At 62.2% G+C, this 230686-nt stretch carries 197 protein-coding genes, 2 tRNA genes, 11 pseudogenes and 1 riboswitch (2 of these 211 only partly in view); of the genes and pseudogenes, 125 read left to right on the forward strand and 85 right to left on the reverse strand.

Annotated features, from left to right (window positions below; all coding sequences use genetic code 11):
• Positions 1-1575, reverse strand: partial view of a glucan 1,4-alpha-glucosidase gene (locus tag QAZ22_RS05075; RefSeq protein WP_278205904.1) — the 5' portion only. The gene continues 843 nt to the left of window position 1, outside the view; only the first 1575 of its 2418 coding nucleotides appear in the window; the start codon lies at positions 1573-1575; its stop codon lies off the left edge, out of view.
• 225 nt (positions 1576-1800) lie between these two features.
• Between QAZ22_RS05075 and QAZ22_RS05080 the strand changes: the two genes are divergently transcribed.
• The 8 genes from QAZ22_RS05080 to QAZ22_RS05115 all read left to right on the forward strand — a co-directional run bounded on the left by QAZ22_RS05080 (position 1801) and on the right by QAZ22_RS05115 (position 9613).
• Positions 1801-3078: a GAF domain-containing protein gene (locus QAZ22_RS05080; protein ID WP_278205906.1), complete on the forward strand. Its 1278-nt coding sequence runs from the start codon at positions 1801-1803 to the stop codon at positions 3076-3078.
• A complete protein-coding gene (locus QAZ22_RS05085) occupies positions 3078-3818 on the forward strand; it encodes a response regulator transcription factor (RefSeq protein ID WP_278205907.1) in 741 nt (246 codons plus the stop codon). Before QAZ22_RS05080 ends, QAZ22_RS05085 begins: the two co-directional genes overlap by 1 nt.
• A 152-nt stretch (positions 3819-3970) precedes the next feature.
• Entirely contained in the window at positions 3971-4165 is a 195-nt protein-coding gene (locus tag QAZ22_RS05090; protein WP_278205908.1) for a 4-oxalocrotonate tautomerase family protein, read from the forward strand.
• The gene (locus QAZ22_RS05095; protein WP_278205909.1) at positions 4165-5055 is read left to right on the forward strand and encodes an SMP-30/gluconolactonase/LRE family protein; all 891 of its coding nucleotides are present in this window, start codon (positions 4165-4167) and stop codon (positions 5053-5055) included. Before QAZ22_RS05090 ends, QAZ22_RS05095 begins: the two co-directional genes overlap by 1 nt.
• Positions 5056-5156: 101 nt before the next feature.
• Positions 5157-6173: an ABC transporter substrate-binding protein gene (locus tag QAZ22_RS05100; RefSeq protein WP_278205911.1), complete on the forward strand. Its 1017-nt coding sequence runs from the start codon at positions 5157-5159 to the stop codon at positions 6171-6173.
• Positions 6174-6219: 46 nt separating this feature from the next.
• Entirely contained in the window at positions 6220-7683 is a 1464-nt protein-coding gene (locus QAZ22_RS05105; protein ID WP_278205912.1) for a sugar ABC transporter ATP-binding protein, read from the forward strand.
• A gap of 1 nt (position 7684) precedes the next feature.
• Positions 7685-8662, forward strand: coding sequence for an ABC transporter permease (locus QAZ22_RS05110; protein ID WP_278205913.1), 978 nt, complete (start codon positions 7685-7687; stop codon positions 8660-8662).
• A gap of 3 nt (positions 8663-8665) precedes the next feature.
• Positions 8666-9613, forward strand: a complete 948-nt coding sequence (locus tag QAZ22_RS05115; protein ID WP_278205914.1) for an ABC transporter permease — start codon at positions 8666-8668, stop codon at positions 9611-9613.
• A gap of 18 nt (positions 9614-9631) precedes the next feature.
• Here the strand turns inward: QAZ22_RS05115 and QAZ22_RS05120 are convergent, their stop codons facing one another.
• On the reverse strand, positions 9632-10231 hold the full coding sequence (locus QAZ22_RS05120) for a TetR/AcrR family transcriptional regulator (protein WP_278205915.1): 600 nt from the start codon (positions 10229-10231) through the stop codon (positions 9632-9634).
• Between the two features lie 235 nt (positions 10232-10466).
• Between QAZ22_RS05120 and QAZ22_RS05125 the strand changes: the two genes are divergently transcribed.
• The 6 genes from QAZ22_RS05125 (at position 10467) to QAZ22_RS05150 (ending at position 19230) form a co-directional block, all read left to right on the forward strand.
• Entirely contained in the window at positions 10467-12539 is a 2073-nt protein-coding gene (locus QAZ22_RS05125; protein WP_278205916.1) for a 3-hydroxyacyl-CoA dehydrogenase NAD-binding domain-containing protein, read from the forward strand.
• Between the two features lie 268 nt (positions 12540-12807).
• Positions 12808-13830, forward strand: coding sequence for an IS110 family transposase (locus QAZ22_RS05130; RefSeq protein WP_278201928.1), 1023 nt, complete (start codon positions 12808-12810; stop codon positions 13828-13830).
• A gap of 383 nt (positions 13831-14213) precedes the next feature.
• Positions 14214-15239: a BMP family protein gene (locus tag QAZ22_RS05135; protein WP_278205917.1), complete on the forward strand. Its 1026-nt coding sequence runs from the start codon at positions 14214-14216 to the stop codon at positions 15237-15239.
• Between the two features lie 238 nt (positions 15240-15477).
• The gene (locus QAZ22_RS05140; protein WP_278205918.1) at positions 15478-16995 is read left to right on the forward strand and encodes an ABC transporter ATP-binding protein; all 1518 of its coding nucleotides are present in this window, start codon (positions 15478-15480) and stop codon (positions 16993-16995) included.
• A 238-nt stretch (positions 16996-17233) separates the two neighbouring features.
• The gene (locus QAZ22_RS05145) at positions 17234-18289 is read left to right on the forward strand and encodes an ABC transporter permease (RefSeq protein WP_278205919.1); all 1056 of its coding nucleotides are present in this window, start codon (positions 17234-17236) and stop codon (positions 18287-18289) included.
• Entirely contained in the window at positions 18286-19230 is a 945-nt protein-coding gene (locus tag QAZ22_RS05150; protein ID WP_278205920.1) for an ABC transporter permease, read from the forward strand. Before QAZ22_RS05145 ends, QAZ22_RS05150 begins: the two co-directional genes overlap by 4 nt.
• 217 nt (positions 19231-19447) lie before the next feature.
• On the opposite strand, the gene QAZ22_RS05155 is transcribed toward QAZ22_RS05150, so the two are convergent.
• Positions 19448-20215: an SDR family oxidoreductase gene (locus QAZ22_RS05155; protein WP_278205922.1), complete on the reverse strand. Its 768-nt coding sequence runs from the start codon at positions 20213-20215 to the stop codon at positions 19448-19450.
• A gap of 304 nt (positions 20216-20519) precedes the next feature.
• Here QAZ22_RS05155 and QAZ22_RS05160 point away from each other — a divergent pair, with 304 nt between their 5' ends.
• Together QAZ22_RS05160 and QAZ22_RS05165 are read left to right on the forward strand one after the other, a co-directional pair.
• A complete protein-coding gene (locus tag QAZ22_RS05160) occupies positions 20520-20669 on the forward strand; it encodes a hypothetical protein (RefSeq protein ID WP_278205923.1) in 150 nt (49 codons plus the stop codon).
• Positions 20670-20808: 139 nt separating this feature from the next.
• Positions 20809-21747: an LLM class flavin-dependent oxidoreductase gene (locus tag QAZ22_RS05165; RefSeq protein ID WP_278205924.1), complete on the forward strand. Its 939-nt coding sequence runs from the start codon at positions 20809-20811 to the stop codon at positions 21745-21747.
• 81 nt (positions 21748-21828) lie between these two features.
• On the opposite strand, the gene QAZ22_RS05170 is transcribed toward QAZ22_RS05165, so the two are convergent.
• Together QAZ22_RS05170 and QAZ22_RS05175 are read right to left on the reverse strand one after the other, a co-directional pair.
• A complete protein-coding gene (locus tag QAZ22_RS05170; RefSeq protein ID WP_278205926.1) occupies positions 21829-22761 on the reverse strand; it encodes a sigma-70 family RNA polymerase sigma factor in 933 nt (310 codons plus the stop codon).
• A gap of 8 nt (positions 22762-22769) precedes the next feature.
• Positions 22770-23084, reverse strand: coding sequence for an antibiotic biosynthesis monooxygenase (locus QAZ22_RS05175; protein WP_278205927.1), 315 nt, complete (start codon positions 23082-23084; stop codon positions 22770-22772).
• Positions 23085-23352: 268 nt separating this feature from the next.
• Between QAZ22_RS05175 and QAZ22_RS05180 the strand changes: the two genes are divergently transcribed.
• Positions 23353-23544, forward strand: coding sequence for a hypothetical protein (locus QAZ22_RS05180; protein WP_278205928.1), 192 nt, complete (start codon positions 23353-23355; stop codon positions 23542-23544).
• On the opposite strand, the gene QAZ22_RS05185 is transcribed toward QAZ22_RS05180, so the two are convergent.
• Entirely contained in the window at positions 23507-24181 is a 675-nt protein-coding gene (locus QAZ22_RS05185; protein ID WP_278205929.1) for an isochorismatase family cysteine hydrolase, read from the reverse strand. The two genes, QAZ22_RS05180 and QAZ22_RS05185, sit on opposite strands and share 38 nt — an antisense overlap.
• 208 nt (positions 24182-24389) lie before the next feature.
• Between QAZ22_RS05185 and QAZ22_RS05190 the strand changes: the two genes are divergently transcribed.
• The 6 genes from QAZ22_RS05190 to QAZ22_RS05215 all read left to right on the forward strand — a co-directional run bounded on the left by QAZ22_RS05190 (position 24390) and on the right by QAZ22_RS05215 (position 29732).
• Entirely contained in the window at positions 24390-25184 is a 795-nt protein-coding gene (locus tag QAZ22_RS05190) for an ATP-binding cassette domain-containing protein (RefSeq protein ID WP_278205930.1), read from the forward strand.
• A gap of 17 nt (positions 25185-25201) precedes the next feature.
• Complete coding sequence (exbB, locus tag QAZ22_RS05195; protein WP_278205932.1) at positions 25202-26134, forward strand: tonB-system energizer ExbB; 933 nt, start codon at positions 25202-25204, stop codon at positions 26132-26134.
• 6 nt (positions 26135-26140) lie between these two features.
• A complete protein-coding gene (gene exbD / locus QAZ22_RS05200) occupies positions 26141-26632 on the forward strand; it encodes a TonB system transport protein ExbD (protein ID WP_278205934.1) in 492 nt (163 codons plus the stop codon).
• Positions 26629-27618: a TonB family protein gene (locus QAZ22_RS05205; protein ID WP_278205935.1), complete on the forward strand. Its 990-nt coding sequence runs from the start codon at positions 26629-26631 to the stop codon at positions 27616-27618. Before exbD ends, QAZ22_RS05205 begins: the two co-directional genes overlap by 4 nt.
• Positions 27619-27719: 101 nt before the next feature.
• Positions 27720-29114: a multicopper oxidase family protein gene (locus QAZ22_RS05210; RefSeq protein WP_278205937.1), complete on the forward strand. Its 1395-nt coding sequence runs from the start codon at positions 27720-27722 to the stop codon at positions 29112-29114.
• Positions 29115-29234: 120 nt separating this feature from the next.
• Positions 29235-29732, forward strand: a complete 498-nt coding sequence (locus tag QAZ22_RS05215; RefSeq protein ID WP_278205938.1) for a hypothetical protein — start codon at positions 29235-29237, stop codon at positions 29730-29732.
• Positions 29733-29744: 12 nt separating this feature from the next.
• Here QAZ22_RS05215 and QAZ22_RS05220 read toward each other — a convergent pair whose 3' ends face one another.
• Complete coding sequence (locus tag QAZ22_RS05220; protein ID WP_278205940.1) at positions 29745-29924, reverse strand: hypothetical protein; 180 nt, start codon at positions 29922-29924, stop codon at positions 29745-29747.
• A gap of 412 nt (positions 29925-30336) precedes the next feature.
• On the opposite strand from QAZ22_RS05220, the gene QAZ22_RS05225 reads away from it, so the two are divergent.
• Entirely contained in the window at positions 30337-30669 is a 333-nt protein-coding gene (locus QAZ22_RS05225; protein ID WP_278205942.1) for a hypothetical protein, read from the forward strand.
• A gap of 124 nt (positions 30670-30793) precedes the next feature.
• On the opposite strand, the gene QAZ22_RS05230 is transcribed toward QAZ22_RS05225, so the two are convergent.
• The 4 genes from QAZ22_RS05230 to QAZ22_RS05245 form a co-directional block, all read right to left on the reverse strand.
• Positions 30794-31210 carry a curlin gene (locus QAZ22_RS05230; protein ID WP_278205943.1) on the reverse strand — a complete coding sequence of 139 codons (417 nt, stop codon included), beginning with the start codon at positions 31208-31210 and terminating at the stop codon, positions 30794-30796.
• A 181-nt stretch (positions 31211-31391) separates the two neighbouring features.
• Positions 31392-31793: a curli-like amyloid fiber formation chaperone CsgH gene (gene csgH, locus QAZ22_RS05235; RefSeq protein WP_278205944.1), complete on the reverse strand. Its 402-nt coding sequence runs from the start codon at positions 31791-31793 to the stop codon at positions 31392-31394.
• A 60-nt stretch (positions 31794-31853) separates the two neighbouring features.
• A complete protein-coding gene (locus QAZ22_RS05240) occupies positions 31854-32291 on the reverse strand; it encodes a curlin (RefSeq protein WP_278075958.1) in 438 nt (145 codons plus the stop codon).
• 355 nt (positions 32292-32646) lie between these two features.
• Positions 32647-32722: transfer RNA gene (locus QAZ22_RS05245), tRNA-Ala, on the reverse strand.
• A 141-nt stretch (positions 32723-32863) separates the two neighbouring features.
• On the opposite strand from QAZ22_RS05245, the gene QAZ22_RS05250 reads away from it, so the two are divergent.
• Together QAZ22_RS05250 and QAZ22_RS05255 are read left to right on the forward strand one after the other, a co-directional pair.
• Positions 32864-33154: a YggT family protein gene (locus tag QAZ22_RS05250; protein ID WP_040974546.1), complete on the forward strand. Its 291-nt coding sequence runs from the start codon at positions 32864-32866 to the stop codon at positions 33152-33154.
• 14 nt (positions 33155-33168) lie between these two features.
• Positions 33169-33483: a DUF167 family protein gene (locus QAZ22_RS05255; protein WP_278205946.1), complete on the forward strand. Its 315-nt coding sequence runs from the start codon at positions 33169-33171 to the stop codon at positions 33481-33483.
• 445 nt (positions 33484-33928) lie between these two features.
• Here the strand turns inward: QAZ22_RS05255 and QAZ22_RS05260 are convergent, their stop codons facing one another.
• The 3 genes from QAZ22_RS05260 to QAZ22_RS05270 are packed head-to-tail and all read right to left on the reverse strand — an operon-like array spanning position 33929 to position 36658.
• Positions 33929-34810 carry a MurR/RpiR family transcriptional regulator gene (locus tag QAZ22_RS05260; protein WP_278205947.1) on the reverse strand — a complete coding sequence of 294 codons (882 nt, stop codon included), beginning with the start codon at positions 34808-34810 and terminating at the stop codon, positions 33929-33931.
• Between the two features lie 10 nt (positions 34811-34820).
• Positions 34821-35888: a sn-glycerol-3-phosphate ABC transporter ATP-binding protein UgpC gene (ugpC, locus tag QAZ22_RS05265; protein ID WP_278205948.1), complete on the reverse strand. Its 1068-nt coding sequence runs from the start codon at positions 35886-35888 to the stop codon at positions 34821-34823.
• A gap of 2 nt (positions 35889-35890) precedes the next feature.
• Entirely contained in the window at positions 35891-36658 is a 768-nt protein-coding gene (locus tag QAZ22_RS05270) for an SDR family oxidoreductase (protein WP_278205949.1), read from the reverse strand.
• Positions 36659-36834: 176 nt separating this feature from the next.
• Between QAZ22_RS05270 and QAZ22_RS05275 the strand changes: the two genes are divergently transcribed.
• The 4 genes from QAZ22_RS05275 to QAZ22_RS05290 all read left to right on the forward strand — a co-directional run bounded on the left by QAZ22_RS05275 (position 36835) and on the right by QAZ22_RS05290 (position 41826).
• Complete coding sequence (locus tag QAZ22_RS05275; protein ID WP_278205951.1) at positions 36835-38064, forward strand: sugar ABC transporter substrate-binding protein; 1230 nt, start codon at positions 36835-36837, stop codon at positions 38062-38064.
• A 473-nt stretch (positions 38065-38537) separates the two neighbouring features.
• Entirely contained in the window at positions 38538-39407 is an 870-nt protein-coding gene (locus QAZ22_RS05280; RefSeq protein WP_278205952.1) for a sugar ABC transporter permease, read from the forward strand.
• Positions 39404-40231 carry a carbohydrate ABC transporter permease gene (locus tag QAZ22_RS05285; RefSeq protein ID WP_278205953.1) on the forward strand — a complete coding sequence of 276 codons (828 nt, stop codon included), beginning with the start codon at positions 39404-39406 and terminating at the stop codon, positions 40229-40231. The genes QAZ22_RS05280 and QAZ22_RS05285 overlap by 4 nt, the downstream gene beginning before the upstream one ends.
• 80 nt (positions 40232-40311) lie before the next feature.
• Complete coding sequence (locus tag QAZ22_RS05290; protein WP_278205954.1) at positions 40312-41826, forward strand: M81 family metallopeptidase; 1515 nt, start codon at positions 40312-40314, stop codon at positions 41824-41826.
• A gap of 116 nt (positions 41827-41942) precedes the next feature.
• Here the strand turns inward: QAZ22_RS05290 and QAZ22_RS05295 are convergent, their stop codons facing one another.
• From QAZ22_RS05295 to QAZ22_RS05320, 6 genes are all read right to left on the reverse strand, one after another.
• On the reverse strand, positions 41943-43997 hold the full coding sequence (locus QAZ22_RS05295) for a M3 family metallopeptidase (protein WP_278205955.1): 2055 nt from the start codon (positions 43995-43997) through the stop codon (positions 41943-41945).
• A gap of 423 nt (positions 43998-44420) precedes the next feature.
• Positions 44421-44837, reverse strand: coding sequence for a DUF4440 domain-containing protein (locus tag QAZ22_RS05300; protein ID WP_278205956.1), 417 nt, complete (start codon positions 44835-44837; stop codon positions 44421-44423).
• An 8-nt stretch (positions 44838-44845) separates the two neighbouring features.
• Positions 44846-45490 (reverse strand): carbonic anhydrase, encoded by a 645-nt coding sequence (locus tag QAZ22_RS05305; protein ID WP_278205957.1) that lies wholly within the window; start codon positions 45488-45490, stop codon positions 44846-44848.
• 251 nt (positions 45491-45741) lie between these two features.
• A complete protein-coding gene (locus QAZ22_RS05310; protein WP_278205958.1) occupies positions 45742-46503 on the reverse strand; it encodes a DUF429 domain-containing protein in 762 nt (253 codons plus the stop codon).
• Positions 46500-47384: a pyridoxal kinase PdxY gene (gene pdxY, locus QAZ22_RS05315; protein WP_278205959.1), complete on the reverse strand. Its 885-nt coding sequence runs from the start codon at positions 47382-47384 to the stop codon at positions 46500-46502. The genes QAZ22_RS05310 and pdxY overlap by 4 nt, the downstream gene beginning before the upstream one ends.
• Before the next feature lie 12 nt (positions 47385-47396).
• Entirely contained in the window at positions 47397-47648 is a 252-nt protein-coding gene (locus tag QAZ22_RS05320) for a hypothetical protein (protein WP_278205960.1), read from the reverse strand.
• A gap of 153 nt (positions 47649-47801) precedes the next feature.
• Between QAZ22_RS05320 and QAZ22_RS05325 the strand changes: the two genes are divergently transcribed.
• From QAZ22_RS05325 to ppa, 5 genes are all read left to right on the forward strand, one after another.
• The gene (locus tag QAZ22_RS05325) at positions 47802-48446 is read left to right on the forward strand and encodes a LemA family protein (protein WP_278205961.1); all 645 of its coding nucleotides are present in this window, start codon (positions 47802-47804) and stop codon (positions 48444-48446) included.
• 181 nt (positions 48447-48627) lie between these two features.
• Positions 48628-49479 carry a YgcG family protein gene (locus tag QAZ22_RS05330; RefSeq protein WP_278205962.1) on the forward strand — a complete coding sequence of 284 codons (852 nt, stop codon included), beginning with the start codon at positions 48628-48630 and terminating at the stop codon, positions 49477-49479.
• Positions 49480-49485: 6 nt separating this feature from the next.
• A complete protein-coding gene (locus tag QAZ22_RS05335) occupies positions 49486-50124 on the forward strand; it encodes a TPM domain-containing protein (protein ID WP_278205963.1) in 639 nt (212 codons plus the stop codon).
• A 136-nt stretch (positions 50125-50260) separates the two neighbouring features.
• Entirely contained in the window at positions 50261-50767 is a 507-nt protein-coding gene (locus QAZ22_RS05340) for a GNAT family N-acetyltransferase (protein WP_278205964.1), read from the forward strand.
• Between the two features lie 221 nt (positions 50768-50988).
• Entirely contained in the window at positions 50989-51522 is a 534-nt protein-coding gene (ppa, locus tag QAZ22_RS05345; RefSeq protein WP_278205965.1) for an inorganic diphosphatase, read from the forward strand.
• A 274-nt stretch (positions 51523-51796) separates the two neighbouring features.
• Here ppa and QAZ22_RS05350 read toward each other — a convergent pair whose 3' ends face one another.
• Positions 51797-52387: a hypothetical protein gene (locus QAZ22_RS05350; protein ID WP_278205966.1), complete on the reverse strand. Its 591-nt coding sequence runs from the start codon at positions 52385-52387 to the stop codon at positions 51797-51799.
• A 290-nt stretch (positions 52388-52677) separates the two neighbouring features.
• Positions 52678-53295: a TetR/AcrR family transcriptional regulator gene (locus tag QAZ22_RS05355; protein WP_278205967.1), complete on the reverse strand. Its 618-nt coding sequence runs from the start codon at positions 53293-53295 to the stop codon at positions 52678-52680.
• 78 nt (positions 53296-53373) lie between these two features.
• On the opposite strand from QAZ22_RS05355, the gene QAZ22_RS05360 reads away from it, so the two are divergent.
• Both QAZ22_RS05360 and QAZ22_RS05365 read left to right on the forward strand, forming a co-directional pair.
• The gene (locus QAZ22_RS05360) at positions 53374-54657 is read left to right on the forward strand and encodes an MFS transporter (RefSeq protein ID WP_278205968.1); all 1284 of its coding nucleotides are present in this window, start codon (positions 53374-53376) and stop codon (positions 54655-54657) included.
• Between the two features lie 296 nt (positions 54658-54953).
• Positions 54954-56528, forward strand: coding sequence for an alkaline phosphatase (locus QAZ22_RS05365; protein WP_278205969.1), 1575 nt, complete (start codon positions 54954-54956; stop codon positions 56526-56528).
• Between the two features lie 211 nt (positions 56529-56739).
• Here the strand turns inward: QAZ22_RS05365 and QAZ22_RS05370 are convergent, their stop codons facing one another.
• On the reverse strand, positions 56740-57009 hold the full coding sequence (locus QAZ22_RS05370; RefSeq protein WP_278205970.1) for a hypothetical protein: 270 nt from the start codon (positions 57007-57009) through the stop codon (positions 56740-56742).
• A 214-nt stretch (positions 57010-57223) separates the two neighbouring features.
• Here QAZ22_RS05370 and typA point away from each other — a divergent pair, with 214 nt between their 5' ends.
• Positions 57224-59053: a translational GTPase TypA gene (typA, locus tag QAZ22_RS05375; protein WP_278075932.1), complete on the forward strand. Its 1830-nt coding sequence runs from the start codon at positions 57224-57226 to the stop codon at positions 59051-59053.
• Between the two features lie 58 nt (positions 59054-59111).
• On the opposite strand, the gene QAZ22_RS05380 is transcribed toward typA, so the two are convergent.
• Complete coding sequence (locus QAZ22_RS05380; RefSeq protein ID WP_278205971.1) at positions 59112-59735, reverse strand: DUF1062 domain-containing protein; 624 nt, start codon at positions 59733-59735, stop codon at positions 59112-59114.
• 106 nt (positions 59736-59841) lie between these two features.
• Here QAZ22_RS05380 and QAZ22_RS05385 point away from each other — a divergent pair, with 106 nt between their 5' ends.
• Positions 59842-60015, forward strand: a complete 174-nt coding sequence (locus QAZ22_RS05385; protein ID WP_278205972.1) for a hypothetical protein — start codon at positions 59842-59844, stop codon at positions 60013-60015.
• A gap of 383 nt (positions 60016-60398) precedes the next feature.
• Here the strand turns inward: QAZ22_RS05385 and QAZ22_RS05390 are convergent, their stop codons facing one another.
• Complete coding sequence (locus QAZ22_RS05390; protein ID WP_278205973.1) at positions 60399-60722, reverse strand: hypothetical protein; 324 nt, start codon at positions 60720-60722, stop codon at positions 60399-60401.
• A gap of 141 nt (positions 60723-60863) precedes the next feature.
• The gene (locus QAZ22_RS05395) at positions 60864-61427 is read right to left on the reverse strand and encodes a peroxidase-related enzyme (RefSeq protein ID WP_278205974.1); all 564 of its coding nucleotides are present in this window, start codon (positions 61425-61427) and stop codon (positions 60864-60866) included.
• A gap of 121 nt (positions 61428-61548) precedes the next feature.
• On the opposite strand from QAZ22_RS05395, the gene QAZ22_RS05400 reads away from it, so the two are divergent.
• Entirely contained in the window at positions 61549-66321 is a 4773-nt protein-coding gene (locus QAZ22_RS05400; RefSeq protein WP_278205975.1) for an NAD-glutamate dehydrogenase, read from the forward strand.
• Positions 66322-66598: 277 nt separating this feature from the next.
• Positions 66599-67975 carry an MFS transporter gene (locus tag QAZ22_RS05405; protein ID WP_278205976.1) on the forward strand — a complete coding sequence of 459 codons (1377 nt, stop codon included), beginning with the start codon at positions 66599-66601 and terminating at the stop codon, positions 67973-67975.
• 175 nt (positions 67976-68150) lie between these two features.
• Here the strand turns inward: QAZ22_RS05405 and purH are convergent, their stop codons facing one another.
• The 4 genes from purH to htpX all read right to left on the reverse strand — a co-directional run bounded on the left by purH (position 68151) and on the right by htpX (position 74147).
• Entirely contained in the window at positions 68151-69767 is a 1617-nt protein-coding gene (gene purH / locus QAZ22_RS05410; RefSeq protein ID WP_278205978.1) for a bifunctional phosphoribosylaminoimidazolecarboxamide formyltransferase/IMP cyclohydrolase, read from the reverse strand.
• Positions 69768-69864: 97 nt separating this feature from the next.
• The gene (locus QAZ22_RS05415) at positions 69865-71589 is read right to left on the reverse strand and encodes a heparinase II/III family protein (RefSeq protein ID WP_278205979.1); all 1725 of its coding nucleotides are present in this window, start codon (positions 71587-71589) and stop codon (positions 69865-69867) included.
• Between the two features lie 147 nt (positions 71590-71736).
• A complete protein-coding gene (locus QAZ22_RS05420; protein ID WP_278205980.1) occupies positions 71737-73122 on the reverse strand; it encodes an RsmB/NOP family class I SAM-dependent RNA methyltransferase in 1386 nt (461 codons plus the stop codon).
• A complete protein-coding gene (gene htpX, locus QAZ22_RS05425; RefSeq protein WP_278205981.1) occupies positions 73113-74147 on the reverse strand; it encodes a zinc metalloprotease HtpX in 1035 nt (344 codons plus the stop codon). The genes QAZ22_RS05420 and htpX overlap by 10 nt, the downstream gene beginning before the upstream one ends.
• Before the next feature lie 154 nt (positions 74148-74301).
• Between htpX and QAZ22_RS05430 the strand changes: the two genes are divergently transcribed.
• Entirely contained in the window at positions 74302-74523 is a 222-nt protein-coding gene (locus tag QAZ22_RS05430) for a DUF1674 domain-containing protein (protein WP_278205982.1), read from the forward strand.
• A 32-nt stretch (positions 74524-74555) separates the two neighbouring features.
• Here QAZ22_RS05430 and QAZ22_RS05435 read toward each other — a convergent pair whose 3' ends face one another.
• A complete protein-coding gene (locus QAZ22_RS05435; RefSeq protein WP_278205983.1) occupies positions 74556-75221 on the reverse strand; it encodes an HAD-IA family hydrolase in 666 nt (221 codons plus the stop codon).
• A gap of 436 nt (positions 75222-75657) precedes the next feature.
• Between QAZ22_RS05435 and QAZ22_RS05440 the strand changes: the two genes are divergently transcribed.
• Positions 75658-77034, forward strand: a complete 1377-nt coding sequence (locus QAZ22_RS05440; protein WP_278205984.1) for a pilus assembly protein — start codon at positions 75658-75660, stop codon at positions 77032-77034.
• 445 nt (positions 77035-77479) lie between these two features.
• Positions 77480-78748, forward strand: coding sequence for a cyclopropane-fatty-acyl-phospholipid synthase family protein (locus QAZ22_RS05445; RefSeq protein WP_278205985.1), 1269 nt, complete (start codon positions 77480-77482; stop codon positions 78746-78748).
• A 15-nt stretch (positions 78749-78763) separates the two neighbouring features.
• Here QAZ22_RS05445 and QAZ22_RS05450 read toward each other — a convergent pair whose 3' ends face one another.
• A complete protein-coding gene (locus tag QAZ22_RS05450; protein ID WP_278205986.1) occupies positions 78764-79513 on the reverse strand; it encodes an MOSC domain-containing protein in 750 nt (249 codons plus the stop codon).
• Positions 79513-81468, reverse strand: coding sequence for an acetate--CoA ligase (gene acs, locus QAZ22_RS05455; protein WP_278205987.1), 1956 nt, complete (start codon positions 81466-81468; stop codon positions 79513-79515). Before acs ends, QAZ22_RS05450 begins: the two co-directional genes overlap by 1 nt.
• A gap of 309 nt (positions 81469-81777) precedes the next feature.
• On the opposite strand from acs, the gene QAZ22_RS05460 reads away from it, so the two are divergent.
• Positions 81778-82050 carry an usg protein gene (locus QAZ22_RS05460; protein WP_278075915.1) on the forward strand — a complete coding sequence of 91 codons (273 nt, stop codon included), beginning with the start codon at positions 81778-81780 and terminating at the stop codon, positions 82048-82050.
• A gap of 301 nt (positions 82051-82351) precedes the next feature.
• Here the strand turns inward: QAZ22_RS05460 and QAZ22_RS05465 are convergent, their stop codons facing one another.
• Both QAZ22_RS05465 and QAZ22_RS05470 read right to left on the reverse strand, forming a co-directional pair.
• Complete coding sequence (locus QAZ22_RS05465) at positions 82352-83386, reverse strand: aldo/keto reductase (protein WP_278205988.1); 1035 nt, start codon at positions 83384-83386, stop codon at positions 82352-82354.
• Positions 83387-83436: 50 nt separating this feature from the next.
• On the reverse strand, positions 83437-84621 hold the full coding sequence (locus tag QAZ22_RS05470) for an MFS transporter (protein ID WP_278205989.1): 1185 nt from the start codon (positions 84619-84621) through the stop codon (positions 83437-83439).
• A 123-nt stretch (positions 84622-84744) separates the two neighbouring features.
• On the opposite strand from QAZ22_RS05470, the gene QAZ22_RS05475 reads away from it, so the two are divergent.
• Positions 84745-85650 (forward strand): LysR family transcriptional regulator, encoded by a 906-nt coding sequence (locus QAZ22_RS05475; RefSeq protein ID WP_278205990.1) that lies wholly within the window; start codon positions 84745-84747, stop codon positions 85648-85650.
• Between the two features lie 49 nt (positions 85651-85699).
• On the opposite strand, the gene QAZ22_RS05480 is transcribed toward QAZ22_RS05475, so the two are convergent.
• From QAZ22_RS05480 to QAZ22_RS05490, 3 genes are all read right to left on the reverse strand, one after another.
• Complete coding sequence (locus QAZ22_RS05480) at positions 85700-86749, reverse strand: aldo/keto reductase (protein ID WP_278205991.1); 1050 nt, start codon at positions 86747-86749, stop codon at positions 85700-85702.
• Between the two features lie 160 nt (positions 86750-86909).
• On the reverse strand, positions 86910-87311 hold the full coding sequence (locus tag QAZ22_RS05485) for a hypothetical protein (protein ID WP_278205992.1): 402 nt from the start codon (positions 87309-87311) through the stop codon (positions 86910-86912).
• Between the two features lie 186 nt (positions 87312-87497).
• Positions 87498-88163: a YggS family pyridoxal phosphate-dependent enzyme gene (locus QAZ22_RS05490; protein WP_278205993.1), complete on the reverse strand. Its 666-nt coding sequence runs from the start codon at positions 88161-88163 to the stop codon at positions 87498-87500.
• A 146-nt stretch (positions 88164-88309) separates the two neighbouring features.
• Between QAZ22_RS05490 and leuS the strand changes: the two genes are divergently transcribed.
• Complete coding sequence (leuS, locus tag QAZ22_RS05495; protein ID WP_278205994.1) at positions 88310-90952, forward strand: leucine--tRNA ligase; 2643 nt, start codon at positions 88310-88312, stop codon at positions 90950-90952.
• Positions 90939-91517: an LPS assembly lipoprotein LptE gene (gene lptE / locus QAZ22_RS05500; RefSeq protein ID WP_278205995.1), complete on the forward strand. Its 579-nt coding sequence runs from the start codon at positions 90939-90941 to the stop codon at positions 91515-91517. Before leuS ends, lptE begins: the two co-directional genes overlap by 14 nt.
• A gap of 118 nt (positions 91518-91635) precedes the next feature.
• On the opposite strand, the gene QAZ22_RS05505 is transcribed toward lptE, so the two are convergent.
• On the reverse strand, positions 91636-92577 hold the full coding sequence (locus QAZ22_RS05505; RefSeq protein WP_278205477.1) for an IS110 family transposase: 942 nt from the start codon (positions 92575-92577) through the stop codon (positions 91636-91638).
• 502 nt (positions 92578-93079) lie between these two features.
• Positions 93080-93736: a fructose-6-phosphate aldolase gene (gene fsa, locus QAZ22_RS05510; protein WP_278205996.1), complete on the reverse strand. Its 657-nt coding sequence runs from the start codon at positions 93734-93736 to the stop codon at positions 93080-93082.
• 91 nt (positions 93737-93827) lie between these two features.
• On the opposite strand from fsa, the gene QAZ22_RS05515 reads away from it, so the two are divergent.
• On the forward strand, positions 93828-96011 hold the full coding sequence (locus QAZ22_RS05515; RefSeq protein WP_278205997.1) for a primosomal protein N': 2184 nt from the start codon (positions 93828-93830) through the stop codon (positions 96009-96011).
• Positions 96012-96155: 144 nt separating this feature from the next.
• Here QAZ22_RS05515 and QAZ22_RS05520 read toward each other — a convergent pair whose 3' ends face one another.
• Complete coding sequence (locus QAZ22_RS05520) at positions 96156-96401, reverse strand: type II toxin-antitoxin system Phd/YefM family antitoxin (protein ID WP_278205998.1); 246 nt, start codon at positions 96399-96401, stop codon at positions 96156-96158.
• Positions 96402-96468: 67 nt separating this feature from the next.
• Here QAZ22_RS05520 and QAZ22_RS05525 point away from each other — a divergent pair, with 67 nt between their 5' ends.
• From QAZ22_RS05525 to lepB, 8 genes are all read left to right on the forward strand, one after another.
• Positions 96469-97164, forward strand: a complete 696-nt coding sequence (locus QAZ22_RS05525; RefSeq protein WP_278205999.1) for an aspartate/glutamate racemase family protein — start codon at positions 96469-96471, stop codon at positions 97162-97164.
• A 122-nt stretch (positions 97165-97286) separates the two neighbouring features.
• Positions 97287-97682, forward strand: a complete 396-nt coding sequence (locus QAZ22_RS05530; protein WP_278206000.1) for a DUF4345 family protein — start codon at positions 97287-97289, stop codon at positions 97680-97682.
• A 350-nt stretch (positions 97683-98032) separates the two neighbouring features.
• Positions 98033-98593: a F0F1 ATP synthase subunit delta gene (locus tag QAZ22_RS05535; protein WP_278206001.1), complete on the forward strand. Its 561-nt coding sequence runs from the start codon at positions 98033-98035 to the stop codon at positions 98591-98593.
• Positions 98593-100122 (forward strand): F0F1 ATP synthase subunit alpha, encoded by a 1530-nt coding sequence (gene atpA, locus QAZ22_RS05540; protein ID WP_278075900.1) that lies wholly within the window; start codon positions 98593-98595, stop codon positions 100120-100122. The genes QAZ22_RS05535 and atpA overlap by 1 nt, the downstream gene beginning before the upstream one ends.
• 29 nt (positions 100123-100151) lie before the next feature.
• On the forward strand, positions 100152-101036 hold the full coding sequence (locus QAZ22_RS05545) for a F0F1 ATP synthase subunit gamma (protein ID WP_278075899.1): 885 nt from the start codon (positions 100152-100154) through the stop codon (positions 101034-101036).
• 70 nt (positions 101037-101106) lie between these two features.
• On the forward strand, positions 101107-102699 hold the full coding sequence (gene atpD, locus QAZ22_RS05550; protein ID WP_278206003.1) for a F0F1 ATP synthase subunit beta: 1593 nt from the start codon (positions 101107-101109) through the stop codon (positions 102697-102699).
• A gap of 98 nt (positions 102700-102797) precedes the next feature.
• Positions 102798-103205, forward strand: a complete 408-nt coding sequence (locus QAZ22_RS05555; RefSeq protein WP_278075897.1) for a F0F1 ATP synthase subunit epsilon — start codon at positions 102798-102800, stop codon at positions 103203-103205.
• A gap of 189 nt (positions 103206-103394) precedes the next feature.
• Positions 103395-104357, forward strand: coding sequence for a signal peptidase I (gene lepB / locus QAZ22_RS05560; RefSeq protein WP_278206004.1), 963 nt, complete (start codon positions 103395-103397; stop codon positions 104355-104357).
• Between the two features lie 34 nt (positions 104358-104391).
• Here lepB and QAZ22_RS05565 read toward each other — a convergent pair whose 3' ends face one another.
• Positions 104392-105888: a mannitol dehydrogenase family protein gene (locus tag QAZ22_RS05565; RefSeq protein WP_278206005.1), complete on the reverse strand. Its 1497-nt coding sequence runs from the start codon at positions 105886-105888 to the stop codon at positions 104392-104394.
• Between the two features lie 193 nt (positions 105889-106081).
• Between QAZ22_RS05565 and uxaC the strand changes: the two genes are divergently transcribed.
• The 8 genes from uxaC to QAZ22_RS05605 are packed head-to-tail and all read left to right on the forward strand — an operon-like array spanning position 106082 to position 113153.
• On the forward strand, positions 106082-107500 hold the full coding sequence (uxaC, locus tag QAZ22_RS05570; RefSeq protein ID WP_278206006.1) for a glucuronate isomerase: 1419 nt from the start codon (positions 106082-106084) through the stop codon (positions 107498-107500).
• Between the two features lie 32 nt (positions 107501-107532).
• Positions 107533-108510 (forward strand): TRAP transporter substrate-binding protein, encoded by a 978-nt coding sequence (locus QAZ22_RS05575; RefSeq protein ID WP_278206008.1) that lies wholly within the window; start codon positions 107533-107535, stop codon positions 108508-108510.
• Positions 108507-109091, forward strand: coding sequence for a TRAP transporter small permease (locus QAZ22_RS05580; RefSeq protein ID WP_278206009.1), 585 nt, complete (start codon positions 108507-108509; stop codon positions 109089-109091). The genes QAZ22_RS05575 and QAZ22_RS05580 overlap by 4 nt, the downstream gene beginning before the upstream one ends.
• A gap of 3 nt (positions 109092-109094) precedes the next feature.
• A complete protein-coding gene (locus QAZ22_RS05585) occupies positions 109095-110375 on the forward strand; it encodes a TRAP transporter large permease (protein ID WP_278206010.1) in 1281 nt (426 codons plus the stop codon).
• An 11-nt stretch (positions 110376-110386) separates the two neighbouring features.
• Complete coding sequence (locus QAZ22_RS05590) at positions 110387-111160, forward strand: FadR/GntR family transcriptional regulator (RefSeq protein ID WP_278206011.1); 774 nt, start codon at positions 110387-110389, stop codon at positions 111158-111160.
• Between the two features lie 16 nt (positions 111161-111176).
• Complete coding sequence (gene kduI, locus QAZ22_RS05595) at positions 111177-112028, forward strand: 5-dehydro-4-deoxy-D-glucuronate isomerase (RefSeq protein WP_278207791.1); 852 nt, start codon at positions 111177-111179, stop codon at positions 112026-112028.
• Entirely contained in the window at positions 112025-112792 is a 768-nt protein-coding gene (kduD, locus tag QAZ22_RS05600) for a 2-dehydro-3-deoxy-D-gluconate 5-dehydrogenase KduD (protein ID WP_278206012.1), read from the forward strand. The genes kduI and kduD overlap by 4 nt, the downstream gene beginning before the upstream one ends.
• 28 nt (positions 112793-112820) lie before the next feature.
• Entirely contained in the window at positions 112821-113153 is a 333-nt protein-coding gene (locus tag QAZ22_RS05605; protein WP_278206013.1) for a cupin domain-containing protein, read from the forward strand.
• Between the two features lie 271 nt (positions 113154-113424).
• Here QAZ22_RS05605 and QAZ22_RS05610 read toward each other — a convergent pair whose 3' ends face one another.
• A complete protein-coding gene (locus QAZ22_RS05610; protein ID WP_278206014.1) occupies positions 113425-114051 on the reverse strand; it encodes a LysE family translocator in 627 nt (208 codons plus the stop codon).
• A gap of 123 nt (positions 114052-114174) precedes the next feature.
• Between QAZ22_RS05610 and QAZ22_RS05615 the strand changes: the two genes are divergently transcribed.
• The 3 genes from QAZ22_RS05615 to recQ all read left to right on the forward strand — a co-directional run bounded on the left by QAZ22_RS05615 (position 114175) and on the right by recQ (position 116776).
• Positions 114175-114471 carry a type II toxin-antitoxin system RelE/ParE family toxin gene (locus QAZ22_RS05615; RefSeq protein WP_278206015.1) on the forward strand — a complete coding sequence of 99 codons (297 nt, stop codon included), beginning with the start codon at positions 114175-114177 and terminating at the stop codon, positions 114469-114471.
• Between the two features lie 7 nt (positions 114472-114478).
• Positions 114479-114787, forward strand: a complete 309-nt coding sequence (locus QAZ22_RS05620) for a HigA family addiction module antitoxin (RefSeq protein WP_278206016.1) — start codon at positions 114479-114481, stop codon at positions 114785-114787.
• Positions 114788-114922: 135 nt separating this feature from the next.
• A complete protein-coding gene (gene recQ / locus QAZ22_RS05625) occupies positions 114923-116776 on the forward strand; it encodes a DNA helicase RecQ (RefSeq protein ID WP_278206017.1) in 1854 nt (617 codons plus the stop codon).
• A gap of 37 nt (positions 116777-116813) precedes the next feature.
• On the opposite strand, the gene QAZ22_RS05630 is transcribed toward recQ, so the two are convergent.
• Complete coding sequence (locus tag QAZ22_RS05630; RefSeq protein ID WP_278206018.1) at positions 116814-117707, reverse strand: DUF1186 domain-containing protein; 894 nt, start codon at positions 117705-117707, stop codon at positions 116814-116816.
• Positions 117708-118040: 333 nt separating this feature from the next.
• Between QAZ22_RS05630 and QAZ22_RS05635 the strand changes: the two genes are divergently transcribed.
• Positions 118041-119174 carry a hypothetical protein gene (locus tag QAZ22_RS05635; RefSeq protein WP_278206019.1) on the forward strand — a complete coding sequence of 378 codons (1134 nt, stop codon included), beginning with the start codon at positions 118041-118043 and terminating at the stop codon, positions 119172-119174.
• A 21-nt stretch (positions 119175-119195) separates the two neighbouring features.
• On the opposite strand, the gene QAZ22_RS05640 is transcribed toward QAZ22_RS05635, so the two are convergent.
• On the reverse strand, positions 119196-120815 hold the full coding sequence (locus tag QAZ22_RS05640) for a caspase family protein (RefSeq protein WP_278206020.1): 1620 nt from the start codon (positions 120813-120815) through the stop codon (positions 119196-119198).
• Positions 120816-121344: 529 nt separating this feature from the next.
• Here QAZ22_RS05640 and QAZ22_RS05645 point away from each other — a divergent pair.
• Positions 121345-123081 (forward strand): adenylate/guanylate cyclase domain-containing protein, encoded by a 1737-nt coding sequence (locus QAZ22_RS05645; RefSeq protein WP_278206021.1) that lies wholly within the window; start codon positions 121345-121347, stop codon positions 123079-123081.
• Positions 123082-123288: 207 nt separating this feature from the next.
• Here the strand turns inward: QAZ22_RS05645 and QAZ22_RS05650 are convergent, their stop codons facing one another.
• Both QAZ22_RS05650 and QAZ22_RS05655 read right to left on the reverse strand, forming a co-directional pair.
• Positions 123289-123705, reverse strand: coding sequence for a hypothetical protein (locus QAZ22_RS05650; protein ID WP_278206022.1), 417 nt, complete (start codon positions 123703-123705; stop codon positions 123289-123291).
• 240 nt (positions 123706-123945) lie between these two features.
• Positions 123946-124035: transfer RNA gene (locus tag QAZ22_RS05655), tRNA-Ser, on the reverse strand.
• A 220-nt stretch (positions 124036-124255) separates the two neighbouring features.
• Here QAZ22_RS05655 and QAZ22_RS05660 point away from each other — a divergent pair.
• From QAZ22_RS05660 to QAZ22_RS05680, 5 genes are all read left to right on the forward strand, one after another.
• Positions 124256-125980, forward strand: coding sequence for a restriction endonuclease (locus QAZ22_RS05660; protein ID WP_278206023.1), 1725 nt, complete (start codon positions 124256-124258; stop codon positions 125978-125980).
• A gap of 310 nt (positions 125981-126290) precedes the next feature.
• Positions 126291-127079, forward strand: a complete 789-nt coding sequence (locus QAZ22_RS05665; protein WP_278206024.1) for a hypothetical protein — start codon at positions 126291-126293, stop codon at positions 127077-127079.
• A gap of 789 nt (positions 127080-127868) precedes the next feature.
• Positions 127869-128825: a DUF1403 family protein gene (locus QAZ22_RS05670; protein ID WP_063169437.1), complete on the forward strand. Its 957-nt coding sequence runs from the start codon at positions 127869-127871 to the stop codon at positions 128823-128825.
• 2 nt (positions 128826-128827) lie between these two features.
• Positions 128828-129490 carry an SMC-Scp complex subunit ScpB gene (locus QAZ22_RS05675; RefSeq protein ID WP_063169436.1) on the forward strand — a complete coding sequence of 221 codons (663 nt, stop codon included), beginning with the start codon at positions 128828-128830 and terminating at the stop codon, positions 129488-129490.
• Positions 129491-130485: 995 nt separating this feature from the next.
• Positions 130486-131439 carry an IS481 family transposase gene (locus QAZ22_RS05680; RefSeq protein WP_063169434.1) on the forward strand — a complete coding sequence of 318 codons (954 nt, stop codon included), beginning with the start codon at positions 130486-130488 and terminating at the stop codon, positions 131437-131439.
• 203 nt (positions 131440-131642) lie between these two features.
• Here the strand turns inward: QAZ22_RS05680 and QAZ22_RS05685 are convergent, their stop codons facing one another.
• Positions 131643-131927 (reverse strand): DUF6804 family protein, encoded by a 285-nt coding sequence (locus QAZ22_RS05685; protein WP_063169433.1) that lies wholly within the window; start codon positions 131925-131927, stop codon positions 131643-131645.
• Positions 131928-131979: 52 nt separating this feature from the next.
• Positions 131980-132219, reverse strand: coding sequence for a hypothetical protein (locus tag QAZ22_RS05690; protein WP_082826591.1), 240 nt, complete (start codon positions 132217-132219; stop codon positions 131980-131982).
• Positions 132220-132511: 292 nt separating this feature from the next.
• On the opposite strand from QAZ22_RS05690, the gene QAZ22_RS05695 reads away from it, so the two are divergent.
• The 6 genes from QAZ22_RS05695 to QAZ22_RS05720 all read left to right on the forward strand — a co-directional run bounded on the left by QAZ22_RS05695 (position 132512) and on the right by QAZ22_RS05720 (position 138958).
• Positions 132512-132952 (forward strand): hypothetical protein, encoded by a 441-nt coding sequence (locus QAZ22_RS05695; protein ID WP_126066778.1) that lies wholly within the window; start codon positions 132512-132514, stop codon positions 132950-132952.
• 197 nt (positions 132953-133149) lie between these two features.
• Positions 133150-134589: a hypothetical protein gene (locus QAZ22_RS05700; protein WP_063169430.1), complete on the forward strand. Its 1440-nt coding sequence runs from the start codon at positions 133150-133152 to the stop codon at positions 134587-134589.
• Positions 134582-135400, forward strand: coding sequence for a hypothetical protein (locus QAZ22_RS05705; RefSeq protein WP_063169429.1), 819 nt, complete (start codon positions 134582-134584; stop codon positions 135398-135400). Before QAZ22_RS05700 ends, QAZ22_RS05705 begins: the two co-directional genes overlap by 8 nt.
• Positions 135400-136716, forward strand: a complete 1317-nt coding sequence (locus tag QAZ22_RS05710; RefSeq protein ID WP_063169428.1) for a hypothetical protein — start codon at positions 135400-135402, stop codon at positions 136714-136716. Before QAZ22_RS05705 ends, QAZ22_RS05710 begins: the two co-directional genes overlap by 1 nt.
• Positions 136704-137762 (forward strand): hypothetical protein, encoded by a 1059-nt coding sequence (locus QAZ22_RS05715; protein WP_224571173.1) that lies wholly within the window; start codon positions 136704-136706, stop codon positions 137760-137762. The genes QAZ22_RS05710 and QAZ22_RS05715 overlap by 13 nt, the downstream gene beginning before the upstream one ends.
• Before the next feature lie 50 nt (positions 137763-137812).
• Positions 137813-138958: a DUF4236 domain-containing protein gene (locus QAZ22_RS05720; RefSeq protein WP_095770037.1), complete on the forward strand. Its 1146-nt coding sequence runs from the start codon at positions 137813-137815 to the stop codon at positions 138956-138958.
• Between the two features lie 13 nt (positions 138959-138971).
• Here QAZ22_RS05720 and QAZ22_RS05725 read toward each other — a convergent pair whose 3' ends face one another.
• Both QAZ22_RS05725 and QAZ22_RS05730 read right to left on the reverse strand, forming a co-directional pair.
• Positions 138972-139802 (reverse strand): thermonuclease family protein, encoded by an 831-nt coding sequence (locus QAZ22_RS05725; protein WP_127224212.1) that lies wholly within the window; start codon positions 139800-139802, stop codon positions 138972-138974.
• A gap of 34 nt (positions 139803-139836) precedes the next feature.
• Complete coding sequence (locus QAZ22_RS05730; RefSeq protein ID WP_082826711.1) at positions 139837-140250, reverse strand: MucR family transcriptional regulator; 414 nt, start codon at positions 140248-140250, stop codon at positions 139837-139839.
• Positions 140251-140886: 636 nt separating this feature from the next.
• Here QAZ22_RS05730 and QAZ22_RS05735 point away from each other — a divergent pair.
• From QAZ22_RS05735 to QAZ22_RS05765, 7 genes are all read left to right on the forward strand, one after another.
• The gene (locus QAZ22_RS05735) at positions 140887-146472 is read left to right on the forward strand and encodes a DUF3320 domain-containing protein (RefSeq protein WP_063169424.1); all 5586 of its coding nucleotides are present in this window, start codon (positions 140887-140889) and stop codon (positions 146470-146472) included.
• 71 nt (positions 146473-146543) lie between these two features.
• Complete coding sequence (locus QAZ22_RS05740) at positions 146544-147803, forward strand: DNA repair exonuclease (RefSeq protein ID WP_063169423.1); 1260 nt, start codon at positions 146544-146546, stop codon at positions 147801-147803.
• Positions 147800-151273: an AAA family ATPase gene (locus QAZ22_RS05745; protein WP_063169422.1), complete on the forward strand. Its 3474-nt coding sequence runs from the start codon at positions 147800-147802 to the stop codon at positions 151271-151273. The genes QAZ22_RS05740 and QAZ22_RS05745 overlap by 4 nt, the downstream gene beginning before the upstream one ends.
• Positions 151274-151596: 323 nt before the next feature.
• Entirely contained in the window at positions 151597-152763 is a 1167-nt protein-coding gene (locus QAZ22_RS05750) for an ABC-three component system protein (protein WP_063169421.1), read from the forward strand.
• Positions 152760-153272: a three component ABC system middle component gene (locus QAZ22_RS05755; RefSeq protein ID WP_063169420.1), complete on the forward strand. Its 513-nt coding sequence runs from the start codon at positions 152760-152762 to the stop codon at positions 153270-153272. The genes QAZ22_RS05750 and QAZ22_RS05755 overlap by 4 nt, the downstream gene beginning before the upstream one ends.
• Positions 153273-155246 (forward strand): DUF3732 domain-containing protein, encoded by a 1974-nt coding sequence (locus QAZ22_RS05760; protein ID WP_063169419.1) that lies wholly within the window; start codon positions 153273-153275, stop codon positions 155244-155246. It begins immediately after the preceding gene.
• A gap of 24 nt (positions 155247-155270) precedes the next feature.
• Positions 155271-155837: a hypothetical protein gene (locus QAZ22_RS05765; protein WP_063169418.1), complete on the forward strand. Its 567-nt coding sequence runs from the start codon at positions 155271-155273 to the stop codon at positions 155835-155837.
• Positions 155838-156742: 905 nt separating this feature from the next.
• Here QAZ22_RS05765 and QAZ22_RS05770 read toward each other — a convergent pair.
• The 7 genes from QAZ22_RS05770 to QAZ22_RS05800 all read right to left on the reverse strand — a co-directional run bounded on the left by QAZ22_RS05770 (position 156743) and on the right by QAZ22_RS05800 (position 162726).
• Positions 156743-157558 carry a hydroxymethylpyrimidine/phosphomethylpyrimidine kinase gene (locus QAZ22_RS05770; protein WP_063169417.1) on the reverse strand — a complete coding sequence of 272 codons (816 nt, stop codon included), beginning with the start codon at positions 157556-157558 and terminating at the stop codon, positions 156743-156745.
• Positions 157549-158154 carry a thiamine phosphate synthase gene (locus tag QAZ22_RS05775; RefSeq protein ID WP_063169416.1) on the reverse strand — a complete coding sequence of 202 codons (606 nt, stop codon included), beginning with the start codon at positions 158152-158154 and terminating at the stop codon, positions 157549-157551. The genes QAZ22_RS05770 and QAZ22_RS05775 overlap by 10 nt, the downstream gene beginning before the upstream one ends.
• Positions 158151-158924, reverse strand: coding sequence for a thiazole synthase (locus QAZ22_RS05780; protein WP_024504259.1), 774 nt, complete (start codon positions 158922-158924; stop codon positions 158151-158153). Before QAZ22_RS05780 ends, QAZ22_RS05775 begins: the two co-directional genes overlap by 4 nt.
• A gap of 1 nt (position 158925) precedes the next feature.
• Positions 158926-159123, reverse strand: coding sequence for a sulfur carrier protein ThiS (gene thiS / locus QAZ22_RS05785; RefSeq protein WP_024504260.1), 198 nt, complete (start codon positions 159121-159123; stop codon positions 158926-158928).
• Positions 159092-160093: a glycine oxidase ThiO gene (gene thiO / locus QAZ22_RS05790; protein ID WP_063169415.1), complete on the reverse strand. Its 1002-nt coding sequence runs from the start codon at positions 160091-160093 to the stop codon at positions 159092-159094. Before thiO ends, thiS begins: the two co-directional genes overlap by 32 nt.
• Positions 160090-161925 carry a phosphomethylpyrimidine synthase ThiC gene (thiC, locus tag QAZ22_RS05795; protein WP_063169414.1) on the reverse strand — a complete coding sequence of 612 codons (1836 nt, stop codon included), beginning with the start codon at positions 161923-161925 and terminating at the stop codon, positions 160090-160092. Before thiC ends, thiO begins: the two co-directional genes overlap by 4 nt.
• 103 nt (positions 161926-162028) lie before the next feature.
• A riboswitch (TPP riboswitch) is annotated at positions 162029-162145 on the reverse strand.
• Positions 162146-162462: 317 nt separating this feature from the next.
• Positions 162463-162726 carry a hypothetical protein gene (locus QAZ22_RS05800; protein WP_082826710.1) on the reverse strand — a complete coding sequence of 88 codons (264 nt, stop codon included), beginning with the start codon at positions 162724-162726 and terminating at the stop codon, positions 162463-162465.
• Between the two features lie 491 nt (positions 162727-163217).
• Between QAZ22_RS05800 and QAZ22_RS05805 the strand changes: the two genes are divergently transcribed.
• From QAZ22_RS05805 to QAZ22_RS05820, 4 genes and pseudogenes are all read left to right on the forward strand, one after another.
• A complete protein-coding gene (locus QAZ22_RS05805; protein WP_063169413.1) occupies positions 163218-164555 on the forward strand; it encodes a metallophosphoesterase in 1338 nt (445 codons plus the stop codon).
• Between the two features lie 2 nt (positions 164556-164557).
• A complete protein-coding gene (locus QAZ22_RS05810; protein WP_063169412.1) occupies positions 164558-166624 on the forward strand; it encodes a hypothetical protein in 2067 nt (688 codons plus the stop codon).
• Positions 166621-167676 carry a hypothetical protein gene (locus QAZ22_RS05815; protein ID WP_063169411.1) on the forward strand — a complete coding sequence of 352 codons (1056 nt, stop codon included), beginning with the start codon at positions 166621-166623 and terminating at the stop codon, positions 167674-167676. Before QAZ22_RS05810 ends, QAZ22_RS05815 begins: the two co-directional genes overlap by 4 nt.
• 400 nt (positions 167677-168076) lie before the next feature.
• Positions 168077-169421: pseudogene (locus QAZ22_RS05820) on the forward strand (IS5 family transposase).
• Positions 169422-169842: 421 nt separating this feature from the next.
• Here the strand turns inward: QAZ22_RS05820 and QAZ22_RS05825 are convergent.
• From QAZ22_RS05825 to QAZ22_RS05835, 3 genes and pseudogenes are all read right to left on the reverse strand, one after another.
• Positions 169843-170901 carry a class I SAM-dependent methyltransferase gene (locus QAZ22_RS05825; protein ID WP_024504268.1) on the reverse strand — a complete coding sequence of 353 codons (1059 nt, stop codon included), beginning with the start codon at positions 170899-170901 and terminating at the stop codon, positions 169843-169845.
• A gap of 57 nt (positions 170902-170958) precedes the next feature.
• Positions 170959-171180, reverse strand: a pseudogene (locus tag QAZ22_RS05830) (insulinase family protein); the annotation flags it as partial.
• 1053 nt (positions 171181-172233) lie between these two features.
• Entirely contained in the window at positions 172234-172476 is a 243-nt protein-coding gene (locus tag QAZ22_RS05835; protein WP_224571023.1) for a hypothetical protein, read from the reverse strand.
• Positions 172477-172841: 365 nt separating this feature from the next.
• On the opposite strand from QAZ22_RS05835, the gene QAZ22_RS32185 reads away from it, so the two are divergent.
• Complete coding sequence (locus tag QAZ22_RS32185) at positions 172842-173150, forward strand: helix-turn-helix domain-containing protein (protein ID WP_236473435.1); 309 nt, start codon at positions 172842-172844, stop codon at positions 173148-173150.
• 1181 nt (positions 173151-174331) lie between these two features.
• A pseudogene (locus QAZ22_RS05845) lies at positions 174332-174526 on the forward strand (DUF459 domain-containing protein); the annotation flags it as partial.
• A gap of 69 nt (positions 174527-174595) precedes the next feature.
• On the opposite strand, the gene QAZ22_RS05850 reads toward QAZ22_RS05845, so the two are convergent.
• From QAZ22_RS05850 to QAZ22_RS05865, 4 genes and pseudogenes are all read right to left on the reverse strand, one after another.
• Positions 174596-176050: a glutamate synthase subunit beta gene (locus QAZ22_RS05850; RefSeq protein WP_063169408.1), complete on the reverse strand. Its 1455-nt coding sequence runs from the start codon at positions 176048-176050 to the stop codon at positions 174596-174598.
• Positions 176051-176091: 41 nt separating this feature from the next.
• Positions 176092-176255, reverse strand: a pseudogene (locus QAZ22_RS05855) (thioredoxin domain-containing protein); the annotation flags it as partial.
• A gap of 278 nt (positions 176256-176533) precedes the next feature.
• Positions 176534-176803, reverse strand: a pseudogene (locus QAZ22_RS05860) (pyridoxal-phosphate dependent enzyme); the annotation flags it as partial.
• An 8-nt stretch (positions 176804-176811) separates the two neighbouring features.
• A pseudogene (locus QAZ22_RS05865) lies at positions 176812-177016 on the reverse strand (isopenicillin N synthase family oxygenase); the annotation flags it as partial.
• Positions 177017-177817: 801 nt separating this feature from the next.
• Here QAZ22_RS05865 and QAZ22_RS05870 point away from each other — a divergent pair.
• The 3 genes and pseudogenes from QAZ22_RS05870 to QAZ22_RS32190 form a co-directional block, all read left to right on the forward strand.
• Positions 177818-178097, forward strand: a pseudogene (locus tag QAZ22_RS05870) (DUF411 domain-containing protein); the annotation flags it as partial.
• Between the two features lie 9 nt (positions 178098-178106).
• Positions 178107-178340 (forward strand): hypothetical protein, encoded by a 234-nt coding sequence (locus QAZ22_RS05875; RefSeq protein WP_127312611.1) that lies wholly within the window; start codon positions 178107-178109, stop codon positions 178338-178340.
• 41 nt (positions 178341-178381) lie between these two features.
• Entirely contained in the window at positions 178382-178873 is a 492-nt protein-coding gene (locus tag QAZ22_RS32190; protein ID WP_244514239.1) for a cytochrome c, read from the forward strand.
• Positions 178874-179111: 238 nt separating this feature from the next.
• On the opposite strand, the gene QAZ22_RS05890 is transcribed toward QAZ22_RS32190, so the two are convergent.
• The gene (locus tag QAZ22_RS05890; protein ID WP_063169404.1) at positions 179112-179528 is read right to left on the reverse strand and encodes a hypothetical protein; all 417 of its coding nucleotides are present in this window, start codon (positions 179526-179528) and stop codon (positions 179112-179114) included.
• Between the two features lie 697 nt (positions 179529-180225).
• On the opposite strand from QAZ22_RS05890, the gene QAZ22_RS05895 reads away from it, so the two are divergent.
• The 12 genes from QAZ22_RS05895 (at position 180226) to QAZ22_RS05950 (ending at position 193212) form a co-directional block, all read left to right on the forward strand.
• Positions 180226-180501: a hypothetical protein gene (locus QAZ22_RS05895; protein WP_063169403.1), complete on the forward strand. Its 276-nt coding sequence runs from the start codon at positions 180226-180228 to the stop codon at positions 180499-180501.
• A gap of 785 nt (positions 180502-181286) precedes the next feature.
• The gene (locus QAZ22_RS05900) at positions 181287-181568 is read left to right on the forward strand and encodes an acyl carrier protein (protein WP_029356603.1); all 282 of its coding nucleotides are present in this window, start codon (positions 181287-181289) and stop codon (positions 181566-181568) included.
• Positions 181569-182777, forward strand: coding sequence for a beta-ketoacyl-[acyl-carrier-protein] synthase family protein (locus tag QAZ22_RS05905; RefSeq protein WP_063169402.1), 1209 nt, complete (start codon positions 181569-181571; stop codon positions 182775-182777).
• 853 nt (positions 182778-183630) lie between these two features.
• Positions 183631-184221: a NodA family N-acyltransferase gene (locus QAZ22_RS05910; protein ID WP_063169401.1), complete on the forward strand. Its 591-nt coding sequence runs from the start codon at positions 183631-183633 to the stop codon at positions 184219-184221.
• Entirely contained in the window at positions 184218-184877 is a 660-nt protein-coding gene (gene nodB / locus QAZ22_RS05915) for a chitooligosaccharide deacetylase NodB (protein WP_063169400.1), read from the forward strand. Before QAZ22_RS05910 ends, nodB begins: the two co-directional genes overlap by 4 nt.
• 15 nt (positions 184878-184892) lie before the next feature.
• Complete coding sequence (gene nodC / locus QAZ22_RS05920; RefSeq protein ID WP_063169399.1) at positions 184893-186218, forward strand: chitooligosaccharide synthase NodC; 1326 nt, start codon at positions 184893-184895, stop codon at positions 186216-186218.
• A 261-nt stretch (positions 186219-186479) separates the two neighbouring features.
• On the forward strand, positions 186480-187394 hold the full coding sequence (gene nodI / locus QAZ22_RS05925; protein ID WP_024505873.1) for a nodulation factor ABC transporter ATP-binding protein NodI: 915 nt from the start codon (positions 186480-186482) through the stop codon (positions 187392-187394).
• Positions 187395-187397: 3 nt separating this feature from the next.
• Positions 187398-188186, forward strand: a complete 789-nt coding sequence (locus tag QAZ22_RS05930) for an ABC transporter permease (protein WP_063169398.1) — start codon at positions 187398-187400, stop codon at positions 188184-188186.
• A 283-nt stretch (positions 188187-188469) separates the two neighbouring features.
• On the forward strand, positions 188470-189231 hold the full coding sequence (locus QAZ22_RS05935; protein WP_063169397.1) for a sulfotransferase domain-containing protein: 762 nt from the start codon (positions 188470-188472) through the stop codon (positions 189229-189231).
• A 392-nt stretch (positions 189232-189623) separates the two neighbouring features.
• Entirely contained in the window at positions 189624-190907 is a 1284-nt protein-coding gene (locus tag QAZ22_RS05940; protein WP_210326678.1) for a dicarboxylate/amino acid:cation symporter, read from the forward strand.
• Positions 190908-191182: 275 nt separating this feature from the next.
• A complete protein-coding gene (locus tag QAZ22_RS05945) occupies positions 191183-192244 on the forward strand; it encodes a LacI family DNA-binding transcriptional regulator (RefSeq protein WP_051695606.1) in 1062 nt (353 codons plus the stop codon).
• A 164-nt stretch (positions 192245-192408) separates the two neighbouring features.
• On the forward strand, positions 192409-193212 hold the full coding sequence (locus QAZ22_RS05950) for a TIM barrel protein (protein WP_063169395.1): 804 nt from the start codon (positions 192409-192411) through the stop codon (positions 193210-193212).
• A 48-nt stretch (positions 193213-193260) separates the two neighbouring features.
• Here the strand turns inward: QAZ22_RS05950 and QAZ22_RS05955 are convergent, their stop codons facing one another.
• Positions 193261-194178 carry a LysR family transcriptional regulator gene (locus tag QAZ22_RS05955; protein WP_063170390.1) on the reverse strand — a complete coding sequence of 306 codons (918 nt, stop codon included), beginning with the start codon at positions 194176-194178 and terminating at the stop codon, positions 193261-193263.
• Positions 194179-194879: 701 nt separating this feature from the next.
• Between QAZ22_RS05955 and QAZ22_RS05960 the strand changes: the two are divergent.
• The 5 genes and pseudogenes from QAZ22_RS05960 (at position 194880) to QAZ22_RS05980 (ending at position 201659) form a co-directional block, all read left to right on the forward strand.
• Positions 194880-196103 (forward strand): annotated as a pseudogene (locus tag QAZ22_RS05960) (IS110 family transposase).
• Positions 196104-197321: 1218 nt separating this feature from the next.
• On the forward strand, positions 197322-197603 hold the full coding sequence (locus QAZ22_RS05965; protein WP_029356603.1) for an acyl carrier protein: 282 nt from the start codon (positions 197322-197324) through the stop codon (positions 197601-197603).
• Positions 197604-198812, forward strand: coding sequence for a beta-ketoacyl-[acyl-carrier-protein] synthase family protein (locus QAZ22_RS05970; RefSeq protein ID WP_063169394.1), 1209 nt, complete (start codon positions 197604-197606; stop codon positions 198810-198812).
• A gap of 772 nt (positions 198813-199584) precedes the next feature.
• Positions 199585-200628 (forward strand): annotated as a pseudogene (gene nifA / locus QAZ22_RS05975) (nif-specific transcriptional activator NifA); the annotation flags it as partial.
• 464 nt (positions 200629-201092) lie between these two features.
• On the forward strand, positions 201093-201659 hold the full coding sequence (locus tag QAZ22_RS05980; protein ID WP_024505228.1) for a sugar O-acetyltransferase: 567 nt from the start codon (positions 201093-201095) through the stop codon (positions 201657-201659).
• Between the two features lie 307 nt (positions 201660-201966).
• Here QAZ22_RS05980 and QAZ22_RS05985 read toward each other — a convergent pair whose 3' ends face one another.
• The 14 genes and pseudogenes from QAZ22_RS05985 to QAZ22_RS06050 all read right to left on the reverse strand — a co-directional run bounded on the left by QAZ22_RS05985 (position 201967) and on the right by QAZ22_RS06050 (position 213468).
• Positions 201967-202860, reverse strand: a complete 894-nt coding sequence (locus tag QAZ22_RS05985; RefSeq protein ID WP_024505229.1) for an SIR2 family protein — start codon at positions 202858-202860, stop codon at positions 201967-201969.
• 34 nt (positions 202861-202894) lie between these two features.
• Complete coding sequence (nifT, locus tag QAZ22_RS05990) at positions 202895-203107, reverse strand: putative nitrogen fixation protein NifT (RefSeq protein ID WP_024505230.1); 213 nt, start codon at positions 203105-203107, stop codon at positions 202895-202897.
• Positions 203104-203424, reverse strand: coding sequence for a nitrogen fixation protein NifZ (locus QAZ22_RS05995; protein WP_024505231.1), 321 nt, complete (start codon positions 203422-203424; stop codon positions 203104-203106). The genes nifT and QAZ22_RS05995 overlap by 4 nt, the downstream gene beginning before the upstream one ends.
• An 85-nt stretch (positions 203425-203509) precedes the next feature.
• Positions 203510-203704, reverse strand: a complete 195-nt coding sequence (locus QAZ22_RS06000) for a 4Fe-4S binding protein (protein ID WP_024505232.1) — start codon at positions 203702-203704, stop codon at positions 203510-203512.
• Between the two features lie 29 nt (positions 203705-203733).
• A complete protein-coding gene (gene nifB, locus QAZ22_RS06005; protein ID WP_063169393.1) occupies positions 203734-205215 on the reverse strand; it encodes a nitrogenase cofactor biosynthesis protein NifB in 1482 nt (493 codons plus the stop codon).
• 273 nt (positions 205216-205488) lie between these two features.
• Positions 205489-205575: pseudogene (locus QAZ22_RS06010) on the reverse strand (helix-turn-helix domain-containing protein); the annotation flags it as partial.
• A 691-nt stretch (positions 205576-206266) separates the two neighbouring features.
• Entirely contained in the window at positions 206267-206983 is a 717-nt protein-coding gene (locus QAZ22_RS06015; protein ID WP_063169392.1) for an alpha/beta fold hydrolase, read from the reverse strand.
• Positions 206984-207238: 255 nt separating this feature from the next.
• Complete coding sequence (locus tag QAZ22_RS06020) at positions 207239-207538, reverse strand: ferredoxin family protein (protein WP_024505235.1); 300 nt, start codon at positions 207536-207538, stop codon at positions 207239-207241.
• 12 nt (positions 207539-207550) lie between these two features.
• Positions 207551-208855 carry an FAD-binding protein gene (locus QAZ22_RS06025; protein WP_063169391.1) on the reverse strand — a complete coding sequence of 435 codons (1305 nt, stop codon included), beginning with the start codon at positions 208853-208855 and terminating at the stop codon, positions 207551-207553.
• Positions 208856-208865: 10 nt separating this feature from the next.
• Positions 208866-209975 (reverse strand): electron transfer flavoprotein subunit alpha/FixB family protein, encoded by a 1110-nt coding sequence (locus tag QAZ22_RS06030; RefSeq protein WP_024505237.1) that lies wholly within the window; start codon positions 209973-209975, stop codon positions 208866-208868.
• A gap of 16 nt (positions 209976-209991) precedes the next feature.
• Positions 209992-210843, reverse strand: a complete 852-nt coding sequence (locus QAZ22_RS06035) for an electron transfer flavoprotein subunit beta/FixA family protein (protein ID WP_063169390.1) — start codon at positions 210841-210843, stop codon at positions 209992-209994.
• A gap of 188 nt (positions 210844-211031) precedes the next feature.
• Entirely contained in the window at positions 211032-211409 is a 378-nt protein-coding gene (nifW, locus tag QAZ22_RS06040; RefSeq protein WP_063169389.1) for a nitrogenase stabilizing/protective protein NifW, read from the reverse strand.
• Between the two features lie 179 nt (positions 211410-211588).
• Complete coding sequence (gene nifS / locus QAZ22_RS06045; protein ID WP_063169388.1) at positions 211589-212800, reverse strand: cysteine desulfurase NifS; 1212 nt, start codon at positions 212798-212800, stop codon at positions 211589-211591.
• Between the two features lie 347 nt (positions 212801-213147).
• The gene (locus QAZ22_RS06050) at positions 213148-213468 is read right to left on the reverse strand and encodes an iron-sulfur cluster assembly accessory protein (RefSeq protein ID WP_029356570.1); all 321 of its coding nucleotides are present in this window, start codon (positions 213466-213468) and stop codon (positions 213148-213150) included.
• A gap of 210 nt (positions 213469-213678) precedes the next feature.
• On the opposite strand from QAZ22_RS06050, the gene QAZ22_RS06055 reads away from it, so the two are divergent.
• Both QAZ22_RS06055 and QAZ22_RS06060 read left to right on the forward strand, forming a co-directional pair.
• Positions 213679-214002 carry a hypothetical protein gene (locus QAZ22_RS06055; RefSeq protein WP_126066777.1) on the forward strand — a complete coding sequence of 108 codons (324 nt, stop codon included), beginning with the start codon at positions 213679-213681 and terminating at the stop codon, positions 214000-214002.
• 51 nt (positions 214003-214053) lie between these two features.
• A complete protein-coding gene (locus tag QAZ22_RS06060; protein ID WP_082826587.1) occupies positions 214054-215190 on the forward strand; it encodes a ChuX/HutX family heme-like substrate-binding protein in 1137 nt (378 codons plus the stop codon).
• A 156-nt stretch (positions 215191-215346) separates the two neighbouring features.
• Here the strand turns inward: QAZ22_RS06060 and QAZ22_RS06065 are convergent, their stop codons facing one another.
• Complete coding sequence (locus QAZ22_RS06065) at positions 215347-216579, reverse strand: MFS transporter (RefSeq protein WP_063169386.1); 1233 nt, start codon at positions 216577-216579, stop codon at positions 215347-215349.
• 1487 nt (positions 216580-218066) lie between these two features.
• Here QAZ22_RS06065 and QAZ22_RS06070 point away from each other — a divergent pair.
• From QAZ22_RS06070 to QAZ22_RS06095, 6 genes and pseudogenes are all read left to right on the forward strand, one after another.
• Positions 218067-219245, forward strand: coding sequence for a cytochrome P450 (locus QAZ22_RS06070; protein WP_063169385.1), 1179 nt, complete (start codon positions 218067-218069; stop codon positions 219243-219245).
• Positions 219246-219274: 29 nt separating this feature from the next.
• Positions 219275-219397: pseudogene (locus QAZ22_RS06075) on the forward strand (ferredoxin); the annotation flags it as partial.
• Between the two features lie 138 nt (positions 219398-219535).
• Entirely contained in the window at positions 219536-220123 is a 588-nt protein-coding gene (locus tag QAZ22_RS06080) for a nuclear transport factor 2 family protein (RefSeq protein WP_050580531.1), read from the forward strand.
• 148 nt (positions 220124-220271) lie between these two features.
• Positions 220272-221873, forward strand: a complete 1602-nt coding sequence (locus QAZ22_RS06085) for an SDR family oxidoreductase (RefSeq protein ID WP_063169384.1) — start codon at positions 220272-220274, stop codon at positions 221871-221873.
• A 138-nt stretch (positions 221874-222011) separates the two neighbouring features.
• Positions 222012-223064, forward strand: coding sequence for an LLM class flavin-dependent oxidoreductase (locus QAZ22_RS06090; RefSeq protein WP_063169383.1), 1053 nt, complete (start codon positions 222012-222014; stop codon positions 223062-223064).
• Complete coding sequence (locus QAZ22_RS06095) at positions 223051-223677, forward strand: nitrogen fixation protein NifQ (protein WP_063169382.1); 627 nt, start codon at positions 223051-223053, stop codon at positions 223675-223677. Before QAZ22_RS06090 ends, QAZ22_RS06095 begins: the two co-directional genes overlap by 14 nt.
• Here the strand turns inward: QAZ22_RS06095 and rpoN are convergent.
• Positions 223674-225107 carry an RNA polymerase factor sigma-54 gene (gene rpoN, locus QAZ22_RS06100; RefSeq protein ID WP_063169381.1) on the reverse strand — a complete coding sequence of 478 codons (1434 nt, stop codon included), beginning with the start codon at positions 225105-225107 and terminating at the stop codon, positions 223674-223676. The genes QAZ22_RS06095 and rpoN overlap by 4 nt on opposite strands.
• Before the next feature lie 68 nt (positions 225108-225175).
• Complete coding sequence (locus QAZ22_RS06105; protein ID WP_063169380.1) at positions 225176-225709, reverse strand: peroxiredoxin; 534 nt, start codon at positions 225707-225709, stop codon at positions 225176-225178.
• 1173 nt (positions 225710-226882) lie between these two features.
• Here QAZ22_RS06105 and QAZ22_RS06110 point away from each other — a divergent pair.
• Positions 226883-227155, forward strand: coding sequence for a hypothetical protein (locus QAZ22_RS06110; RefSeq protein WP_199489650.1), 273 nt, complete (start codon positions 226883-226885; stop codon positions 227153-227155).
• A gap of 161 nt (positions 227156-227316) precedes the next feature.
• Here the strand turns inward: QAZ22_RS06110 and QAZ22_RS06115 are convergent, their stop codons facing one another.
• Positions 227317-228270 carry an IS481 family transposase gene (locus QAZ22_RS06115; RefSeq protein ID WP_063169377.1) on the reverse strand — a complete coding sequence of 318 codons (954 nt, stop codon included), beginning with the start codon at positions 228268-228270 and terminating at the stop codon, positions 227317-227319.
• A 796-nt stretch (positions 228271-229066) separates the two neighbouring features.
• On the opposite strand from QAZ22_RS06115, the gene hisC reads away from it, so the two are divergent.
• On the forward strand, positions 229067-230197 hold the full coding sequence (gene hisC, locus QAZ22_RS06120; protein WP_063169376.1) for a histidinol-phosphate transaminase: 1131 nt from the start codon (positions 229067-229069) through the stop codon (positions 230195-230197).
• Positions 230198-230268: 71 nt separating this feature from the next.
• Positions 230269-230686: the beginning of an LLM class flavin-dependent oxidoreductase gene (locus QAZ22_RS06125; RefSeq protein WP_063169375.1), read on the forward strand. 617 nt of this gene lie beyond the right edge of the window; 418 of the gene's 1035 nt are visible here — the first part of the coding sequence; the start codon lies at positions 230269-230271; the stop codon falls past the right edge of the window.

Consider the following 230686-nt stretch of genomic DNA (forward strand, 5'->3'; position numbering starts at 1 on the left):
CGGCACGAAGCCGTCCTTGGGCGAAGCGGCGCCGGCAGCGTCGGGCGGCGCGATGCGGACATAGTAGCCATCGATGCGTTCCCTGGCGCAGAGCTCGGTGCCTGTGACATAGGTCCAGCGCTCGATCTCCCCGTTCCAGCAGTCGGCGGTCTCGCGGAGATAGTTTGCCGGCTCATTTTTCTCGCAAGCGTCGAGCATGTCGGCTGCGGCGAGCAGCGCCGCGATCTCCACGGCCAGCGTGAACGGGCTGTAGCCGGCGTCCTCCTCCCACCGGTCCTCGCCGGTGACCGGGCCGTTGCGCGCGACATAGGAGGCAGCGCTTTCGATCATGGACAGGAACTCGCCGAGCTTCGCGCGCGGCAGATGGCCAGCGCGGCGAAGGGCATCGGCGAGCAGCAGCGGAAATGCGCATTCATCCATCTGGATGCCTGGCCAATAGGGCGTTCCGCTCGACCAGCAATTTTGCGGCCAATGACCGTCCGGCTGCTGGATCGAGCGGAGATAGGTCAGGATCTCGAGCGCCTGCCTGGCGTCACCGGCGGCGAGGAAGCCGCCCGCCGTCTCGACAAGGTCGCGCGGCCAGACCAGATGATAGCCGCCGAGATCGTCGTCGCCCTTGTTGAACCCCCAGGGGATCGAAAGACTGGCGACGGCCGCTCCGGGCCTGGCGATCGACAGATGCGAGGCGAGCACCGCGGTGCCGACACGGTAGCTGTTGATGCCAGAGGCGGCCTGCCGGTCGAGCTTTTCCAGGCCGGCCTGGAATTTCCGCCAGTTGGCGACATAGGTTTCCGCGGCAGCCTCGAAGCCGTCCTCCAAACTTGCCAGCGCGATCTCCGCCGCCTCTTCCGGCCAGGCGCCGAAGCCAAGCGCCAGCAAGGCCGTGCCGGTGCCTGCCGAGAAGCCGATCTCGCCGGTCAGCGCCACATTGCCGTCCCCCGCCCGCTGGCAGGCCGGGTCGAGCGCGCCGCCGTTGCGGAGCTGCTGCCAGCCGTCGGAGACGCCGACATAGCCGGCCGAGCAGGCGCCCCAGGGCAGCGAGGCGGCAAGCGCGACCGAAACGCCGCGACCTGACGCAAAGAGAATGCGCTCTCCCTTATGCTCGCCGACCCAGGCCATGTTGCCCATGCCGGCATTGACGAGGTGCGGCGCGAGCAGCGCGTAGACGCGGTAGTCCGAAGCCGAGCCTTTGAGCGCCGCGAAGGTGATTTCCTGCAGCAGGACGGGGCGTTTCGTATCCGTAACGATGCGCTTTTCCAGCCGGTAGGAACCATCGACCGCCGTGTTGGCCAGGCGGTAGGCCGGCACGCCGCTCTCGAAGGGCTCGATCACGTGCAGCGTATCGCGCTTCTCTTCCGAGAAGGAGCCGCCAGGGCCGGTGACCATCAGCCCCATGTCGCGCGTGCAGGCGCTGTCGAGGCGCGGATAATAGATCTCGTTCAATATGCCGTGGCTGATGGTGAACCAGAGCGGGCTCCTCGCCGAAAGCGCTGTGCCGACGCCGCTCTTGGCGCTCGACGTCCAGCGCGCGGGTATTCCTGGGGCGCCCTGAGCAACGGTCGGCGTCACTGCCATCAACTGGCCTCCTGCCATCGTTCCTAGACCAGGAGCCGGCGGCTTTTCAATCGTCGCACCTGAAGTTGATCTCGTCACCGTCGCGTCAGCCGTCGTTGACAGGGGCACCGTCAAGCGCTCACTATTTTGCAAGCAGGGAGGAATGCGGGAAACAAGGCTTACAGCCGTGCCGTATGGGCATGGCGTGCCTTTCCGCGGCATTCATCCGGCGGCAAGGGAGGAGACATGTCGGAGGTATCTCCCCAGCTGATCGACCGGCTGCTCGCGATCTCGCGGGCTTTGGCCGGGCATATCGATCCGGGCTCGGCATTCCGGGCGACGGCGATCGAAATCGGCACGCTCATCCCGCACGACCATATCGATCTGGCGGTGCTGTCGCTCGATGGGCGCATGCATGCCTGCTACGAGGCCGGTTTCCATACCAGCTGGAGCGATCTGGCGCAGCATCCGGTCGAGGGCAGCCCGATCCGTCGCGTGCTGCGGGGCGAGACGCCTTATCTGTTGTCCGACAATGCGCTTGTCGACGACCGCTTCCACTTCGAGGGCGCGTTCGACGGGCCGATCTTCGCCGCCAAGCTGCGCAGCCGCATCATCGTGCCGCTCAGGGCGCGCGGCAGCGTGGTCGGCGCGCTCAATATCAGCCGGCACGAGGCCGGCTGCTACACGCAGGCGGACGTCGACGTCGCCCAGCAATGCGCCGATCTCATCGCACCCTATATCTTCGCGCTGATCCAAACCGAGGAAGCGCGCCGCGCCATGCTCGCCGAAAGCGAGGCGCGCAACCGGGCGGAGCTGCTCAGGGTCGGTGCCTCGCAGCTGACCGCCGGCATGGAGCGCGAACGCCGCCGCATGGCGATGGACCTGCACGACCAGACGCTCGCCGACCTCGCCCGCATCGCGCGCCAGGTCTCGGCCTTCCGCAGCCGGGGCGTGGCGCGGACGGCCCAGCTTGCCGATCTCGAGCAGGAGGTCGCGGGCTGCCTGGCGGAGCTGCGCCATATAGTCGACGACATGCGGCCGAGCGTGCTCGAACTGTTCGGCCTGCGCGATGCGGTCGAGGCGCATCTCAACCGCAGCGTCGCCAGGGCCAAGCCGCCGATCGCGGTGCGCATCGCCGACACCAGCGACGGCAGCGCCGACAGCCTGTCGGAAACGCTGCGGACGGCGCTCTACCGGATCGTGCAGGAAGCCATCAACAACGCGGTGCGCCATGCCGAACCGAGCCGCATCGAGGTGCAGCTGGCTTCGACAGCAACCACGTTCAGCGTGACCGTCACCGATGACGGGCATGGCTGCGGCGCGGTCGATCCTGCCGCCCAAGGCGGCATCGGCCACATGCATACGCGGGCGGCACTTGTCGGGGCGCGGCTGCGTTTCGAGCCGGCCAGCCGCAAGGGCGGCACGCGGGTCGTCATCGAGATCGACCGCGAGCCCGCGGCGAGCGAGGTTTCGGCGCGCGGCGCCGCGGCGAACGAGGATAAGCCGGTGGCGGAGGCGTTCTGATGTTGGTGATGATCGCGGAAAACGACGGCCTGCACCGCACCTTCGCGCGGCGCACCGTCGAGCAATTGTGGCCGGGCGACGTCGAGGTGATCGAAGCCGGCGACGGCGAAGACGCCATCAACCTGGCGGCCGAGCGGCAGCCGCCGCATGTCGTGCTCGACCTGCAGCTGCCCAAGGCGACCGGCATCGAGGTGGCTCGTGCCATCTGGAGCCGGCGCGCCGGCACGCATATCCTGTTCTGGTCGAATTTCGCCGACGAGGCCTATGTGCGGGGCGTGGCGCGCATCGTGCCGCCGGGATCGGTCTATGGCTATGTGCTGAAATCGGCCACCGAAGAAGGCATGCGCTCGGCGCTGCGCGGCGTCTTCCGCGAGGGGCATTGCATCATCGACCGCGAGATCCGCGGCATCCAGCACCGCGTCCAGGACCGGTTCGAAGGCATCACCGACGGCGAGTATGAAAGCCTGATCGACATCGCGCTCGGCCTCACCGACCGGGCGATCGCGGCCCGGCGCGGGCTGTCGATCCGCGGCGCGCAGAGCCGCATCAAGCATGTCTACGACAAGCTCGGCATCGTGCCGCCGGAGGAGGGCGCGGGCGAAGCGTCGGTCTTCAATTCGCGCACCCGCGCGATCTATCTCGCCATGGCGCGCGGCCTGATCAACATCGACGCGCTGCGGCGCGAACAGGAGCAGCTCGACGCCTGGCTCGCGCAGGCGACGCCGCTGCAGGATCACTGATCGCGCCGAGTCCGGAAAGCGCCCGAAGCGACCGACTGTGCAAAACCACAGTCGGCGATGCGCTTAGACCGCTATCGCCTCGCTCATGTCCCGACTAGGCTTTTGTCTGACAAGAAGAAAATATCGGGCAAACAAAATCCCGGGGAAGCGCCATGCCGTTCGTCAGCATACGGATACTCGAGGGTCATTCGCAAAAGCGCAAGAACGAGATCTCGCGCCGCGTCACCGAGGCGATCAGCGAGATCGCCGAGCTGCCCAAGGAAGCGATCTGGGTGGTGATCGAAGACGTGCCGGGCAGCGACTGGTTCGTCGCCGGCAAGCCGGTGCGGGAACCCAAGAGTCCGTGATGTCGATCCAGGCGCGCGCCCGCCATTCCGGCTTTGACGACGTCGTCGGCAACGCGGCGATGGAGCGGCTCGCCACCGGTTACGGCTTCATCGAGGGGCCGGTATGGCATCCTTACGAGAAATGGCTGGTCTTTTCCGACATTCCGCAAAGCCGCATGTATCGGCTCGGCACGTCGGGTGAGATCGAGCTGTTCCGCAATCCGAGCCACATGGCCAACGGCAACACGCTCGACCGGCAGGGGCGGCTGGTGACCTGCGAGCACGCGACCAGCCGTGTCACCCGCGCCGAACCGAACGGCGCGACGACGGTACTCGCCACCCATTACCGGGACAAGCAGCTCAACAGCCCGAACGACATTGTGGTGGCCACCGGGGGCTCGATCTATTTCACCGATCCGACTTACGGCCGGGCGAAGTTCTATGGAGTGCCGAGACCGCAGGATTTGGCCCACCAGGGCGTCTACCGCATCGACGGCGACGGCGCGCGCCTGACGCTGCTGGCCGACGATTTCGCGCAGCCCAACGGCCTCTGCTTCTCGCTCGATGAATCGCGGCTCTTCGTCAACGATACCGAGCGCGGCCACATCAGGGTGTTCGGCGTGGAAGCCAATGGCGACCTCAATGGCGGCGCGGTGTGGGCGGTGACGGAAGGCGACGGGCCGGGCGCGCCGGACGGGATGAAGATCGACAGCCGGGGCAATCTCTATTGCACCGGCCCCGGCGGCATCCATGTCTTCGATGCGTCCGGCGATCTTCTCGGCGTCATTCCAACGCCTGAAGACTGTGCGAACTTCACCTTCGGCGACGACGACCTGAGGAGCCTCTACATCACCGCTTCGACGTCGCTCTACCGGCTGAGGGTGCGCGTGCCGGGACTGAGGCTGTTTTGAGCCGGGGGCGCCGGATCGAATCGGGCGCGGATCGTATTGGAGTGAAGCCGGCTCGGAGGAGCCGATGGACATGCAGCAGTCAACATCTGGGAGGAAATGACATGAAGAAATTACTGGTCTTGAGCGCCCTTGCAGCCATGCTCGCCTCGGGCACGGCGCTTGCCGACACGAGCGGCAAGAAGATCGCCTTCTCCAACAATTACGCCGGCAATTCGTGGCGCCAGGCGATGCTCGACAGCTACGGCATCGTCACCAAGAAGGCGGTCGACGACAAGGTGGTGGCGGCGGCGGACGTCTTCACCACCGCCGACAAGGAGGTGCCGACCCAGGCGGCTCAGGTGCAGAACCTGATCCTGCAGGGCTATGACGCCATCGTCATCAACGCCGCCTCGCCGGACGCTCTCAACGGCGCCATCAAGCAGGCCTGCGATGCCGGCATCGTCGTCGTCTCCTTCGACGGCATCGTCACCGAGCCCTGCGCCTATCGCGTCGTCGTCGACTTCAAGGACATGGGCAAGCAGGAAGTCGAGCAGATGGCAAAGTTCCAGCCCAAGGGCGGCAATCTGCTGGAGATCCGCGGCCTTGCCGGCACCTCGATCGACGATGCCATCCATGCCGGCATCCTCGAGGGCGTCGCCGCCCATCCCGAGTTCAAGATCGTCGGCTCGGTCACCGGAGACTGGGACCAGACCACGGCGCAGAAGGCGGTGGCGACCATCCTGCCGTCGCTCCCCGACGTCGTCGGCATCGTCGACCAGGGCGGCGACGGTTACGGCGCGGCGCAAGCCTTCGCCGCCGCCAACAAGCCGCGCCCGACCATCATCATGGGCAACCGCCAGGACGAGCTGAAGTGGTGGAAGGAGCAGAAGGAGAAGGACGGCTACAAGACCTGGTCGGCCTCTATCGCGCCCGGCGTGTCGACGCTCGCCTTCTGGGTGGCGCAGCAGGTGCTCGACGGACGCAAGGACATTCCGCACGATCTCCTGGTGCCCTATCTTGCCTTCACCCAGGACGATTTCGAGGCCGCGCTGCCGAAGATCAAGGAAGGCGGCGTCGCCACCCACGAATACACGCAGGAAGAGTCCATCGCGGCCATCAAGGCCAATATCAAGCAATAGCGGCGGAAACGTTGCCAGCCGCATCGCCAACCGGATATCGTTGAGGATGCTTCAGGCTATTGCAGATATTGTCAGGCTGGACGGCGCCGAGAAACATTTCGGCGCCGTCCGGGCGCTCAACGGCGTCGACTTCCATGTCGGCGCCGGCGAATGCGTCGGGCTGGTCGGTCACAACGGCGCCGGCAAGTCGACGCTGATGCATATGGTGGCGGGCACGCTGCGGCCGGACGGCGGGCAGATCGCCGTTCGCGGCAATCAGGAAACGAGCTATTCCGTGGCGCGCGCGCTCGAGCTCGGCATTCGCTGCGTCTTCCAGGAACTGTCGCTCTGCCCCAATCTCAGCGTCGCCGAGAACACCCGCATCAACCATCCCTCGCTCGCCGGCCTCGGCTGGCTGCGCAAGGCCGCCGCTCTCATCCAGGCCAAGCTCGACGAGATCTTTCCCGGCCACGGCATCTCGGCGGACGACATTGCCGGTGACCTCTCGATCGGGCGGCGGCAGATGGTCGAGGTGGCGCGCGCCTTCACGCTGACCCGCGAGCCGCTGCACCTGGTCATCCTCGACGAGCCGACCTCGTCGCTCGATGCGCACACCGCTGGGCAGCTGCTATCCTTCGTGCGCCGCTTCGTCGCCGCGGGCGGCAGCTGCATCCTGATCTCGCATGTGCTGGGCGAAGTGCTGCAGAACGCCGACCGCATCGTCGTGATGCGCGACGGCAAGGTCGTCGCCGCCGATGCCGCAAGCGCTTTCGACCGCGACAAGCTGGTCGCCGCCATGGGCGGCGCCGAGGGACATCAGAAGGCCGCCGCCGAGACCCGCAAGACCGAGGCCGGCGCGCTCAGGGTGCGGGCGCGTCCGGCGCGGCAGCAGGACGGCAAGGAACTTGTCGCCCGCGCGGGCGAGATCATCGGCCTTGCCGGTCTAGCCGGTCATGGTCAGACCGACCTGCTGCTCGCAATCTTCGCGGCGGCTTCACGCGCCAGGGCCGGCATCGAGGTGACCGCGCCGGTGGCGCTGGTCGCCGGCGACCGCCAGTCGGACGGTATCTTCGCGCAATGGTCGATCGCGCAGAACATCGGCATCCGTTCGCTTCAGCGCCTGCGCAACGGCCTGCTGATCTCGCCGCAGCGCGAGGCCGAGCTTGCCGAGTTCTGGAAGAGGAAGATCGGCATCCGCACGCCGGACATGAACAACAACATCTATTCGCTGTCGGGCGGCAATCAGCAGAAGGCGCTGTTTGCCCGCGCGCTCGGTTCCGACGCCGAGATCGTGCTGATGGACGATCCGATGCGCGGCGTCGATATCGGCACCAAGCTCGAAGTCTACGACCTGGTGCGCGAGGAAGCCGCCAAGGGCCGCACCTTCCTCTGGTACACGACCGAAACCGAAGAGCTCGACAATTGCGACCACGTCTATGTCTTCAAGAACGGGCGGATCGTGGCCAATCTCGGCCGCGACGAGCTGACGGAGGAAAAGATCATCCAGTCCTCGTTCGGCGACGCGGCCTGAGATGACGGCGATCGCTCCCGGCACGCTCCCGAAAGCCTCACCACGCGGCAGCGCCGCGCGGGCGCGCCTGCTGCGCGGCCTGTTGCCGGCGCTGTCGCTGGCGCTGGTGCTGATCGCGATCGCCTGGCTCAACCCGCGCGCCATCAGCTATTTCGGCTTCAACCTGATGCTCAACCTGGCGATCCCGATCGCGCTGGCGACGATCGCGCAGATGTTCGTCATCGCCGGCAACGAGCTCGACCTGTCGATCGGCACCTTCGTCGGCTTCGTCGGCTGCGTCACCGCAACCTGGCTCAGGGACGCACCACTCATCGGCGTCGTTGTGCTTCTTGGCTCGATCGCCGTCTATGCGCTGCTCGGCGCGCTGATCCATCTGCGCAACCTGCCCTCGATCGTGGTGACGCTCGGCATGAGCTTCGTCTGGCAGGGGCTCGCCATCCTCATCCTGCCCAAGCCCGGCGGCAAGGCGCCCGACTGGCTGCTGGCGGTCATGTCCTTCAAGCCGCCCTACATCCCCTTCCCGATCCTGGCGGCGCTGATCATCGCCGCGGTCGTGCATTTCGGCCTGATGCGCACCTCCTATGGCGTCATCCTGCGCGGCTCCGGCGGCAACGCCGCGGCGCTGAGGCGCGCCGGCTGGTCGCTGCTCAGAACCAAGATCGTGCTCTTCGCGCTGACCGGCCTGTTCGGCGCGCTGTCGGGGATGGCGCTGATCGGCATCACTACCTCGGCCGACGCCAACATCGGCAACGGCTACACGCTGCTGTCGATCGCCGGCGTCATTCTGGGAGGCGGCGAGTTCGTCGGCGGGCGCGTGTCGCCGATCGGCGCGGTCATCGGCGCGCTGACGCTGGCGCTGGCCGCCTCGCCGCTGCTGACCTTCATGCATATCCCGCCCGACTGGCAGGTCGCCGCCAACGGCGCGATCCTGATCATCGTGCTGGCGGCGCGGGTGCTGATCAGCCGCAGGGAGAGGTAAGCCATGGCATCGCTGCGCATGCTGCTCGAAAAACCCTGGCTCTGGTCCTTTGTCGGCGCTGTCGTGGTGTGGGTGGCGACCGTTACCTTCACCGGCGGCTACGGCGCCGGCGGCATGGTCACGGCGGCGCTTTCGCTGGCCGTCTTCACCGTCATCGTCGGCGTCGGCCAGATGTTCGTCATCACGCTGGGGCCCGGCAATGTCGACCTGTCGCTGCCGGCCAATATCGGATTGGCGAGCGCGGTCGCGATGAAGGTGATGGGCGGCAGCGATTCCATGATCGTCGTCGGGTTGCTCGCCGCGCTCGCCTGCGGCGCGGCCATCGGCGCCATCAACTATCTGCTGATCTGGGCGCTGCGCATCCCGCCGATCATCGCGACGCTGTCGGCGAGCTTCATCATCCAGTCGGTCGACATCAGCTATGGTCGCGGCCTGCAGATCAAGCCGCCGCCGGGCTTCGCCGATTTCACCAACTGGCAAGTCCTCGGCATTCCGGTGCTGGCGATGCTGACGGTGCTGTTTACCGTCGGCGCGGCACTCGCGCTGCAGCGCATGATCTATGGCCGCTCGGTGCTGGCTATCGGCCAGAACATCCGCGCCGCCTGGCTGGCCGGCGTCGATGTCGGCCGCATCCGCTTCCTCACCTACACGCTATGCGGGGCGCTGGGCGGCATCGACGGCGCGCTGCTCGCCGGCTATTTCCGCGGCGCCAACGTCGATATCGGCAACGAATATCTGCTCGCCTCGATCGCCGTCGTCGTCATCGGCGGCACGTCGGTCGCCGGCGGCAAGGCCAATGTGCCGGGCGTCTGGGGCGCCGGCCTGTTCCTTGTGCTGCTCTTGACCATGCTCAACACCTTCGGCGTCAGCGCCGGCGTGCGGCTGGTGCTGACCGGGCTGATCATCGTCGGCGTGATCACGGCGGCGGGTGGCGAAAGGGCCGTGCGTTAAGCACACCCACCTTCGCCATCAGCCATCTCCGGCCTCCAGATGCCTGTTCAGCATCAGCCGCAGTTCGTCCAGCACGCCGTCGCGCAGGCGTTTCTCGCCGATCAGCGCCAGCGGGATGCGCATCAGCTGCGGCACGATCACCGCCAGCCGCTCGGCCTGTCCCGCCGGCAAAGGCGGATAAGCCTGCGCAAACAAGGCGGCGATCTGGCCGCGGCGACGAGCGCGCATCGCACGCCGCCATCGATCGTCGCCCGGCAGGTCGAGCAGTGCCGAATAGACCGGATGCGTGGCCATGAAGGTGCCTAGCAGCGCGAAGAGCTGGTCCGCAATCGTTGCCGCGTGCATCCCCTCGGTTTGTTCGCGCAGCGCATAGAGCTGTCCCGAAAGCTCTTCCGCCTGCGCCATCAGAACCGCCTGCGCAACCGCCTCCTTGGTCGGAAAGAACAGATAGAGCGTGCCGATGGCAGCCCCCGCTCTGACGGCGATCTCGGTCATCGTCGTGGCGTCGAAGCCCTTCTCGACGAACAGCTCCGCCGCGCTCGCCATCAGGGCGGCAACACGATCATGGCCTCTTCTTTGCTGCGGCGCGCGCGGCTGCGGCACAGTCGCAACTGCCATTCTCGAAGCTGTCCTCATGTTTTGAACCTGAGGCTGTCTTCATATTGGACCGGAGACTATCCTCATATATCCTGCTGTTGCATGCTGTGCCAGCAGACATTGCGATTTAGGCATAGCGATTTAGGTCGCGCGCCAGCGCTAGTTTCCGAACTGCTGGGCGAAGGGCGGTTCGTGTACCCATTCATGGTGCGGCCGAGTAAACCTTGCGTGTCGCAGCCGTCTGGGGAGGTTCCGTTTGTCCAATTTCGTCAGCGTTGCAAACGAGAACGGCGTCGCCGTGGTGACGATCGATAATCCGCCGGTCAATGCGCTGAGTTTTAACGTCCGCAAGCCGCTTCACGAGGCGCTCATGGCGCTGCGCGACGACCCCGCCACCAAGGCCATCGTCATCGCCTGCGCCGGACGCACCTTTGTCGCCGGGGCCGACATCACCGAATTCGGCAAGCCGGTCGAGCAGCCGGAGCTGCGCGCCATCATCGCTTTGCTGGAGACGATCGCCAAGCCGACCATAGCCGCCATCCACGGCACGGCGCTGGGCGGCGGGCTGGAACTGGCGCTCGGCTGCCATTTCCGCATCGCCGACCGAGGCGCCAGGCTCGGCCTGCCGGAAGTGAAGCTCGGCCTGCTGCCGGGTGGCGGCGGCACCGTGCGCTTGCCGCGCCTGGTAGGCGCGGCAAAAGCGCTCGACATGATCGTTTCGGGTACGCCGATTCCAGCCGGCGAAGCAGAGGCGGCGGGTCTCGTCGACGCCGTTTTCGACGATGATCTGCTGGCGCGGACAGTTCGTTTCGCTGGCGAAATGGCTGATCGAAGTGGACCGCTGGTGCCGGTTCGCGACCGCAATGGCCGCCTTGCCGAAACCGATCCTGCTTTCTTCGACGCGCAGGCGGCGGGCCTCGCCAAAAAGGCGCGCGGGCTGGACGCGCCGCTTGCCTGCGCCGAGGCGGTGCGCAACGCGATCACCTTGCCTTTCGACGAAGCGCTGGCCGCGGAGCGGCAGCTCTTTGCAAAACTCGTTTCGGGCGACCAGTCGCGGGCGCAGCGGCATCTGTTCTTCGCCGAGCGCGAGGCGGCAAAGGTGCCCGGCAAGGATCTGCAAAAGCGCGGGATTGCCCGCGTCGGCATCGTCGGCGCCGGCACGATGGGCGGCGGCATCGCCATGGCCCTCGCCAATGGCGGTTTTCCGGTGACCTTGCTGGAGACGAGCGCCGAGGCGCTGCGGCGCGGGCTGGCGACGATCGAGAAGAACTACGCCGTCTCGGTCGGCCGCGGTTCACTGAGCGAAGAGGCGAAACAGCAGCGGCTCGACCTGTTCAGGGGCAGCACCGATTACGCCGACCTTGGCGACTGCGATCTGATCATCGAGGCCGTGTTCGAGGACATGGCGGTGAAGAAGGAGGTGTTCGGCAGGCTCGACACGGTCGCCAAGCCCGGCGCCATCCTTGCAACCAACACCTCCTACCTCGACGTCAATGCAATCGCCGCCTCGACCTCGCGGCCGCAAGACGTGCTCGGCATGCATTTCTTCTCGCCGGCCAATGTCATGAAGCTGCTGGAGATCGTGCGGGCCGAAAAGACGGCGCCCGACGCACTGGCAACCGTTGCCGATCTGGCGCGACGCATCGGCAAGGTGGCGGTGGTCGTCGGCGTCTGCCACGGTTTCGTCGGCAATCGCATGCTGGCCGCGCGCGGCGCCGAGAACGAGTTCCTGCTGCTCGAAGGCGCGACACCCGGCCAGGTCGACAAGGCCTTCACCGATTTCGGCTGGCCGATGGGACCGTTCCAGATGGGCGACCTTGCCGGCCTCGACATCGGCTGGCGCAACCGCAAGGCGCGCGGCCAGACGGCGGCGATCGCCGATACGCTGTGCGAGCAGGGCCGCTTCGGCCAAAAGACCGGGCGCGGCTGGTATCGCTACGAAAGTGGCTCGCGCGAGCCGATTGCGGATCCGGACGTCGAGGCGCTGATCCGCGCCAAGGCGGCCGACCGCGGTATCGCGCCGCGCGCCATCGGCGCGGAGGAGATCATCGAGCGCACGCTCTATCCGCTGGTCAACGAGGGGGCGAAGATCCTCGAGGAAGGCATCGCCGCGCGGGCATCCGACATCGATGTCGTCTGGGTCAATGGCTATGGCTTCCCGGTCGGCAAGGGCGGGCCGATGTTCTGGGCCGGGCTCGAAGGGGCGGCAAAGATCGTCGAGCGGCTGGAGCATCGGCATGCAAAGACAGGCCGGGCGATTTTCGAGCCGGCGCCGCTGTTGAGGCGGTTTGCCGAGACGGGGCGCTGGGAAGTGGGCGATGCTCGATAATTTCGTCATTCCAGGGCGAAGCGAAGCGTAGACCCTGGAATCCATGCCGTTCCATCCAACTAAGAATGCCACGGTCCAGAACAAGCGATGGCACAGCCGCCGATCGTTCTGCGCCGCCGTGGCTCTCGGGCCTCACGGCATGGATTCTATGGTCTGCGCGCGTCGCTTCGCTCCTTGCTCCGCCATAGAATGATGGGTGGACGGCCCCTTGCGGCATCGAATGTGCCAAACTGGTCGTGTTGGAACCCAGCGGAGGAGACCGTCCGTCATGCAAGCTATCAGATTTGGAATCGATTTGGCCAAGAACGTGTTTCAGGTGCACGGCGTGGATGCAGCCGGGCAGGTGGTGGTGCAGCGCCAGCTGCGGCGCGCGCAGGTGGAGAAGTTCTTCGCCGCGCAGCCGCCGGCGCTGATCGGCATGGAGGCGTGCGGCTCGGCCCATCATTGGGCCCGCACGCTGAGCGCGCTCGGCCACGAGGTCAAGCTGATGCCGCCGGCCTATGTGAAGCCCTATGTTGCGCGCAACAAGAACGATGCCCGCGATGCGCAAGGCTGTTGCGAAGCGGTGAGCCGGCCCGACATGCGCTTCGTGCCGATCAAGACGGTCGAACAGCAATGGGCCCGAGCGCTGCATCGCACACGTGACCTTCTGGTGCGCCAGCGCACGCAACTGGCCAACGCCATGCGTGGGCAGCTCTATGAGATGGGTCTGATAGGTGCCAAGGGGGCCGCAGGCATCGAGGCCCTGCTGCAGCGCATCGAGGCAGCCGATGAAGCCATTCCCGCGGCGCTGTTGATCTGTCTGGCGCCTCTGGCCGGGCAATGGCGGGCGCTGGATGGCGAGATCGGCAAGCTGGACAAGCAGATCCTGGCTCAGGTCAGGCAGCAGCGAGCGGCCTTGCGGCTGACGACGATCCCGAGCGTCGGCCCGATCATCGCGCATGCAGCCGTCGCCACCATCGGCGATGGCCGCCAGTTCGCTTCGGCCAGGGACTTCGCCGCCTGGCTGGGCCTGACCCGCAAGAGCCATGACACCGGCGGCAAGCACAGCTTGACGGGCCATATCAGCCGCGCCGGCGACAGGGACCTGCGAAGGCTGCTCATTCTGGGCGCCAGTTCCTGGTTGCGCCAGGTCAGGGCCAAACCCGACAAGGGCTCACCCTGGGTTCGCGGCCTGCTGGCCAGGCGGCCGGTCAAGGTCGCCGTCGTCGCCCAGGCGGCCAAGACCGCCCGCATCATCTGGGCAATGCTGCAATCGGGACAGGAATACAGGGCGCCGACTGCGGCATAAACGCAAATCGAGGCCCTCAACAAGCGTAAGGAGCAAAAAGCAGCACGGCAAAATGGTCAGGACCTGGGTCGAGACACTCCGCCTTCGTCATCGCGATACAAAGCGCGCTAGAATGATTGGAACTCGATCCGCGTAACCCTTGCGGGCCAGCGGTCTTCGAAATCGACCGCACTAAAGGCCGAATACATGACCGCTCCAGACCTGCGCCGTCGTTGCCATTTTGCCTCTTGCCCAAAAGGGGCCGTCCATACATGAGGATCGCCCTTTATCGCCGCCAGCCAAATTTGACCATGTGGACAAAACTCGGGCGCCGTTCCATAGTCCTGGCGTCTGATTTTTTGAACGGCCGGCTCGACACGGCCGTCGAGCAGAGGGGAACTTCAATGAAAAACGATCTTGATAAAATGCAGCGCGCCGGCCTGTCGCGGCGCAACGTGCTGGAACTTGGCGCGCTTGGCCTCGCGGCGACCGTCCTGCCAACTATTGCCTTCGCCAAGGACAAGAAGCTGAAGGTGGCGGCGATTTTCGCCACGCCGATCGAGGAGCCGTGGGACAACCAGATCCATGTCGCCCTGCAGAAGGCCGAAAAGGAACTGGGCATCGAATACAAATGGTCGGAAAAGGTGCAGACCGCCGACTTCAGCCGCGTGATGCGCGAATATGCTCAAGGCGGCTATCAGCTGGTGCTGGGCGATGCCTTCGCCGCCGAGCGCGAATCGCGCCGCACCGCCAAACAGTTCCCGAAGACCGCCTGGCTGTTCGGCTCCGGCGCCGGCCCGGCCGAACCCAATTTCGGCGTTTTCGACAACTGGATCCACGAGCCCGCCTATCTCTCCGGCATGATCGCCGGCAAGATGTCGAAGTCGGGCACGGTGGGCGCCGTCGCCGCGATGGGCATTCCGGAAGTCAACCGGCTGGTCAACGCTTTCTTTGCCGGCGCCAAGGAGGTCAACCCGAACGTCAAGAAGAAGGTCGCCTTCATCGGCTCCTTCTTCGATCCGCCGAAGGCCAAGGAAGCGGCGGTGGCGCAGATCGATGCCGGCGTCGACGTCATCTACGCCGAGCGCTTCGGCGTCATCGAGGCGGCGGTGGAGAAGAAGATCTACGCCATATCCAACATGTCCGACCAGTCGAGCCTCGGTCCCGACACGGTCATTACCGGCCCGGTCTGGGACATGTATCCGACGGTCGAGCAGGCTATCAAGCTGGTCAAGGCCGGCGTCTTCACCGCGCAGGACTATGGCGACTTCTCGCGCATGGCCAAGGGCGGCTCCTATCTCGCGCCCTACCACAAGTTCGACAACACGCTGCCGGCGGAGGTCAAGGCGCTGGTCGAAAAGAAGAAGGCCGAGATCCTGGAAGGCAATTTCCGCGTCGACGTCGACGAGAACACGCCGGTTTCGGATTGAGGCTTGCCGCAGGGGTTGGCGCCAAGCCACCCCCCTCTGCTGCCCTGCCGGGCATCTCCCCCTCAAGGGGGGAGATTAATAGCTTTCGCCTTTGGCGCTTTTCCTGCGACGTAGAAGATTGGCGAAAGCCGGCGTGACAGCTGATCTCCCCCCTTGAGGGGGAGATGGCCGGCAGGCCAGAGGGGGGTGCGACGGGCACGCCCTAGAAGATCAATGCCAAGTCCGTTCAGGAGCACCCTTGTCCGCCCCACTGATCGAAATGCGCGGCATCACCAAGAGCTTCGGCGCCGTCAAGGCGAACGAGGCGGTCGATCTCAGCGTTGCGCCCGGCGAGATCCTCGGCCTGCTCGGCGAGAACGGCGCCGGCAAGACGACGCTGATGAACGTGCTGTTCGGCGCCTATGCGCCGGATGCCGGCGATATCCTGGTCGAGGGCAGGCCTGTCGCCATCCACAGTTCGGCCGATGCGCTAGCCGCCGGCATCGGCATGGTGCACCAGCATTTCCATCTGGCGCCGCGGCTGACGGTGTTGGAAAACCTTCTGATCGGCATTCCCGGCAAATCCGGCCGCATCGATCGCGCCGGCGGGTTGGCGCGGCTGAAGGAGATTGGCCGCCGGCATGGTTTGAGCCTCGATCCCGACCTGCCGGTCTCGGCGCTCTCGGTCGGCGAGCAGCAGCGGCTGGAGATCATCAAGGCGCTGTTTCGCGGCGCCAAGCTCCTGATCCTCGACGAGCCGACGGCGGTACTGGCGCCGAGCGAAGTCGACGGCCTGTTCGCCGCCTTGCGCTCCATGGCGGCGCAAGGGCTGGGCATCATCTTCATCTCGCACAAGCTCAACGAGGTCCGGTCGCTCACCCATCGCTGTGTCGTTCTTCGCCACGGCAAGGTCGCCGGCCGTGTCGACCATCCGGCAGAAACGACCTCGGCCGAAATGGCGAAGCTGATGTGCGGCCACGAGATCGTGCCGCCGACCAAAGAGGCTTCGACGCTCGGCGCCTCCGTGCTGACACTGGACGGCATCTCCACCTCCGGCCATCCCGGCACGCCGCTGCGCGATGTCTCGCTTTCCGTCCGCGCCGGGGAGATCCTGGGCGTTGCCGGCGTCTCCGGAAACGGCCAGCGGGCGCTCGCAGACGTTGTTTCCGGCATGCTGCAGCCCAGCGCCGGAACGATGACGATAGCCGGCAAAGCGGTTGTGGAATTTTCGCCGCGCGAGCTGCAGGCGCTCGGCATCGGCCGCATCCCCGAGGACCGAATGACGACGGGGCTGGTCACCAACCTGCCGCTTGCCGATTCCATGGTGCTGCCGCGCATCGGCACCGAGGCGTTCAGCAGCAAGGGGCTGCTCAATCCCGCCGCGATCCGCGCCTTCGCCGAGGAACAGATCAAGGCCTATGACATACGCTGTCCCGGGCCGATGGCGCGCGCCGGGGCGCTTTCGGGCGGCAATCTGCAGAAGGCGCTGCTGGCGCGCGAGCTCGCTTTCGACCCGAAAGTGCTGATCGTCTCGCAGCCGACGCGCGGCCTCGACATCGGCGCTGCCCGCTTCATCCACGAGAAGTTCCTGGCCATGCGCGGCAAGGGCTGCGGCATCATCGTCATCGGCGAGGATCTCGAGGAGTTGCTGATGCTCTCGGACCGCATCGCGGTGATGTATGAGGGCCGCATCGCCGGCACGCTTTCTGGCAGTGAGGCCACGGTGGCGAGGCTCGGGTTGCTGATGACCGGCGCGGAGGGGAAAGGCGTAGAGTGATGAGGTTGCCTCTAATGGCGGACGTCGGCGCTGCCCCTCACCTGCCTGCCGGCACCCTCTCCCCGTATAGGGACGGGGAGAGGGGCGCTCTCATCGATGATTTCGCCAATCGCCAGCGTTGCAAGAACGGTGTGACGGCTGCGGCCAGCCCCCTTCTCCCCGTCCCTATACGGGGAGAAGGTGCCGGCAGGCGGATGAGGGGCGGCGCCGACATCCGGCGAGCGGAGGGGCACGCCTGATGTTTCGTCTCGAAGCCCGCACGTCGACGCCGGCCTGGTTCAATCTCGCGCTGCCGCTTATCGCGATCGTCGTAGCCCTGGTGCTGTGCAGCGGCCTCATCGCGGTCGCCGGCGCCGGCGTGATCGAAGCCTATGGCGTGATGCTGTCGGCCTCGCTGGGCGACAGCTACGCCATCACCGAGACGCTGGTGCGCGCAGCACCCATGATCTTCACCGGACTTGCGGTGGCGATCGCCTTCCGGGCCAAGTTCTGGAACATCGGCGCCGAGGGGCAGCTGCTGGCAGGCGCGGTGGCGAGCTGCGCCGTCGGCGCGATCCCGATGCCGGGCTACCTCGCCATGCTTTTGATGGCGCTAGTTGGTGCTGCGGCCGGCGCCCTGGTCGCGCTGGTGCCGGCGACATTGCGGGTCAAATTCAAGGTCGACGACGTGGTGAGCTCGCTGCTGCTCAATTCGGTGATCTATTACGCGCTGATGGCGCTGATCGAGGGGCCATGGAAGGATACGTTCAGCGGCTATCCGATCTCGCCGCCGATCGAGGATTCGGCCAATTTCCCGGTGCTGCTCGAAGGCACAAGGCTGCATGTCGGCGTCGTCGTGGCGCTGATCGCAGCACCGCTTTGCTGGTTCCTGATAGCGCGCACCACGCTCGGCTTCCGCATCCGCGTCACCGGCGAGAATCCGGAAGCGGCACGCTATGGCGGCATCAGCGTCCAGCGCGTCCTGCTCTCCACCGCGCTGCTCTCCGGCGCGCTGGCGGGGCTCGCCGGCGTCGGCGAGGTCGGCGGCGTGCATTTCCAGGTGATGAGCGACATCTCGCCGGGCTACGGCTATTCCGGCATCGTCGTGGCGATGCTTGCCCGGCTCAATCCGCTCGGCGTGGTGCCGGCGGCGATCTTCCTGGCCGCGGTCATGACCGGCGCCGAGGCGATGTCGCGCGCGACCGGCGTGCCGGCTTTCCTCAGCGACGTCATCCAGGGCACGGCGCTGCTCGCCATGCTGGCGGCGCTGCTCTTCACCGCCTATCGCATCCGCCGCGTCGGAGCGTCAGCATGAGCGCGATGTTCGAGCAGATTTTCCAGGTCGGCTTCCTCGCCGCCATCATCCGCATCGCCACGCCGCTGGCTTTCGCCACGATCGGCGAGATGTTTTCCGAGCGCGCCGGCGTGCTCAATCTCGGCATCGAAGGCATCATGCTCCTGTCGGCCATGGCCGGTTTCACCGCGGCCAGCCTCAGCGGCAGCCTTTGGCTGGGCGTACTGGTCGCCGTGCTCGTCGGCGCTCTGATGGGCGCGCTGCATGCGCTGTTCACGGTCGCGCTGGGCCTCAGCCAGCATGTCTGCGGCATCGGTGTGACGCTGTTCTCGTCCGGCTTGGCTTATTTCCTCTACCGGCTGATCTTCGGCCAGCAATCGGTGCCGCCGAGCATCGACGGCTTCAAGCCGGTGCCGATCCCTCTGCTGTCGGACCTCCCGATCCTGGGGCCTGCGGTGTTCAACCAGTTCACGCTGGTCTACCTCGCGATCCTCGCCATCCCGCTCGCCGCCTTCGTGCTCTACCGCACGCCCTGGGGGTTGTCGGTGCGGATGGTGGGCGAGAACCCGCGCGCCGCGGATTCCGCCGGCGTCAGCGTGATCGCCACGCGCTTCCAGGCGGTGATCCTCGGCGGCGCGCTGATGGGACTCGCCGGCGCCTTCCTTACCATGGCGCAATTCAACGCCTTCACCTTCGGCGTGGTGTCGGGGCGCGGCTGGGTGGCGATCGCGCTGGTCGTGTTCGGTCGCTGGGATCCGTGGCGCTCGGCGGGCGCTGCGCTGCTTTTCGCCTTCGTCGACGCGCTGCAGCTCAGGATGCAGGCCAGCGGACTTGGCCACATCCCCTACGAAGCGTTCCTGATGCTGCCCTTCATCTTCACCATCATCGCCATGGCCTTCATGTCGCGCAACGCCGTGGCGCCCTCGGCGCTGCTGAAGCCGTTCCGAAGGGAGGAGCGGTAGAGAACTCGGCGTTCTTTCCTCTCCCTCCGGAGGGGGGAGAGGTGGCGCTGCGAAGCAGCGACGGAGTGGGGGAACCACCTGGCAACCGCCGCCGACGGATGTTGAAAACCAGGGCGCAAGAATCTTCCAGCGCCGCGCCGAGGGTCGACCCCCACTCCGTCGAGCTGCGCTCGACACCTCTCCCCCGATCGACGGGGGAGAGGAAGGGCGCCAAGCCTCAGATCGCCGTGAAAGCGTTATCCACGAAGAGATGCGCGCCGTTGACGAAGCTGGATTCGTCGCTGGCCAGGAACAGCGCGGCTTTCGCCACCTCCTCCGGCTCGCCGATGCGACCCTGCTGCGCGGCCATGGCGGCATCTGAAACGTCGACGCCGAGCTTGCCGAGATCTGCGACCTCGCGCAGGCCGTGCGGCGTGCGGATGAAGCCGGGACAGACGGCGTTGCAGCGGATGTTGCGGTCGCGGAATTCCACCGCGATGGCGCGGGCGAACATGTGGCAGGCGCCTTTGGTGGTGTCGTAGAGCACTTCGTTGGGCGTCGCCGCCACCGCCGAGATCGACGAGGTGCAGACGATCGAGCCGCCGCCGGCGGCGATCATGCCGGGCAGCACCGCGCGGGTCATCAGAAACATCGAGCGCACGTTGACGGCGTGCAGCCAGTCCCATTCCTGCAAGGTCGTCTCCAGGAAAGGCTTTATCACGATCGTGCCGGCGTGGTTGAACAGCACGGTGACCGGACCGAGTTTGGCTGTTGCCGCCTTGACCGCGGCTTCGACCTGCGTTTCGTCCGAGACATCGGCCACGAAATGTTCGGCGACATGGCCACGGGCACGGATCGCCGCGGCGGTCTTGCCGGCCGCCTCGCCATTACGGTCGATGATCGCCACCTTGGCGCCTTCGGCCGCGAACAACTCGGAAGCCGCTCCGCCCATGCCCGTCGCGCCGCCGGAAATGATAGCGACCTTGCCCGCCAGCCTTCCACCCATGTCGTCTCTCCATCGTGTTCCGAGGGTTTTCGCTTGTTCGGTGCCGATGCTATCCCCGGCATCCGGGATGACCAAGCTTTGTCGAACAAAGGGCTTTTTGGCCTCGGAGGGTCGCTCCGATCGACCGACTCCAGGTCGGGCCAGAGGCTGGCGCTACACGCACCGAGGGGTGGCCCTTTTTTCGAGGGCAAGAAAAACCACCTTAGGCCGGAATCTGAGAACGCTGTTTCAAAAACTTCCCAAAAATAGCAATCGACAAAGTCTACTAACTTTATAGATTAATGGCCGAGACGGAGGCTCGACCATGACCTACATGCAGAACGCTCAGCGCAAGGGCCAGAGGCTGACCGCCGGTGAGAGCTGGAGGCCCGCCTATGGCGGCACCTTCGCCTATCTCGTCTTCGCGCTGGCATTCGTGTTCACCGGCGCGGTGGTGCTGGGTCTCATTCCCTGAGCGAAAGCGGGCTGAAGCTCGCCGTCAAGACAATCTGAGTTTGAGTAGTCGGAGCAAGAACTGGCCAAGCGCCGGAGCGTTTTCGCACGCCTGCGTCTTGGATGGAGCGGGGCAACCCAACGTGATGGAGGCGATGGCAATGCCGATCGAGTTCACGCATGTTCCCGGTAAGCCTGCCAATGGCAGCTTCTTCTATGATTTCGCCGAGACGGCGACCAAGCTGTCGCTGATCGAGGACGCCGGCTTTCGCAAGCTGGTGGTCGACGATCCGGCCGGCCTGCTCACCAATATGGACATCGCCGCGCAGACGCTCGAGCGCACGGCGTCGCTGGAAGTCGTGCTGACGCATTGGGCCGGCGTGATCGAACCGACCGTGGCGGCAAGGCAACTGGCGGCGCTCGACGCGAAGAGCGGCGGCCGCCTGTCGCTCAGGATGCTGAGCGAGCCGCTCGAAGACAGCGACGCCGAGGCGCGTCCTGTCGGCCACAGCGTGGTCTGGCAGCGCATCGACGAATATCTGGTGCTGTTGAAGCGCCTGTGGTCGAACGACAAGCCTTTCGACCATGAGGGCGCATTCTACAGCGTCAAAGGCGGTTACGTGCCGCGCAAGGGTCCGCATGGCGCTGACCTGATCATCCGTCTCGGCGGCCAGTCCGGCACCGCGCTGAAGGTCGCCGGCCGGCACGCCGATGTCTTCGAACTGGCCGCCGGCTCGCCGGACGAGGTTGCGCAGCTGATGCAGCGCGTGCGCAGCGCCGCCGCCGAGCATGGCCGCTCGGGAAAACTGCGTTTCGCCCTGCCCGTCCGTATCCGCTCCGAGGGGTGGTCGGAAGCAACCGATCACAAGGCGATCGAGGTCGTGGGGCCGCCGGCGCGGCTGGCGCTTTCGCTGCTGCCCTACGCAGCGCTTGGCATCGAGGAATTCATGATCGGCGGCATCGACCGTCCGAGCGAGATTGCCCGGATCGGGCGCGAGACGGTCACGCTGATTTCGAATTCGCTGGCGCGGCGCGAAGCCGACACACCGCCGCCAGGAACCTTTGCGTCGCGCTCCTTCACCGAGACGCATGTCCGCTGAGATTGCGATCGCTGGTGAGGGTGCCCACGCCGCCGGTCTCACCAGAGCGGCTCACCGTTTCACACTTTTCCTGGAATTGCTCTAAGGATCGACGGACGACGGTGGTTGCGGAACGCAGTCGACGCCATCCATGACATAGTCCGCAAAGAGGAAATCGCGGATGCCGGCGATCCGGCCATTCTCCCAATCGATGAGGATGAAATAGCGCGGCGGCCCGTCCGGGCGGTCCGGGCTGGTGACCAGGATGGCCGGCCGGCCTTCGACGAGGCCGGTGGTGAAATGCCAATGCGTCTCTTCGGAATAGCGGCCAAAGTAATTGCCGACATAGTCCTTGCCTTCGGCGCGCAGCCGGTTGACCAGTTCCAGCTTGACGTCGTCGGCGAGCAGGCCGCGCAAGGTGTCGAAATCCCGGGCGTTGAAGGCCGCGACATAGTCGCCGAGGCGCCGCATGTCCTGCCGGTCGAGCGCCGGGCGCGGCGATGCCGGCCGTGGCGCGGCCGCCAGCTTGCGCAGGCTCTCGCGACCACGCTGCAGCGCGCCCTTGATCGCGGTCTCGGTGGTCTCGAGGATCTCGCCGATCTCCTCGAGGCTGTGGCCGAGCACGTCCTTCAGCACGACGGTGCATCTTTGCGCCGGCGGCAATTGCATCAGTTCGGCGAGACTGGCCTCGGCGGCGATGCGCGCATCGATGGGCGAGTCTTCGTCAGCGATCGTGTCGAGCTCGACCTCGCTCTCCCTCATCCGCGAGCGGGCCCGTTTGCGGAGGAAATCAAGCGCTGAATTGTGCGCGATGCGAAACAACCAAGGTTCGGTCTTTTCGGGCATGTCGCCATTCCTGATCGCCACGAAGCCTTTGGCCAAAGCCTCCTGGACGATGTCCTCTCCGTCGATGACCGATCCCACCATCCGCGAGCAGTAGCGATGCAGCTTGGCTCGCAGGCCGGCGGCTTCGCGCTCGAAAGCGCGAAGCCTGGCTTCGGTCGCCGCAGCGGGATGGTCATGCGAGCCGGTCACGCGTCCCCCTAATGTTCGATCCCGCCAGTGTGGGAATAGGTTGTGTGGCCCATCACGCTCTCGCCGGTTCCATGCTCCATGATCGTCTTCATGTACTCTGCGAAGCGAGGATCGCTGCGGAAGGCGGCGACATCCTCGGCCGAGCGCCATTGCGAGATGTTGACCACCTTGCTGCCGTCGCCGCCGACGACCACGGACGAGGACAGCGAGCCCGGCTGCTTGCTGAAGAAGTTGCGCGTCCCTTCGGCAAGCACCTTAGCGAGGTCCTGCTGCTTGCCGGGCCTGGCGGTAAAGACATTGATCAAGGTCACTGCGGTCGACATGGCTTGGCTCCGTCTGTCCTGGTGGCGGAGGCCGTCGCGGCTTCCGCTATCGTCACAACCGTCAAGACGAAGACGATGCCGGGAACGGAACGGTGCACGCAAAAAAATTCTGACCGTCGTCAAATGACGGTCAAAGGGCCAGCCACACAAGTGCCATCGATCGGCAATGCACGAGAAAAATTCCTGCCCGCCGTTCCGAAAGGCATTCGTCCTTCGTCTTGGCGGGTGCCGATGCTTCCAACGCCGGCATCAACCAAGGGAGAAGCAAATGTCGATCCTGTCATCCATCGGTCGCCTGGCGACCGAATACGCGGCTGTCCATGCGCGCTATCGGGCGGCGCGGACACTCTATTTGCTGCCGATGGACATCCGCAAGGATATCGGCTGGCCGGAATTCGGCGATCCCGGCGATGCGGAGCGCTTCAGCCCGCCCCGTTTGCGAGCCGCGACAGCGCGGTGACGACGGTTTCCGAATCCGCCAGCGCGCCGAAGACGCCGTCCTCGACCGTCACCATGTGGAGCGCGGCCTCGTGCGCCTTTTGGTCGCCGCTGGCGCAGGCATCTGCGATCGTCAGGCACTGGAAATTGCGGTCGCAGGCCTCGCGCAAGGTGGTGTGCACGCAGACGTCGGTCGTGCAACCGGCGAACAGGAGATGTGTGATGCCCCGCGCCCTCAGGATCAGTTCCAGATCCGTATAGGTGAAGGCGCCGTTGCAGGTCTTGTCGACGACGATGTCTTGCGGTTTGATCTCAATGTCGGCGACGATCTGGAAGCCGGGGCTGGAACGCAGCAGGATGTCGGTGCCGTCCAGTCCCGCCCGCTTGCGGCGCCATTTCTCGTAAGGCGTCATGTCGGCCATGTCGGCGCGGTAGCCTTGCCTGGTGTGGACGACGGTCAGGCCAGCGGCGCGGGCGGCCGCAATCAGCCGGTTCACCGCCGGCAGGATTGCCCTCAGCGGCGACGGATCATAGCCTTTCCTGGCGAAGTAACCTGTCGGCGATAGGAAATCCTCCTGCAAGTCGATCACCAGCAAGGCGGTGTTTTGCGGCACCAACCGGCCGTCATACGGGAAGTCGAATGGTGTTGCCTCGATCATCGCCCGATGCCCTTGCTTGCCGTCCGCATCGTGGCTCAGCGACGGCGGGGCCGTCCAGACCTCACAATGCTCAACTCATCACGCCAGGGCAATGGCGCGATTTGTTGATAAATAAAATCACCTTTATAGTTGACTAGGTAACTCATGTTTCCTAGTCAACCGACGTTGGCCGCCCGGCGACAGCCAGGCAACGGCGGCTTGGAGACGGATGTTGACCGGAACTGGTGCCCAAACAGCCTTTCATGTCGACGCGGTACGCTTTGCCGTCGGCGAGCGCACGCTGCTTGGGCCGGTCTCGTTCCAATTGCAGCGCGGGCGCGTTTACGGGCTGATCGGCCATAACGGCTCCGGCAAGTCGACGCTGATCAAGCTTCTGGCACGGCAGCAGCCGGCAAGCTCCGGCGACATCCGCTTCGCCGAACGTCCGCTCGCCGGCTGGGGCGCGCGCGAGCTGGCGCGGGCGCTGGCCTATCTGCCGCAGACGACGCCGGCGGCAACCGGCCTTACTGTGCGCGAGCTGGCGGCGCTCGGGCGTTATCCCTGGCATGGCGCGCTCGGCCGGTTCGGACCGGAAGACAAAGCCCATGTCGAGGAGGCGCTGGCGCTGACCGACATGAGCGCTTTCGCCGACCAGCTTGTGGACGAGCTTTCCGGCGGCGAGCGGCAGCGTGCGTGGCTCGCCATGCTGGTGGCGCAGAATGCCGGCGTCATGCTGCTCGACGAACCGATTTCGGCGCTCGATATCGCGCATCAAGTCGAGGTGCTGGCGCTGGTCAAGGACCTCAGCCGCAGGCGCGACCTTTGCGTCGTCGTGGTGCTGCACGACCCCAACATGGCGGCGCGCTATTGCGACGAGCTGATCGCGCTGAAGGAAGGCCGGCTCTTAAGGCGCGGCACGCCGGGCGAGATCATGCGGGGCGACGTGCTCAAGGACATTTTCGGCGTCGAGATGGGCGTGCTCGAGCATCCCGTCACCGGCCTGCCCATCGGTTACGTGCAATGATGAAGCGAGGACGAGCCTTGTCCCGGAACATTTTTCTCGCGGCGTTGGCCGCATCGGTCATTCTTTCGACAGGCGCGGCCACGGCGCAGCAACCGCCGGCGACGCCGGCGCCGGCCGCGCAGGTACCGGCGATGCAACCGCCGGCGGCCGCCTCGAGCGCCGCACCACAGCCGGCGGGGCCGGGCACGCAGCCCGGCCGGAGCGCGGCGGTCGGCGGGGAGGCGCCTTCCGCCATTTCGCTCACGCTGCCGCATGATCTGTCGCCCTGGGGCATGTTCATGGCGGCCGACATCGTCGTCAAAGCCGTCATGGTCGGGCTTGCCTTTGCTTCGCTGGTCACCTGGACCATCTGGCTCGCCAAATCGCTCGAGATTCTCGTCGGCAAGCTCAGCGCTCGCCGCGCGGCCGTTGCCATCGGCAATGCCGCGACGCTGATGCAGGCGGGCCGCGCGCTTGGCCACGGCAACGGTCCTGGAGCGCTGCTGGTGCGCGCGGCCGAGGAAGAGCGCGCGCTGTCGGCCGGCGCGCTGGACCATGCCTCGGGCGACGGCCTGAAGGAGCGCGTCACCTCCAGGCTGTCGCGCATCGAGGCGGCAGCCTCGCGGCGCATGTCGCGCGGCACAGGCCTGCTCGCGACCATCGGTTCGACGGCGCCCTTCGTCGGCCTGTTCGGCACCGTCTGGGGCATCATGAACGCCTTCATCGGCATCTCGCAGGCGCAGACCACGAATCTGGCGGTGGTCGCGCCGGGCATCGCCGAAGCGCTGCTCGCCACGGCGATGGGCCTGGTGGCCGCAATCCCGGCAGTGGTGATCTACAATGTCTTCGCGCGATCGATAGCCGGCTACAGGCAGATCCTCGCCGACGCCTCGGCTGGGGTCGAGCGACTGGTCAGCCGCGACCTGGATTTTCGCACCGTGCCGCCGGCAACGGCGATGGCGGCGGAGTGAACGGCTATGGCGGCGCGGATCCGTGAAGCGGCCGGCGACGATCTCGAGGAGAGCCACGAGATCAACGTCACGCCGTTCATCGACGTCATCCTGGTGCTCTTGATCATCTTCATGGTGGCGGCACCGCTGGCGACCGTCGACATCAATGTCGACCTGCCGGGCTCGACAGCAACGCCGGCACCCAGACCCGAGACACCGCTGTTCCTGACGCTGAAGAGCGACCTGACTTTAGCCATCGGCAATGACAGCGTGCCGCGTCCCGCCTTTGCCGAGGTGCTCGACAGCCGCGCCAAGGGCGACAAGCAGACGCGCATCTTCCTGCGCGCCGACAGAAATGTCGGCTATGGCGAGCTGATGGACGTCATGAACCTGCTGCGCGCCGCCGGCTATCTCAAGGTCGCGCTGGTCGGCCTCGAGACGACATCGGGCGCTGACGGCACGGCTCCGGCCGCGGGCGGAAGCCCTGCGCCAGCGGCAAGCGGGAGCCCGGTCCCATGACCCAAGCGATCGCCGCCTTGTCCTCCAAGCCGCGGCTCGGCATAAGCGAAGCCGGTCTGTGGACAAGCGCGGCCGCGATCATTCTCGCCGCGCATGTCGCGGTCGCCTATGCGGTGCAGAACCTCAGCCTCGCCGAGGCGCCGGATGGCGGCTCGCCACCGGCGCTGGCGGTCGAAATGGCGCCGCTCCCGACCACGCCGGCCGTGCCGGAAGAAGTGGCGGCGCTGGATAAGGTCACGCCGGACCAGCCCGACGCGGCGGCGGAGACGGAAACGCCCGCTGAAGTAAAACCGGCGACCGATCCGGTGCCGGCGCCGGTCGCGGAAGAAGCCAAGCCGGTCACGGATCAACCGGTGGAAGCCGACAAGGCGGAAGAGGTCGAACCGGCGGAGCAAACGATAGCGACGCTCAGCGAGCAGCAGCCGTTGGAAGAGGTCGTTCCCGATCCTGTCGAAGCGATCGCGCCCGAGGTGACCGTTCCGCCGCCGCAGCCCAACCCGGTCGAGACGGAAATCAAGGCGAACAAGCCGGTCGAAGCCAAGAAGAAGGCGGAAAGGAAACCGGTCGAAAGACCGAAGCGGCGGTCACGGAAGGAAAAGGCCGAGCCGCCCAAGGCAGTGACGACGGCCAGCATCGACGCCAAGGCCGGCGCGAAGGCCGCGGCGCCGCAATCCTCCGACGCGGCGCCGCGGTCAAGCGTCGGCCCGTCGCGGTGGAATGCCAGCCTACAGGCATGGATCAGGCGTCACACGCGCTATCCGAGCGCGGCGAGGTCCAGGCGAGCCGAAGGCACGCCCAACGTGACCTTCACCGTGGATGCATCGGGCCGGGTGGTTTCCGCCAGGCTGGCAAGGTCATCGGGCGACGCGGATCTCGATCGTGCGGCGCTGGGAGCCCTGCAGGGCGCGTCGGTGCCGGCGCCGCCGGCGGAGCTCGGCCAGCGCGTCACCCGCACGGCGCCGTTCGTCTTCAGTTTGCGGGACTAAACAGAATTGCTCTAGGCCTGCAAGGTGGATGGTGATAGGCGGCCATTAGGTTCGGCTTTATCCAGGAATTGTTCCGAGAACCCTGCCCCAATGGAAGCCAGATGACGATACTCACCCGCCGCAACCTTCTTAAAAGTGCTGCGGCCGCCGGCGCGGCCGGTATCGGCCTCGCGGCCGCTGGCAGGTTTGTCGGCTGGGCGGCGGCGAAGCCCGAGCCGCTGATCCTGAAGACCGCAAGCATCGAGGCGAAGCTGACGGACGGCGCGCCGACGAAGAATGTCCTGACTTATGGCGAGGCAGGCCCGCCGCCGGTCGTCAGGATGAAGAAGGGTGAGCCGTTCGCCGCGCGGCTCGTCAACGGCATCGACGACCCGACCACGATCCACTGGCACGGCGTCCGCGTTCCGAACAAGATGGACGGAGTGCCGTTCCTGATCCAGCCCTATGTCTATCGGGGCGACCATTTCGACTACGCCTTCACGCCGCCGGACGCCGGCACTTTCTGGTACCACCCGCACTGCGACACGCTGATACAGACGGGTCACGGGCTGACCGGCGTGATCGTGGTGGAGAACCCGAACGATCCGAAGTTCGATTCCGAGGTGGTGATCAATCTGCGCGACTGGCGCCTCGGCGACGACGGCCAGTTCATCGAACAGTTCCGGCCGCGCGACGCGGCAAGAAGCGGCACCTTCGGCACGGTTCGCACCGCCAACTGGCTCGACCAGCCGCAATATGACGCGCCCGCCGGCGGCCTGGTGCGGCTGAGGGCCGCCATCACCGACGTCACCCGCATCTATGCCTTCCGCGTCGAAGGAGCCGAGGCGGCGGTGATCGCGCTCGACGGCAACCCTGTGCCGCAACGCTTTGCACCCGACGCCCTGCAGCTTGGTCCCGGCCAGCGGCTGGAACTCGCCATCCGAATGCCGGACGAGGAGGGGGCGATCGTCAGCCTGCGCGACGTCAGGGGGACCAAACCGAAGATCCTGGCGACGTTGCGCGCGGTTGGAAACTCCCTCAAGCGCGACGTCCGCGATCTTGAGCTCCTGGAGGTCAATCCAGTTGCCGAGGTGGATGTCGCCGACGCCAAGCATATTTCGTTGGCGCTCAGCGCCACGGCGGAGAACCTGCCCAGCGACGGCATCTGCGGCTCGCTCGGCTACAGCTTCTGGGCGATCAACAAGGTGCCGTGGTCGGGCGACACGCCCGATCCGACGGCGCCCCTGGCGGAACTGAAGCTCGGCAAGAGCTATGTCATCGACATGGAGAATCTCACGCCGCACTCGCACCCCATCCATCTGCACGGCATGAGCTTCAAGGTGCTGTCGTCCTCGACGCGGCAAGTCCAGCCGCTCGTCTCCGACACCTATCTCATCCAGCCGAACGAGAAGGTTCAGTTGGGCCTCGTCGCCGACAACCCCGGCGACTGGCTGCTCCACTGCCACATCATCGAGCACCAGAAGACCGGGATGACGAGCTACTTTCGGGTGGTGTGAAGATGGCAATGAGTCTTGCCGCGCTCTGAAGTTTTCGTGAGCGCCGTCCGCTTGACTCGATTCTCCGATTACCTAGCTGTGCAGGAGGCGTCAGGGGCGCCACGAAATCCGACAGCAGGCATGACATCTTTCCGTGTTCGAAAGCTCGCCCTTCTTCTGCCCGCGGGCATCTCAATCCTGTCTTCCTGCGTCATTCCCGACGATACGTCGCGGGTCGCGCAGGAGGACGCCACCGCCGCCGCCGCCCGCAGGGAGATGGTCGGCCTCAGCGAGGCCGACATTCGCATGTGCGCCGGCTTTCCGACCGCGACGGCCGACGTGGGGCCTTCCGGCCAGATCTGGACCTATCAGCGCACCGTGCAGCGCGGCAATCTCAGCATCGCGGTGCCGACCATGGCCGTGGGCGCGATTCCCGCGGTTGGCGGTTCCGTCAACGTCGCGCCCGGCGGCTATTGCAACACGCAGATCCGCATGCTCAACGGCCACGTCGCCGAAGTCGCCTATGCCGGCGACAACAACCTGCCGAACAGTCGCGATGCGCTCTGCGTCAGCACGGTGGATGCCTGCGTGGCCTATGCGCGCCAACGCAACCTGGGGGCGACGGCCATATCGAGGTGAGCCAGGTGGGTCTCAACGCCCGCCGGGATGGGTGGCACCGGACTTGTTCTCGGTGGCATGCGGCGAAGTCTGCCGGCGCGCGTCATTCCTGACGTCGGACGCCGACGCGTCCATCAGATTCCTGACCTTGGCGTTGTTGTGCGCGTGGATAACCGCGCGGCTGAAATGGAGCAGGATTCCGAGCACTGACATTGGCAGTTCCTCCATTGAAACGGCTGACAAGTCGGTGGCGGGACGCCCGACAATTGCACCCGGTCTGTTTCGTGGGAATGGCACGGAGAAGGGCCTACCGTTTCCAATTCGTGAGTTTGGAAACACCCGTGCGCGAAGTGGCTCCAAGCGTGTGGCCCTCGGCGGAAAGCCGACCGGACCCGCGGGAGCAGCCCAAACCTATTTGTCGGGCGACGTTGAGCCGTCTTCTGCCAGGGAAACCGGCCGATCCCTGCGCGACTTCAGAAATGACAAGCTGGGCTTTCAGGTTGCCGGTGGAAATATGATCTAACGCTCATATGTGCGGCGGAAAATCAAAAGTGATCATCGGCCGCCCCAAATCGTCCCGAATCCATAGGTCTTTCGGCCCAATTCGAGACGAAGGAGAGGTCGAATGAAATTGTCCATTTTTGCTCTCGCCGGCGCCATGCTGGCACCGATGGCCGCGGTGCAGGCGGCGCCAATGCTCGCGGCGCCGGACAGAGACAGCCTGGTTCAAGAGGCGCATGTGACATGCGCCTACCTGACCGAGGACGGTTACTGCGTGCGGCCGCACAAGAAGCACACATACTGGAAGCCCAGGCACCACTACCGGCAGATCTACCGCACCTATGAGCCGCAACCCGACGAATATTACTGGCGCTATCAGCGGCCGCAGCCGATCATCCGGGTCATACCCAATTATCCGCGGCAGGATGAAGATGACTGGGACGATTGGGACAATTGAGGCTCTCTGAGGCCGAAAAGCTGTCCTGCGTTTTGCAGGACGCTCGCAGGCCTCGCGGGCTGTAACCGATCGGCGGATGCATGGCCGGACAGTCGTCCATGCGTCCGCAACCCGCGTTTCTCGCCTACCAGCCGAAGAGCAGGGCAGCGCCGCTCTGCCCGTCGCCGGCCTGCGCGACGTTGGCGTCGGTGTTTCTGCCGAACTGGAAAATGCCGTAGGAATTGTCGTTGCCGTCCTGCCGCAGGACAGTGGAATGTCCGCTGCCCTCCTGTCGAATTACGCCGAGGTTGCCGGCCCCGTCCTGACCGATGCCGGCAAGGTTGTTCCGCCCGAGCTGTCTGATATGGGCGCCGCTCCGCAGCCCGTTGTAGGCCGAATAGGCGCGCAGACCGAGATCCAGCGCCCGCGCATCGCGGGCCGTCCGTGGCGAGTAGTAGAACCCGATCGAACCTCCCGTCTCTGCCGGAGCGGCAACCAGAGGCAGACCGATGACCGCGGCGAGGGCGGCGGCGTGGACGAGCTTTGTGATCCGGCGGTTCATGATGCCTCTCCTTGTGGCTTCGATCATTTGATGAGCCACAGTCGCACAGCGAAGCTGAACCGTGACGGAAGGGGTCGTTCAGCAGCCGTTCAAGACTGGGGCGGTTCAACCTTCCCGGTGGAAATGGCGAAGGGCTCCGGTCGCCCGGAGCCCTCCTTTCGATCTGCGAAGAAAGCGACGCTCAAGTTGCGCCGGGCACCTGCTTGACGCAGCTGACGCTCATGCCGCCCGCGGTCACTTTCAGCTTGACCTCGTAGGCGGCGCCACTCGCCCCGACGCTTATCCGGCCGAGCGATGCGGGACTGCCCGGGCGGGCTTCGAAGGCTCCGCCCTGCCGGATGTTGGCGGAGCCGGACGTGCCGCCGCCGGAGACGCTGACCGTGTACGTGCCGCTGATGCTCCTGTCGGCATAAGCCAGGGGTTCCAGGAGGATGGCGTCGCCTTGGAGCGTATCTCGTATCTCGCATCGCAGCGGCCCGGAATTCGCACCATCCTTGCCGGCCGTCGCGCCGGCTGCGCCGGCGGCGATCGCGGCTAGAAGCGTGGCCGATGCCACTGCCTTTCGCTTGTCCAATCTGGTCATGGATGATCTCCTCGCCATGTCAGGACGATGGCCGGTAATGGCATTGCCGGCCATCATGGCTCAGGGGCAGTCCTGGACGAAGGCGGCGACGTTGCCGCTGCCACCCTGGCTGACGTCGGCGTTGCACCCGTGGCCGACCTGGACGCCGGCGGCGATGTTGCCGTTGCCGTCCTGGGTCAGGATCGCGGTGTGGTTCGAGCCGAACTGGGCAATGCCCGCGGCGTTCCGGCTGCCGTACTGATAGGTCGCGCCGTAGTTGTTGACGCCCTGCTGCCCGATCACCGACCGGTTGCGATGACCATATTGCTGGCCGATGGCGGTGTTGAAGCGGCCATCCTGGTAGACGTGTATGCGGTTGCGGTAGCCGTGCTGGGCGCCGCCGGCGGAATTGCGCCAGCCATATTGTTCGATGTTGACGTCGTTGGCCATGGCGGGCGCAACAGCGGTGAACCCGACGACGGCGGCAAAGGCTGCTGCGATGATCGATATGCGGGTCATGGGACTTCTCCTTCGATGCGGCAGGGGACCGCGGGTTGAACGGCCCCTTTGTAGGAGGTTGGCCCGGAACGGAGGCTGAAGGCTCCGTTCAGCGAAAATTCATGACGGTTCGTTCGGACGCTTCAGAGTCCCAGCAGCCTTCGCCATCCGATCCGGCGAGATCACAATTCAGGACTCAGGACGTTTCGCTGCCGAGGCGTTTGACCGAAAATCAGCGCTGGAGAGATGGCGCCGCCGGCGCACCGAACCTCATGCGGCGGAAACAAAAGTGGTTTCCGGGCCGATCTAAATTTCGGAGGTTGCTGGCTCTGGGGTTTGCGGTGCAGGGCCGGCACCGCGGCTCGCAGGATTCGGCTGGTGGAGCTGAGGGGGATCGAACCCCTGACCTCATCATTGCGAACGATGCGCTCTCCCAGCTGAGCTACAGCCCCGTTCCAGCGGATCGGCTTGTATCGGTCGCGGCGGTTTGATGTCAAGGCGAAACGGTTGCCCCGACGCGATGCGCCGTGGTTGGCGGGCCTTGCCGGTTCGCCGAGCAATGGCTACATGTCGGCGACAATTTGGAGACCGGCATGATCGCCCTCATTCAAACCATCGTCGTGGCGCTCGACCTCTATTGGTGGGTCATCATCGCCTCGGCGATCTTTTCCTGGCTCTATGCCTTCAATGTCGTCAACTCGCGCAATCAGTTCGTCGACACCATCGCCAACATGCTCTACCGGCTGACCGAGCCGGCGCTCAGGCCAATTCGCCGCTTCATGCCCGATCTCGGCGGCATCGACATCTCGCCGATCATCCTTCTTCTGATCATCTTCTTCATCCGGCAGTTCCTGCTCACGACCGTGCTGTCGCTGGTCGTCTGAGGACCGGTCGGTCGATGAGCGCGCCGTTTCGCCCGCGCGGGGATGGCATCGACCTTCATGTGCGGCTGACGCCGAAGGCGGCGCTCGACCGGATCGAGGGCGTCGAGACGGCCGCGGACGGACGCAGCCATCTCAAGGCTCGCGTGCGCGCCGTGCCGGAGAACGGGGCCGCCAATGCGGCGTTGGAAAGGATGGTGGCCAAGGCGCTCGGCGTGCCGGGGTCGTCGGTTTCGGTGGTCGCGGGCGGCACGTCGCGGCTGAAGACGGTACGGGTCCTGGGCGATGCGGGCGCGCTGGCTAAGAATGTAGAGGCATTCGTCCGCCGTTGAAATAGATCGACGAAATTTCCAAAGTTGGTGCTGCCCCTCATTGCCCTGCCGGGCATTTCTCCCCGTATAGTGACCGATAGCGTGCATGGCGGCTTGGCGCATGCATTGTCTGATATAGCGCTGGTCGACCCCCACTCCGTCTCGGCTTCGCCGAGCCACCTCTCCCCCGATCGACGGGGTAGAGGAAAGGCGCCAAGCCTTTTGCCGTCAACGCTCGTCCAGCAAGGCTCCCTTCCTTTCCCTCCGGAGGGGGGAAAGGTGGCGCTGCGAAGCAGCGACGGATTGGGGGAACCACGTGGCAATCAAGCCTCAGGTCGATCAGTAGTCACAGAAGATGTGTGCATAGCGTAGCGTAAACGGGGAGAAGGTGCCGGCAGGCGGATGAGGGGCAGCGCGGCGGTTGGAGATTGAGCAGCTTTTGCCTGCCGCAGACAAAAGTTAATGCTCAATCCCCCAGCGGCAGCTTCGGGTCGTCGACCTTCAGCGTGTTCACGCTCTGCTTGATGCGGCGCAGGTTCTCCAGCACCTTCGGCCCGCGCGATTCCGCTACCGTGGTGGCGATCATGTCGACTATGGCGAGCAGCGCGTAGCGCGACGAGGTCGGCTTGTAGATGTTGCCGTCCTCGAAAGGCTGCAGGAAGATCACCGTGTCGGCGACCTTGGCCAAGGCGGAGTCCGGCGCGGTGACGGCGACGGTGGCGGCGCCATATTGCTGCGCGACCTCGACCGCCTCGATCACCGAGCGCGCATAGCCCGAGACCGAGAAGGCGACCAGCGTCGTCTCCGGCGTCGCGACCGCGGCATACATGCGCTGCAGCTGGCCGTCGATCTGCGCGAGCGCCGACAGCCCCAGCCGGAACAGACGGTTCTGCATCTCCGTCGCCATCATCGAGGAAATACCGCCGGAGCCGATGCAAAGCACGTTGCCGGAGCCGGCGATGCGGGCGGCCACGGCCATCAGCGTCGTCATGTCGAGGTTCTCGCCGGCGCGCTGGATCGCGGCGATCGCCGCTTCGGTGATCGCGGAAGCGATGCGCTGTTCGCGCGCGTCGCGGCTCAGCGGCTCCGGCGACAGATACTGGCCGCCGATGGCGATCGCCTGCGCCAGATAGAATTTGAAGTCGCGCAGGCCTTCGCAGCCGAGATTGCGGCAGAAGCGGGTCACTGTCGGCTCGCTGACACTGACCCTCGCGGCAATCTCCGAGATCGCCGCCTTGGAGGCGAAATCGAGATCGGAAAGCACGAGACCGGCTAGCCGGCGGTCCGACTTTGTGCCGTCCTGTGACATCAATTGCAGACGGGTGATGATGTCGGCCGGCGTCTTCATGTCTTGATCATCACAGGGGCAGGCCCGTCGCCTTGTCGAAGAGGTGGATGTTGCGCGGGTCGACGCTCACCGGCAGCCTGTCGCCGGGCTTCACCTGCAGCCGGTCGCGGAACACGGCGCGCACCGTATCGTCGCCGACCGACCCATAGACATGGGTTTCCGAGCCGGTCGGCTCGACGACGTCGACGTCGATCGCGATGGCGTCTTCGGCGGCGCCGATGACGAAATGCTCGGGGCGGATGCCGGCTTCGACCGTGTCACTGCCGGATGCTGCCTTGCCGGCGAGCGCCAGCCGGCCGCCGCCTTTGGTCTCGAACCAGGACTTGCTGTCGGCGGTCTTCAGCGCGCCGGACACAAAGCTCATCGACGGCGAGCCGATGAAGCCGGCGACGAACTTGTTGGCCGGACGGTCATAGAGCTCGAGCGGCTGCCCGACCTGCTGGATGCGGCCGCGGTCCATCACCACGATGCGGTCGGCCATGGTCATGGCCTCGATCTGATCGTGGGTGACATAGACGATGGTCGATTTCAGCCGCTGATGCAGCGCCTTGATCTCGGTGCGCATCTGCACGCGCAGCTGCGCGTCGAGGTTGGAGAGCGGCTCGTCGAAGAGAAAGACCGAAGGCTCGCGCACGATGGCGCGGCCCATGGCGACGCGCTGGCGCTGGCCGCCCGACAACTGCCTCGGATAGCGGTCGAGATAGGAAAAGAGGTTCAGCACGCCTGAAGCCTTCTTGACCTTGTCGTCGATCGCCGCGCGGCTTTCACCCCGGATTTTAGGCCCGAAACCGATATTGTCGGCCGCCTTCAGATGCGGGAACAACGCGTAGGACTGGAACACCATGGCGATGTTGCGCTTCTGCGGCGGCAGGTCGTTGGCGCGCGTGCCGCCGATCACGAGATCACCGGAGGTAATCGTCTCCAGTCCGGCCAGCATGCGCAGCAGGGTGGATTTGCCGCAGCCGGACGGGCCGACCAGCACGACGAACTCGCCGCTCTTGATCTCCAGGTCGATGTCCTCGAGGATTTTGTGCTGGCCGAAGGATTTCGACAGGTTGCGAAACAGGACGTCGGTCATGGTCACGCTCCCAAAATATCGTCGATGAAAGGCAGGTAGCCGGCTGTCAGTCCGGCGTCCACCGGCACCACCGCGCCAGTTATGCCGGATGCGCGGTCTGAGGCAAGGAAAGCCACGGCCTCCGCCACCTCCGACGCGTTGACGATGCGGCCGAGCGGATAGAGCCGCTTCAGCCGGCCGAGGATCTCGGGGTCCTTGGCCAGGCGATGGTCCCAGGCGGCGGTGCGGATCGAGCCCGGGCAGACGACATTGGCGCGAACGCCGCTGCGGCCAAGCTCGACGGCGATCGATTTGGCGTAGGCGTTGATGCCGGCCTTGGCCGCGGCATAGGCGGGGTTGCCGAAATGCGAAATCGCGTTGACCGAAGAGATGAAGACGACGCTGCCCGAACCGCGCCCGGCCATTGCCTTGATCAGCGGATCGGCGAAGGTCATGACGCCGGTGAGATTGAGGTCGAGCTCCTGCTCTATTTTCTCAGTCGTCAGCGCCCTCAAGGTTTCGGCGCGCGTCCAGCCGGCATTGTTGATCAGGATGTCCGGCACGCCGTCGCTGTCGAGCAGCGCCGGGATCGCCAGCTCGATCGAGGCGCGGTCGAGCAGGTCGAAGACGTGGCGCGAGGCGATTTGCGGGCTGGCGAGCGCTTCGGCCGACTGGTCGCAGCCGACGATGCGGGCGCCACGTTCGGCCATCAGCGCTACGATCGCCGAGCCGAGGCCGCCGCCGGCGCCGGTGACGACAACGGTCTTGCCCTCGAAATCGGCCTTCGACATCACGATACGCGCTCCTCCGCCACGTCAAACAGCGCTGGAACGCTATCCAACGAAATGTAATTAAGCAACATGATAAACCGCTTGCATCGGCGAGAACGGCAGATAATGTAGGAAAGTCACATAAATCCTGAGCCCATCAGGGCCAGGCGCGAATGCGCATCAATGGGAGAAATCAGATGAGCCTTGCGAAATGGACTGTCGGCCTGTTGGCCGGAATGAGCATGCTGGCGTTTGCCGCGCCGGCCGATGCGGGCGAGGTGCGCGTCACCGTCGCCGAATACAGCGCCAAGACCGGTCCTTATTTCGAAGCGGTAAAGAAGGAATTCGAGGCGGCCAATCCGGGCATCACCATCAAGTATGAAGTGGTGCCGTGGGATGTGCTCCTGCAGAAGCTCACCACCGATATCACTGCCGGCACCAATGCCGATCTGTCGATCATCGGCACGCGCTGGCTGATCGACTTCGTGCAGCAGGATGTGGCCGAGCCGCTCGACGGCTACATCAAGCCCGAGTTCAAGGATCGCTTCATCGACACCTTCCTGCAGCCCTCGATCATGAACGGCCACACCTACGGCCTGCCGATCGCCGCTTCGGCGCGCGCCATGTATTACAACAAGGAGCTGTTCGAGAAGGCCGGCATCGCCAAGCCGCCGGCGACCTGGACCGAGCTGCAGGAGGACGCCCGCAAGATCAAGGGCGTCGGCGCCTTCGGTTTCGGCCTGCAGGGCAAGGAGATCGAGACCGACGTCTATTACTATTACGCGATGTGGTCGCAAGGCACCGAGATCCTGAACAAGGACGGCACGTCCGGTTTGAGCACGCCGGGCGCGCTCGAGGCCGCCAAGCTCTACAAGTCGATGATCGACGAGGGCCTGACCGAGCCGGGCGTGACCTCCAACAACCGCGAGGACGTGCAGAACCTGTTCAAGCAGGGCAAGGTCGGCATGATGATCACCGCGCCCTTCCTGTCCAACCAGATCAAGGAGGAAGCGCCGAGCCTGAAATATGGCGTCGCCGCCATTCCCGCCGGTCCGACGGGCGCGCGCGGCACCTATGGCGTCACCGACTCCATCATCATGTTCAAGAACTCCAAGAACAAGGACGAAGCCTGGAAGCTGCTCGACTTCCTGTTCACCAAGGAGCAGCGCGCCAAGTTCACGCAGGGCGAAGGCTTCCTGCCGGTGAACAAGGAAGAGGCGAAGATGGACTATTACGTCAACAACGCCGATCTCGCCGCCTTCACCGCGCTGCTGCCCGACGCGCGCTTCGCGCCGGTCATTCCGGGCTGGGAGGAGATCGCGCAGATCACCTCGGACGCCATGCAGAAGATCTATCTCGGCAGCGCCGAGCCGGAGGCTGCCCTGAAGGAAGCGGCGGCCAAGGCCAATGGCGTGCTGAAGAAATAGGGCGTATCTCCCTGCGCCCGTGGCGCGCCCCGCCCCGTCGGGGCGCGCCACACTTTTAGAAGAAGCAGTAGCGGCCCTCCGCATACAAATGGTGAAGACCCAGGGCATCGCTTCGGACAAAGGACAAATCGTCGATGTCGGCGCTGCCCCTCATTGCCCTGCCGGGCATTTCTCCCCGTATAGTGACGGGGAGAAAGAGGCCGGCAGCAACGCTGGCGCATTTCCTGCCACGTTGGCGATTGGCGAAACCGGTGGTGAAAGCGTCCCTCTCCCCGTCACTATACGGGGAGAGGATGCCGGCAGGCAGGTGAGGGGCAGCGCAAACGCCGGCGAGGAATGCAAATCCTGAAGCAATCGCCTGGGAAGAACGAGAGCCAAGCTGGCATGCCAGCGAAATTCAAATGGGGGGACGTGCCTTGAGCACCAATACCGCTGCCACTGCAGTCTACCCCCAAAGCAGTACAAACCAGCCGATGCAAAGCCGTATCCTGCCCTATTTGTTGACTTTGCCCAGCCTTTTGCTGGCGGCGGTGGTGATCTTCTGGCCGGTCTGGGATCTGGTGCAGATCTCGACGCATGACGTGAATCGCTTCGGCCAGCTGCGCGACTTCAGCGGCCTGGCCAATTTCTGGGCGCTCGCCGCCGATCCCGACTTTGTCGCAGCACTCTGGCGCACAGGCTTATGGACCGTGCTGGTGGTCGGCGGCGCGCTGCTTCTGTCGATCCCGGTGGCAATCATCCTCAACAGCGATTTCTATGGCCGCGGGCTGGCGCGCGTCATCATCATGCTGCCCTGGGCGGTGTCGCTCACCATGACGGCCGTGGTCTGGCGCTGGGCGCTCAACGGCGAAAGCGGCATGCTGAATTCGGCGCTGATGAAGCTCGGCCTGATCAGCCAGAACATCCAGTGGCTGGCGAGCGCCGAGACGGCTTTCCCGATGCAGGTGCTGATCGGCATCCTGGTGACGGTGCCGTTCACCACCACGATCTTCCTCGGCGGCCTGTCGTCCATCCCCGACGATCTCTATGAGGCGGCGGCGCTCGAAGGCGCAACACCCTTTCAGCAGTTTCGCGAGATCACCTTTCCGCTGCTAAAGCCGTTCATCAACATCGCGATCGTGCTCAACACGATCTACGTGTTCAACTCCTTCCCGATCATCTGGGTAATGACGCAGGGCGGGCCGGCGAACTCGACCGACATATTGGTCACGCATCTCTACAAGCTCGCCTTCCGCATCGGCAAACTGGGCGAGGCCTCGGCGGTGTCGCTGGTGATGTTCGTGATCCTGCTCATCTTCACCATGATCTATGTACGCCTCGCCATGCGGGAGCAGCGCGCATGAGGAACGGCAAGCTGAGACGCACGATCATCGCCTGGCTGCTGCTTGCGCCCCTGATCGTGGTGACGATCTTTCCCTTCGCGGTGATGTTCCTCACCGCGATCAAGCCGCGGCCGGAGGTGCTCTCGCCGACCTGGTGGCCGAGCGAGTTCCGCTGGTCGAATTTTGCCGACATGTGGGTGGCGACCGGCTTCGGCCAGGCGCTCGTCAACTCGCTCTACGTCTCGGCGCTGGCGACGATCGGCGCCATACTGATCTCGGTGCCGGCGGCCTACGCCATGTCGCGTTTCCGCTTTGCCGGCTACGGCGCCTTCCGCCAGTTCCTGCTGATCTCGCAGATGATCTCGCCGATCGTGCTGGTGCTCGGCCTGTTCCGGCTGATGGCCGCCTGGGGGCTGGTCGAAAGCACGACGGCGCTCGGCTTCATCTACATGGCCTTCAACGTCGCCTTCACGGTGTGGATGCTGCAGAGCTATTTCGACACCATCCCGCGCGATCTCGAGGAGGCGGCCTGGATGGAGGGCGCCGGGCGATGGCTGACGCTGCGAAAAGTGTTCCTGCCGCTCTGCCTGCCGGCGATCGCGGTGACGGCGATCTTCACCTTCATCAATGCCTGGAACGAGTTCGTCGTGGCGCTCACCATGCTTCGCAGCCAGGAAAGCTACACGCTGCCGATCCAGGTTTTCTCGCTGGTGGCCGGCCGCTACACGATCGAATGGCACCATGTCATGGCGGCCACGCTGCTCGCGACCTTGCCGGTGGCGATCCTGTTCATCTGGCTGCAGCGCTACCTCGTCCGGGGCCTCGCGCTCGGAGCGGTCAAATAGCAATCCCAGCAATTCCAGGAAAAGCGTGCAGCGGTTTCCGCCCGGAATTGCGACAAACGAAGAGTCCTTACGGAGTTTTGATGCGCATCTTCACCGCCTCGCTGGCGACGGAAACCAACACCTTCTCGCCGGTGCCGACCGACCGGGCCTCGTTCGAAATGGCCTTCTATGCCGGTCCCGGAAAGCATCCGGAGACGCCGACGCTCTGCTCCTCGCCGATCGTGGCGCTGCGCAAGCGCGCGGCCAAGGAGGGGCTGACCGTCATCGAAGGCACCGCCACCTGGGCGGAGCCGGGCGGCCTGGTGCAGCGGCAGACCTATGAGGCGCTGCGCGACGAAATCCTCGATCAGCTCAAATCCGCCCTGCCGGTCGATGCGGTGATCCTCGGCCTGCATGGCGCCATGGTCGCGCAAGGCTATGACGACTGCGAAGGCGATCTGCTGGAGCGCGTGCGCGCCATCGTCGGGCCGAAGGTGGTGATCGCCTCGGAATTCGATCCGCACAGCCATCTGACGCCGAAGCGCGTCGCGGCTTGCGATGTCATGGCCTATTTCCTCGAATTCCCGCACACCGATTTCTACGAACGCGGCGAGCATGTCGTCGAGCTCGGCCTGGCGGCGGCGCGCGGCGAGATCAAGCCGGTGATCTCCACCTTCGACTGCCGCATGATCCAGGTGCTGCCGACGAGCCGCGAGCCGATGCGTTCGTTTGTCGACAAAATCAAAGCGCTGCACGGCAAGGACGGCGTGCTGTCGGTTTCGGTGGTCCACGGTTTCATGGCCGCCGACGTACCGGAGATGGGCACGCGCATCCTGGTCATCACCGATAACGACAAGGCAAAGGGCGATCGGCTCGCCGAGACGCTGGGGCGCGAGCTCTATGCGCTGCGCGAGAAGACGGCGATGACGATGCTTTCCGCGTCCGCCGGCATCGAGCGGGCGCTTGCCGTGCGCGCGGAGCGCCAGGACAAGCCGGCGGTGATCGCCGACATCTGGGACAATCCGGGCGGCGGCGTGCCGGGCGACGGCACCATCGTGCTGCGCGAGCTGTTGGCGCGCGGCGTCGGCAAGGTCGGCGTAGCAACCATCTGGGATCCGATCGCGGTGACGTTCTGCCAGGCAGCGGGTGAGGGCGCCGTCATCGACCTGCGCTTCGGCGGCAAGGCCGGCCCCCAGGCCGGCGAGCCGATCGACGCGCGCGTCACGGTGCTGAAAGCGATCAGCGAAGGCTGGCAGAGTTTCGGGCCGAGCCGGGTGACTTTGGGGCCGGCTGCCGTGGTACGCATCGAAGGCACCGAGGTCGACGTCATCCTCAACACCAACCGTACCCAGACCTTCGAGCCGGACATTTTTTCCAACATCGGCATCGATCCGATGTCGAAGCAGATCCTGCTGATCAAGTCGACCAACCATTTCTACGCAGGCTTCGCGCCGATCGCCGCCGAGATCATCTACGTCGCGGCGCCGAGTTCTTATCCGAGCAACCCGGCGGTGACGGACTATAAGAAGCTGAAGCGGCCGATATGGCCGAGGGTGGCTGATCCGTGGAGCGCCTCTCCTTCTCCCCTTGTGGGAGAAGGTGGATCGGCGCGATAGCGCCGAGACGGATGAGGGGTGTTCCAGCGGAGCGAGACGTCGGCATTCCCTGGAGCACCCCTCATCCGTCGCCTTCGGCGACACCTTCTCCCACAAGGGGAGAAGGCGAGGTCGCGCTACACCAACCCCCTCTTCACCATCATCGCCTCCGGCGACGGCATCTTGCCGCGGAAGGCGGTGTAGAGCTCTTCCGGATCCTTGGAGCCGCCGGCGGCGTAGATGTTCTTCTTCAGCCGTTCGGCCAGCTCCGGATTGAAGGGATCACCTGTTTCCTCGAAAGCCGAGAAGGCGTCGGCATCGAGCACCTCCGACCACATGTAGGAATAGTAGCCGGCTGAGTATCCGTCGCCGGCGAAGACATGGCCAAAATGCGGAGTGCGGTGGCGCATCGCGATGGTGTCGGGCATATGCAGCCTCTCGAGCGTTTCGGCTTCGAAACGAAGCGGCTCGCCCGGCGCGTCCGGCCGCGCATGGTAGGCCATGTCGATCAGCGCCGAGGCGGTGAACTCGACGGTGGCGAAGCCGGCGCCGAAGGTGCGGGCGGCGAGCATCTTGTCGAGCAGGTCCTTCGACATCGGCTTGCCGGTCTTGACGTGCAGCGCGTGCTTTTCCAGCACCGCCGGCACCGTCAGCCAGTGCTCATAGAGCTGCGAAGGCAATTCGACGAAGTCGCGGCTGACGGATGTGCCCGAGACCGACGGCCAGGTGACGTCGGTCAGCATGCCATGCAGCGCATGGCCGAATTCGTGGAACAGCGTCTTGGCCTCATCGACCGACAGGAGTGCGGCCTCGCCGGTCGGCGGCTTGGCGAAATTCATGATGTTGTAGATGACGGGCTTGGCGCCCGACCCAAGCTTGTAGCCGGACTTCAGCGCGCTCATCCAGGCGCCGGAGCGTTTTGACGGCCGTGCGAAATAGTCGGCGAGGAAGAGGCCGCGCTCGCTGCCGTCGGCATTCTTGACCACGAAAACGCGTGCATCGGGATGCCAGGCGGCGATGCCCTTCTTTTCCTCGAAGCTGATGCCGAACAGCTTTGTGGCGACGTCGAAGCAGGCGTCGATGACACGATCGAGCTGCAGGTACGGCTTCAGCTCCGCCTCGTCGAAGGCAAATTTCTCGGCGCGCAGTTTTTCCTGGTAGAAGCGCCAATCCCAGGCGGCGAATTTCTCGTTGCTGCCGGCTTCGGCCGCCAGGCGCTCCAGCTCCTTGCGGTCGCTTGCTGCCTTTTCCAGCGCCTTTTCCCAAACGGGATCGAGCAGATCGTGCACGGCCTTCGGAGTCTTCGCCATGGTGTCGTCGAGCTTCAGCGCGGCGTAGGATTCATAGCCAAGCAGCTTCGCCTTCTCGGCGCGCAGCTTCAGCATGTCGCGCACCACATCCGAGTTGTCGCTGGCGCCGCCGTTCTGGCCGCGCATGATGAAGGCGCGGTAGGCTGCCTCGCGCAGGTCGCGACGCTCGGAGAAGGTCGAGAACGGCTCGTAGATCGAGCGCGACAGCGTCACCGCATAGCGGCCCTTCTGCCCACGCATCTCGGCCGCCTCGGCCATGGCGCTCTTCAGGAAATCAGGCAGGCCGGCAAGGTCGGCCTCGTCGAGGAACAGCGCCCAGTCACGCTCGTCGGCAAGCACGTTCTGGCCGAATTTGGTGCCGAGCGAGGAGAGTTCCTCGTTGATCGCCGCGAGCCGCTTCTTGCCATCGGCGTCGAGCTTGGCGCCCGACCGGACAAAGCCTTTCCAGGTCTTTTCCAGCACGCGCAGCGTCTCGGGGTCGAGGCCCAGACTATCGCGGCGCTGGTAGAGGTCGTCGATGCGGGCGAACAATTTTTCGTTCATCGAGATCGCCGAGAAATGGCGCGACATCTTTGGCGAGATGTCGCGTTCCATCGCCTGGATGGTGTCGTTGGTGTGGGCGCCGGCGCGGCACCAGAAGATCGACGAGACATGGTCGAGCGGCTCGCCGGCGAGCTCGAGCGCTGCCAGCGTGTTTTCTATCGTCGGCGTCTCGCTGCTGCCGGCGATGGCGTCGATCTGAGCCTGATGCGCCTGCAGCGCCGCGTCGAAGACCGGGCCGAAATCGTTGTCGCCGATGCGGGAGAAATCCGGCAGGCCGAGCGGGCCTTGCCAAAAGGTCAGCGGATGGGCGGCGAGGTCGACGGCTTTTGCAGATGACATGATCGTTCCGGTGGGCTGGGATGGAGGCGGGGTTGCTTCCCGATGTAGGGCGACGCCGCGCACCGCGCAACTCGGGTAGCCCCGGGATTCGCCTAAGGACATTCAAGGGGTAAGGCGATTCACCGTTTCACGGAAACGGCGAAACGCGCTGGTTCATCGCAAACGCTGGAGATCGGCTGAAGCCTCTCAACCTCGTCATCCACGGGCGGAGCGGGAGCGAAGCGGACGCGGAGACCCGAGGATCCATTCCGTGACTTTAGCCGAGGAATGCAGCGCCAGCAGAATTCTGCACCGTGGCAACGCCTCGACGTCACGGCATGGATCCTATGGTCTGCGCGCGTCGCTTCGCTCCTTGCTCCGCCATAGGATGACGATCGCGATGAGCGTTTCGGCCAATCGCCAAGGCATCTGCCAACGCAAACATTAGTAAGCGCTGCAGTCCTGCGCGACCGCCGTTTGGGTGCTGGCGGTGATGCGGCCGCCGACGACGGTGAAGGTTTCGCGCATCAGCGTGTCGTTCTCGGGGAAGTCGTAGCAGGCAAGCACCGTCGTCTCGCCGTTCTCGCTCTTCTCGATGCGGTGGCGGATCGCGGCGCCCGCGACCGCGTCCTGCCATTGGCCGATCGAGTCGATGAATTCCTGCTTGCCCTGGACGACGCCAAGGTCCTCGAGCGTCATGCGCGCGTCGTCGGCAAGCAGGGCCGACAATTCGGTGCGGTCGGCCGCCAGCAGCGCCGAATACCAGCGATCGATGATCGCGCTGTCGTCGGCGCGAGCGGCAAGGAACGAGAACAGCAGCGCGACGGCGGCAAGGACGGCGTGGCGAAAATGACGATGCATCCTCCGCCTCATTCCATTTCCAGCCGTTCGAAATCGCCGGTCTGCCTGTTCATCACCCAGAGCTCGCCGGTCGAGATGTCGAACCAGGCGCCGTGCAGGGTGAGCCTGCCCTTGCCCTCGAGGATCGAGACGCAGGGAAAGGTCCTGAGATTGGCGATGGAATAGCGGATCGAGATGCGCTCCAGCGCCGTCTGCCGCTCCGTCGCGGTCATCAGCGTGCTTGCGGCCACGGTTTCGGCGGCCGGCGCGATCAGGCTCATCCATTTGCCGATGAAATCGCCGGGCGAGAGCGGCGCCGAGCTGGTGTCGAGCGCGGCGCGGATGCCGCCGCAGCGGCCATGCCCCATCACCACGATGTTCTTCACCTTCAGGCTCTGCACGGCGAATTCGAGCGCGGCCGAGGTCGAATGGTACTCGCCGTCCGGCTCATAGGGCGGCACCAGATTGCCGACATTGCGCAGCACGAAGAGTTCGCCAGGCCCGGCATCGAAGATCGCTTCCGGCGCCGAGCGCGAATCGCAGCAGGCGACGATCATCGTCTCGGGCGCCTGGCCGTCGCGGGCCAGCGAGCGATAGCGCCCGCTTTCGGCGGGATAGCGGCCGCTCATGAAGTTGCGGTAGCCGGTCAGCAGATGCTCGGGGAGGTGAGGCATGGGCGGCTAGAGCCTTTCCGGGGGTTGGAGGCGGCAGCGCGTTGCGATCGAAAAAGGCTCTAGAGCGTTTCACCGTTTCATGGAAACGGCGAACCGCTCTATCTCTCTGTTTTGACGCAATTCCGGACGGAAAACCGTTACACACTTTTCCTGGAATTGCTCTAACGGCAAAAGCCGGTCGCGAGCAATGCCGAATTGCGGATGGCAGCGTCGCAATCGCATGCCGCCAAAAGCCGGGCGGCCGATTTTGTTCAAGCCCAGATGGCGACGGGTATCCCGAAGCGGTCGGTCAGCGGCGGGTCGGGGGAAGGCCGCGCCTCGCCGCCGGCGATCCGTCCGGCGATCAGCATCATGGCCGCCGCGTCGAGGAAGTCATCGCTGGCGGCGCCTCGCGGCGGCGGCTGGTCGAGGAAGCTCTTTTCATAGCCATGTCGGCAAAGCAGCGCCTTGCGCTCCTCCATGCCGGCCGGATTGACGGCGCCCTTTATCTTCTTGGGCAGCGTCATCGCCGCGCCGCCGTTCAGCCGGCAGAAGGCCACTTCGGGATGCGATTCGAAGATGCGGCTGCGCAAATCCGGCCGCGCAATCAGCAAGGCATCGATCTCGCGGATTTTGGCAAAGATGCCAAAGGCCTGGATGGAGACGCCGCGCGGCGGATCGGAGGTCGCCATCGCCACCTCGCTCGCCCGCCGGTGCGCGGCATACCAGGCCTCGACGGTGGTGAAGTCGGCAGTGTCGGCATAGAGCGCCGCGCGCGAGGGGATGGCAAAGACGCTCGACTGCCGGGCACCCAGCAGCGGCCGTACCAGCGCTTCCGGTCCGCGACCGCCGCGGCTGGAAAAGTCCGGCAGGCCGATCGGCATGTCGACGGCGATCGCTGCATCGGGCAAGGCGTCGAGCAGCAGCTGGAACGTCGGGAATACCGAGACCGATGGCGAAGCACCTTGCTCGCGATGGACGGCGATCCAGCCGGCCTTGCAGCCGTCGACCCCGGCCAGAGCGCCTGGCATCATGCCCGCTTGTCCCGTCCGGGATGGAGGAGATGGCGAAGCTGCACCATGGCCATCGGATGCGACAGGCTCTGCGCGTCGGTCTCGAGCTGAAGCTCGTCGCCGCCGCGTTTGGCCGTGCGCGCCAGGATCTCGTAGACGGCGGCCGTGGTCGACTGCAGCGCCTTGACCGGCGGCTGGCCGGAAAGGATGCGGGCGAGATAGACGGCGGCCGTCAGGTCGCCCAGACCGTTCGGCGGCTTCTCGATCACGCGGTGCTCGGCAAGCAGGGCCTGGCTGCCGTCGAGCAGGAAATTGCCGGTGCCGCCCGCCATCATCGAGGGTGCCGAGGTGACCAGCATGGTGGAAGGGCCGGCGTGAAGGGCAGCCGCCATCACCGACTTGATGTCGGGCAGCGGCGCGCCGGCCATCCATTCGAGCTCATAGCGGTTGGGCGTGGCTATGTCGGCGATCGGCATCAGTTTGTCACGCAGCGCCACGGCCGTCGGCTCCGGTACGTAGAGCCCACCGGAATCGCCCATGACAGGATCGCAGACATAAAGGGCGCCGGGGGTTTTGGCCTTGATGGCGGCGACCAGCGAGGCGACAGCCTCGGCCTGGCCGGCCTCGCCGAGATAGCCTGACAGCACCGCTCTCACCTCGCCCAGCCATGGCGCGCGCTCGAGATCGGCCATCAGCGCCTTGAACTGGTCGAGCGGCGGCACGATGCGCGTGGCGCGGCTGTGGCCAGGGTGCCAGGGCAGGATGACGGTCGGCACCGCCCAGACCGGAAAGCCCAGCGTCTCCAATGCAAAGACCGCGGCGCGGTTGCCGACCGAGCCGCGGGCGACATGGCTGGAGATGACGATGACCGCGCGCGGCGCGTCGGTTTTTTCAGCATTCATGGAGTTTGATTCCTAGCCACCCCGCGTGGCGACATACACCAGCCAGGCCAGCAGCCCAATGGCGATGATGAGGCCGAGCGTTCGGCCAATGCGGGTGCCCCAGACTTCGATCGGATCGGAACGGTCGGCGTCCGCCGCGGTCACGTGGTCGCGCGCGCCCTTCGCGGTGCGGGCGACGAACGACGCGCCGCCCGGCGTCGTCTCGCGCGCAACACGCTCGAGGATGCGGCGCGATTCGTTCTCGTCGTCCCGGCGCTCGGCCATGGCAAATGTCCTTTCCGGCCGGGAGCTTAGCCTGTTCGGGCCCGTATTCACAGGGGCCGCGGCCGAACCAGGCGACAGCATGACCCAAGTCATTTTCTTGCGTGCAGATTGTGGTAATGCTTCGCATGCAACTTTGATCCGAGGGGACCAATCATGTTCGCCGAGCGCCTTTCCCTGCCCTCCGCTTTCCGCAATTTGCCGGCCTTGCTGATGATGGCTTTCGTGCTGCCGCTGCTTGCCGGCTGCGGCTACAACACCATCCCGACGGCCGAGGAAAACGCCAAGGCAGCCTGGAGCGAGGTGCTGAACCAGTACCAGCGCCGCGCCGACCTGATCCCGAACCTGGTCGAGACGGTGAAGGGCTATGCCTCGCATGAGAAGGAAACGCTCGACGCGGTCGTGGAGGCGCGCGCCAAGGCAACGCAGATTACGGTGACGCCGGACACGCTGAAGGATCCCGAAACCCTCAAGAAGTTCCAGGATGCGCAAGCCGGGCTGACCGGCGCGCTGTCGCGGCTGATCGCGGTGTCGGAGAACTATCCCGACCTCAAGGCCAACCAGAATTTCCTGGCGCTGCAGGCGCAGCTCGAAGGCACCGAGAACCGCATCGCGGTCGCCCGCCGCGACTATATCCAGGCGGTCAGGGACTACAATCTGACGCTGAGGACCTTCCCCTCGGTGCTGTGGGCGACCTTCTGGTTCCGCGGCAACGAGCCTTTCGCGAACTTCACCGTCGAGGAAGACAAGATGCAGGTGCCGAAGGTGGATTTCGGCACGAGCACGAAGCAGGGCGGGTGAGCGCCACGACGGTCTTCGAAACACAAAACCCGCGAGAAGACGGACCGCTGGCGTGTTGATACCCCCCTCTGTCCTGCCGGACATTTCCCCCTCAAGGGGGGAGATTGGCGGTTGGTTCGCCGGCGCCTCCTTTGCAACGTCGAAAATTGGCGAAAGCCGAAAAGACATCCAATCTCCCCCCTTGAGGGGGAGATGTCCGGCAGGACAGAGGGGGGCGCGAAGGAACGCCATCCTCAACTTCCTTGGCCTTCTTCTCTGCCTTCTCCTCCTCCCCCTCGCCGCTCTCGCCGCCGAGCTCCCGCCACTCACCGGGCGCGTGGTCGACAATGCCGGCATCATCGATGCCGGCACACGCGCGGCGCTGACGCAAAAGCTCGCCGATTTCGAGAAGAAGGGTTCCGATCAGATCGTCGTCGCCACGATCCCCAGCCTCGGCGGCGAGGAGATCGAGCCTTACGCCAACCGGCTGTTCCGCTTCTGGAAGCTCGGCCAGGCCAAGGAGAACAACGGCGTCCTGCTGCTGGTGGCGCCGAACGACCGCAAGATGCGCATCGAGGTCGGCTATGGGCTCGAAGGCACGCTGACCGACCTGCACACCAAGCTGATCATCGAAAACGACATGTTGCCGGCCTTCCGCGCCGGCGATTTCTCCGGCGGTATCACCAAGGCCGTCGACGACATGATCATGGTGCTCGAGGGCAATCCGGAGGAGCTGGAAGCGCGCGGCAAGCGCAACGAGCAGGCGCCGTTCAACTCCGACGACCTGTTCTTCGCCGTCTTCATCACCATCTGGGTGCTGATCTTCTTCGGCAGCATCGCGCTGACGGTGCTGCCGCCGATCTTCGGCCAGAAGATCGGCCCGGGCCGCTATCGCTGGCTCGGCATGACCTTTGAGCCGGGACGGCGATCGTCCTCCGGCGGCGGCGGTTGGTCGTCGGGCGGCGGAGGCTGGTCCTCCGGTGGGGGCGGTGGCGGCGGGTTTTCCGGCGGCGGTGGCTCGTCGGGCGGTGGCGGTTCGTCGGGAAGCTGGTGAGGGACCATGGCAACGCGACCGATCGACCCGCAGGACCATGACCGCATCGCCAATGCGATCCGCGCCGCCGAGGCAAAGACCGACGGTGAAATCTACTGCGTCGTCGCCCAGGCCAGCGACGGCTATTTCTTCGCGGCCGCTTTCCTGGCGACGATCGGCATGCTCGTCGCCAGCCTTGCCGTCGCTTACGGGCTGGAGGCGTGGTGGCTGACCATGCGGCTGCCGCATTTCGTTTTCGCCCAGCTGCTGGCGCTGGCGTCCGTGCTTGCCCTGTTGTGGCTTTGGCCAGGCCTGCGCATCCATTTCGTGCCAAGACGGCTGCGCTACCGGGCGGCGCATGCCAATGCGCTGAGGCAGTTTCTCGCCCGCAACGTCCACCGCACCCAGGCGCGGACGGGGGTGCTGATCTTCGTCTCCATCGCCGAGCGCTACGCCGAGGTGGTCGCCGACAGCGGCATCAATGCAAAGGTCGGCCAGCATGTCTGGGACGGTGTGGTGCGGGACCTGACGCGGCACGCCGGCGACGATCGTCTCGCGGACGGGTTCGTCAAGGCGATCGAATCAGTCGGCGCGGTGCTCGCCGAGCATTTCCCGGTTACCGAAGGCGACGTCAACGAGCTCGACGACCACCTCGTCGAGATCTGAGGGCCGGCCTGCAAACGCACTCTGCCTGACGCGATTCCGCGCTTCCGATGCCGGCAAGTTCGCCTGTGCGAAAAGCGCGGGCGCGACAGAGCGGACTCTTTGCAATCGACCGAAGCGGGTCTATGGTTAACAAATCATGAACACGCTGACGATCGACATCCGGAAAGCCGACCCTCGCGACGCCATCGCCATCGCGGAGGTGCATCAGGAGGCATGGCGCGGCGCCTATTGCGGCATCATCCCGCACCGGACGCTGACGGCCATGATCAACCGCCGCGGCCCCGACTGGTGGGCGAACGCGATTCGCCGCGCGGCCACCGTGCTGGTGGTCGAGATCGGCGGCACGATCGCCGGCTATGCCACGATCGGCAAGAACCGCGCCAAGGAACTGAGGCAGCAGGGCGAGATCTACGAGCTCTACCTGCGCCCGGAATATCAGGGCATCGGGCTCGGCAGCCGGCTGTTCAAGGCGGCGCGCACGCGCCTTGCCGACCACGGCCTCAGGGGCCTGGTGGTGTGGGCGCTGGAAGACAATTACAACGCTTTAGCCTTCTATGCCGGCAATGGCGGCCGCGATATCGCCGAAGGCGTGGAAGTCTTCGAGCAGAAGGCGCTGAAGAAGGTCGCGTTCGTCTGGGAATGACGGGCACCGCCTGAAGCGCCGAGCCCGAAACGGATTCAGGCGACGCGCCCCACGTCTCTGTCGGATGCATGCCAAAGCCGCCGCGCGCCTCTGGGCGACATGCATCGGGTTACAATCCATTACAAAGTGTGCGCTTCCATCAGCGTTCAGCACCATTCGCCGCATTGCACCATGACGCGCGCCCCGCTATCGGTCTCACAAGATTTGAGAGGGATTGAGCCATGCGTATCGCAGCGATTGCCACCGGAAAGAACCCGCCCGAGGACGTCAACGTCATCATCGAGGTGCCGATCGGCGGCGAGCCGATCAAGTACGAGATGGACAAGGAGGCCGGCACGCTGTTCGTCGACCGCTTCCTGCACACCTCCATGCGCTATCCCGGCAATTACGGCTTCGTGCCGCACACGCTGTCGGGCGACGGCGACCCGATCGACGTCCTGGTCTGCAACACGCGCGCGCTGGTGCCGGGCTGCGTCATCAATGTGCGGCCGATCGGCGTGCTGATCATGGAGGACAATGCCGGCCAGGACGAGAAGGTGATCGCGGTTCCCTCGCCGAAGCTGACGCTGCGCTACGAGAACGTCACCGAATACACGCACCTGCCGGAAATCACCCGCCATCAGGTGCAGCACTTCTTCGAGCACTACAAGGATCTCGAACCCGGCAAATGGGTCAAGATCGAGGGCTGGCACGATTCCAAATATGCCAAGAAGATGATCGTCGACGCGATCGAACGGGCGAAAGCGGCGAAGTAGGGCGAGGCGGCAGCCAACGCCCGCGATGGGGCTTGGGCAAAGCCCCCAACGTCCCAGGGCGAAGCAGGAGCGCAGCTCCGTCGCGAGGACCCTGGGATCCGTGCCGTTACCTCGATCGTAGAGTGCAGCGGTGTAGAATTCTGGACCGCCGCAACGCTTCAAAGTCACGGCATGGATCCTTGGGTCTACGCCGCGTCGCTTCGCTCCTTGCTTCGCCCAAGGATGACGAATGCGCGAGCCTTCGCCGTCTCACACTTCATCGGGCGCAGTTCAGCTAATTGTCCACCCGGCCGAAGTCCGGCACCTTGCCGATCACCTCGCGCTTGTCCTTGCCGCAGGCAAAACCCTTCGCCTTCTCGTCGGCGAGCTTGCGCGCCTGGTCGTTGGCTTGAGGGTTGCCGGTGGCGAGCACCAGGCCGACGGTGCAGCCTTCATGCGCCTCCGGCTGTGCTACTTTCGCGACGACCAGCACCTCGGTCGGCTTGTTCTCGTTCTCGGGATTGCTGATCTCGCGACGGTGGATGACCGCGAAGGGCACGGCCTTGTCGCCATTGGTTTCGATCCGCCACTCGACCTTCGGGCCAGCGGTGTTGAGCCCGGAAAAACTCTCCCAGACGGCGGTCATGTCGTCGGAGGGAAAGCCGTAATAGACGGACTCGCGAGCGTCGTCGTAGCCGATCAGCACCGGATAGCCGCGATAGCCGGCGCAGGCGAGGCTCGCCCAGTCGCCGTCGCCTTCTTCCGACTGCGCATAGGTCACGCAGTCCTTCTTCCAGTCGAGACCGGTATAGGCGCTGGAGATGTCGCCGGCATGGGCCGCCTGGCAGAAGCCGGCGAGGGCAAGCGGGATGAGAAGCGCACGCATCGCTGACAACTCCGGGAAAGGGTGTTTGAGCGTAGCGTCAAAACTGGCGCAGGCCTAGGGCGCGGGGGTTGCCAAACGTCAGTTGTCGGCGTCTGCGCCGCCCCTCATCCGCCTGCCGGCACCTTCTCCCCGTATAGTGACGGGGAGAAGGGAGTTAGCGCGGCCAGCGGCACCCTTCTTGCAACGTTGGTGATTGGCGAAATTGGTTATGAGAGAATTCCTCTCCCCGTCACTATACGGGGAGAGGATGCCGGCAGGCAGGTGAGGGGCAGCGCCAGCGTTCGAAAACTTCATTTCTTCAAGCTGGCTTCGATCAGGAGATCGGCGTTGCGGGCGACCGATGCCGCCGGTCCGCCGAGGCCGAACAATTGGCCGCTGATATAGGCGCCCTCGATCAGAAGCAGCAGCCCGTCGCCGAGCGTGTCCGAGTCAGCAGCGCCCATCGTCGCGGCCATGGCGCGCAGGCGCCGGCGCAGTTCCTGCTTGTTGTTCTCGCTGACGACGCGCGCCGGATGACCATGCTCGGGATATTCGACCGCCGCATTGGTCATCCCGCAGCCGCGATAGTCGGGCTTTTGCGTGCGCTTGCCGACGCGGGTGAGGAAGGCGATGATCTGGGCGCGTGGATTGCCCGGATGCGCATCGACCGCTTCGTCGAAACGCTGCCAGAATTCGAGGTCGTATTGGCGCAGATAGGAAGCGGCAAGCTCGTCCTTGGACGGGAAGCTGCGGTAGAGGCTGGGCTTGGTGACGCCGGCGCGCCTGACGATCTCGTCGACGCCGATCGCCCGGATGCCTTCGCGGTAGAACAGGTCGCGCGCCACGTCGAGGATCTTGTCGGCGGCCTTCGGCGCCGGCGCTGCGGGCGCGTCGTTCATCGACGCTTCAATTTTATTGTCCGATGGCATTCAACAAACTCGCTTGACAATGTTACTGACCGGTACGTATGTATGGCGCCACCTAATTGCAACGTACCGGTCAGTAACATGATAGCCCAATCCCGTCCGTTTGGCCAGCGCTACGCCTTCGTCGTCGTTGCGGTCATTTTTCTCTGCCTGCTGATCGCCGCCGGGCTTCGCTCCGCGCCCTCCGTCATGATGCTCCCGCTGGAGGCGAGCTTCGGCTGGCGTCGCGACGTGATCTCGATGGCTGCCGGCGTCGGCATCCTGCTCTACGGGCTGACCGGGCCGTTCGCCGCGGCGCTGACGGAGCGCATCGGGCTGCGCCGCACGCTGCTTGCTGCGCTGCTGATCATGTCGGGCTCGACCGCGCTCAGCCTGCTGATGACCGAGCCCTGGCATCTCTTCATCACCTGGGGCGTGTTTTCCGGCATCGGCTCGGGCGCGGTGGCGAGCGTGCTCGGCGCCACGATCGTCAACCGCTGGTTCAAGACCAATCGCGGCCTGATGATGGGCCTGATGTCGGCGTCCAGCGCCACCGGCATGCTGGTGTTCCTGCCGCTGATCGCCTCGCTGGCCCAGGCCGGCGGCTGGAAGCCGGTGGCGATTGCCGTTGCCATTGCTACTGCTGCCCTGGTGCCGATCGTGTTCCTGCTGGTCCCGGAGCGCCCGGCCTCGATCGGCCAGGTCCGCTACGGCGCCGACGCGGACGACGTGCCGCCGGTGTCGCCGGCATCTCAGGGCAATTTCCTGACGCATACGCTCTCCACGCTGCGCCGAGCAGCGGGTACGAGAGTGTTCTGGTATCTCTTCGCCACCTTCGTCGTCTGCGGCTTCACCACCAATGGCCTGGTCGGCACGCATCTCATCGCCTTCTGCGGCGACATGGGCATCGGCGAGGTGCAGGCGGCCGGGCTGCTGTCGATGATGGGCATATTCGACCTGATCGGCACGACCCTGTCCGGCTGGCTCACCGACCGCTTCGACCCACGCAAGCTGCTCGGCGTCTACTACGCCGTGCGCGGCCTGTCGCTGATCTACCTGCCTTATTCCGGCTTTTCGGCGGTCAGCCTGATCATCTTCGCCGTGCTCTACGGGCTCGACTGGATCGCCACCGTGCCGCCGACGCTGAGGCTCGCCAACGAAGCCTTCGGCGACCGCAGCGGACCGATCGTCTTCGGCTGGATCGTCGCCGGTCACCAGGTGGGCGCGGCGGCAGCGGCTGCCTTCGGCGGCACCATGCGCGAACTGCAGGGCAATTACGAGCTCGCCTTCATGATCGCCGGCATGACGGGCATCGCCGCGGCTTGCATCTCGCTGCTGATCAATACGAGCAAGCCGGCTTTCGAGCCGGAGCCGCAGGCGGCTTGAGGTGCTTCTTTTCCTTCTCCCCTTGTGGGAGAAGGTGGCCGAGCGAAGCTCGGCCGGATGAGGGGTGTTGGAAGGATCGCTGCGCCGCAGAACTGAGCGCTTGAAACACTTGTTTTTCTGCGCCTCGTTCCTTCGCGCACCCCTCATCCGTCTCGGCGCTGTCGCGCCGATTCACCTTCTCCCACAAGGGGAGAAGGAAGATGTCGACTGTTATCAAAACTTCATGGTTTCGATATGCGCCTGAAACATTGAGGCGAGAGTTTGGCGGTCCCGTTCAACGCCATCCGGAGACAGCCATGAACAAGCTCTCGTTGACCCGCCGCGCTTTCGTCACCTCAGCCAGCGCCTTTGGCCTCGTCGGCGCCTCCGGCCTCGCGCTGCCTTACTATTCCCGCGCCAATCAGCGGCCGGCTTTCACTCATGGCGTCCAGTCCGGCGATGTCGACGCCACCTCCGGCATGGTCTGGACCCGCACCGACCGCCCGGCGCGCGTGATGTATGAAGTGTCGACGACGGAGAGCTTCGCCGACGCAGTCAGGCTCGCGCCGCTCGATACCTCGCCCGCCAGCGACTACACGGTGAAGCGGCTGCTCACCGACCTCGCCGCCGACCAGGACATCTTCTACCGCATGACTGCGGCCGACCTTTCCGACGTCAACGCCGTCTCCGAGCCGATCGTCGGCCGCTTCCGCACCGCGCCGGCCTCGAAGCGCGACGTGCGCTTCGTCTGGTCGGGCGACACCGCCGGCCAGGGCTGGGGCATCGACGAGACCGGCATGAAGACCTATTCGACCATCGCCAAGCACACGCCGGACTTCTTCCTGCATTCGGGCGACACGATCTATGCCGACGGCGCCATGAAGGACGAGGTCGACCTGCCCGGCGGCGGCAAGTGGAAGAACGTCGTCATGATCGACGGCAAGCGCAAGGTCGCCGAGACGCTCGACGAGTACCGCGACCAGTGGAAATACAACATGATGGACAAGCACGTGCTTGGCCTCTCCGCCATCTGCCCGACCTTCTACCAGTGGGACGACCACGAGGTGCTGAACAACTGGTCGGATTCGAAGAACCTGACCGCTGACGACCGTTACAAGGAAAAGTCGATCCACGTGCTGGCCGCACGCGCGGCGCGCGCCTTCCACGAGATGACGACGATCCGCTACGAGCCGTCGGAGCCCGGCCGCGTCTACCGCAAGATCGCTTACGGCCCGCTGCTCGATGTCTTCTTCCTCGACATGCGTTCCTATCGCGGCCCGAACGGCCCGGACCTGGAAGAGACGCTGACGCCGAAGTCGCGCATGCTCGGCGAGCAGCAGACCAAATGGCTGAAGCGCGAGCTGGCGAACTCCAAGGCGACTTGGAAGATCATCGCCGCCGACATGCCGCTCAGCCTCGTCGTCTGGGACGACGCGGCAAAGAAGGTCGGCTTCGAAGCCGTCAGCAATCACGACAATGGCGCCCCGAAGGGCCGCGAGCTCGAATTCGCCGATCTGCTGCGCTACATCAAGAATGCCGGCATCACCAACACGGTGTGGCTCACCGCCGACGTCCATTACACGGCGGCGCACTACTACAACCCGGACAAGGCGCAGTTCCAGGATTTCAGCCCGTTCTGGGAGTTCGTCTCCGGCCCGATCCACGCCGGCACCTTCGGTCCCAACGAGCTCGACATGACCTTCGGTCCGGAGCTGAAGTTCATCAAGGCGCCGACCGCCGAGCAGGGCCAGAACCTGCCGCCTTCGGCCGGGCTGCAGTTCTTCGGGCTGGTCGATATTTCCGGCGCCACAGAGCAGCTCACCGTGCGGCTGATGGATCGCGACGACAACGAACTCTACAAGGTCACGCTCGATCCGGTACGCTCGGCTTAGGCTGCGTTGATATTCAGGTGATGCCGGCCTGCGAACGATGGTTTCCTGCGCTTCCGGTGCTCACGTACTTAAAGTACGCTCCGCTCCGGTTCTCGGAAGCCACCGTTCTCGGCTCGGCCTGACCTGAATCTCAACGCACCCCAAGCTCAACAGCCGCGTGACGCGAAAGCGTTGCGGCGACCCCGGAACTTCGGCAAGGCGATGAAGGGCGTCAATCCGGATAGCAGGTCGCGGGAACGTTCGGCCATACCGCCGCGTCGCAGTTCGCTGCCTTCTGCCGCTGCTTGAAGGCGGCGCTGACCGGGCCGGTGACGATCGGGTCGACGCCGTCGGGGGCGTCGGCGAACATCTGCTCGGCCGTCCGCGTGTCGGACGAGCGCGCCGGGTTGGCTTGCTTGAGGGCTGCCGCCGACTGCGCGGCGCCGGCCGCAACCAGCACGCCGAGCGCCGCCCAAGCGAAAACCGGACGCAATCTGGACATCTGATCGGTCATGAACATCGAACTGCCCGGCCCCTCAAAGGTTCCGCCTTGGTTAACAGAATCATTTCACACCAAGACGTTTAAGAATCAGTGACCATGTATTTGGGGCGGGGCCTCCCCTTTCGCAATTGCGAAAAACCTTGTATGAGCCGCGCAACCGAAAAAGGCGGCGCTTCTTAAGCCTGCTGCCTGCAACGCTCCCGAGACCAGACAAATGAACCTCCGCAATATCGCGATCATCGCGCATGTCGACCATGGGAAAACCACCCTCGTCGACCAGCTCCTGAAACAGTCCGGCGCCTTCCGCGACAACCAGCGCGTCGCCGAGCGCGCCATGGATTCCAACGACCTCGAAAAGGAACGCGGCATCACCATCCTTGCCAAGGCGACCTCGGTCGACTGGAAGGGCACCCGCATCAACATCGTCGACACGCCCGGACACGCCGATTTCGGCGGCGAGGTCGAGCGCATCCTGTCGATGGTGGATTCGGCGATCGTGCTGGTCGATGCCGCCGAAGGCCCGATGCCGCAGACCAAGTTCGTCGTCGGCAAGGCGCTCAAGGTGGGCCTGCGCCCGATCGTCGTCATCAACAAGATCGACCGCCCGGACGCCCGCCACATCGAGGTGGTCAACGAGGTGTTCGACCTCTTCGCCGCGCTCGACGCCACCGACGAGCAGCTCGATTTCCCAATCCTCTACGGTTCCGGCCGCGACGGCTGGGTTTCTGAAAACCCGGAAGGTCCGAAGGACCAGGGTCTGGCGCCGCTCTTCGACCTCGTCGTCAAGCACGTGCCGGCGCCGACGGTGCATCCCGGCCCGTTCCGCATGATCGGCACCATTCTGGAAGCCAACCCGTTCCTCGGCCGCATCATCACCGGCCGCATCGAGTCCGGCTCGCTGAAGCCCAACCAGGCGGTCAAGGTGCTGCACCATGACGGCACCCAGATCGAGACCGGACGTATCTCGAAGATACTCGCCTTCCGCGGCCTCGAGCGCCAGCCGATCGAGGAAGCGCAGGCGGGCGACATCGTGGCGATCGCCGGCCTGTCGAAGGGCACCGTCGCCGACACTTTCTGCGACCCGAGCGTGACCGAGCCGCTGCACGCGCAGCCGATCGATCCGCCGACAGTGACCATGTCCTTCCTCGTCAACGACAGCCCGCTTGCCGGCACCGAGGGTGACAAGGTGACCAGCCGCGTCATCCGCGACCGCCTGCTGCGCGAGGCCGAAGGCAATGTCGCGCTGAAGATCGAGGAATCGGCGGAGAAGGATTCCTTCTTCGTTTCCGGCCGCGGCGAATTGCAGCTTGCGGTGCTGATCGAGACGATGCGCCGCGAAGGGTTCGAGATCGCCGTGTCGCGGCCGCGCGTCGTCATGCAGAAGGGTGACGACGGCCAGTTGCTCGAGCCGGTCGAGGAAGTCGTCATCGACGTCGACGAGGAGCATGCCGGCGTCGTCGTGCAAAAAATGTCGGAGCGCAAGGCAGAGATGGTCGAGCTCCGTCCGTCCGGCGGCAACCGTCAGCGCCTGGTCTTCCATGCGCCCACCCGCGGCCTGATCGGCTACCAGTCGGAGCTGTTGACCGACACGCGCGGCACCGCCGTGATGAACCGGCTGTTCTACGCCTACGAGCCCTATAAGGGCGAATTGCCCGGCCGCACCAACGGCGTGCTGATCTCCAACGAGCAGGGCGAGTCGGTCGCGTATGCGATGTGGAACCTGGAGGACCGCGGCCCGATGATCATCGATCCGGGCGTCAAGGTCTATCAGGGCATGATCATCGGCATCCATAGCCGCGACAACGACCTTGAAGTGAACGTGCTGAAGGGCAAGAAGCTCACCAACATCCGCGCCGCCGGCAAGGACGAGGCGGTGAAGCTGACGCCGCCGGTCCGCATGACGCTGGAGCGCGCACTGGCCTGGATCCAGGACGACGAGCTGGTCGAGGTGACACCGAAGACCATCCGCCTGCGCAAGCTCTATCTCGACCCGAACGAGCGCAAGCGCTTCGAGAAGGCGACCAAGGTGATGGGCGCGGCGTAAGCCTTTTTCGCAGGCAGTCATTGGGGAGGGAGCAGCTGCTCCCTCCCGTTTCGTTTCATCAGTACGCAGCCGACAGGATGGCGTCACGATCGGCTTCGCCGGCAAGGTCTATGCGGACGGCGGTGCCGTCGCGCGCCGGCCTGCGCAGGGCTTTGGCGCCATCCGGCTCAACGGAGAGCTTCTGCCGCTCTTCCCAGGCTTGCAGCCTCGATCGCGACATGCCGAGCTCGCCAGCAAGCAGCCGGTCGAGCCGCAGGGGCGTCACGGCTTCGAGCCGAAGCTCGAGCCAAAGCGCGGTGGTGCATTCCGGCCTGCCGTCCAGCAGCTCTTTTCGGACCGTGACCTCTGGAAATTCCTCGATCCGTCCGACCCGGCTCCGCAGCGCCATGGCATCGAACGCATGACGTTGCGCGAGCGATGGATCGTTGCTTTCGAGCGCCGCAAGCAGCGCCGGTTCGACGTCACGGCGATTGCAGCGCTCAAAAATGGTGCGGTTCCAGGAATTGTCGCAGTCCGCGCAGCGGTAGATCAGCCAGGCGTCGATGCGCTTGCCGTTGGCGTTGACGCGGAATTTGCCGCTGCACTGGTAGGGTTTCACCTTGCGGCAGCGGTTGCAATTGATGAGAGGTCGAGGCGCGATTTTCGGCGCGATCGCCCAGCGGATACGCAACAGTCCAGACATGCCGGCAGGCCCTTCCCGTCGGGAAGTCCGTCAGGCCGGCGATGTCCGAGATGCCCTCTCTGCTCGAGCATGATCTTTTCCGGGATCATGCCCATGCAGGCACGGCGTGGCGAAAGACTGCGATATTGGAAATCAGGCGTCGGCGCGGATGCGCGACGGGCTCAGCAACGCCAAACCGGTCTCGAAACCGCCGCCTGAAGAACACATGAAAATGATGCAGGTGCTGCCAAAGCTGCGCCTGCGGTGCTTTCGGGGAGTTGACGAGACCGGCGGTTACTGAGGCAAAGTCTGGCTCGAAATCTGTAAAGGGTCGGCTCTTCTAGCCGTGCGGCGGCGGGGGAGCAAGGGATCTTCTTCGGCCGGCGGAACGGTGGCGCGGCTCAACTTGGAACGTCGGCGCTGCCCCTCATCCGCCTGCCGGCACCTTCTCCCCGTATAGTGACGGGGAGAAGGGGAGACCGCGACCTTGGCGCCTTCTCCTGCAACGCTGACGTTTGGCGAAAACATGGATGAGAGCGTCCCTCTCCCCGTCACTATACGGGGAGAGGATGCCGGCAGGCAGGTGAGGGGCGGCGCCGGCGCTAGTCCGATGAGAATCGCCGATCGCGCCTGCGTCATGACAATGGCAGGTACTACCGCAATGATCTCAGCATGCCGCTTGTATCACATCATCTCGATGATTGGCGCGATCTCGACGCTGAAGGCCGGGTCCAGCAGGATCGGGCAATCCCTGGCCTTGGCGACGGCATCGTCGATGTCCTTCGCCTCGACGATCGTATAGCCGGCGGTCGGATTGCTGCCGCCATTGTTCTCGACCTTGCCGCCGGGCAGCACCGTTCTCGACATGCCGACCGGGTTGCCGCCGTCGACGACGGCGGTGCCCAGCTTGTCATACCAGCCGGTCCAGGCGTCCATCGCCGCTTTTCGTTCGGCCTCGTCAGTCGGCATCTTGCCGGAGCCGTGATAGACATAGAGATATTTCGCCATGTTCTTCCTCCCTTGTCGGCGGCGTCGAACCGGCATGCGGCTACGCCGCAATCGGATATGCGGCTACGCCGCAATCCCTAATCATCGGACCAAACGGCGGGGCGGGCAATGAAAAATTCGGACCCGCTAATGTAAAGGGCGTCACCGCGCCATGGCGTGGTATTCGGGGTTCGGCCGCATGTCGACGGCGGCCGCCACGCGGTTCGACATGTTGAAGAAGGCGGCGGTCGATGCGATGTCCCAGATGTCGCGGTCGGTGAAACCGGCTTCACGCAAGGCGGCGCGGTCGGCCTCGACGATCTTGGCCGGCTCTTCCGTCAGCTTGACCGCGAATTCCAGCATCGCGCGCTGGCGAGGGGGAAGTTCTGCGGCGCGGAAATTCATCACCATCATCTCGCCCAGCGCGGGCTCGCCCGACAGCTGGCGCACCGCCGCGCCATGCGCGGTCAGGCAGTAGAAGCAATGGTTGATCGAGGACACGACCACCGCGATCATCTCGCGCTCCAGCTTCGACAGGCCGGACTCGCCCAGCATCAAATCGTTGTACATGTCGGTGAAGGCGCGCAGCTTCTTCTCGTCGAAGGCGTAGGCCAGAAGCACGTTGGGAACGAGGCCGAGCTTCTCCTCGCATTTGGCGAAATAGGCTTTCGTCGCCTCGCTGAGCTCCGCCTGAACCAGGTCGAGCGCCGTAATTCTGTCGGTCATGGTCGTTCTCCTTGCAGGGCTATGGCGTCGGTTCGAATTTTTTAAAGCGTCGTCAAACCTTTGTCGCCAAACAGCGCTCATCTGCTACCATAGTCGCAAAAGCATGCCACGGGAGGGCGTCATGGCCAGCGTAAAATCCAAGCCGAAAAAGAAAGCTGCGGCCACCGCGAAGATGGAAGACAAGCCGGCAAGGCTTGCCGACTACCTGCTTGCCCGCGCACCGGCGGAGGATGTCGCGGCCTATGACGTGGCCGACCTGGAACGCGCGGGCGAACTCGCTGCCCGAGCGGTCGCCGGCCACAAGAAGGGCGAGAGCGTCGTCGCGGTCGAGGCCGATTCGGGCGTTGCCTGCGGCGGCAGGCCGGTCACGGTCATCACCGTCGTCAACGACAACATGCCGTTCCTGTTCGATTCCGTCCTCGGCGAGATCGCCGAGTCCTCCGGCGAACCGACCCTGGTCACCCATCCCATCGTCACAGTCCGGCACGACAAGGCGGGCGTCGCGCAGGTCCTGGGCGACGCCGGCAAGGAAGATGACGACCGGCTGAGCGTCGTCCACGTCCATATCCCGCGGCTGACCGCGGAACAGGCGGCCGCTCTCACCGAGCGTCTGCGCAAGATACTCAATCAGGTCCGCGCCGCCGTCACCGACTGGAAGCGGATGCTCGCCCGCCTCGACCAGGCCATTTCCGAATTCCGTTATTCGGCCGTGCCGCTCGACAAGAAGAGCGTCGCCGAGGCGATCGCCTTTCTCGAATGGCTGCGTGACGACAATTTCACCTTTCTCGGCATGCGCGAATTCAAATATGTCGGCGGCGAGGAAAGCGGCACGCTGGAGCGCGCCGACAAGCCCGGCCTCGGCATCCTGACCGATCCCGACGTGCTGGTGCTGAGGCGAGGTACCGAGGCGGTGACGACGACGCCGGAAATCCGCGCCTTCCTGCACGGCCCTGAACCGCTGATCGTCACCAAGGCGAATGCCAAGTCCTCCGTGCATCGCCGCATCTACCTCGATTACATCGGCGTCAAGACCTATACGGCCAAGGGGGCGCTTGCCGGCGAGCTGCGCATCGTCGGCATGTTCACCTCGACCGCGTACACGCGCTCGGTGATGAAAATCCCCTATCTGCGCTCGAAGGCCGAAACGATCATCGCCAAGTCCGGCTTCAATCCGAACGACCATTCCGGCAAGGCGCTGATCAATGTGCTGGAGAGCTATCCGCGCGATGAGTTCTTCCAGGTGCCGGTGCCGATCCTCAGAAAGCATGCCAACGCCATTCTCGGGCTGATCGAGCGGCCGCGGATCAGGGCGCTGGTGCGCGTCGACCAGTTCGATCGTTTCGTTTCGATCCTCGTCTTCGTGCCGCGCGACCGCTATGACAGCGTCGTGCGCGAGAAGATCGGCACTTACCTCAAGACAGTGTTCGAGGGCCGGCTCTCCGCCTATTATCCAGCCTTCCCGGAAGGCGGGCTGGCGCGCGTTCACTTCATCATCGGCCGCTCCGGCGGCAAGACGCCGAAGATCGAGCAGGTGACCATCGAGGCGGCGATCCGCGATATCGTGCGCACCTGGGAGGACGCGCTTTCCGAAGCCGCGGAAGCGGCCGGCAGCGACCCGACACTGAAGAGCATCGCCGCTCGCTTCCCGGAAAGCTATCGCGACTCGTTCTCGGCAGCGGTGGCGCTGGCCGATGCCGGTCGTATCGCCAGGATCGGCCCCGACAATCCGATCGCCATCGACTATTACCGCCATGCCGACCAGAAGCCGCATCAGGCGGCGCTGAAAATCCATCACTATGGCAGCCCTGTCGCGCTGTCGCGTCGCGTTCCGGTGCTGGAAAACATCGGCTTCCGCGTCATCAGCGAGCGCACCTTCGAGGTCGCCGACACGGGCTCCGGCAAGGTCTTCATCCACGACATGGAGCTGGAGAACAGTTACGGCGCGCGAATAGATCTTGCCGATGGCGGCGCGCTGTTCGAGGACGCCTTCCTGTCGGTGTGGCGTGGCGATGTCGACAATGACGGCTATAACGGCCTGGCCCAGACCGCGGGTCTGTGGTCGGGCGAGATCACCATTCTGCGCGCCTATGGCCGCTACTTGCAGCAGGCCGGCATTCCGCAGAGCCAGGATTTCATCGCCGCCGCGCTCAACCGCTATCCCGACATCGCACGCGGTCTGCATCAATTGTTCGTCGCCCGCCTCGGACCGACCGCCGAAACCGAGGGCGTGGTCGTTGCCAAGCACCTCAAGGCCAAGATCAAGGACGCGCTGGAAGAGGTGCCCAACATCGATGACGACACCATCATCCGCCGCTACCTCAACCTGATCGAAGCCTCGCTGCGCACCAATCATTTCGTAGCCGATACGAAGGAGAAGGGGCAATCGCTGGCGATCAAGCTGGACTCGCAGGCGGTCGACGGCCTGCCGGCGCCGCGGCCGTGGCGCGAGATCTTCGTCTATGGCTCGGAGGTCGAGGGCGTGCATCTGCGCTTCGGCCCGGTGGCGCGCGGCGGCCTGCGCTGGTCCGACCGCGCCCAGGACTACCGCACCGAGGTGCTGGGGCTGGTCAAGGCGCAGCAGGTGAAGAACGCGGTCATCGTGCCGGTCGGCGCCAAGGGCGGCTTCTATCCGAAGAAGCTGCCGATGAGCGCCGGCCGCGACGCGATCTTCGAGGCCGGCACCTCGGCCTACAAGAATTTCGTCTCCAGCCTGCTTTCGATCACCGACAATATCGGCATAGGCGGCGTCATCCCGCCGGCCGGCGTGGTGCGGCGCGATCCTGACGATCCGTATTTCGTCGTCGCCGCCGACAAGGGCACGGCGACCTTCTCCGACACCGCCAACGCCATTTCCGAGAAGCACGACTTCTGGCTCGACGACGCCTTCGCCAGCGGCGGCTCGGCCGGCTACGACCACAAGAAGATGGGCATCACCGCCAAGGGCGCCTGGGAGGCGGTGAAGCGGCATTTCCGCGAGATGAACCGCGACATCCAGACCACGCCCTTCACCGTCGTCGGCGTCGGCGACATGTCGGGCGACGTGTTCGGCAACGGCATGCTCCTGTCACCGGCCACCAAGTTGATCGCCGCCTTCGACCATCGCGACATCTTCATCGATCCCGATCCCGACATGGCGGCCTCGATGGCCGAGCGGCAGCGCATGTTCGCGCTGCCGCGCTCGTCCTGGCAGGACTACGACAAGTCGAAACTGTCGGAAGGCGGCGTCATCGTCTCGCGCAGCCAGAAGTCGATCACCCTGCCGCAGGCGGCCGCCACGGCGATCGGGCTGGGGAAGACCACGGCCACGCCGGTCGAGATCATGAACGCCATCCTCAAAGCCCCTGTCGACCTTCTGTGGTTCGGCGGCATCGGCACCTATGTGAGGGCTTCCGGCGAGACCAATGCCGATGTCGGCGACCGCGCCAACGACGCCATCCGCGTCACCGCGCTCGACGTCCGCGCCAAGGTCATCGGCGAGGGCGCCAATCTCGGCGTCACGCAACGGGCGCGCATCGAATTCGGCATGAGCGGCGGCCGCTGCAACTCCGACGCCATCGACAATTCGGGCGGCGTCAACTGCTCCGACGTCGAGGTCAACATCAAGATCGCGCTGGCGTCGGCCATGCGCAAGGGTTCGCTGGGCCGTCCGGCGCGCAACAAGCTCCTCGCCGAGATGACCGACGAGGTCGGCGCGCTGGTGCTGTCCAACAACTATCAGCAGACGCTGGCGCTCTCGCTGGCGCGCAAGCGCGGGCTGGCCGACATCGCGCATCAGGCGCGCTTCATGACGGCACTGGAAGCGCGGGGCCTGCTCGACCGCGCCGTCGAGACGCTGCCCTCGCCGGCCGCCCTTGCCGAGCGCGAGGTACGCGGCGAACCGCTGACCAGGGCCGAGCTCGGCGTGCTGCTCGCCTATGCCAAGATAGTGCTCTTCTCCGACATCGTCGCCAGCGGCGTACCGGACGATCCGCATTTCGACCGCGACCTGATGGGCTATTTCCCGGAGCGCATGGCAAAGAAATTCGCCGGCGAGATCCGCGACCACCGGCTGCGGCGCGAGATCATCGCGCGCGTCGTCGCCAACGACCTCGTCAACCGAGGTGGGCCGTCCTTCGTCAACCGGCTGCAGGAGGCGACGGGCCGCACCGCAGCCGCTGTCGTGCGCACATTCGCCGTGGTGCGCGACGGCTTTTCGCTGCCTTCGCTCTACAAGGAGATCGACGGGCTCGACAACCAGATCGACGGCCAGACCCAGCTCGATCACTATCAGTCGGTCAGCCGGCTCATTTTCGTGACCAGCGGCTGGTACCTGAAGCACGATGCGGGTTCCGCGCCGCTCAGCCAGCGCATCGCCGAACTGCAGGAGGCACGCAAGGCGCTCGAGCCGAAGCTGGTGTCGCTGTTGCCCGGCTTCTCGCGCGAGCGAATCGAGGAGCGGCGTCACGGCCTGTTCAAGGGCGGCGCTCCGGAGAAACTGGCCGAGAAGCTGGCGCTCGCCGAGGTGGGCGAGCTGATCCCGGACATCGCGCTCACCGCGCGCACGGGCAACGCCGACATCGTCAGCGCGGCCAAGGCCTTCTTCGCCGTAAGCGACGCCTTCCGCATCCCGCGCGTCGAGGAGGCCGCGCGCTCGATCATGCCGCCGGACTACTACGATCAGCTGGCGCTGTCGCGCGCGACCGATACGATCGGCATGGCCAGGCGCGGCATCGCGGTGGCAGCACTCACCAGCCACGGCAAGGCACCGGATCCGGTGGCGGCCTGGCTGGAAGCCGGCGGCGAGCGCGTGGCGCGCATCCGCGAGCGGCTGCAGGCGCTGACCGAAGGCGGCGACATCACCGTGTCGCGGCTGTCGGTGGCCTCGGGCCTGATGAGCGACCTGACTGGGATGTAGGCATCGTTGGCAAAAGCCGGCGCCGCCCCTCATCCGGCTGCCGCCACCTTCTCCCCGTATAGGGATGGGGAGAAGGGAGCATGCCGCCACGCCGCGCCCTTTCTGCGACGTCTGCGATTGGCGAAAGCATCGATGAGAGCGTCTTTCTCCCCGTCACTATACGGGGAGAAATGCCCGGCAGGGCAATGAGGGGCGGCACTGACGTTGTTCGTTTGCAAGGAAACGGGAAACGTGCAGACATGGCGCCCGCGATAAGACCGATGATGCTGGAGGGGACATGGCCGAAGTAGCGGTGCAGCGGGCGACGGGGCGCGGCATCTGGGGCTGGATGTTCTTCGACTGGGCGGCGCAGCCGTTCTTCACCGTCGTCACCACCTTCATCTTCGGGCCTTATTTCGTCTCGCGCATGGCGAGCGACCCGACCACCGGGCAGGCGGCCTGGGGCTACGGCATCGCCGCCGCTGGACTGGTCATCGCCGTGCTTTCGCCCGTGCTCGGTTCGATCGCCGACCAGACCGGGCCGCGCAAGCCGTGGATCGCCTTCTTCGCGGCGATCAAGATCACCAGCCTCACGCTTTTGTGGTTCGCCGCGCCCGGCTCCAGCCTGTTCCTGATCGTGCTGCTCTTCTCGCTCGCCTCGGTGGCGGCGGAATTCTCGACCGTCTTCAACGATTCGATGATGCCTCGCCTGGTGCCGAAGGCAGAGATCGGCAAGATCTCCAACATCGCCTGGGGGCTCGGCTATCTCGGCGGCATGGTGGCGCTGATCTTCGTCGTGCTGTTCCTGGCCGGCAATCTGGAAACCGGCAAGACGATCATCGGCCTCGATCCGCTGTTCGGGCTCGATCCGAAGCTGGGAGAAGACGCGCGCTTCACCGGACCGATGTCGGCCGGCTGGTATTTCCTGTTCATCCTGCCGATGTTCTTTTTCACGCCGGACGCCACCAAAGGACTTTCGATCGGCCCCGCGGTGCGCGAGGGCCTGTCGGAATTGAAGTCCACGCTTTTCGAAGTGCGCAAGCGCGCCGGCATTTTCCGCTTCCTCGTCGCGCGCATGATCTATCAGGACGGCGTCAACGCGCTGCTGGCGCTCGGCGGCACCTTTGCTGCCGGCATGTTCAACTGGTCGATCACCGAGATCGGCATGTTCGGCATCATCCTCAACATCGTCGCCATCTTCGGCTGCTGGATCGCCGCGCGCCTCGACACCGCGCTCGGCTCCAAGGCGGTGGTGATCATCGCGCTGGTCCTGCTTCTGCTCGCGACGGTCGGCGTCGTCTCGACCGGGCCGGGTTTCACGCTGCTCGGCCTGATACAATTGCCCGCCACCGATTCCGGCGGCCTGTTCGGCACCGCGGCCGAGAAGGCCTACATCCTCTATGGGCTGCTGATCGGCCTCGCCTTCGGGCCGGTTCAGGCTTCGTCGCGCTCCTACATGGCGCGCAGTGTCACGGCGGCCGAGTCCGGCCGCTATTTCGGCATCTACGCACTTGCCGGGCGGGCAACCAGCTTCCTGGCGCCGTTCCTGGTCTCGACGATCACGCTCGCCAGCGGCTCGGCGCGGCTCGGCATGGCGGTGATCGCGCTGTTCCTCGGCCTCGGCATGGCGATCCTGGTCAGGACGCCGTACCCGGCGGACAAGCCGGTGGAGTAGCGCCTTTCCCTTCTCCCCTTGTGGGAGAAGGTGGATCGGCGCGCAGCGCCGAGACGGATGAGGGGTGTTCCAGCTTGGCAATGTGCATGAAATTGCCGCCGCCTCACTCCGTCCAACACCCCTCATCCGGCCGCTTCGCGGCCACCTTCTCCCACAAGGGGAGAAGGAGAAGTGCTCAATGCCTGAAATGCCTGACTCCGGTGAACACCATGGCGATGCCGTGCTCGTCGGCGGCGGCGATCACGTCGTCGTCGCGCATCGAGCCGCCGGGCTGGATCACGGCCGTGGCGCCGGCTTCTATCGCCGACAGCAGGCCGTCGGCGAAGGGGAAGAAGGCATCGGAAGCCACCACCGAGCCCTTGGTCAGCGGCTCGGCCATGCCAGCCGCCTGCGCCGCGTCGAGCGCCTTGCGGGCAGCGATGCGCGAGGAATCGACGCGGCTCATCTGGCCGGCGCCGATGCCGACGGTGGCGCCGTCCTTCGCATAGACGATGGCGTTCGACTTGACGTGCTTGGCGACGCGGAATGCGAATTTGAGGTCGGCCAGCTCGGCCGGCGTCGGGGCGCGTTTCGTCACCACCTTCAGCTCGAGGTCGTCGACCACCGCATTGTCGCGGCTCTGCACCAGGAGACCGCCGGCGACGGATTTCACCGTGGTGCCGACGGCACGTGGATCGGGGAGCCCACCGGTGACCAGAAGGCGCAAATTCTTCTTCGCCGCGACGATTGCGGCCGCCTCGTCGGTCGCGTTGGGGGCGATGATCACCTCGGTGAAGGTTTTGACAATCTCCTCGGCCGCCTCGGCGTCGAGGATGCGGTTCATGGCGACGATGCCGCCGAAGGCCGAGACCGGGTCGCAGGCCAGTGCCTTAGCGTAGGCAGCCTTCAGGGTTTCACCTTCGGCGACGCCGCAGGGATTGGCATGCTTGATGATGGCGATCGCCGCCGAGCGGACCGGATCGAATTCGCCGACCAGCTCGAAGGCGGCGTCGGTGTCGTTGATGTTGTTGTAAGAGAGCTGCTTGCCCTGCAACTGCCTGGCCGTCGCCACGCCCGGCCGCTTGTCGCCCGAGAGGTAGAAGCCGGCGCTCTGATGCGGGTTCTCGCCATAGCGCATCACCTGGTCGAGACGGCCGCCGAAGGCGCGCCAGGTCGGATGCTCGATCTCGAGCGCTTCGGCGAACCAGCCGGAGATCGCCGCGTCATAGGTCGCGGTGCGGGCAAAAGCCTTGGCCGCCAGCTTCTTGCGGAAATCGAGCGACAGCGAGCCGAGGTTCATCTCCAGCGCGTTGAGCACCGCCGCGTAGTCCTCCGGGTCGGTGACGATGGCGACATAGGCATGGTTCTTGGCCGAGGCGCGGATCATCGCCGGGCCGCCGATGTCGATGTTCTCGACGATCGAGGCGTAGCCGGCGCCGGAACGGCGGACTTCCTCGAACGGGTAGAGGTTGGAGACGACGAGGTCGATCGGCTGGATGTGGTGATCGTGCATTGCCTTCGCGTGCGCGGGATCGTCGCGGACGCCGAGCAGCGCGCCATGCACCGACGGATGCAAAGTCTTGACGCGACCATCCATGATCTCGGGAAAGCCGGTCAGCTCCGAAACGTCGCGGACGGCGAGGCCGGCCCCTGCGATCTCCTTCGCCGTGCCGCCGGTGGAGACCAGCTCGACGCCGGCTGCGGCCAACGCCTTGGCAAAGTCGACCAGACCCGTCTTGTCGAAGACGGAAAGCAGCGCGCGGCGAACCGGGACGAGGTCGGGTGCCGGAATGTTCTTGGCGGGGACGGCCATGGGCTTGCGGCCTTTCGAGGCTGGTTGAAGAGCGTTCGCGGGCCGTAGCATATGAGGCCCGGAAATCAAGCTTGCAGCCTGATTTGTCCGGAGACGCTCAGTTGTTCTCGGGATAGCCGGCGATGACGGTGCGCGTCAGCTGCCAGTGCACTTCGGCGATCTCCGAGGCCTTGAAGGCAAGCACGATCTGGCGGGTACGGCGCGGTCCGCTAAGTCCGGCGAAATAGATCGATTCCTCGATCTCGGGCACCACTTCCGCGCAGGTGAAGACCCAGGTGTCGCCCTGGGAGGCCGCCAGGGTCAGGCGGTCCTGCTCGTCCTGCAGCAGGTTGATGTCGGGATGGATGTGGAAGCGCACGGTCACGAAGTCGCGGCCATTGTTGCGGATCGCCGAGCCGCCTGGGCGCAGGAAGCGGTCACGGCCGGTGAGCACATTGCCGTTCTCCGCCAGCTTCAGCTCACGCTCGTGCAGGAAGCCGAAGCGCGCGGCATAGCCGTCGTGGCGGGCGACGAAGCCGTGCACGCCCTTCTGGTCGATGCGCTTGCAGGGCACGTGCTGCGGGCCGCCGATCAGCGGCGAGCCGAGCAGGTCGCTGACGCGCAGCGAATGGCTGAAGCGCGCCGAGGACGTATCGTTGACGGTGGCGGTCGAATGCGCGGCGGTGGCGCGGGCGAGCGGCCGGAATTCGGCGGCGCCGTAAGTGTCGATGCCGGCGTTGACGATGAAGTGCTGGCGTCCGGAAGAAAGCTCGAAGGCGAGGCAGCCGGCATGGGCGGCGTTGGAGACGTCGATCGGCGGCGGCAGGCCGGTATCGGCGATCACCGTCACGCCGCCCATCGACAGGCGCTCGTAGCCGGAATGCGGCGCGTGCAGCAGCGGCGCGCCGACCGTGTCGTCGTGGCGCAGGATGGTGGCGATACGGTCGTGGATCGTGGCGCCCATGCCGTTGAAGCGGGCGAGGCTGCCGTCCTGATGGCGGAAGAAGCGCAGCGCCGGCAGCATGCGGTCGATGGCGTTGATCAAGGCGGATGGCGGCGCCTCGGCCTGGTTGGCATAGGTCTGGCGCAGCGGCAAAAGGTCGGCGAGCAATTCCAGCACCGTCATCGGATTGCGCGAGATATGGCCGCCGTCAGGCAGGATCTGACGGTCGAGCTCCTCGGCGAGATTGCGCGTGGCGCTGCGCAGCGCCGATGCCGGCGCGGGCAGCGACAGGGCGGCGAAGGCAAGCGCGATGCGGGCGCGCAGCCTGTCCTTGCCGTCCGGCATCTCGCGCGCCATCGATCGCAGATAGCGGATCTGCATGGCGAGCGACTTGAGGAAGGCGCGGTAAAAAGGGAATTCGGCCCCCTGCAGCACGACCGAGGAATGCTGCAGCCAGGCGATCACCCGCTTGGCCGTCGTGCCCGGTTCCCAGGCAACGCCGTATATCTGGTTGCCGTGCAGGGCGATCCAGTCCGAAACCAGGGCGCGAGCGTTGGCGGCGGCGAGCTCGGTACCGGCGGCGCGCATGTGGCGCAGCCAGCGGAAGCCGTGCAGCGACTTTTGCCAGCCGCGGTTGGGCACGTTGATCTGGAAGGGCGATTTGCCGCCGCTCTCGACCATGTGGCCGGACAGCGGATAGCGGCCATAGTAGATTTCGAGCGCGATCTGCGGATCGGCGAGCCTCAGATCCGGCGGCGCGATGAGGACGCGCTCGGGCGTGCGGCCGGAATAGCGCCAGCGATAGATGGGACCGGCGCGCAGGCGCCGGCGCGTCTTGCGCCAGAACTCCCTCGCGACAAGCGTCCACAGACGCGTCGTGCTGCCGGCAGCAAGTGCCAAAACCCCTCCTGATTGTCCGCTACCCCAAGCACAAGCTTATATGATTCAAGAACTTATGCGAAGGCGGATTTCACCGGAGTGAAGCACTTCACGCGATGTCGCCAGGGTCGTCGCTAAAAAAGTCGGCAAGTTTTATATAATAACGTCCTAAATCGTCCGTCTCATCCGGGCGGCAAAGAAGCCGTCCAGGCCGGAAACGCCCGGTGAATTCAGCACCAGGTCGGCCGGCGTCGTGCGCAGCGTGCCGTCGGGCGTCAGGAACGGGTCGAGGCCGGCGAATTCGCCCGGTTGGATCGGATCGGCGGCCACGCCGGAAGTCTCGGCAAGGAAGGCGCGGTACAGCTCCTCACCCTCGATCGGGTCGAGCGAGCAGTTGGAAAAGACGATCCGTCCGCCGGGTTTGACGAAACTGACGGCGTGAGCGAGGAGCTTCTTTTGGAGCGCGGCGAGTTTCTCGACATCGGCCATGGTCTTCGTCCACGGCACGTCGGGGTGACGGCGCACGGTTCCCGTCGACGAGCAGGGGGCGTCGAGCAGCACGGCGTCGAACAGCTCCGCCGGCCGGTAGTCGAGCAGATCGGTCTGCAGCAGCTCCGCCGACAGGCCGAGGCGCTCGAGATTCTGCTTGAGCCGCGCCAGCCGGTTCCTCGAGGTGTCGACGGCGGTGACGCTCGCGCCGGCAAGGATGAGCTGCGCCGTCTTGCCGCCGGGCGCGGCGCAAAGATCGGCAACGCGCTGCCCTTCGATGTCGCCGAACAGGCGCGCGGGCAGGGCTGCCGCCGCATCCTGTACCCACCAGGCGCCCTCGGCGAAGCCGGGCAGTTCGGTCACGCCGGCCTGCAGCTTATCGAGCCGCACCGTGCCGGTCGGCAGCACGATACCGCCCAGCTTCTCTGCCCAGGCCGCCGGGTCTGACTTGACCGTGAAGTCGACCGGCGCCTCATGGCGATGCGCGGCAAGGATAGCGCGCGCCTTGTCCGCGCCGTAGGCGGAGGTCAGCCGGTCCGCGAACCACTGCGGCGCCTCGCCCGTCGCGGCAAGCGCCGTCGCAAGCTCGGCATCCTTGGCGCGCGCGAGCGACCGCAGCACGCCGTTGACGAGGCCGGAGAAACGCACCGTGCGCGGATCGGACTTGGCATGTGTCACGGCAAGGTCGACGGCGGCGCTGTCGGGAATGTCGAGGAACAGGATCTGCGCGGCGGCGACGTGCAGGATGTGCGAGAGCGCGGTTGCGTTGGCAGGCAGCGGCCTCTCCAGACGCTTGGCCAGCAGCCCGGCAATGGTCATGCGGTGGCGCAGCGCCGTGACCAGGATGGCGCGCACCAATGCGCGGTCGCGTTGGTCGAGCGCCCTGTATTGCGGGTGTCCGTGCTCGTTGTCGGTCAGGCCGTCGAGCGGCGTACGGGCATCGATGACGGCGGCAAGCAGGCGCGCGGCGGCCTTGCGCGCGGCAAGGCCGGTAATCGCCTCGCCCGCATTGCCGTCACGTCTGCCCGGGATTTGCGGTCGGCGTTTTGCTCCGCTCACGACCACGGACCTTTGGGTCCGGCGCCGCGGGGGCCGGTCGGGTTGCGGCCCCACGGATTGGGCTTCGGCCGCTCCGGCTCAGCCGGCGGCGCGGACTCAGCCGGCCGCCTGCCCCATGGGCCTGTCCGCGGCTCGTCTGGCTGGGGTGGCGCCGGCGCCTCGCGCCGGGCGGCCCGCGCGCCGCCGTCCATCTCACTGGCCATCTGCTGCAGGGCGGCGATGCGGTTCTCGGTGTTCGGATGGGTCGAAAACAGATTGTCCATGCGCTCGCCGTGAAGCGGATTGATGATGAAGAGATGCGCCATGGCCGGATTGCGCTCGGCGTCCGGGTTGGGAATGCGCTCGGCGCCGCGCGCGATCTTGTCGAGCGCGGAGGCTAGCCACAGCGGGTGGCCGCAGATCTCGGCGCCGCGTCGGTCGGCCTCGTATTCGCGGGTGCGGCTCACCGCCATCTGCACGATCATGGCGGCAAAGGGTGCCACGAGCATCGCCACCAGCACCCCGACGAAGCCGAACGGGTTGTTGTTGTCGCGGCTGCCGCCGAAGAAGAAGGCGAAATTGCCGAGCATCGAAATCGCGCCGGCGAGCGTCGCGACGATCGTCATGGTCAATGTGTCGCGGTGCTGCACATGGGCAAGCTCATGCGCCATCACCGCCGCGACCTCTTCGTGGCTGAGGCGCTCCAGCAGGCCGGTCGACGCGGCCACCGCGGCGTTCTGAGGGTTACGGCCGGTGGCGAAAGCGTTGGGCTGCGGGCTGTCGATCAGATAAGTCTTCGGCATCGGCAGGCCGGCCTGCTTGGCCAGCGCCTGGACGATCGCATAATATTCGGGGGCGTTCTTCTCGTCGACCTCGACGGCGCGGTTCATCGACAGCACCATCTTGTCGGCATTCCAATAGCTGAACAGGTTCATGCCGGCGGCGATCAAGAGCGCGATCATCATGCCGCCCGTGCCGCCGATCAGAAAGCCGACGCCCATGAACAGCGCGGTCATCGCGGCAAGAAGCATGGCGGTGCGAAGCGTGTTCATCGTCTCTTCCGTTTGGCGTGGTGGCGTTTGGCGTGGTGGCGAATAGGGGTCGATCCCACGGTTGTCATGGCTATATGATGGGAAAGGCCGGCCTCCGTTTCAATCGACCCTCTGCTTTAATCGGCCCCGTGTTTTAATTGGCAAGGCATATCGCATGACCGAACGCCCCAGCAAAACCGAAACCGCTCCCGAAGGCGACAAGCCGCAAAGGACGCTGACGCCGGCGGCCGAGCGCGCGCTGGCAGAGGCCGAGGCCAGGCGACAGGCATACCGCGAGGCGGAAGCCCAACTGCCGAAGGAAATCGGCGGCCGCGGCGGCAAGGAACCCGGGCGCTACGGCGACTGGGAAGTGAAAGGCCTGACCAGCGATTTTTAGGCGGATATGCCTGATCTGAATCTCAGCGCATCCTAAGCCGCGTCGCGCTGCGGCTCGACGACCATCCAGCCGCTGTCGTCCACGGCAACGCCGAGCGCGTCGTAGGTGGCGATGCTGGCGTGCTGCGTCTGCATCGCATGGACGTGCGTGGCGCTGATCACCATCACCGAGGCGCCGGCAGCTTCGCCGGCCGCGATGCCGGCCGGCGCATCCTCGAAGACCAGGCAATCGCGCGCCTCGACGCCGAGACGTTCTGCCGCCAGCAGGAAGCAGTCAGGCGCCGGCTTGCCGCGGGTGACGTCCTCGGCCGACACCATCATGGCCGGAACCGGAATGCCGGCCGCCGCCATGCGCAGCAGCGCCAGCTCGCGCGGCGCCGAAGTGACGATCGCCCAGCGCTCGGGCGGCAGCGAATTGAGAAAGGCGACGGAGCCGGGAATCGGGACGATGCCTTCGAGATCGTCCGCCTCGGCCTTGAGCAGAGCATTGGCTTCCGCCACGGCATCTATGCCTGGAAGCTCCAGCGCAGCGATCGTCTCGATCGCGCGCTTGCCATGGATCGTCGGCAGGAAGCTCGCGACGTCGAGGCCATGGCGATTTGCCCACTCAGTCCACACACGTTCCGCCGCCGCGATCGAGTTGAGCACCGTGCCGTCCATGTCGAAAAGGAAGGCGGCGAACTTTCTGCCTGCGAACATCGGATTTCCTGGAGATTCGTTTTCGGGGAGGGCGAAACGCGGTCACAGTCTAGACCGACCAACGCCGCGTGGGAAGCCGCGGGGCCGCGCCTCGTCATCGCATCGGCGGCAGGACAGGCGCGCAATTCGGCAGACCGGACGGCTGTCTCACCATGGCTTCAACACCACTGCTGGCCCACTTCGGGACACATCCTGCTGTGCCGAAGCGGGAAGGGCCGCAATCGCTCAGCAGAACATGGTAAGCGCTTCCTGAACGGCATTCACGCCACCGCATCGTCGTTTACCCGCCATTCACCTTGCCGTCTGCGAAAAGCAAGCAAAAACAATAAGTTAACTGATCGGCGGGCGCTTTTCGAGGCCCGGCGTCCTTACCTGGCCGAAATCCTGCAGCGCCTGCGTCGAGCGGCTCGACGCCGCAGTCAGCGGGGGCGGAAGGATGCGGCAGTTCAAAGGTCTCGTTCACGGGGGTCTCGTTCGTGGGGTGGACGGCTTTGCCCGGGATCGCGGAGGCAATTTCGCGGTTCTGTTCGGGATTGCCGCATCGGTCCTGGCGCTGGGGGTGGGATTCGCGGTCAATATCTCGCAGCTCTACAACGCGAAATCGAGCTTGCAGGGCGTCGTCGACGCCGCCGTCACCTCGACGGCACGCGATCTCACCCTCGGCGTCATCAAGGAAGCCGATGCCAACCGATCGGTGCAGGCATTTCTCGACGCCAACAGCACCGCCGGTGTGCTGCAGGCCAACCAGATCGTGCTCGACAAGCTAACCGTCGACAGAACGGCGAAAACCGTGCAGGCGGATGTGCATGCCGATATCGGCCTCTATTTTCCGATCTTCAGCGTGGGCGACATGCAGCGCGTGACCACGTCGACCACCGCGCTCTATTCGGACAAGAAGGTCGAGGTGGCGATGATGCTCGACATCACCGGCTCGATGGCGGGGCAGAAGATCAAGGATTTGAAGACGGCAGCCGGCAATGCGGTCGACTCGTTCCTCACCGGCCAGGACTCGGCCAATCCTCGTGTGCGGGTGGCGATCGTTCCCTACGCCAACTCTGTCAATGTCGGTCCACTTGCCGCAAGCACCGTCTTCGTCGAAACCAAGCTAAGCGAGCGCAAGCAGGCGCCGGGCAATGGCGACCCGCAAATGGTGTCGGCGCCGGCGCGGCCCGATACCTGCGCGACCGAGCGCAAGGGCACCTATCAATATTCGGACGCCGGGCCGGACGTCGGCATGGTCAACCGCGACTATTTCCTGTCCCCGTTCGCCCAACAGACCGGCACGTCCGCTTGTCCGGCCGCGGCGGTGAAGCCGCTGACAGCGGACGCCACGGCACTGAAGAATGTCATCAAGGGCTTCGTCGCCTCCGGCGGCACCGCCGGCCATATCGGCGTGCAGTGGGCCTGGTACATGCTGTCCGAGAACTGGGGCGGCGTGATGAAGGTTTCGGAGCGGCCGGCCAAGATGGATCCGAAGAAGGTCGCCAAATACGCGATCCTGATGACCGACGGCGAGTTCAACCTTTCCTATTTTGATGCCACCAGCGTGGGCCAGGTTTATAACGCCGCCGGCAAGGAGCAGACACGCACCGCCGCGACGACGCTGTGCTCCGCGATGCGCGACCAGGGTATCGAAATCTTCACGATCGGCTTCGACCTCACCGAAAAGAACGCCAAGTCGACGTTGCAGGCTTGCGCCAGCCCGGACACGGCGAGCATCACGCATTTCTATCAGGCCGCCAACGGCACGGAGCTCGACCAGGCTTTCCAGTCGATCGTGCGCAACATCGACAACCTCACAGTGACCAAGTAGCGGCGCCGGTTCCGCGGCACATTTCCTGGATTGCCTTAGGCGAGCGCAGATCAGCTACCAAAGGAAAAGGCCGCCGCTTCTTGACGAAGCCGGCGGCCTTCCGTGTTTCCGTCCATGACGCGGCTCATGGCGACGACCCCATCGGGTCACCTGCCGCGCGTCTCGCGCCTTAACGGGAAGACTGCTTCCCGGAAGTGCAATCCGCTGAGCTCACGTTATGGAAAACGAAATCACTCGACATCGGATCACCTCCTTTCGATTGGTTGAACACGGCCCAGAGAATGGGGTGCGTCGCGGCAAATGACAAGGTGCCGTTACGGAATGGCCAGATGGGAAATGCTCGCAGTAGTGCATTTGCGCAACAGATCGGGATTGCGGTGCCAAGGCCAATTGGACAACAGTGCCTCCAGGCTAGCGAATGTATTCGACGCATCGGGAGGTGGGAATGAATGCCGCCGACAGGGCAGCGCGGATCGTGCGAACGGTGGTCGAGACGCTGAAGCCGGGCTTTGCGGTCAGGCTGTGGACCGGCGAGCGGATCGGCCCCGCCGACGGTCCGGTGCTCGCCATCAACGATCAGGACATCGTCTGGCAGCTGGTTCGCCGGCCGACCTTCTCGACGCTGGTCGAGATGTGGATCTCTAAGACCGTGGATATCGAAGGGGGCACGCTGTTCGATTTCTACGCCCTGCCCTCGCAGGGCAAGCTCAAGACGAAGCTCAGATCATTGCCCAAGCTCGCGATCCTGCGCGACCTGCCAAGCGTGCTGTTTTCGCGCAAGCAGATGACGGCGCGCGGCGATCTTTCCGGGCGCAACCCCTATGTCAGCGGGTCGAACAAGGAGGCGATCCAGCATCACTACGACATCTCGAATGCCTTCTACCGGCTCTTCCTCGACGAGCGCATGGTCTACAGCTGCGGCTATTTTACAGATTTCGCCAACGGCATCGACCAGGCGCAGGTCGACAAGCTCGACCATATCTGCCGCAAGCTCAGGCTGAAGCCTGGCGAAAAACTGCTCGACATCGGCTGCGGCTGGGGCGCGATGCTCATCCATGCGGTGAAGAATTACGGCGTCGTCGGCCACGGTGTCTCGCTGTCGCAAGCCCAGACAGACCTTGCCCGCGAGCGCATTCGCGCCGAGGGGCTGGAGGATCGCATCACCATCGAGATAAAGTCTTATGCCGAGCTCTCCGGCACTTTCGACAAGATATCGTCGATCGGCATGTTCGAGCATCTGGGACTTGCCAACCACGCGGCCTACTTCTCGGCGGTCCACCGCTTGCTGAAGCCCGGCGGCGTCTACCTGCATCATGCCATCACCAGGCGCAGCAAGGGCGACATCAGGAAGACGCTGCGCAAGGGGCCGGAATACAAGGCGCTGATCAAATACATCTTTCCTGGCGGCGAGCTCGACACGATCGGCATGACGCTCGGCAATCTCGAGGCGCATGGCTTCCTCGTCCATGATGTCGAGAACCTGCGCGAGCATTATCAGCGCACCTGCCGCCTGTGGGCGGAGCGTCTCCATGCGCGCTTCGACAAGGCGATCGCCGAGGTCGGCGAGGCGAAGGCGCGGCTCTGGCTGCTCTATCTCACCGGCTGCTCGATCGCCTTCGAGCGCGCCTCGGCGCAGGTTTTCCAGACCGTCGCCACAAAGCGGGCGCGTGGCCCGAGCGGGCTGCCGCCGACGCGGGCGGATCTCTATCGGTAGGACGAGGGCGACCGATCAGACGAAGCGCATCGGCGCGCCGATCTCGACGCGCGCCGGCCGGTCGACGGTGCAATAGACGCCGATATTGTGGGCGTTGTAGCGGACCAGGTTGCGCAGGATGCCGGGATCGTTGTCGAAGCCGTCCTGGGCGATGATGGTGAAGCCGCAACGGCGGCAAGGCTCCGAAACAGTGAGCATGAGATCGCCGACAGCGAGTTTGCGCCCGATCCATTCGGTCTCCGGGAAGGAGCCTTCGACAGGGTCCATGTCGACGACGATGTTGGGGCGGAAACGGCGCGGATCGGCCACGCCTTCCGGATGCAGCGCCTTCAGCCGAGCCAGCGAGGCGGTGGTCAGCAGGTGGATCGGCGCCCTAGTGTAACGCTCGACGGTAAGCGGGCCGGAATAGCTGGGGGCCGCATTCTCGCGGAAATAAGGCCGGATCGAGGCTTCGAAGCCGAGGAAAGCGGAAACGACGCGGTCGCTTTCAGGGTCCGGCGCCGGCAGCCAGTCGCCGCCGGGCACGGCCACCTCAAGCTCGCGATCTTCGGTCAGCCGGGTGCGGATCAGCGGCACCTTGTGCCATTTCGGCCCGCGGTCCGGCCGGGCGATTTCATTGTCGGAAGCATCGACCAGGCCGAACAGCCGATCGCCGTCGACGCTCGATGTGCCGACGGAGATCGCGTCCAGCCGCTCGCCGGCGAGCGAGCTCGCGGGATAGCGCCAGAGCTGGCTGACCGTGCCGAGTGCCGCCTGAGCGTTCATCAGGCCCTTTTGTTCTGCCGGTTGGCGACGAGATCGTCGACGACGGCCGGGTCGGCCAATGTCGAGGTGTCGCCGAGCGCGCCGTAATCGTCCTCGGCGATCTTGCGCAGGATGCGGCGCATGATCTTGCCCGAGCGGGTCTTGGGCAGGCCCGGCGCGAACTGGATCTTGTCCGGCGTGGCGATGGCGCCGATCTCCTTGCGGACGTGGGCGACAAGCTCCTTGCGCAGATCCTCGCTCGATGTGCTGCCGGCCATCAGCGTGACGTAGCAGTAGATACCTTGCCCCTTGATGTCGTGCGGATAGCCGACGACCGCGGCTTCCGAGACCAGGTCGTGGCTGACCAGCGCGGACTCCACTTCCGCCGTGCCCATGCGATGGCCGGAGACGTTGATGACGTCGTCGACGCGGCCGGTGATCCAGTAATAGCCGTCTTCGTCGCGGCGGCAGCCGTCGCCGGTGAAGTACTTGCCCTTGTAGGTCGAAAAGTAAGTCTGCACGAAGCGGTCGTGATCGCCATAGACCGTGCGCATCATGCCGGGCCATGCATCGATGATGCAGAGATTGCCGTCGGCCGCCCCTTCGAGCACCTTGCCGTCGCCGTCGACCAGCTGCGGCCTGACGCCGAAGAACGGCCGCGTCGCCGACCCGGCCTTGAGGTCGGTGGCGCCCGGCAGCGGCGTGATCAGGATGCCGCCGGTCTCGGTCTGCCACCAGGTGTCGACGATCGGCAATTTGGCGTTGCCGATGACGTTGTAGTACCACTCCCAGGCTTCCGGATTGATCGGCTCGCCGACGGTACCAAGCACGCGCAGCGACTTGCGCGAGGTCTTCTTCACATAGCCGTCCCCGGCGCCCATCAGCGCGCGCAGCGCCGTCGGCGCGGTGTAGAAGATGTTGACCTGGTGCTTGTCGACGACTTCCCAGAAGCGCGACTGCGACGGGTAGTTCGGCACGCCCTCGAACATCAGCGTCGTGGCGCCGTTGGCCAAAGGCCCATAGACGATGTAGCTGTGGCCGGTGACCCAGCCGACATCGGCGGTGCACCAGTAGATGTCGCCGTCATGGTAATCGAAGACATATTGGTGGGTCATCGAGACGTAGACGAGATAGCCGGCGGTGGTGTGCAGCACGCCCTTCGGCTTGCCGGTCGAGCCAGAGGTGTAGAGGATGAATAGCGGATCCTCCGCCTTCATCTTCTCCGGCTTGCAGTCGGCCTTAACGGTCGCTGCCTCCTCGTGGTACCAGACGTCGCGACCCGGCACCCAGCCGGTCTTGCCGCCGGTGCGGCGCACGACCACCACCTTCTCGACCTTGGTGCCGGCCTTGGCCGCGATGTCTATCGCCTTGTCGGTGTTGTCCTTCAGCGGGATCGGCTTGCCGCCGCGCAGGCCCTCGTCCGCAGTGACGACGACGGTCGACTTGCAGTCGTCGATGCGCCCGGCGAGAGCGTCGGGCGAGAAGCCGCCGAAGACGACCGAATGGATGGCGCCGATACGCGTGCAGGCAAGCATCGCATAGGCCGTTTCCGGGATCATCGGCATGTAGATGGTGACGCGGTCGCCCTTCTTGACGCCGTGCTTCTTCAGCACGTTGGCAAAGCGGCAGACATGCGCATAAAGCTCGTTATAGGTGATCTTGCGGTCATCGTAAGGGTTGTCGCCCTCCCAGATGATGGCGGTCTGGTTGCCGCGCTTCTTGAGATGCCGGTCGATGCAGTTATAGGAAACATTGGTCTGGCCGTCCTCGAACCACTTGATCGAGACCTTGCCATCGAAGGAAGTGTTCTTGACCTTGGTGAAGGGCTTGAACCAGTCGATGCGCTTGCCGTGCTTGCCCCAGAACTTGTCCGGGTTCTTCACGCTGTCGGCGTACCATTTGAGATAGGTGTCGTTGTCGATCAGCGCGTTCTTCTTCCACGCCGGCTGGACGCGGTGGACATGGACATCGGACATTTTTCAGCTTTCCTCCAGAACCGTTCCGCCGGCTTGAAGTGCCGGCGGTATCGCGGCGAAGCGGCCGCGAATTCGCCGGCATTATTAACAGTTCCGCCGTGACGGCAATATTAGACGTTGGATTCGCGCGGCGGGATGACGCAGGGGCAAGTCCAGACGCCTGTTAGCACTCTCGCTCCAGGGCTGCTAACCGCTTGTTTTTCCGATGGAAAACTTGGGTCAGATGTGCGAAAATCAATAGACAGTTAAGCAACCGAGCGCAGAATCGGAGATCGGGAGGAAAGGAGATCGAGCCTTAAGGGGGCTGCCATGCATGACCATTCCGAAATGGATCTGATGCTCAGGGGCTATGGGCTGACCACGGCCAAGATCCTCTACCATTTTCCCGATCACCCGCATTTGCTGCAAAGCTTCATCTGGCAGGACTACGACATCGCGCCGCAATTTCCGGTGCTGATCCGCTTCATCGAATTCTGGAAGACCAAGCTCGACGGCCCGCTGCATTCGGTGACCTACACGCACCAGAAGCTGATCGCGCCGAACGAGTGGCGGAAGGTGGACGGGGAGTTCGTGCTGCATTGAGGCGTCGCCGAGGTTCTCTGGACGTCGAGCGATTGGCGGAAACGCCCATCACTTCGTCATCCACGGGCGGAGCAAGGAGCGAAGCGACGCGGCGCAGACCCGAGGATGCATGCCGTGACTTGGGGGCGTTGCGACGATCCAGAATTCTGCTCCGCCGCGCCCTACGATCGAGGTAACGGAATGGATCCTCGGGTCTTCGCGACGCCGCTTCGCGGCTGCTCCGCCCGTGGATGACGAAGTTCGGAGGCTGCGGCTAATCCGGTATGTTCACGATCGGCCCGATAGGATGTTCGCGACTCAATCACACCGCCGGCGGGTTCAGCCGGGCGAAGCCCTCTTGGCGGCGATAGGGAAAGTAAGGATAGGGTGCGGTCACAGCGCTCGCTTCATCGAGCGCCTTCATCTGTTCCGGCGACAACGTCCAGCCGACGGCGCCGAGATTTTGCCGCAACTGCTCCTCGTTGCGCGCGCCGATGATCACGGACGACACGGTCGGCCGCTGTAGCAGCCAGTTGATCGCGACCTGCGGCACGGTCTTGCCGGTTTCGGCGGCGACGGTTTCGAGCGCGTCGACCACCCGATAGAGATGCCCGTCCTCGACGGGCGGGCCGAAGCTTGCCGTGTCGTGCAGCCGGCTCGTTTTCGGCAGCGGTTGGCCGCGACGGATCTTGCCGGTCAGCCGGCCCCAGCCGAGCGGACTCCACACAAGGGCGCCGACGCCCTGGTCGAGGCCGAGCGGCATCAGTTCCCATTCATAGTCGCGACCGACCAGCGAGTAGTAGACCTGATGCGCGACATAGCGCGGATAGCCGTGCTTTTCCGCCAGGCCGAGCGATTTCATCACCTGCCAGCCGGAGAAGTTGGAGACGCCGACATAGCGCAGCTTGCCCGCGCGAACGAGGTCGCCCAGCGTCGCCAGCACCTCCTCGATCGGCGTCGCGGCGTCGAAGGCATGGAGCTGAAGCAAGTCGATATAATCGGTGCCGAGGCGCCTCAGCGCCGCGTCGACGGAGCGGATCAGCCGTGAGCGCGACGAGCCCCAATCGGCCGGGCCGTCGCCCATCGGCAGCGCGGTCTTGGTCGAGATCAGCACCGCGTCGCGGCGGCCCTTGATCGCTTCGCCCAGCACCTCCTCCGAGGCGCCATTCGAATAGACGTCGGCCGTGTCGAAGAGGGTGACGCCTGCTTCCAGGCAGATGTCGACCAGCCGGCGCGCCTCCTTAGCGTCGCTGTTACCCCAATGGCCGAACAGCGGCCCGGAGCCGCCGAAGGTTCCGGCGCCGAAGGAAAGCGCCGGCACTTTCAGGCCGGATGCGCCGAGACGTCGATAGTCCATGGTTTTGCTCCTTGTCCAAAATTGTAATGTCGAGGGCGGATTTGGGCTGGTCAGCACTGGGCCAGCGCCGGCGAACCGATCGCGCGGCGCTCGAGGCGAAGGGCCAGGAACACGACGGCAACCGCCGCGAGCGGCACCAGGCCCGCGACAAGGGTGACGGCGCCGAGGCCGGGGCCGTGGTCGATGACGAAGCCGCCGAGCCAGGCGCCGATCGCATTGCCGAGGTTGAAGGCGGCGATGTTGAAGGACGAGGCGAGGCCCTGGCCGGCGCCCCTGGCCTTGTCCAGCACCCACATCTGCAGCGGGGCGACGGTGGCGAAGGCGGCCGCGCCCAGCAGGCCGACGGCGACGATTGCCGCGAGCGGCTGATGGATCGCGGCGGTCATGACGAACAGCACGGCCGAGAGCGCGACCAGCGTGCCGATGACGGTCGGCACGAGACGCCGGTCGGCGAGGCGCCCGCCAAGCAGGTTGCCGGCGACCAGCCCGCCGCCGAAGACGAGCAGGATCGGCGACACGGCGGCTTCGGAAAAGCCGCTGATCCGGGTTAGGATCGGCGCCAGATAGGTGAAGGCGGCAAAGACGCCGACCCAGCTCAGCACCGTGGTCAGCAGGCCGAGCAGCACGGGCCGGCGGCCAAGCACGGCAAGCGCGCCTTCGGAACCTTCCTCCGGGTCGGCCGCGGCTGGCTGGTCATGCGGCACCAGCAGCGCGATCACGGCAAAGGCGATGACGCCGACCAGTGTGACGGCGAGGAAGGCCGAGCGCCAGCCATAGGCTTGGCCGAGCCAGGTGCCGAACGGCACGCCGAGGATGTTGGCGACGGTAAGGCCGGTGAACATCAGCGCGATGGCCGAAGCCTTCCGGTTGGGCGCGACGAGGCTGGTGGCGACGACCGAGCCGACGCCAAAGAAGGAGGCATGGGCGAAAGCGGTGAGCACACGCGCCGCCATCAGCGTCCAGTAATCGGGCGCCAGCGCGCAGGCGAGGTTGCCGACGGTAAAGACCACCATCAGGGCAAGCAGCAGCGTCTTCTTCGACAGGTGGCCGGTAAGCGCGCCAAGCAACGGCGCGCCGACGACGACGCCCAGCGCATAGCCGGAGATCAGCATGCCCGCGGCCGAGATCGAGACGCCGAGATCGGCGCTGACGTCGAGCAGCAGGCCCATGATGACGAATTCGGTGACACCGATGCCGAAGGCACCGGCGGTGAGGGCATAGAGAGCAAGAGGCATGGCGATGGTCCGATTGGTCGGAAAGAGGACGCTCAATCCCGCGCCCCGACCGGGAACATCGTGATCCTCGGAGCTGTGAACCAGCCTTGCATCAGGCATATTTTCTGTGAAATAGATTCACGAATGGCGAGGCCCGAAATCAACCGTTCCGGCGAGATCGAGGTGTTCGTCCGCGTCGTCGAGGCGGGCAGCTTCTCGGCCGCGGCGCGCGCGCTGCGCATGACGCCATCAGCGGTGAGCAAGCTGATCGCGCGGCTGGAGGCGCGGCTTGGCGCGCGACTTCTCAGCCGCTCGACGCGGCGGCTGCAGCTGACCCCGGAAGGGGTGGCCTTCCACGACAGCGGCGTGCGGATCCTCGCCGATATGGATGCGGCGGAACGCGAAGCGGCGGCGGGTGCGGCGCCGCGCGGCAGGCTGAGGGTCAATTCCTATGTGCCGTTCGGCCAGCACCGGCTGATGGCGCTGCTGCCGCGTTTCCTGGAAAAGTACCCCGAGATTTTCGTCGAAGCCGTGCTGACCGACAGTGTCATCGACCTTCTGGAAGAGCGTGCCGACGTCGCCATCCGCGCCGGGCCGCTGCGCGAGTCACGCCTGGTGGCGCGCAAGCTCGGCCAGAGCCGGATGGTGCTGGTCGCGTCGCCTGCCTATCTCGAAGCGCGCGGCACGCCACGCGCATTGTCCGACCTCGCCCGCCACAACATGCTGGCCTTCGGCTTTGCCAGGCACATCGAAGGTTGGCCCTTTGTCGATGCGACAGGCAGATCGATCATCATGCCGATCGTCGGAAACATGTCGCTGACCGACGGCGAAGCGATGCGGCGAACGACGTTGGCAGGAGCCGGTATAGCGCGGCTGGCGCGATGGCATGTCGAATCCGACATCGCCGCCGGGTTGCTCGTGCCGTTGCTGGAGGAGTTCAATCCCGGCGACGAGGAGCCGACGCACGCAGTCTATGTCGGCCAGGGCAAGCATCTGCCGGCCAGGGTGCGGGCTTTTCTTGATTTTCTTGCCGAGGCCGTGCGTCTCTGAAAACATCAAAGAGCCGCGCGCCACAGGGCACGCGGCGCTTCAAAGCTGGTTACGCCTTCGGCACGAAGGGCGCCGGACGCCGGCCGGCGCCCTGCCGTTCCAGCATCCAGCCGGGATATTCGGAAGGCAGCGCGCTGACCTCGTCGAGCCTAGCCAGATCTTCGGCATCGAGCATCAACCCGGTGGCGGCGAGGTTCTGTTCGAGCTGGTCCATGCGGCTGGCGCCGATGAGGACGCTCATCACGAAGGGCTTGGCCAGCACGTAGCCCAGCGCCACCGTGGCGACGCTGACATCGTGCTTCCTGGCGATCTCGCGCATGACGGCGACCGCCGCCCAGGCGCGGTCCTCGTTGACCGGCGGGAAGTTGAAACTGGCGCGGCGGCCTTCGCCATTGCCCGGCGCGCCTGGGCCATATTTGCCCGAGAGCAGCCCGCCGGCCATCGGCGACCAGACCATGAGGCCGAGCTTCTCTTCGTTGAGCAACGGCACGATCTCGCGCTCGAGATCGCGGCCGGCGATCGAATAATAGGACTGCACCGTCTCGAAGCGGGCATAGTCCTTGCGCTCGGCGATGCCGAGAGCCTTGGCGATGCGCCAGGCCTGCCAGTTGGAGACGCCGACGTAACGCACCTTGCCGCTGGCGACGAGGTCGTCGAGCGCGCGCAGCGTCTCGTCGATCGGCGTCACAGTATCGGTGCCGTGCAGCTGGTAGAGGTCGATATGGTCGGTCTGCAGCCGCTCCAGGCTGCCGTCGATCGAATCCATGATGTGGCCCCGCGAGGAGCCGCGCTGGTTGGGTCCTTCGCCCATGACGCCGTGCACCTTGGTGGCGATGATGACGTCCGAGCGCTTGACGCCGAGATCCTTGAGTGACTGGCCGAGCAGCCGCTCCGACTGGCCGAAAGAGTAGACGTCCGCGGTGTCGAAGAAATTGATGCCTGCGGCGATCGAGCGGCCGACGATCTCGTTGACGCCTTTCTGGTCGAGGCTGGCGATCAAGCCCCATTGAGCATTCTCGCCGGCGGCGCCGAAGGTCATCGTGCCGAGGCAGAGTTCGGAGACGAACAGGCCGGTGTTGCCGAGCTGGTTGTAGCGCATGGTGAGATTTCCCCGAAAGAAGGATTGGGTGATGTCTGACTGACAGGTTTGTCTGAATGACACGAGGGAAATAGGAACGGCCCGTTTCGTTTCAAGCGCCGGGGCCACGAAATCGCCCCGCTGACGGGCTCGGTAACGAGATCGTGACGAATAGAGTGGATCAACTCTCCACGAGAGCAAGGATCGCGAACAGCGTCATGCCGAATGCGACGGCGGCAAGCGGCAGGAGAATTTCAATCGTCGCGGTGCTGGCTTTCACCGGATGATCGCTCGTATCGAACTCGCCTGCGATCCAGTCGGGGAAAGTCTTGACCTTGCCGGGACGGCTGAGCCGGTGATGGCGCCAGACGCGGGCGGCGATTGCCGGCAGCGCGACCGACATCACGATGAAACCGGTGACGACGAAAAGCAGATATTCGTCATAGCCGCCGGCGAAGCCGATCCACGCCGACAGCGCATAGCACGCCGCAAGCCCCATCATGGCATAATACACCCATCGGTGCAGTCCGCGGGAGGCCTGCCGGTCCTGTGTGATTTCCTGGTCGTGGCGTGTGACAGTCATCGGAGCCTCCTTTGACTTGAGGAGCCACGCGCTCGGTCCTTTATCCGCACCTAGTGAGGTGACATGGCGCGACAATGCGGTGGTATGACGCGCCTGCTACAACCCGTTGTTGCTCAACGGAATTTCGGGTGGAAACCGCCATACATTCCCAGCGCTGGAAGGCCGAACCGCCAGTCCGAGAGATGCTCAGGGCCGGCCGCCGAAGATCGCCGTGCCGACCCTGACGCTGGTCGCGCCGAAGGCGATCGCGGTCTCGTAATCGCCGGACATGCCCATCGAGAGTTTTGCGACGCCGGCTTCTCGGGCGATCTTTTCCAAAAGCGCGAAATGCGGGCCGGGATTCTCGTCCGCCGGCGGAATGCACATCAACCCTTCGATGGCGAGGCCGTGCACGTCGCAGCAACGCTTGACGAAGGCGACGGCCTCGCGTGGCTCGATGCCGGCCTTTTGCGGTTCGGAGCCGGTGTTGACCTGGACGTAGAGTTTTGGCGTGCGACCTTGCCTGGCAATCTCCTTGGCAAGCTCGGCGGCGATCTTCTCGCGGTCGACCGTCTCGATGACATCGAAAAACGCCACCGCTTCCTTGGCCTTGTTGGACTGCAGCGGTCCGATCAGGTGCAGCTCGATATCGGGAAACGCTTCTCTCAGCTCCGGCCATTTGGCTTGGGCTTCCTGCACGCGGTTCTCGCCGAAGACCCGCTGGCCCGCCTCGATCACGGGGCGAATATCTTCGGCCGCAAAGGTCTTCGACACCGCCACCAGCGTGACGGCGCCAGGCTCGCGCCCGGCCTCGCGCTCGGCATTCACGATCCTCGCCTTGACGGCGAGAAGCTGTTCGACGGCACTCGTCATGCCCATATCCTGCCTATAGTTTAGCGCCAACGCCGGATCGCCACAGTTGACGGGTCCGGCAATCCATGGTGAACACCGCGACGACATTGTCTAGGCTGCCGGCCTTGTCCGGCGCCGCACAGCCGCTTTTAAGTGAAAAACATCCGATGGCAACCGAACGATACAATCCGCGCACGTCAGAGCCCAAATGGCAGAAGGCCTGGGCCGAAAAGAAGCTGTTCGAGGCCAGGAACGACGACCCGAAGCCAAAATACTACGTGCTCGAGATGTTCCCCTATCCGTCGGGGAAGATCCATATCGGCCACACCCGCAACTACACGATGGGCGACGTCGTGGCGCGCTACAAGCGGGCCAAGGGCTTCAACGTGCTGCACCCGATGGGCTGGGATGCCTTCGGCATGCCGGCCGAGAACGCGGCGATGCAGAACAAGGTCCATCCGAAGGACTGGACCTACGAGAACATCGCCGTCATGCGCGAGCAACTCAAGGTCATGGGCCTGTCGCTCGACTGGGCGCGCGAGTTCGCCACCTGCGACGTCGACTACTACCACCGCCAGCAGATGCTGTTCCTCGACTTCGTCGAGAAAGGGCTGGTGACGCGCAAATCCTCCAAGGTCAACTGGGACCCTGAGGACATGACGGTGCTCGCCAACGAGCAGGTCATCGACGGCCGCGGCTGGCGCTCGGGCGCGCTGGTCGAGCAGCGCGAGCTGACGCAATGGTTCTTCAAGATCACCGATTTCGCGCAGGACCTGCTGGAGTCGCTCGACCGCCTCGACGAATGGCCGGAAAAGGTCAAGCTGATGCAGCACAACTGGATCGGCCGCTCGGAAGGACTGCTGATCCGCTGGCCGCTGGCCGCTCCAAGTTCTAGCAAGATTGGCGGCGACATGCACGAGCTGGAAGTCTACACGACCAGGCCGGACACGATCTTCGGCGCCTCCTTCATGGCGGTCGCCGCCGACCATCCGCTGGCCAAAAAAGCCGCCGAGAACAATCCGGCGCTCGCCAAGTTCATCGACGAGGTCCGCCACATGGGCACCTCGGTGGCGGCGCTCGAGACGGCCGAGAAGAAAGGCTTCGACACCGGCATCCGCGTCGTCCATCCCTTCGACGACAGCTGGACGCTGCCCGTCTATGTCGCCAATTTCGTGCTGATGGAATACGGCACCGGCGCCATCTTCGGCTGTCCGTCGGGCGATCAGCGCGACCTCGACTTCGCCAACAAATACGGCCTGCCGGTGATCCCGGTGGTGATGCCGGAAGGCGAAAATCAGGGAAGCTTCCAGGTCATCGAGGAGGCCTATGACGGCGACGGCGTGATGATCAATTCGCGCTTCCTCGACGGCATGAAGCCGGAGCGGGCCTTCGACGAGGTGGCCAAGCTGCTCGAGCAGAAGACGATCGGCGGCCGGCCGATGGCGGAGCGCAAGGTGAATTTCCGCCTGCGCGACTGGGGCATCTCGCGCCAGCGCTACTGGGGCTGCCCGATTCCGATGATCCATTGCGAAGCCTGCGGCGTGGTGCCGGTGCCGAAGGCCGACCTGCCGGTCCGGCTGCCCGACGACATCGAGTTCGACCGTCCGGGCAATCCGCTCGACCGCCATCCGACATGGCGGCATGTGAAGTGCCCGCAATGCGGCCGGGACGCGCGGCGCGAGACCGACACGATGGACACCTTCGTCGACTCGTCGTGGTATTTCGTCCGCTTCACCGCGCCGTGGGCCAACGAGCCGACCGAGCCGAAGGCGGCCGACGGATGGCTGGCGGTCGACCAGTATATCGGCGGCATCGAGCACGCGATCCTGCACCTGCTCTATTCGCGCTTCTTCACCCGCGCCATGCGCGAGACCGGGCATCTCAACCTCGCCGAGCCGTTCAAGGGCCTGTTCACCCAAGGGATGGTGGTGCACGAGACCTATCGTGTCGGCGGCTCGTCGACCAATGGGCGCTGGCTGTCGCCGGGCGAGGTCAGGATCGAGGATGTGGGCGGCAAGCGCCGCGCCGTCGAGATCGCGACCGGCGAGGAGGCGACGATCGGCGCGCTCGAGAAAATGTCGAAGTCGAAGAAGAACACGGTGAGCCCGGAAGAGATCACCGACGGCTACGGCGCCGACACAGCGCGCTGGTTCATGCTGTCGGACTCGCCGCCGGAGCGCGACGTCGAATGGACGGACGAGGGTGCGGCCGGCGCGCATCGCTTCGTGCAGCGCGTCTGGCGCCTGGTGCAGATCGCGGCCGAGCAGCTCGCCGGCGTCAAGCCGGCCGCGGCGAAGGACGGCGAAGCGGGCGCCGTCTCCAAGGCCGCGCACAAGATCCTGAAGGCGATCGGCGAGGACATCGAGAAGCTCGGCTTCAACCGGGCGATCGCGCGCATCTACGAGCTTGCGAACGCGCTGACCACGCCGCTCAATGACGTCTCCGAGGGCAAGGCGGACGCGGCGCTGAAAGCCGCCTGCCGCGAGGCCGTCGAGATCCTGGTGCACGTGATCGCGCCGGTGATGCCGCATCTGGCCGAGGAATGCTGGGAGGCGCTGGGCGGCACCGACATGGTCGCCGAGCGGCCGTGGCCGGTCTACGATCCGGCTCTGGTCGTCGACAACGAGATCGTGCTGCCGGTGCAGGTCAACGGCAAGAAGCGCGGGGATTTGACAATTGCCCGCGACGCGGATCAAGGTGCCGTCGAACAAGCGGTGCTGGCTCTCGACTTCGTGCAAAAGGCGCTCGATGGCAAGGCCCCGCGCAAGGTGATCATCGTCCCGCAGAGGATCGTCAATGTCGTTGCCTGATCCAGAAAAGTCACAGGCGGCGCGTTTGCTGCGCCGCGCGGCTATCGGCGGCCTGGTCGCCTCGCTGGCGTTGGTCTCGGCCTGCACGGTGCGGCCGCTCTATTCCAGCGCGCCGCTCACCGTCGGCTCGCAGGCCGGCGCCGCCGCCGAGCTGGCATCGATCTCGATCAAGCCTGTCGGCACGCGTTACGGCCAGCAGGTGCGCAACAATCTGATCTTCGCCTTCGGCCAGGGCTCGGGCGAGCCGGCATCGCCAGCCTACACGCTGGACCTCGGCGTCAGCGAGCTGGTTGAATCGGCGGCCATCGTCCAGGTGCAGACCGAAGAGGACGAGCCGACGGCAGGCACCGTGACGCTCACCGCCAATTATGTCCTGCGTGATTCCGCGACCGGCACGGTGGTCGCGGTCGGCAAGCGCTCGATCCCGTCATCCTTCGATCGGCCGCGCCAGGAATTCGCGGCCTACCGGGCGCAGATCGACGCCGAGAACCGCGCCGCCCGCGAGCTCGCCGATCTGCTGCGCCTGGCGATCGCCCAGGACCTGGCCAAGCACGGCAAGGCCTAGTTCCTCGAGGACACAGGGATTTTGAAAGATTGCAGGCTTGTCGACGGGCTTTCACCGTTCGTCTCGGTGGAATCAGCGCAAGCGCTGGAGATTAGCTGAAGCCGCCCCAACCTCGTCATCAACTCTGAAGGATCGAGGCGTCTCTAAGCCTAGCGTTTAGGGTGACGATGATCTTTCGCATGACGGCGGCGATGGCCACCATTGGCTTCTTGCCGTTGGCGCGAAGGCGTTTGTAGAATGGTGCGAACTCGCCCCTTCCGGCAGCGGCGTGCAAGGCGGGCATGTAGAGCATGCTCCTGACCTCTGGTCGTCCGCCACGGATTTTGCGGTAGCCGTGTTTTTGGCCACTGTCGTTTGGATGAGGCGCGAGCCCTGCAAGGGCTGCAGCCTTGCGGCGTGTCATGGACCCCAGTTCGGGCAAGGTGGCCAAGAGCTTGGCCGCCACGATCGGGCCGAGACTGTCCATGGCCGTGCAGATGGCTGCCCGGTGCTTGAGGGTGGTGCTGTTGGCGACGAGCTCGCGGATGTCGGCCTCGATGGCCTTGATCTGATTGTCGATGGCTTTGATCAGCGCCTTGAAGGAGGCGGCGAGCTCGCGGCCGCCGGGAGCCTTGAGGCGGTTCTTCTCGGCGCCCCTGAGGGCTATGAGCTCCTGGCGGCGGCGGACCAAGGCGCGCAGGCGGATCTCCTCAGCGTCTGGAGCCTGCCACAGGCACAGCTTATCCCAGCGCTCACGGCCATAGGCCCAAAGCATGCCGGCATCGATGGCGTCGCTCTTGCCGTGCGTGCCGTAGGAGCGGATGAAGCTCTTGACCTTGAGCGTGTCGGCACGATGGCAGGCGATGCCCGAGCGCAGGCACTCCTCGAGCAGCAGGCTTTCATGGCCGCCGGTCGGCTCGCACACGACAAGGTCGATGTGTTTGTAGCTCTTGAGCAAGGCACGGATCGTGCGCCGCTGATTGGCGATAGTGCGGGTGGTGGCGCCGTCACAGACGGTGATGGTGTCCTTGGCGATGTCGAAGCCGAGGCACAATTGCGGTTGTTGATGCAGGAAGGCCATGCTGGTGGTATCCTTAAAGGGCTTCGGATTGTTTGCGGGCGTGGCGTGAGCCAGCGGCCAATCAACTCTCCAAGCGATGGCGGACAAAGACGGCAGGGACCTTGATGACGTCGGGTGCTACCCGGTCCCAGGGACGGTCGCCTGCCGCCGGGACTGCTGGCTGTGATGGGCCGCAGTCCCGGCCGCCAAACTACCCGATCCTTCTCAAACAATCCCAGGGCGAAGCAGGAGCGTAAGCTCCGTCGCGGAGACCCTGGGATCCATGCCGTTACCTTGATCGAAGGTGCAGCGGAGCAGAATTCTACACCGCTGCAACGCTCGTATTTCACGGAATGGATCCTCGGGTCTGCGCCGCGTCGCTTCGCTCCTTGCTTCGCCCGAGGATGACGATCGCGATGGGCGTTCCGGCCAATCACCAAGGCATGCGACCTGCCAAGGCATAGGCGCTTTGCTACGAAAAAAGGCCGGTTGCCCGGCCTTTTTTGCTGTTCGGTGTCCAGCCTCAGTTGATCTTCTGGCCGGTCTTGGCCCAGTCGGCGAGGAAGGCGGCAAGGCCCTTGTCGGTGAGCGGGTGGTTGACCAGCGCCCTCAGCGTCGCCGGCGGCGCGGTCACCACGTCGGAACCGATGAGCGCGGCCTGCTTGACGTGGTTCACCGAGCGCACGGAAGCGGTCAGGATCTCGGTCTTGAAATCGTAATTGTCGTAGATGGTACGGATTTCCGAGATCAGCTCCATGCCATCCGAGCCGGTGTCATCGATGCGGCCGACGAAAGGCGAGATGAAGGAGGCGCCGGCCTTGGCGGCAAGCAGCGCCTGGTTGGCCGAGAAGCAGAGCGTGACGTTGACCATGCGGTTCAGCTCGGTGCGGATCGTCTTGCAGGCCTTCAGACCATCCAGCGTCAGCGGCACCTTGATGCAGACATTGGGCGCGATCTTGGCCAGCACCTCGGCCTCGCCCATCATGTCCCTGAATTCGGTGGCCACGACCTCGGCCGAGACCGGGCCTTCGACGATGTCGCAGATCTGCTTCGTCACCTCGGAGATCTTGCCGCCAGATTTCAGGATCAGCGAGGGGTTGGTGGTGACCCCATCGAGAAGCCCCAGATCGTTCAGCTCCTTGATCTCCTTGATGTCGGCGGTGTCGACAAAAAACTTCATGGCGGTCTCCTTGGGGATTTCATGGTGCCGGTCAGGCACGTTCGAGAGTCACCCTTTGATCTAGAGCAAAGTCGGGGCAAGGTCACGCCTCATGATGGAAGATTCGCCCTTTGTCGCGGCCGCACCGGTGCTGGTGCCGATGCCGGCCGAACGGCCCTACACCTATGCCGTGCCGCCCGGCATGCGCGTGGTGCCGGGCTCGATCGTGCGCGTGCCGCTGGGACCGCGACAGGTCGCCGGCATCGTCTGGGACGGCGTCGGCGAAGCGGTCGATCCGAAAAAACTGCGGCCGATCGAGGAGGTCTTCGACTGCCCGCCGATCGACAAGGCCATGCGCCGCTTCGTCGACTGGATCGCGCAATACACGCTGTCGGCCCCCGGCATGGTGGCGCGCATGCTGCTCAGGGCACCCGAAGCCTTCGACCCGGAACCGTGGATCGAAGGGCTGCAGCGCACCCTCGCGGAACCCGACCGATTGACCGACGCCCGGCGCCGCGTGCTGGAGACGGCCGAGGGCGGCCTTGCCTGGACACGTTCGGGGCTCGCGCATGCGGCGGGCGTCTCCTCCACCGTCATCGACGGCTTGAGGGCGCAAGGCGTGTTCGAGACGGTGATGATCCCGCCGCGGCCCGTGGTCGCCGCGCCCGATCCGCGGCACGCCGTGCCAGAACTGATGCCGGACCAGGAGACTGCGGCCGACAAGCTGCGCGCGGCAATCGCCGCCGATGCCTTCAACGTCACTCTTCTCGACGGCGTCACGGGATCGGGCAAGACGGAAGTCTATTTCGAGGCGGTGGCGGCGGCGCTCGACAAGGGCAGGCAGGTGCTGATCCTGCTGCCGGAGATCGCGCTGACCCATGCCTTCCTCGAACGCTTCCAGGACCGGTTCGGAGCCAAGCCGGCGGAGTGGCATTCGGACCTGCCGCCCAAGATGCGCGAGCGCGTCTGGCGGCAGGTGGCGGAAGGCGGTGTGCGCGTCGTCGCCGGCGCGCGCTCGGCGCTGTTCCTGCCGTTCAGGGAGCTCAAGCTGATCGTCGTCGACGAAGAGCACGACCCTGCCTACAAGCAGGAGGACCGCGTCTTCTACAATGCGCGCGACATGGCGGTGGTGCGCGGCCATATCGGCGCCTTCCCGGTCGTGCTCGCCTCGGCGACGCCGTCGGTGGAAAGCCGGGTCAATGCAAGCCAGGGCCGCTACACCAGAGCGGTGCTGTCGTCGCGCTTCGCCGAGGCGGCACTTCCCGACCTGAAATCGATCGACATGCGGCGCGCGCCGCCGGCGCGCGGCGGCTTCCTGTCGCCTGTCCTTCTTGAACAGATGCAGCGCACGCTGGAGAAAAAAGAGCAGTCGCTGCTTTTCCTCAACCGGCGCGGCTATGCGCCGCTGACTCTCTGCCGCGTCTGCGGCCATCGCTTCGGCTGCCCGGTCTGCTCGGCCTGGCTGGTCGAGCACCGCTTTCGCGGCCAGCTCGTCTGCCATCATTGCGGCCACAACGAGCGCCGGCCCGAAGCCTGCCCGGAATGCGGCACGCTCGATCACCTCGTCGCCTGCGGACCGGGCGTCGAGCGCATCGCCGAGGAGGTGGTGGCGCATTTCCGGGAGGCGCGCACGATCGTGCTCTCGTCCGATCTCTTGGGCGGCGTGCGCCGGCTGCGGCTCGAGCTCGAGGCCGTCGCCAATGGCGAGGCCGACATCGTCATCGGCACGCAGCTCGTCGCCAAGGGCCACAATTTTCCCGGCATGACGCTGGTCGGCGTGGTCGACGCCGATCTCGGCCTCGCCAATGGCGATCCGCGCGCCGCCGAGCGCACCTTCCAGCTGCTCAGCCAGGTGACGGGGCGTGCCGGCCGCACCGGCAAGAAGAGCCTCGGCCTGTTGCAGACCTACCAGCCGGACCATCCGGTGATGCGGGCGATCGTCTCCGGTGATTCGGAAGCCTTTTATGAGCGCGAGATCGCCGAGCGCGAGCGGGCGGCCCTGCCACCGTTCGGTCGGCTCGCTGGCATCATCGTAAGCGCCGCGACGCGAGGCGAGGCGGAAGGCCATGCACGGGGCTTGCGGCGCGCCGCGCCCAATGCGTCCGATCTCTTCGTGCTCGGCCCGGCCGAGGCGCCGCTGTCGCTGATCGGCGGCCGCCACCGTTTCCGGCTCCTGGTGCAGGGCGAACGGCGCGCCGACATGCAGGGTTTTATTCGCGCCATGCTGGCGGACGGGCCGAAGCTGCGCGGCTCGGTGCGCGTGCAGGTCGACATCGACCCGCAGAGTTTTCTGTAAAGGTGCGCTCGATTGCGGGCGAGGCGCGTCTAGCGCGGCTTAAAGCGCGTCGCGCTGAAACGGATTCAGGCGACGCGCTTTAAGTCTTTGTTTTGATGCATGTCGTTTCTCCCAAAACCGCTGCGCACTTTTGGGCGACATGCATTAAAATTCGATATCTCGCGACGGCGCTTCATTTCGCTCAAATTCGATACCGCCCGGAAACTCAAGCAGAAGGTCCGCGAAGTTTTTCTGGCTGCCTTGCGGATAAAGCTTTCGCCCTTCATCAACCGGGACAACCCTGGCAGTCGGCTTGCCGTGTCTTGTGATGATGGTTGGCTCGCCGTTTTCTGCGGCCTCGACGATCGCCGAGAGTCCTGCCTTGGCCAGCCCAAGCTGAATGGTTCTCACGACGACCTCCTTGTGGTCTCATGTGCTCATAGTATCGGGAATCACCCAGGAAAGGGAACAACCGGTCATGAAAACCCTCGGCCTGATCGGCGGCATGAGCTGGGAATCGACTGCGATCTACTACCGCCTGCTCAACGAGATCGTGCGCGAGCGGCTGGGCGGGCTGCATTCGGCGAAGCTCTTGCTGTGGTCGTTCGATTTCGCCGAGATCGCGGAGCGACAACACGCGGGCGACTGGCACGGCGCCGGCGCTCTTCTCGCTGAAGCGGCGCGCGGATTGGAGGCGGCCGGCGCGCATGGGTTGGTGATCTGCACCAACACCATGCACAAGCTCGCCGACGACGTGCAGGCGGCGGTGTCGATCCCGCTCATCCACATCGCCGATGCCACGGCGCACGCCGTCGTCGAGGCGGGCGTGAAGCGTCCGGCGCTGCTCGCGACGCGCTTCACCATGGAGCAGGATTTCTACAAAGGGCGGCTTGCCGACAAATACGGGCTGCAGCCCGTGGTGCCCAATCAGGCCGGCCGCGACATGGTGCACCGGGTGATCTATGACGAACTCTGCCGGGGCGTCGTCGAGGACAGCTCGAAGGCCGCCTATATCGCCGAGGTCGGCCGCATGCGGCGCGACGAGAAGGTGGACAGCGTCATCATGGGCTGCACCGAGATCACCATGCTGATCGGGCAGGGCGATTTCGATATCCCGGTGTTCGACACCACGCGCATCCATGCCGAGGCCGCGATCGAGTTCGCGCTGTCCTGATCAGGCGCTCTTCCGACGTGTCTTTCTTGCGCCTGTTCTAATGTGCCGGCGGCCATCTGGCGCGCGGCTTTTCCTCCGCTAGAATGCCGGCAATTTCAGAACAAGACTTTGCGAGGGATCAGATGGAATTCGCATTTCCGTGGCCGGCGAGCCAGGGCGAGTGGCTGGCTTGGTCGAGCGCCGTCGTCACGCTGCTCGTCGGCCTGCTTCTATTCCTGGCGCCGAACCTCGCCTTCCGCATCCTGCGCCTGCAGGCCAAGCCGGAGAAGGCCGCGGCGATCGCCGAGGGGCGCGGCCGCATGTCGGGCTTCTATCTCGGCGTCAGCCTGTGCTGCATCCTCTTGGCGCAGCCGCTTCTCTACATGGCCCTCGGCTTCTCCTGGCTGTTCACCGCTTTCGGCCGGCTTTTGTCGATGATGTCGGACGGCGCCAACACCCCTTTCAACTGGGCCTCCATCGTGGTTGAATTGGCGCTGGCGGCGCTGCCGCTGGCCTTCGCCTTCGGCTTCGTGCCGTGAATTCGCGACTAAAGCGCGTCGCGCTGAAACGGATTCAAGCGACGCGCTTCAGGTCCTTGTTCTGATGCATGTCGTTCTCCCAAAACCGCCGCACAGTTTTGGGCGACATGCAGTAATCCGGCGCTTAAGGTGGCCTCCGCCGCCTGATGCGACAAAAGTGCCTGAAAACCATGCCGGACGATGCATTGCGGTCTTAAAAGGCCTGTGCTAGACGGCAATCGACTTTCGGCCGGGGATAGCGGAAGCCATCCCTCCGTGCTTGGAAAAATCGCAGTAAGGTCAAAGATTTAGCCAGAGTTTTTGCTCGCGCCAACAATCTGCGGCCTGTCAGACAAGAGAAAAGACGGTCCGTGGCCCAATCGTCATCGCCAATCTCAGCTGTCGCAGAACGCTATGCAAGCTCGCTGTTCGAGCTCGCGCTGCAGGAAAATTCGGTCGCCAAGGTCGAAGCCGACCTCAACGACTTCGAGGCGATGCTGAACGGCAGCGCCGACTTTGCCCGGCTGATCAATAGCCCGGTGTTCTCCAGCGACGATCAGGCCAAGGCCATCGGCGCGATCATCGGCAAGGCCAAGATCACCGGCCTCGTGGGCAACTTCCTGCGCGTCGTCGCCCGCAACCGCCGCCTGTTCGCCGTACCCGGCATGATCAAGGCGTTCCGCCAGATCGCCGCCGACCATCGTGGCGAGGCTTCCGCCGAGGTCACCTCGGCGCATGCGCTGACGGCCGCGCAGCAGACCGAACTCAAGGCGACGCTGAAGAGCATCGCCGGCAAGGACGTGGCCATCGCCATGACGGTCGATCCGTCGCTGCTCGGCGGGCTGATCGTGAAGATGGGCTCGCGCCAGATCGATACGTCGCTCAAAACCAAACTCAATTCGCTCAAGCTTGCACTGAAAGAGGTCGGCTGATGGACATCCGCGCCGCGGAAATTTCCGCAATTCTGAAAGACCAGATCAAGAATTTCGGCAAGGAGGCCGAGGTCTCCGAAGTCGGGCAGGTTCTGTCCGTCGGTGACGGCATCGCCCGCGTCTACGGCCTCGACAACGTCCAGGCCGGCGAGATGGTCGAATTCCCGGGCGGCATACGCGGCATGGCGCTGAACCTCGAAGCCGACAATGTCGGCGTCGTCATCTTCGGCAACGACCGCGACATCAAGGAAGGCGACACCGTCAAGCGCACCGGCGCCATCGTCGACGTTCCGGTCGGCCCCGGCCTGCTCGGCCGCGTCGTCGACGCGCTCGGCAACCCGATCGACGGCAAGGGCCCGATCAAGGCGACCGAACGCCGCCGCGTCGACGTCAAGGCGCCCGGCATCATTCCGCGCAAGTCGGTGCACGAGCCGATGTCGACCGGTTTGAAGGCCATCGACGCGCTGATCCCGGTCGGCCGCGGTCAGCGCGAGCTGGTCATCGGCGACCGCCAGACCGGCAAGACCGCCATCATCCTCGACACGATGCTGAACCAGAAGTCGGTGCACGATAACGGCCCCGAGAAGGAGAAGCTCTACTGCGTGTACGTCGCCGTCGGCCAGAAGCGCTCGACCGTCGCGCAGTTCGTGAAGGTGCTGGAGGAGCGCGGCGCGCTCGACTACTCCATCATCATCGCCGCCACCGCGTCCGACCCGGCGCCGATGCAGTTCCTGGCGCCGTTCGCCGGCTGCACGATGGGCGAGTATTTCCGCGACAACGGCATGCATGCCCTCATCAGCTATGACGACCTGTCGAAGCAGGCCGTCGCCTACCGCCAGATGTCGCTGCTGCTGCGCCGCCCGCCGGGCCGCGAAGCCTATCCGGGCGACGTGTTCTACCTGCACTCGCGCCTGCTGGAGCGTGCCGCGAAGCTCAACGACGACAACGGCAACGGTTCGCTGACCGCGCTGCCGATCATCGAGACGCAGGCCAATGACGTGTCGGCCTACATCCCGACCAACGTGATCTCGATCACCGACGGCCAGATCTTCCTCGAAACCAACCTGTTCTTCCAGGGCATCCGCCCAGCGGTGAACGTCGGTCTGTCGGTGTCGCGCGTCGGCTCTTCGGCGCAGATCAAAGCGATGAAGCAGGTCGCCGGCTCGATCAAGGGCGAGCTCGCGCAGTACCGCGAAATGGCGGCCTTCGCGCAGTTCGGCTCCGACCTCGACGCCGCCACGCAGCGCCTCTTGAACCGCGGTTCGCGCCTGACGGAGCTCTTGAAGCAGCCGCAGTTCTCGCCGCTCAAGACCGAGGAGCAGGTCGCGGTGATCTTTGCCGGCGTCAACGGCTATCTCGACAAGCTGTCGCTCAACCAGGTCGGCAAGTTCGAGCATGGCCTGCTCAGCCACATGCGCTCGGCCGGCAAGGACGTGCTCGACGGCATCCGCAAGGAGAAGGCGCTGTCGGACGACCTGCGCGCCAAGCTGAAGGCGGAAATCGACGCCTTCGCCAAGACCTTTGCTTGAACGAAGCCGGACGGGATCGGGTTTGAAGCATGGCTTCGTTAAAAGACCTTCGTAACCGTATCGCCTCGGTCAAGGCGACGCAGAAGATCACCAAGGCGATGCAGATGGTCGCCGCGGCGAAGCTGCGTCGCGCGCAGGAAGCGGCGGAAGCCGCCAGACCCTATTCCGAGCGGATGGGCGCGGTGCTGGCCAACATCACCCAGGCGATCGGCGGCGGCGGCGACGCTCCGGCGCTGATGACCGGCACCGGCAGGGACGACGTGCAACTGCTCATCGTCTGCACCGCCGAGCGGGGCCTATGCGGTGGCTTCAACTCGCAGATCGCGCGTCTTGCCCGCGATCATATCCGCAGGCTTCTCGCCGACGGCAAGCAGGTCAAGATCATCTGCGTCGGCAAGAAGGGCTACGACATCCTGCGCCGCGAATACGGCTCGCTGATCCTCGATCGTGTCGACCTGCGCGAGGTCAAGACGCTCGGCTTCGTCAATGCCGATGCGATCGCGCGCAAGGTCATCAACCTGTTCAACCAGGGCGGCTTCGACGTCTGCACGCTGTTCTATTCGCAGTTCAAGTCGGTGATCAGCCAGATCCCGACGGCGCAGCAGATTATTCCGGCAGCCCAGGCTTCCGCCGCAGCCGAGACGAGCAACGGCGCCACCGCCGTCTACGAATACGAGCCGGAGCCGGGCGAGATCCTTTCTGACCTCATCCCGCGCAACATCGCGGTGCAGATCTTCCGCGCGCTGCTCGAGAACGCGGCGGGCGAGATGGGCGCCAAGATGAGCGCGATGGACAATGCGACGCGCAACGCCGGCGACATGATCAACAGGCTGTCGATCACCTACAACCGCCAGCGGCAGGCGCAGATCACCAAGGAACTGATCGAAATCATTTCGGGCGCCGAGGCGCTCTAGGCGCGCCGCGCGAGGTCATCGATCTCGCGGCGATGGCGTGAACAACAGATAGACGAAAAGGGCAAAGACGATGGCGAAAGCAGCTACCCCGAAGACCGCCAAGGCGGCATCGGCCCCCAAGGAAGCGGCAAAGGCTCCGGCAGCAGCGAAGGCCGCTCCGGCCAAGAAGGCGGCCGCTCCGGCCAAGGCAGCAGCACCCGCCAAGGCGGCAGCGGCGAAGACGGCCAACGTCGCGGCAAAGAGGGTCGGCGCCGCCGGCAAGGTGCGCCAGGTCATCGGCGCCGTCGTCGACGTGCAGTTCGAAGACCATCTGCCGGCCATTCTGAACGCGCTCGAAACCGACAATGTCGGCAACCGCCTGGTGCTCGAGGTCGCCCAGCATCTCGGCGAGAACACCGTGCGCTGCATCGCCATGGACTCGACCGAGGGTCTCGTGCGCGGCCAGGACGTCTTCGACACCGGCGGGCCGATCTCGGTTCCGGTCGGCCCGGGCATGCTCGGCCGCATCATAAACGTCATCGGCGAGCCGGTCGATGAAGCAGGCCCGGTCGACGCCGTCGAAATGCGCGCCATCCACCAGCCGGCTCCGGCCTATGTCGACCAGTCGACGGAAGCGCAGATCCTGGTCACCGGCATCAAGGTTCTCGACCTGCTGGCGCCTTACGCCCGCGGCGGCAAGATCGGCCTGTTCGGCGGCGCCGGCGTCGGCAAGACCGTGCTGATCCAGGAGCTGATCAACAACGTCGCCAAGGCGCATGGCGGCTTCTCGGTGTTCGCCGGCGTCGGCGAGCGCACCCGCGAAGGCAACGACCTCTATCACGAGTTCATCGAATCCGGCGTCAACAAGAAGGGCGGCGGCCAGGGCTCCAAGGCCGCGCTCGTCTATGGCCAGATGAACGAGCCGCCGGGCGCCCGCGCCCGCGTCGGCCTGACCGGCCTCACCGTCGCCGAGTATTTCCGCGACCAGGGCCAGGACGTGCTGTTCTTCGTCGACAACATCTTCCGCTTCACGCAGGCGGGCTCGGAAGTGTCGGCGCTGCTCGGCCGCATCCCGTCGGCTGTGGGCTACCAGCCGACTCTCGCCACCGACATGGGCGCGCTGCAGGAGCGCATCACGACGACGACCAAGGGCTCGATCACCTCGGTGCAGGCCATCTACGTTCCGGCCGACGACTTGACCGACCCAGCGCCGGCGACCTCGTTCGCCCACCTCGACGCCACCACCGTGCTCAACCGCGCGATCTCGGAAAAGGGCATCTACCCGGCCGTCGATCCGCTGGATTCCACCTCGCGCATGCTCGACCCGATGGTCGTCGGCGAGGAGCACTACCAGGTCGCCCGCCAGGTGCAGTCGATCCTGCAGCGCTACAAGTCGCTGCAGGACATCATCGCCATCCTGGGCATGGACGAGCTGTCGGAAGAGGACAAGCAGACCGTTGCGCGCGCCCGCAAGATCGAGCGCTTCCTGTCGCAGCCGTTCTTCGTCGCCGAAGTGTTCACGGGATCGCCGGGCAAGCTTGTCGACCTCGCCGACACCATCAAGGGCTTCAAGGGCCTTTGCGCCGGCGACTACGACCACCTGCCGGAAGCCGCCTTCTACATGGTCGGCGGCATCGAGGAAGCAGTCGAGAAGGCGCAGCGCCTGGCGGCTGAAGCAGCGTAAAGAAGCGAATAGCGAATAGGGAGTAGCGAATAGGGATCGGTGGGCCGGCGGAGTTCTTCACTACTCGCTACTCACTACTCCCTACTCGCTAGACAAGCATGGCTGAAGCTTTCAAGTTCGAACTGGTCTCGCCGGAGCGGCTGCTCGTTTCCGAGCAGGTCGAGTCCGTCGTCATCCCGGGCGCCGAAGGCGAGATGACCGTGATGGCGCAGCACGCTCCAGTCATGACCACGATCAAGCCCGGCGTCGTCACGGTGAAGACCGCGGCCGGCAAGGAAGAGCGCTACGTGGTGTTCGGCGGCTTCGCCGACATCCTGCCTTCCGGGTGCACGCTGCTCGCCGAATCAGCGACTCATGTGAACGACATCGACCGCGCCGACATCACCCGCCGCATCCAGGAGGCGAGGGAAGACGCCGCCGACGCCAAGGACGACGAGAGCCGTGCCAAGGCCGAGCAGTTCCTCAGCCAGCTCACCACGCTGGAAGGCGCGCTTATTCCAGCCTGACGACGGCTCCTTACAGATGATTGAAAAAGCGGGGCTTGCCCCGCTTTTTCGTTTGATGGACAGTCCGCCTGCTTGTCGGAGCGTCTGCCGTTTCACGGAAACGGCGAGCCGCCCCATCTCCTTGTCTTGACGCAATCCCTGACGGAAAACCGCTTCGCACTTTTCCTGGAATTGCTCTGAGGGCGCCGGATGTCCAGCGAATCAGCCTCACGATCCAGATGGTCGACGGCGCTCGTGTCGGTATTCGGCGGACCGTTCGGCGGCTTCCTGTGGATCGGCGCCGGCAGGTTGGCCGTCGCCTGCCTGATCCTCCTCGGCCTTGCTGCCTTGGCCGTCTGCTACATCGGATTTCCGGTTTTTCCGGGCATTGATCTCGCTTGGGCCGCCGATCTTTCAGGGCTCGGCATGGCGGTTCTGTCGGCGGCGATCGTCGTCCCTTTCGCGCCGCGCTTCAGGCCGGACAAGTGGTACGCGCACGGGCTTTGGGTCCTCGTCCTGGTCCTTCTCGCCTCGCACGGCGCTGCGCTCGCGATCCGCACCTTCCTGTTCCAGCCGTTTTCCATGCCGTCCGGCAGCATGGAGCCGACGCTTCAAGTCGGCGACTACTTCTTCGCCTCCAAATCCGCCTATGGCTATGGCCGCTACAGCGTCCCCTTCGGCTTGCTGCCGTTCGACGGCCGGTTCCTCGGCAGCCCGCCGAAGCGGGGAGACGTGGTTGTGTTCAGGCCGCGCAGCGATCCCGACACCGACTACGTCAAGCGCATCGTCGGCTTGCCGGGCGACCGGATCCAGATGGTCGACGGCCGGCTCCACATCAACGGCGCTCCCGTCAAGCTCGAGGACCTCGGCGAATATTCCACCCAGGACATACGCTCGGCCCGGCTGCAGCGGGAAACGCTGCCGGAAGGCGTCTCCTATCCGGTGATCGACTATGATGTGAGCTCGGTCGGCGACGACACGTCCGAAATCACGGTGCCGACGGACGAGTATTTCATGCTCGGCGACAACCGAGACAACTCGGCCGACAGCCGCTTCGCCATGGGCACGGTCCCCTACGCGAATCTCGTCGGCAAGGCGGTGCGCCTGTTCTGGAATTCGAATGGGGCGGACTATTCCTCGCGCCAGGTCGTGAACGGGTCAGCGGGCGATTAAAGCGCGTCGCAGAAACGCATTCTAGGCGCGAGCGTTATCGGCTATCTATGCCGAGCGCGGCGAACGCCAGTACCGGTCCCTCCCGCCGCAAGTGGACGAGGTGCACGGCCACGAGTTCGATCAACGTCTGGCGTTCGGCGTGGCCCTTGGCGAAGCCGGCCAGCTCGAACACCTCCGTCACCGTTTCATTCGCCGGCAGTTGCCGGGCCAAAAGTGAGGTCAACGCAGCATCGAGAGGATCGGTGAAATGGCCCTCCGGCAGGGTGTTTCCCCGTGCCGCGCAGGCGGCGATCCAGCCGGCCACCACCAGTGTCAGATGGACCAGCTCAGTGCCGGCCTCCAGGCACTCCAAGGCCGACGCAATGATGCGCTGCGGCAGCTTCTGGCTGCCGTCATTGGCGATCTGCGCCGTGCGATGGGCAAGCGCCGTGTTGGAAAAGCGCGCGGCGAGCTCGGCGGTGTAGGCGGTCGTGTCGAGCCCGGCACCCTCCGGCAGGGTCGGGATGGCTTCGGCCCACAACGCATCGACGAATTGCCGGATCGCCGGATCGGCAAAGGCGCGATCGACGGTGGCATGGCCACTCAGCAGCCCCAGATAGGCTATGCCCGAATGGGCGCCGTTGAGCAGCCTGAGCTTCATGTCCTCGAAGGGACCGACGTCCTCGACCATGGTGACGCCGAATCTTTCCCAGGCCGGCCGTCCGGCCGGGAAACGATCCTCGATCACCCATTGACGGAACGGTTCGGTCATCACCGGCCAGGCATCATCGAGGCCGAGTTCGCCAGCGATGCGGGCGCGGTCGGCATCGGTGGTCGCCGGCACGATGCGGTCGACCATGCTCGACGGAAAGGCCACTTCGTCGGCGATATAGCCGGCTAACGGAAGATCGCCTGCGCCGGAACGGGCGTCGCGCAGCTTTGCAAACTCGACCAGCAGCCGGTGCAGCGTGGCGCCGTTGGCCGGAAGATTGTCACAGCAGAGCACGGTGAAAGGCGGCGCGCCGGCGGCGCGGCGGCGCAGAAGCGCCTCGGTCAGAAAACCATGCGCGGTCTTCGGCGATCCGGGGGTTGCCAGGTCGTGGACGATGTCGGGATGGTTCTCATCGAGGCTGCCGTTGGCCGCCCTCAGATAGGCTTTTTCGGTGATGGTCAGCGTGACGATGCGGGTGCGCGGGTCGATGAGCGCGGCGAGCACCGCGTCGGGATCTTCCGGCGCCACCAGCAGCGACAGGATCGAGCCGATCACCTGCAGCTGCTCGCCGGCGCTGTCCCTTACCGCCAGCGTGTAGAGCCCGTCCTGCGGCGCCAGCGCATCGCGCGTGTCGGGGCTGCGCAGCGAGACGCCGACGATGCCCCAATCCGCTTCGCCATCCGCCAGGCAGGCGTCGACATAAGCCGCCTGGTGAGCGCGGTGGAAAGCGCCGACGCCGAGATGGACGATGCCGGGCGTCACGGCGCCGCGATCGTAGCGCGGTATGGCAATCGCGCCTGGCAGCTTGGCGACTGTGGCGTTGGAAAGGCGGCTGTTCATTGGCGTCTGAGGTCTCCGATCGGCGCGTCGAGCCGCTCGTTGGGCAGCAACGGGGCGGCTGCGGCGTAGCATCCGTCGCCGCCCCGTACAATGGCAGCTGCTTATGCAAAAGTCATCATACAACCTGATGATTTTTGTATGTTGACATTATCTCCACCCGATCTACCAATAGGGCCAGCCTGGGAGGAGCCACGTGGCAGCACTGACCGATCCGGACCTGCTGTTCGCGCCGGAAACGCGAACGTTGGCTCGTGCCCTTTATGCCGGGGTAAAGGACCTGCCGATCGTCAGCCCGCATGGTCACACCGACCCGCGCTGGTATGCGCTCAACGAGCCGTTTCCCGATCCGGCGCAATTGCTGATCGTGCCGGACCACTACATCTTCCGCATGCTGTTCAGCCAGGGCGTGCGGCTCGAAGAGCTCGGCGTGCCAACGCTCGATTCCCCGACGCTCGGTGGGGCTCCGGTCGAGACCGACGGCAGGGTGATCTGGCGGCGCTTCGCGGAGCATTACTATCTGTTCCGCGGCACGCCGACCCGACTCTGGCTCGACCATGTGTTCGAACATCTGTTCGGCATCGACGAGCCGCTCGATGCGAGCACGGCCGACCGCCACTACGACACGATCGCGGCGCTGCTTCAGCGCGAGGACTATCGCCCGCGGGCGCTGTTCGAGCGCTTCAACATCGAGGTCATCGCGACGACCGAAGGCGCGCTCGACGACCTCAAATGGCACCGGATGATCCGCGACAGCGGCTGGAAGGGCCGCGTCGTCACCGCCTACCGGCCGGACGCCGTGGTCGATCCCGATTTCGAAGGTTTTTCGACCAATCTCGACCGCCTGGGCGAGATCACCGGCTGCGATACCGGCAGTTGGGCCGGCTATCTCGAGGCGCACCGGCAGCGCCGCGCCTATTTCAAGGAATTCGGCGCGACCTCGTCCGATCACGGCCATCCAACCGCCGAGACCGCCAATCTTTCCGACGCCGCGGCCGGGGAACTGTTCGACCGCATCCGCCGCGGCACGGAGGACGAGCGCGAGCGGCGGCTGTTCCGCGCCCAGATGCTGACCGAAATGACCAAGATGAGCCGTGACGACGGCCTGGTGCTGCAGATCCATCCGGGGTCATGGCGCAATCATTCGCCGGCTATTTTTCAAAAGTTCGGCCGCGACAAGGGCTTCGATATCCCGACCCGGACCGACTATGTGACGGCGCTGAAGCCATTGCTCGACTGCGTCGGGCTGGAGCGCGACCTCACGATCATCCTATTCACGCTGGACGAGACGAGCTACGCGCGCGAGCTGGCGCCGCTTGCCGGCGTCTATCCCGCGCTCAGGCTCGGGCCGGCCTGGTGGTTCCACGACAGCCCGGAAGGCATGCGCCGCTTCCGCGAGATGACCACCGAGACCGCCGGCTTCTACAACACCGTCGGCTTCAACGACGATACACGCGCCTTTCCGTCGATACCGGCGCGCCACGATGTCGCCCGCCGCGTCGACTGCGCATTCCTGGCGCGGCTCGTCGCCGAGCACCGGCTGCGCGAGGAGGAAGCGCATGAGCTGGCGCGCGAGCTTGCCTATACGCTTGCCAAGAAGGCGTACCGGCTCTGAGCGGTACGTCAGGGTTTCAAAGGGAGGAAGTCATGTTGCATTTTTCGAAATTGACGGCGGTCACATTGACCTTCGGCTCGCTGCTCATCGGCATTGCCAATGCCGAGACCGTGCTGCGCTCGTCGGACACGCATCCCGACGGCTACCCGACCGTCGAGGCGGTCAAATATATGGGCGAGCTGATCAAGCAGCGGACGAATGGCCGCTATTCGATCGAGGTTTATCATTCGGCGCAGCTCGGCGAGGAGAAGGACACGATCGAGCAGACGCAATCGGGCGTGATCGACCTGGATCGTGTGTCGATGGGACCGTTCAACGGCATCGTGCCGGAAACCGCCGTGCCGTCGCTACCTTATATCTTCCGCTCGGTCGAGCATATGCGCCACGTCATGGACGGGCCGATCGGCGACCAGATCCTGAAGGCTTTCGAGGCGCATGACCTCGTCGGCCTCGCCTTCTACGATTCCGGCGCGCGTTCCTTCTACAACACCAAGAAGGACATCACCTCGATCGCCGATCTCAAGGGCATGAAGTTCCGCGTCATCCAGTCGGACGTGTTCGTCGACATGGTCAACGCGCTCGGCGCCAACGCCACGCCGATGGCCTATGGCGAGGTCTATTCCGCCCTGCAGACAGGCGTCATCGACGGCGCGGAGAACAATTGGCCAAGCTTCGAATCCGCCAAGCACTACGAGGTCGCCAAGCATTACACGCTGGATCAGCACCAGATCGTGCCGGAAGTGCTGGTGATGTCGAAGGCCAGCTGGGACAAGCTGTCGCCGGAAGACCAGGCGATCGTCAGGCAGGCGGCCAAGGACAGCGTCGTCAAGATGCGCGAGCTGTGGGACGCGCAGGAGAAGAAGTCGCGCGACATCGTCGAGAAGGCCGGCGTCAAGGTCAGCGAGGTCGACAAGCAGCCGCTGATCGACGCCATGAAGCCGGTCTATGACAAGTATCTCGCGACGCCCGAGCTCAAGGATCTCGCCGCCCGCATCCAGGCGGCGAAATGACGAGCACCGACGATAGGCCCGGCGGCGCTTCAGCGCCGCCAGCGCGGCAGGGCGGCGGCGCGGCGTTCTGGCTGCGCGCCGAGCGGCTGTTGTCAGGTTTGGCGACGCTGGCGCTGTGGGTCAGCGGCGCCGGGCTGACCTTGATGACGATCATCATCACCTGGCAGGTCTTCTCGCGCTATGTGCTCAACCGCTCGCCGAGCTGGACAGAGGCCTCCTCGGTGCTGCTGATGGGCTGGTTCATCTTCCTTGGGGCTGCGGTCGGCGTGCGCGAGCGCACGCATCTCGGCTTCGACGTGCTGCTCTATTTCCTGCCGGCGCCGGCAAAGGCGGTGATGCGCACGATCTCCGACATCGTCGTGCTGGCGTTCGGCGCCGGCATGATCATCTACGGCGTCCAACTGGCCAGGCTGACCTGGAATACGGTGATGCCGTCCCTCGCCCTGCCCGGCGGCGTGAGCTTCCTGCCGGTCATTTTCGGAGGCGCGCTCGTCTGTCTTTTCTCGTTGGAGCGGCTGGCCGGGCGCTTCGCCGGGCTTCCCGTCGACGTCGACATCCACGCCACCGGGGAGGAGATGTAAGCCATGGCCTTGACCGTGCTTTTCGGCACTTTCGTCTTCCTGCTGATCATCGGCACGCCGATTGCGTTCTGCCTCGGGGTGGCAAGCTTCGCGACGATCATCGTGCTCGGCCTGCCGCCGGTTGTGGTGTTCCAGCGGCTGAACTCGGGCGTCAGCGTCTTCTCGTTGATGGCGATACCGTTCTTCATCTTCGCCGGCGACCTGATGGTGCGCGGCGGCATCGCCGCCCGCCTCGTGGCGCTGGCCGGCTCCGTCGTCGGGCATCTGCGCGGCGGCTTGGGCCAAGTCAACATCGCTGCGTCGACCATGTTCGGCGGCATCTCCGGTTCGGCGGTGGCCGATGCATCGGCCGTCGGCGGGCTGATGATCCCGCAGATGAAGGCGCGCGGCTACGGAATCGACTATGCCGTCAACATCACCTCGGTCGGCGCCATCATCGCCCTTCTGATCCCGCCGTCGCACAACATGATCATCTATTCGATCTCGGCCGGCGGCCGCATCTCGATCGCCGACCTGTTCACGGCGGGTGTCATCCCGGGCCTGCTTCTGGCGCTCGCGCTGATGATCACGGCCTATCTGGTCGCAAGCCGGCGCGGCTATCCGACCGAGCCTTTCGCCGGTTTCGGCCGGGCGCTCCAGTTGCTCTTCGGCGCCATTCCGGGTCTCATCCTGATCGGCATCATCTTCGGCGGCGTCCGATCGGGCATCTTCACGGCGACCGAAAGCTCCTGCATCGCCATCGTCTATGCCTTCCTGGTCACGCTCATCATCTACCGCTCGATGAGCTGGAGCGACTTCGTCGCCGCCACCACCGCGGCGGTGCGCACGACGGCGATGGTCCTGATGATCATAGGCTGCGCCGCCGCTTTCGGCTGGCTGCTCGCCTATCTGCGTGTGCCGGCGGCGCTCGTCGCCTTCCTGCAGGAGATATCCGGCGACAAGCTGGTCATCCTGCTCTTGATCAATGTCGTCCTGCTGGTCCTCGGCACGTTCATGGACATGTCGCCGCTGATCATCATCACCACGCCGATCTTCCTGCCGGTGGTCATGGCCTACGGCGTCGATCCGGTGCATTTCGGGGTCATCCTCATCCTCAATCTCGGCATCGGCCTCTGCACGCCGCCGGTCGGGGCCGTGCTCTTCGTCAGCTGCGCCATAGGCCGCATTCCGATCTGGACGGCGATGCGGTCGATCTGGCCCTTCTACGGCGCGGCTTTCGCGGTGTTGATGCTTGTCACCTATGTGCCGGCGATATCATTGTGGCTGCCGAACCTTTTCCATTAGGAGCGATCGAGTTGGCCGATAGCACAACCGACCTCAGGGTCGAACGGAAGCCGAAACTGTCGGAAACGGTGGTCGCGGCGATCCGCAAGCAGCTCCTGGCGGGCGAGATTCCGCCCGGACACAAGCTGCCGACCGAGGGCCAGTTGACGGAAACCTTCGGCGTCAGCCGCACCGTTATCCGCGAGGCGCTGGCCAAGCTCGCCGCCGACGGCCTCGTCGAGGCACGCCAAGGCGCCGGCGTCTTCGTCACCGAGCATATCTCCACCACGCTCGGGGTGCTGGCCGCCGACATGGCGAGCAAGGACTCGATCGCGCTCAACGTGCTCGAGGTGCGGCTGGCGATCGAGATCGAATCGGCCGGCCTTGCCGCCATTCGCCGCAACGCCGCGCAGGAGGCGGCGATCCAGGAAGCCTTCTTCGAGTTCGAGCGGCTCCTGCTCGGCAGCCAGCCGACCGGCCCGGCCGACCTCGCCTTCCACCGCGCGATCGCCAGCGCCACCAACAATCCGTTCTATGTCGAGATGCTCGACGTGCTCGGCCGCCGCGCCATTCCTTGCGACGTGACCTCGCCCTGGTCGACGGAGCTCGTCCAGTCCGACGACTACCAGCGCGGCCTGCAGCGCGAGCACCTGGTGATCCTCAACGCGATCTCGGCGGGCGACGCCAATGCCGCGCGCGAGGCGATGCGGGCACATCTCACCGCCAGCCAGCAGCGCTATCGCGAGCGCCTGCAGGCGCGGCAGGCCTATTACGCGAAGTCGGTGGCGGCGGCATCGACCGGATGATCATTCGAGCAAGATGATGGATCAGAAACACACCGAATTCTCCTCGCGCTTCGCCATCGACCCGACCGCGGCCGCGGCAATGGGAACCGACGAGCTGCGCCACAATTTCCACGTCGAAGGGCTGTTCCAGCCCGGCCGTATCAACCTGACCTACACGCATTACGACCGCATGATCGTCGGCGGCGCCATGCCGGTGGATTCGGTGCTGGCGCTGGAAGCCATCAAGCCGACCGGCACCCAGGCATTCCTCGACCGCCGCGAAATGATCGCCGTCAATATCGGCGGCGCCGGTACGGTGACGGCCGATGGCCTGCCCCATGAGATGGCGGCGCGCGACATGGTCTATCTCGGCATGGCCACGCAGCAGGTCTCGTTCGCTTCGGCCGAGCCGGACAAGCCGGCCAAGTTCTATCTGCTGAGCGCCCCGGCGCATCAGTCGTATCCCAGCCAGTTGATCCGCGTCGGCGACGCGAAGCGGCTCGACCTCGGCAGCCAGGCGACCAGCAACGAGCGCTCGATCTTCCAGTTCATCCATGCCGACGGGGTAAAGACCTGCCAACTCGTCGTCGGCATGACCCAGCTCGCGCCGGGCTCGGTCTGGAACACCATGCCTTGCCATGTGCATGACAGGCGCATGGAGGCCTATCTCTATTTCGACTTGGCCGAGGATGCGCGCGTCTTCCACTTCATGGGCGAGCCGGAAGAGACGCGCCATATCGTCATGCGCAACGAGGAGGCAGTGCTGTCGCCGGGCTGGTCGATCCATTCGGGCGCCGGCACATCGAACTATGCCTTCATCTGGGCCATGGCCGGCGACAATGTCGACTATACCGATGTCGACCAGGTGGCGATGGATCGGCTCAGGTGAGCGATCTCTCCGCCTTCAGCCTTGCCGGCAGGCGCATCCTCGTCACCGGCGCCAACACCGGCATCGGCCAGGGCATCGCCGTGGCGGTGGCACGCGCCGGCGGCATCGTCGTCGGCGTCGGCCGCTCGGCGATGCATGAGACGGTGGAGAAGGTCGCGGCCGTGGGGGGACGGTTCGAGGCGGTGGCCGCCGATCTCGGCGATCCCGCCAAGGCCGCCGCCATGCTCGACCGGGTCTGGGACGAGAGCGGGCCGCTGGACGGCTTGGTCAACAATGCCGGCATCATAAGACGGGCCGATGCGGTCGACCTGACCGAGGCCGATTGGGACGAGGTGATGGACATCAATCTGAAGACGGTCTTTCGGCTCTGCCAGAGCTTTGCCAGGCGCGTGCTGGCGGAGCCCGGCCGACGCGGCAAGATCGTCAACATCGCCTCGGTGTTGAGTTTTCAGGGCGGCATTCGCGTTGCCTCCTACACCGCCTCGAAACATGGCGTGCTCGGCCTCACGCGGTTGCTCGCCTGCGAATGGGCGCCGAAAGACATCAACGTCAACGGCATCGCGCCGGGTTATATCGAGACCAACAACACCGAGGCCCTGCGTGCCGATCCCGACCGCAGCGCCGCCATCCTCGGGCGCATTCCGGCAGGACGCTGGGGCCGACCCGGCGACATCGGCGATGCGGCCGTCTTCCTGCTCGCGCCGGCGTCGGACTACATGCACGGCGCGGTGATGCCGGTGGACGGCGGCTGGCTGGCGCGGTGACATTTCAATTTCTGAACGGAAGCTCGTGATGACCGATTTCTTTTCCCATCCAGGCGAAAAGGCCTGGGAGCCGACGCCGGACGGCAACAGGCGGCGCGTGCTGGTGCACACGCACGAACTGATGATGGTCGAGTTCGCCTTCGAAAAGGGCGGCGTCGGCGCGCTGCATTCGCATCCGCATGTGCAGGCAAGCTATGTCGCCGAGGGTCGCTTCGAAGTCACCATCGACGGCAAGTCGGACATCCTGGAAGCGGGAAGCAGCTTCATCGTGCCGTCCAACCTGGTGCATGGCGTCAAGGCGCTGGAAGCGGGACGGCTGGTCGACAGTTTTGCGCCTTACCGGGCCGACTTCCTCGCCTGAGAACCCATTTTCCAAAGGAAAACCCGCGCCGTGAAGCGCGGGTTTGTTGCCTGGGCGCTCGTGGCGCCGCCGCGGTACTCAAAACATCGCCGCAGGACGATGACGGTGCCGCAACATGGTGAAGATAGGTTTAACGGCGCCGCTGCAGGTGATGTTGACAGGGGCAGCTCTAGAGCGCGTCGCGATCTTTCAGATTCGCTCCATGCGCTTCAGGTTTTTGATTTTACGCATGTCTTTATCCCAAACCGGTTTCCACTTCGGGAGACATGCTTTAGCGCTGCTGCAGCGCGAGCCGCACGCCGAGGGCGCAGTATATGCCACCGACGACCTTGCCCTGCCATTTCAGCACGGCCGGGTTGCGGCGCAGGAAGGAGCCGAGACCTCCGGCGGAGACGGCGAAGACCACCGTGCTGAAGAGGCCGAGAAGGACGAAGACGGCGCCGAGGACCGTCAGCTGAAGCACGACCGATCCATGTTCCGGGCGTACGAACTGGGGCAGGAAGGCGAGGAAGAACAGCCCGGTCTTCGGGTTCAGTACTTCCGTCAATATGGCCTGCCGGAACGCTTTGTCGGCCGGTATCGGCAAAGCGCCGCTGGCGAGATCGGCCGGCGCCTTCTCGATGATGGCGCGGATACCAAGATAAACGAGATAGGCCGCGCCGATATATTTGATGATGGAAAACAACATCGCCGAGGTGGCGATGATGGCCGAGATGCCGAAGATCGCCATGACGGTATGGACGACATCGCCCGCAGCGACTCCGGCGCCGGTGGCGATGCCGACCCTGGTTCCCGAACTGGTCGCCCGCGCCACTGTAAGCAGCGTCGCAGGCCCTGGAATGAAGACGAAGCCAAGCACGATCGCGACATAGGTCGCCAATGTGGCCAAGTCGATCATCGCCGGGTTCCTCCGCTGCGGCCGGGACAGGAAGCCATTCTTTGCGCAGAAAGGCAATGCAACGGCGAGGCCCGTTTGCGGATCATACCATGGGGTGGTACTATCACTCACGAGGGGTGAAGGATGATCCTTGGCTTTCGGGACGAGTGGTTGCGAGCCTTCTTCGTTGACGACGCGCATTCCAGGAATATCCCGTCCGATCTCGAACTGCGGCTGTTCCGCAAACTTCAGATGATCGATGATGCGATGACCGATCCGGACCTGCGCGTGCCGCCCAGCAATCATTTCGAGAAGTTGCGCGGCAACCTCGAAGGGTTCCATTCGATCCGTGTCAACAAGCAGTGGCGGCTAGTATTCCGGTGGGACGGTCGCCGCGGTGAAGCGTCGGACGTCTATCTTGACGACCATAGCTACAGATAGGTGAAGTATGCTGGCGACCAAGCGCAGGCCGGTGACGATCGGCGAGATACTGGTGGAGGAATTCATGCGGCCGATGGGCCTCACCCAAGCCGCTCTAGCGGAGGCGATGGGTGTGCAACGCAAGCATGTCAACGAGCTCTGCAACAATCGTCGCAACGTCACGGCGCCGACCGCGCTTATCCTTGCACGCGTGTTCGGCAACAGTCCCGAGTTCTGGCTCAATGTGCAACGGCGCAGCGACCTGTGGGAAGCGATGCACGATCCGAAGGAGCGCGAGAGGATCAAACGGGCGCGCCCGTTGCCCAATGCCGCCTGATCTGCGGCTTGGTCGGGATGCCCGAGGGCTGCGCATCGGCGCCTTGATCTGTCGGCCCTGGTAGCCTTCCTGCAATCCGCGCTTTAAGAACGTTGCCTCAGCCGAATCCGGGAATCACTCTCAATGCAAGCATCGATGGCGGGGCGAACATCGACGGCGGCTCTCTTTACCGAGGGACACGATCCAAAGCGGCGCGTGCTGAAGGACGTGTTCGGCTTCGACGATTTTCGCCCCGGCCAGGCCGACGTTATGGAGACGCTGCTCTCCGGTCGTCACGTGCTGGCCGTCATGCCGACGGGCGCCGGCAAGTCGCTCTGCTACCAGGTTCCGGCGCTGGTGCTCGGCGGGCTCACCATCGTCGTCTCGCCGCTGGTGGCGCTGATGCAGGACCAGGTCGCGGCGCTGCGGCTCGCCGGCGTCGCCGCCGACACGATCAATTCCTCGCTCGACCGCGACGCCAATGTCGCGGCGTGGCGCCGGGTCGCGTCGGGCCAGACGCGCCTGCTCTACCTCGCGCCGGAGCGGCTGATGACCGAACGGATGCTCGACGCGCTCGCCAGGCTCGACATCCGGCTGATCGCCATCGACGAGGCGCATTGCATCTCGCAATGGGGGCCGGCCTTCCGGCGCGAATATGAGGACCTTGCGCGGCTGCGCGACATTTTTCCGAAGGTGCCGATCATCGCGCTGACGGCGACCGCGGACGAGGCGACGCGCACCGACATCTCGGCGCGGCTGTTTGCCGACCGCGTCGACACGCTGGTGCTGGGCTTCGACCGGCCGAACATCAGGCTCGCCATCGAGCCGAAGCAGGACAGCAAGCGCCAGCTGCTGCGCTTCGTCGAGCGCCATGCGGGGCAGAGCGGCATCGTCTATTGCCTGTCGCGCCGCAAGACCGAGGAGATGGCGGCGTTCCTCGAAAAAAACGGGGTCACCGCGCTCGCCTACCATGCCGGCATGAGCAAGGACGCGCGCGAGGCCAATCAGAACGCCTTCATGACGCTCTCGGGCGTCGTCATGGTGGCGACGATCGCCTTCGGCATGGGCATCGACAAGCCGGACGTGGCCTATGTCTTCCACACCGACCTGCCGGCGAGCCTGGAGGCCTATTACCAGGAGATCGGCCGCGCCGGCCGCGACGGGCGGTCGGCCGAAGCGCATATGCTCTACGGCCTCGGCGACATCCGCACGCGCCGCCTGTTCATTGACGACGAGGATGCCTCGCCCGAGCACAAACGGCGTTCGCACGGCCGGCTGGACACGCTGATCGGCTATTGCGAGACGGCGCAGTGCCGCCGCCAGGTCCTGCTCGGCTATTTCGGCGAGACGGCGCAGCCTTGCGGCAATTGTGACAACTGCCTCAACCAGGCGCCGCGCGCGGACGGCAGCGCCGAGGCGCGCATCATCCTTTCGGCCATCGCGCAAACCGGCGAGCGGTTCGGCGCCTCGCATATCGTCGACATCCTGCTCGGCCACGAGACCGAGAAAGTGCTGGCCAGGGGCCATCAAAGGCTTGCCAGCTTCGGCACCGGCGCGGCGCACAAGCGGCCCGCATGGCTGTCGCTGATCCGCCAGCTCGTGGCGGGCGGGTTCCTGATGCCGGACCCGGACGGCTATGGCGGCCTTGCCATTTCCGAAAGCGGCCGCGCGCTCGGCCGCGGCGAGACCGCGTTCGAATACCGCGTCGAGACACGGCACCGCTCCTTGCGCAACAAGGCGCGCTCGGCCCAGGCTGCCGCCGCAGCCGGCACCGACGATCTGGACTCCGCGCTGCTCGCCACGCTGAAGGCGCTGCGGCTGCGTCTGGCGAAGGAACGCCAGGTGCCGGCCTATGTCGTCTTTTCCGACCGCACGCTGATCGACATGGCCGAGCGCCGCCCGCGCGACCTCGATGCCTTCGCCGAGGTGAACGGCGTCGGCGAGGCAAAGCTCCGGGAGTTCGGCGAGATCTTCTTGAGCGCGATAGCGGCGCATAATTCTGGAGGCTGAATCTTCGGCGACTCAGCCGCCAGGCGCCCTACGATCCTCAGTTGGTGAGGCAGCATTTCTTGAATTTCTTGCCGCTTCCACAGGGACAGGGATCGTTGCGCCCAACGTCACGCCAGGGGTTCGTAACCGGCGTAGCGTTCGCCCAGTCTAGCCCCGAGGGCTGCCAGTCGTCGTCCTCGCCAAGCTCGAAGTCGTCATCCTCAAGCTCGAAGTCGTCGTAGTCGCCAAGGCCACGAGTCCAATCCAGCGCCACGAGAACATCCTCGATGTAACTCAGACTGGCGCGGTCGAACCGGCCGATGTCTTCGGGCTGCTGTGCGGCGTCCCGCAGGTCGCTTTCGAAATCGCTGCGTTCAAGCACGTCTTCCGGTATACGGCCCTCGTCCCAGGCGCTGTAGGCAAGCGGAACGAGGTCTCGCAGGGCAAGCATCGAAATCGCCTGCAGCCAGCCGACCCAGGCGTAATCCCAGTCGTCGGCCAGCCTCTCCTGGTAGAACCGCTCCACGAAATGCCGTGTCCGATCGCGCTCGATACGACCTTCCCAGGTCAAGAAGGTCACCGCGCCAAACACCGCGTCGCGGATGAATTCGTCGACGGAGCGGTCGGCGATGATGCCGAACAGCGCGTCGGCGTCGCCGTCGAACACGCCCGCGACGATGCGCGACAAGGTCTCGGTTATGGTATCGCCAAGCAGCCGGTTGGTTTCCTCCGTGGGACGGCGCAACAGGCGCAGCAAGGGCTGGCATGAATGGCTGTCGCGGGCGCCGCCGAGGATGTACAGGCCTCTGAAGACCAGCATCTCTTCGTCGTCCGACAGCGCCTCTCCTTTGGCAGCGCGCTCGAGAACGGCGCGCAGCAGGGGAGCGGATTCCTCGATCCTCATCGTGCAAAGCCCGATCGCGACATCCGGCACCTCGCGCTCGGTCGCCACCGCATGAAGGTAGTCTTCTATCGGGCCAAGGTCGAAGTCCTCCCTGCCGTCGCCGAAGAGCCTTTCGACTTCTTCCTTCCTCATGTCATCCTCGCGCGCTGGTTCCCGCCAAACCTAAGGCGGATTAGTCGCCTTGCAAACACTCATCCGAGGCGGATGCGCTTCGGACCACAATTTTGATGGCGTGCCGTGTTTCTGAAGATATGCAGACTACGGAAGGCGGCGTTCTGGATGCGACAGACGGGAAGGGTGGTGGCTTGGCATGGATGTAGACCTTGCAGAAGCCCTGCGAATCCTTGAAACCGACGGCTTCCTGCATCTGGTTTAACGACGATGAGCGAATATCAGTATTACGAATTCCAGGCGATCGATCGACCACTCGGCGACGAGGATCGCCGGGCGCTTCGCGACCTGTCGTCACGGGCGCGCATCACGGCCACCAGCTTCACCAATTCCTACGAGTGGGGCGACTTCAAGGGCGATCCGGACCAGCTCATGGAGCACTGGTTCGATCTTCACCTCTACCTGGCGAATTGGGGCTCGCGCCGCTTGATGATGAAGCTGCCGACCCGGCTGGTCGACCGGGATCGCCTCGGCGCGTTTCTCGGAAATAACGACTATTGCATGCTCAGGGTCGCCGGTGAGAACGTCGTCTTGAGCATCTGGCGCGACGAACTGGAGCCCGGCGACTGGGATGATGGCGAGGGTTGGCTAGCGAACCTGTCGCCGCTCCGGGCCGACGTGCTCGCCGGCGACCTCAGGTTGTTTTATCTGATTTGGCTCATGGATGTCGAAGCCGAAGCGGTCGAGCCGGACGAACCGGAGCCGATGCCCGGAATAGGACCGCTGACCGGCGCGCTCGCGGGCTTCGCCGAATTCTTCTGCATCGACCAGGACCTTGTCCGGGCAGCCGCGGAACAGAACTCGGCAGCTGCTCCGGGCAGGTTGCCGCCGGAGACGGCCGGGCGAATAGTCGCGGCGATGAGCGACGCGGAGAAAACCAGCCTGCTCACACGGATTTTCAATGGCGAGCCGCATGTGACAGCAGAGTTGCGAGCCTTGGTGCGGGCGCGCTCAGAACTCCAGACGGCAATCTCGCCCGACGCTCCGCGCACAGCCGCGGACTTGTTGAACCGCGCCCGTGAGATCCGCCTTGCCCGCGAGCGCGCCGAGGCGGACCTGGCGGAAGCGCAGCGGCGACTGGAGGCGGAGGCGGCCGAGAAGGCGCGTGAGGTGCGGCTCGAGGCCATTCGCGGCCGGGGCGAAAGCATCTGGAGCGACGTCGAGGATGAAATCGGGCGACGCAATCCCGCCGGATATGACAAGGCAGCAGCCCTTCTTTCCGATCTGCTGGCGCTCGCCGAAAGACAGGACGGTGTCGAGGAATTCCGCCTCCGGCTTCAATCGATCCGGGAGCGCCATGCCGGCAAAGGCCGTTTCATCGAACGTCTGGCGACGCTGGGATAGGTCCGCGGGGCCGCCATCCATTCAATAATGCGCGTAGCCGCTCAACGGGCATCTCTGTGATGCGGGAACCTCGAAGGTGCCGTCGATGCCGCTGCAGGTGCGGTATCCGGACTTTCGCTGCGCCGGCTTGAATTTCAGCGCCGGTCTTGGATTGGCGGCTTCGCGTTGCTGTTCGCGTCTCGGCTTCGCGCGGACGACCGGTTGCGGCTTCTGCGCCTTTTGCGACGTGGCGCCTTCCTGCTTCTTCGCTTCGGCCTCCGACGCTTTTTGGGCGCGGTAGCTCTTCAGGGCATCGTCCGTGTCGAGCTTCAGCCGGGCATATTGCTTTTGCGTAAGGTAGGTGGTCGCCGGCAAGCGGTTTTCTTCCTGCCATCGGCCGATGGCTTGGCGGGTCTTGCTGCCGAAATCGCCGTCGGCCTCGTCCAGGTCGTAACCGATCGCCAGCAGCCTCTCCTGCAGATCGATCCTATCCTGACGACCAAGCCCGATCGCGCTTTCCGTCAGTTCGGTCCCGACGTCGGGCTCCGAATTGCCGGCCGCAGCCGGAGGTTGCGCCGCGGCGGCCGATCGCGCCGCGTCGCCCTCTGTCTTGGCTTCGGCAGCCGGCGTATTTCCGACAGTGATCGGCGGCTTCTTCAACTGATTGATGTTGAGGCGGGCGAGGTCGGCGAACGCTCCGTTGGGGAATTGCTGAAGATAGGCCTCGTAGTGCGCCAGCGTGTTGCGCTTGGAGGCTTCGTCCCACACGCGCTGCTCGATTTCCCATCCGCGGGCGTCCGAATTTGGCGGCTCGGCCGGAGTCTCGGTTGCGGACGGCTGCGGAGCAGCGGCGGCCGGTGGCGGCGCCTGCGGGCCGATAAAGACCTCGCGGCCGAGCGAGGCATTGTGCCATGGCCGCTGACGCCCATCCGTTTCCGCCGTCACTTCGCCGCGAACGCGGGTCAGCGCGCTCTGGATCTCCACGCCCGGCTCGGCAAGATGCCGGGCAAGCGACATCGTGTAGGGGCTGTTGGCGCCATTGCCGTCGTAGGATACGGCTCCGGGATCGGTCGCAAAGGCGATCAGCACGCCGCCGGAGCCAACTTCCGACCCGCTGACGTCGATGGGCGCCAGGCCCGGTGCGGTGGTTGAGCGGCTCTTCGGCAAGGACGCCGCCAGGGTCCTCGCCAGCGGATTGTCGCGACAGGCATCGAGAATGACGATGCCCACGGCCGGGTCGGGCGGGAGGGCGGCGAGCAACTCGTCCATCTGGATGGTTCTGGTCTTGAGATGCGCCGGGGCTGTGAGCTCGGCGTCGATCGGGATCAGGTAATTCTTGCCGTTCACCTGCATGCCGTGGCCGGCGTAGTAGATCAGCGCGGTATCGGCGTCGTAGGAGGCCTCGGTGAACTTGTTCAGCCGGTCACGCATTCCGGCATAGTCGAGATCGACGCCTTCGATGACGTTGAACCCCGCTTTGCGCAGCACATCGGCCATCAGCCGCGCATCGCCGGCAGGATTGGGAAGGGTCGGCGCGTAGACATATTTGCTGTTGCCGATGACCAGGGCGACCCGATTGCTGCCGGCGGCAAGGGCGCCCGCCTGCAGCAGATCGGCCGCGGCCAGGAAGAACAAACCAACAATGGCGGCCCAGAACCTCATCGCGCGCACTCTCAATCAAGTTGCGGCTTTACCTGCTCGTTCCAGTCGCATTTCATGCGCGGGGAGCCCCTTCCATGAAATATATAACACATCAGCGGGGCTGAATGTGCATCCTGCTTCCCACCGAGGATGCGGCGGCGGCCGGGTTTGTTGCTGCCACCGGCCGGTGCTGGCGCGTCTCGATGCCGAACGTCCGGTGTGATGCCCGATACAAAGGCGCCGCCACGGTGGCGTCAACCGGTTACACAGAGCAGGAAATATCCCCGGCCTTCCGGGAGTGGCGCGTCAGCGTTCCTGAGGCCGCGTGGGCGTGTCGTCGGTTGGGCGTTAGCGCCGCGACCGGAACGCTCCACGCCTCGCAAGCGGGATAGCGAAATCTAGTGAAGGCAAGGTCAGGCTGCGTTCTCCGTTCTGTATCGGCGACGGGCGGAGACTGGGAGAGATGGATAACATGCGCGTGGCGCGTCTGGAGGTTGGCGGGACATGGACGCGGGGCGGGCCGCGTGCAGGCGCTTGGCCGGGCGACGCAATGACCGCGCAGCGCCGCCTCGCAGCGATCCTGGCTTGCGACGTGGTCGGCTATTCGCGGCTGACGGAGCGCGACGAGCGCGGCACGCTCGAACGGCTGAAGATCTACCGCAAGGACCTCCTCGAACCGCTGGTCCGCGAGCACCAGGGTCGGATCGTCAAGCTCACCGGCGACGGCATGCTGTGCGAGTTCGCGAGCGTCGTCAACGCCGTGACCACCGCGATGGCGATCCAGCAGGCCTTGGCGGAACATGAGGCGGAGACGCCCGAGGAAGAGCGGATTCGCTTCCGCATCGGCGTCAATCTCGGCGACGTGGTCTGCGAGGAGGACGGCGACATCTACGGCGACGGGGTCAACATCGCCGCCCGCCTCGAACGCGTCGCCGATCCCGGCAGCGTGGTCGTCTCGGGCACCGCCTACGACCACCTTCAGGGCAAGCTCGACTGCGGCTTCACGCCGCTTGGCGACCTGCGCCTCAAGAATATCGAGCGGCCTGTGCGCGCCTACCGCGTCGAGACCGACGCCGGCGCTGCGCCGCCTCCCCTGCCCGAGAAACCCTCGATCGCGGTGCTGCCTTTCACCAACATGAGCGGCGACCCCGACCAGGAATACTTCGCCGACGGGCTGGTGGAGGACATCATCACCGGATTGAGCCGGGTGAACTCCTTCTTCGTGATCGCCCGCAACTCGTCCTTCACCTACAAGGGCCGGGCGGTCGATCTGCGCCAGGTCGGGCGCGAGCTGGGCGTCCGCTACGTGCTCGAAGGCAGCATCCGCAGAGCCGGATCGCGGGTGCGCATCAGCGGGCAGTTGGTGGACGCGATCAGCGGACACCATGTCTGGGCCGACCGCTTCGAAGGCGACGTAAGCGACATCTTCGACCTGCAGGACAAGGTGACCGAGAGCGTCGTCGGCGCTGTCGAGCCGAGCATCCGACTGGAGGAGATCAAGCAGGCGCGCATGAAGCCGACCGACTACATAAGCGCCTACGACCTCTACCTTCGCGCCCTGCCGCGCTTCTACAGCATGACGCGCGAAGGCTTTGCCGACGTGCGCCGGCTCACCAACGAGGCGCTCAGCATCGACCCCGGCTTCAACCTGGCGAAGGCACTCGGCGCCTATATCCGCAGCCTGTCCGTAAGTCAGTGCTGGCACGAGCCCGACGATACCAGAGTCGCCGCGCGCATGGCGCGCGAGGTGTTGGCGGAAGCGCGTGACGACCCCACGAGCCTACGCTTCGCCGCGCAGGTGATCGCCTACAGCGCGAAGGACTACGAGATGGCGCTGCGCACCATCGAACGATCTTTGCTGCTCAACCCCAATTCGGCGCAGGGCCATACGGGCAGTGGCTGGGTGAACGCGCATTCCGGCCGCCCGCTCGTCGCGATCGAGCACTTTCACAGAGCGATGCGGCTGAGCCCGATCGACCCCGAGAAGGGCATCGCGCTCTCCGGCATCGGGATGAGCTACCTGATGCTCGAGCGCTACGAGGAAGCGCTGGCATGGGGAGAACGCGCGCTGCACGAGATGCCGAACTATGGTTCTTCGCACCGGGTGGTAATCATGGCGCTGGTCAAACTCAACCGGCTGGACGAAGCGCGGGCGGCGGCGCGGCGGCTGATGGAGGCGTTCCCGACCTACACGCTCACCCTGCAGCGGCAGATCAACCCGTGGCAGGACAAGGCGTTCGCCGAGCGCTACCTCGAGGCGCTAGGCATCTCCGGCGTGCCGGAATGATCGCCGCGGTAGCAAAGGTGCCCTCTCCTGAGCGTCAGGTCCGGCAGGCGGCGTCGATTGAACATCGGCCATGAAGGCAGCGTAGCCATACGAAGCATGAGCCCGCATCGACCGGGAGGAAGACCGTCCGATGGATCAACGGGCGGCGACCAGCCTACCCACCAATCGATCTCACTGAGCTCGACCCTGCGATCGCCTTTGGGCCCGCTAGTGCCAAAGGCACACGCGGACGTCCTTCCCAACATAGCACGCGCCTTCACGGCGAAGTTCTCCCCAATCTCCTACCTCGCCGTGAGTGTCGCGAATGTCCGCGTTCCCATAGCCTTCCCAAAGATCGCCGTCTTTGTGTACGACTGCCCAGTAATCTTTGGACATTTCACCTGCCCCACTATTGGTGTCAGGATAGTCGATGCCCGCAAAAACCTGCCGAGGACCCTGGATATTGAAATCGCCGCCCTTCTCGATTTGATAGGAGCATCTTCCGGATATGCGAGTCTGACCGTGAACAACAAGCAGGCAGCGGCCCCATTTATAACCGCTCGGTAGACGATGCTGTGATTGCGCATGCGCAGGCAAAAAGGAAAAAACAATTGCAAGGGCAGCCGCCATAGTTCGCCCGATCATCTTGTCATCCGATGTCAAACAGCCAATCCGGACACCGCTGGATTCCGCCCAGAGCGCATGTCGAACGGTCCTCCGCAGGATGATTCCCCTGAGATGCTATTGTTATCGCCCATGGTCGGATCTTTGTCACGCGACATGCGGGCTGCTGCACCCCTCCTTCGCCAAGGCTTCGGGCGGTATCCTGCTTCGCGCTGAGGGGGATTCGGGACCTGTCCTGCGAAGCGCGCAGCGCGAAGAGGATGGCGGAGAGAGAGGGATTCGAACCCCCGATACCCTTGCGAGTATGCCGCATTTCAGGTGTGGTGCATTCGACCACTCTGCCACCTCTCCGCATCGTGGTTGGCGGCATCTGCCGCGCGGGCGCCAGATAACGGCTGCAAGGTGCCACGCAATTTCGGCAGCCCTGTGCGGCTTCAGTGTGCCGTTTCTACATAGCCAACAGAACGCGCTCCACGCCAGTTCCCTTTCGCACTGCCCAACGGAGGCCGTTGATCCTTCGCCGTGCATCGAGCAGAATGCTCGGCAACGGGCAAGTGGCGGGGGATACAATATGGAGCATATTGAAGTTCGGACAGCAAACCTGAAAAGCATTACGATAGGGAAGTTACAGGCCAAATTCAGCGTGGATGGCACTCGCATCCTCCGCTACTTCATCGATTTTTGGCATAACGATCTGGACCTACATAAGGAATTGAGCGCCCCTGAAATCTACCTTTTGCAAGGGAAGGTGGATGCCTTAGTGGCAGCTTGGGACAAGAAGCTAGCCGAACATCGAAAACGTTCCGCTATCACGGAAGGAAAAGACGCTGCCGATCAGATGACGATTGAAGCAGCGGCGCGGCTTGAGGCCCTGTCCGGCATTCTCGCCCATACACTCAAGGTGGATGATCGCGTCGACTGGGAGGCGCTCAAGGACCACGGTGCATATACCGTCGATCCTCGTTTTCTTGAGCCCAAGCCGCAACGGAAGACAACGGCCGAGCCCTGCTACCAAGAACCGGACATTAGTTTTTGGGACGTGCTGTTCGGTCGCAAAGGCCGCAAGCTAGCGGAGGCTAAAGAGCGGCATGAGACCAGTCGCAGGAGGTGGCAGAACGAGCAAGAGCGCAACGCCGCCGCTTTCTCGAAAGAGATGAGCGAATGGGAGGCCCGGAGGGTTGCATTCGAGGCTGAATACGCGGCACGAAAGCAGCGGTTCCTTGAGGAGCAAGCGGAGAGAAATGCCAAAGTTGATACCCTTGATCGTGGCGTTTCTACTGGCGATCAGCAGTCGATCATTGAGCACGCGACACTGGTGCTTGATAAATCGAACTACGGCGACCTTTTTGAGAAATCATTCGTTATTGATTATGTGCCGGACGAGAAGACCCTCTTGATCGAATACGACCTCCCGTCACCCGACAACATGCCGACACTCAAGGGAGCGCGCTTCATTCCGGCGACCGGTGAAATTCGCGAAACGCACATCTCGGAACGTGAGCAGAAAGCGAACTTTGATGCGTCCTGTTATCAGATTTGCTTAAGGACCATCCACGAGGTCTTGGAAGCGGACGAACATGGAAACATCGACAAGGTGCTGTTCAACGGTTTCACCACCTACGTAGATCGGACGACCGGGCGGGATACCACATCGTGCATCATGTCGGTATTGGTGAACCGCAGCGATTTCGAGGCGATTGATCTAAGGCGGGTTGATCCGAAGGCTTGCTTCAAGAGCCTCAAGGGCGTGTCTGCGTCGTCTCTTTCGGCGCTGGCACCGATCCCGCCGGTGATGGAACTTAACAAGGAGGATCGCCGCTTCATCGAAGCGCGCAGCGCCACTGGCTGGCTTAGCGAAGCGACCAATCTGGCGGCGATAGATTGGGAAGATTTCGAGCATCTTGTTCGAGAGCTATTCGAGAAGGAGTTCGATACGCGTGGGGGTGAGGTGAAGATCACTCAAGCAAGCTCCGATGGTGGCGTTGATGCTGTAGCGTTCGACCCCGATCCAATCACCGGCGGCAAGATCGTTATTCAGGCGAAGCGATACACACGGACGGTAGGGGTATCGGCAGTCCGCGACCTGTTTGGCACTATGCAGCACGAAAGTGCATCGCGCGGTATTCTTATCACTACCGCCGATTACGGACCGGACGCCTATCAGTTTGCCTCCGGAAAACCTATTACACTATTCACCGGAGCCAACCTTTTGCACTTGCTAGAGAAGCACGGCTACAAGGCCAAAATCGACCTTCGCGAGGCGCGAAAGGAGTTGAACCTGCGGGATTACAGATAACCGCGGTGACGCACCTGCGCTTGCCAGCGCCCTCTCAGCTTCCTGATCGTTGCCCCGGCAAGAGCCCAAGGCGTGTTGATAGTCTTGCGCAGGACGCCCCCTGATGGGCGCCAAGGATTATCCCGGCACTAGGATGGCCAAGTGTCTCCGATGGTTTGATAGGGAGTCTGCAGCGATTGCAGAGCTTGGGCCGCTTGTAGAAATGACCTACGTACGCTATCAGAAAGGCTGGGTGATGGTGTAAGGGGAAGCACACTCTTCGGAGAGGATTTGTAGGATTCGAATTCCTACCACCAAAAGACATGTGCAGATGTTTTTTGGTGGTAGGAATTTGCCATACAAACCCAGCGAGCTTTACAAGGCTCATGTGGCCAATCTCAGGGAACTTGATATCGCAATAACGGTTGTGCGGCGCCAAGCCCGAGCCGCAATAGCACACAAAGATCCTGAAAGATCGCTGAATTCGCTGGTGCGATTGTTGGCTTTTCTCACAGGTGCGTGGGCTGAAACGCGACTCAATAAGCTGCTCCATGAAGAGTTCGGCTTTTCGCCTGCTGAGCGGGATAAAATACTCGAAGAAGACACCCAGATCGAGCGATGGAAGAAGGCCGTCGACGTTGCTTTTCGAAAGAACATCGGTAAACCCAAAGCGAAGCTGGGTCGTTCCACCCTTGGCGTCGCAGGATCAGCGCGACGCGATGTAATTCATGAGATAATCGAATCTGATCTGCGGATCATTATCGAGATAAGGAACAAGCTAGCTCATGGTCAATGGCATTTTCCGCTCAGCAATGATGGAGCGAAAATCGAGAGTAAAAAATACACGCTGATCAACAAAGAGAATTTGATGTCTCTGCAATTCAAGCAGGATATGATAAGGCACCTATCTAGTTTGATACACGATCTGATTGTGAGTCCAGCTGCTTTTGAGCGAGACTTCGAAAGCCATTACATCAAACTGGAGAACGCCAAACGATCTTTGCTCAATGAAAGCTATTCCAGATACGAGGCCAGGCTTCAAAGAAGCCGGGAGAGATTCAGGTCGAAGCTAACACAAATCCCTGAGTGTGAACCGCCGCCACCACTCGATCGAGCTTAGCCAGCAATTTATTTGGCTACAGATGCGCCGAGGGTGTGGCCCTAGCCAAACTTGGCACAGGTATCTGAGATTGAGAAGAGATGTAAGCAGATCGCGGGAGCCTTACGGCCCAAGGTCCAGTCATGGCGGAGAGGGAGGGATTCCCTTTCACCTCTATGATACTGAAAATACTAGTCTTTTCGCGCTTTTTGTTACACAGTTTGTTACACAGCTACAACTACGATTTATAACCGCTCTAAGCTCGCAGCTTTTGGGCTCGCCTGCCCAATCCATCCGATCTGTCGAAACCGATGGCTTGTAGGACACTCCCGCGTGTGTACGTTGGGGCTTGGGTCAGAAGGTGACCCACAGCAAAGACGGGAGCGCCGCAGCGCAAAAGATCTCATCGGTCAAGGAACAGATAGTGAAGTAGCCTGTGACAATCGGCGCCAGCATCACCTCCAAAGCCGACCAGGAAAAACCCGCAAAAAACGTCGCCCTCAGATACCCCGTCGGCAATGAATATGGGACCGAAGTTGCGCGGCAGATCGGGCGTTAGATGCCTTCATGACATCTGAACCTGAGCAGGCTCCTACGCCGCGAGCCGGCACATTTCCGAACGGAGTTTCGTCCGGCTGCGCAAAAAGGTGCCCTGTCGAGACTTACTTGTTGGCCAAATGGCTTAGCAGGGACGAACTCGTGAAGAGATTGATAATGCAACACTATCAGTCGTTGTGCTGATCCGACAGGCTGTGCGTTTTGGCACGAAAATCATGGCGAAAAGCGCACCGGCACTTTACTCTCCAAATTATGATTCGCCTCGATCCCGCGACCGCCAGCTCCTCTGCGCCGCCCTCCGTTCCCGCGTGGGCGATCACAAGCGCCGGCGCGCCGAGTGACGGCGACGCCGCCTTCCGGGCCGGCGCCGCCCTGGGTGCCCTCGACACGCTCGCCCGCGCGCAGGCAGCCTGGGCCGGCGCTTGGCGGCAGCGGCTGGCGGTTCGCTGCGCCGCCTCCAGCATGCGGCTCGCCGGCCGCGCCGAGGATGCGGCCGCCTTGCGCGATGCCTGGCATTTGCGTCCCCTACGTGCTGACCCCGGTCCCGCAGGCGCCGTCTTTGGCGCCTGGCGGCAGTTGGCCAGGCAGCCGCCCGCCGCTACGCCCGGCCGGCTCGGGAAGATACTCGACCAGCTTGGCCTCCATTGGGACGGCGCCGCGCTCGCCGACCTTTGCACGCAGATCGAAAAACTCGGGGTATCCCAGCGGTCGGCGCCATTCGACGCCGCGGCGATCGCCGCTGAGGTCGTCGCCATGCGTCCCGATGCCGAAGTCTTTGGCTGGTGGCTCGCCGACCTGGTACTGGCGCAACGCCTGGGCTGGCCGCAGCCCCTGCCGCTCCTAATGGCGCAGGGTTTTGGACCATCTTTCCGCACCGAGGCCGGCGGTGGCCGGCGCATCCGGCCCGGGGACAAGAATTTTGAGCGGGCGGTTTGCATCGCGCTCGTCGCGGCCGCCGCGGACGCTTGTCGGTTGGCCGCCGAGCTGTCGCGCCGGGCCGAAAAACTCCTGGCGGTGGCGCCGAAACTGCGCGCCAAAGGCGCCGGCGACGTAATCTTTCTGCTGCTCAGTGAAGACGCCGTGTCCGGATCGCTGACGACGGACAATCTGTCGCGCTTTGCATCGCGACGGCTGTTCGAACGGCTGCAGCAACTGGAGGTCGTGCGCGAGCTCTCCGGCCGCCCCACATTCCGGCTGTTCGGGCTGTAGCGATGAGCGAAGCGTCCGCCCGCCGCAAGCCAAACGATCAGCCGGCGCTGCTCGACACCGAACTGGAACATCTGCCGCCGGAGCTGCGCTGGTGCGAATGGATGGCCCGCGTCGAAGCGGTGATCTTTGCGGCAAATGAACCGGTGACACGTAGTGTCCTCGCGCGGGTGGTGGGAAAAAACTGCAATATCGAGCTGATCATCGACGACATTCGCGCCGAACTCGCCGGCCGCCCTTACGAGCTGGTCGCGGTCGCCGGCGGCTGGCAGCACCGGACCAAAAAGGTTTTTGGCGACGCCATTCACGCAGCCTTCGGCACGGCAGCGGGCGAGGGAGCAAAAGAACTGTCGCAGGCGGAGGCGCTTGTCTTGATGTGCATTGCCTATTTCCAGCCGATCACCCGTGGCGAGCTGTCGAGCTTTTTCGGCAAGGAGGTGTCACGTGACCTGATCGGCGTGCTGCGCGCTGAGCAGCTGGTCGCCTCGGGGCCGCGCAGCCCGCAGCCGGGCGCGCCCTACACCTATGTGACGACCAAAACTTTTCTGTCGCAGTTCGGGCTCGACACGCTGCGCCAGCTGCCGGATTTCGAGGCGCTCGAGGACGCCGGGCTGCTGTCGAAGGAGAAGCTGCTGGATCATCCCAGGGTTTGCAGATATCGACGATGATGGCGCCAGCGCCGCGCTCGACGAATAGATGATCCCATCACGGCGGGACACACGCGATCTCGCCGCTCGTCACATAGAAGATTGCGCCACGCACGCCGTCTGGTCTCGCCGGCTGGGTCCTTCGCGTGACGGAAGGGAGGTGGCGGCACGCGTCCGCTTGTCGATGAAGGATAAGCGAACAGGCAATTGATCGAGCCTGGTCGCACATGTCGATCACCATTGAGAGCTCTCGAAGGGAGAAAGTTCAATTGAACCACGTCTACCTTGAGCTTCTCGCGACGATTGAGGCGTTAAGATCCAGCCCATCGGGGCGACCATTCAGACGCTGATGGACAAGGTTCGCGACCTTTCACAGACGATCAAAGCCCTGAAAGACGATCTCCACCAGACAGCCGGCTATGGCCTGCTAAGAACCTAGCCAGCCGGCGAGTGCCCATCCCGGCCATTGTCAGCGAGGCGGCCATCCCAACAAGATCGCCTTGCCGCCACCGCCAATGGCGGATGCTGACAGCAGCGCCATAAGAACGCCAACGTAGATGGGGAAGATCATCCTCGGGCTATTCGTCCTTCCAAATGACAGTCTTCCCCCGAAAATCCCAATGAAATTTGAGGTTGGCTTTCAGTACCTCGGTGGGGATCCTCGGCTCGATCGCTGTGTGGAGAGCGTTATACGTTTCTCGGCAGAAGCTCGGCGGCGGGACATTCAGCTTGTACCCCGACGGGTACCTAAAATCTTGCTGAGAATTCATCAGGTCAAGGTTGTTGGCAATCATCTTCACGTTCCCAATCGGCGGCATTCCTAGGGCCACTGCGGCTTCGTAAATGTCCTCGATCTTGTGACCGAAGCCGAGCCGGAGACCGCGTTTCGACACGCCCTTTGAAGCTAGATACGCTTTCAAGAGGAGTTCTAGGTGTGAGCTTTCGAGAGGTTGTCCATTCGGACCGGACCGAGGAGACTGGAGTTACCACGCTTCAGCATCCATCGGAGGGTCCGAATGAACATCCACAAGAATGCCCGTCTCACACCGCTGCGTCGAGAGGAGATGGCGTTATCGGTGATAGAAGGCGCTTTTTCCAAAGCCCATGCGGCGCGCGTCTATGGCGTGTCGGCCAAGATCGTGGCGCGCTGGGTCGAGCGCTATAAGACCAAAGGGCGGGCCGGCATGGTCGACCGCTCGTCGCGGCCCACCGTCATGCCGAGCCTGACCGAACAGTCCGTGGCCGAGCGCATCGCAGCCTTGCGTCGCCAGCGGCTGACCGGCAAGCACATCGCCCATGAGGTCGGCGTCTCGCCCGCCACCGTCAGCCGGGTTCTCAAGCGTGCCGGGCTGTCGCGGCTCAGGGATATCGAGCCGGCCGAACCGGTCCGGCGCTACGAGCGGGAGCATCCCGGCGAGATGATCCATATCGACATCAAGAAGCTCGGCCGCTTCAGCCAAGTCGGCCATCGTATCACCGGCGATCCGCAAAAGGGCAAGTCGCGCGGCGCCGGCTGGGAGTTCGTCCATGTCTGCATCGACGACGCGTCCCGCATCGCCTTCTCGCAAATCCTGCCCGACGAGAAAAAGGAGTGCGCCATCGCCTTCCTCAAGGCCGCGGTCGCCTATTACGCCAGCCTCGGCGTCACGATAGCCCGCGTCATGACCGACAACGGCTCCTGCTACAGATCAAAGGCCTTCGCCAAGGCCTGCCGCGATCTCGGCCTCAAGCACGTCACGACAAGACCCTATACGCCCAAGACCAATGGCAAGGCCGAGCGCTTCATCCAGACAGCACTGCGCGAATGGGCCTACGCCATTGCCTATCCGACATCCGATCATCGTGCCGCCGAACTGCCTGTCTGGCTGCACAGATACAATTGGCATCGTCCACATGGCAGCCTAAAGTCAAAAACGCCTATCAGTCGCCTCGCCCTGATCGAGGACAACCTGTTGAAGCTCCACATCTAGGGCATGCGAAAATAGAAAATAACGGGCAAAAAGATGCGCCTTTTCCGACTCCGAGCCTAGATGGTTGAAAGCCTCGAAGTACTCCTTCGTCCGCTCGAGGAGATCTCCCGCATAAAGCGCCAACGGCTGTGACACGGTGACCCTCGGGCGCGCCTTGACCTTCGGCGTCTCAGGTCCACTCTTGGCCATCTCAGATTATCGGCTTAATTCCGGTGCCGGTATGCGACAAAGCCGAACAGAGTAGCCGCTGCGACGTTGAAGATTGCCCACAGCTCGCGCGGCAAATGAACCGGCATGAACGGGTTGAAGATCGCTGCCGCTCCAAACAGCGCCCAAGCCAGGGTGCGATTTTCAGGGCCTGATCGCCACACCATGGCTCCGCAGTAGATCCCGGCGAAAAAGACCACCACGCGGAGGAATTGGTAATAGCCGTACGGCCATGGCGCTACCGCCAGCAGCGAGGCAATAGCTACACAGATGCAGACCAACCGGACCGTTCCGGCCGGCGTCGAAAAGCATTATTTTCAGCAAACTTGATCCTCAAACGCCCAGCACGGTTGTTAGTGGAGTTTCGGCGCCCGCCATATATTTGAAAAGCCAGATTGCCCAAGTGATCGGCCAAATGAACGCCAACATCGCATCCAGGCTCAAGTTAATCAGGATTTTTACGACCACTGATGCATGGCCCTGCCATGTGTCGACGACATTCATCACGTAGGTGATCGGCCCGCCCAGCATGAAGAGGAGGCCCAGCGGAGCTGACATGATGTTCTTCAGCATGTTTGTGTCCCTCAGAAAGGCGTGACCTTCAGTGACAGTGATACGCGCCGGTCTTATGGTTGGTATGGCAACCGTTGGCATCAGTGCCGCCACTGTGTGCAAACGCGCCGGTCGCGCAAGCGATTATTGCAGCGGCCATAGCCGCGAGAAATGTTGTTTTCATTTTATTGCCCTCCCAAAGTATTTCAGACAGAGCACTATTGCCGGTCGGGCACAAGCTGCTCGTGGCACTGTGAACACAAATAGGATAGATGCTCCTCTGTGCAGGCCAAGATCGGGCGAGGAGAATACTTTGGATGGATTGCGATTGATGCACGTCCCGTTGGCGATCCTGCTGACATGGCCAAGGGTGGCGACGGCAAATGAATGCCTCTCGAAGTACACCAAGACCGACGTCTGCGCCTACGCAAAAAAAATGCAAACCGAAATGGCTCCAGCATTGCCCATGCTGATCAGTTCGAACATCTCCGTTCGGAGCATCATCGCAATCGGGCCAAGGATCGTTTTCAACGCCACCTGGGCTCAGACCGATGCGGAAGTAGACGCCAAATTGTTGGCTGCTGGCGTCTCGCGGCCGGTCTATGTCCAGAAGATCGATGAAATGACCAAAAACTATGTCTGTCGTGCGGAGGAACTATCTGCCTTCGTTCGCCTGGGCGGTGAGATCCAGTACACGTATACGACTGTGGATAATTTCCCAGTCGCGAACCCGCTCGTAGCACTCTGTCCTTAGAGCATCGCAGCACGGCTCATGACATGACTAGTCGCGGCCGATCAACCAGTTGATCAGCAGCCATGATCATTTGTTGGAACTCAATTGAGCCTGATCCGCACTAGCAAGTGGATAGAAGTGAATGTGCGGTTGCCCTTTAGCTCTACTATGCATAGAAACCACTCTGCCGGGGGGCGTAAAGTTGGGGTTGTGAGTGCGTGGGCTCTAAATTCGAAAAACTAAATAAGTTGCGTGACTCACTGCGAGAATCCAACCACGATTTTCGGGCGAGCACTCAGCTATTCAACAGCCTGGACCCTGCCAAGATCGACGGCGACCTGGATGTCATTAACCGCGGAAAGCAGCGCGGCGAGGTGAACCAACCCCCGAAAACGGCAAAGAATCTCGACGATGTCGAACATGCCATCGTGGAACGCGTTGAGGATGAGAAGAAGGCTGCGCATCACACTCTTGAGGACAACCTGCAACTCCTTGGAGGTCGTCTTGCCGGCCTCGATTTCGAGGAACAATTCGGTCTAATCCGTCAGACGAATGCCGCTAGCGTTTCGGACTTCAAAGCCTCGGTCGCCGTGGGCCTCGATGAACTTCACGGCCTGAGAAGGGCCCTGAACGACGCCGAAAAAGAGCATGCATGGTTTAAGGAGAAGCACGGTCTCGTTCGTGCCGCGCGTGTGCAGCACGGTGCCGCTCACATTTTCCGGCTATCGCTTCTGCTATTTCTGTTTCTGGTCGAGACAGCGATGAACGGCAACTTCCTGGCCAAGGGCAATGAGCAGGGATTTTTTGGTGGCATCCTTGAGGCTGCGGCATTCTCTTTCATCAACATCGGGGCGGCTTTGCTCCTGGCGGTTTTCTGCGCTCGTCTCGTCACCCATCGGTCGTTTTTCGTAAAATTCGTTGGGATCATTTCAATCCTTTTCTATATCGGCTTGGCGATTTCGATAAACTTGGCGCTAGCGCACTACCGTGAGGTCAGCGGCTCGCTCGCTGACGGCGCCGGCGCTGAGGTCATCCGTAATATGCTCGCCAATCCAGCGGGTCTCACGGACATCAAGTCCTGGTTGCTGTTTGCGATCGGCCTGATGTTTTCGCTTTTCGCTTTTATCGACGGCTGGTTCGTGCTCGACCCTTACCCAGGCTACACTGGCGTTGAAAATCGGCTCGTTCGACGGCGCGATGACTACATCGATCGAAAGAAGGAACTGATCGAAGAGCTGCAGGATGTCCGCGACGACCACAACGAAAAAGTGGAGGAAATCGTCAAGCAGCTTGGTAGTCGCCGGCGCGAGCACCGCGCGATTGTCGATCATCGATCGAGGCTTCTGGCTCTTTTTGCGCAGCATCAAGACCAATTGGAGCGAGCCTGCAATCAGCTTTTGTCGATGTATCGGGAAGCCAACATCCAGGCGAGGACCGAGCCGGCGCCCAAGCATTTCGGAACGCCCTACAAACTTGATCGCATCAAGCCATACGTCACCGGCGAGCGGGAGTGGAATGAGGGAGATGTTGGCGCATCAATTCGCCAGGCGCAGGAGGAACTCAACGAGCAGGTTCGTCTGATTGGTCAGGAATGCGAACGGGGAATTGAGCAGTACCGAGATCTTGATAAGCTTCACCCGGACAGCGTGAATGTCTAGGCGAACCCGCAGACGCAAGAAAGGCAATGCGGGTACCATTGCCGCGGCCATTGCCCTTGGTGTGCTATCCGTTGCGATGTTGGCCGGCTTCGGCTGGATGTGGACCAGGTCTGGCAATGGCCATATCGACGCCAACACGAATTGCCCATTGGACGGACCCTCCAGCCTGACCGCCGTCCTCATCGACGCCACTGATCCAATTTCGGCAACGACGATGGCTGATCTCAAGAACGAGTTCCGAAAGACCATTGGGCAGGTCGAGCCGGGTGGGTATGTGAGGATTTATACCCTGAGCTCGGCGCCTGGTGAGCTGACGGTGATGTTCGATGGATGCAATCCCGGTGATGGGTCGACCGTCGATAGTTGGACCAACAATCCTGCGCGGCGTCAAAAGAAGTGGGAAAACGCCTTCGGCGATCCTTTGAACAAACTTCCCGATGAAATCCCGAATGCGGCTTCCGCGAGCCAATCTCCGATCATGGCTGGAATTCAGAAAATCAAGCTGTCGCTCTTCGATAGCAGCTTGGCCAAACAGGGCAGTCCCAAGCGATTGGTGGTCGCCTCTGACATGATCGAGCATACGACGATTTACTCGCAGTACCGATCGGGACTGGATTACCAAAAATACCTCAACAGCGCCGCCGACCGCACATATGGGACGTCGCTGGATGGGGTGGGCATCACAATTCTTTATATCGATCGGGCAAAGAAGCCATTTCAGACCCTGGATCACGCGGAGTTCTGGACACATTGGGTCCAGAACCATCACGGCGAGTTCGAAAAGCTGGTTGGCTTGGATGGGTTAAACTGATGGCGAGAGCGCACGACAAACCTTTGCTGGATCATCCACGTCTGCCGGTCGTGGTTTTCGCGGCATTGACACTCGGCGGGTGTGTATTCATCGCCATTGCAAAACTCTCAGGCGTAAATCCGATCGTCGCGGCGGTAGCACCGGCCTGCCTGATGTTTTTCTATCTCGGGGTTTCGATCTTTGCTGGAAAGCTACAACTGCACGACGAGCAGACCGGCGATAACCTCTACTATATGGGCTTCCTGTTCACCCTGACGAGCCTTGGGGTCTCGCTGTTTCAGTTTGGAACGGAAGGCTCAACCGACACGATCGTCCAAAATTTTGGCATCGCGATCACGTCGACGATCACCGGTATTGCTCTGAGGGTTTTCTACAATCAGATGCGGCGCGATCCCGCGGACATTGAGCGAACGGCGAGGCACGAACTTGCCGACATGACACGGCGTGTAAGAGCCGAGATGGAAAGCGTAACCAGGGAGTTCGCCGACTTTCGTCGTGTCAGCCATCAAATGCTCGAAGAGGGCTTTGCAGAGATTGCCGAGCAAGCGGCACGCAATGGGGAGCACATTCGATCTGCCCTGGACAATATTGCCATGGAATCGATCAAGCCTGTCCAAGAGGCGTCTGCCAAGCTCAGTGACGCGTTGCAGCACAATTTCGGGCAAGTCGAAACCCAGTTTGCTTCGATAGCGAACCGCGTTGGAGCTGCAGCGGATTTGCTGGATAAAGCCAACAGCTCGATGTCCAACTCTGTTGGAAAGCTCGGTAATCAAGCCGACAATATGGCTGCCAAGCTGGAAAAGGTGGTTGTTCCTGATGAGGTGCTGAAGAACGATCTGGCGCCGATGGTCAAGCTCCTGGGTAATGCTGTCGCACAATATGCGATAAAAACCGAAACAGCCTCGCAAGAGCAGCAAACGCGGATGACCGGTCTTGCCGACGCAGTGATCAAGGTGGCGACTGGAGTGGAGAGAGCGGCAGCGGCCGCAGAAAAGACCGCAGAAACTGTCCAAGCGCAGCAGCGTTTGACTGAGGAGTTCATGGCTGTGATGCAGAAACACAGCAATGAAACACGCGGCCTCGTCGCAACCCTTACACAACATAGCCTCCCGGCCGTGCGCACTCCCCAGCCTCTGAGCAATGCGATAGCGAACGATGTCGAGCGAGTGGCGGCACCTTCCACTGTTGCCTCCCCTGTGGAGACGCCAATCAAGGTTTCGGATGACACGGAGGGCGACACCTTCCGATCGTTAAGCAGTCCGGCGGAGGTGGAGAAGGGTGAACCGCCAAAGAGAGCAAGTTGGTGGGGCAGGTGAGTGAGGTTAGCGGAACAGCCATTACGTTTGAGCGCAAGGGCTATGGCCGCGGCCTGATACTCGGCCTGACGATGGCTGAGACGATGCTGCTTCTCGTTTTCTGCCTTTTGCTTGCTGCAGGCGCGCTCATCGCCAAGACAAAGAAAGAGGCTGCGGCAGCGCAGAAGATTGCGCAGTCCCTCAATGAGAACGCTCGCAAGCTTGACGAGGAAAACAAGCGGTTGCTGGCTCAGCTGAATGCCATGGTCAAGCCTGCAAGTCGACGCAATGTACCAGATCAAGAATGGCGTGAATTGGTCCGGGCCAAAGAGGCCGCAGAGGCAATCAAAAAAGTGGGACTGACCCTTGAGGAAGCGGTGAAAAGCGCGCCGGCCGCCAAAGTCCTCTCTGACAACGACGTCGACGTTGATCAGGCCAAAGCCATGATCGAGAAGATGAAGGTTCTGCGCGAGCTCGGCTACGTTGGCACGGGCAAGACGTCCAAGGATCTTGCTGACGCACTGAAGAAGGCAAGGAACGAGGCCTCTGCTGACAAGCCACACGATTGGCCACCGATCATCAGTCTTAGCGAGCTCGATGGCTATAATTTCGATACTGGAAGTGCGGAGCTTTCCGGTGGCTTCAAAACGAAGTTGCGGCAGATGTCGAAGACCATTGCTGGAATTGCAACTTCCTATGGTGTGGACGTCATTGAGGTGATTGGCCACACGGACGAGCAGGCGATGTCCGGTGACTCATCGAATATGGACAGAGGCCTTCAGCCCGTACTGGCGCGCAAGATGGACATTGGCACACTCCATCCTGCCGACAATGCCGGGCTTGGATTAGCGCGAGCGATCTCCGTCACAGGCATCCTGCGCGATATGCCGGAACTGAAAGGCTTCACCATCCTGCCAATGTCCGGCGGCCAGTTGATATTGCCTGGCGACCGGCTCACCGACGGCGCACAGGCCGGCGACGTCAAGGCGAGGAGGCGAATTGAGATCAGGGTCAGGCAACGTTCGCGAGAGACAGATATTGGACTGGTTCCGGTACCAAAGTTGTGAGGCGAACTGCCCTTGGGTTTCGCTCACAGGGCTTGGGGGGGATTGCGGGGATGGGGTTTTACGTTCGAAAATCGATTAGTGCGGGACCTTTCCGCTTTAACTTCTCGTCTGGCGGGGTTGGCGCGTCCGTTGGCGTGCAAGGTCTTCGTATCGGGACTGGCCCACGAGGGCATTATATTCATGCAGGCGTCGGCGGTCTCTACTACCGAGGCACTTTGGGAAAGCGCAGCGCCAAGCAGACGCTGCAACTGTCTGAATTCCCATCTGGGCCAAAGCCCCATCCAACATCCTCACCCGTGGAATATGTCAGCGGTGGCGTCGTGATGAGAGAAATCGAGTCCGCCGATGTGATCGAGATGCGTGATGAGACATTTGCCAATGTGCTTGATGAAATCAATGCGAGGCAATCGCAGACGCGAATGTCGCTCATCCTGGCCGTGCTGTTTGGGATCGCCGGATTGATCGCAGGCGCAATGCTGGGAGGTGGGGTGGCGCTGATCGGTATTGCTGCCTTTTTGCCGGGCATGCTTATTGGCAACTGGTTGGACAGCTACCGCCGGGTGAGCGTGCTCTACTATGATTTGGAGCAGGACGCGGAGGCGGCCTACGGGCGACTTGTCGCCGCCTTTGACACGCTCACACGCTGCGCGGCGAGTTGGCATGTCGCGGCTGGTGGCAAGATAGAGGATCTGACGACTTGGAAGCGCAATGCGGGAGCCACGATGTTGGTCGATAAAAAGTCGACGACGCTCCAAGCTTCCTTGCCGACGGTTGTTCGCAGCAATGTCACACCACCGTCGATACACGTCGGCCGGCAAATCCTTTATTTCATGCCAGACATGATTTTGGTGAAGGACGGAAACCAGTACGGTGCCGTTGGGTATGGAGACCTCAGGACGCAATTTGCCCCCAGCAATTTTATTGAGACCGGCAAAGTTCCATCTGATGCTGAGATCGTGAGCTATACCTGGGCTCATCCCAATAAGAATGGCGGACCCGACAAACGCTTCAGAGATAATCGGCAGATCCCTGTCTGTCGCTACGAAGCCTTGCGGTTTTCTAGCCCATCCGGGCTCAACGAGCTGGTGGAATTTTCCAAGACAAACGTCAGCCAGCCCTTTTGCCAGGCTCTATTGGCACTCGCGCAAATGCACCGAAACGCTGGTGGCCAGTCCGGCTTGCTGAAAGCGCGCTAAGGAATTGGCTTGGTCAGCAAATGCCTTCGCACGGAATTCCGTCGCCGTCCCGGTCCAATTTGGGTCCCCAGCTACAGTTATTGAGATACCAGCGCGCCTCATCGCATGAGGAGATTTGCTTACAATAGCGACGCGGTTGACACGAATAGCTCTGAGCTATTTGGCGACGGCCTGTAAGGCCGTAGGATGTGTCATTACCGGGTTTATTGTTGGCTGCATGTGTTGCTCGCCAATCCCAAGGGGCTGTGAAAGTGCCAACCCAGATGCCAATCTTGGCCCTTTGGGCATCTGCCTGTTGTGACGCGTAACTACCATGGCTGTATCGAGGCCAATCCAGGGCATAACCCTGTTCGACCATCCAAGACGCAATGCTAGCACCGTCCGCCCGCTGACAATCACCAACGAAGCGGTTGTAACGATCCCACGAAACAAAGTTGCACTGGATGGGTCGGGATTGACTGAGGAAGATGTCCAGTGCTTCTGCGGATTTGCGGCCGCATGGGTATTCTTGCCCGCTTGCGTCGCTGCAGTTTTGGCTGCTTTCAGGTGCGTCGATGCCATTGAAACGAATACGCTGTCCGTGGATCTCGATCGTGTCCCCGTCAACGATGGACGCTACGCCGACGATAGGCTTCGGTTTTGACCCGAGTGCGCTTGCTGTATTGGGTCCCGCGATCTGGTTGCCCCACCCTGTAAAGTAGGAGGTGACATAAGCGCCCACTGCTAGCGTGATCACCAGGATCGCGGCTAATGATTTATGTGAAAAGAAACGCTTGCGCATAATTGAAACCCGGCCGCGTCTTGGCCGCGAGCTGCGGCGATGGGAATAGCGATCGCGATTCAATTTTCGATCCTTTGCGAAGCTGCCAAATGTTTTGCTAGCGCGTCTTTGACTTCTTGGCTGCTGCTTTCTTGGGCGCGGCTGCTGTGCGACCGAGGCCAATCGATTTTGCCAATCTGGAGCGATTGGCTGAATAGTTAGGCGCGACCATGGGGTAATCGTTGGAGAGGCCCCATTTTTGGCGATAGGCGTCGGGCGTCAGTCCAAAATGCGTGTTCAAGTGTCTCTTGAGGGACTTGAACTTTTTGCCGTCTTCGAGGCAGACGATGTAGTCTGGAGTGACTGAGCGCTTGGGGTTGACCGCGGGAACTTGGTCGGGTTTTTCCGGTTCGGACGGCTGGCCGATACGCGCTAATGACGAATTGATGCTGGCAATAAGGTCCGGCAATGAGGAGACCGGCACTGAATTCTTGCTCACATAAGCCGCAACGATATCGGCGGTAAGCTCCATCAGCGCGGTGGCCGTATTTTGGATTTCGTCAGTCACTTCATGGCTCCGGACTTCTGCAGTGAAATCCCGATCTATTACTTATCGGCTAAAAAAACCAGTAGAGGGAGGATACTAAATGCCAGGCGCTAATAGTGATGAATGTTAAAGCGCCAATCAGAATGCGGAACCACGAGAGACGGTGGATTGATTGGGCGCGGCGTTTTCTTTGTATGACCAGGAAAGCGGCTTGAGGCTCACAGGCGGATGCATTTAGATTTGGACGAGTAGGACCTACGCATGACATTTTCGAAAGACCCGCCGCCGGAGGTTAAGCCCCAGAAGGATAAGGCAAAGACTGGATCTGAATTGGACCGCGTTCCAAGTGCGGGAGCCATTCGGGTCCGCAACGGACTCTCTGTGTCAGAAAAAGACATTGTGGAGGCGGCTAAATACGGGGGCAGGGAGCGAGAATCCTCGTCGGATAGCGACTAGGCAAAGGGGGCCAAGAATGCAGGCTCTGACCCATATCACACGTCGCAATATTGGACGGTGTCCAGAAGTGATCGCAGTCGTTTCTAATTGAACACGGCTGTTTTTTCTTGCGCGAACGCTCTACGCGGGCTCTAGCTGGTTCTCCTTTCAAAGGGGATGTAAGTCTTGGACGTAAAACAGTCAGTCTTCCAAAGCGATCTCCCTCTAAAGGAGAAACTCGAGCGCGCCAGGATGGAGTTGCTCGATCTTTCCGCCCGCAATCGACTTTTGAATGTGCCGCGGTTTTCCAAGAGCGCGAAGACGATCGATATCGTCGATGAGAAGTCGTCCGAAATTTATCGATTGCTGGTGACCGAAGGAAAGGCTTTTACCTTCCTGGCCGGCAAGCCCGATAGGCCGAAAGCGGGCCAGGATGAAAGCAGCCCTCCAGACGAAGAGATCGACTATTCCCCCGTCGCTCTCGCCCAACCAGAGGACGATGGAGTCGATAACAGAGGGATATCCGCGCGGCACTCGGACACCAAGCTGCAGACGCGTATGACCCCAACTGGGCTGCAGCGGCGGCTCCTTGATCTCTACCATGATGCCCGCACACTCGAGGAAGAGCAGGGCGTCAATATCCTCTTTCTGGCCCTTGGAATGCTGAAGTGGATTGACCCGAACAACAAAGAGAACATCCGTCAGGCCCCCCTCATTTTGGTGCCGGTTCGGCTTGAGCGAGGGGCCGCTGGAGAAAAATTCCGCCTACGAGCCCGGCCGGAAGATCTTACCGCAAACCTCTCCTTGGAACTCTATCTCGACCGCATTCACAAGCTCGCTCTGCCGCGTTTTGAGGTGGGAGATGACTTCGACGTCTCGGCCTATCTCGATGCCGTTGCCGAAGCAATTTCGACCAAAGAGGGTTGGGAGGTGCTTCGCGACGATATGGTGCTCGGCTTCTTCTCGTTTGCGAAGTTCTTGATGTACCGTGATCTGGATCCGGATCTCTGGCCCGATGGCGCAAAGATTATCGAACAACCGAAGATCCGCTCGCTTCTTTCAGATGGTTTCGAAACACGCGAGCCGCTTATGTCGGACGACATAGCGATTGATCCGCACATTGCGCCCGCCGAAATGTTGCATATCGTCGACAGTGACAGTTCTCAGACACTGGCGATCCATGACGTCAGAAAAGGTCGCGACCTCGTTATCCAAGGTCCGCCTGGGACAGGAAAATCGCAGACGATCGCAAACATTATTGGGTCGGCCGTTGCCGACGGAAAGACCGTGCTGTTCGTGGCCGAAAAGATGGCAGCGCTGGAGGTCGTCAAGCGACGGCTTGACACTGCTGGGGTGGGGGACGCCTGCCTTGAGCTGCATAGTAACAAGGCGAACAAGCGCATGATGCTAGAGGAGCTGCGGCGAACCTGGCAACTCGGATCGCCCAGGGGCCAGCTTCCTTCTTCCCTAACTGATCGCTTGCTGGAGGCTCGCGATAAACTCAACGCACATGCTGCACGAATGCACGTTGCGTTCGGAGCGTCCGAACTCACTCCTTATCAGGTTCTCGGCCAGCTAACCCGACTAAGGCAGGTCGGTCAGAAACCAGTGGACATCGAACTTACGGATGCCACAAGCTGGACAACTGACGGCGTTTCGCAACGTCGCAAATTGCTCGATGAGGTCTCTCAGCGGATCAACGAGATCGGCTTGCCGATCCACCACCCGTGGCGGGGAGTTGGCCTGGATGTCGTTCTTCCAACGACCATTGAGAGGCTCGTCCCACGCATCGCGGCGTTGCTGGACCAAGCCAAGGCACTGCACGCCAAACTGGTCGGTATCGCTGAGCGGATCAAGGCCGAGCCTCCGAAAATTCTCAGCGACAGCGGCGAGATAGAAGATCGCGCTGAGCTTCTCGCGTCCGCGCCTGGACTTCCTGCCGAGGCGCTCGTCTCGCCGGTATGGGATGAGCGTCCGAAAGACATTTCATCGCTTCTCTGGTCAGGAACGGATTTCGCCCGCAAGTCCGAGGAACTTTCGGAGCAGTTGGCGGCAACGGCTATCGACACGCCAATTGAAGGTCTCGAGACAGAGCTTGCAAAGCTTCCCTCGGAATTTCCGAAAGATGGTTTCCATCGTGCGCGACAGCTCACCATTCTGCTCCCACGCTTGAGGGAAGAAGCTGAGCGCCTGAATCAGGAACTCGGATCGGCGATATTGCCAGACACGTTGGCAGGCTTGCTCAGGCTGGCCGTGACCGGCGAGCGAGTAGCGGCAGCACCTGACGCAAGTCCGGAGGCCTTCGCAGCCACCGTTTGGGACTCCGGACTTGAGCAGGCAGGCGACCTTGCCGACAGCGTAGCGACGCTTGAGGCTGCCAGAGCCGACCTTCAGGGCAAGGTTGTTGACGCGGCGTGGAGCACCGAGGTGGCCGCGGCGCGGCAGGCGCTCGCCACACACACGGGAATATTGAAAGCATTGAACGGCGACTACCGTCGCGCCACAGCACTTGCGCGGACTATTGTGGTCGACCCTAGCGCGCCTGCGACGCAGATAGTTGGTCTCCTCGACCTTTTGATGAAGGGTCAGGCTGCCGCAGCAAGAGTCCGCGAAGGCGACGCTTTTGGCCGTTCCGCCTTCGGGGCAGATTGGCGTGGGGAGCGATCGGCTTCCGCGCCACTGCTCGCGCTAGTGGAGTGGATGCGGACTCTACGAGGGCTAGGCCCCGAACCTCGGATTATCGCCGGCCGGATGGCGGAACGCTCCGAGGCCGGTGCGCGTGCAGCGCGCGTTCGCAAGGTTATCGAAATCGGTCGGCCAATTATCGAAGGTTTCTGGAACGATCTCGGGCACCTCGCGTCATCCATGCTAGGCGACGTGGCTTCCGCCGAGCGGGCCTCGCTGCAACTGATGGAAGCGAAGGCGAGCACTGTAGCTCAAGCCGATGATGCGTCACGACAGGTTCTGACTGACGTTCCGGATCTAATCACTGAGCGGGTGGAGCTACTGCGCCGACTAGGCAGACTACAAGCACTTGCTCAAGGGATCGATGCGGGAGAGAGCCTTGGCAAGTTCGTATTCGGCTCGTCGTGGCACGGTCGAGGATCCGATTGGGCCGCTCTCACGCAAGCCGAGCTTTGGCTGAAAGAAAATGGCTCGATCCGACATCTGGCTGCGCGGTTGCCTGAAAGAATCGAGATCGCAAACTCGGCACGTTCAGCACGTGAAGCGGCCCAAGCGGCAGCGCGGGAATTGAAGGCGCTTACAGGGGATTTGAAAGCCGATGCTCCCTCCTTGTTTGGAGTAGTCGATTTTCCGGACGTCGCGATAGGCGAGGTCGTTTCTCGGCTGCAGGGTTGGCTCGATCATCAGGAGCAGCTCTCGAAATGGGTTGCCTATGAAGAGCGATCCGAAACGGCCCGAAAGGCTGGACTGGGACAGTTGATAGACGGCCTAGCCAACGGCCAGATTACAACAGGATCGGCTCGATCAGTTTTTGATATGGCCTACTACGAACGAATGTTTCTGGCGATGGCGACCGATGAGCCGGAGCTGGCAAGGTTCGACGGGGAACTGCATTCCAGGGCTGTACGTGACTTCGCAGATCTGGACCGCCAGCGCATCAAGGCCGGCGCCATCGAAGTTGTAACGGCTCATCACCGGAAAATTCCTTCAAGAGACGGCGGAGCTGGACCTGTCGGACTGCTTCGTTCTGAGATGGCGCGCAGACGAGGCCACATGCCCATCCGGCAATTGATGCAGAAGGCAGGCCCTGCCATCCAGGCGCTGAAGCCAGTGTTCATGATGAGCCCGCTTTCGGTGGCGCAATTCCTGTCGCCCGGCCGGATGTCCTTCGATCTGCTCGTGATGGACGAGGCGTCTCAGATCCAGCCCGTGGACGCACTTGGCTCGGTCGCCAGGGCCAGTCAGGTGGTCGTCGTTGGCGACGAACGCCAACTGCCACCCACGACATTCTTCGCGAAGATGACAGGCTCGCAGTCTGAAGATGACGAGGGTGAGGGCGCGCAGGTCGCCGACATTGAAAGCATCCTCGGCCTGTTCACGGCCCGCGGCTTGCCGCAGCGTATGCTGCGCTGGCACTACCGTAGCCGTCACCAATCTCTAATCGCAGTATCGAACAGCCAGTTCTACGAGAACCGGCTTTTCATCGTGCCAAGCCCTTATACCCAAGAGGCAGGTATGGGGTTGCGGTTTCATCATGTGCCGGAGGGGGTCTTCGATTCCGGCGGCACAGGAACCAATCCGGTAGAGGCGAGAGCAGTAGCGGAGGCGATCATCCGTCATGCGAAGGTGAACCCGCAAGAGACTCTAGGCGTTGCAACATTTTCGGTTAGCCAACGCCGCGCGATCCAGGATGAACTCGAAGCGCTGCGGCGACTAAATCCCGACACCGAGGAATTCTTTCACGCTCATCCAAGCGAGCCATTCTTCGTCAAGAACCTCGAAAATGTTCAAGGCGATGAGCGCGACGTGATCATGATCTCGGTGGGGTATGCCAAGAATGCCCAGGGATACATGGCCATGCGTTTCGGCCCTCTTGGCGCGGAAGGCGGCGAGCGTCGGCTCAACGTCCTCATAAGCCGCGCCAAGCGCAGCTGCGAAGTATTCGCGTCCATCACAGACGAGGACATCGACCTGGAGCGTGGCAAAGGGAAAGGCATCTTCGCCTTCAAGCTCTTCTTGCACTACGCGAGAACAGGGCGAATTTCGCTTGCCCAAGTCACGGTTCGCGAAATGGATTCAATCTTTGTAGAACAGGTAGCCAACGCGCTGATCGAAATGGGTTATCAGGTTCATGCTCAAGTGGGCATTGCCGGCTTCTTCATCGACCTCGCAGTTGCGGATCCAGAGAGGCCAGGCCGCTATATTCTTGGCATCGAATGCGATGGCGCAGAATATCACTCATCTCGCTCGGCCAGAGATCGAGACCGGCTTCGGCAGTCGGTTCTGGAAGACCATGGTTGGATCATCCATCGCATCTGGAGCGCTGACTGGTTCCAACGGCCTCGTGAGCAGCTGGAGCGAACCATACTAGCGATTGAGGCCGCCAGAAAAGAACTCGATGAGCGGGCCGAATTGGGGGTCCAGAGAAATCGAGCTGTAGCCGTGCAGGTTGTTACGGTCGACCGAGGCAACGTGACGGAAATCGGTCTCGAAAGCACAAACGGATCCGAGACACCCAATCGAGCCTACGAAGAGGCCGAACTAAAGCGACCGGGATCGTTCGAACTCCACGAGACGCCCAGCGGAATCATGGCCGGACTGGTCGAGCAGGTCGTGGCTACAGAAACGCCAATCCATGTCGACGAAATAGTTTCGCGTATTCGGGACGCCTGGGGTCTGCAGCGGGCCGGTGGCAGGATTCAGGATGCAATCGAGCGGGGGGTAAGCATAGCACAGAGAGGTGGTTCAGTAGCCCGTCGAGGCAACTTCTGCTTCAAGCCAGGTGTTCCTGTTCGTCTCAGGGATCGCAGTGGGGTCGTGTCCGCTGGATTGCGCAAGCCCGAAATGATTGCGCAGGACGAGGTCGCCCAAGGCGCTATGGAAGTCGTGAAATCCAACCTCGGTGCGACAGAGGAAGAAATCGCCACAGGCGTTGCCAGGATGCTGGGCTTCAAAGCCACAAGCGCACAATTAAGGCAGCTGATTTCAGCTGGGGTCGCCGATTTGGTTGCCAAAGGAGTGTTACGGTCCCAAGACGGCTTGTTGGTGGCCGGCGAATCCGCGAGCGAGAAATTAGCTGAAGTGTAACGGGGCGCTGCAGCGCCCTCGTTGCAATTTCTGTCGAAGCTCGGAACACCTCTTTTGCTGGCGGAGGCCGAATGGCATTTCGATTCGTACACACGGCCGATATTCATCTCGACTCGCCGCTTCGTTCGCTGGCGATGCGAAATCCCGATCTTGCCGGGCTGGTGGGCGACGCCAGCCGCCAGGCATTCGTTTCGATAGTGGATCTCTGCCTTGAGGAACGTGTGGCCGCGTTGGTCATTGCTGGCGACCTATACGATGGCGACCAGACTTCAATGAAGACAGCGCGGTTCTTGGGCGCGCAGATGACACGCCTGCACCAGGCCGGCATCATGGTTTTCAAGATCCGCGGTAATCATGACGCCCTGTCGCGGATTTCCAAACAGCTGGTATTTCCCGACACCGTTACCATCTTTGGTGGTCGTGCTCAGTCGGTATTGCAGACAGCCGGCGGTCTGGACGTCGTATTCCATGGTTTGAGCTTTGCGAACCCTAAGGCGCCGGACAGCCTGTTAACCAAATATCCGGCGGCTCGTGAAGGGGCCGTCAACATAGGCATCATGCATACCAGTCTGGCTGGATCGCCAGGTCACGACGTTTACGCGCCCTGCAGCATCGCTGACTTGCACGCCCACGGTTTCGACTATTGGGCCCTCGGCCACATCCATGCTCGCCAAGTCCATCCTGGCGCCAGTGCCGTGGTGATGCCGGGAATACCGCAGGGGAGGGATATCAACGAGGCCGGTGAGAAATCAGTCACCCTGGTGACGGTGCGCCACGACCGTTCGGTGGAGATCGAGGAACGGCTGACCAGCGTTGCGCAGTTCGAACGGGTGAGCGTCGACCTTACCGGAGCGGTGGAGTGGCCCGAGGCCGTCGCGCGTGTTCGCTTCGCACTCGAAGAGATGCGGGCAACCGTCCGATCGCGTCATGCTGTGGCTCGCATTGGCCTGACAGGAACGTCACCACTGATGTGGGCGCTGATCCGCGACAGGGACCTCCTTCTTGCCGAAGCCGAACAGGCTGCGGAACAGCTAGGCCATACGTGGGTGGAGAAGCTCGAGCTTGACCTCGCGCCGCCTCGGACGGAGACCGCCGAGGATATTGCTGATCCGATTTTCGAACTCGAGCAATCAATGCGTGCCGATGCCACCTCGGAGGCCTTCCGCGCTGAGGCGAGGGCGTTCGTCCAAAAGATGGTCGCCGACCTTCCGGCCGACGGGCGGGATTTTGCTGGGACGGACGAAGCCGGGCTGGAACAGTTCCTCGATCAGGTGCTTTCCAAGGGCGCGGACTTGGTGACTGCCCGCCTTAAGGCCGGTGGATCGTCATGAGGTTGCGGCGCCTTGACCTCATTCGTTATGGAAAGTTCACCGATCGTTCGATCGACTTCGGACCCAAACCGGAATCCGGACCTGATCTGCATATCGTGTTTGGCCTGAATGAGGCCGGCAAATCGACTGCGCTTTCGGCCTATCTAGACTTGCTGTTCGGCATCGAGGAACGGAGCCGCTACAACTTCCTGCACGAGTACAGTGCCATGCGCATCGGCGGGGTGCTGGAACTGGCCGGCTCCGAACACACGTTCACGCGTACGAAACAGCGCAGTAATTCGCTATTGAATGCGACGGGCCAACCGGTAAGCGAGGTGGCGATCACGGCGCATCTCGCCGGTCTGTCGCGCGACGCCTACACGACGATGTTCTCACTCGATGACGAGACGTTGGAAGCCGGCGGAAAATCTATCCTGGAGTCGCGGGGCGACCTCGGCAAGCTTCTGTTCACGGCCAGCGCCGGTCTTGGGAACGCAAGTGATACGTTGAACGCCCTCGAGGCCGAAGCAGACGCTCTGTATCGGAAGCAGGCGCATGGAACCGAACTGGCGCTGTTGAAGAAGCGCCTTGTTGACGTAAAGTCGCGCAGGGATGCGATCGACACCCTTGCATCAACCTACGAGGGCCTGGAGGCCGAACGTCTCGATGCAGCGCAGCAGTACGGCCGAACCATCAGCGATCGGGCGGTGCTGGTGGCCAGGCTGGATACCTTTGCTCGTTACGTGCGTGCTGCGCCGATGCTGGCGGATATCCGGCGCAAGATTGCCCGGCTGGATCAGCTGCCGGACATCGCCTCCCCAGCCCGGACATCGACGGGAAGTGTCACCGAACTGATCGATGACGATGCCAGCCTCAGAACGCGGCTGTCCGCAAACATCGACGAGACCGAGCGCCTGGCGGAAAAAGTCACTGCGGTCGACGAGGACGAACCGATCCTGTCGATTTCCGAACGCATTCGCGGGCTGGCGGAGAGCAAGGTGCGCCATACCGCGGCTGGCTTTGACTTGCCCACTCGCAGGATGGAGCTGCAAATCCTCAACAACAGCGTGGCGAGCTGCCTTGCCGCCTTGGGCCGATCTTCCGAGGCGGATCCTGGCGCGCTGCTTCTGCCTGCCGTCACCGTTGGCGTCGTTCGCGCCATGGTCGAGCAGAGGTCCGGGATTGCTACCGGGATGCGTGCCGCTCGCGACGAAGCCGCGGCGGCACTCGATGCGCTGCAGGTGGCAAGGCAGCGGGTCGGCGAGGAAAGGGCGGTGCCCGAACCTGCCAGGGCAAGGCTGGGCTCGGCTTTGTCGAAAGCGCGAGCAAGCGGACACCAGGCAGAGATTAGGACGGCTCGCGAGGCGGAAGATGCGGGAACAATCCGATGGAAGGCGGCGCTCGCGCGCTTGCGTCCATGGAACGGAGATGCCCTCGCTCTCGCCAACGTCGCGGTTCCGAGCGCCGGGCAGATTGCCGCCTGGAAGACGGTAGCGTCAGAACTGGCAAGGAACACCGCCGTACTTGCCGAACGCCTTGCTGAATACGAGGGCAACCATGCCATGCTCGCCGCACGATTGGATGCCCTTCGTGCCTCGGGCGACATTGTCGACGATGAAGCGGCTACCGCCATCCGCCGAGTTCGCGATGATGCGTGGGCAACGCACCGCGCAGCGCTGACCGGTGACACCGCTGACGACTTCGCCGTGGCATTGGCGCGCGATGACATTGCCAGCGCAGGCCGGCTGGCCGGCGCGGCGGATCTGGCTGAGATCCGGGCAACTACGCGCGAGCTGGCCGAGGCCGCGGCCAACCTGTCACGCAACGGCATCCAACGCACACAGCTCGGCAAGGATGTGGATACCCAATTGTTGGAAATCCGCGCGGCCGCCAGGGACCTGCTCGGAGACGCCGTGGAACCTTCGTCTGAGCGCCTGATCGAAAGGATCGAGGATCAGATCGAGGCGCGCAGCGATGCGCTCGCTGCCTGGGAGCAGATCGAACTTGCTCGCTTGAAGGCCGAGCGAGCCGCTGACGCCGGCGAGCAGATACGCTTGGAAATGAGAGCAGTGCTGGGAAGCGTCGGCATTGTATCAGAGTCCAACGACACCCTCGAAGCAATCATGGCCATCGCGGAGCCGTTTCTGGATCGGCAGCGCAAGGTGGACGCCGAGTATGCCGAGGCGCTCAGAATGGTGAGCTCCAAAGAAGAGGATCTAGCGGCACGACGGGTTGCAGTAGGTGTGGCGGAGCGTCGCGAGGAGGAATGGCTGGCCGGCATTACCGAAGCACTCAAGGGAACTTGGCTCGAAAGCGGGCTCTCCGCATCCGGCGTCGGCACTGTGCTCGATCAATTGGCCGAACTTTCAAGAAGCCTGCAGGAACGGGACGACCTGCAGCTGCGTATCGACAAGATGGAGGCCGACAGGGCCAATTTTCTGGTCGAGGTCATCGCCGTTGCGGTTGAAGCCGACGAGCCGACGAAGGATACCGACCCGGAGCAGTTGGCCATCCGCCTTGCCGAGCGCCTAGAGCGTGCCGAGCGGACACGTGAAACGAAGGCAAGCCTCGGCAACGACCTGAAGCGCCTCAAGGAGGCGCGCGACATCCTCGACACTGAGATTTTGGCACACGAACGCCGCAAGAACGAGGTGCTGGGCGTCTTTGGTGTCGCCACTCTGCCCGAGGTAGTCGAACGCGATGAGCTGTTGCGTGAGCGCGATGGCTTGCGCACCACCGTCGCCGAACTTGAGGAACGGATAGTGGCGGAGCTCGCGGTCGACGGATTCGAGCAGGCCCGCTCGATCCTGGACGCGATCGATTTCGACGGCCTCGCGGTCGAGAAGGCTGAGGGTGAGCAGCGGCTTCGCCTGTTCGATGAAACCATCCAGCAACAGCTGATCCGGCAGACGCGCGCGGCCGACAAGCTGGACGCCATCGGCGGTGATAGTGCGGTTGCACGCCTGGATGCTGAACGGCGCACAACCCTGCTGGAAATCGAGGAGAAGGCCGTTCGCTACATAGAGCTGAAGCTTGGCATCATGTCGGCTGGCAATGCTTTGCGGATCTACCGTGAGAGCCATCGCTCCGGCATGATGGCGCGCGCATCAGACGCGTTCAAGCTAATGACGCGTGGCCAGTATTCGGGGCTGACAACCCAGCCTGTAAGAGGTGGTGAGGTTCTCATTGCTGTGCAGGGTGACGGGCAATCCAAGGTCACCGAAGCGCTTTCAAAGGGTGCACGATTTCAGCTGTACCTTGCCCTAAGACTCGCCGGTTATTACGAGTTCGCGCAATTTCGGCCCTCGGTCCCATTCGTCGCCGACGACATCATGGAGACGTTCGACCATATTCGCTCGGAGGAGGTTTTCAGGCTGTTCGGAGCGATGGCAAACACAGGTCAGGTCATCTACCTGACGCACCATAAGCATCTATGTGAAATAGCTGAGGCTGTCGTACCGGGAACGAGGATCCATCAACTCGCACAGTAATTTTCTCCGGAATACGTGAACGAACCAGTGAAGGACGCCGAATTTGACGGCAAGTATGCGCCCAAAGTCAGACGTTCCGGCAAACTTCGCGTTCGTCCAAAAGCGGACATATCGCCCGAGCCATAGACGGCCCCGATGTGCCCATAATGGACGTCCTGCAAATTCATTGTCCTGCCGAATCTGGACTTCGAGAGCTGGCCCTAAACAGCAATTGTATCGCGCCTAGCCGTCCTATCGCCGGGGCGCCAATTGTAAACAACGGCGAACTATACCAATATCGTTACTGGCTTCTTCCGGTGCGACTCGGGAGAACGGGATGGGCAATGAACGCGAAGACGCAAACGGGAAAACACAGCGCCGCTGGCCAATACCTCGGCTATGCGCTTCAACCTGTACGCCTTTGCTTTCACCTGCTCAACGCGCCTAGCGGCGCCTTGGTCTCTCTTGAACATTTAGACGATGTGGCGGTTCACCTGGTCGGCGGCGAAGTCGTTCTTGAGCAAAGCAAGAGCGCACTGAAGCAAAATCCGATATCCGACTGGGCTGCGGACCTGTGGAAGTCTCTGGCCAACTGGCTCAGCTTCATGGCGGCGGGAGAGATCGACCCGGCGACCAGCCATTTCCGGCTATATGTCACACCGGTGAAGGCGGGTGCCTTCGCGATCGCGCTGAACGACGCGAAAACAGATGCCGACGTGGAGGCGCTGGTCGCTAACCTCGCCAAAGCCCACAGCAAGCTGAAAGCTGCACCGGCATGCGACGCCGACGTCCAAGCTTTCCTGAACGCTGATGCGGCTCATTGCGCCGCCTTGGTCAAGAATCTCGCCGTTATCAGCGTCGATGCAGATCCCGTCGATCCGATACGCGCGATCTTCAAGCCGACGGTCTCTCCGCTCATCATCGACCTAGTGTGCGAACGCGCGATCGGCGCTGCGAAGGAGGCGGCGGACAGGCTGATTAGAGCTGGCAAGCCCGCCATCTTGGACGTGGACGCGTTTCAGGCCGAGCAAAGAGCATTTGTTCAGAAGAACAACCTTCCAGGGCTGCTGTCGTCTTTCACCAAGCAACCGCCTGTCGAGGCCATCGAACAATTGATCGCCGACCGTCCCGCCTTCGTCCGCCAACTCGAGCTGATCGAGGTGGGAGACGAAGCGTGCGTCCGGGCTGTTAGCGATTACCTTAGGACGCTCGCCGACATCTCGATCTGGGGCGAAAGCGGGCTAATCTTTGAGAAGAACCTAAGTGACTGGGACGATGATCTTGTCGGTCGCTATGAGCACGTCAGTGCAGAGGTGCACGACATACAGGCCGGACACCCCGCAACGGTTCGTGGTAGAATAGTTTACAGGCGCTGCGCGCAGTTGCAGCCTCCACTCGATGGTCGAGTCGTCCCCGGTCATTTCGTCCACGGATCATTCAACGCCCTTGCCCACGGCCTGCGCCTCGGCTGGCATCCCGACTACCAGACTCTTTTGGAGCCAGCGACTTGATTGAGGCTGGCCGATCGCACCTACCGCTCAGCGACCTCGCCCTTGTCCAGAATCCAGGACTTGGGGCTTTCGCATTGTGGCAATTTGGCCAAGGTTTCCAGGCTGAGGACGAACGTCCAGCGCCGTTCGCCTTGGCGTTTCTCGTGCTGCCAATCGTCCTGCATCGCGCAACGCTCGAAATCGTGACTTCGACAAACCGACCCTCTGGACTGGCGCTCTTCGCGGCCAAGCTCGGGAAGGAACGGGAACAACTCCTCGCCGTCCACGAGCGAGCGCTGCTGCTGCGTACTCTGACATTGCAATCGGCCGCTGTCGGTGTGAGCGGGCGGCTGCTGTCCGTGGATTACAAGGATGCTACTTTAAGAGCAAACGTACCAGAACCGAAACCGAGGAGGCTCGTCCTTCCAGAGCGCGTCAAGCACCTCGGACCTGCCTCGGAGAAATTGGGTTTCTGGTTTTCGAACCTGGGGACCGCGCAGGTGGCCAACCTGTTACGGGTGGAGTTCTAGATGTATTTCCAGCTTCGAAAACTGATCCTTTGGCCCCGCAATGGTGCAGCGCCGCGGGTCGTCAAGTTCGAGCCCGGTGTCGTCAACGTCATCAGCGGCGCGTCGAAGACCGGGAAGTCCGCCGTTATCCCTATTGTTGATTACTGTCTGGGCTCGGAGAAATGCGCGATTCCGGTGGGCGTAATCCGCGAGAACTGCAGCTGGTTCGGCATTCTGATCGAGACGCTGGAGGGCGAAAAGCTCTTGGCGCGACGCGAACCGGGGGACCAACAGAGCACAGGCGACATGGTGCTGCTGGAGGGCGCACAGGTCGAAATTCCGGAGACGATCACCGACAAGACCACCAATGTCGACACGGTCAAGCGCGCGATGAACCGCCTGGCAGGACTGACTGACCTCGACTTCGAACCAGGTACAGAGAATGGATTCAAGCAAAGGCCAAGCTTCCGCGACCTCATGGCCTTCACGTTCCAACCTCAGAACGTGATCGCCAATCCCGACGTGATGTTTTTCAAGGCCGATACGACGGAACACCGGGAGAAGCTAAAGACCATCTTCCCGTACGTTCTGGGCGCGGTCACGGCAAAGATTCTCCAGGCGCGGTTTGAGATCGATCGGCTCCAGCGCAACCTCCGCCGGAAGGAGGCTGAGCTACGCGCGATCGTGTCGGCAACTGGCGCTTGGCGGGCGGAGGCGGAGGCGTGGCTGCGTCAGGCAGTCGAACTTGGCCTAGTCGATTCCTCCACTGAAGTGCCGAAGGACTGGAGTGACGTTGTTGACCTGCTTCGGCGCGTGTCGAACAGCAACTCAAGTCTTGCTCGACCAAGCCTGGCCGGCATCGATGTGGTGCTGACGCGTCTGGAAACCCTTCGTGCGTCGGAAACTGAAATCGCCGCGCGACTTACCGAGCATCGTCAGCGCCTGAACGAACTGCGCCGTCTGGTGGAGAGCAGCGAGGCGTACGGCGACGCCATGCGCATCCAACGTGACCGCTTGGACCTTTCCACGTGGCTGAGGGACTTGGCCGACGAGTTCGCCGATCCGTTGGTCGCACTCGGGGACGGCGGCCGCGAGAAGGTCTTGGCCCTTTGCGACAACCTCGGCGGTCTGGAGATCCGACTGCGGACCCACCCTGCGATGTCTAACACGCTTGACAAGGAAATCCTGCGCCAGCGCGGCGCCGCTGAAGCGGTCCTATCTGAGTTGAACGATGTCCGTAGCGAGATAGCGGTGCTGGAACGGGACTCTGACGTCGCCCGAGACGAGGCCAATCGCTTCGATAGGCTTGAGCGCTTCCTCGGTCGATTGGAGCAGGCGTTGCACGTCTACGACCGCGCCGACCAGTCGTCGGATTTGCGGCAGGAACTCACCTCGCTGCAGGCCGATATTGCAACGCTGCAAAAGACGATCTCCGAGGCCGACATCCAGCGCAAGCTATTCAACGCGTTGCACCAAGTCTCCCATCATGCCAATCGGCTGATTCCGCAGCTTGACGCGGAGTGGCCCGAGGCCCCGATTAGGCTGTTGATTGAAGACCTGACCGTCAAGGTGACTAGGGGAACGCGTGAGGACTACCTGTGGGAGATTGGCAGCGGCGCCAATTGGCTCGCGTATCACGTCGCACTAATGCTTGCGCTGCAGCACTACTTCCTGGCCGAACCTCATCACCCAGTCCCTGGTCAGCTGATCTTCGACCAACCTAGCCAAGTCTATTTTCCTAAGCGGGCGGCGGGCGACGAGGGCCCCGACCTCATCGCGTGGAGGGATCAGGACGTGGTCGCCGTCAGGAAGGTCTTTGCGCTCCTAGGCGCTGAGGTCATGGCCGCGAAAGGTCGCCTCCAGATCATCGTGCTGGATCATGCAGATGAGGACGTCTGGGGCAAGCTTCCCGGAGTCAAGTTGATTGAGGAATGGCGTGGACAGGCCCTCGTGCCTCAGGCTTGGATTGCCGCCGCATCTTCCAACGGTGGATAATAATCTGCTGCCAGAGGAGAAGGCATGGCGAACGTGGACGAGATCAACCGTCTGACGGCCCTTGGCTTGAACGTCATCACAGCCATGGATGTCGCGGAAGGAAAACTAGACGAAGCCTTCGAGGTCGCCCGCGCTCAGGAGAAACGCAAGGTCGACATCTGGTGCAAAGGAAGAAAGAACATTCCGGTTGCACTGACTGCGATATGGGACTGCGATCCTGCAAACTTCTATCTCGCGTTCGACGGCGATGATCCCAGCGACCACGCTTCGACGGATTTCATTCTTATCGACGCTGATGTCACTGACGTTGGCGGCAGGCTTACCTACGCCGCCAGCAGGGACAAGGGTCCTTGGCATCAACGTTACAAGAGCAAGAGCTGTGGGATCGCCTACCGATGGCTGCATGGCCGCGGTGTCACACCGCCTTTGCTCGGCGAGTACCAAGGCCAAGTTCACATCGTAGGAGGCATGCACCGCTTCCATCTTGCCAAGCACTATGGGACGACGCGCATGCCATTCCTCGTCCGGAGGGCCGAACTAGCCGCAGTAATGGCGTTGATCCCCTCGGCGACCGACACCGCCAACTCGTAATGGCGGGGACTGCAGAAAAGAAGCGAATGAGTTGCGAACTTACCGGGATCACTCCCCGAAAGCTGACCGACGGCTTCCGGCCCCGTTGCGGCCATTCTTACTCCCGCACTTTGGCTTTTCCAGCGCTAAACCGGCCTTGGGCGATGAATGGAAACGGTCAGATGTTCCCGGTCTGTGCTCGAAAAGTCGCATAAAAGGGCAGACTGGTGTGACGTCCGGAATTATTGGGCCTTTCACGGGTTTACCGGTCCCGAATTATCGGTTGCTGGCGGGCGGGCTATGCGATTGAAAACAGGAGAGTTTTCTGGCTAAGGGTGGGGTTTCAGACTGAGTTTACCAATGCCCTTAATGACGATTAATTCTGGATTGGCATCAGGTGATTGGGTTTGCGCAGAATATAGCCGCCCTTATTGGTAAACCCGCTCACGGTCGACAACGGATTGGTCAACCTAGGACGACAGGATTGGTAAACCGGAGCCGCCCTATCGACGAAGGTCTAGCTTGGCGCATTCACTGTCGCCGGTAGGCAGATATTCGGGCGACAATCGGGACCAGCGTGCGACGCCGCCAAGCGTGAGACACGTCGGCTACGCCGCAAATCGACACGGTTTGACCGGGCGCAATACCGCACCGATCTTCTAATCTCGGCTTAATTCCGGAGAGAGGCAGATAATTCCGGACGCCACACTGATTGGTAACCTAAGGCCACCCACCACGCGGATTGGTAGCCCACAGGAATAGGTTTGGTAACCCTTATCGAGTGAGGGCCGCTCGTACCTTTCGGCGGGTTCGTTTCAGTTCTAAGCCCGGCTTAATTCTGGACAACGACAGATAATTCTGGACGGCACAGTGGAACTCAACGCGTTGTAAGGATGGCATAGAGAAGCAGTAGCCCTCCAGTCTCGCTACTGGAAAAATTCTGGAAAATGGGTCTGCTTGGCTGGACGCAGAACGTTGTGATTATTCAGCCGGCATTTCTGAAGCTTCTCGAACACAAACAGCTTGCCTTCGCGCACGCTATCTTCGAGCGACTTCGCCTTCGCCAGATGCGCCGCAATCGCGCTGGCCAGCATGCAACCTGTTCCGCGCATCGATATAGCAAGGCGCGGCGTGTCGAAGTGGATGGGTTCATGATCGGAGCGTAACAGAATATCGGCCGATCGGGGACCCGACGCGTGCCCACCCTTGATCAGCAGGGCCTGAGGGCCGACGGCCTGCAGTCTTTGTCCTTGTTGGAGCGCACCGTCCTCATCCGAAGCCGGTTCGGAACCAGTAAGGAGCGCCAGTTCAGGAAGGTTGGGCGTGACAATGCAGCAAAGCGGCATCAAATCGCGCTTCATGGCAGCGATAGCGCCTGCTTCCAGAAGTGCGCGGCCTGAGGTGGAGGCCAGCACAGGGTCGAGTACTGCCGGCACTTGCGGAAATTTGCGCAGCACTGCGGCAACGGCAACAATGATCTTGGCAGTCGCCAGCATGCCGATCTTGATTGTGGCTACGTCGTTGGCCTGTAGCGCGGCACACATCTGATTGGCCACCATGCTGGGTGGCGAATGATGGATTTCGATCACGGCGTCGTGCGTTTGCACCGTTAGCGCTGTGACGGCGAGACAGGTGCGCACGCCAACGGCAGAGATCGTCTCGATGTCGCGTGCTATTCCAGCACCCCCGCTGGAATCTGATCCGCCAACGACAAGCACATGCGGTTCTCGTCTCATCGCCATCGGTCCGTCTTTTCGATCCATTCTCGCGTGCGCGCTTCGGGGTCGAAGCTCAACGTGATGTCCGTGACCACTGCGGCGCTGTTGGCGCCGGCCTCAAAGACGCCGTCGAGGCGGTCGGGGTTGAGGCCGCCGATGGCGACCAATGGGATCGGCGCCACCCGCCGCTTCCACTCGCTGATCCGCTCTAGCCCTTGCGGTGCCCACTTCATTTTCTTCAAAGTGGTGGGATAGATCGGACCGAGCGCGACATAGTCGGGCTCGGCAAACATGGCCGTTTCCAGCTCGACATGATCATGCGTGCTCAATCCGAGCCTGACGCCCGCTGCCCGTATCCTCGAGAGGTCGGCCGTTTGCAAATCCTCCTGGCCCAGATGCACGAAATCGCAGCCTTCCTCGATTGCCAGGCGCCAATAATCATTGATGATGAGCTGGCTTTTGTGTTGGACACACCAGGCCTTCGACTTGCGGATCTCCGCGCGCAGCCCGGTTTCATCCATGGTTTTGATGCGAAGCTGAATCAGCTTGACGCCGAGCGGCGCCAACCTTTCGATCCAGGCGGCGCTGTCGACGATCAGGTAGAAGGGATCGAGCTTCATGAAAAAACGGCCCTGCCGACCATCGGTGTCGATGGCACGGCGACGTCGCGCGGTTCGAGCATTCCCGAACTGAACGCCTCACGACCGGCGTCGACCGCCTTACCGAAAGCACGCGCCATGCCGACCGGATCTGCCGCCTTGGCGACCGCTGTGTTCAGGAGCACGGCGTCAAAGCCGAGTTCCATGACGGTGGCCGCGTGCGACGGCCGTCCGAGCCCCGCATCCACAATCAGCGGGACGCCAGGGAAATATCCGCGCATCGAGCGCAGCGCCGTCATGTTGACCGGTCCCAAGGCGGAACCGATCGGTGCGCACCACGGCATCAGGACCTTGCAGCCCGCTTCCAGCAGCCGCTCGGCGACAACGAGATCGTCGGTGGTATAGGGGAATACCGCAAAGCCGTCCTCGCACAGGATGCGGGCGGCTTCAACCAGACCGAACACATCCGGCTGTAGCGTGTCGTGATTGCCGATCACTTCGAGCTTGATCCAGTTGGTGCCGAAGACCTCGCGCGCCATTTTCGCGGTGGTGACGGCTTCCTTGACGGAGAGGCAGCCGGCGGTATTGGGCAGGGTTCTGGCGCCCAGCGAGCGGATCAACGACCAGAATTGTTCGCCGGCCCTACCGCCCGCCATCTCACGCCGCAACGAGACGGTCACCACCGACGTGCCCGATGCCTTGACTGCATCGGCAAGGATGGCCGGCGAAGGATACTGAGCCGTGCCGAGAAGCAGGCGCGACGAAAGCTCGGTTCCATAAAGCTCCAACATGCTAGCCGCCCTGCATGGGCGAGAGGATTTCGATCCGGTCGCCGTCGCTCAACTGGAACTCCGCGCGGTTGGCTTTGTGCACGAGGTCGCTGTTGACGGCGGTGGCGAGCCAATCGCCCTCATAGTCGAGCGCGGCAAGCAACTCGGCCAGCGTGGTGGCGGCAATCTCACGCGCCTCGCCGTTGACCATCAGTTTCATGAGCATGCTCCTTGGTTCTGTCTTGACTGAAAACCAGGTCGGCAGCCTGGCGCGCCATGGCGGGGGCGAGGAGAAAACCGTGACGATAAAGACCGTTGATCGCGATGATCTCACCGTCTGTTTCGACGCGTGGCAAATTGTCGGGAAATGCCGGACGGACACCCACACCGGTTTCAACGATCTCGGCCTCACCAAAGGCCGGATGGAGGGCATGGGCGGCGCCCAGCAGCTCCATCATGGAACGCGCCGTCACCGGTCCGGCGCTCTGGCTTTCAATCATCGTCGCTCCGATCATGAAACGGTGATCGGTGCGCGGCACGGCATAAAGCGGAAAGCGTGGATGAAGCAAACGGACCGGCCGCGACAGCGAGACATCAGGCGTGCGAAGGATCAGCATTTCGCCGCGAACACCGCGCAGCCTGTCATCGGCCGCTGCCATTCCCATGCAGTCTATCTGACGGGCGAATCCCGAAACAGGCCGGGCGTCGCAGCCGAAGTGGAATTTGACACCCATGGTCGCAAGCTTGTCATGAAGTGCCGCCATCGCCGGGCGTGGGTCGAGGTGAGCCTCGTCGGGGAAGAGCAATCCACGCCGGAAGCGGCCGGCGAGGTCGGGTTCCAGGAGCGCAATTTCGTTTTCATCGACGCGCCGATGCCCTGACGTGCGACTGGCGAACCGGTCAAGCTCACCGGCATCACGCGGCGCGGCCACGACCAATGTCCCGGCCCGTGTCACCTGACCCGACAGCACCGCATCCCACCAGTCGGCAGCATCGCGTCCGAGATCCAGCACCGGCTGCTCCGCGCTTTCGCGCTCGCACCATGGCGCCAGCATGCCGCCGGCGAACCACGACGCGTTGCCACCAAGGCCATGCCGCATCTCGGCGACGGTGACCGTCGCGCCGCGGGCGGCGAGTTCGAAAGCGACGGTGAGGCCGGCAACGCCGGCCCCTTTGACGAGCACCCTCATGATGGTTTGGGAGCCTCTGGCACGACCGGTACGCCAGTCTCGTCCGCCTGCATGTAGAGATCGCCGCCCTCCCGGTATTTTGCCGCCATTGCCGCCATGCCTTCCTTCTGGGCCTCGGCACGGATGTCGTGGGAAATGCGCATGGAGCAGAATTTCGGCCCGCACATCGAACAAAAATGTGCCAGCTTGTGCGCCTCCTTGGGCAAGGTCTGGTCGTGGAAGGACCGTGCGGTTTCGGGGTCGAGCGACAGGTTGAACTGGTCCTCCCAGCGGAACTCGAAGCGCGCGCGCGAAAGGGCATCATCCCTGGTTTTCGCTGCCGGATGGCCCTTCGCCAGATCGGCTGCATGGGCGGCTATCTTGTAGGTGATCACGCCAATCTTGACGTCGTTGCGGTCGGGAAGGCCGAGATGCTCTTTCGGCGTGACGTAGCAAAGCATTGCGGTGCCGAACCAGCCTATCATGGCGGCACCTATCCCTGAGGTGATGTGGTCATAGCCCGGCGCGATGTCGGTCGTCAGCGGCCCCAACGTGTAGAACGGCGCCTCACCGCACACTGCGAGCTGCTTGTCCATGTTCTGCTTGATCTTGTGCATGGGGACATGGCCCGGGCCTTCGATCATCACCTGGCAGTCCTTTGCCCAGGCAATCTTGGTGAGTTCTCCAAGTGTTTCCAGTTCGGCGAATTGCGCCGCGTCGTTCGCATCGGCGATTGAACCGGGACGAAGGCCGTCGCCGAGCGAGAAGGAGACGTCATAGGCTCTGGCGATGTCGCAGATCTCCTCGAAATGCTCGTAGAGGAAGCTCTCCCGGTGATGGTGCAGGCACCATTTGGCCATGATCGAGCCGCCGCGCGAGACGATGCCCGTGACCCGGTCGACGGTCAGCGGGATGTAGTGCAGCCGCACGCCGGCGTGGATGGTGAAATAGTCGACGCCTTGCTCGGCCTGCTCGATCAGCGTGTCGCGGTAGACCTCCCAGTTCAGATCCTCGGCGATGCCGTTGACCTTTTCCAGCGCCTGATAGAGCGGCACCGTACCGATCGGCACCGGCGCATTGCGCACGATCCAGTCGCGGATGTTGTGGATGTTGCGGCCGGTCGACAGGTCCATCACCGTGTCCGCGCCCCAGCGGATAGCCCAGACCATTTTTTCGACCTCTTCGGCCATCGACGATGTGACAGCCGAGTTACCGATGTTGGCGTTGATCTTGACCAGAAAATTGCGACCGATGATCATCGGCTCGCTCTCGGGATGATTGATGTTGGCGGGAATGATTGCGCGCCCGCGCGCCACCTCGTCGCGCACGAATTCGGGTGTGACGAAATCTGGGATCGCCGCGCCGAAGGCTTCGCCGTCGCGTTGCAGCTTGCCGCGCATCACCTCGCGGCCGAGATTCTCGCGGATGGCTACGAACTCCATTTCTGGCGTGATGATGCCGGCGCGCGCATAGGCAAGTTGGGTCACCGCCTTGCCCTGCTTGGCCTTGAGCGGCCGATTGCGTATCGGAAATTCCGGTGTCAGGCGCTCGCCGGTGGCGAATCCATTGTCTTCCGGCCGGACGTGGCGGCCGTCATAGGCTTCGACATCGCCACGCGCCGTGACCCATTCGTGGCGAAGCCGGGCAAGGCCTTTTTCGATGCTGGTTTCGACTGATGGATCGGTGTAGGGGCCGGACGGATCGTAGACGGTGACGGGCGGTTCGCCGGCCGTCGGATGGACGGAAATCTCGCGCATCGGCACCCTGATCTGCGGGTAGAGGACGCCGGGCTTGTGGATTTTCCGCGAGGCGGGCAGTGGTCCCGTCGATACGGCGGGGGTGAGGGCATTCATCGTGAGGCTCCTTTGCTCATGCATTGGAGACCCAGTTCTGTGCCGGAAGGATGAAAAGACGCTTCTGTAGACCTGCTGCAACAGGACCTCGGGCGTAAACTCCCGCAAAGCGCTTGCACCGTCCCTACGCCAGTATGAACTGGATCAGGTTCAACGGGTCACTGCGCCGCGAAAGCCAGCAGTATCTCAGCCCCTTGCCGGGACTCCCCTGGTGAATGCCTTAGGTTGAACGGGCTGACGCTATCTTGTCAAGCGCATTCGGGCGCCTTCGGCCGGTGGCGACGACCGGCGGCCAGCCGGGCGGAGAGCTCGCGCATGCATCGGGGACAAGTCACGCCCCGTAGACCGGGGCTGAATGGCCAAAGCCTCATTCGCTTCGTGAAGGATGGAGAAACTGTATTGGCCATGTGCGCGTATCGACCAAGTAGCTCAGGCGGTCACGGATGTGGTTATTCTGGTCGAAGGTGACGAACGGCCTTGGGGGTCACCTCCTTTAGGATTCAGAGGTTGGAAGACGGCTTCTCGCGATCACGGCCATCAGGAAATACCTGTCTTCGGCTCAACCTCGACATGGCGTCCGATCGACCGCAGATATACAGCTATCTCGTTCATGAGATGATCGCGTTCGCCGTAGATTTCAGCAATCCTACGCAGCTGTGGCTCGACGGCCCTCCGTTGCGCTGGCGTGAAATCAGCATCGCCAAAGACGTATCCCAAGTTGCCAATCGCGCAAATTTTGCAGCCGGCGTCCACAACTGCTTGTACGAATGCCGGAATGTCTTTTTCTTGCATGGTCTTCATGTCGAACCTCTCGTGAATGGCGTGCTTGCGCCCCAATCTGCCTTTTCAGCGTGTCCTCTGGGCGGCGCAAGCCCTGAGCGTGACTGTGCACGGGCAACCTCGACTATCCCATCTGCCACGCTCTTTAGAATCGGTGGGGTCTGGTGATCGCAGGCTGGGCCACTCAAAAGCCTGCAAGAAGAAAGTCATGGCGACCATTGCTCAAGATCGCAAGGGTGCGTGCAAGACCTTCCGTTGGCAGTCATGCACGCTCGCTCAGAGATAGTCCGGCCGCGGAAATTCTCCCTTATTCGTAAGAAAGCTCATTGAGCAACTGGGCATTGAGCAACTGGGTCTCACGTCACGGGTCTCGTGTGCTTCACAGCCGAAAAATAGCCGCCGTGGCAATTCTCGAAAAGTGCAGGCTACCTCGTTAAGGACACTGCGGATGATCGTTCGCGCTTGGCAAAAGCGAACGGATTAGTCTATGGCTCTCGGCAGGGGGGCGAGTTATGCGGCGGGTGCGAATCCTTCAAGTAGGCGATATTCACTATCCGGACTGGCATCCTTCCTCTAGCAACATCGATGCCAAGGATAGCAAGTTCGCTCCGAAAATAACGCAGAAGCTACGCGCGTCTTCGCTGCGTGCCGTCTTGACGAAACTTCGGCGGCTGACGACTTCGAAGCCCTTGGATTCGATCGCCTTCATGGGGGATTTCACGAGCCGTGGCGACAAGACCTTCATTGCTTCGGCATTCCAGCATTTCACGTTGCTCTGCCGCGCACAGGGACGCAGTTCAAAGGCGCTTCCGTTGATATTCGTACCGGGAAATCACGATGTGAACCGTGATGACGCGCGCGAACTTGGACCGACTGAGAAATTCAGCGAAATGGCGAGTTTAGCCGCCCGCTTGGGTTGGCAGACCGTTCCCGTGGACCAACCCGTGCACTTCAGACTTCCGACAGGATCCGCAGGCGCAAACTTCATCCTCGTCAACACAGCGATAGGCAGTTGGGAGCTTCAAAACCTTCCCGCGTTCCTTCGTGATCGTCTCGAGGCACTCAGTCCTTCTACAGAGCCTCTAGATCTCGGCTCGCCGGACATCTCGGGACATTCGCCCGCGACACCTCCCAGCGATCCAGACAAGGAGGCGTCCGACGACGAGTATTACGGTCAGATGGACACGCCATACATCTCGCGTGAGATGCTTGCAGGCCTACAGGAATTGCTCCAGCAGCCCGACATGCGTTACGGCATCATAATCGGCCATCACAATCTGCTGCCACAAAAGACTCCGCGCATTACGCCATACGCGGAGATGCTCAACAGCGGATTTGTCAGAACTCAGCTGCTGCAGGGCAACAAGCCTATCGTCTACCTGCATGGACACATACATGCTGATCCGGTCGAGATCGTCAACGATCCAAGGTTTCCGGACGGCAAATTGATCTGCATCTCAGCACCAGAGATACAGTCAGGTTTCAATGAGCTCGTCTTCTTCACGACCGATCAGGGAGAGCTCGTCGGCATCCGACTTATACCCTACCGCACCAATGTCGCCGACGGGACGGTCATGGAAGGCGAACATTGCTTTATTTCGACCATGTCCAACGGCAAGGCCTTTCTGAACAACGACACGTTTGACCTGCTGCGCCGACTGCGCGACCATGCCACCAGGCGCGGGAATGGGTTACTCTTCTGGGACGAGATCACTGAGATTGCTGCCTCCGCCGAGCTCGGGCTAGATCTGGAAGACTCTCTTCTGATGCTCCAAGCGGCGCGCTTCATCGAGATAGACGGCCTCACCAAGGCAAACTCGGCTTGGCGCATTAAGGTAAGGGACGAATAGCGATGGAGAATCCGTTCGGCCCCAACAGGATCGAGTACGAAAGCCGCCCGATACTGTGGTTCAGTCAGAAGTCGGCGTTGATTTCTGCCGCCGCCAAGCCGGTCTTCGTCGCAGGGACGAGAGGCAGCGGCAAGACCAGCATTCTTCGCTCGCTTTCCACAGTCCATATTCTTGAAGACAAAAGTCTCTCGGACCAAGTCGGCAAGCTCGCTTGGTATGGCGTCTTCTTCCAGCTCAATGAGACATTCTCGCCCCTAATCGACAACGCCGTTCTGAACCTCATTCCGGAGCGGATACGCTTCGACACGGCCGCCGTGATCCCGCGGCAATTCGTAATCTTCTCTCACTATCTGGAGCTGAAGATAGTCGAACGCCTGCTCGAGAGCATCGGCCAGCTCAGACGCGACGGCCACTTGAAATACCGGGCCTCCGAAGATAGGGACGTCGCCCTGGCACTGCATCGCGAAGTGCTGCACTTCATACCCCAACCTGCCCGTCTCGACTTCTTCAGCATCGATGAGCTGCGGGGTGGGATAACCCGGTACGTCGACGAATGCTTCAACGCGTTCTTCTTTGCCGCCGATGCCGGAGCGACCGGCTTCAGAGCAACAGACCCTGGCGCGATCATTAACAAGGTCGCGACCGCGATCACTCCACTTTTAAATGGCCCATCTTTCGCCGGTGACAGGGCGCCCTTCTTCAAGATACTGATTGACGACTGTGAAGCACTGACACCGCTCCAACAGCAGTTCCTGAACACCTTGGTGAGAAAGACGCGCGGCAACGTGAAATGGGTCCTCGCCTACATCGGCGGCCTCTACGACACGATCCGGACGATCATACCCGGCCAGTCGCTCTCGAATGCTGACCGGGACGTCGAGAATCTTGATTCAGTCGATCCGAGGGAGTTCGCCACGCTGTGCGAGAACGTGTCGTCGCTTCGGCTGTACTATGCGCTTCCTGACCATCTGCGGAGTGATCTCGAGCGCAACGATGCGCTCAGCGCGTTTTCGCTCAAAAACCGGCTGGGGCGGCTTTCCGTCAATGACATCATCGAGCGGGTTATCATATCGGGTCATTCCGAGGGCAGAGAAGAGCTTGTGGCACTTGCTGATGCAGCACGTGAATTCCTCTCCGTGAATTTGAGGACGGCGGATCAGCAGCAATTCCTTCTTGATCGAAAAGCGCGCCCTTATGCCGAAGGGCTGGCGCTCGCGCTCATGAACCCGGAAATTAAGCGCCGGCCCATGAGCAAGGCGGATGCTTCAAATCTGAAGAGGTCGATCGCCCGGAAACAGGGATGGGCTTTTCTGAAAGCGTGCCAGATGCTGCGTCTGCATGACTACCCGTACGTAGGGCACCAGATCATCACATCATTGAGCGACGTCTGTATACGCGATTTCCTTGATATAATGGGAGAGATCTTCCGCCGCAGTGTTCCGAGTTCCAGTGATCCACGAAAACTGGTGGAATTCATCAACTCGGATTTACAGATTCATCTCGAACAGCAGAGACAGGCTGTGAACGCCGCCTCTCAACGGAAGCTTGATGGACTTCAGGCGCTTTCACATCCGTACGAAGAAGAGAGCGTGCGCATGGTGCGGGCGTTGGGTTACCTGACCGCTCGCCTCCAGACAGAGTTTGCCGAAGAAAATGCTCTAGGAACGACAGAGAGAGGCATTTTCAGGGTTGATCTAAAGGAAATGCGCTCGCTGGTGAACCGACTGGAGCAACCCAGCGGAAAACTGGACGAGGTCCTGCGTCGGGCGGAAAGGGATGGGTTTATCCGGGAGGTCTCCGCCGCCGGCAACTTTGAGGTGGACCGCGCCGACCCCGCATCGAAGGAGATGATGATCAGATTGCATCGGCGATTTGCACCTTACTTCGGGTTCTCCTATCGCGGCCCGTACGAAATCAACACAATCCCTGCGGCGCGGATGGTCGACCTGCTTTTTACCAGGCATCGGCTCCCAGAAGACTGGGCCGACTCGGTGTTTAAGGAGCTCGTCGCGCGGCCCGCACTCAAGACCGAATTCCAGCACTCGCTTTTCGAGAGCGATCTCGAATGACCGCTTCAACTGTCGAGTATCGAGTCTTCGGCCATCTGGCCGTCACCGAGAAGGCGAGAGATGCAGGTACCTGCGAAACGATGGAGGCAGATATCGCGATCGTCGCGCTTGGATGGGAAACGCGTTTCGCCGCGTTCGAAAACCATCTTGACCTGAAGGTCGGCAAGATCGTGGTTCTGGACTTTGCTCTGAAGGAAGCGAACGTCCCAGCCGTCGAAGAAAACCGGCGAAAGCTCATCGCTATGGGTACCCGATGGGGCGTCGAAGTGACTGTGATCACCCTCGAGCCTTCCATCGAGTATCAGAAGAACATCAATCTCCTCGATCACCTGCTCACTCAGATGGCCGCTTCATGTGGCTCATACGAAGGAAGCCTGCGGAAGGTTTTCGTCGAGTGCTCGACGATGCCGCGAATCTACATCCAATGGCTGATTGCGGTGGCATTCAAGAAAATGTCGATTCAGTCTCTCGAATTCGGGTACGCCGAAGGTATCTACGGGAACGCGATCGGCAAAGAGGATTTTTCCAGCGGCTTGGACCGATACGTCACCGTCCCTCATCTTCAAGGCAGCGGAGGAATGGGCGAAGAGAAAGTCCTGCTCGTGGGGATCGGAGGAGATGCCGACGTATTCTACGGATTGATCGATATCGTCAGTCCGGAACGGATCTCGCTCCTCGTCCCAAGAAGCGACAAGAATGCGCATATCGATGCTTTGCTCGATCAACAGGTGGCCAAGGTACGTGAAACCCACCGGCTCGAAGATGGCGAAGTTCGCGACATCCAGGCTTTCGGGCTGATGGCCCACCTCGATGCTTTCGAGACGTATCTCGACGGGTTCGGCTCGCGTGCGGTGGTGAACGTTTTTGTCAGCGGCCCGAAGGTTCAGGCCATCGCTGCTGCCGTGCTCGCCTGCTCCGACAGCCGCGTCCATCTCAAGGCAAGAATTCCCACCTCCTATGCCCATCGTGAAGTCTCAGCGAATGGGCGGTATCATATCTATAGGCTGATTGACCTGACATCCCCTGCCTGCAGCCTTCCCGGGACGTTCTGACACTATCTTGCATTCGAGTAGCATCATGGTCCCAGTAGCCGTTCCGCCAAGCCTTCAGCGCATGTTCGTGTCGCCCGATCCGGTCGATGGGGGGCTAATTCCCACTTGGAAGCTGCTCTACATCAGATCAGGGGGGAATGCAGACTGGCAGAATTCCGTCTAATTAGCGACTAGCTAAAACATATACTCAGGCGAGACTGTTCAGCATAGAAATAGTGAGTCGGCCGTGAACTATCCGCAAGCCATTGATCTGGCCTGTTGATTGAGGCGGATAGCGGCTTTGGAATTGCAGGATTAGCGGTATTTGGACGCTGTTTTCCTGCAATTCGGTTTTGCGATTCCCTTGTGGCGCGGAGCGTGATTCACTCGGTTCGGCGGCGGCGAATCGAGGGGACAGCGAATGTCCAGGCCACGCGAGAAGCGCGAGACGGGAGAGCAGGACCTGTTCCGCTCCCGGCTCGACCAAATCATCAACATGAAGCACGAGCTGGTGCGGCTGGCGCAGGCGATCGACTGGCCGGTGCTGGAGGAGCGTTTCGGCGCCGTCTATTCGGACGGCCCCGGCATGCCGCCGCTGCCGACCCGGCTGATGGCGGGGCTGGCGATCCTCAAGCACACCTTCAACCTGTCGGATGAGGTGCTGTGCGAGCGCTGGGTGGAGAACCCTTATTTCCAGTATCTCACCGGCGAGACGTTCTTTTGCCATACGCTGCCGTTCGACCGCTCCTCGATGACGCGTTGGCGCAGCCGTATGGGCGAGGAGCGGATTATGGTGCTGTTGCAGGAGAGCCTCAGCCTCGCGGTCAAGACCGGGGCGATGAAACCGGCCGACACGCGCCAGGTGATCGTCGACACCACCGTGCAGCCGAAGAACGTCATGTTCCCGACCGACGCCAAGCTCATCCATCGGGCACGCGAACGGCTGGTGCGGCTGGCCAAGAGGACGGGTCTCCATTTGCGCCAGAGTTATGTGCGGGTCGGCAAGCTGGCGCTGATCAGCCACCAGCGCTATGCCCACGCCAAGCAGTTCAAGCGGGCCAACAAGGCGCTACGCAAGCTCAAGACCTATCTCGGCCGGACCATTCGCGACATTGGTCGCCAGATCGCCGGCGATCAGGGGCTGGACGCTGTTCAAATGGCCGCTCTACCAGGCCGCCACCGTTCTCGAGCAACGCCAGCGCCAGCGCGGCCGCAAGATCTACAGCCTGCACGCACACGAGGTGGAATGCATCGGCAAGGGCAAGGCGCATGCGCCCTACGAGTTCGGGGTGAAGGTGTCGGTGGCCACCACGCTGAAGCGCTCCAGGGGCGGCCAGTTCGCCCTGCATGCAAAAGCACTGCCCGGCAATCCCTATGACGGCCACACGCTGGCAAGCGTCATCCCCGACATGGAAAAGACCATCGGCAACGAGATCGGCCGCATCCTCGCCGACGCCGGCTATCGCGGCCACAACGCACCGCAGAGCCACAAGCTCAGGGTCTTCACCGCGGGCCAGAAACGCCGCGTCACCCCAGCCATCAAGCGCCAGATGCGACGGCGGTCGGCGGTCGAGCCCGTCATCGGCCACATCAAGAGCGAACACAGAATGGGCCGCAACTACCTCGCCGGCCAGCAGGGCGACACCCTCAACGCCATCCTGGCCGCCGCCGGCTACAACTTCTCCCTCCTGCTCAGGTGGCTGAAGGGGTTTTTGTCGCTCTTGATTGCCCTGCTTCAAATCCGGCCGAAGCCGGTCGCCGCTTAGGGCTCGGATTGTTCACGGTCGACTAGTGAGCACTCTCCAATATGTTAGGCTCTGTCGCAGTAGCGCAACAAGCTCAGTCTTTGGATGGGTGGTATGAGGATGAGACGACTGAATGTGTACAGGCTCAGTCTTTTTATCGAGGCTCTCGTTTTTGTCGTAAGCGCGTTCGGTGCGACGTGGCTTACCAGCTTTGTGAACGCGCCATGGTGGACATATGTGATTATAGCGGCCATCGCTATGGGCATGTTCGTCGCCGTGCGTGGGGTCCTTTCTGAGCCGCAACGTATGGGACTCTTGGCACACAACTCGGCAGCGACCTCTGCGTGAACCCAGACGCCTTGAAAATGTGCCCGATGCGTCCGGATTTTTGGCGGTGATCTTCATCAAATGCGATGAGCTGCAATTTCTGGCGACGGCCACGCTAAGGGCGGGCCTCCAGCACCATGTTGAACGGTGTCTCCGCGGCGCGACGCAATCGCTTGAAGCCGCCGCCGGTCACAACCTTGCGCAGCCTCGCCTCACCGGCCTGGGCTCCAAGCGCGAGCCCGACTTCCTGCGACACGGATGCGGGCGTGCACACGAAAGTGGAAGCGGCATAGTAAACGCGGCCGACGGGATTGAGGTTCGCCGCCAGATGATCATGCGCGAACGGCTCGACGATCATCCACGTGCCGTCCGGCTTGAGCGATCCGTGGACATGGGTGGCGGCGCCCGTCGGGTCGCCCATGTCGTGAAGGCAATCGAAGAATGTGACGAGGTCATAGGTTCCGGGATAGCTCTTGGCGGCCGCCACGTCGAACCGCGTGTTAACGCCGACGCCGGCTACCTCGGCCGCCTTGCGGGCGCGCTCAATCGAAGGGGCATGATAGTCGAAGCCGACGAAGCGCGAATTGGGGAAGGCCTGTGCCATGAGCACGGTCGATGCACCATGACCGCATCCAACATCCGCGACGTCCACGCCGCGTTCGAGCTTCTCGACGACGCCCTCCAAGGCCGGCAGCCAGGAGTCGATCAGATTGGCATTGTAGCCTGGACGGAAGAACCGTTCCGTACCGCGAAACAGACACGCGCTATGATCGTGCCACCCGACGCCCTTGCCGGACTGGAATGCCTGCCTCACCTTTTCTTCATCGAGCCACAGCGCGGACAGGAACTCGAATGCGCCTGCCATGAAGGCCGGGCTGTCTTCATCAGCGAACACCAGCTCTTGCTCGGCGTTGAGATAGAATTTGTCGCTCGCTTCATCGTAGTCGACGTAACCCGCCGCCGCCTGCCCGGAAAGCCATTCCCTTACGAGGCGTTCCTGGGTGCCGGTGCGTGTCGAAAGTTCGGCGGCCGTCATCTTGCCGCCTTCGCGCAATGCCTTGAACAGGCCGAGTCTGTCCCCCAGCAGGACTCCCGCGCCCGTTGCGATCGCACCGAGATCGCCGACCATTTTCCCCAAGAATGCGTCCAACTTTTCCTGATTCGCTTCAGACATCTGAATCTCCCTTTGGGTTCAATCTCTCCAGGCGACGGAGCCGTGCTCGTCATGAGGCGCCTTGAGCATCAGATGCTCGAAGACATGCAGATATCCCCGGCGGCTCATTCCGCGCTGCCGATCCTGCACCAGACCATATGGGTGACGACCGGCGCGGTGGTCGGGAATGACAGCCACCTCCATGCCGTTGAAAAGCAGGAAATCCGTCACTTTGCCCTCGTCGGTAACCGGCGGAGCCGGAGTGGTCGTCACCAGGGCAAGCCCTGTTGCAGCAGGTATCCTTGGGCAGCCTGTCAGAACATCGATGACTCCGGTTGTGGTGCCGGGGTGGGCGATCAGGGGCCAAGTGATTGTTCCGCGGCGGCTGTATGTTGTGGTAAGGTGATCATGCGAACTCTTGTTGGTCGGTCACGTGTTTTGCGGATGACCCGCATGTACTGTGCCAAATGAGAAAACCATTCAAACGCAATCCAGTAGATCTGACTGTATCCGACATTGTCGGAATTTGGACATCGCCGAACGCGAAGCGCTCGGGGCTTGTGACGATACTTGAGCGTGCTGCTTCGGAGGAGGGATGAGCCTCGAACCGGCCGCGAGGCCTTTTTCTGGCAACGGATATTCCGGCCGGGTTAGGCCGCGAGGAAAGCGACGGTGAATAAGAGGTAGAGGACCAACCGTTTTGAGCGGGTAGTTGCCGTGTTGCGCCCCCAGGCAAAGGCCAGCACCACGGAGCAGTATTTCTGGTGGCGATACTACAACGCCTTTTAGTGCCGGTTACCCGTTTTTACCCAGTTGGCCTGGTGCATTCAGAGCGAGCTCGTTGGAAACCGCTTATTGTGGCTATGAGCGAACTCGGGATGGAGGAGTGGACCCAAAAATTGGCAAAATGCCCCAGGGAGGATTACATGGGTCGCTCATTCCCCGTACTCGTTACAGGTGCGCGTCGCTTCGCAAACAGCTTGCTTTTGACTTGGCGTTTTTTGCCGTCTCGGCATCGCTCACTAATTCGGCCGCTGCCGACACCGTGAACTGGCGTCAATTCGAAGGGACCAGCATAACTTGGGCCTACGACATCCACCCCTATGCGGATGCTCTCGCTGCGCAATTTCCGGAGTTCGAGAAGCTGACCCGGCATCAAGGTCACGCCGGAACTCTACCCAGACGATTCTTACTGGAACAAGATGACGATCCAACTGACGACGAAGTCGCCAGCATGGGATGTGTTCGGCACTGGCATTCAGCCCGCGTAGGACCTCGCTCCGAGTGGCGCCCTGGAGCCGCTGGACAAATACCTGAGCGATTGGAAGCTTACCGATGCTGGATACGACTACATTACGTGGACATGATCAAGAAGTGCGCGGCTCCTTCCTTCGCGTCCGGCCGCAGCGCGATGACGATCGACTCAAATATGTTCGGCTTCTGGAACGATGTTGCGGGGAAGCCGGCATCCGGCAAGATCGCCTTCGCTCCGCCGCTGCACGCACCGAGCGCCACGAGCTTGGAGTCTGACATCTGGATCTGGGCTCTCGCCATGAACGCGGCTTCCGAAAAGAAGGGCACGGCCTGGCTGTTCATCCCGTGGGCCACCTCCAAGCAGGTGGCGCTCAAGGGTGCCCTTGCTGGCCAGCTCGTCAATCCGCCGCGCACGTCGACCTGGCAGACGACACCTGGACTAAGTACGCTTCGCAGCCCGAGTTCAACAACTTCGTTGACAGCTTCAAAAAGATACAGGACCAAGCCGCGCTGGCTTTCACACCGCGTGTCGGCTTCGGCGAAGCCATGAACGCATGGGCCGTGGCGATGCAGAAGATGGTAAACGGCGATGACGTCGAGACGACGTTGAGGGCGCTTGCCGAAGAAATCCGCACTGGCCTCTGATCAAAAGGAACAGGGCAGTACTATTGCACTGCCCTGTTCCCGCCAACGGCGGAGATCACGCCGTGTCACCCCAAGCACTTAAACCCAGCGTGCCGATGGCAGCCGAAGGACCTGGCGCGCGCGCCTCGTCCGGTTCGGCTTCGCTGGAGGGGCGTTCCATCGACTGTTTCAGCCTTGCAATCATCCAGGCGCTGGCCAAAAGCCAGATGGAGCGCCGGCTCAGGAACCGGCGCAAAAACTCGAGCCTGCCGGCGCTGATCGAGCTGGTGCTGGCGCGGCCGCTGGTGTCGGCAGGTCTGGTCGCGGCCGAGCTGAAAATTAGCCAGCGCGCTGCGCTCGGGCTGGTGCCGAACTCGGCATCCGTGAGGTGACCGGCAGGGGGCGCTACCGGGCGTGGGACCCCGTTTAGCTGCGGCGGGCTTTGGCGAAAGCGACAGCACTGATGATTTTTGCTGTACGCTCATTCTCCCTCATCTGCGCGTTGACAGAAAACCAGCAGGCGAGGGTCACAGCACGCTGTGCTCCCCGCGATTTCCGGAAAACCAATGAAAAACGACTTTGATCGATCGCGCGGGACGTATCATTCAACCATGTCGAGAACGGGCGTGACGGCACGTACACTATGGACCGAGAGAACTTTGTCTGGCGACTTTGCGCACGCTTGCAAAACTCTTCGGAAAACTTCCTTCTGTTGATCCAATGATCGTAATGAGCTGGAGTGGCATCGCCGCTCTCCTCGGTTCTTGCTCTCTCAGTTGAACTTGATGCTAGCCTGCACGAAAACGCCGTAGCGCTTTGCCTTCCAATCGTCGGCCTGCGGGGAACCACGACCGCCCATTGCCTCTTCGAAATGAGCGGTGCCGTTATTCGCCACGGCCGCAACACCGCCTCGAGCTGGACGCCATGCCCATCGCCGTCTTCGGGAATTAGCTTGATCTTGGGCGCATGTGGTGCTGCTCTTTGCCGTCGAGCCGCGTGAAGAGGAACGCCACGTCACCAGAAAGGCTGAGTCGCTCGGTGAGTTGCGTCTGCCCGGCCAAGCCGAGTCGCAGCGAATGCCAATCGTTGTCCTGGCTGAGAGGTTGACGTAGGTGGGACGGTTGGCACACAGGTTCCCCAGTTGGTCGCCTGCTGCGTGCAACCGAAAGCATCGTAGCTCTCGTGCCAGAAATTGTTGCCAACAAAAGCACCGATGCGGTAGCGCGGTGAGTTCAAGAAATTATATCCAAGATCGGCGGTGAAATAGCTGACGCCGCCCCCGCGCTGATCACTGAATGTGTTTGAGTAGCCCCCCATTTCCGTAAGAAGTCCTCGTCATGAGAAAATCCTCCCTGATGCCGCCCGCACCGAGGAGGCCTTTACGAAAATGCCAGTCGGATTGTGGACTCGAATGCGCGTCTAGATCGTCATAGGTGAGCCGCGAGACCAGTGACGTACCTTTATGATTGTAAAGTTCCTTCGATGCGTTGCCGGTACTGGCCAGTAACGTAGTCCACCCTCGAAGGAAAAGACTGAGGCCGCCGACCCGGCTACCGACGCCGACTCGCAATCACCGGCACTCGACGGCGGTTCGGAACTTCTCGGTGCCGCAGCGCCGGCCAAGCCGGACGGGCCCGGTGAAAAATTCGTCGTCGAGGGCAAGGCGCCCGCTGCTGCGCCCGGCCGCGCCGACGATTTTTCTTGGCCGCCAAGGCGGCAGCCTGCGGCCGGGGCCACAACCGAAACGACCACGGCGATCAGTCCGTAAGCTGCCCGGGGCAGCGGAAGGGCGGAAAGCGCCTTCAGGTGGCCGCACAAGTAGGGTCTCGAGACGGACTCAGCGCGGCAGCACGCTCGATCCCATCAGCGCCTCATCGATGGCGCGCGCCGCCTGGCGGCCCTCGCGGATCGCCCAGACGACCAGCGACTGGCCGCGCCGCACGTCGCCCGCCGCATAGAGCTTTTCGACGCTGGTCCTGTAGTCCCGGTCATTGGCCTCGACATTCTTCGAGCGGCGGCTGTCAATGGCGATCTTCATCTGGCCGGCCAGTTCCGACACCGGCCCGCGAGCGGCTGGCCCGGCAAAGCCGATGGCGATGAACGCGAGATCGGCGCGGATGACGAATTCGGTGCCGGCGATCGGCTTGCGCTTTTCGTCGACTTCGCAGCATTTGACCCCGGTCAGCTGGCCGTTTTCGCCGATGAATTCAAGCGTCGCCACCTGGAATTCGCGCTCGGCGCCTTCGGCCTGCGAGGATGACGTGCGCATCTTGGTCGCCCAGTATGGCCAGACCGACAGCTTGTCTTCCTTTTCCGGCGGCTGCGGCCGGATGTCGAGCTGGGTGACGCGCACCGCGCCCTGGCGGAAGGCGGTGCCGACGCAGTCGGAGGCAGTGTCGCCGCCGCCGACGACGACGACATGCTGGCCGCCGGCGAGGATCGGATGCGACGGCCACGCCACCGACTGGATCGGTTCGCCGCCGACACGCCTGTTCTGCTGCACCAGATAGGGCATCGCGTCATGCACGCCGCCGAGATCGTCGCCGGGAATGCCGGCCGCGCGCGGCGTTTCGGAACCGCCGCAATAAAGCACGGCGTCATGTTCGGCGAGCAGCTCGGCAACCGGCTTGTCGACGCCGACATTGACGCCGCAATGGAAGGTGACGCCCTCGCCCTGCATCTGCTCGATGCGCCGGTCGATATAGTGCTTCTCGATCTTGAAGTCGGGAATGCCGTAACGCATCAACCCGCCGGGCCGGCTCTCGCGCTCATAGACATGGACGTCGTGGCCGGCGCGGCCGAGCTGCTGGGCAGCCGACATGCCGGCCGGGCCGGAGCCGATGACGGCGACGCGCTTGCCGGTCTTCTTCTCCGGCGGATAGGGCCTGATATGGCCGGTCTCGTAAGCCTTGTCGGCGATCGCCTGCTCGACCGTCTTGATGGCGACGGGGATGTCCTCGAGGTTCAGCGTGCAGGCTTCCTCGCAAGGTGCGGGGCAGATGCGGCCGGTGAACTCCGGGAAATTGTTGGTCGAATGCAGGTTGCGGATCGCATTGTCCCAGTCGCCATTGTAGACGAGGTCGTTCCAGTCCGGGATCTGGTTGTGGATCGGGCAGCCCGTCGGCCCATGGCAGAACGGAATGCCGCAATCCATGCAGCGCGCGGCCTGTTTCTCGACCTCTTTGTCGGACATCGGCAGCGTGAATTCGCGGAAATGCCGGATGCGGTCGGAGGCCGGCTGGTACTTGTGCACCTGCCGGTCGATTTCGAGAAAGCCTGTTACCTTGCCCATAGTCCAGTTCCTGCTGTCCAGATGGTGCGCCTGGCGACGCCCTGCAGCTGGATCAGATGGGGCATCCCGTCCACACATGGGCCGCACCAAGTTGCCCAAAATTCGACTATGTACACTTGCCGGGCTCAAAGCTCGTGAGGGGCTCGCCATGCAGCCAGTTCTCGACTCTAATCGAAGGAGCCGGGGACTCCATCTGCAATACCACGTTGCGGTCCAAAGCTATTTCCAAAGGTTTCTGCACGAGCTGGTTTCCTCTCAGAGACGGCACACGGGTTCAGGGAGGAGCGCATCGCTCGTCTTGCCCCATTGAGTGCAGTCACAGTCACTCAGTCTCAAAAGCCATGCCAACGCGCTCAGCGCGCAGTTAGCGCCCATTGCTTCGAAAAACCTCGTCAGTGCCCAGATGTTGGTTGTAATGAACCTGACATTTGTCTGACGCTGTCAGCTTTTGGACACGCGATCACGCGCTTCGTGCCGCCAGATGGCCAGGCCGAGCCCTGTGTTGCCAGCGGTCGCTTCGATGATTGTACCGCCCCGCGCGTGCCACGCTGTTCGGCATTAACGATCATCGACAACGCAATGCGATCCTTGATCGATCCGCCGGGATTCTGGCTTTCGATCTTGACGAAGCGACGACACCTGCCGGTATCGAATCTCTTCAGTTCGACGACCGGCGTCTCCCCAATCAGATCGAGCACTGACAAATGGCGGACGCAGGCGAGAGGACGCCTTTGTCGACGGTCGGCGGAACATCTCGAGGCTCATGCGGCTGCGGTCTCCAGAATGTCGGCATAGTGCCGTTGCGCAATATCGGGATGCGAGCGCAGTCGGCTCTTCAGCAGTTGCGGAACAGGGGATTGTCGGGGTCGCTGGCGGGGCACCCGCTTCGGCAGCCAGTTCAGGCGGCAGGTCAAGAAACCGTATGTCGGCATCAAGCCGCGCGCCGAAGAAGAAGGGAATAGAAACAGTGCCCTTCGAAAGACCCAGGGCGACGGAAATCATTGCATCGGGCGAGTTCATGCGCCTGAAGCAGCGCTGGCTGCAACTGCTTCATAGCGACAGGCGGGCGGAGACTCTAGCGGGGCTTTCGCCGCTTGGTTGATTGAGGCTCTCGACGAAGCCACTAAGATTCGGCGGCCGATAATAGCTTGCTGCTCATTGGGACGCCGACCAACGCCGGGATTGAGAAAGGCAACCCTGCCCCACAAGGCGGGTGTCACACGTGCGGTGCGTCCGCTCGTCGCGCCGGATGGTCTTTGAGACCTGGGTTCACGGCTATTCAGATGCACCCCTGTCGGCTTTTCGGTGCAGGCCGCCAGGCGGCGTGTTGCAGCAGCGGTAATTAGTTTGAGAGCGTGCGAGCACGGGCTGCATAGTGAGATCATTTGCCGGCGTGGGGACCAAGGTGTGGCGCAGCCTTAGAGAACTCAACACCGAGACCGGAGCAACGGAGACGGCTCTTTCGTCGAGACAGTTTAATTGGAAGGCCGAGAAGCACCGGCTGGGTAGCGTCACGCCGCATCATTCTTTGCGGAGCTGGAGCGCGCGGGATCGCTGGAGCGGCTGGTGAAAGCGGTTGCCGGGGCGCACGCCAACAACAACACGTGAGCTGGCGCCTCGTGTGGCAAAAGGAGGGGGCGAGAGCCCATGGCCTGCAATGAAGCGATCAAGCATTGCGATCGTGGAACCAAGCTGCCTAGTCGACCATCCGGACCGCGGCCTTCAAGCCAGCTCGCCTTGGAATCGGCCTTCCAGGAATCACCGTCAAGGCCGACTCACGACCTTTTCGCCATGAGCCGCGAAGAGGGCATTCCGCCGGAAGCCGATGGCTGCCTTCTCTCGTTCATCGACGGCTATGTGGTGAGCGGCCATGTGCCGGTCGGCACGGTCAACAAGCTCTTGACCGAGCGGCCCGACATCAAAGGGCATGACGCTGCCCGGCATGCCGATGGGCTCCCCCGGCATGAGTGGCACGAAGGAAGCGCCCTTCGAGATTCTCGAAATCCGAAAGTCTGACGCGACCGGCGGCATCTACGCCACGGAATAGGAGGCTTCGATGATGGAATGCATGAGCGGCATGATGATGTTCGGCACGGGCCTGGTGTGGCTGCTTGTCGTCGTCGTGCTCGTCCTCGGGACGGCCGCGCTGATCAAATACCTGTTCTCCAGCGGCGGCAAAGGAGAAGGGCGTCGGTCCTCTTATCGATGCGTGGCCGCGGCAGGCCTCGGATTGGTCTGGACATTGCCTTGGCTCGCCAACCGGATGGCCGCGCCCCGGCCGCGGCGATAGCGCTAGGCAAGACGGTTTTAGCCAGGCGAAGGTCAGCGCGATTGGAAAGCCCGCTGCCTTCGGGACGCATGCCGGCGCCGGGACCGGCCGCGGTCGTCGGCGGCGGCTACCAGAGCGACATGCCGGGCTTCGGGAATGTCCTCACCGACGAGGAGATCCGGGCCGTTCTGGCCTTCATCAAAAGCACATGGCCCGAGCGGGAACGCGCCTATCAGGCAGATGAGCCGCCGGGAGCGGGAGCAGACACAGTGAGACCAATCCTAGCCGCGGAGCCCTCGAACGCCCCCAACCGGAATGCATTGTCCATGAAAGCGAAACCGTCGCTTGCGATTCAATTTCTGGCGCTGATCCTCGGGACCTCCGCGCTGGCCCACCATCCGGGCGCCGATCTCGACAAGATGAGGGACAGCGCGGAGAGGTTCTTCCAGGCGATCGACGAGCAGGCCGCGCCGCCTTTCGAACTGGCCGACGCGGACGGAAGGGCCGTCCGCCTTCCGATCTCTCCGACAAGATCGTGGTGCTCTACTTCATGACGAGGTAACCTTGGAAGAAGAAGGCGACGGCCACTGGCGGCAGGATGGCAAGCACGCTGGCCGCAAAAAGCGGCCCATACTCATAGAAGCGGGCCGGTTCTGTCGCAAATCGTGCTTTTGGCCACAACTGGACGCTTTCGCGCGCTTATGGACCAGCTCACATGACAGGGCTCGACGTGCCCCGGGGTGGCGCCCTACTTCCACGCTCGCACTGTCACACTCCCGCCGAAAGGCGGGTTTAGTGAGTTATGGCAGTGACTGTGCCACCAGTCCAAACGTCGAGTTTCGCGGCAACTTCGACGCTTTCCTTAGCTGACTTGCCCAAAACCAGCGCGGCCAAAGCATACTGCTTGCCGCTCCCGATGGCATAATATTCACCTTTCACGGGATCACTTGGCAGCCAATTGCCGTCCAACAATACGGCTTCCCCATTTTTGCGCACTATCAGCGCCTCAAATTCAAAATTGTCGTCGTTGCGCGGCACAGGAATATCAGAAACATCCATGCCCTTCTCAACCCAGTCTCGAACGGCCTTTGGAATACCCAAGGACGAAGAGGAAACGCCGATGAGTGTGCCGTCGCATAAGCGAAACACCTTCGTTTTCTCACCGACGGATACTGAGTCAAAACCCAAGGCTCGGCCGTCGCCAGCCATGGTTCCGTTCCTGTAAGCTATTGTTGTCATTGGCACCCTTCTATCGCTGCATCAAACTTCAGGACCTTGCGCATGTCCCCTGTGTCAAGGTCACTGACCGACGGCCTATTTGCCTGATACACGATACAGGCTGCGCTCCTTGAGTTCGCGCACGGGTGGCCGTCATCTTGCCGCCTTCGCGCAATGCCTTGAACAGGCCGAGTCTGTCCCCCAGCGGGAATGACAACCACCTCCATGTCGTTGAAACGCAGGAAATCCGTCACTTTGCCTCGTCGGTAACGGGCGGAGCCGGAGCGGTCGTCACCGGGCAAGCGCGGTCGCAGTAGGTATCCTGGGCAGCCCGTCAGACATGGATGGCTTCGGTTGTGTCATGCGACTTCTTGTTGGTCGGTCACGTGTTTCCGGATAACCAGCATGCGCTGTGCCAAATGAGAAAACCATTTAAAGTCAATCCAGCAGATCTGACTGTATTCCGACATTGTCGGAAATTGGACATCGCCGAACGCGGGCGCTCGGGGCTTGTGATGATACTTGGGCGTGCTGCTTCGGAGGAGGGATGCGCCTCGTACCGGCCGCGAAGCCTTCCTGCATTTAAGGCGCCAGATCAATTGAACGCGATGCCGGGCAGCGTCGCAGCGGCTAAGCCAGCCACTCGCATTGCTCCCTGACAGGATGGTGCCGATCCTGCTGAGATCGCATGCTGGCGCGACGTTGCTTTGCGGCCACCGTCGCGCCTGCCCGTGAACTGTTCGCGCCTGTGCTCATGCTCGCCTTGACACCCTCGATGGGTCCATCCGGGATGGTCAACCATCCGGAACATAGCGGGCAGGCGGGCATCTTCACCAGCAGTCTCTGTGTCGCTCTCGTGGCGGCAAACAAGATCGAGGCTGGCGGGGTGATGATCAACGGTCCTCGAACCATCGATTTTGATCGCGGTGGCCGTTCAGTGCGTTCAAGCACGAGGCGCCGTTAGACGGCACCGCAGCATCATAGCGAAGTGCCATGCAGGACGACTCCCTGCAGCATCGTCTCGCGCAGCCAAACACTTGCCGGATCACTGTTGTGAACGGCCGGGCGTTTGACGGCCTGTGACGCGAAAAGGCAACGGAAGATCTAGCATTTATGGGGGAAATGTTTTTTCGGAGTGCTTGACCCGCAGGAAGGGCAGGGCATGACTGCCTATCGCCCGACCCGGCAAGGCCGCACTCATGACCGGCTGGGCTCGGTTAATCCTGCATGCCGCGCCCATGAGGTTACTTGTCCGGAGTGCGTCGAGCACAACGAGGAGATGTAGTTCACGATCTTTGAAAAGCGTGGTCAACCATCCAAAGTGTGGATGCCTTTCATCGAAACAAACGATTTCATCAATGTTCTGGAATCCTGCATGGGCAGAAGCACCTGATGGACACCGATGCCCCCACTGCCTCATGGCGTGGCGAGCGTCTTAAGAAACCGCCCGAAAGGAGATTTTTCATGCGCTCTACCGGGCAGTGGAGTGCTGGGAAAGGGAGTTGCAACTGACCGGCCATGTCAAACTGTCCGACTTCTTCCGAGCCTATGGACAGACCGGGAGACGCGCACGTGTAGCGGCTCACATCGTCATACTGCACCTACGCCACACACCGGCCGGACCTGATCCGGCTTTATGAGCATTGGGTTTTGTCAGTTGCCCAAGCGTGATGGCTTTCGCGACGCGGCGCGCCTCAGGAACTGAGCCGCGTCCAGGTCGAAACGCGGGAAAGAAAGACAGGAAACAGAATGGCCGATCAATTCGCAACGGACGTCATTGCCCTGATCAAGAAACGCGCCGAGTCGGAGAGCGGTGAGGGAATGCCTGCGTCATTCGTCGGCGAGATAACAATCGCCACGGAACTGGACGCGCTCGGGTTCGATTCGCTGGGTTTGGCGGACGTCCTCTGGGATGTGGAGCAGGCCTACGGCATCAAGATCGACATGAACACGGCCGATGCCTGGTCCAATCTCAAGAATGTCGGCGACGTCGTGGAAGCCGTCCGCGGCTTGCTTGCGAAGGAGGCTTGAATGGACAGGCGCGTCGTTATCACCGGAGTGGGCGGCCTGTGCGGACTGGGCACCGAGGCCGCCTCTATGTGGAAAGAGATGCGCGAAGGCCGCTCCGCCATCGGCCCGATCGCCAATTCCGAGCTTCATGACCTGGAGGGCATGACCGGCGCTGAGATCAAGGCGCTGCCCCAGCACGACATCAACCGGGGGCATCTCATCTCCATGGACCGCTTCAGCTTGCTCGCCGTGCTTGCAGCGCGCGAAGCCATGCGGCAGGCCGGACTTTCCTGCGACGAGGGGAATGCCCATCGCTTCGGCGCGACAGTGGGCGTCGGATTTACCGGTTCGTACGCAACAGAACAAACTTACCGCTCACTGCTTTTGGGTAGCGCAATCCGTGCTGAACTCTTCACTGGAGTAAAGGTGATGCCCAGCGCCGCTTCCGTCCATCTTAGCTTGAGCCTCGGCTTGCGCGGGCCGGTCTTCGGGGTGACCTCCGCATGTGCCTCGGCCAACCATGCGATCGCCTCGGCGGTGGACCAGATCAAGCTGGGCCGGGCCGACGTAATGGTTTCCGGGGGCAGCGACGCACCCTTCGCATGGGGCGTGCTGAAAGCATGGGAAGCAATGCGCGTGCTTTCACCCGATACCTGCCGGCCCTTCTCCGCCGATAGGAAGGGCCTGGTGCTGGGCGAGGGTGCGGGCATGGCCGTGCTGGAAAGCTACGAGCATGCCACGAGGCGTGGTGCCACAATTCTTGCCGAGATCGCCGGCGTCGGCCTTTCCGCCGATGCCTTCCACATTGCCGCGCCATCTGTCGAGGGGCCAGCGTCGGCGATGCGCGCCTGCCTTGCCGATGCCGGGCTGAATGCCGAGGACGTCGACTACCTCAACGCGCACGGCACCGGTACCAAGAGCAATGATCAGACTGAAACGGCGGCGATCAAGCGTGTGTTTGGAAACCACGCTTATTCGATGTCCATCTCTTCCACCAAGTCCACGCACGCGCATTGCCTCGGCGCAGCGAGCGCGCTTGAAATGATCGCCTGCGTGATGGCAATCCAAGAGGACGTCGTGCCGCCGACCGCCAACTATCGCGAGCCAGATCCCGCTTGCGACCTCGACATCACACCCAATGTGCCGCGGGAGCGCAAGGTGCGCGTCGCCATGAGCAACGCCTTCGCCATGGGCGGTACGAACGCAGTTCTGGCATTCAGGCAGGTGTAGAAGCCATGCAAGACGCCTCATTTGAGGTCACCTGTCGTATCTAGCTGCTTGCCGGACCACTATGTAAAGCGAGCGCTATTGGCTGCCTCTGCGATGCGGGAATTGGCAGCGGACGTCTCTCGATCAAACAGGCATCTTGCTTGTAGAATTCTTTTAATCGTGAAGCGGCGCGAGTGCGCTATCCGTTGAGGTGAGCAAGGCCGGCGCCCTGGGTGAGCGCTGGTGTCGGGTGGTGGAAAGTACAGGGGGAGCTGTGTGGCCCCTCTTTCTCGGCCTCGACGATGTGCGAAGGAGCCTGCGCGGCGAACGGGCCAACGCCCCAGGCTCAGAACCTGGGCGAACCTAACTCCCGCCAAAGGACAGCCCAGAGCTGGATACACGAAAGAGATACTGAACCCGCGAATCAGATTCTGATCAATCGTCGTGTCTGAGCTCCACTCGGCTCTTACGGAGATAATCGCGCGGCCCGGCAACGGCCGCGCGTGCCGCGGGCGTGAGCTTTGCGCTTCGTCAGAAGTGCCTCGAGCGTGACGACGATAATTGACCAGCCATATGGAACGCATTCGCCCAGTTATCCAAAGCGTGGATACCTTTCATCTAAACAAAGGATTTTACCGTTTTTGCTGCAGGTCCCATAGAAGCGCTTCAAGTTGGAAAGATAGGTAGTTCCGATGGTTGCGTTGGATCTGAGGAGCATCATCTGGTGTGCGGGGCGTACAAAGTCAGTCGCATCTGCATTGCGGCTTGGTCTTTCGGCGGTCCCCACAAGTTACGCCCCGTTGGCGCGACGCCAATTATTTAATCAATGCTTGGACATTTATCTCAACCAGACAGCTACAAGGTGAGGTCTTCCATGCGTCCGAATGTCGAGTGGAAGTTGTGCTGGGAAAATGAGCTGCAACTGGCCGACCATGTCGAACTCTCCGACTTTTTTCGAAAGACCTATGGACGGACTGGCGCCTTCAACGCGGAGCCATTCGAAGGCGGCCGCAGTTGGGCCGGCGCGAGGCCGGAATTCCGCGCAATCGGCTACGACGCGCATGGGGTAGCGGCTCACATCGGCATGCTGCGGCGCTTCATCAAAGTTGGCGAGGTCGACTTGATCGTCGCTGAATTGGGCCTGTACGCGGTTCGTCCGGATCTTGAAGGGCTCGGAATCGGTTTTTCGATGCGCGTGGCGTACCCAGTGCTCCATCAGTTGGGTGTTCCATTCGCTTTCGGCACGGTTCGGCACGCGCTGCGAAACCATGTCGAAAGATTCTGCAGAGCCGGCCTCGCGAACATTGTGTCGGGCGTTCGCGTACGGTCGACCCGTCCAGATGTGCATCCCGACCTGCCGCCCACGCGCCTGGAAGACGTACTCGTGTTGGTTTCGCCGATCGGACGCTCGATGGACGAGTGGCCGTCTGGTACCCTGATCGACCGGAACGGTCCGGAACTATGAAGCCTCTGGACTACATATGCGAAGGGCAGAGTGACAATGCCGATCGCATTGCAGAGCGCAGCGTCTATCTGACGTTTGACGACGGTCCCAATTCATTTTTCACACCGCAGATACTCAATGTGCTGGCGCAACATCAGGTGCCGGCGACCTTCTTCGTTGTTGGGGCCTACGCGGCCGACGAGCCGGAACTCGTTCGCCGAATTATTACAGACGGCCACGGTATAGCCAACCACACGATGACTCATCCGGACCTAGCTAAATGCGGGTCCGTCGAAGTCGACTGCCAGATAGTTGAGGCAAACAGAGTCATAGGGATGGCTTGCCCGCAGGCCATGGTTCGGTACTTTCGTGCACCCTATGGCATCTGGACCGAAGAAGTAATCGCTGCATTAGCGGGTGAGGCATTGGCGCCCGTCCATTGGTCCATTGATCCACGCGACTGGTCTCGCCCCGGCGTTGACGCCATCGTCGACAGAGTGCTCGCCGATATCCGGCCGGGCGCAATCGTGCTGTTGCACGACGGGTGCGCTCCCGACGAATTGCAACCAGGCAATCAAGCCAGTCTGCGCGACCAGACGGTGACAGCGTTGTCACGCCTAATTCCAGAATTGCACGGCCGCGGATTTGTAATCCGATCACTTCCTCAACATCCCTGAACAAACAGAGATCCTATGGACCTTCTCACCACAGCCAGTACTGTTGCCGTTTCGTCTTATGCGGTGCTCTCGACTGTTTACAGAGGCATGCAAGCGGTCTACTCCCAACCGGAAAATGTTACGCCGCCGTCGGAAAGCTTGTTCGGATCCGACCGTTGGCCGAGCGTGGATGTCATTATCCCCTGCTACAATGAGGACCCGCGCACACTCGCGGCGTGTTTAGCTTCCATTGCAAATCAAGATTACTCCGGAACATTTCAGGTCTATCTGGTTGACGACGGTTCTGGAAATCGTAATGCCGTCATCCCGGTACATCACGCCTACGAGGGCGACCCGAGATTCAATTTCATTCTGCTCCGCGAAAATGTTGGCAAACGCAAGGCGCAGATCGCCGCCATCCGCCGCTCATCTGGAGATTTCGTGCTCAGCGTCGACTCTGACACGACACTTGCGTCCGACGTCATCACGAAGCTTGCAGTAAAAATGCGGGATTCCATGGTCGGAGCGGCCATGGGCCAGCTGACGGCATACAACCGCAGCGACACTTGGTTGACCCGATTGATCGATATGGAATACTGGCTGGCTTGCAATGAGGAGCGCGCGGCGCAAGGTCGCTTTGGTGCGGTCATGTGCTGCTGCGGCCCATGTGCAATGTACCGCCGGTCTTGTCTCCTTTCTCTGCTGGATCAATACGAGACGCAGCTGTTCAGGGGGAAACCAAGCGACTTCGGTGAAGACCGTCATCTTACGATCCTCATGCTGAAAGCAGGCTTTCGAACCGAGTACGTTCCAGGTGCCGTCGCGGCGACAGTCGTTCCGGACAAGATGGGACCTTATTTGCGCCAACAACTCCGCTGGGCACGAAGCACTTTCCGGGACACGATGCTTGCGCGAGGTCTACTGCGTGGCCTGGATCGCTATCTAACTTTGGATGTGATGGGAGAGAATCTCGGCCCATTGTTGCTCGGCATCGCGGTAGTAACGGCGCTCGGTGAGTTACTATTTTCACATACAGTAAATTGGTGGACGGTGCTGGCTATTGTCACGATGACCATAATCAGATCTACGGTGTTATCTTTCCGCACTCGGCAGCTTCGATTCATCGGCTATTCAATGCACGCGTTAATCAGGATATTCCTGTTGATCCCCTTGAAGGCTTACGCCCTGTGTACATTGAGCAATAGCGATTGGCTGTCGCGTAAAAGTGTTCCCCTGCCCAACAGCAGCACAAAGGAAATCACAAGCGCGATGCCGCTTGGCGGAGCAAATGCTGCGGGCAATTCTGGAATTGCGGAGTCACTTCATACTGCAGATCTTTCGCTCACAGCTAGTGAAGTCTGACGGCCTTGCAGCGCCGAGTGACCGAGTAAGTTGTGTCAGTCGACACGGGGTGAAGCTTGTCGAGTTACCTATGGTCAGAACGGGGACTATGTGGAAGCGACACGTGGCATCTTGACGTTATTCTTTGGCGGAAGCGATACACACGTCGCTCCGGCCGCGACTTTCCAAAGGTGTCATCTCAAGGCGGTGGCCTGCTCTGAACCAGAATTCGCAAGTAAGCTGCCGGTGGCCAATCGGACTCATTCCGCTTGAGATAGACGCATGTCCAATGTAGCAATCGACCTTACCGGCGTAACCAAATTATTCGGAAACAAGCTCGTTGTGGACGGGCTGTCCTTCACCGTTGCATCGGGAGAGTGCTTCGGTCTGCTGGGGCCTAACGGCGCAGGCAAGAGCACGATTGCGCGTATGCTCCTCGGTATGACCCGGCCTGACGCGGGTGATATAACAGTCCTCGGTCTACCAGTGCCGGCACGCAGCCGCTTGGCCCGCAAGGGCATAGGCGTGGTCCCGCAGTTCGACAATCTCGACCTGGAATTTACGGTACGTGAGAACCTGTTGGTGTTCGGGCGCTACTTCGGCATGAGTACAAGAGAGATCAACGCCGTCATCCCACGGCTGCTCGAGTTCGCTCGCCTTGAGAGCAAGGCGGATTCACGTGTCGGCCTGCTATCCGGCGGGATGAAGCGGCGCCTGACGCTGGCACGTGCTCTGATCAACGACCCCCAGTTGCTTGTGATGGATGAGCCCACGACCGGCCTCGACCCGCATGCCCGCCATCTGATCTGGGAGCGACTTCGTTTCCTGCTGGCGAGCGGAAAAACGATCATTTTGACCACCCATTTCATGGAAGAGGCTGAGCGGCTTTGTGATCGGCTGTGTGTTCTCGAGCGGGGACGCAAGATCGCCGAGGGCAGTCCTCATGCGCTGATCGACGAGTACATTGGGTGCAACGTGATCGAGATCTTCGGCGGTAATCCACAGGAGCTGATTTCGCTGATCAGACCGTACGTTCAGCGTGTCGAGGTAAGCGGCGAGACGCTCTTTTGCTATGCGCCTGAGCCGGAGGATGTGCGCATCCAGCTTCGCGGTCGAGCGGGTCTGCGTATTCTAGAGCGTCCACCCAGTCTGGAGGACGTTTTCTTGCGGTTAACCGGACGTGAGATGGAGAAGTGAGCAATGGGTGAACGTTTTGCGGCCGCTCTACCCGCCAACGCCTGGAACTGGATGGCGGTGTGGCGCCGCAATCATCTGGCATGGAAGAAGGTGGCATTTGCTTCAATGCTCGGCACCCTTGCTGATCCGATGATTTACCTTTTCGGGCTCGGCACTGGCCTTGGACTGTTGGTAGGCCGCATCGAAGGTGCATCCTACATCGCCTTTCTGGCAGCCGGCATGGTTGCGACGAGCGCGATGACAGCATCAACCTTCGAAACAATTTACGCGGTTTTCGGTCGAATGCGCGATCAGGGCACTTGGGAAGCAATCCTGCACACACAACTTACCCTCGGCGACATCGTTCTCGGTGAATTGACCTGGGCAGCCACAAAGGCTTTTCTGGCCGGTACGACAATTGCGATTGTTGCGGCCGCGCTAGGTTATGCCGCGTGGACGTCGGTTCTCTACGTGCTACCGGTCGTCGCTCTCACCGGATTCGCCTTTGCGAGCCTGGCCATGCTCGTCATCGCGCTCGCGCCCAGTTATCACTATTTTATTTTCTATCAGACGCTTGTCATCACACCCATGCTGTTCCTTTCGGGCGCGGTTTTTCCAGTCGGCCAATTGCCAGGAGTGTTTCAGCAGATTGCGGCCTTCTCGCCCCTGGCGAATTCTATCGAGCTAATCCGTCCGGTGATGCTCGGCCGCCTGGGCGACAATGTAGGGCTGCATATAGGCGCACTTTGCATGTTCGCTGTATTGCCTTTTTTTCTGTCGGCTGGACTGTTTCATCGACGACTAATGCGTTGACGCTTGCTTACACCCATTAACCAGAAGGAGGTCCGCAATGCCGGATGCAAACTGCCCACAGCGGCCCGGAGGCATGCGTATGCTAGGAATCGCGAGTGGTACAACGCCGAAGCCGGGCGCCACCCAGCCGCTGCAGGCACCCGCCCAGCTTCGCGACCACACCTCGAAGAACAGGCTGGATGGTGAGGCGCGGACCCACCCGGAGCGTTCAATCGATAGCAGCCAAGCTTCTTGTGCGCGTCCACAGACCGTCGCGGCCATTATTTAGTTGGATACACATGCAATGACCCACAACGAAGCAACTCTTGAGCCTTTTGTGATCCTTGCTATGCCAAGGACCGGAACACACTATTTAGAAGAATTGCTAAACGAGCATCCGACCGTTTTGAGTAACGGTGAGTTGCTAAACGAATATGATCCCAATTGGCCCAGCACTGATCGCCTGCTAGGCACGGATCGCGAGCTTCTTGAGCTTGCCTATGTGCGCTGCCCTATGCGCGACTACAAGAATGTGACGCATCTTGGATGCAAGATCAATGAACCTCAGTTTCGCGAGCGTCCCGCATTCTTTGCGGAACTGGCTCGTTGGCCAGCACTCAAGGTCATCCTTGTTGTTCGCCGAAACGTATTGGAATCGCTCCGATCCTTTGTGCAGGCCAGGGAAAGCGGTCACTGGCTGAAGTTCAGCTGGGACAACGATACCGCTCGGCCACCGAGCGTCAGGTTGTCAATCGCCGACTGTGAGGCTTATTTCAAAGCCGCCGACGATTTTCACGCTCGCGTTATGGACTCCTTCACGTCGACCAACCTGCTTGTAATGGAATACGAGAGCCTACTTCACGAACCTGCCCAATGCCTGGGAGCGGTTTGGGATTTCCTGGGCGTTCCAGCGCTTGAGCCATCAGATAACGCCATCCTGCAGCGCCAGGAAACGCGACCGCTGGATCAAACGGTGGAGAACTTTGACGAGTTGCGGATTCACTTCGCACGGGGACCTTATTCAAGATTTTTTGACCTCGGAGATTCAATGCGCTCCTACGCTTAATCGCTTGTACCGCGTGCTCTGATGGGCGTGTAGGATATCCTGCAGTTTGCGCGCATTCCGTCGCAAAACTGACAAACCAAAGTCACCAAGACGACAGAGATATCGGCCGGCAGTCGATCTGCGGCAGACATCAAAGACACGGCCGCAAGGCGACCTGGTCAATTCCCTCTCTGGCGAAGCACTTCTTCAGACGCGATCTTTGGCGAGCCTTGAGTGCAAATTCCGGCAAAGGTGGAGGGTTCCAGTGCGCAACCCGCACCAATCTCGCTGGACGGGACAGGCCTCCAGTTGGCACGGCGCTTGCTCCGAGATGACAGCAGCGCTCGACCGGAGCGCAGCATGGGAGAAGGAGGAGCCCCCACCCCGATCCGGTCAGGGAGAGAGAAACGGTGTTGGTTCCAAGAGTCCCCCGCGCGATCGCAGCGCCCCGCAAGCCCCATTTTGCCCGGACCTACGTGCAGGTGCTTGCCGCCATAGTCCTGGGAGCCGCAATTGGCTACCTCTATCCGGAAACCGGCCAGAGCCTGAAGCCGCTCGGCGATGCCTTCATCAAAGTCGTCAAGATGATTATCGCACCTGTCATCTTCCTGACAATTGCGACCGGCATTGCCGGCATGAGCGATCTGCAGAAGGTCGGCCGAGTTGCCGCCAAGGCGATGGTTTATTTCCTCACCTTCTCGACACTTGCACTCGTTGTCGGACTGATTGTCGCGAATATCGTTCAACCTGGCGCCGGCCTCAACATCGATCCGGCCTCGCTCGATGTCCAAGCCGTTAAGGGCTATGTGGCCACGGCTCACGAGCAGTCCGTGACCAGCTTCCTGATGAACATCATCCCGTCAACGATTGCCAGTGCCTTCGCGGAAGGCGACATCCTGCAAGTCCTGTTCTTCTCGGTCCTGTTCGGCATTGCTTTGGCGATGACCGGAGAGACGAGCAGGCCGGTCGTTACCTTTCTCCAGGCGCTTACCGCCCCCATTTTTAAGCTCGTCGGCATTCTGATGAAGGCTGCACCCATCGGCGCCTTCGGCGCAATGGCCTTTACGATCGGCAAATACGGAATCGGTTCGGTGGCCAACCTCGCGATACTGGTCGCGACGTTCTATCTTACCGCCTTCCTCTTCGTGTTCGGGGTTCTCGGCGCGGTCTGCCGCTACAACGGCTTCTCGATCTTTTCTCTCGTCCGCTACATCAAGGACGAGCTGCTGCTTGTCCTGGCAACGTCCTCCTCGGAGGCCGCGCTGCCCTCGCTAATGGAGAAGATGGAGAAGGCCGGCGCCGCCCGTTCGGTCGTAAGTCTCGTCATCCCTACTGGATACTCATTCAATCTGGACGGTACCAATATCTACATGACGATCGCCGCCCTCTTCATCGCCCAGGCGACGAACACAGATTTGTCAATTGCCGATCAGATCCTCCTGCTGCTAATTGCGATGCTTTCCTCGAAGGGTGCGGCAGGCGTCACCGGCGCCGGCTTCATCACATTGGCCGCTACTCTCTCTGTCGTGCCGAGTGTTCCCGTTGCCGGAATGGCTCTAATTCTTGGCGTGGACCGCTTCATGTCGGAATGCCGCGCGCTGACGAATTTAGTCGGTAATGCGGTGGCATCGCTCGTTGTCGCTCGCTGGGAAGGCGAATTGGACCAGTCACGGATGGAAACCGCTTTCCGCGGTTAGGGTTACATCAAACTGGCTCCCCGCAAGCAAGATCGCAACAGCGCGACGTGTAAGTAGCGGCCTTGACACAACAGTCGAATTGCCAGCCTCCAAAGAGCGCTGGAAATAGAGTACTAACGCAGTGAGTAATACAACACCATGAAGCCCCTAAGCAAACGAACGGTTCACGGAGACTCATCTGGGTGCGCATGGAGCGCTGTTCGTCGAATGCGCTATCCGCGGGGTGGGGGAACTATTTCAGCTTGCCGCCCCAAGCCGTCGCGGGAGCGCACCGGATGATGGAGGACCGGCCGATCAGAATCGCTAGGGGAAAGCGCGTCACAATAGCCGATCTCGCCCGCGAAGCCGGAGTCAGCGTAGCAACAGTCGATCGGGTTCTGAACGTCCGCCTTCCGGTGCGAGAGGAGACCGCCCAGCGGGTCCATGCGGCCGCGCACGCGATCGGCTATCATGCTGCCGGTCTCATCAAACAGCGCTTGCAGCAGCACCTGCCGCACTACAAGCTGGGCTTCATCTTGAGAAAACCTACCCACGATTTCTACCAAGATTTCGCTCGCAAGATCGAAGAGTCGGTCAGTATGGCTAAATCCTTCCACGGCCTTCCGATCATCGAGTTCGCGCAGTCACATTTGCCGCGTGACCTGCTCCCGCTTCTTAAGGACCTTGGGAGCCGCTGCCAGGCGATCGCCATGGTGGCGGCCGATCACCCGAAAATCACAGCATCAGTCGAGGAGCTCAAGGCGAAAGGTATCCCGGTATTTTCGCTGCTATCCGACTTCGCCGATGGCGTGCGCGAGGGCTACATCGGCCTCAACAACAGCAAGGTCGGACGGACTGCCGCTTGGGTGTTTTCCAAGGCCGCAAAACGGCCCGGCAAGGTGGCGGTGTTTGTCGGAAGCCATCGCTTCCAGGCGCATGCGACGCGGGAAACGGCCTTTCGTGCGTATTTTCGTGAGAACGCGCCAAAATTCGAGGTGCTTGATGCGCTCGTGAACCTTGATGAACGGCAGCTCACTTACGAAAAATTGCTGGATCTTATGCAGCGGGAACCAGAGCTCGTCGGCTTCTATATGGCCGGCGGGGGGATAGAGGGGGCAATTTCCGCGCTCCGAGAAGAGGGGAGCGGTCAGGATCTCGTCGCGATCGTGAGTGAAATGACGCCGCAGTCACGTGGGGCGCTTGCGGATGACATCTTGACGATGGCGGTCGGCACGCCAATGCGCCGACTTTGCCAGGAGCTGATAATGGCAATGGAGCGGGCCATCAAAGCCGGCGTCGCGGAGAGCCCGGGGCAGACATTTCTGCCGTTCGACATTTATCTTCCGGAAAATATTTGACCTTGATGGATTTCTATCATGAGCGCCCATTTTCCTTTCACCGATGAAAGGAAAGCTCGATTGACTCGGCCGTCTCTGTCCGATCTGTGAACCGGCGTGGTTCCGTCTTGAAAGAAGCCGGATGCCGAAATGGCAGCCGCGCTTCATGGAAGGAAAGTCAAGCAATGCGCCAGGTATCGCCCCGCTTTGCACTCGATCACATGGCGGCGCCCCGCCTTGACGTCAGTGCGCTTTTCGCGCTTGCCCGTGACCAAGGCCTGACCGACGTCCAAATCCGTTACCCTCATTTCAGCAATCCTGTCGCACGCGGCATTCCGGCTGCGGACGTTCGGTTGGCCGCTACCGAAGCGGGCGTCACGATCATCTCTGTCAACGCCTTGCAGCGGTTCAACGACTGGACTCCAACGCGTCAGGCCGAGGCAAGCAACCTCGCCGATTATGCGACGGCGTGCGGGGCGGAGACGCTCGTGTTGGTGCCGGCCAACCGCAGCTCGTGGCCCACCAATAGCGAGCGCCAGGACAATCTTCGTTTCGCTCTAAACGAGATCAAGCCAATCCTCCAGTCGCGGGGTCTGATCGGTCTCATCGAGCCGCTGGGTTTCCGAACCTGCTCGCTTCGATCAAAGAAGGAAGCGGCCGAGGCCGTTGCCGCGGTTGATGGCCAGTCCGTCTTTCGCCTCGTGCACGACACGTTCCACCACACCCTGGCCGGGGAGACATGCCTGTTCTGCGAGCTTACCGGCCTGGTGCACATTTCAAGCGTAAACGACCCGACCTTCTGGATTTACCCCGATCGCTTTCTTGCAGGTTCCGACAATGGCAGCCAGATTCAGGCGCTGCTGGATGGCGGCTACGCGGGACCTTTCTCATTCGAGCTGGTCGAGGAAGTCCATTCTCTGGACGATCTCGCAGGCGCACTTGCCGCCAGCATCGACTTTATCCGGCGAGGGCTATTGTCGTCAAAGTAGATGGTGACAGGAGTAGTGACTATAGGTGCGCCTGAATTTTCCGTGGGTTCACAGCGGGGCAGCCATCCGAGATGCCTCCTGTATCATTATCTCCCGCATCCAGATGCTTGCCGGATCGCTATTGTGGAGGGCCGGCCATTGGAGGGTCTCGGTGAATGTGGGAAATGGCAGCGGAAGTTCGATAACCCGCAGGGGGAACGTTTTTTCGAAATGCCTGACCAGCCGTAAGGGCATGGTCGCTATACGAGCTGTGCCGGACACCATAGGTGGAATCATGCTGAAGCCCTGCACGGCGACCTCGACACGTCTCTTAAGGCCATGCTCAAGCAAAAACCATTCCTCGATAGACGGCTTCATCGTACGCCCGAACCTGACCGCGACGTGCCTCATCGACATGTATCTCTCGAATGTAAGCTGCTGTGGCAGCTGCTTGTTTGTGGGACAGCCTACGCACACGAGCTTCTCGTCAAACAGCGCAACGCTTGAATGCACACTCGACGTGAACATATCCGGTAGAATTAGAAAATCGACGTCACCGCGCCGGAGAAGCTCATCGGGGCTATCGTCGACAGGCAGCAGTTCGAAGCTGACGGCGGGGGCTTCCCGTGAAATACGCTCCACAAGCTTTTCGAAAAACACGAGCGTGACGAAATCGGAAAGAATGATCCTGAAGAGGCGATCGGCTCGAGCTGGGTCAAACGGATCCGAAGAAATAATCGAGCACTGGATGTGCTGGAGAGCGTCGCGAACTGCGGGGGCAAATGCTGCCGCACGCGGGGTTAGAAATCTTTCGCGACCTCTTATCGTAAACAGTTCATCGCGGAAATAATCGCGCAGTCGGGCGACGGCCGCACTCATGGCGGGCTGACTCAGGTTAATCCTGCGTGCCGCCGCCGAGAGATTACGCTCCGTCAGGAGTGCGTCGAGCACAACGAGGAGATTTAGATCAAGTCCTTTGAAACGCATGTCATCAGCCATCCATGGGATGGATGCCTTTAACCGAAACAAACGACTTTAACAATTTAGCATTCTTGCAATCTTTTGTCGCAAAAAGTTTATGATGGATGACGTTAAGGTCCGACATATGAGCCGCGTGATCTGCCGAAGCGAGCAATCGTTCGTACTGTGCAGGTCAGAGATTGGCAGTTTGAAACGCCGGGCCGATGGCGCCGGTCTATCAACCAGCGTCTTCGGCGGCCCCGACCTAGCTAGGCGTGGAACCTAATAGGGTGCACCTTTCCAGTCCGAGGCGACTGATGGGCGGTTTGATCCTAAGCTGCCGTGAGGCCTGTGCCAATTGTATCGGCGAGCCAATGCAGCAGTCCGGCAGCGTTTTTGAGAGCTGTTGTAGGCTCGGCCTAAGCCCATTGGCGCAAGCCTATCTGAACGAAGCGCTTGGCCTTGCCGCTATCCGGTATGTGATCTGTGGTGCCTTCTCGTCCTGCTGTTCTTGTTTTGGAACGCCCTTATGGTGAGCCCATCCGGGACGTGGGGCACCGGGAGCACAAAGGTGCAGGCAGGCCGTCAATAGACCGTGGGCTGAGAGCCCGAGCTCGTTACATGGCCGCCCCTCGCGACTTTCCCGGATGCGCTGCGAGCGCGGATCAGTAGATGTCGTGTTGCCCGCCAGCTCCCGTCTTTGACCGAGCCAAGAAGGAGGAACGGGCATGCTTATCATCGGACTGGATATTCACCGCGCCTTCGCCGAAGCAGTGGCATGGGAGGAGGGCAGGCTCAGGCGACTCGGCCGCGTCGACATGCGGCGCGATCTGCTGGCGGCGTTCGCCGCGAAGCTGTCGCCGAACGATGTCGGGGTGATCGAGGCCACCGGCAACGCGACGTCCGCTGCAGCTGTGGTTGCGCCGCATGTGAAGAAGGTGGGGATCGCCAAGCCGAAACAGGTGTTTATCGTTGCCTATGCCAAGATCAAAACGACGATCGACGCCGACGTTCTTGCGCAGCTCTATGCCAGCGGCTTCTTGCCAGAAGTCTGGATTGCGGACGAGCCGACGCAGGCTCTGCGTCGACAGGTGACACGGCGCAATCAGATTGTCCGACAGAGATCTCGATTGAAGAGCGTCATCCAGTCGATCCTTCATAGCCACCTGATCCGTCCTGCCCGCATGCTGACCTGTGCGGCGCCAAGGGTCGGACCTGGTTAATCGAGCAGGTCGTACCGCAGGACGAGCGCCTCGCGATCGATGGGCATCTGCGCGAGTTCGACCGATTGGGCGAAGACCTCCAGGTCATCGAACGCGATCTTGTCCGCTCGGCTCTCGAGGATGAAGGCGTGAAGCGGCTGATGACCATTCCCGGCGTCGACATCACCGTCGCGCTGGCGATGAAGGGCGGCGATCGGCGACGTGTCGCGCTTCGACGATCCGCAGAAGCTCGTGACCTATCTCGGGTTGAACCCAAGCGTCCAGCAGTCCGGCCAGGTCCGGCCTACCATGGGCGGATCACCAAGCAGGGCCGTGGTCATGCGCGCGGCATGCTCGTCGAGGCGGCCTGGGCGGCCGCTCGTGCTCCCGGACCGTTGCGAGCCTTCTCCCTGCGGCGTGCGAGCCCGGCGCGGACAGCATGTCGCGGCCGTGGCAACCGCACGCAAACTCTCTGTCGTGATCTGTCATCTGTTGAGAAGGGCGAGAGTTACGCGTGGGCTCGACCCTCCCTGCATGCCAAGAAGCTTGCGCGATGTGGAACTCAAGGCCGGGAGCAAGGCTGTGCGCGGCCAAAAGGGAGCGCACGCCTACAACATAAAGAGCCACCGGGAAGAAGAGCGCCGCTGGGTGGAGCAGGCCGAGGGCGCCTATGCACGCCTCGTCGCCGGTTGGAACCCACGAGGTCCGAAGAGGGTAGGCACGGATGCCGCAAACGAGGCGCGACGATAGAAGCTGCGCGGCAGGGCTCTCATCTCGGACCCTGCTCTTCGCCACGCGGTCGTCCGTGCGCGACAGGAGAATAGCGCAGATTTATCAAAAAGGCTCTTGTCGATCACATCAGTGGTCTTGGGCGCTGTACGGCCGGGTGAAGACTTTGCAGGTGGCCCGGAAAGCGTTTGACCTGCAGCGAAGCAATTGTCGTCATTACGCGCTCGACCCGGGCGCCCAGCTTGGCATAAGGGCTACGTGGCCTCAGGAAGCGTCGTCGCCAATGCAGACCATGGACGAATTCCCAGCCGATGCCGAGATGCCGGTCGACCGTGCCTGTCGCCGTCCGGTGATGCGATGCCCCCGAGCGGATGAGTTCGCCCCGGATGCTCCCGGTCACGACGCACGGGTTCGGGTTCCAAGGCGCTCAGTTTTGTTCGCGCCCAATCGGTGTAGGACGCGGCAGAAATACGAGCGTGACGAAATCGGAAAGAATGATCCTGAAGCGGCGATTCGGTAGAGCCGGGTCAAACTATCCGACGAAATAAACGATCACTGGATGGGCGGGGGAGCGTCGCAAACTGGAGGGCAAGAGCTCCCGGACGCAGCGTTAAGTTTGAATACCTCCGCGGACATGGTCGCGAGCTTATCGCGCAAATAAATCGAGCAGCCGAGCGCCGGCCGCACTCATGACCGGCTGGGCTCGGTTAATCCTGCATGCCGCGCCCATGAGGTTACTTGTCCGGAGTGCGTCGAGCACAACGAGGAGATGTAGTTCACGATCTTTGAAAAGCGTGGTCAACCATCCAAAGTGTGGATGCCTTTCATCGAAACAAACGATTTCATCAATGTTCTGGAATCCTGCATGGGCAGAAGCACCTGATGGACACCGATGCCCCCACTGCCTCATGGCGTGGCGAGCGTCTTAAGAAACCGCCCGAAAGGAGATTTTTCATGCGCTCTACCGGGCAGTGGAGTGCTGGGAAAGGGAGTTGCAACTGACCGGCCATGTCAAACTGTCCGACTTCTTCCGAGCCTATGGACAGACCGGGAGACGCGCACGTGTAGCGGCTCACATCGTCATACTGCACCTACGCCACACACCGGCCGGACCTGATCCGGCTTTATGAGCATTGGGCTTTGTCAGTTGCCCAAGCGTGATGGCTTTCGCGACGCGGCGCGCCTCAGGAACTGAGCCGCGTCCAGGTCGAAACGCGGGAAAGAAAGACAGGAAACAGAATGGCCGATCAATTCGCAACGGACGTCATTGCCCTGATCAAGAAACGCGCCGAGTCGGAGAGCGGTGAGGGAATGCCTGCGTCATTCGTCGGCGAGATAACAATCGCCACGGAACTGGACGCGCTCGGGTTCGATTCGCTGGGTTTGGCGGACGTCCTCTGGGATGTGGAGCAGGCCTACGGCATCAAGATCGACATGAACACGGCCGATGCCTGGTCCAATCTCAAGAATGTCGGCGACGTCGTGGAAGCCGTCCGCGGCTTGCTTGCGAAGGAGGCTTGAATGGACAGGCGCGTCGTTATCACCGGAGTGGGCGGCCTGTGCGGACTGGGCACCGACGCCGCCTCTATGTGGAAAGAGATGCGCGAAGGCCGCTCCGCCATCGGCCCGATCGCCAATTCCGAGCTTCATGACCTGGAGGGCATGACCGGCGCTGAGATCAAGGCGCTGCCCCAGCACGACATCGATCGCAAGCAGCTCGTCTCCATGGCCCGCTTCAGCTTGCTCGCCGTGCTTGCAGCGCGCGAAGCCATGCGGCAGGCCGGACTTTCCTGCGACGAGGGGAATGCCCATCGCTTCGGCGCGACAGTGGGCGTCGGCGGCTTGGGCTGGGATGTGATGGAGGAAACTTACCGGGCCCTCCTTTTGGACGGCGCGAGGCGAGTTGGCATCCTCGCTGTACCCAAAACGATGCCAAGCGCCGCCGCCGGCCAGGTGAGCTTGAGCCTCGGCTTGCGCGGGCCGGTCTTCGGGGTGACCTCCGCATGTGCCTCGGCCAACCATGCGATCGCCTCGGCGGTGGACCAGATCAAGCTGGGCCGGGCCGACGTAATGGTTTCCGGAGGCAGCGACGCACCCTTCGCATGGGGCGTGCTGAAAGCATGGGAAGCAATGCGCGTGCTTTCACCCGATACCTGCCGGCCCTTCTCCGCCGATAGGAAGGGCCTGGTGCTGGGCGAGGGTGCGGGCATGGCCGTGCTGGAAAGCTACGAGCATGCCACGAGGCGTGGTGCCACAATTCTTGCCGAGATCGCCGGCGTCGGCCTTTCCGCCGATGCCTTCCACATTGCCGCGCCATCTGTCGAGGGGCCAGCGTCGGCGATGCGCGCCTGCCTTGCCGATGCCGGGCTGAATGCCGAGGACGTCGACTATCTCAACGCGCACGGCACCGGTACCAAGAGCAATGATCAGACTGAAACGGCGGCGATCAAGCGTGTGTTTGGAAACCACGCTTATTCGATGTCCATCTCTTCCACCAAGTCCACGCACGCGCATTGCCTCGGCGCAGCGAGCGCGCTTGAAATGATCGCCTGCGTGATGGCAATCCAAGAGGACGTCGTGCCGCCGACCGCCAACTATCGCGAGCCAGATCCCGCTTGCGACCTCGACATCACACCCAATGTGCCGCGCGAGCGCAAGGTGCGCGTCGCCATGAGCAACGCCTTCGCCATGGGCGGTACGAACGCAGTTCTGGCATTCAGGCAGGTGTAGAAGCCATGCAAGACGCCTCATTCGAGGTCACCTGTCGTATCTAGCTGCTTGAGGGGCGGGGCATTGTGATACAGGGAGGGCTGTGGGGTCCCTCCTTCTCGGCCTCGACGATGTGGGAGGAGCCTGTGCGGCGAAACGGGCTAGACGCCCCCAGGCCCAGAACTTGGGCGAAACCAACTCCCACCAAAGCACAGCCGCTTTAGTAGCCGAACAATGAAGCCTCGCTCGACGAGCCGCCGCCTCTACTGTCAGCGGCATCACGCGGTTGAAGCGAACAGCGCAGCGGCTACTGTTTCCCGCACAACTCGGACGGCAATTGGGACAAGTCCGCACATGTCGTCACGTAAGCTGAACGCCGCAGGTACAGCCAAATTGGGGGCGGGGCGTTTCTGCCGTTTTGATAGAATTCTATCAAACTGACAATTTTCCTTGCACGAATGCAAGGAGAGCTCGATTGACTCCCCTCCTTTCTTGTCAAGGATGGGTTTGCAGGCTGCGGTGCGGCAGAAGCCGGACAGAACGGCGACCGGTCGAGTAAAGGCCTGCGCAAACAAGCGCGCATATTGCGGGCGCCCGCACGGAGGAGAAGACGCTCGTCCTGGTGAAAGACAACGATGCTCAGGCGCCATTGCCATTTGCCGAGGGGGTCCGCGCGCCGGAAATTTCGAAGCAACAAAGGTGAGATCGAGAATGATGATGGCGAAATACAACACAGCTCACCGTCCAGTGCAGTTCTACCGGCGGGTGGCGGAGTGGGATGGGCTGCCAAATGGAACGTAAAAAGATCAGCAAGGAGATGCTTGGCGATAGTCAGGCGCTGCGCAAGCTGCGTGAGCACCTTGTCAAGGTGGCCAAGGCGAAGACTACGGTCCTGTTGCGAGGTGAATCCGGAACCGGCAAGGAGCTGGTTGCCAAAGCCATTCACGAGCTCTCGCCTCGCGCCAAGCAGCCCTTCATCAAGGTCAATTGCGCGGCGCTCACCGAGACGCTTCTGGAATCTGACTTGTTCGGTCATGAGAAGGGTGCCTTCACCGACGCGAGCAGTTTGCGCAAGGGGCGCTTTGAGGCTGCCGACAAAGGCACATTGTTTCTGGACGAGATTGGCGAAATATCAGGTTCGTTCCAGGCTAAGCTGCTGCGTGTCCTGCAGGAGCAGGAGTTTGAGCGCGTCGGCAGCAACCACACCATTAAAGTTGATGTTCGCGTGATTGCCGCAACGAACAGGGACTTGGAAACGGCAGTTCAACGCAAGGAGTTCCGGCAAGACCTCTATTATCGCATCAACGTCGTCACTTTACGCGTGCCGGCATTGCGCGAAAGGCGAGGTGATATTCCGCTCTTGGCCGCTCAGTTTCTCAAGAATTTCAATACTGAGAATGATCACACGCTGACCTTCGCTCCCGAAGCGATTGAGGTGCTAATGAACTGCGAATTTCCAGGTAACATCCGAGAGCTCGAAAACTGCGTTCAACGGACGGCAGTTCTGGCGACGGGTCCATCAATCCTCAGAACTGACTTTGCCTGTTACGCGGATCAGTGCTTGGCCGCGGCGCTGTGGAAGAACGGACAGCCGACGTCAGAGAAGTCGACTACGATCGAGCCTTCCGCCGCCTGTGCCGCCCCGCCCGTCGGCGACGGGCAAGCGCCGATAGGCCCTGCCACGACTCGTGGTAGGGTGCCCGATGCCGATACGGTCATTGCTGCCATGGAAAAGTGTGGCTGGGTGCAGGCAAAGGCGGCGCGCCTGCTCGGTTTGACCCCGCGCCAGATCGGCTACGTGCTGAGAAAACGCGGTATCGAGATCAAGCGTCTCTGAAACAACCCGCCGAGCAAGAGCTGGAGCAGGTCAAGCATTGGTGCTCTGGCGCCGAGCCCATCGGCCAGGCTTACGAAGTGGGTGTGAACAGCGCTGCCAAGATTCCGGCCGTGTGCTTTCTACCACCAGTCGTACTGGGGCTCTGCGACTGACAAACTAAAAAGGAGTAATCCTCTGGCGGGACCTGGTCGATACATTAGCTGATGGCTTACCGCTCGATATCACGCAATCTGAGATGGGCATGAAAGTGAGTTCGACCGCTGGACAGTTGCCGACTTCGTCAGGTATTGGCCCCTGCGACCGGTTGATCTCCGATATCCAAATTCTTGGAAGTTGGTCGAGACGAAACTGTCGCCCCGGCTCGTGACCGACCGCGCGCCCGGCAAGATCGAGTTACAAAGTTGCCGAGGCAGTTTGATGTGCGTTCCTGCATCACTGTACGGGACACGACCTGACGGGAGACTATGATGCGTAGCCAAAAAGAAAAGATGCTCGCAGGCGAGTTTTACAATGCGGCGGATCCGGAGATCCAAGCTGACCTGTTGGCAACCGGGGCTTGGCTCAAGCGGTACAATGATACGCTGGGGCAGACCACGGGGCATTGGCATGAGCTTTTGTCCGAGCGGCTGGGAGAGGTTGGGCGCGGAACGGTCATCCGTCCGCCCTTTTTTTGCGACTACGGATTCAATATCCGCATTGGAGCCAATGCCTACATCAACTTCAACTGCGTTATTCTTGACGTGGTAGAGGTCAAAATCGGGCAAGGAACGGCAATTGGGCCTGCTGTGCAGATTTATACCGCCGATCATCCACATGATGCCGAGCAGCGGCAGGCCGGCCTGCAGGTCGGGCGTCCTGTTCACATTGGCAGCCGTGTCTGGATCGGCGGTGGAGCAATCATTCTGCCTGGCGTCACGATTGGTGATAATGCAGTGGTAGGCGCTGGCTGCGTGGTCACACGAGATGTTCCCGCCGGGGCAAAGGTAGTGGGAATTCCTGCTCGCGTGGCCGACCCACATAAACAGGCATAATCAACCTCGTTGACCCTGGAGGTGCATGCGAACTGTCGAAACTGTGCCGAATTTTTGTCGAAGCCATTGAGCGCTGCATATGTTGTCGCGACTCGGGCGCTTCAGTTCTTTTGCCACGGGGGTCACAAGATCATGTGCGTAATGCCGCCGCAACGTGCTCACGTCCCGCAGCAGCGGACCCTTTCACATGGCCCAACGAATTCAGAGCCTACGTTGTGCTGCCACTAGCATTACTGCTCACGAATGTATTCCCAACTGAGTTTTCGCCCTTGGAGGCAAGCAGCGACTCACCAGCAATCGCCGGCCATTAATCCTGGCTAGCATCGACCCCGACGAGGCGAGCCGCGGCGTTGCGGATCGGCATGTCGATGACCGTGATTGCGCCTTCGGCAAGGAAACGACGTTCGTTTCTGGTCAGCGTAGCCGAATCGATCACCGCAAAATGTGGGCCAGTGGAGCGCTTCATCAGCTGTCTGGCATATGTGCGCAGCATCTGATCGTTGAAGCGGCAGCCCACGAAGAAAAAACCCCGGTTGACGCGCCGTTGCTTCACCGCGTCCGGGATCGGCGTCTGGATATCAATTTCGGTTAGGACTTCGACGTAATCGGAATCAGCCACGAGGAAGTTTGCCGCCGGCCTGACGCTGCCGTGCGGCGCATAGAGCACCGTCCTAGCCACTTGTTCGGCCTCGAGTTCTGTTCCTGACAAATCGTAAGTTCTCGTCCAGATGTTACCGATTCCGGTCGCGCGCGTCGTTCCTTGTATCTCGACAACGTCTGTTTGGCCGGCCTCTGCAAGGGCTGCTCGCATGGCGCCATCGTACCAGCTGTCGATGATGACAGACAGTTGAAGGGTTGCGAGCCAGGCGTGAAGAACGGTCGGCTCGGCGGGGGCTGCGAATATCTCCGCCATCCACGCTTGGAGAGTCCGACGATGTCGGCGCTGCTCGATAAACTGCGCGACCGACCACATATTGGTGCGAATCCTGGAAGGGGCAGGCGCCCGCTTGTTGAGGGCCGCGGCGACATCTTCAGGGGTGCAAGGTACAGGGGATTCCGGTGGGTTAAGCTGCAGAAGACCAGGACCGAGATAGGGGATCACTCGATCGGCCTTGAGAGCGCCGTTCAGCAGGTCAATCAGTTTTTTGGCAAAACTGCCCCGGACGACGACGAGATGGTCCCAGCTCAGCATCGTGTTCATACGCGTTTCCTCTCCGCCACTGAACCCACCGGCATCAGGCCCCGTCGGAAATCTTCATCGCCTCGACGGTGATCGGCAAACGCGTGTCGCGCGGAAGGTCGGGCAGCATGAGCCGCCAACCGTTCCTGAGCGTCACGGTCCCGCCCCATAAGTCAGCGTTCTCAATCTCGGTGATCGGCTCTTCGAGATCCTTCTTGGGGACATAAGCCGACAAGCCAGTAGCGGTCCTGCGAATCATTACTTTCATCCGGCTGTTCCCCCGTTGGAAATGCCTTCAGCTCCGCAGGGAACCTCGACTTTGTCGAGGCTAATGAGTTCGCGCGCTCGCATGCCGACGACCGTGCCACGATCGATCCATTCGACCGCATAGATGAAGAATTGCTGGAGAAAGGTTCCAATGTCGCGCACGTAGCCTTCGTCGCCCTTCCGCACGAGGTTTTCGCCGATCTCCTTGCCGGGATAGGTGCCGTCGTTTTTTATGTGGCGTATCGCACGGACCCGCTCACCCTGCATGAACCGTGGCGGTCTGCCGATTTCGACCTCCTGTTCGCGTCTGGACCACATGCTGTCCATTCCTTTCTCGAGGCTTTTGTTGTGGTCGCGGGTTGCAGGCGTCGTCGTGCGGCGAACCCGACCGTTTCGGTAGGAATCAAGCGGGAACGCAGGTTTTCGGTACCGGACAGACCGACACGCATTGCTGCGTATCGAAGGCCTCCTTGCATTCGGTGCACTTGTTTGGATCGATCACATAGGCGTCGCCCTTGAACTTGATCGCTTCCGAAGGACATTCGAACTCGCAGGCCCCGCATTGGGTACATTGGGATGCGATGATCTTTAAAGCCATTCTAACTCCTGGTTATCGGACGAGACGGCTCAGGCCGTCGCCGCTAGTGGTCTGATCCCAAACTCTGCCGCGTAAAGTGCGCTGACTGCGGTCTCGATGTAGTCATGGCCATAGGCGTCGGTTACGCGCAGTCCAACTCGCGAGAGTTGTTCCTTCGGGCGATTTCCGATCTTGGCGCATAGCACTATGTGTATGCCTTCGAGCGCTGCGATGACGCCCTCGAGGATGGCGTCTTCGCCCCCGCCTCCGAGGCAATACCGCTCGACCTTCCGATGCCCGACCAAGCTGATCCCTCTAGGCGAGACTTCATAAACCTGGAATTCCTTCGCGTGGCCGAAGTGTTCGTTGACCCGTCCACCTCCCTTAGTGGCCACCGCAACCAGAAGCGACTTTTCGGAGTCTGTTGCCTTGACCATACCGATGGCCTCGCTCCTCGCCGCCTCATGATCACGGCGCTCGTGTGCGACCACCTGCCGATAGGCCTGACGCTTGCCAGCATCGTAGGCGACATCGTCGGGAATACCGTCCAGCGTGAATTCCTGGCCACGATCTTCACCGAGCAGGCCGACAGCATCTGCCCGGCACTGCCGGCAGTGGCGCATCAACTTGGCGCCACCTTCAAGTCGATCCTGAAGAGCCATCATCTCCGTTGCCGTTGGGCCGCGCTGCCCGATGAGTCCGTAGTGGGTACCGTGCGCCGGGTCCGAAATCAGAGGCATCACGTTGTGCAGAAACGCGCCCCGCTCCCTGACCATTTTGTTCACCTCAAACAGGTGCTGGTCGTTCACTCCAGGAATCATCACCGAGTTGATTTTGGTGAGGATGCCGCGCGCGCTCAGCATCTCCAGGCCCAGCATCTGCCGCGCGTGCAAGATTCGAGCGGCTTCGATGCCGAAGTAGCGGCGATTTTCATAAAAGATCCATGGATAGATCTTCGCGCCGACTTCCGGGTCGACCATGTTGATGGTGATCGTCACGTGATCAACATTCATTTCGGCAAGCTCGGCGACATGGTCCGGCAGCACGAGCCCATTAGTGGAGACGCACAGCTTTATGTCGGGGATTTCCCTGATGACGCGGTCGAACGTTGCCTTCGTTTTCTCCCAATCGTAACAGGCATCCCCCGGCCCAGCGATGCCAAGAACCGAAAGCTGCGGAACTTTGTTGGCAACGGCGATGACCTTGCGTAGCGCTTGGTCGGGCGTCAACTTCTCAGACACAACACCAGGCCGGCTCTCGTTGGCGCAATCGTATTTGCGATTGCAATAGTTGCACTGGACATTGCAAGCCGGCGCGACCGCCACATGCATACGCGCGAAATAATGATGCGCTTCCTCCGAAAAGCAGGGGTGATCCTTGATCCTTTCCCAAATAGCCGGATCCTCTTCGCCCGGGCTGGTCGGCGACGAGCCGTAGGAAGACGATGCGCAGCCACCGGATTTCGCGGCTGCCAGAAGACCCTCGGATGTCGTGCTAGTCGGCCCCTCAATCGAAACTGTCGGTGAGGACATCAAACGGCTCCGTTGCTGGTAACGTCGCGGTTCAAGGTGCAAGAGCCATACCAACTGAAAAAAGCGGCTTCAGTTCACTATTCGGGTCGATATCGCATTGTGTCAGGCCGGCGCGACACAATTTTGTCCTGCTTGCGACAGTGCAAGTCCAAATCCGTTCAGAAGCACGAAGCACTCCTTGTCGCGCACAGGGCGCGCAAGACCACTGGCCTGACGATTGGCTCATCAGGCTCTTAGAAGTTCCTTCACCTCGATACTATGCCGGCGTATCGCCTAGCCGACTTGTCGCAGCTTGAGGCCGAGAATTCGAGCCGCATTAGCCTGAACCCAGCCGGCCTTCTCCATTGTGTCGATCAGCCGTCACGCTTCGTCCGCCGCGGTCCCAGCCCCCGTCCGGCCGTATCGTTAGAATCGCAAGTGGCCATCTCGTGTTCAGGCGGGCGCCGATGCGCCGAACCGGCATCGTGCTGGCCCGTGAGAGCTCGTCGATGACATTGCCACGTTCCGAAAGATTGGTTCCTTCCAGAGGAGAACGCCAAGCACGCAGTTCTCCGGCTCGCGGACGTTGCCGGGGAAATAGCATTGCGAGATCAGCTCAACTGCCGACGGCGCAAAGCCATGGTTCTCCATATTTCAAGGGTAAGCGCTGTGTCCTTCCAGGAGGACCCGCGATCTGTGGGCCTGCCGATTCTGAGGTGGATCGGAGATCGGCTTGTGTCTGAACTTGAACTTACGATTGACCCTGAGCGGCAGCCTCGGCGTTTTCGAGGGTGATCAACGGCGCTGTTGGTCGGCGGCATTGGTCGATGGACGACAAGGCACGGAGTCATCTCCGAGACCCTGGAGCCGACGCGGTGATCTCGGAGGTTGCCCGGCGCTACGGGCTGCGGCCGCGGCGGAACGCTCGCAAGCTTGCGACGTCGGCAGGACAGGCCACTCCCGCCTAGTGGTTTCGGTGGCGCCACCGGAACGACCCGTTGGGCCTACATCCTTGCACCAGAGCTCAAGGCCACGGCCTGAGAATCGGCCGCCGCTCCCCCTACTTGGTTCCTCAGCCGACAGCGCTAAGAAGGAGAGCAACTTCCGTCGGCGCGAGGATCATTGCGTCGTGGCCAGTGGCGAGTTCCTGCCACGCCCAGCCATCCTGCTTCGCGACCCATTCTCGCGCTCCCGCCATCGGCGGGTGGAGTGGATTAGTGCAGACGACATAGGTTCGGGGTCTGCCGTTGCCGAGCGGGTGCTCGAGCTTAAGTCCGCTTTCGTAGGTGCCTGCCGGATGCGGTGTTATCCGGCGCCGCACCCAGTCCGTGAGCGAGTGTCCCTCGGGAGTGCCGAATGCTGTTGGCGGCGGAGTCGGCATGAAGATACCCCGTCCTTCCTCCGCAACCAATTTTCGACGGGCGGCGACGATGTCGGGGGGCATGGTGCTGAATACACTTTGACCGCTCTCGACGATGGCGCCGTCGAGATAAACGAGATGGCTGATATGGTCGGGTATCCGGTCGGCGGCGCCGGTGATGCTGATGCCGCCTAGACTGTGACCGACAAGGATCACATCGCTCAGCTCTTCCGTTACAATGTGGTTGACGATGTCGGTCACGAATGTGTCGGGCGTGATGTCCTTGCACAGCAAACGTGCGCGTTCGCCGACACCTGTCTGGGTAGGCGTGGTCACGTGGCATCCCATCTTGCGAAGATTGGCGGCGACGTCCCGCCAACACCATCCGCCATGCCAGGCACCATGCACTAGCACATACGTCTTTATCATGGATTGTGCCGTTCCATTTGCTCACCGGCCGTTGTGGCTGCCATCCGGCACGATGGCCGGACATTGTCCAAAGGGGCTCGACCACGTTACCGGTGGTAAGTCCGGCACAGGCGCCCCGTGGCCTGAGGATACCCCTACCAAGTCGAGGAAACTTGAATTGCGAAACCCAATATTCACTAGCTCTTTGCAAGTGGATGGAGAGGCTCATGGTGTGCCGCAGTTGCTCGCTGCCGGCATGCTCTTGGCACCGGCTGATCATCCGAACTTGAACAGGACACCAAAGCCGCCGCGCGGATAGTTCCACTCGATGTCGCCGCCTTTCTCGCACAATATCCGGCAGGTGCCGCATTCCATGCAGCCGTCGGCGGTGATCTCGACTTGACCCTTGTCATTCAACTCATAGCATTTCGCCGGACAGACGTAGGTCAACGCAAGCAAGTTCGCGCTTGGCTTGTCGTGCGGTCGCACTATGATATGGGGGCGGCCGGAATCGACCAGATAGCGGTTCTGGTAAAGTTTGTCCTCGACACGAACCTTCGTCACTGCGATCGTCATCTTGTACCCTCTTCAGCGCCATGCCAATGCCAGGCGGACCGCGTCGCTGACCAACCCCCAGCGCGAGCGCGCGTTGATGAAGGCGGCCGTGGTGTTCTTTTCCTTCTCGATCTTCGGCGTGCCGTCGACACGCATGAAGGTCTGAGCGGCATGCGACATCAACCGCGGATAGCTGTCAAAAAAGTTGCTGGAATTGGTGTGGAGTAAGGCTGGCATGTCCTTGTATTTCTTAAGATCCTTGATCACAAAGGAGTCATCCAGCATCGTCTTGTAGAGCGCAAGGTTCGCTTTGGTCATAGGACCGTTGCGGCTTTTGACTTTGATGATCGCCTCAGCCGCGACACGACCCGAGGTCATGGCAAGGTTCGAACCCTCACGGTGAATGGCATTGTTCAGTTGCGCTGCGTCGCCGACGATGACCCAACCGTCGCCGAATAGCTGCGGAATGGCCCTGTAACCACCTTCGGGGATAAGATGGGCGGCATATTCTTTCACCTCCGAGCCAGCGATCAGCGGCCGGATCGAAGGATGGTTTTTCATCGCATCCAGGAGGGCGGACGGGCTCTCCATCGTCGCGGCGAAATCCGAGACCAGGCAGCCGATGCCGAGTGAAATCGACTCCTTATTGGTGTAAAGGAAGCCGAGCCCGGCCATGCTGCGAGAGATCGTGCCCACGGCCTCGATTACGCAGCCTTCATCGCCCTTCACCCCGAACCGCTGGCCAATGACCTCTTCGGGCAAGAAATGCATTTCCTTGACGGCAATCGCCACGGTCTCCGGCTTCGGCATCTCGCGCAGGCCTGCGCGAGTGCCAAGCAATCCCGACACCCCTTCTGCGAGAACGACCACATTCGCGAAGACCACTCCGCCAGCCCGGTCTGTGCGGACGCCGATCACCTTGCCATTGCCATCACGGACGAGTTCCGTCGCGGTCGTCTCACACAGGACCGTCGCGCCAGCCTCGCGCACCTTGCGGGAAAACCATTTGTCGAACTGGGCGCGGATGATCGTGTAGCGGTTGGGTTTCGCCTCATTGAAGTCGTCCGACCGGTAATGAATTCCGGTGTGAGACGTGTCGTCCATCACCCAAAGTCGCTGTTCGACCAGGTGCCGCTCGAGGGGCGCATCATCCCGGAAGTCCGGGATGATCTTCTCCAGCATGTTCGCGTACATTATGGCACCCTGGACGTTCTTAGAGCCCGGATATTCCCCGCGCTCCAACTGCAGGACCTTCAGCCCCTGGCTTGCCAAAGTGTAAGCAGCTGCGTTTCCAGACATGCCGGCTCCGACCACAATGGCATCGAATTGTTCAATCATGTCCTCTCCCTCAACTCGCAAGCTTGTCTCGACTGTGCGGCGACAGCCGCCGGGTGAAGGCTTCCGTCAGTGCGGGCAGGAAGCGGATTGCATCCGTGACGATCCCGAGGTGGGCGAACTCGAAAATCGGCGCGTTCGGATCGGTGTTGATCGCGACGATGAGATCGGCCCCCTCGACCCCAACTCGGTGCTGGATGGCGCCGGAAATTCCGGCCGCGATGTAAAGCTTCGGTCGAATGGTCTTGCCAGTTTGTCCAATCTGTCGATCAGCCGGCATCCAGCCCTTCTGGACCAAGGGGCGCGAACAGCCATGCTCGGCGCCGATCGCTCGGGCAAGATTCTTCACAAGCTGAAGGTTCTCCGCCGCTCCGAGACCGAGGCCTCCCGCAACCACGACATCCGCATAGGCAAGATTTGCCATTGCCGACTGGTTATCCGGTAGGAAGCCGAGGACTTTGGTGACGATATCGTCCTCAACGAGCGACAGCTTGTGCCGCATGACACGCCCGACCGGCTTATCCACCCGTTGCGGCATAGGCATGACCCTTGGTCGCACCGTCGCCATTTGCGGCCGGTAATTTAGTGTATAGATCGTACACAACAATGAGCCACCAAAAGTCGGACGGGTCGCGGCGAGTGAACCGTCGGAATCTACATCAAGTTCGGTGCAGTCGGCCGTGAGCCCCGTCTGCAGGGTCGTCGCTACCGAGCCTGCAAGATCCCTGCCCAGTGTGGTCGCGCCGAGAAGGAGGATTTCGGGTTTATGGGTATTGACCAGATCCGTGAGCGCCTTGGCGAACGGCTCGTTCCGGTAGTCGGCGAGCGGCGGCGCATCGACGATGTAGACAAGATCCGCCCCGTAAGCGAAGGCCTCGGCAACAGCGTCCTCGACCATCTCGCCCGGCGGTCCCAGCACGACGCCCGCGAGCTGGACTTCAAGCTTGTCGGCTAATTTGCGGCCTTCGCCCAGCAGTTCGAATGATACAGGATGCACATTGCCGCGTTCGAGCTCGAGGAAGACCCACACGTGCCGGTAGTCTTTGAAACGGTCGGGAAGTTCTTTCTTTACACCGGCACGGCCGGGGGCAATGCGAGGGGTAGTTTGGCTTGCGGTCGACATTTTCTGCTCCTGGCCGTCACGTGCCGCTGTTGAAGGCCAGCTCATGTTCCAGCGCCGGCCGGCGGGTTAAGATATCGGCGATGAGTTCATCGGCTATGTCCTGCAAGCCCCTTTCCGCGGTGTCGATCTGCGCCGCCCTTTCTGCCCGTGCGGTGGGGGCGAAAACACGCTTGACGACTGTAGGCGAGCCACGCAGACCGCACCGGGTGAGATCGTCAATGCCGGCGTCGGCTGCAGTCCACTTCACGACTTGGCTGCGCGCCGCGCACAGAGCCTGCTGGAGCGAGCCCCGGCGGATTTCGTTGGTGTCTTCCAGCATGGTAATGAGGCAAGGGAGTCTGCTCTTCAGCAACTGGGTGCCGCCTTCGGCGCGACGAGCGACTTCGATCTCTCGCGTATCGAGATCGATGGAGGCAATCTTCGCGACATAGGTAAGTTGCGATAAATCTAGGCGCTTGGCTATGCCCGGTCCGACCTGGGCGGTATCGCCGTCAATCGTCTGCTTGCCGGTGAAGACGATGTCCGGCCTGCCGAAAGTCTCCCCAATTTTTGCGATTGCTTGCGAAAGAGCAAAGGAAGTCGCCAGCGTATCGGATCCGGCAAAATAGCGGTCCGTCAAGAGAACTGCTCGGTCAGCACCGTAACCGAGCGCCTTTCGCAGCGAGTCCTCCGCCATGGGCGGACCCATTGTGAGCACAGTAACCTCGCCACCATGAACGTCGCGCAGTTTGAGCGCTTCTTCGAGGGCGAACAGGTCGTAAGGATTGATGATGGTCGGAACACCCTGACGCATGATCGTGTTCGTCACCGGGTGCACGCGGATCTGTGCCGAATCCGGCACCTGCTTGATGCAGACTACGATATGCATTGGCGGTTTCTCTAAGCTCCCAGTCCGGATTCGTGCTTGGCGGTTCACCTCATTGCCTGCATCGTTCATGCCAAGTCGTCTTCCTGCCTCTATTCCAGAAGGTGGCTTCGTTTGCTTCCGAGGAGGCGTCATGAGGACTGGATTTGTCGACTTCTCGACATTGTCGCGTCGCAGCCGTGTCGGGCTCATTACTTTCCGAACCGCTTCAGTGCAGAGTCGAGCGGGACGAAGGCGCGGCCAGGTGCGGGACATATGTTTGGATCGTGGTCCCTTAGCACCTTGAACACACGTTGCGTGAGCGGCGAGGAAGTCGCGAAATCTTCGTAGGCGCGTTCCAGCTTGGCGCGCACCCGCGCGGCGATTACCTGGTTAGGCAGACCGGAGAAATCTTCTTCGGCAAGGTATTGGCCCACGCGCTTCATGATATGGAGCCGCGAGACATTCATCACTTTCGGGTCGTAGGAGACGTCAAGGCAGGCGAAGAAGTCCTCCGCGGCCGACAGGCCCTTCAGTCGCGCTAGGATATCGGTGCGATCGATCGGGCGGCTATCAGCGGAGCAGTTCATTGTATTCTCCCGGCGCGAAATTGTGGTGTCGATGCATTGGTGACATTGCTGACGGCGTGCCGACCTCTGGCACGGCGGCTGGGCAAGAGACTTGGCGATCTCAAGCTTTTCTGAAGTGGTGAAGGCGACCCCGAGTTTAACTGCTCTCCTTGCGCAGGGTCGTCACGTTGAGGAAGACCTCACGGCTCGTCGGCTATTGTGCCGCTCGGACCCGGGCCGGAATGAAGCTGTTCTGCACCTCGCCCGCACAGTCCAGCACTGGGAACGGCCCGTAGCTTCTCGGTGATCGCAGGCAGGACCTCAAGCACGCGGTCTACGTCATCTTCGCCGTTGTCACGCGACAAGGAGAAGCGGACTGCCCCACATGCCGCGTTCATAGCGATCAGAACATGGCTCGGTTCCAGTGAGCCAGAGGCACAGGCGGACCCGGCGGAACAGGCGATTCCCAGCCGGCTCAGGACAATTGGAATTGCATCGCCTTCGATACCTTCGAATCCAATGTTTGCAGTGTTTGGCAATCGCTCTTGCGGATCGCCGTTGATGGATGTGTTTGGGATGCGCTGGATGATCCCGTTCTCAAGGCGGTCGCGCAACCATTTTATTCGTTTTGTCTCGTCCATGAATTTCAAGGCGAGTTCGGCCGCCATGCCCAGTCCGACTATGCCGGGTGTGTTTTCAGTGCCTGCACGCCGGTCGCGCTCTTGGTGCCCACCCTTGATCATGGAGGAGAAGCGCACGCCACGTCTTACATAAAGCGCGCCTATCCCCTTTGGACCATGCAGCTTGTGGGCGGAGAGCGACAGCATGTCGATCGCGGTCGATTTCAGCTCAATCGGAAGCCTTCCGACCGCCTGCACTGCATCAGTGTGGAAAAGCGCGCCGACTTCCCTGGCTAGATCGGCAAGCTTAACCACGGGAAAGATCGTACCGGTCTCATTGTTCGCCCACATTATCGAGACGATTGCCACTTGTGGGGTGAGGGCGGTTCTGTAGGCGTCCAGGTCGAGCCGGCCGTAGTGATCGACTGGGATAATGTGCACCTTGACGCCGCGCGTCTTCTCAAGGTGCGCGCACAACTTCAGAACGGCCGGATGTTCAACCGCGGAAGTCACTATTTCCGTTCGGTCGGGCATCACCTCCAGCGCCGAAAGGATGGCTGTACTGTCGCTTTCAGTCCCGCCCGAGGTGAAGATGATCTCGTCCTCGAATCCCGCGCCGATGAGGGCTTGCAACTGTTGCCTCGCCTTTCTCACGGCTTCAGCAACCGATGCGCCATAGGCGTGCATGGACGAATGATTGCCAAATTGCTCCGTAAAGAAAGGCAACATCGCTCCAACGACTGCAGGATCAACCCGCGTCGTTGCGTTGTTGTCGAGATAGACAGGGTTCATGGGAGTGATCCTTCAACTGCTGAAATGATTCAAGGGTAGTCGGGCCATTGAACCTCTGGCGCATATCGTATCTGGTAAGGTGGGCGGCCGGGGGAGCGATGGCTTGGCTGACCGGTCGCTGTCGACATTGCCCTTTGGTGGCGGCATCCGCCGGGAATTCAGCTGTTTCGGGCAATTTTGTTTGCTTGCCCACGGCAACGATCGATGATCGCGATTTGGTGCATCACCGAACGCAATTGTTCCGGGCCGACAGTGCGTGTCGGCCGGTTCCAGAGCGCCGGCGGTTACCGGTTCGACGCAGTATTCCTTGGCGTCGCTATAGTCGAACATAGCCTGTTCCCTCGCAATCATTTGCAGGACTTGCCGCAGCCGCACGTCTCACGCGCATTGGGGTTATCGAAAACAAAGCCGGATGTTTCGAGCCCAGTGACGAAGTCCACGGTCATGCCGGCGGCATGGGGTTGGGAGCCTCTATCCATGAACACCTTGAGCCCATCTCGCTCGATGATCGCATCGCCCTCACGTGAGACGCTCTCCAGGCCCATTGAGTATTGGAAGCCGGCGCAGCCGCCGGCATGGACCATGATGCGAAATCCTTCCGCCGGCTCGCTGGCGCGGTAAAGAGCGGCCTTGATGGCGGCAACAGCGTTGTCGGTGAGCGTAATCATGGCTCGATTTCTCCTCGGTCCGGCGTTTTCGTGGATCATCTCGCATGGACCGTGCCAAAGGGAAGACGTGTCAAAAACCGTAGGACATCCCGACGTCTCTTATGCTCGATTGCTGGGGAGACGTCCGACAACCGACACTTACTGTCGGGTTTGTCGCGTCCGCGTCACAGGAAGGGCGCCTGAGTTCGCGATGCACTCACGCGTAAAGCAATGAACAGAGCCAAAGATGTTCAGAGCTTGCCGCGGAGCAACTGGCACGATTTTTGTGAAGCCTTCGTTGCGGCGGCAAAATTGCCGGCCGATTCACCTTTGGGTTGCCCTCGCAATCGAAGAACGAAGGAAAGCAATATGATCCATCAGACCCGCCTTGGTGGGAAAGCAGCACCGCCGGTGGTACCCGAATGCTCGATCGGCCGATTGGCGCCGACCACCCAACAATCGCTCGCTACCGGCGATTGGCCGCTGACCGCCCGGAGACAGGATTCGACTGGCATGTGCCTGACGATCGATCGCGTCCGCCGTGCACATCCCTGAGGCCCGTTTTTCGATCGATCGTCAAAAGAAGAACGGGGCAGGGGTAAAAACATGGATCAGCGCAAGAAGCGGTCGCCCAACGAAATCCGGCGTGCGTGGGAAGTCTGTCCGAACATTCCCGCGCGTGATTTCGCCGCCCAATTGGCCATTTCGGAAGCGGAACTGGTCGCGGCCCATTGCGGTTTCGGCGCGGCACGCATCGACCCGCGCGTCAATCACCTTCTGACGGGCCTCGAATTCGTGGGCGAAGTGACGGCGCTGACCCGCAATCAAGGTGCCGTGCACGAAAAGATTGGCGTCTTCAACAGAGTGATAACCGGCAACAATCACGCCATGGTCCTTGGTGACGAATTCGACCTTCGCGTCTTCCCGCAGGCTTGGAGGTATGGTTTCGCTGTTGAAAGGCGCCATCGCGGCGGAATCCAGCGCAGTTTGCAATTCTTCGACGCCGCCGGCGCAGCAGTGCATAAGGTGCATCTCAGGCCGGTCTCCAACCTTCATGCCTATCGAAAGCTGGTGGCCGAGCTCGTATCCGCCAACCAGGAGCCGACCATGTCGCTTAAGGCGAGAGTAGCCGACCTGGGCGCGAGGACTGCGGACTGGGCCGGCACGGTGGACGACCTACGCGAGTACTGGAGCCGGCTGACTGACGTCAACCTTCTAAAGACGCTCAAGCTCAGCCGCTGCCAGGCTTTGCGCATGGTCGGCCAGGATTACGCTTGGCTGCTCGACAATGCCGCAGTTGGCGCCGTGCTCCAGCGTGCGGCCGAAGACGAATTGCCGATCATGTGCTTCGTCGGCAACCGAGGTTCTATCCAGACCCATTCCGGCTTAATCAAGTCGGTCAAGCAGATCGGGCCGTGCATCCATGTGCTGGACGAAACGTTCCGGCTGCATCTCAGGACCCACCAAATCCGTGAGGTTTGGGCCGTGCGCAAGCCGACCAATGACAGTCACGTCACCTCGCTCGAAGCATATGGGTCCGACGGCAAGATCATCATCCAGTTGTTCGGTGCGCGCAAGGAAGGCGAACGCGAGCGCGACGACTGGCGGGTTCTGGCGGAAAACCTGCCTCGTTTCCCCGACAGCTACATGAGAAAAGACCGATCGTCGTCGGTGGGACGCCGGCGCCCATCTGCCTCCGCAGCCAGTAGCCGGGCATTGAAGCCGAGACCGGGGACACGATGACGCAATAAGCGCGCTGTATTATCGCAACGCGATGAGCAGGAAGCAATTTGGCGCTGCCCCATCGACCGCATGGTTACGACGAAGCCGCGGCCTTTGGGCCGAGCTCAGAGGTGACAATAGCGTGAACGCCGCCGACCGTCACTCCCCACCAGGCGGTCAGGTTTTGCGGTTCGGGCCGAGCAAAAATACTGTCAAGACAGCGAGGAACGTGGCAACCGCGCTGTAGACAAAGACACTGGCAATACCCGTGTGATCCACCAATAGGCCACCGCAAGTTGTGCCGGCTGCGATGGCCACTTGGAAGGTTATGACCATCAGTACACCAGCGCTCTCGGCCTGTTTCGGAGCGGCGCGTAGCACCATCCATGTCTGCAATCCGACCGGGACCGCGCCAAAAGCAAAGCCCCATACGGCAACTGCAATTGCCGAGGTCAAGGCCGATGCTCTCATGGTCAGGAGCGAGACAGCGGCTACGGCAATGAGCAGGGGCGGCAGGGCCGCGACCGCCTTGAGACTGTGTTTGGTGAGGAATGCGCCGGCTAAATTGCCGAAGACGCCGGCCGTGCCAAAAGCAAGGAACACGAGCGGGATTGACTTCTTGTCGAGCGCAGGAACGCTCTCGAGAAAGGCGCGGATGTAGGCGAAGCTGGCAAAATGGCCGGAAGCGACCAATAGCACGACTAGCACCGCAACCTTCATCGCCGGATTCTTCGCGACATCCAGCGGACTGCGGAATCTGCGCACTTCGATCGGAGGCAGTGGCGGAATGGTTACGAGTTGCACGAGCAGCGCAACGGCACTCACGATTGCGGCGACCTTGAACGAGGCTCGCCATCCCCAAATGTCACCGACATAAGCGCCGATTGGAGCCGCGCAGACGGAGGCGACAGAAACGCCGGTGAGGATGACCGACATGGCGCGCGGCATGAGGTGACTTGGAACCAGCCGCATCGCCAACGCTGCCGAAATTGACCAAAAACCACCAAGCGATATGCCAAGGACGACGCGTGCCGCCAGCAAAACCGGCAGCGACCCCGCAACCTCCGCCAGAACGTTCGACAGGATCAGCAGGAGCGTCATCGCCCAGATGACGACCCTGCGGTCCAGACGCTTTGTCACGATGGCGATTATCGGTGCCGAGATCGCCGCGACGATTGCGGCCGCTGTTAGCGCCTGTCCAGCCGTGCCCGTGGTGATACGGAGATCATGCGCGAGCGGTGTCAGAACGCTGGCGGGCAGAAACTCTGCCGTCACAAGCCCGAAGGTGCCGAAGGAAAGCGAAATGATGGCACCCCATGCAGGGCCAGAACGTTGATAGGGACTTTCTGGGTCAAGCCGATCTCGGTCGAACAAAGCCGCGTCCACTAAATCTGTCGCCGATTCGGTCATGAATGAGTTCTCCGGCTAGGAGCTGTTGCAGCAGGGGTGGCTACATCGCCGGGGATCAAAGCCGCGAGACCTTCCGGCGGCGGCCAGTCGGCATCAGTCGAGGCCTCGGAGCCCGACGCATCCGAGGCCTCATCGGAGGGCCGACGGACCCAACCGTCGACAATGCGGGAGAGTTCTCGGCGCGGTCGCATCGATCGCATTCGTCGAAGTGCGGTCTGTTCACTGCGAACCAAGCAAGCCGAACGCGGTGTCCTCGATCGAGGCCTTGATGGGGGGATGATCGACGATCTCTATATTGCTTTGAAGCAGGAAGTTCCGTCGCCATATGTGGTTATCCTGGCAGCCAGAATTGAGCGGTTGTCGCAAGCACCAAGGCGGTCGCAATGAGTGCAACGAGGCGGAAGTCTGATCGATGGCTGCGGTTCGATGGCCGCGCGATCGACAAAATTGAGGTGATGAGTTATCCCTTTTGAAGCCGTTGCTCCCAATTCTGGGATAAGGTAATTGCAGGCGGTCCCAGCAACGTCGGGCGGCCTTTTTGGTGATCGAATTCATGGGACGACACTCTCGGTCCGTGACGCATCTGCGAATGACTCCGCAAGTTCCGTGCCATCAACGACAAATCTGGCTCTGCTGAGCGGGTGGTGGAGGCACGAGCGTGGGCTATCCCAAGAGCTTGCCGCAAGGTTGTTCGAAGTTGAGGTGCCGGATAGACCGCAAATATGTCGGGCGGCCTGGGGTTGGCCAACACGAAGATGCGCAAGTTCAAAAGGACGAGCTGAACCCTTGCCGATATCCATCCGAGGCTGATCTGGAGAAGGTCAAGAACTGCGTCTTGAAGGCTTCCGCCGCACCGGCAAATGCTAAGCCAAGGTGCTGGGCAAGATGGACAGGGCCATCCAACCCGTCGACTGGACGCTCATTAATGGCGTCGGTGTGGCTCTGTAGCTGGCGAGAAAAACGCCCTGCTGAAAGACAAAAGCTCGTGTGGCCGGCTCTGAAGGACGGCCAATGAGGCATGCGAGGAGAGGCTATAGTCCATTCGTGTAGACTGATCTTGTCCTACGGAGGCGGCTAACCACCCCGCCAGACATCATCGAGGGGAGCGCCACTAGGCTCACCCCAAGTGTTGGTCGTTTCCACCTGGTGACCTCGGCCAAGTCACCAAGCCGCTTAGCGCAAGCTTTCGAACTGGATGCTCCCCGGGCACATGATCGGCTAGCGATCCCACCAGTTGAGTTGCTCCAAGTCGCTGTCTAGCATTCTACATTCTGTGTCCGACGCTGGACAAGAATGTTGCAATCCCGACCAGCAAGTCAGCGCAGGCGCCACCTGTTGCCCAGCAAACGGCAAGGATTATCGAAAGACGAATTCGGCACGGAGCTTGCACCGACGATTGCATGCAAATGCCGACAGCATCTCATGAACGGTCTCTCGATTCTGGCGCGGTTAAATCGCGGCCGGTTCCAGATCATGTCCCGCCCGAAATGGTGAGGGACTTCAACCTGTTTACGTCGCCCGGCATGTTGCCGACGGCTAACGGGGATCCGCATGCAGCGGTTGCTTGCGTTCATGCCGGGCCTCCGATCTTTTATTCAACCAGCAACACGCGCGACGGTCGGGGTACCTGGGTCATCACTCGCGCGAGCGACCAGCGCCGGGTGCTGCAGGACACCGAAACGTTTTCCAGCCATCGCAGCATCTTCGCCTCTGTGCTCGGCGAGAGCTGGCCGATGATCCCGCTTGAGCTCGATCCGCCATTCCACGGTGTTTTTCGCTCACTGCTCAATCCGCTGCTTTCGCCAAAGCGGGTAATGGCATTGGAGCCGGCTGTCCGGGAACGAGCGATCAAGCTGATCGACAGGATCGCCGCATCAGGCACGAGCTGCGACATCATGAAGGATTTTGCAGTTCCGTTCGCGGTCAATATCTTCCTTCGCTTTATTGGGCTTTCGGACAACGGACTAGAAACATTTGTCGGCTGGGCTAGAGATCTGCTCCACGGCGATAAGGAGCAACGACCACCCGCAGCCCGGACGATCGTGGCCTTCATCGACGAACTTGCCACCGAGCGCCGCAAGGAGCCGGTCGATGATTTCATGACCTTCATCGTGAAGGCAAAGGTCGAGGGTCGTCTGCTCAGTGACGAAGAAGTCCGTGGCATCGGCGTGCTTGTGTTCGTCGCGGGACTCGACACGGTCTCAGCAGCCATATGCTTCGACTTGGCCCATCTCGCGCGCAACCCCAAAGATCAGGAATTGCTACGAAGCGAACCTGACCGGATTGCCGTCGCTGCGGAAGAATTGCTGCGCGCCTATTCGACCATTCAGATGATCCGAGTGGCAACGAAGGATGTCGACTTCAAAGGCGCGCCGATCCGCAAGGGAGATTATGTTTCCTGTGCCACGATGATTGCCAATCGTGACCCGGCGGAATTCGAATGCCCGAATGAGATCGATCTGGCGCGCGAGGACAACCGGCACGCTGCCTTTGGCTATGGTCCCCATCGTTGTCTTGGCTCACACCTTGCCCGGCGGGAGATTGTCATTGGCCTGGAGGAGTGGCTGGCGCGCATCCCAGCCTTTCGGATCAAGACAGGGACTGAACCTATCACCTTCGGCGGCCATGTGTTCGGGATCGAGAATCTGATCCTGGAATGGTCCTGAAGTTTCAGCCAACGACATTGGAGTTCGCTATGCGTGTCGTCGTACATAAAGCCAGATGCCAGGGTCATGCGCGCTGCTGGGCGCGGGCGCCGAGAGTCTTCAAGCTTGATGACGCCGGCTACATCTTGCCCGGTGATATTGATGTTGCCGATGGGGAGCAACTGCTTGCCTCAAAAGGGGTACGAGCCTGCCCCGAACAAGCTCTGGAAGTTGACGAGCCCCCCGCTAACTCAGTTGTAGAGAGAGACACACGCAAAGTGCAGACTGGCATCGGGAAGGACAAAACAATCATACAATTCGCGACAGACCCTGTCGACCACGCGAAAATTACCGAACTGCGTGACCGAGAGGCGATCCGCAACTGCCTGTATCGGTACTGCCGCGGGATAGACCGCGCCGATGAGGCGGCGCTGCGTAGCGCATACTGGCCCGAAGCGTATGACAGGCACGGTCCCTATTGCGGACCGGCAGAGGACTTCATCCAATTTGCTCTCGGTCTGCCGGGGCACCGTAACATCCATCAAATCACGAACAGCCTGATCGACTTCATCAGTTCAGCAGAGGCCGCGGTCGAGAGCTATTTCACCGCGCTGCAACGCGGACCGGATACAGACCAAGAAATACGTCAGACGCTGCTTTGCGGCCGTTACTGCGATCTGTTTCAGAAGAGGCAGGACGAGTGGCGAATTGCGGAACGGACAGTCGTCTACGATTGGGTTGAGGAGCAAATCCCGCCAGCGATTCTTGAGGCAGATAGGTTCGGCCGGCGACAGCCGATTGGAGCACCACATCCAGACGATCCCATCTACCAGTTGCTCAAGGGTCACATCCCCACCGACCAAGATGGCGTCGAGGGTCCCCAACTGGGAGCTGCATAAGTGGGTAGGAATGGAGGATGAGCGCCCTACGGGAACGACATCTGTGTGGGGCCGCGACTGGCGGTCACTGCAACGATTTGGCTCGGCCCTTCATTCCGCCCAAGGTTGATGGGCTGAGATCACAAGCGGTCATCGTGGAGAAGCTCTCGTGAAACTGGCAGCACGCACCGTAATCATCACAGGCGCTGCGGGCGGGATCGGCCGTGCCCTGGTCGATATCCTTGCCGCGGACGGAGACACTGTAGTTGCGGTGGACCTTCCGGGCAGTGGTGTGGTTGAACTGGCTCGGGATCTCGGGTCGCCGCACGTCGGTCTGGAGTGCGATGTGTCGCGAGAGAAGGACATGCTCTCACTTTTCGGCCAGGTCGAAGCACGGTTCGCGCAAATCGATGTCCTCATCAACAATGCGGCGGTTGGACCCACGATGGATAGGATCATCGACACCGCTGTCGATACCTTCCGACGCGGCGTGACAGTGAACCTTATTGGGCCATTCGTTATGGCCCGGGAAGCGGCGCGGCGCATGAAGCCGGGCGGTGCGATCGTCAATGTGGCTTCGATGGCGGGCGTGGTCGGCAATCCCAGGCGCAACGCCTACGCAGCCTCGAAAGCTGGCGTGATCTCGTTGACAAAGTCCCTTGCATGCGAGTGGGCTATGCGAGGAATCCGCGTCACGGCGGTGGCGCCGGGCTCCGTCCGCACCCCAATGGTCACAGAACTGGCACGCGCTGGCAAAATGGACCTCGCGGCGATACGCCGCCGCGTGCCGATGGGGCGCTTGGCTCGCCCCGACGAGATCGCCAGGGTCGTGCGTTTTCTGAGCAGCACGCAGGCGCGCTACATCACCGGCTCGGTGCTGGCAGTCGACGGAGGCTGGATGTCATTCAACCAGCCGGGGGATGCTCACCCGCCGGTGGATGGTGCGCTCCAAGCCGAGCTCTCCTGTCCGGCCGAATGCACAGATGCGCGAATCGTGCTCGTCACCGGTGGCGCAAAAAGCATTGGCGCGGCCGTCGCTCGCCGCTTTGCCGCGAACGGCGACACCGTCGTGATTGCTGATAAAGATGGCACTGCAGCGGCAGAGCTGGCTACATCGCTCCCCGGCAAGCATCTGGCGAAATCGCTGGACGTGGCCGTCGAGAGCGATGTGGTGTCGATGTTCGAAGAACTGAGGGGACGCTTCGGGTATATCGATGTTCTGGTCAATAGTGCTGATACCGCCGACAGGATTGTGCCTGCGATCGAGCAACTGTCGAAACAGCTCGAACACGTCCTGGATGTCAACCTTACCGGCGCCTTCACCTGCGCGCGCGAAGCGATCAAGGCTATGCGCCCGGGCGGCGTGATCCTCAATCTCGGGTCGATCGACAGCTTTCTGCCGTTCGCGCCGCGCCATGCCTACGGCGCCTCCAAGGCGGGGATGGATATGCTGACCCGTTGCATGGCGGCCGAACTCGGGCCGGTCGGAATTCGGACAGCCACCGTCGCTCCTGGCCACATCCGCACGCCCGCACTTGCTCAGTTGGCCAAAGCCGGCCGCATCGACCTGACAGCAATCGGACGACGCATCCCCATGGGCAGGATGGGACGGCCAGAAGACGTCGCAGATGCATCGTTCTTCCTTGCTTCGTCTGACGCCTCATACATCAACGGCTCGATCCTCTACGTGGACGGCGGCTGGACCTCGTTCGGTGATGCGGGAAACGCCAGCGAGCTCTATGACGAATGTTTTGCGGAGGCCGCAGGTTAATTGCCAGGCCTTCGCAGGGCGACCGGCCGAGCATTATGAAGCCTCGGCTCCACGACGCACCTGAGGTGCTTGAGATCCAAGCATGCGCATGCCGAGCACATTCCCGGTCGGCTGACGTGTCTATAACGAGGAGAAATCATGGAATTTGCCACTTTCATTCTGGCCGCCCAGCGTGGCTATCACCAATCCTCAGAAAGCGTCATCCGCAACTCCATCGAACAGGCCGTCGCTTCGGAGCAGGCTGGGTTCAACACCGCGTGGTTTGCTGAGCACCACTTCAACAATTACAGCCTCATACCATCCCCGCTGATGATGGTGGCGCACTGCGGCGGCTTGACAAGCACGATTCGCCTGGGCACTGCCGTCTGCGTGCTGCCGCTTTACCAACCGCAGCGCCTGCTGTCCGAGATCGGCTTCGCCGACATCGTTGCGAACGGCCGTCTCGAGCTCGGCGTAGGCTTGGGATACCAGCAGTTCGAGTTCGAACGGTTCGGCGTGGACATCGATGAGGCGCCGGCCGTCTTTTCGGAATACCTGGACATCATTCTCAAGGGCCTCAACCAAAACGTCTTCGAACACGACGGCCAGTATGAGAAGATCCCCCCAACAGCGATTTCGGTCCGCACAGTCCAGCAGCCGACGCCGCCTATCTGGATCGCTGGCGGAGCCGCACGGATGGCTCGGGCCTACCGCGAGGGGCACAATTTTTTTGTCACAGCCTTCCACGACGGCTTAGAGACTTTGACCACACTGCGTGAATCAGTCGAGAGGGCGGCGGCATCCGAGGAAAAGAACGTCACCGACGTCAAGATATCGCTGCTGCGCTGCTGCTATGCCAGCCACGACGAGTTGGAGATCAACAGCTATCTCGACAATGCCCGCTTCCAGCGCCGGCTTTCTGAAGCCCTGCATCAGCGTCGCCAACAGAGCCACGATGGCTACCTGCTGCAGGAGACACCGACCCAGCAGGATCTGTCCTTCGAGACCATGCGCAAAAATTTGCCGATTGGCAGCGTAAATCGCGTGATTGATCGCCTGCTGGAAGAGATCGATATCTTGAAACCGGACCAGATCGCAGTTCAGACTCAATTGGGCGACTTCGACCAAAAGACGATGCTGCGCCAGATCGAGCTCTGGGGCGACAAGATCATCCCTGCGGTCAACAAGGCGCTTTGTCATGCCGGAAGCTGAAGCCGGCCGTTACGATGATGGCTGCCTATCCAGCGCGCAATGGCGTGGGTCCGAGCTAGGGAGGAGCTTCGATCAGCATGTGCTGCCCTGCGTACATTCACGTTCGCTTGAGGAGGTCCAGGCGGGCGAGGTGTTGGCGACGGAGGGGACAGGCCTTTCGTCTGTCGAATTGCGTGATGTCTTGGCCGCAACTTTCCCGTCTACCTCCAGCAGCGTATTCGCTTTGGAGGAGTTGAGCGAGCCCGAGCCGGAACTGGAAGAGGAACTGCTACGCCGGCTGCTGCTAGCGCATGCTGCGCCGGCCGACCCGGCGAGCGCCCGCTTGGCCAAGATCATCGCCCGGCGTGCGATGCGCATGGACCATCTTTGGCGGGATCTTGGCCTCTCAAATCGCGCTGAGCTCAGCCGCCTGCTTGCCAGACATTTTCCCGCGCTGGCGGCAGGCAACACAGAAAACATGAAATGGAAAAAGTACTTTTACCGCAAGCTGTGTGAGGCCGAAGGCTTTTCGTCATGCACAGCACCCAGTTGCGGGGAATGCCATGACTTCGAAAGCTGCTTCGGCCCGGAGGAAGTTGAGAGTCGCCTCTCGCCGACCACGAATGTCGGTTAGTCACTTCGCTTGATCGCAGCTGCGGACAAACGCTTATCGCGGCGCCGTCGTATGGAGGAAGGGATGTTCATCGCCTCGCGATATTTGGTGACGGTACGGCGAGCGACATCGATGCCGGTCTCCTTGAGTTGAGCAACGATGTCTTCGTCGGAATGTACCTTGTCGAGCGATTCTTCGGCTATGATTGCCTTGATCCGATGGCAGACAGCTTTGGCGGAGTGCGCATCGCCGCCCTCGCAGGATGCGATTGGCGCAGCGAAAAAATACTTCAGCTCGAACACCCCGCGCGGAGTCAACATGTACCTGTTCGAAGTCACCCGGCTTACCGTCGACTCGTGCATGCCGATCTCGTCAGCGACATTTTTGAGACAGAGAGGCCGCAGATGGGCGGCGCCGTGTGTAAAAAAGGCATCCTGCTGGCGCACGATTTCGGTCGCAACCTTAAGGATCGTCTTAGCGCGCTGCTTGAGACTGCTGATCAGCCAGTTCCCTTTTTCCTGGCAATTGTCGAGAAACGCTTTGCCTTCCGGATTTTGCTTGGTCAGCTGCGAGATTTCGGCGACATAGGTGTGGTTGATCAACACTTTGGGCAGCGTGGCCGGATCAAGCTCCACCCGCCATCCACCTTCGGACTTGGGCATTACCCAGACGTCCGGTACGATGGTTTCCGGCGTCCCGGACTGGAACCGGTCTCCAGGCTTGGGATCGAGCGCGCGGATTTCGTTCCTCATGTCGAGGAGATCCTCCTCGTCGACTCCGCAACGCTGCTTCAATCCCTGAAAATCCCCCCGTGCAAGCATCTCGAGATTGGCGACCAAAGCTGCCATAGCCGGGTCGAACCGGTCTTGCTGGCGCAGCTGAATCTCCAGGCATTCGCTGAGAGTTCGCGCAAAAATGCCCGGCGGATCAAATTGCTGCAAGATTCCGATGACCCGTTCCACATCAGCTTGCCGAACGTTTAACGTCCTGGCCAGATCGAAAAGGTTTACCTGAAGATAGCCAGTGTCCTCCAGATGAGCGGCGAGCTGTCCGGCAATCAGCCGCTCCTGGGGGGTGAACGGGTTGAGGGCGACCTGGCGGGCGACATGGTCGTGCAATGTTTCGGTGTGGGCGGTAAACTCCTCGACGGCAGGTCGATCGTTGCCGCTACTGCGTTGCGACTTCCATTGCCCGCGCCCGCCAGACGGCCCGCCAATGGGCGATTCGCCGATTTCGCTTCTGCTTTGACTGCTCCGCTGATCCACCCCTGGCAGCGGCGAATCGTCGTCAAACGGGTCAGGCTTCAAAACGGGGTTCTTCTCGAGTGCCTGCTGCACGAGCTGATGGAGTTCAGTATGCGTCAATCGCAGCAAGCGAATAGCTTCAATGGCTTGAGGCGATAAGACCATACGTTGCTTCTGGCGTTGAAGCAGGCTTGCTGAGAGATGCATGTTGAACCGTGATCTGCCGAGGAGGCTCTAGTGTGTGCTTGGGTTGTGTGAGACTTTCCACTTCTGGGTCATGCCGCCGCCTTCAATTTGTCGAGAACGTTTTGCGGGGATGAAACGCCATAGGGGTCCGTCTCGCAGTTGTCACAGAAGCCTTCCTCCTCGAACCACTGCTCCACCACGCCATCGTCGATCAGAGCGGCGTATCGCCAGGAGCGCATGCCAAAGCCCAGATTGTCCTTCGCGACCAGCATGCCCATTTTGCGCGTGAACTCGCCCGACCCGTCTGGGATCAGCTCGATCTTCTGCAGCCCCAAGGACTTTCCCCACGCATTCATGACGAAAGCATCGTTGACCGAGACGCAGTAGATCGCGTCAATTCGCAGTTCCAGAAATTGATCATAGAGTTTTTCGAAATCGGGCAGTTGGAAGGTCGAGCAGGTCGGGGTGAAGGCGCCAGGCAGCGAGAACAGGATGATGCGCTTGCCCCCGAAATAATCGTCGGAGGTCTTGTTCTCCCACTGATAAGGATTTGGCCCCCCGATCGACTCATCGCGAACACGCGTGCGAAAGGTCACGAGAGGAACGTTCTTTCTATAGGTCATTGATTTGCTTCCAGGCCAAAGTGGTACGGTGCATTTTTCGGTTAAACTGAAGCGGCATCGACTTCGGTCGACAGTTCCGGCAGCCTCGCGCCTTGGCGTGGTTGCCTCGGACCGGTCTTGTGCAAGACCGCCCCCGAGCAGGCACGTTTAACGGCGACGAGCTTCCGCGGAGACGGGGAATTTTGCTCGCGTGCTTTATCGAGCTTTGAGAGGTAGGCATGGTCTGCAACCGTGATTTTGACTGCGTTCTATCGACCGAGTCGCAAGCGCCATGCCAATTGACCCGATGCCTTGGGTTCACTTCGGTTTTTGCAGCAACTTTCGTGTTGTGCAGTAATGCCGGTCGATATTATTGCTCAAGCAGCACTGGAAATTGGGTGCGACTCCGTTCGGCAAACCCGGCCTTTGTCCGAAGCCGGACACGAATGTCGGAAATAGCCAAACGCCAGGATCTGGGGCGGGTTAAGAAACGTTGCCGTGGGCACCGGCTTCAGCACAATTGCGCCACGCGAGCATGGCTCCCAGCGTCAATGCCGTGCAGCAGCGAGACGAAGTCACTGCAGAATATCAACCTCTGCGAAGTCGTTGAAACCCAGCATGTGCGAGCCGTTCGAGGCGCAGATCAAGGCATGCTCGAGGAAGAGCTCGTGCTCTCGGCAGCAAGTGTTGCGACGTCTGACAAGGATCGTCGCGCTTCAAGGAAAAGAACCTGAATGGTGCACGGCTTGTGAAGGCCGGCGCATGGAAATGGCTGGGCTGATCATCCTCCATGAGGGTTGAATGAAGAGCTGGCCCCTATCTCCCTCAGCTGCAACGGGGGGAGATAGGGCATGTCCGTCTATCGCGCTGGGTAACATTCCTCGGTGATGCAATAAGGGGGAGCAATTTCTCATTTCGGCAGACACGACCCAGCTCTCCTTTCATGCGCTGATTCCCCCAGGGGAAATCGCGACTCCAGGCTTCCTATGCAGCGAATCGCGGTGCTGTCCGATGTCCGACAATGTCGGATGCGGATCGTAGCTGGGCTAGATCCGTCACTTTGCCTCGATGGTTTCCCACTGGCCTTATATCTGCTTCGCCCAAATGCGGCGACATAACCTGTGCGGCATCTGTGAATGGATCGACTTCAATCGAGACCTCGGAGGTCCCGATGCGCGAAGGGAGCTTGCCGATATGACGGCCACCATAGCGAACCACGGTCCGGACGACGAGGGGACTTGGATCGGCGGGCCTGCGGCGCTGGGACACCACCGCCTGGCAATCATCGATATCCAGGGCGGCCGCCAGCCGAGGATGCTCCAGGGGGATGGCCGACCTGACTTGGTGCTCGTCTACACGGGTGAGACTTACAACTACCGCGAGCTGCGTCAACAGCTGGCCGGCCTAGTCCATCGCATGAACACGAGCAGTGACACCGAGGTGGTGCTGCACCGCCCCCGCGAGTAGGGCTCTTCGGCGGGTACACTTTTTTCACGAAATCCGTGAATGTTTCTCGCGACATCATCCCGCAATCGGTGGTGCAGCGGGTGAAGAGCCCGTATCCGGCTATCCAGAATGCCGCCTACGACAAAATACTACGTACGCGGTTCACTGTGATGCTGGACGACCTAGTTGTGGAGCTTCAACAGGTTGTCCTCGATCAGGGCGAGGCGACTGATAGGCGTTTTTGACTTTAGGCTGCCATGTGGACGATGCCAATTGTATCTGTGCAGCCAGACAGGCAGTTCGGCGGCACGATGATCGGATGTCGGATAGGCAATGGCGTAGGCCCATTCGCGCAGTGCTGTCTGGATGAAGCGCTCGGCCTTGCCATTGGTCTTGGGCGTATAGGGTCTTGTCGTGACGTGCTTGAGGCCGAGATCGCGGCAGGCCTTGGCGAAGGCCTTTGATCTGTAGCAGGAGCCGTTGTCGGTCATGACGCGGGCTATCGTGACGCCGAGGCTGGCGTAATAGGCGACCGCGGCCTTGAGGAAGGCGATGGCGCACTCCTTTTTCTCGTCGGGCAGGATTTGCGAGAAGGCGATGCGGGACGCGTCGTCGATGCAGACATGGACGAACTCCCAGCCGGCGCCGCGCGACTTGCCCTTTTGCGGATCGCCGGTGATACGATGGCCGACTTGGCTGAAGCGGCCGAGCTTCTTGATGTCGATATGGATCATCTCGCCGGGATGCTCCCGCTCGTAGCGCCGGACCGGTTCGGCCGGCTCGATATCCCTGAGCCGCGACAGCCCGGCACGCTTGAGAACCCGGCTGACGGTGGCGGGCGAGACGCCGACCTCATGGGCGATGTGCTTGCCGGTCAGCCGCTGGCGACGCAAGGCTGCGATGCGCTCGGCCACGGACTGTTCGGTCAGGCTCGGCATGACGGTGGGCCGCGACGAGCGGTCGACCATGCCGGCCCGCCCTTTGGTCTTATAGCGCTCGACCCAGCGCGCCACGATCTTGGCCGACACGCCATAGACGCGCGCCGCATGGGCTTTGGAAAAAGCGCCTTCTATCACCGATAACGCCATCTCCTCTCGACGCAGCGGTGTGAGACGGGCATTCTTGTGGATGTTCATTCGGACCCTCCGATGGATGCTGAAGCGTGGTAACTCCAGTCTCCTCGGTCCGGTCCGAATGGACAACCTCTCGAAAGCTCACACCTAGTGCCGGCAGTGGCACCGCTGTTGTCCGTCGACAGGTCCCGCGCTTGCTCGGTGCGACCAACAACCTTAAGCGCTAGGGCGTAACCTGACCCTGCAAGATCTCCTCACCGACTATAAGGTGCGCCTCACGATCTGAGACGATGGGACAGGATGGCTAAGGAGGTGCGCCGTCTTGCATGCCCCGCCAGCGAGGCGAACCCTCTCGGCTACGCGCGCCACCAGCGACGCTCCATATCGTCAGGCCTGCGTCTCATGCTCAGATGAGCCGGTATTTGGCTCTCTCATCAGCAAACCGAGAGAGCCCATGCCAAGACGGAAGCAAGCAAGACGAACGAGCGTCAGAGATATCCTGCGCCTGACCCATAAACAGGGCAGTCCGGTGGGCCAAGGTGGCAGAGCAACTGAGGTTCGGCAAGACTTCGGCTTCCACCTATCTGCGGGCGCTGGAGACGGGCTGTCGTGCAGGCCCTGCATGCGGCTTTGAGGACGATGCGATGTTGAAACACCGTCTGTTGCGCCGAATCGGCCGTCGGCCAAACGTTGGGTCGTCATCAGGTTCTCGACAGCTTCCCGGTGTCAAATCCAAACCGTGGTCGGCGATCCCCACCAGGGTGGGAAGGCAGCGCTGATATAGCCGAACGTCGATCAAGTCACGATCAACGATTGCCTCATGTCACATGCCCTGCGGGACTGAAAAACGGAGAAGAACATGTGCGATGCAAAACTGAAGACCGTGCTTTCGCTTTTTTCGCCGGTGGCCAGCAAATTAGATGCTCTCTCGTCCAACGGACCAGCGACGGATGCAAACTGCGTTAAGCTAAATACGAACGAGAACCCGTTTCCGTTGCCGAAGAGCGTAATGCAAAGTGCAATTGCTGCGATCGAACACCAGTATCTTTATCCGGAAGACGACAATCTCAGCTTAAGGGCAGCTGCCTCCGATGCTTACGGATTTTCCAAAGATCAGGTGATTGCCGGCAACGGTTCGTCGGAGCTGCTCGGACTCATCTACAGAGCTTTCCTCGCCCCAGGAGATAGAGTGGCAATGCTGTCGCCCGGATTTTCGTTCAACCGTAAACTTGCCATGTTGCAGGGTGCCGAGTTTCTCGAAATCGCATCGAGCGAAGCTCATCCCCTGCCGATAGAAAAACTGCTGTCCGGCCCCGCAAAAGACGCGAAGTTCATTCTGTTGGCTAATCCGAACAATCCGACCGGAACATTCGTGCCGGTGGCCGAAATCGAACGCCTTGTGGAGCAAGCAGATCGCTTGGTCGTCTTGGATGAGGCCTACGTTGACTTCGCACCCGACAATGCCCTGCGCCTCGTCAATAGACATCCGAATCTTTTGATCTTGAGGACTTTTTCAAAGAGCTATGCTGCCGCTGGCGTGCGAGTCGGCTTCGGTTTCGGTCACCCAGAAATCATTGGCAGGCTGCGCAACATCCAGAATGTCTTCAACATGAACGTGATCGGGCAGGCGGTCGGGAAAAGCATTCTTGCGCATCGCCACGCCTACGAAGAGAACCACAGGCACATCAAGCATGAACGACAGCGAGTGACCCTGGCGCTGTTGCAACTTGGCTTTTCCGTAACACCCTCCCACGCAAACTTTTTGCTGGCCCGTGTGCCGGCGGGACAGGAGGGCTCATGCTGGCAAGCCGCGTTGAAAGAGCAGGCGATCCTCATCGCCAGCTTTCCTGACGTAGATTTGAAGAACTGTATTCGCGTCAGCATTGGCACCACAGAGCAGATGGACAAATTCCTTGCTGCCGCCGAACGCGTCTGTATGAACTTTAAGAAGGATCGCGGTGCTCACAAGCATGAAGTCGATTCACATTAAGCATCAAGTAATGATATGTCGTGAGCTATGATGATTAGCGAATAAATATAGGTAATTTGGAGAACAATTAATTGAAGAAAATTTCCGCTTCGGGCCTGACCTTCGGCATCTTCGATCATCTGGACGAAAACGGCGATGACATCGCACAACAATATGCAGATCGGCTGAGCCTAGCAGAAGCGTGCGATGGCTATGGCTTTTATGCGTATCATCTCGCCGAGCACCACTGTACGCCGCATGGCAGAGGTCCATCACCGAATTTGTTCTTAGCGAGCGTCGCCCAGCGAACCCGCAGTCTTCGTGTTGGTCCCATGGTAATGCTACTTGCGCTCTATCATCCGCTGCGTGCCTTCGAGGAGATCTGCATGCTTGATCAGTTGAGCGGCGGCAGGCTTGAACTCGGCATAGGGCGCGGCTCTGCTCCCACTGAATTGGGATACTTCGGGGTTGCTGTAGAAGCAGCACCAGAACAGTATGCGGAGGCCAGTG

This window comes from Mesorhizobium sp. WSM4906 (assembly GCF_029674625.1).
Taxonomy (GTDB): domain Bacteria; phylum Pseudomonadota; class Alphaproteobacteria; order Rhizobiales; family Rhizobiaceae; genus Mesorhizobium.

Excerpts from the sequence above, each read along its gene's own strand:
- QAZ22_RS05080 (WP_278205906.1), top strand. The coding sequence starts at position 1,801 with ATGTCGGAGGTATCTCCCCAGCTGATCGACCGGCTGCTCGCGATCTCG.
- QAZ22_RS05085 (WP_278205907.1), top strand. The coding sequence starts at position 3,078 with ATGTTGGTGATGATCGCGGAAAACGACGGCCTGCACCGCACCTTCGCG.
- QAZ22_RS05090 (WP_278205908.1), top strand. The coding sequence starts at position 3,971 with ATGCCGTTCGTCAGCATACGGATACTCGAGGGTCATTCGCAAAAGCGC.
- QAZ22_RS05095 (WP_278205909.1), top strand. The coding sequence starts at position 4,165 with ATGTCGATCCAGGCGCGCGCCCGCCATTCCGGCTTTGACGACGTCGTC.
- QAZ22_RS05100 (WP_278205911.1), top strand. The coding sequence starts at position 5,157 with ATGAAGAAATTACTGGTCTTGAGCGCCCTTGCAGCCATGCTCGCCTCG.
- QAZ22_RS05105 (WP_278205912.1), top strand. The coding sequence starts at position 6,220 with ATGCTTCAGGCTATTGCAGATATTGTCAGGCTGGACGGCGCCGAGAAA.
- QAZ22_RS05110 (WP_278205913.1), top strand. The coding sequence starts at position 7,685 with ATGACGGCGATCGCTCCCGGCACGCTCCCGAAAGCCTCACCACGCGGC.
- QAZ22_RS05115 (WP_278205914.1), top strand. The coding sequence starts at position 8,666 with ATGGCATCGCTGCGCATGCTGCTCGAAAAACCCTGGCTCTGGTCCTTT.
- QAZ22_RS05120 (WP_278205915.1), bottom strand. The coding sequence starts at position 10,231 with ATGGCAGTTGCGACTGTGCCGCAGCCGCGCGCGCCGCAGCAAAGAAGA.
- QAZ22_RS05130 (WP_278201928.1), top strand. The coding sequence starts at position 12,808 with ATGCAAGCTATCAGATTTGGAATCGATTTGGCCAAGAACGTGTTTCAG.
- QAZ22_RS05135 (WP_278205917.1), top strand. The coding sequence starts at position 14,214 with ATGAAAAACGATCTTGATAAAATGCAGCGCGCCGGCCTGTCGCGGCGC.
- QAZ22_RS05145 (WP_278205919.1), top strand. The coding sequence starts at position 17,234 with ATGTTTCGTCTCGAAGCCCGCACGTCGACGCCGGCCTGGTTCAATCTC.
- QAZ22_RS05150 (WP_278205920.1), top strand. The coding sequence starts at position 18,286 with ATGAGCGCGATGTTCGAGCAGATTTTCCAGGTCGGCTTCCTCGCCGCC.
- QAZ22_RS05155 (WP_278205922.1), bottom strand. The coding sequence starts at position 20,215 with ATGGGTGGAAGGCTGGCGGGCAAGGTCGCTATCATTTCCGGCGGCGCG.
- QAZ22_RS05160 (WP_278205923.1), top strand. The coding sequence starts at position 20,520 with ATGACCTACATGCAGAACGCTCAGCGCAAGGGCCAGAGGCTGACCGCC.
- QAZ22_RS05165 (WP_278205924.1), top strand. The coding sequence starts at position 20,809 with ATGCCGATCGAGTTCACGCATGTTCCCGGTAAGCCTGCCAATGGCAGC.
- QAZ22_RS05175 (WP_278205927.1), bottom strand. The coding sequence starts at position 23,084 with ATGTCGACCGCAGTGACCTTGATCAATGTCTTTACCGCCAGGCCCGGC.
- QAZ22_RS05180 (WP_278205928.1), top strand. The coding sequence starts at position 23,353 with ATGTCGATCCTGTCATCCATCGGTCGCCTGGCGACCGAATACGCGGCT.
- QAZ22_RS05185 (WP_278205929.1), bottom strand. The coding sequence starts at position 24,181 with ATGATCGAGGCAACACCATTCGACTTCCCGTATGACGGCCGGTTGGTG.
- QAZ22_RS05190 (WP_278205930.1), top strand. The coding sequence starts at position 24,390 with ATGTTGACCGGAACTGGTGCCCAAACAGCCTTTCATGTCGACGCGGTA.
- exbD (WP_278205934.1), top strand. The coding sequence starts at position 26,141 with ATGGCGGCGCGGATCCGTGAAGCGGCCGGCGACGATCTCGAGGAGAGC.
- QAZ22_RS05205 (WP_278205935.1), top strand. The coding sequence starts at position 26,629 with ATGACCCAAGCGATCGCCGCCTTGTCCTCCAAGCCGCGGCTCGGCATA.
- QAZ22_RS05210 (WP_278205937.1), top strand. The coding sequence starts at position 27,720 with ATGACGATACTCACCCGCCGCAACCTTCTTAAAAGTGCTGCGGCCGCC.
- QAZ22_RS05215 (WP_278205938.1), top strand. The coding sequence starts at position 29,235 with ATGACATCTTTCCGTGTTCGAAAGCTCGCCCTTCTTCTGCCCGCGGGC.
- QAZ22_RS05220 (WP_278205940.1), bottom strand. The coding sequence starts at position 29,924 with ATGTCAGTGCTCGGAATCCTGCTCCATTTCAGCCGCGCGGTTATCCAC.
- QAZ22_RS05225 (WP_278205942.1), top strand. The coding sequence starts at position 30,337 with ATGAAATTGTCCATTTTTGCTCTCGCCGGCGCCATGCTGGCACCGATG.
- QAZ22_RS05230 (WP_278205943.1), bottom strand. The coding sequence starts at position 31,210 with ATGAACCGCCGGATCACAAAGCTCGTCCACGCCGCCGCCCTCGCCGCG.
- csgH (WP_278205944.1), bottom strand. The coding sequence starts at position 31,793 with ATGACCAGATTGGACAAGCGAAAGGCAGTGGCATCGGCCACGCTTCTA.
- QAZ22_RS05240 (WP_278075958.1), bottom strand. The coding sequence starts at position 32,291 with ATGACCCGCATATCGATCATCGCAGCAGCCTTTGCCGCCGTCGTCGGG.
- QAZ22_RS05250 (WP_040974546.1), top strand. The coding sequence starts at position 32,864 with ATGATCGCCCTCATTCAAACCATCGTCGTGGCGCTCGACCTCTATTGG.
- QAZ22_RS05255 (WP_278205946.1), top strand. The coding sequence starts at position 33,169 with ATGAGCGCGCCGTTTCGCCCGCGCGGGGATGGCATCGACCTTCATGTG.
- QAZ22_RS05260 (WP_278205947.1), bottom strand. The coding sequence starts at position 34,810 with ATGAAGACGCCGGCCGACATCATCACCCGTCTGCAATTGATGTCACAG.
- ugpC (WP_278205948.1), bottom strand. The coding sequence starts at position 35,888 with ATGACCGACGTCCTGTTTCGCAACCTGTCGAAATCCTTCGGCCAGCAC.
- QAZ22_RS05270 (WP_278205949.1), bottom strand. The coding sequence starts at position 36,658 with ATGTCGAAGGCCGATTTCGAGGGCAAGACCGTTGTCGTCACCGGCGCC.
- QAZ22_RS05275 (WP_278205951.1), top strand. The coding sequence starts at position 36,835 with ATGAGCCTTGCGAAATGGACTGTCGGCCTGTTGGCCGGAATGAGCATG.
- QAZ22_RS05280 (WP_278205952.1), top strand. The coding sequence starts at position 38,538 with ATGCAAAGCCGTATCCTGCCCTATTTGTTGACTTTGCCCAGCCTTTTG.
- QAZ22_RS05285 (WP_278205953.1), top strand. The coding sequence starts at position 39,404 with ATGAGGAACGGCAAGCTGAGACGCACGATCATCGCCTGGCTGCTGCTT.
- QAZ22_RS05290 (WP_278205954.1), top strand. The coding sequence starts at position 40,312 with ATGCGCATCTTCACCGCCTCGCTGGCGACGGAAACCAACACCTTCTCG.
- QAZ22_RS05295 (WP_278205955.1), bottom strand. The coding sequence starts at position 43,997 with ATGTCATCTGCAAAAGCCGTCGACCTCGCCGCCCATCCGCTGACCTTT.
- QAZ22_RS05300 (WP_278205956.1), bottom strand. The coding sequence starts at position 44,837 with ATGCATCGTCATTTTCGCCACGCCGTCCTTGCCGCCGTCGCGCTGCTG.
- QAZ22_RS05305 (WP_278205957.1), bottom strand. The coding sequence starts at position 45,490 with ATGCCTCACCTCCCCGAGCATCTGCTGACCGGCTACCGCAACTTCATG.
- QAZ22_RS05310 (WP_278205958.1), bottom strand. The coding sequence starts at position 46,503 with ATGATGCCAGGCGCTCTGGCCGGGGTCGACGGCTGCAAGGCCGGCTGG.
- pdxY (WP_278205959.1), bottom strand. The coding sequence starts at position 47,384 with ATGAATGCTGAAAAAACCGACGCGCCGCGCGCGGTCATCGTCATCTCC.
- QAZ22_RS05320 (WP_278205960.1), bottom strand. The coding sequence starts at position 47,648 with ATGGCCGAGCGCCGGGACGACGAGAACGAATCGCGCCGCATCCTCGAG.
- QAZ22_RS05325 (WP_278205961.1), top strand. The coding sequence starts at position 47,802 with ATGTTCGCCGAGCGCCTTTCCCTGCCCTCCGCTTTCCGCAATTTGCCG.
- QAZ22_RS05335 (WP_278205963.1), top strand. The coding sequence starts at position 49,486 with ATGGCAACGCGACCGATCGACCCGCAGGACCATGACCGCATCGCCAAT.
- QAZ22_RS05340 (WP_278205964.1), top strand. The coding sequence starts at position 50,261 with ATGAACACGCTGACGATCGACATCCGGAAAGCCGACCCTCGCGACGCC.
- ppa (WP_278205965.1), top strand. The coding sequence starts at position 50,989 with ATGCGTATCGCAGCGATTGCCACCGGAAAGAACCCGCCCGAGGACGTC.
- QAZ22_RS05350 (WP_278205966.1), bottom strand. The coding sequence starts at position 52,387 with ATGCGTGCGCTTCTCATCCCGCTTGCCCTCGCCGGCTTCTGCCAGGCG.
- QAZ22_RS05355 (WP_278205967.1), bottom strand. The coding sequence starts at position 53,295 with ATGCCATCGGACAATAAAATTGAAGCGTCGATGAACGACGCGCCCGCA.
- QAZ22_RS05360 (WP_278205968.1), top strand. The coding sequence starts at position 53,374 with ATGATAGCCCAATCCCGTCCGTTTGGCCAGCGCTACGCCTTCGTCGTC.
- QAZ22_RS05365 (WP_278205969.1), top strand. The coding sequence starts at position 54,954 with ATGAACAAGCTCTCGTTGACCCGCCGCGCTTTCGTCACCTCAGCCAGC.
- QAZ22_RS05370 (WP_278205970.1), bottom strand. The coding sequence starts at position 57,009 with ATGTCCAGATTGCGTCCGGTTTTCGCTTGGGCGGCGCTCGGCGTGCTG.
- typA (WP_278075932.1), top strand. The coding sequence starts at position 57,224 with ATGAACCTCCGCAATATCGCGATCATCGCGCATGTCGACCATGGGAAA.
- QAZ22_RS05380 (WP_278205971.1), bottom strand. The coding sequence starts at position 59,735 with ATGTCTGGACTGTTGCGTATCCGCTGGGCGATCGCGCCGAAAATCGCG.
- QAZ22_RS05390 (WP_278205973.1), bottom strand. The coding sequence starts at position 60,722 with ATGGCGAAATATCTCTATGTCTATCACGGCTCCGGCAAGATGCCGACT.
- QAZ22_RS05395 (WP_278205974.1), bottom strand. The coding sequence starts at position 61,427 with ATGACCGACAGAATTACGGCGCTCGACCTGGTTCAGGCGGAGCTCAGC.
- QAZ22_RS05400 (WP_278205975.1), top strand. The coding sequence starts at position 61,549 with ATGGCCAGCGTAAAATCCAAGCCGAAAAAGAAAGCTGCGGCCACCGCG.
- QAZ22_RS05405 (WP_278205976.1), top strand. The coding sequence starts at position 66,599 with ATGGCCGAAGTAGCGGTGCAGCGGGCGACGGGGCGCGGCATCTGGGGC.
- purH (WP_278205978.1), bottom strand. The coding sequence starts at position 69,767 with ATGGCCGTCCCCGCCAAGAACATTCCGGCACCCGACCTCGTCCCGGTT.
- htpX (WP_278205981.1), bottom strand. The coding sequence starts at position 74,147 with ATGAACACGCTTCGCACCGCCATGCTTCTTGCCGCGATGACCGCGCTG.
- QAZ22_RS05430 (WP_278205982.1), top strand. The coding sequence starts at position 74,302 with ATGACCGAACGCCCCAGCAAAACCGAAACCGCTCCCGAAGGCGACAAG.
- QAZ22_RS05435 (WP_278205983.1), bottom strand. The coding sequence starts at position 75,221 with ATGTTCGCAGGCAGAAAGTTCGCCGCCTTCCTTTTCGACATGGACGGC.
- QAZ22_RS05440 (WP_278205984.1), top strand. The coding sequence starts at position 75,658 with ATGCGGCAGTTCAAAGGTCTCGTTCACGGGGGTCTCGTTCGTGGGGTG.
- QAZ22_RS05445 (WP_278205985.1), top strand. The coding sequence starts at position 77,480 with ATGAATGCCGCCGACAGGGCAGCGCGGATCGTGCGAACGGTGGTCGAG.
- QAZ22_RS05450 (WP_278205986.1), bottom strand. The coding sequence starts at position 79,513 with ATGAACGCTCAGGCGGCACTCGGCACGGTCAGCCAGCTCTGGCGCTAT.
- acs (WP_278205987.1), bottom strand. The coding sequence starts at position 81,468 with ATGTCCGATGTCCATGTCCACCGCGTCCAGCCGGCGTGGAAGAAGAAC.
- QAZ22_RS05460 (WP_278075915.1), top strand. The coding sequence starts at position 81,778 with ATGCATGACCATTCCGAAATGGATCTGATGCTCAGGGGCTATGGGCTG.
- QAZ22_RS05465 (WP_278205988.1), bottom strand. The coding sequence starts at position 83,386 with ATGGACTATCGACGTCTCGGCGCATCCGGCCTGAAAGTGCCGGCGCTT.
- QAZ22_RS05470 (WP_278205989.1), bottom strand. The coding sequence starts at position 84,621 with ATGCCTCTTGCTCTCTATGCCCTCACCGCCGGTGCCTTCGGCATCGGT.
- QAZ22_RS05475 (WP_278205990.1), top strand. The coding sequence starts at position 84,745 with ATGGCGAGGCCCGAAATCAACCGTTCCGGCGAGATCGAGGTGTTCGTC.
- QAZ22_RS05480 (WP_278205991.1), bottom strand. The coding sequence starts at position 86,749 with ATGCGCTACAACCAGCTCGGCAACACCGGCCTGTTCGTCTCCGAACTC.
- QAZ22_RS05485 (WP_278205992.1), bottom strand. The coding sequence starts at position 87,311 with ATGACTGTCACACGCCACGACCAGGAAATCACACAGGACCGGCAGGCC.
- QAZ22_RS05490 (WP_278205993.1), bottom strand. The coding sequence starts at position 88,163 with ATGACGAGTGCCGTCGAACAGCTTCTCGCCGTCAAGGCGAGGATCGTG.
- leuS (WP_278205994.1), top strand. The coding sequence starts at position 88,310 with ATGGCAACCGAACGATACAATCCGCGCACGTCAGAGCCCAAATGGCAG.
- lptE (WP_278205995.1), top strand. The coding sequence starts at position 90,939 with ATGTCGTTGCCTGATCCAGAAAAGTCACAGGCGGCGCGTTTGCTGCGC.
- QAZ22_RS05505 (WP_278205477.1), bottom strand. The coding sequence starts at position 92,577 with ATGGCCTTCCTGCATCAACAACCGCAATTGTGCCTCGGCTTCGACATC.
- fsa (WP_278205996.1), bottom strand. The coding sequence starts at position 93,736 with ATGAAGTTTTTTGTCGACACCGCCGACATCAAGGAGATCAAGGAGCTG.
- QAZ22_RS05515 (WP_278205997.1), top strand. The coding sequence starts at position 93,828 with ATGATGGAAGATTCGCCCTTTGTCGCGGCCGCACCGGTGCTGGTGCCG.
- QAZ22_RS05525 (WP_278205999.1), top strand. The coding sequence starts at position 96,469 with ATGAAAACCCTCGGCCTGATCGGCGGCATGAGCTGGGAATCGACTGCG.
- QAZ22_RS05530 (WP_278206000.1), top strand. The coding sequence starts at position 97,287 with ATGGAATTCGCATTTCCGTGGCCGGCGAGCCAGGGCGAGTGGCTGGCT.
- atpA (WP_278075900.1), top strand. The coding sequence starts at position 98,593 with ATGGACATCCGCGCCGCGGAAATTTCCGCAATTCTGAAAGACCAGATC.
- QAZ22_RS05545 (WP_278075899.1), top strand. The coding sequence starts at position 100,152 with ATGGCTTCGTTAAAAGACCTTCGTAACCGTATCGCCTCGGTCAAGGCG.
- atpD (WP_278206003.1), top strand. The coding sequence starts at position 101,107 with ATGGCGAAAGCAGCTACCCCGAAGACCGCCAAGGCGGCATCGGCCCCC.
- QAZ22_RS05555 (WP_278075897.1), top strand. The coding sequence starts at position 102,798 with ATGGCTGAAGCTTTCAAGTTCGAACTGGTCTCGCCGGAGCGGCTGCTC.
- lepB (WP_278206004.1), top strand. The coding sequence starts at position 103,395 with ATGTCCAGCGAATCAGCCTCACGATCCAGATGGTCGACGGCGCTCGTG.
- QAZ22_RS05565 (WP_278206005.1), bottom strand. The coding sequence starts at position 105,888 with ATGAACAGCCGCCTTTCCAACGCCACAGTCGCCAAGCTGCCAGGCGCG.
- QAZ22_RS05575 (WP_278206008.1), top strand. The coding sequence starts at position 107,533 with ATGTTGCATTTTTCGAAATTGACGGCGGTCACATTGACCTTCGGCTCG.
- QAZ22_RS05580 (WP_278206009.1), top strand. The coding sequence starts at position 108,507 with ATGACGAGCACCGACGATAGGCCCGGCGGCGCTTCAGCGCCGCCAGCG.
- QAZ22_RS05585 (WP_278206010.1), top strand. The coding sequence starts at position 109,095 with ATGGCCTTGACCGTGCTTTTCGGCACTTTCGTCTTCCTGCTGATCATC.
- kduI (WP_278207791.1), top strand. The coding sequence starts at position 111,177 with ATGGATCAGAAACACACCGAATTCTCCTCGCGCTTCGCCATCGACCCG.
- QAZ22_RS05605 (WP_278206013.1), top strand. The coding sequence starts at position 112,821 with ATGACCGATTTCTTTTCCCATCCAGGCGAAAAGGCCTGGGAGCCGACG.
- QAZ22_RS05610 (WP_278206014.1), bottom strand. The coding sequence starts at position 114,051 with ATGATCGACTTGGCCACATTGGCGACCTATGTCGCGATCGTGCTTGGC.
- QAZ22_RS05615 (WP_278206015.1), top strand. The coding sequence starts at position 114,175 with ATGATCCTTGGCTTTCGGGACGAGTGGTTGCGAGCCTTCTTCGTTGAC.
- QAZ22_RS05620 (WP_278206016.1), top strand. The coding sequence starts at position 114,479 with ATGCTGGCGACCAAGCGCAGGCCGGTGACGATCGGCGAGATACTGGTG.
- recQ (WP_278206017.1), top strand. The coding sequence starts at position 114,923 with ATGGCGGGGCGAACATCGACGGCGGCTCTCTTTACCGAGGGACACGAT.
- QAZ22_RS05635 (WP_278206019.1), top strand. The coding sequence starts at position 118,041 with ATGAGCGAATATCAGTATTACGAATTCCAGGCGATCGATCGACCACTC.
- QAZ22_RS05640 (WP_278206020.1), bottom strand. The coding sequence starts at position 120,815 with ATGAGGTTCTGGGCCGCCATTGTTGGTTTGTTCTTCCTGGCCGCGGCC.
- QAZ22_RS05645 (WP_278206021.1), top strand. The coding sequence starts at position 121,345 with ATGACCGCGCAGCGCCGCCTCGCAGCGATCCTGGCTTGCGACGTGGTC.
- QAZ22_RS05650 (WP_278206022.1), bottom strand. The coding sequence starts at position 123,705 with ATGATCGGGCGAACTATGGCGGCTGCCCTTGCAATTGTTTTTTCCTTT.
- QAZ22_RS05660 (WP_278206023.1), top strand. The coding sequence starts at position 124,256 with ATGGAGCATATTGAAGTTCGGACAGCAAACCTGAAAAGCATTACGATA.
- QAZ22_RS05665 (WP_278206024.1), top strand. The coding sequence starts at position 126,291 with ATGTTTTTTGGTGGTAGGAATTTGCCATACAAACCCAGCGAGCTTTAC.
- QAZ22_RS05670 (WP_063169437.1), top strand. The coding sequence starts at position 127,869 with ATGATTCGCCTCGATCCCGCGACCGCCAGCTCCTCTGCGCCGCCCTCC.
- QAZ22_RS05675 (WP_063169436.1), top strand. The coding sequence starts at position 128,828 with ATGAGCGAAGCGTCCGCCCGCCGCAAGCCAAACGATCAGCCGGCGCTG.
- QAZ22_RS05680 (WP_063169434.1), top strand. The coding sequence starts at position 130,486 with ATGAACATCCACAAGAATGCCCGTCTCACACCGCTGCGTCGAGAGGAG.
- QAZ22_RS05690 (WP_082826591.1), bottom strand. The coding sequence starts at position 132,219 with ATGCTGAAGAACATCATGTCAGCTCCGCTGGGCCTCCTCTTCATGCTG.
- QAZ22_RS05705 (WP_063169429.1), top strand. The coding sequence starts at position 134,582 with ATGTCTAGGCGAACCCGCAGACGCAAGAAAGGCAATGCGGGTACCATT.
- QAZ22_RS05710 (WP_063169428.1), top strand. The coding sequence starts at position 135,400 with ATGGCGAGAGCGCACGACAAACCTTTGCTGGATCATCCACGTCTGCCG.
- QAZ22_RS05720 (WP_095770037.1), top strand. The coding sequence starts at position 137,813 with ATGGGGTTTTACGTTCGAAAATCGATTAGTGCGGGACCTTTCCGCTTT.
- QAZ22_RS05730 (WP_082826711.1), bottom strand. The coding sequence starts at position 140,250 with ATGGAGCTTACCGCCGATATCGTTGCGGCTTATGTGAGCAAGAATTCA.
- QAZ22_RS05740 (WP_063169423.1), top strand. The coding sequence starts at position 146,544 with ATGGCATTTCGATTCGTACACACGGCCGATATTCATCTCGACTCGCCG.
- QAZ22_RS05745 (WP_063169422.1), top strand. The coding sequence starts at position 147,800 with ATGAGGTTGCGGCGCCTTGACCTCATTCGTTATGGAAAGTTCACCGAT.
- QAZ22_RS05750 (WP_063169421.1), top strand. The coding sequence starts at position 151,597 with ATGAACGCGAAGACGCAAACGGGAAAACACAGCGCCGCTGGCCAATAC.
- QAZ22_RS05760 (WP_063169419.1), top strand. The coding sequence starts at position 153,273 with ATGTATTTCCAGCTTCGAAAACTGATCCTTTGGCCCCGCAATGGTGCA.
- QAZ22_RS05765 (WP_063169418.1), top strand. The coding sequence starts at position 155,271 with ATGGCGAACGTGGACGAGATCAACCGTCTGACGGCCCTTGGCTTGAAC.
- QAZ22_RS05770 (WP_063169417.1), bottom strand. The coding sequence starts at position 157,558 with ATGGCGATGAGACGAGAACCGCATGTGCTTGTCGTTGGCGGATCAGAT.
- QAZ22_RS05775 (WP_063169416.1), bottom strand. The coding sequence starts at position 158,154 with ATGAAGCTCGATCCCTTCTACCTGATCGTCGACAGCGCCGCCTGGATC.
- QAZ22_RS05780 (WP_024504259.1), bottom strand. The coding sequence starts at position 158,924 with ATGTTGGAGCTTTATGGAACCGAGCTTTCGTCGCGCCTGCTTCTCGGC.
- thiS (WP_024504260.1), bottom strand. The coding sequence starts at position 159,123 with ATGAAACTGATGGTCAACGGCGAGGCGCGTGAGATTGCCGCCACCACG.
- thiO (WP_063169415.1), bottom strand. The coding sequence starts at position 160,093 with ATGAGGGTGCTCGTCAAAGGGGCCGGCGTTGCCGGCCTCACCGTCGCT.
- thiC (WP_063169414.1), bottom strand. The coding sequence starts at position 161,925 with ATGAATGCCCTCACCCCCGCCGTATCGACGGGACCACTGCCCGCCTCG.
- QAZ22_RS05800 (WP_082826710.1), bottom strand. The coding sequence starts at position 162,726 with ATGAAGACCATGCAAGAAAAAGACATTCCGGCATTCGTACAAGCAGTT.
- QAZ22_RS05805 (WP_063169413.1), top strand. The coding sequence starts at position 163,218 with ATGCGGCGGGTGCGAATCCTTCAAGTAGGCGATATTCACTATCCGGAC.
- QAZ22_RS05810 (WP_063169412.1), top strand. The coding sequence starts at position 164,558 with ATGGAGAATCCGTTCGGCCCCAACAGGATCGAGTACGAAAGCCGCCCG.
- QAZ22_RS05815 (WP_063169411.1), top strand. The coding sequence starts at position 166,621 with ATGACCGCTTCAACTGTCGAGTATCGAGTCTTCGGCCATCTGGCCGTC.
- QAZ22_RS05825 (WP_024504268.1), bottom strand. The coding sequence starts at position 170,901 with ATGTCTGAAGCGAATCAGGAAAAGTTGGACGCATTCTTGGGGAAAATG.
- QAZ22_RS05835 (WP_224571023.1), bottom strand. The coding sequence starts at position 172,476 with ATGAACAGCCAGGCCGTGCCCTTCTTTTCGGAAGCCGCGTTCATGGCG.
- QAZ22_RS05850 (WP_063169408.1), bottom strand. The coding sequence starts at position 176,050 with ATGGGCAAGGTAACAGGCTTTCTCGAAATCGACCGGCAGGTGCACAAG.
- QAZ22_RS05875 (WP_127312611.1), top strand. The coding sequence starts at position 178,107 with ATGATGGAATGCATGAGCGGCATGATGATGTTCGGCACGGGCCTGGTG.
- QAZ22_RS05890 (WP_063169404.1), bottom strand. The coding sequence starts at position 179,528 with ATGGCTGGCGACGGCCGAGCCTTGGGTTTTGACTCAGTATCCGTCGGT.
- QAZ22_RS05895 (WP_063169403.1), top strand. The coding sequence starts at position 180,226 with ATGCTGGCGCGACGTTGCTTTGCGGCCACCGTCGCGCCTGCCCGTGAA.
- QAZ22_RS05900 (WP_029356603.1), top strand. The coding sequence starts at position 181,287 with ATGGCCGATCAATTCGCAACGGACGTCATTGCCCTGATCAAGAAACGC.
- QAZ22_RS05905 (WP_063169402.1), top strand. The coding sequence starts at position 181,569 with ATGGACAGGCGCGTCGTTATCACCGGAGTGGGCGGCCTGTGCGGACTG.
- QAZ22_RS05910 (WP_063169401.1), top strand. The coding sequence starts at position 183,631 with ATGCGTCCGAATGTCGAGTGGAAGTTGTGCTGGGAAAATGAGCTGCAA.
- nodB (WP_063169400.1), top strand. The coding sequence starts at position 184,218 with ATGAAGCCTCTGGACTACATATGCGAAGGGCAGAGTGACAATGCCGAT.
- nodC (WP_063169399.1), top strand. The coding sequence starts at position 184,893 with ATGGACCTTCTCACCACAGCCAGTACTGTTGCCGTTTCGTCTTATGCG.
- nodI (WP_024505873.1), top strand. The coding sequence starts at position 186,480 with ATGTCCAATGTAGCAATCGACCTTACCGGCGTAACCAAATTATTCGGA.
- QAZ22_RS05930 (WP_063169398.1), top strand. The coding sequence starts at position 187,398 with ATGGGTGAACGTTTTGCGGCCGCTCTACCCGCCAACGCCTGGAACTGG.
- QAZ22_RS05935 (WP_063169397.1), top strand. The coding sequence starts at position 188,470 with ATGACCCACAACGAAGCAACTCTTGAGCCTTTTGTGATCCTTGCTATG.
- QAZ22_RS05945 (WP_051695606.1), top strand. The coding sequence starts at position 191,183 with ATGATGGAGGACCGGCCGATCAGAATCGCTAGGGGAAAGCGCGTCACA.
- QAZ22_RS05950 (WP_063169395.1), top strand. The coding sequence starts at position 192,409 with ATGCGCCAGGTATCGCCCCGCTTTGCACTCGATCACATGGCGGCGCCC.
- QAZ22_RS05955 (WP_063170390.1), bottom strand. The coding sequence starts at position 194,178 with ATGCGTTTCAAAGGACTTGATCTAAATCTCCTCGTTGTGCTCGACGCA.
- QAZ22_RS05965 (WP_029356603.1), top strand. The coding sequence starts at position 197,322 with ATGGCCGATCAATTCGCAACGGACGTCATTGCCCTGATCAAGAAACGC.
- QAZ22_RS05970 (WP_063169394.1), top strand. The coding sequence starts at position 197,604 with ATGGACAGGCGCGTCGTTATCACCGGAGTGGGCGGCCTGTGCGGACTG.
- QAZ22_RS05980 (WP_024505228.1), top strand. The coding sequence starts at position 201,093 with ATGATGCGTAGCCAAAAAGAAAAGATGCTCGCAGGCGAGTTTTACAAT.
- QAZ22_RS05985 (WP_024505229.1), bottom strand. The coding sequence starts at position 202,860 with ATGAACACGATGCTGAGCTGGGACCATCTCGTCGTCGTCCGGGGCAGT.
- nifT (WP_024505230.1), bottom strand. The coding sequence starts at position 203,107 with ATGAAAGTAATGATTCGCAGGACCGCTACTGGCTTGTCGGCTTATGTC.
- QAZ22_RS05995 (WP_024505231.1), bottom strand. The coding sequence starts at position 203,424 with ATGTGGTCCAGACGCGAACAGGAGGTCGAAATCGGCAGACCGCCACGG.
- QAZ22_RS06000 (WP_024505232.1), bottom strand. The coding sequence starts at position 203,704 with ATGGCTTTAAAGATCATCGCATCCCAATGTACCCAATGCGGGGCCTGC.
- nifB (WP_063169393.1), bottom strand. The coding sequence starts at position 205,215 with ATGTCCTCACCGACAGTTTCGATTGAGGGGCCGACTAGCACGACATCC.
- QAZ22_RS06015 (WP_063169392.1), bottom strand. The coding sequence starts at position 206,983 with ATGATAAAGACGTATGTGCTAGTGCATGGTGCCTGGCATGGCGGATGG.
- QAZ22_RS06020 (WP_024505235.1), bottom strand. The coding sequence starts at position 207,538 with ATGACGATCGCAGTGACGAAGGTTCGTGTCGAGGACAAACTTTACCAG.
- QAZ22_RS06025 (WP_063169391.1), bottom strand. The coding sequence starts at position 208,855 with ATGATTGAACAATTCGATGCCATTGTGGTCGGAGCCGGCATGTCTGGA.
- QAZ22_RS06030 (WP_024505237.1), bottom strand. The coding sequence starts at position 209,975 with ATGTCGACCGCAAGCCAAACTACCCCTCGCATTGCCCCCGGCCGTGCC.
- QAZ22_RS06035 (WP_063169390.1), bottom strand. The coding sequence starts at position 210,843 with ATGCATATCGTAGTCTGCATCAAGCAGGTGCCGGATTCGGCACAGATC.
- nifW (WP_063169389.1), bottom strand. The coding sequence starts at position 211,409 with ATGAACTGCTCCGCTGATAGCCGCCCGATCGATCGCACCGATATCCTA.
- nifS (WP_063169388.1), bottom strand. The coding sequence starts at position 212,800 with ATGAACCCTGTCTATCTCGACAACAACGCAACGACGCGGGTTGATCCT.
- QAZ22_RS06050 (WP_029356570.1), bottom strand. The coding sequence starts at position 213,468 with ATGATTACGCTCACCGACAACGCTGTTGCCGCCATCAAGGCCGCTCTT.
- QAZ22_RS06055 (WP_126066777.1), top strand. The coding sequence starts at position 213,679 with ATGAACAGAGCCAAAGATGTTCAGAGCTTGCCGCGGAGCAACTGGCAC.
- QAZ22_RS06060 (WP_082826587.1), top strand. The coding sequence starts at position 214,054 with ATGGATCAGCGCAAGAAGCGGTCGCCCAACGAAATCCGGCGTGCGTGG.
- QAZ22_RS06065 (WP_063169386.1), bottom strand. The coding sequence starts at position 216,579 with ATGACCGAATCGGCGACAGATTTAGTGGACGCGGCTTTGTTCGACCGA.
- QAZ22_RS06070 (WP_063169385.1), top strand. The coding sequence starts at position 218,067 with ATGGTGAGGGACTTCAACCTGTTTACGTCGCCCGGCATGTTGCCGACG.
- QAZ22_RS06090 (WP_063169383.1), top strand. The coding sequence starts at position 222,012 with ATGGAATTTGCCACTTTCATTCTGGCCGCCCAGCGTGGCTATCACCAA.
- QAZ22_RS06095 (WP_063169382.1), top strand. The coding sequence starts at position 223,051 with ATGCCGGAAGCTGAAGCCGGCCGTTACGATGATGGCTGCCTATCCAGC.
- rpoN (WP_063169381.1), bottom strand. The coding sequence starts at position 225,107 with ATGCATCTCTCAGCAAGCCTGCTTCAACGCCAGAAGCAACGTATGGTC.
- QAZ22_RS06105 (WP_063169380.1), bottom strand. The coding sequence starts at position 225,709 with ATGACCTATAGAAAGAACGTTCCTCTCGTGACCTTTCGCACGCGTGTT.
- QAZ22_RS06110 (WP_199489650.1), top strand. The coding sequence starts at position 226,883 with ATGACGGCCACCATAGCGAACCACGGTCCGGACGACGAGGGGACTTGG.
- QAZ22_RS06115 (WP_063169377.1), bottom strand. The coding sequence starts at position 228,270 with ATGAACATCCACAAGAATGCCCGTCTCACACCGCTGCGTCGAGAGGAG.
- hisC (WP_063169376.1), top strand. The coding sequence starts at position 229,067 with ATGTGCGATGCAAAACTGAAGACCGTGCTTTCGCTTTTTTCGCCGGTG.